The 230686-nt window shown below is 63.3% G+C and carries 193 protein-coding genes (2 of these 193 running past the window's edge); 89 read left to right on the forward strand and 104 right to left on the reverse strand.

Annotated elements, in window-relative coordinates; translation table 11 throughout:
• The 4 genes in view from BLT65_RS04975 to BLT65_RS04990 are tightly spaced (each overlapping or abutting the next) and all read right to left on the reverse strand, a layout consistent with a single transcriptional unit that may run on beyond the window.
• Positions 1–223: the start of an FAD binding domain-containing protein gene (locus BLT65_RS04975; protein WP_091775449.1), read on the reverse strand. 599 nt of this gene lie to the left of the window's left edge; 223 of the gene's 822 nt are visible here — the first part of the coding sequence; it begins with the start codon at positions 221–223; the stop codon falls past the left edge of the window.
• Entirely contained in the window at positions 220–3282 is a 3063-nt protein-coding gene (locus tag BLT65_RS04980; protein ID WP_091775453.1) for a xanthine dehydrogenase family protein molybdopterin-binding subunit, read from the reverse strand. Before BLT65_RS04980 ends, BLT65_RS04975 begins: the two co-directional genes overlap by 4 nt.
• Positions 3279–3911: a UbiX family flavin prenyltransferase gene (locus tag BLT65_RS04985; protein ID WP_091775455.1), complete on the reverse strand. Its 633-nt coding sequence runs from the start codon at positions 3909–3911 to the stop codon at positions 3279–3281. The genes BLT65_RS04980 and BLT65_RS04985 overlap by 4 nt, the downstream gene beginning before the upstream one ends.
• The gene (locus BLT65_RS04990) at positions 3904–5409 is read right to left on the reverse strand and encodes a UbiD family decarboxylase (protein WP_208545729.1); all 1506 of its coding nucleotides are present in this window, start codon (positions 5407–5409) and stop codon (positions 3904–3906) included. The genes BLT65_RS04985 and BLT65_RS04990 overlap by 8 nt, the downstream gene beginning before the upstream one ends.
• A 312-nt stretch (positions 5410–5721) precedes the next feature.
• On the opposite strand from BLT65_RS04990, the gene BLT65_RS04995 reads away from it, so the two are divergent.
• The 6 genes from BLT65_RS04995 (at position 5722) to BLT65_RS05020 (ending at position 11374) form a co-directional block, all read left to right on the forward strand.
• Positions 5722–6663 (forward strand): LysR family transcriptional regulator, encoded by a 942-nt coding sequence (locus tag BLT65_RS04995; protein WP_042304900.1) that lies wholly within the window; start codon positions 5722–5724, stop codon positions 6661–6663.
• Positions 6664–6751: 88 nt separating this feature from the next.
• Positions 6752–7654, forward strand: a complete 903-nt coding sequence (locus BLT65_RS05000) for a LysR family transcriptional regulator (RefSeq protein WP_091775461.1) — start codon at positions 6752–6754, stop codon at positions 7652–7654.
• Between the two features lie 154 nt (positions 7655–7808).
• Positions 7809–9134 (forward strand): MFS transporter, encoded by a 1326-nt coding sequence (locus tag BLT65_RS05005; RefSeq protein WP_091775465.1) that lies wholly within the window; start codon positions 7809–7811, stop codon positions 9132–9134.
• A gap of 46 nt (positions 9135–9180) precedes the next feature.
• Positions 9181–10221: an amidohydrolase family protein gene (locus BLT65_RS05010; RefSeq protein WP_091775469.1), complete on the forward strand. Its 1041-nt coding sequence runs from the start codon at positions 9181–9183 to the stop codon at positions 10219–10221.
• Positions 10218–10886, forward strand: coding sequence for an RraA family protein (locus BLT65_RS05015; protein WP_091775472.1), 669 nt, complete (start codon positions 10218–10220; stop codon positions 10884–10886). The genes BLT65_RS05010 and BLT65_RS05015 overlap by 4 nt, the downstream gene beginning before the upstream one ends.
• 95 nt (positions 10887–10981) lie before the next feature.
• The gene (locus BLT65_RS05020; RefSeq protein ID WP_042304895.1) at positions 10982–11374 is read left to right on the forward strand and encodes a hypothetical protein; all 393 of its coding nucleotides are present in this window, start codon (positions 10982–10984) and stop codon (positions 11372–11374) included.
• Positions 11375–12242: 868 nt separating this feature from the next.
• Here the strand turns inward: BLT65_RS05020 and BLT65_RS05025 are convergent.
• The 5 genes from BLT65_RS05025 to BLT65_RS47595 all read right to left on the reverse strand — a co-directional run bounded on the left by BLT65_RS05025 (position 12243) and on the right by BLT65_RS47595 (position 15169).
• Positions 12243–12596 carry a hypothetical protein gene (locus BLT65_RS05025; RefSeq protein ID WP_091775476.1) on the reverse strand — a complete coding sequence of 118 codons (354 nt, stop codon included), beginning with the start codon at positions 12594–12596 and terminating at the stop codon, positions 12243–12245.
• A 310-nt stretch (positions 12597–12906) separates the two neighbouring features.
• Positions 12907–13212 (reverse strand): hypothetical protein, encoded by a 306-nt coding sequence (locus BLT65_RS05030; RefSeq protein ID WP_103254621.1) that lies wholly within the window; start codon positions 13210–13212, stop codon positions 12907–12909.
• A 448-nt stretch (positions 13213–13660) separates the two neighbouring features.
• Positions 13661–13984 carry a hypothetical protein gene (locus BLT65_RS05035; RefSeq protein ID WP_042306116.1) on the reverse strand — a complete coding sequence of 108 codons (324 nt, stop codon included), beginning with the start codon at positions 13982–13984 and terminating at the stop codon, positions 13661–13663.
• 454 nt (positions 13985–14438) lie between these two features.
• Entirely contained in the window at positions 14439–14804 is a 366-nt protein-coding gene (locus tag BLT65_RS05040; protein ID WP_091775480.1) for a hypothetical protein, read from the reverse strand.
• Positions 14804–15169: a hypothetical protein gene (locus tag BLT65_RS47595; RefSeq protein WP_091775484.1), complete on the reverse strand. Its 366-nt coding sequence runs from the start codon at positions 15167–15169 to the stop codon at positions 14804–14806. The genes BLT65_RS05040 and BLT65_RS47595 overlap by 1 nt, the downstream gene beginning before the upstream one ends.
• A 1022-nt stretch (positions 15170–16191) precedes the next feature.
• Between BLT65_RS47595 and BLT65_RS46340 the strand changes: the two genes are divergently transcribed.
• Positions 16192–17526, forward strand: a complete 1335-nt coding sequence (locus BLT65_RS46340) for a hypothetical protein (RefSeq protein ID WP_208545730.1) — start codon at positions 16192–16194, stop codon at positions 17524–17526.
• Between the two features lie 321 nt (positions 17527–17847).
• Here the strand turns inward: BLT65_RS46340 and BLT65_RS05060 are convergent, their stop codons facing one another.
• The 19 genes from BLT65_RS05060 to tssA form a co-directional block, all read right to left on the reverse strand.
• Complete coding sequence (locus BLT65_RS05060; protein ID WP_091775490.1) at positions 17848–18402, reverse strand: DNA/RNA non-specific endonuclease; 555 nt, start codon at positions 18400–18402, stop codon at positions 17848–17850.
• Positions 18403–18418: 16 nt separating this feature from the next.
• Positions 18419–19336, reverse strand: a complete 918-nt coding sequence (locus tag BLT65_RS05065) for a hypothetical protein (protein WP_091775495.1) — start codon at positions 19334–19336, stop codon at positions 18419–18421.
• A gap of 24 nt (positions 19337–19360) precedes the next feature.
• Positions 19361–19951 (reverse strand): OmpA family protein, encoded by a 591-nt coding sequence (locus BLT65_RS05070; protein ID WP_042306121.1) that lies wholly within the window; start codon positions 19949–19951, stop codon positions 19361–19363.
• Positions 19952–20008: 57 nt separating this feature from the next.
• Positions 20009–20734, reverse strand: a complete 726-nt coding sequence (gene tagF, locus BLT65_RS05075; protein WP_091775498.1) for a type VI secretion system-associated protein TagF — start codon at positions 20732–20734, stop codon at positions 20009–20011.
• Positions 20731–24258 carry a type VI secretion system membrane subunit TssM gene (tssM, locus tag BLT65_RS05080; protein WP_091775501.1) on the reverse strand — a complete coding sequence of 1176 codons (3528 nt, stop codon included), beginning with the start codon at positions 24256–24258 and terminating at the stop codon, positions 20731–20733. Before tssM ends, tagF begins: the two co-directional genes overlap by 4 nt.
• A 43-nt stretch (positions 24259–24301) precedes the next feature.
• Positions 24302–25591, reverse strand: coding sequence for a DotU family type VI secretion system protein (locus BLT65_RS05085; protein ID WP_042306124.1), 1290 nt, complete (start codon positions 25589–25591; stop codon positions 24302–24304).
• Positions 25592–25614: 23 nt separating this feature from the next.
• On the reverse strand, positions 25615–26949 hold the full coding sequence (gene tssK / locus BLT65_RS05090; protein WP_091775504.1) for a type VI secretion system baseplate subunit TssK: 1335 nt from the start codon (positions 26947–26949) through the stop codon (positions 25615–25617).
• 54 nt (positions 26950–27003) lie between these two features.
• Complete coding sequence (gene tagH / locus BLT65_RS05095) at positions 27004–28782, reverse strand: type VI secretion system-associated FHA domain protein TagH (RefSeq protein WP_091775507.1); 1779 nt, start codon at positions 28780–28782, stop codon at positions 27004–27006.
• A 33-nt stretch (positions 28783–28815) separates the two neighbouring features.
• Complete coding sequence (locus BLT65_RS05100) at positions 28816–30807, reverse strand: type VI secretion system Vgr family protein (protein WP_091775510.1); 1992 nt, start codon at positions 30805–30807, stop codon at positions 28816–28818.
• A gap of 1 nt (position 30808) precedes the next feature.
• Complete coding sequence (locus tag BLT65_RS05105; RefSeq protein ID WP_042306128.1) at positions 30809–31198, reverse strand: DUF4280 domain-containing protein; 390 nt, start codon at positions 31196–31198, stop codon at positions 30809–30811.
• A 43-nt stretch (positions 31199–31241) separates the two neighbouring features.
• A complete protein-coding gene (gene tssH, locus BLT65_RS05110; RefSeq protein ID WP_091775513.1) occupies positions 31242–33941 on the reverse strand; it encodes a type VI secretion system ATPase TssH in 2700 nt (899 codons plus the stop codon).
• A 4-nt stretch (positions 33942–33945) separates the two neighbouring features.
• Positions 33946–35025 carry a type VI secretion system baseplate subunit TssG gene (gene tssG / locus BLT65_RS05115; protein ID WP_091775516.1) on the reverse strand — a complete coding sequence of 360 codons (1080 nt, stop codon included), beginning with the start codon at positions 35023–35025 and terminating at the stop codon, positions 33946–33948.
• Complete coding sequence (gene tssF / locus BLT65_RS05120) at positions 35010–36887, reverse strand: type VI secretion system baseplate subunit TssF (RefSeq protein WP_091775520.1); 1878 nt, start codon at positions 36885–36887, stop codon at positions 35010–35012. The genes tssG and tssF overlap by 16 nt, the downstream gene beginning before the upstream one ends.
• A gap of 4 nt (positions 36888–36891) precedes the next feature.
• Entirely contained in the window at positions 36892–37404 is a 513-nt protein-coding gene (tssE, locus tag BLT65_RS05125; RefSeq protein ID WP_007580069.1) for a type VI secretion system baseplate subunit TssE, read from the reverse strand.
• On the reverse strand, positions 37397–38236 hold the full coding sequence (locus BLT65_RS05130) for a type VI secretion system accessory protein TagJ (RefSeq protein WP_007580067.1): 840 nt from the start codon (positions 38234–38236) through the stop codon (positions 37397–37399). Before BLT65_RS05130 ends, tssE begins: the two co-directional genes overlap by 8 nt.
• 118 nt (positions 38237–38354) lie before the next feature.
• A complete protein-coding gene (locus BLT65_RS05135) occupies positions 38355–38849 on the reverse strand; it encodes an Hcp family type VI secretion system effector (RefSeq protein ID WP_007740151.1) in 495 nt (164 codons plus the stop codon).
• A gap of 45 nt (positions 38850–38894) precedes the next feature.
• On the reverse strand, positions 38895–40391 hold the full coding sequence (gene tssC, locus BLT65_RS05140; protein ID WP_007580064.1) for a type VI secretion system contractile sheath large subunit: 1497 nt from the start codon (positions 40389–40391) through the stop codon (positions 38895–38897).
• 25 nt (positions 40392–40416) lie between these two features.
• On the reverse strand, positions 40417–40917 hold the full coding sequence (gene tssB, locus BLT65_RS05145; RefSeq protein WP_007740143.1) for a type VI secretion system contractile sheath small subunit: 501 nt from the start codon (positions 40915–40917) through the stop codon (positions 40417–40419).
• 76 nt (positions 40918–40993) lie between these two features.
• Entirely contained in the window at positions 40994–42028 is a 1035-nt protein-coding gene (tssA, locus tag BLT65_RS05150; protein WP_042306134.1) for a type VI secretion system protein TssA, read from the reverse strand.
• A gap of 766 nt (positions 42029–42794) precedes the next feature.
• Here tssA and BLT65_RS05155 point away from each other — a divergent pair.
• Complete coding sequence (locus BLT65_RS05155) at positions 42795–43526, forward strand: hypothetical protein (protein ID WP_091775523.1); 732 nt, start codon at positions 42795–42797, stop codon at positions 43524–43526.
• Positions 43502–44296 carry a PP2C family protein-serine/threonine phosphatase gene (locus tag BLT65_RS05160; RefSeq protein WP_091775526.1) on the forward strand — a complete coding sequence of 265 codons (795 nt, stop codon included), beginning with the start codon at positions 43502–43504 and terminating at the stop codon, positions 44294–44296. Before BLT65_RS05155 ends, BLT65_RS05160 begins: the two co-directional genes overlap by 25 nt.
• Before the next feature lie 33 nt (positions 44297–44329).
• Here the strand turns inward: BLT65_RS05160 and BLT65_RS05165 are convergent, their stop codons facing one another.
• From BLT65_RS05165 to BLT65_RS05175, 3 genes are all read right to left on the reverse strand, one after another.
• On the reverse strand, positions 44330–48556 hold the full coding sequence (locus BLT65_RS05165; RefSeq protein WP_091775530.1) for a beta strand repeat-containing protein: 4227 nt from the start codon (positions 48554–48556) through the stop codon (positions 44330–44332).
• 122 nt (positions 48557–48678) lie between these two features.
• Entirely contained in the window at positions 48679–50373 is a 1695-nt protein-coding gene (locus BLT65_RS05170; RefSeq protein ID WP_091775533.1) for a ShlB/FhaC/HecB family hemolysin secretion/activation protein, read from the reverse strand.
• An 8-nt stretch (positions 50374–50381) separates the two neighbouring features.
• Positions 50382–52523 (reverse strand): CHAT domain-containing protein, encoded by a 2142-nt coding sequence (locus BLT65_RS05175; RefSeq protein ID WP_091776118.1) that lies wholly within the window; start codon positions 52521–52523, stop codon positions 50382–50384.
• Between the two features lie 320 nt (positions 52524–52843).
• Between BLT65_RS05175 and BLT65_RS05180 the strand changes: the two genes are divergently transcribed.
• Positions 52844–54919, forward strand: coding sequence for a serine/threonine-protein kinase (locus BLT65_RS05180; protein WP_091775536.1), 2076 nt, complete (start codon positions 52844–52846; stop codon positions 54917–54919).
• Positions 54920–54960: 41 nt separating this feature from the next.
• Complete coding sequence (gene mltA / locus BLT65_RS05185) at positions 54961–56760, forward strand: murein transglycosylase A (protein ID WP_244186424.1); 1800 nt, start codon at positions 54961–54963, stop codon at positions 56758–56760.
• Positions 56761–57436: 676 nt separating this feature from the next.
• On the opposite strand, the gene BLT65_RS05195 is transcribed toward mltA, so the two are convergent.
• From BLT65_RS05195 to BLT65_RS05215, 5 genes are all read right to left on the reverse strand, one after another.
• Complete coding sequence (locus tag BLT65_RS05195) at positions 57437–58828, reverse strand: ATP-binding protein (protein WP_091775539.1); 1392 nt, start codon at positions 58826–58828, stop codon at positions 57437–57439.
• On the reverse strand, positions 58825–60486 hold the full coding sequence (locus tag BLT65_RS05200) for an FAD-dependent oxidoreductase (protein ID WP_091775542.1): 1662 nt from the start codon (positions 60484–60486) through the stop codon (positions 58825–58827). The genes BLT65_RS05195 and BLT65_RS05200 overlap by 4 nt, the downstream gene beginning before the upstream one ends.
• Positions 60487–60650: 164 nt before the next feature.
• The gene (locus tag BLT65_RS05205) at positions 60651–62054 is read right to left on the reverse strand and encodes an ATP-binding protein (protein ID WP_091775545.1); all 1404 of its coding nucleotides are present in this window, start codon (positions 62052–62054) and stop codon (positions 60651–60653) included.
• Between the two features lie 233 nt (positions 62055–62287).
• Positions 62288–62659, reverse strand: a complete 372-nt coding sequence (locus tag BLT65_RS05210; RefSeq protein WP_081920839.1) for a hypothetical protein — start codon at positions 62657–62659, stop codon at positions 62288–62290.
• Between the two features lie 368 nt (positions 62660–63027).
• Positions 63028–63672, reverse strand: a complete 645-nt coding sequence (locus BLT65_RS05215) for a glutathione S-transferase family protein (RefSeq protein WP_091775548.1) — start codon at positions 63670–63672, stop codon at positions 63028–63030.
• 133 nt (positions 63673–63805) lie between these two features.
• Between BLT65_RS05215 and BLT65_RS05220 the strand changes: the two genes are divergently transcribed.
• Entirely contained in the window at positions 63806–64384 is a 579-nt protein-coding gene (locus BLT65_RS05220; RefSeq protein ID WP_091775551.1) for a TetR/AcrR family transcriptional regulator, read from the forward strand.
• 273 nt (positions 64385–64657) lie between these two features.
• Here the strand turns inward: BLT65_RS05220 and BLT65_RS05225 are convergent, their stop codons facing one another.
• The 11 genes from BLT65_RS05225 to BLT65_RS05275 all read right to left on the reverse strand — a co-directional run bounded on the left by BLT65_RS05225 (position 64658) and on the right by BLT65_RS05275 (position 76480).
• Positions 64658–66724: a family 2A encapsulin nanocompartment cargo protein cysteine desulfurase gene (locus BLT65_RS05225; protein WP_091775554.1), complete on the reverse strand. Its 2067-nt coding sequence runs from the start codon at positions 66722–66724 to the stop codon at positions 64658–64660.
• Positions 66699–67631 carry a family 2A encapsulin nanocompartment shell protein gene (locus BLT65_RS05230; protein ID WP_007580014.1) on the reverse strand — a complete coding sequence of 311 codons (933 nt, stop codon included), beginning with the start codon at positions 67629–67631 and terminating at the stop codon, positions 66699–66701. The genes BLT65_RS05225 and BLT65_RS05230 overlap by 26 nt, the downstream gene beginning before the upstream one ends.
• Before the next feature lie 179 nt (positions 67632–67810).
• Positions 67811–68080, reverse strand: coding sequence for a helix-turn-helix domain-containing protein (locus BLT65_RS05235; protein WP_091775557.1), 270 nt, complete (start codon positions 68078–68080; stop codon positions 67811–67813).
• Positions 68077–69024, reverse strand: a complete 948-nt coding sequence (gene epsC / locus BLT65_RS05240) for a serine O-acetyltransferase EpsC (protein ID WP_091775560.1) — start codon at positions 69022–69024, stop codon at positions 68077–68079. The genes BLT65_RS05235 and epsC overlap by 4 nt, the downstream gene beginning before the upstream one ends.
• A gap of 98 nt (positions 69025–69122) precedes the next feature.
• Positions 69123–69590, reverse strand: a complete 468-nt coding sequence (locus BLT65_RS05245; RefSeq protein ID WP_091775563.1) for a rhodanese-like domain-containing protein — start codon at positions 69588–69590, stop codon at positions 69123–69125.
• 163 nt (positions 69591–69753) lie between these two features.
• Entirely contained in the window at positions 69754–70878 is a 1125-nt protein-coding gene (gene ssuD / locus BLT65_RS05250; RefSeq protein WP_091775567.1) for an FMNH2-dependent alkanesulfonate monooxygenase, read from the reverse strand.
• Between the two features lie 308 nt (positions 70879–71186).
• Positions 71187–72470 (reverse strand): acyl-CoA dehydrogenase family protein, encoded by a 1284-nt coding sequence (locus tag BLT65_RS05255; protein ID WP_091775571.1) that lies wholly within the window; start codon positions 72468–72470, stop codon positions 71187–71189.
• A 319-nt stretch (positions 72471–72789) separates the two neighbouring features.
• Entirely contained in the window at positions 72790–73608 is an 819-nt protein-coding gene (locus tag BLT65_RS05260; RefSeq protein WP_091775575.1) for an ABC transporter permease, read from the reverse strand.
• Between the two features lie 24 nt (positions 73609–73632).
• Positions 73633–74433, reverse strand: a complete 801-nt coding sequence (locus BLT65_RS05265) for an ABC transporter ATP-binding protein (RefSeq protein WP_091775578.1) — start codon at positions 74431–74433, stop codon at positions 73633–73635.
• 31 nt (positions 74434–74464) lie between these two features.
• Positions 74465–75493 carry an ABC transporter substrate-binding protein gene (locus tag BLT65_RS05270; RefSeq protein ID WP_091775581.1) on the reverse strand — a complete coding sequence of 343 codons (1029 nt, stop codon included), beginning with the start codon at positions 75491–75493 and terminating at the stop codon, positions 74465–74467.
• A gap of 54 nt (positions 75494–75547) precedes the next feature.
• Complete coding sequence (locus BLT65_RS05275) at positions 75548–76480, reverse strand: TauD/TfdA dioxygenase family protein (RefSeq protein WP_091775584.1); 933 nt, start codon at positions 76478–76480, stop codon at positions 75548–75550.
• A gap of 313 nt (positions 76481–76793) precedes the next feature.
• Here BLT65_RS05275 and BLT65_RS05280 point away from each other — a divergent pair, with 313 nt between their 5' ends.
• Together BLT65_RS05280 and BLT65_RS05285 are read left to right on the forward strand one after the other, a co-directional pair.
• Positions 76794–77588: an N-acyl amino acid synthase FeeM domain-containing protein gene (locus BLT65_RS05280; protein ID WP_091775587.1), complete on the forward strand. Its 795-nt coding sequence runs from the start codon at positions 76794–76796 to the stop codon at positions 77586–77588.
• Between the two features lie 137 nt (positions 77589–77725).
• Positions 77726–80671, forward strand: coding sequence for a putative bifunctional diguanylate cyclase/phosphodiesterase (locus BLT65_RS05285; RefSeq protein ID WP_091776124.1), 2946 nt, complete (start codon positions 77726–77728; stop codon positions 80669–80671).
• 48 nt (positions 80672–80719) lie between these two features.
• Here the strand turns inward: BLT65_RS05285 and BLT65_RS05290 are convergent, their stop codons facing one another.
• Positions 80720–81667 (reverse strand): ketopantoate reductase family protein, encoded by a 948-nt coding sequence (locus BLT65_RS05290; RefSeq protein WP_091775590.1) that lies wholly within the window; start codon positions 81665–81667, stop codon positions 80720–80722.
• A gap of 322 nt (positions 81668–81989) precedes the next feature.
• Between BLT65_RS05290 and BLT65_RS05295 the strand changes: the two genes are divergently transcribed.
• From BLT65_RS05295 to BLT65_RS05305, 3 genes are all read left to right on the forward strand, one after another.
• Positions 81990–82622 carry a nitroreductase family protein gene (locus tag BLT65_RS05295; RefSeq protein WP_091775593.1) on the forward strand — a complete coding sequence of 211 codons (633 nt, stop codon included), beginning with the start codon at positions 81990–81992 and terminating at the stop codon, positions 82620–82622.
• A 31-nt stretch (positions 82623–82653) separates the two neighbouring features.
• Entirely contained in the window at positions 82654–83133 is a 480-nt protein-coding gene (locus tag BLT65_RS05300) for a hypothetical protein (protein ID WP_091776127.1), read from the forward strand.
• Between the two features lie 175 nt (positions 83134–83308).
• On the forward strand, positions 83309–83998 hold the full coding sequence (locus BLT65_RS05305) for a MotA/TolQ/ExbB proton channel family protein (protein ID WP_091775596.1): 690 nt from the start codon (positions 83309–83311) through the stop codon (positions 83996–83998).
• Between the two features lie 210 nt (positions 83999–84208).
• Here BLT65_RS05305 and BLT65_RS05310 read toward each other — a convergent pair whose 3' ends face one another.
• The 3 genes from BLT65_RS05310 to BLT65_RS05320 form a co-directional block, all read right to left on the reverse strand.
• Positions 84209–85579, reverse strand: a complete 1371-nt coding sequence (locus tag BLT65_RS05310; protein WP_091775599.1) for a GntT/GntP/DsdX family permease — start codon at positions 85577–85579, stop codon at positions 84209–84211.
• 82 nt (positions 85580–85661) lie between these two features.
• On the reverse strand, positions 85662–86777 hold the full coding sequence (locus tag BLT65_RS05315) for a porin (protein WP_091775603.1): 1116 nt from the start codon (positions 86775–86777) through the stop codon (positions 85662–85664).
• Between the two features lie 170 nt (positions 86778–86947).
• Positions 86948–88147 (reverse strand): aminotransferase class V-fold PLP-dependent enzyme, encoded by a 1200-nt coding sequence (locus BLT65_RS05320; protein WP_091775610.1) that lies wholly within the window; start codon positions 88145–88147, stop codon positions 86948–86950.
• A 119-nt stretch (positions 88148–88266) separates the two neighbouring features.
• Here BLT65_RS05320 and BLT65_RS05325 point away from each other — a divergent pair, with 119 nt between their 5' ends.
• From BLT65_RS05325 to BLT65_RS05345, 4 genes are all read left to right on the forward strand, one after another.
• Positions 88267–89100, forward strand: coding sequence for an IclR family transcriptional regulator (locus BLT65_RS05325; protein ID WP_042306174.1), 834 nt, complete (start codon positions 88267–88269; stop codon positions 89098–89100).
• A gap of 81 nt (positions 89101–89181) precedes the next feature.
• Positions 89182–89643, forward strand: a complete 462-nt coding sequence (locus BLT65_RS05330; RefSeq protein WP_042306175.1) for a RidA family protein — start codon at positions 89182–89184, stop codon at positions 89641–89643.
• A gap of 493 nt (positions 89644–90136) precedes the next feature.
• Positions 90137–91429: an autotransporter strand-loop-strand O-heptosyltransferase gene (locus BLT65_RS05340; RefSeq protein WP_091775616.1), complete on the forward strand. Its 1293-nt coding sequence runs from the start codon at positions 90137–90139 to the stop codon at positions 91427–91429.
• Between the two features lie 191 nt (positions 91430–91620).
• Positions 91621–96825 (forward strand): AIDA repeat-containing protein, encoded by a 5205-nt coding sequence (locus tag BLT65_RS05345; protein ID WP_167306449.1) that lies wholly within the window; start codon positions 91621–91623, stop codon positions 96823–96825.
• Between the two features lie 101 nt (positions 96826–96926).
• Here the strand turns inward: BLT65_RS05345 and BLT65_RS05350 are convergent, their stop codons facing one another.
• Genes BLT65_RS05350 through BLT65_RS05365 form a run of 4 tightly spaced genes read right to left on the reverse strand, consistent with a single transcriptional unit; the run spans position 96927 to position 99655 of the window.
• Positions 96927–97760 (reverse strand): helix-turn-helix domain-containing protein, encoded by an 834-nt coding sequence (locus BLT65_RS05350; protein WP_091775623.1) that lies wholly within the window; start codon positions 97758–97760, stop codon positions 96927–96929.
• A complete protein-coding gene (locus BLT65_RS05355) occupies positions 97757–98479 on the reverse strand; it encodes an NAD(P)H-dependent oxidoreductase (protein WP_091775626.1) in 723 nt (240 codons plus the stop codon). Before BLT65_RS05355 ends, BLT65_RS05350 begins: the two co-directional genes overlap by 4 nt.
• Complete coding sequence (locus BLT65_RS05360; protein WP_091775629.1) at positions 98472–99206, reverse strand: enoyl-CoA hydratase-related protein; 735 nt, start codon at positions 99204–99206, stop codon at positions 98472–98474. The genes BLT65_RS05355 and BLT65_RS05360 overlap by 8 nt, the downstream gene beginning before the upstream one ends.
• Complete coding sequence (locus BLT65_RS05365; RefSeq protein ID WP_091775632.1) at positions 99203–99655, reverse strand: DUF2000 domain-containing protein; 453 nt, start codon at positions 99653–99655, stop codon at positions 99203–99205. Before BLT65_RS05365 ends, BLT65_RS05360 begins: the two co-directional genes overlap by 4 nt.
• A 248-nt stretch (positions 99656–99903) precedes the next feature.
• Between BLT65_RS05365 and BLT65_RS05370 the strand changes: the two genes are divergently transcribed.
• Positions 99904–101571 (forward strand): GMC family oxidoreductase, encoded by a 1668-nt coding sequence (locus BLT65_RS05370; protein ID WP_091775635.1) that lies wholly within the window; start codon positions 99904–99906, stop codon positions 101569–101571.
• Between the two features lie 83 nt (positions 101572–101654).
• Positions 101655–103571 (forward strand): alkyl/aryl-sulfatase, encoded by a 1917-nt coding sequence (locus BLT65_RS05375; protein ID WP_091775639.1) that lies wholly within the window; start codon positions 101655–101657, stop codon positions 103569–103571.
• 82 nt (positions 103572–103653) lie between these two features.
• On the opposite strand, the gene BLT65_RS05380 is transcribed toward BLT65_RS05375, so the two are convergent.
• The 3 genes from BLT65_RS05380 to BLT65_RS05390 all read right to left on the reverse strand — a co-directional run bounded on the left by BLT65_RS05380 (position 103654) and on the right by BLT65_RS05390 (position 106263).
• The gene (locus BLT65_RS05380; RefSeq protein WP_208545737.1) at positions 103654–104061 is read right to left on the reverse strand and encodes a VOC family protein; all 408 of its coding nucleotides are present in this window, start codon (positions 104059–104061) and stop codon (positions 103654–103656) included.
• A gap of 204 nt (positions 104062–104265) precedes the next feature.
• A complete protein-coding gene (locus BLT65_RS05385) occupies positions 104266–104877 on the reverse strand; it encodes a TetR/AcrR family transcriptional regulator (protein WP_091775644.1) in 612 nt (203 codons plus the stop codon).
• 357 nt (positions 104878–105234) lie between these two features.
• Positions 105235–106263 (reverse strand): LysR family transcriptional regulator, encoded by a 1029-nt coding sequence (locus BLT65_RS05390; protein WP_091775647.1) that lies wholly within the window; start codon positions 106261–106263, stop codon positions 105235–105237.
• A 398-nt stretch (positions 106264–106661) separates the two neighbouring features.
• Between BLT65_RS05390 and BLT65_RS05395 the strand changes: the two genes are divergently transcribed.
• Positions 106662–107159 (forward strand): Ohr family peroxiredoxin, encoded by a 498-nt coding sequence (locus BLT65_RS05395; RefSeq protein ID WP_042306187.1) that lies wholly within the window; start codon positions 106662–106664, stop codon positions 107157–107159.
• A gap of 178 nt (positions 107160–107337) precedes the next feature.
• Here the strand turns inward: BLT65_RS05395 and BLT65_RS05400 are convergent, their stop codons facing one another.
• The 3 genes from BLT65_RS05400 to BLT65_RS05410 form a co-directional block, all read right to left on the reverse strand.
• Positions 107338–108171 (reverse strand): shikimate dehydrogenase family protein, encoded by an 834-nt coding sequence (locus BLT65_RS05400; RefSeq protein WP_042306188.1) that lies wholly within the window; start codon positions 108169–108171, stop codon positions 107338–107340.
• A 53-nt stretch (positions 108172–108224) separates the two neighbouring features.
• On the reverse strand, positions 108225–109607 hold the full coding sequence (locus BLT65_RS05405) for an MFS transporter (RefSeq protein WP_091775650.1): 1383 nt from the start codon (positions 109605–109607) through the stop codon (positions 108225–108227).
• A gap of 245 nt (positions 109608–109852) precedes the next feature.
• Entirely contained in the window at positions 109853–110629 is a 777-nt protein-coding gene (locus BLT65_RS05410; protein ID WP_244186426.1) for an LOG family protein, read from the reverse strand.
• An 11-nt stretch (positions 110630–110640) separates the two neighbouring features.
• Between BLT65_RS05410 and pdxR the strand changes: the two genes are divergently transcribed.
• From pdxR to ppnP, 4 genes are all read left to right on the forward strand, one after another.
• Positions 110641–112062 (forward strand): MocR-like pyridoxine biosynthesis transcription factor PdxR, encoded by a 1422-nt coding sequence (gene pdxR, locus BLT65_RS05415; protein WP_091775656.1) that lies wholly within the window; start codon positions 110641–110643, stop codon positions 112060–112062.
• A 123-nt stretch (positions 112063–112185) separates the two neighbouring features.
• Positions 112186–112629, forward strand: coding sequence for a carboxymuconolactone decarboxylase family protein (locus tag BLT65_RS05420; RefSeq protein ID WP_091775659.1), 444 nt, complete (start codon positions 112186–112188; stop codon positions 112627–112629).
• A 68-nt stretch (positions 112630–112697) separates the two neighbouring features.
• A complete protein-coding gene (gene sugE, locus BLT65_RS05425; protein WP_091776131.1) occupies positions 112698–113018 on the forward strand; it encodes a quaternary ammonium compound efflux SMR transporter SugE in 321 nt (106 codons plus the stop codon).
• A 126-nt stretch (positions 113019–113144) separates the two neighbouring features.
• A complete protein-coding gene (gene ppnP / locus BLT65_RS05430; protein ID WP_007730846.1) occupies positions 113145–113465 on the forward strand; it encodes a pyrimidine/purine nucleoside phosphorylase in 321 nt (106 codons plus the stop codon).
• 57 nt (positions 113466–113522) lie between these two features.
• Here ppnP and BLT65_RS05435 read toward each other — a convergent pair whose 3' ends face one another.
• Complete coding sequence (locus BLT65_RS05435; protein ID WP_091776135.1) at positions 113523–114485, reverse strand: LysR substrate-binding domain-containing protein; 963 nt, start codon at positions 114483–114485, stop codon at positions 113523–113525.
• A 134-nt stretch (positions 114486–114619) separates the two neighbouring features.
• Between BLT65_RS05435 and BLT65_RS05440 the strand changes: the two genes are divergently transcribed.
• The 9 genes from BLT65_RS05440 (at position 114620) to BLT65_RS05480 (ending at position 122961) form a co-directional block, all read left to right on the forward strand.
• Positions 114620–115684, forward strand: a complete 1065-nt coding sequence (locus tag BLT65_RS05440) for an ABC transporter substrate-binding protein (protein WP_042306257.1) — start codon at positions 114620–114622, stop codon at positions 115682–115684.
• A gap of 54 nt (positions 115685–115738) precedes the next feature.
• Entirely contained in the window at positions 115739–116809 is a 1071-nt protein-coding gene (locus BLT65_RS05445; protein ID WP_091775662.1) for an ABC transporter ATP-binding protein, read from the forward strand.
• Positions 116796–117668, forward strand: a complete 873-nt coding sequence (locus tag BLT65_RS05450; RefSeq protein ID WP_091775665.1) for an ABC transporter permease — start codon at positions 116796–116798, stop codon at positions 117666–117668. The genes BLT65_RS05445 and BLT65_RS05450 overlap by 14 nt, the downstream gene beginning before the upstream one ends.
• 4 nt (positions 117669–117672) lie before the next feature.
• Entirely contained in the window at positions 117673–118470 is a 798-nt protein-coding gene (locus BLT65_RS05455; RefSeq protein WP_091775668.1) for an ABC transporter permease, read from the forward strand.
• Positions 118467–119603 carry an NAD(P)/FAD-dependent oxidoreductase gene (locus tag BLT65_RS05460; RefSeq protein WP_091775671.1) on the forward strand — a complete coding sequence of 379 codons (1137 nt, stop codon included), beginning with the start codon at positions 118467–118469 and terminating at the stop codon, positions 119601–119603. The genes BLT65_RS05455 and BLT65_RS05460 overlap by 4 nt, the downstream gene beginning before the upstream one ends.
• A gap of 7 nt (positions 119604–119610) precedes the next feature.
• A complete protein-coding gene (locus tag BLT65_RS05465; RefSeq protein WP_091775674.1) occupies positions 119611–119952 on the forward strand; it encodes a (2Fe-2S)-binding protein in 342 nt (113 codons plus the stop codon).
• A complete protein-coding gene (locus tag BLT65_RS05470; RefSeq protein ID WP_091775677.1) occupies positions 119942–121363 on the forward strand; it encodes an FAD/NAD(P)-dependent oxidoreductase in 1422 nt (473 codons plus the stop codon). The genes BLT65_RS05465 and BLT65_RS05470 overlap by 11 nt, the downstream gene beginning before the upstream one ends.
• Before the next feature lie 7 nt (positions 121364–121370).
• Positions 121371–122537 (forward strand): NAD(P)/FAD-dependent oxidoreductase, encoded by a 1167-nt coding sequence (locus tag BLT65_RS05475; protein WP_091775679.1) that lies wholly within the window; start codon positions 121371–121373, stop codon positions 122535–122537.
• Between the two features lie 70 nt (positions 122538–122607).
• Complete coding sequence (locus tag BLT65_RS05480; protein WP_091775682.1) at positions 122608–122961, forward strand: RidA family protein; 354 nt, start codon at positions 122608–122610, stop codon at positions 122959–122961.
• A 30-nt stretch (positions 122962–122991) separates the two neighbouring features.
• On the opposite strand, the gene BLT65_RS05485 is transcribed toward BLT65_RS05480, so the two are convergent.
• From BLT65_RS05485 to BLT65_RS05495, 3 genes are all read right to left on the reverse strand, one after another.
• A complete protein-coding gene (locus BLT65_RS05485) occupies positions 122992–124509 on the reverse strand; it encodes a diguanylate cyclase domain-containing protein (protein ID WP_208545731.1) in 1518 nt (505 codons plus the stop codon).
• A 447-nt stretch (positions 124510–124956) separates the two neighbouring features.
• Entirely contained in the window at positions 124957–125217 is a 261-nt protein-coding gene (locus BLT65_RS05490) for a hypothetical protein (RefSeq protein WP_042306199.1), read from the reverse strand.
• A gap of 264 nt (positions 125218–125481) precedes the next feature.
• Positions 125482–125646, reverse strand: a complete 165-nt coding sequence (locus BLT65_RS05495; RefSeq protein WP_007585164.1) for an FmdB family zinc ribbon protein — start codon at positions 125644–125646, stop codon at positions 125482–125484.
• 265 nt (positions 125647–125911) lie between these two features.
• Between BLT65_RS05495 and BLT65_RS05500 the strand changes: the two genes are divergently transcribed.
• Positions 125912–127834 carry an SMP-30/gluconolactonase/LRE family protein gene (locus tag BLT65_RS05500; protein WP_208545732.1) on the forward strand — a complete coding sequence of 641 codons (1923 nt, stop codon included), beginning with the start codon at positions 125912–125914 and terminating at the stop codon, positions 127832–127834.
• Positions 127835–127865: 31 nt separating this feature from the next.
• Here BLT65_RS05500 and BLT65_RS05505 read toward each other — a convergent pair whose 3' ends face one another.
• The 4 genes from BLT65_RS05505 to BLT65_RS05520 all read right to left on the reverse strand — a co-directional run bounded on the left by BLT65_RS05505 (position 127866) and on the right by BLT65_RS05520 (position 131197).
• Positions 127866–129014: an acyltransferase family protein gene (locus BLT65_RS05505; protein ID WP_091775689.1), complete on the reverse strand. Its 1149-nt coding sequence runs from the start codon at positions 129012–129014 to the stop codon at positions 127866–127868.
• A gap of 127 nt (positions 129015–129141) precedes the next feature.
• Positions 129142–129756, reverse strand: coding sequence for a hypothetical protein (locus tag BLT65_RS05510; protein WP_091775692.1), 615 nt, complete (start codon positions 129754–129756; stop codon positions 129142–129144).
• Between the two features lie 52 nt (positions 129757–129808).
• Complete coding sequence (locus BLT65_RS05515; RefSeq protein WP_091775695.1) at positions 129809–130600, reverse strand: molybdopterin-dependent oxidoreductase; 792 nt, start codon at positions 130598–130600, stop codon at positions 129809–129811.
• A gap of 3 nt (positions 130601–130603) precedes the next feature.
• Positions 130604–131197: a cytochrome b/b6 domain-containing protein gene (locus BLT65_RS05520; protein WP_091775698.1), complete on the reverse strand. Its 594-nt coding sequence runs from the start codon at positions 131195–131197 to the stop codon at positions 130604–130606.
• A gap of 426 nt (positions 131198–131623) precedes the next feature.
• Here BLT65_RS05520 and BLT65_RS05525 point away from each other — a divergent pair, with 426 nt between their 5' ends.
• Positions 131624–133750: a TonB-dependent receptor gene (locus BLT65_RS05525; RefSeq protein ID WP_091775700.1), complete on the forward strand. Its 2127-nt coding sequence runs from the start codon at positions 131624–131626 to the stop codon at positions 133748–133750.
• Positions 133751–133772: 22 nt separating this feature from the next.
• Here BLT65_RS05525 and BLT65_RS05530 read toward each other — a convergent pair whose 3' ends face one another.
• Positions 133773–134426: a DsbA family oxidoreductase gene (locus BLT65_RS05530; RefSeq protein ID WP_091775703.1), complete on the reverse strand. Its 654-nt coding sequence runs from the start codon at positions 134424–134426 to the stop codon at positions 133773–133775.
• A 174-nt stretch (positions 134427–134600) separates the two neighbouring features.
• Between BLT65_RS05530 and fusA the strand changes: the two genes are divergently transcribed.
• The gene (fusA, locus tag BLT65_RS05535; protein ID WP_042306206.1) at positions 134601–136646 is read left to right on the forward strand and encodes an elongation factor G; all 2046 of its coding nucleotides are present in this window, start codon (positions 134601–134603) and stop codon (positions 136644–136646) included.
• 14 nt (positions 136647–136660) lie between these two features.
• Here the strand turns inward: fusA and BLT65_RS05540 are convergent, their stop codons facing one another.
• The 6 genes from BLT65_RS05540 to BLT65_RS05565 form a co-directional block, all read right to left on the reverse strand.
• Positions 136661–137302, reverse strand: a complete 642-nt coding sequence (locus BLT65_RS05540) for a DUF2894 domain-containing protein (protein ID WP_091775706.1) — start codon at positions 137300–137302, stop codon at positions 136661–136663.
• The gene (locus BLT65_RS05545; protein WP_042306208.1) at positions 137295–137942 is read right to left on the reverse strand and encodes an OmpA family protein; all 648 of its coding nucleotides are present in this window, start codon (positions 137940–137942) and stop codon (positions 137295–137297) included. The genes BLT65_RS05540 and BLT65_RS05545 overlap by 8 nt, the downstream gene beginning before the upstream one ends.
• Entirely contained in the window at positions 137939–140377 is a 2439-nt protein-coding gene (locus tag BLT65_RS05550; RefSeq protein WP_091775709.1) for a DUF802 domain-containing protein, read from the reverse strand. Before BLT65_RS05550 ends, BLT65_RS05545 begins: the two co-directional genes overlap by 4 nt.
• Positions 140378–140387: 10 nt before the next feature.
• Positions 140388–141155: a DUF3348 domain-containing protein gene (locus tag BLT65_RS05555; protein ID WP_091775712.1), complete on the reverse strand. Its 768-nt coding sequence runs from the start codon at positions 141153–141155 to the stop codon at positions 140388–140390.
• Between the two features lie 201 nt (positions 141156–141356).
• Complete coding sequence (locus BLT65_RS05560) at positions 141357–142373, reverse strand: alcohol dehydrogenase (RefSeq protein ID WP_091775715.1); 1017 nt, start codon at positions 142371–142373, stop codon at positions 141357–141359.
• Between the two features lie 158 nt (positions 142374–142531).
• Entirely contained in the window at positions 142532–143650 is a 1119-nt protein-coding gene (locus tag BLT65_RS05565) for a nucleoside hydrolase (protein WP_425273102.1), read from the reverse strand.
• 285 nt (positions 143651–143935) lie between these two features.
• Here BLT65_RS05565 and BLT65_RS05570 point away from each other — a divergent pair, with 285 nt between their 5' ends.
• Genes BLT65_RS05570 through BLT65_RS05585 form a run of 4 tightly spaced genes read left to right on the forward strand, consistent with a single transcriptional unit; the run spans position 143936 to position 148957 of the window.
• Positions 143936–146356 (forward strand): penicillin acylase family protein, encoded by a 2421-nt coding sequence (locus BLT65_RS05570; RefSeq protein ID WP_091775720.1) that lies wholly within the window; start codon positions 143936–143938, stop codon positions 146354–146356.
• Complete coding sequence (locus tag BLT65_RS05575) at positions 146353–147351, forward strand: diacylglycerol/lipid kinase family protein (protein WP_091775724.1); 999 nt, start codon at positions 146353–146355, stop codon at positions 147349–147351. Before BLT65_RS05570 ends, BLT65_RS05575 begins: the two co-directional genes overlap by 4 nt.
• Positions 147348–148205 (forward strand): metallophosphoesterase family protein, encoded by an 858-nt coding sequence (locus BLT65_RS05580; RefSeq protein WP_091775728.1) that lies wholly within the window; start codon positions 147348–147350, stop codon positions 148203–148205. The genes BLT65_RS05575 and BLT65_RS05580 overlap by 4 nt, the downstream gene beginning before the upstream one ends.
• Positions 148202–148957 carry a phosphatase PAP2 family protein gene (locus BLT65_RS05585; RefSeq protein ID WP_091775732.1) on the forward strand — a complete coding sequence of 252 codons (756 nt, stop codon included), beginning with the start codon at positions 148202–148204 and terminating at the stop codon, positions 148955–148957. The genes BLT65_RS05580 and BLT65_RS05585 overlap by 4 nt, the downstream gene beginning before the upstream one ends.
• Here BLT65_RS05585 and BLT65_RS05590 read toward each other — a convergent pair.
• The 3 genes from BLT65_RS05590 to BLT65_RS05600 form a co-directional block, all read right to left on the reverse strand.
• Positions 148947–149918, reverse strand: coding sequence for a DMT family transporter (locus BLT65_RS05590; protein ID WP_091775735.1), 972 nt, complete (start codon positions 149916–149918; stop codon positions 148947–148949). The genes BLT65_RS05585 and BLT65_RS05590 overlap by 11 nt on opposite strands.
• A gap of 231 nt (positions 149919–150149) precedes the next feature.
• Positions 150150–150659 (reverse strand): DUF1269 domain-containing protein, encoded by a 510-nt coding sequence (locus BLT65_RS05595; protein ID WP_091775738.1) that lies wholly within the window; start codon positions 150657–150659, stop codon positions 150150–150152.
• Positions 150660–150785: 126 nt separating this feature from the next.
• Positions 150786–151037, reverse strand: a complete 252-nt coding sequence (locus tag BLT65_RS05600) for a hypothetical protein (protein WP_091775741.1) — start codon at positions 151035–151037, stop codon at positions 150786–150788.
• A 216-nt stretch (positions 151038–151253) separates the two neighbouring features.
• On the opposite strand from BLT65_RS05600, the gene BLT65_RS05605 reads away from it, so the two are divergent.
• From BLT65_RS05605 to BLT65_RS05630, 6 genes are all read left to right on the forward strand, one after another.
• The gene (locus BLT65_RS05605; protein WP_091775745.1) at positions 151254–151739 is read left to right on the forward strand and encodes an adenosine-specific kinase; all 486 of its coding nucleotides are present in this window, start codon (positions 151254–151256) and stop codon (positions 151737–151739) included.
• 5 nt (positions 151740–151744) lie between these two features.
• Positions 151745–152662 (forward strand): ATP adenylyltransferase family protein, encoded by a 918-nt coding sequence (locus BLT65_RS05610; protein ID WP_091775748.1) that lies wholly within the window; start codon positions 151745–151747, stop codon positions 152660–152662.
• Positions 152663–152786: 124 nt separating this feature from the next.
• Positions 152787–153629, forward strand: a complete 843-nt coding sequence (locus BLT65_RS05615) for an HTD2 family dehydratase (RefSeq protein ID WP_091775751.1) — start codon at positions 152787–152789, stop codon at positions 153627–153629.
• A gap of 32 nt (positions 153630–153661) precedes the next feature.
• Positions 153662–154825: an acyl-CoA dehydrogenase family protein gene (locus BLT65_RS05620; RefSeq protein WP_091775754.1), complete on the forward strand. Its 1164-nt coding sequence runs from the start codon at positions 153662–153664 to the stop codon at positions 154823–154825.
• Positions 154826–154839: 14 nt separating this feature from the next.
• Complete coding sequence (locus BLT65_RS05625) at positions 154840–156018, forward strand: CaiB/BaiF CoA transferase family protein (RefSeq protein WP_091775757.1); 1179 nt, start codon at positions 154840–154842, stop codon at positions 156016–156018.
• Positions 156019–156113: 95 nt separating this feature from the next.
• Positions 156114–157508: an MFS transporter gene (locus BLT65_RS05630; RefSeq protein WP_091775760.1), complete on the forward strand. Its 1395-nt coding sequence runs from the start codon at positions 156114–156116 to the stop codon at positions 157506–157508.
• Positions 157509–157521: 13 nt separating this feature from the next.
• Here BLT65_RS05630 and BLT65_RS05635 read toward each other — a convergent pair whose 3' ends face one another.
• The 4 genes from BLT65_RS05635 to BLT65_RS05650 form a co-directional block, all read right to left on the reverse strand.
• Entirely contained in the window at positions 157522–158469 is a 948-nt protein-coding gene (locus BLT65_RS05635; RefSeq protein WP_091775763.1) for a LysR substrate-binding domain-containing protein, read from the reverse strand.
• Between the two features lie 123 nt (positions 158470–158592).
• Positions 158593–159414 carry an HpcH/HpaI aldolase/citrate lyase family protein gene (locus BLT65_RS05640; protein WP_091775766.1) on the reverse strand — a complete coding sequence of 274 codons (822 nt, stop codon included), beginning with the start codon at positions 159412–159414 and terminating at the stop codon, positions 158593–158595.
• 24 nt (positions 159415–159438) lie between these two features.
• Positions 159439–160398, reverse strand: a complete 960-nt coding sequence (locus tag BLT65_RS05645) for an electron transfer flavoprotein subunit alpha/FixB family protein (protein WP_091775769.1) — start codon at positions 160396–160398, stop codon at positions 159439–159441.
• Between the two features lie 15 nt (positions 160399–160413).
• Positions 160414–161163 carry an electron transfer flavoprotein subunit beta/FixA family protein gene (locus BLT65_RS05650; RefSeq protein WP_091775772.1) on the reverse strand — a complete coding sequence of 250 codons (750 nt, stop codon included), beginning with the start codon at positions 161161–161163 and terminating at the stop codon, positions 160414–160416.
• 271 nt (positions 161164–161434) lie between these two features.
• Between BLT65_RS05650 and BLT65_RS05655 the strand changes: the two genes are divergently transcribed.
• The gene (locus BLT65_RS05655) at positions 161435–162028 is read left to right on the forward strand and encodes an MlaC/ttg2D family ABC transporter substrate-binding protein (protein WP_397326868.1); all 594 of its coding nucleotides are present in this window, start codon (positions 161435–161437) and stop codon (positions 162026–162028) included.
• Between the two features lie 109 nt (positions 162029–162137).
• Here BLT65_RS05655 and BLT65_RS05660 read toward each other — a convergent pair whose 3' ends face one another.
• The gene (locus BLT65_RS05660) at positions 162138–162821 is read right to left on the reverse strand and encodes a haloacid dehalogenase type II (protein WP_091775774.1); all 684 of its coding nucleotides are present in this window, start codon (positions 162819–162821) and stop codon (positions 162138–162140) included.
• 42 nt (positions 162822–162863) lie between these two features.
• Entirely contained in the window at positions 162864–163496 is a 633-nt protein-coding gene (locus BLT65_RS05665) for a CGNR zinc finger domain-containing protein (RefSeq protein WP_091775777.1), read from the reverse strand.
• 194 nt (positions 163497–163690) lie between these two features.
• On the opposite strand from BLT65_RS05665, the gene BLT65_RS05670 reads away from it, so the two are divergent.
• The 3 genes from BLT65_RS05670 (at position 163691) to BLT65_RS05680 (ending at position 166398) form a co-directional block, all read left to right on the forward strand.
• Complete coding sequence (locus BLT65_RS05670) at positions 163691–164545, forward strand: alpha/beta fold hydrolase (protein ID WP_091775780.1); 855 nt, start codon at positions 163691–163693, stop codon at positions 164543–164545.
• A 77-nt stretch (positions 164546–164622) separates the two neighbouring features.
• Entirely contained in the window at positions 164623–165594 is a 972-nt protein-coding gene (locus tag BLT65_RS05675) for a zinc-binding alcohol dehydrogenase family protein (protein WP_091775782.1), read from the forward strand.
• Positions 165595–165627: 33 nt separating this feature from the next.
• Positions 165628–166398: an SDR family oxidoreductase gene (locus BLT65_RS05680; RefSeq protein WP_007744344.1), complete on the forward strand. Its 771-nt coding sequence runs from the start codon at positions 165628–165630 to the stop codon at positions 166396–166398.
• Positions 166399–166440: 42 nt separating this feature from the next.
• Here the strand turns inward: BLT65_RS05680 and BLT65_RS05685 are convergent, their stop codons facing one another.
• The gene (locus BLT65_RS05685) at positions 166441–167232 is read right to left on the reverse strand and encodes a DUF2182 domain-containing protein (protein ID WP_208545733.1); all 792 of its coding nucleotides are present in this window, start codon (positions 167230–167232) and stop codon (positions 166441–166443) included.
• A gap of 29 nt (positions 167233–167261) precedes the next feature.
• Positions 167262–168026 (reverse strand): DUF899 domain-containing protein, encoded by a 765-nt coding sequence (locus BLT65_RS05690; RefSeq protein ID WP_091775784.1) that lies wholly within the window; start codon positions 168024–168026, stop codon positions 167262–167264.
• Positions 168027–168134: 108 nt separating this feature from the next.
• Here BLT65_RS05690 and BLT65_RS05695 point away from each other — a divergent pair, with 108 nt between their 5' ends.
• From BLT65_RS05695 to BLT65_RS05705, 3 genes are all read left to right on the forward strand, one after another.
• On the forward strand, positions 168135–169355 hold the full coding sequence (locus BLT65_RS05695) for an ATP-binding protein (protein WP_091776149.1): 1221 nt from the start codon (positions 168135–168137) through the stop codon (positions 169353–169355).
• A gap of 38 nt (positions 169356–169393) precedes the next feature.
• Positions 169394–170062: a Vgb family protein gene (locus BLT65_RS05700; RefSeq protein WP_042306234.1), complete on the forward strand. Its 669-nt coding sequence runs from the start codon at positions 169394–169396 to the stop codon at positions 170060–170062.
• Between the two features lie 82 nt (positions 170063–170144).
• The gene (locus tag BLT65_RS05705) at positions 170145–170486 is read left to right on the forward strand and encodes a zinc ribbon domain-containing protein YjdM (RefSeq protein WP_091775787.1); all 342 of its coding nucleotides are present in this window, start codon (positions 170145–170147) and stop codon (positions 170484–170486) included.
• A 31-nt stretch (positions 170487–170517) separates the two neighbouring features.
• Here the strand turns inward: BLT65_RS05705 and BLT65_RS05710 are convergent, their stop codons facing one another.
• A complete protein-coding gene (locus BLT65_RS05710; protein ID WP_007576985.1) occupies positions 170518–171159 on the reverse strand; it encodes a response regulator in 642 nt (213 codons plus the stop codon).
• Positions 171156–172571, reverse strand: a complete 1416-nt coding sequence (locus BLT65_RS05715) for a cache domain-containing protein (protein WP_091775790.1) — start codon at positions 172569–172571, stop codon at positions 171156–171158. The genes BLT65_RS05710 and BLT65_RS05715 overlap by 4 nt, the downstream gene beginning before the upstream one ends.
• Before the next feature lie 205 nt (positions 172572–172776).
• Between BLT65_RS05715 and BLT65_RS05720 the strand changes: the two genes are divergently transcribed.
• Both BLT65_RS05720 and BLT65_RS05725 read left to right on the forward strand, forming a co-directional pair.
• The gene (locus BLT65_RS05720; protein ID WP_091775793.1) at positions 172777–174855 is read left to right on the forward strand and encodes a carbon starvation CstA family protein; all 2079 of its coding nucleotides are present in this window, start codon (positions 172777–172779) and stop codon (positions 174853–174855) included.
• Positions 174856–174867: 12 nt separating this feature from the next.
• Complete coding sequence (locus BLT65_RS05725; protein WP_091775796.1) at positions 174868–175074, forward strand: YbdD/YjiX family protein; 207 nt, start codon at positions 174868–174870, stop codon at positions 175072–175074.
• A 1090-nt stretch (positions 175075–176164) separates the two neighbouring features.
• Here the strand turns inward: BLT65_RS05725 and BLT65_RS05730 are convergent.
• The 5 genes from BLT65_RS05730 to BLT65_RS05750 all read right to left on the reverse strand — a co-directional run bounded on the left by BLT65_RS05730 (position 176165) and on the right by BLT65_RS05750 (position 181461).
• Positions 176165–177151: a LysR family transcriptional regulator gene (locus BLT65_RS05730; protein ID WP_042306239.1), complete on the reverse strand. Its 987-nt coding sequence runs from the start codon at positions 177149–177151 to the stop codon at positions 176165–176167.
• Positions 177152–177217: 66 nt separating this feature from the next.
• On the reverse strand, positions 177218–178024 hold the full coding sequence (locus tag BLT65_RS05735) for a hypothetical protein (RefSeq protein ID WP_091775799.1): 807 nt from the start codon (positions 178022–178024) through the stop codon (positions 177218–177220).
• Positions 178021–178935: a substrate-binding domain-containing protein gene (locus tag BLT65_RS05740; protein ID WP_042306241.1), complete on the reverse strand. Its 915-nt coding sequence runs from the start codon at positions 178933–178935 to the stop codon at positions 178021–178023. The genes BLT65_RS05735 and BLT65_RS05740 overlap by 4 nt, the downstream gene beginning before the upstream one ends.
• 90 nt (positions 178936–179025) lie before the next feature.
• Positions 179026–179463: a c-type cytochrome gene (locus tag BLT65_RS05745; protein ID WP_091775802.1), complete on the reverse strand. Its 438-nt coding sequence runs from the start codon at positions 179461–179463 to the stop codon at positions 179026–179028.
• A 180-nt stretch (positions 179464–179643) separates the two neighbouring features.
• Positions 179644–181461 carry a methanol/ethanol family PQQ-dependent dehydrogenase gene (locus BLT65_RS05750; protein ID WP_091775804.1) on the reverse strand — a complete coding sequence of 606 codons (1818 nt, stop codon included), beginning with the start codon at positions 181459–181461 and terminating at the stop codon, positions 179644–179646.
• A 382-nt stretch (positions 181462–181843) separates the two neighbouring features.
• Between BLT65_RS05750 and BLT65_RS05755 the strand changes: the two genes are divergently transcribed.
• From BLT65_RS05755 to BLT65_RS05795, 9 genes are all read left to right on the forward strand, one after another.
• Positions 181844–182230: a 4a-hydroxytetrahydrobiopterin dehydratase gene (locus BLT65_RS05755; protein ID WP_035995251.1), complete on the forward strand. Its 387-nt coding sequence runs from the start codon at positions 181844–181846 to the stop codon at positions 182228–182230.
• A gap of 166 nt (positions 182231–182396) precedes the next feature.
• The gene (locus BLT65_RS05760) at positions 182397–183446 is read left to right on the forward strand and encodes a beta-ribofuranosylaminobenzene 5'-phosphate synthase family protein (RefSeq protein WP_091775806.1); all 1050 of its coding nucleotides are present in this window, start codon (positions 182397–182399) and stop codon (positions 183444–183446) included.
• Between the two features lie 93 nt (positions 183447–183539).
• Positions 183540–184466 carry an NAD(P)-dependent methylenetetrahydromethanopterin dehydrogenase gene (locus BLT65_RS05765; protein ID WP_007742191.1) on the forward strand — a complete coding sequence of 309 codons (927 nt, stop codon included), beginning with the start codon at positions 183540–183542 and terminating at the stop codon, positions 184464–184466.
• Between the two features lie 34 nt (positions 184467–184500).
• Entirely contained in the window at positions 184501–185706 is a 1206-nt protein-coding gene (locus BLT65_RS05770) for an ATP-grasp domain-containing protein (protein WP_091775809.1), read from the forward strand.
• On the forward strand, positions 185681–186787 hold the full coding sequence (gene mch, locus BLT65_RS05775) for a methenyltetrahydromethanopterin cyclohydrolase (RefSeq protein ID WP_091775811.1): 1107 nt from the start codon (positions 185681–185683) through the stop codon (positions 186785–186787). Before BLT65_RS05770 ends, mch begins: the two co-directional genes overlap by 26 nt.
• On the forward strand, positions 186784–187788 hold the full coding sequence (locus BLT65_RS05780; protein WP_091775815.1) for an ATP-grasp domain-containing protein: 1005 nt from the start codon (positions 186784–186786) through the stop codon (positions 187786–187788). The genes mch and BLT65_RS05780 overlap by 4 nt, the downstream gene beginning before the upstream one ends.
• A complete protein-coding gene (locus BLT65_RS05785) occupies positions 187778–188659 on the forward strand; it encodes a triphosphoribosyl-dephospho-CoA synthase (protein ID WP_091775818.1) in 882 nt (293 codons plus the stop codon). The genes BLT65_RS05780 and BLT65_RS05785 overlap by 11 nt, the downstream gene beginning before the upstream one ends.
• 124 nt (positions 188660–188783) lie before the next feature.
• Positions 188784–189293 carry a formaldehyde-activating enzyme gene (gene fae, locus BLT65_RS05790; protein WP_042306269.1) on the forward strand — a complete coding sequence of 170 codons (510 nt, stop codon included), beginning with the start codon at positions 188784–188786 and terminating at the stop codon, positions 189291–189293.
• A 124-nt stretch (positions 189294–189417) separates the two neighbouring features.
• Entirely contained in the window at positions 189418–189831 is a 414-nt protein-coding gene (locus tag BLT65_RS05795; RefSeq protein ID WP_042306274.1) for a hypothetical protein, read from the forward strand.
• A gap of 72 nt (positions 189832–189903) precedes the next feature.
• Here BLT65_RS05795 and BLT65_RS05800 read toward each other — a convergent pair whose 3' ends face one another.
• Positions 189904–190374 carry a dihydroneopterin aldolase gene (locus tag BLT65_RS05800; RefSeq protein WP_091775821.1) on the reverse strand — a complete coding sequence of 157 codons (471 nt, stop codon included), beginning with the start codon at positions 190372–190374 and terminating at the stop codon, positions 189904–189906.
• A 307-nt stretch (positions 190375–190681) separates the two neighbouring features.
• Between BLT65_RS05800 and BLT65_RS05805 the strand changes: the two genes are divergently transcribed.
• Genes BLT65_RS05805 through BLT65_RS05815 form a run of 3 tightly spaced genes read left to right on the forward strand, consistent with a single transcriptional unit; the run spans position 190682 to position 194795 of the window.
• Positions 190682–192799, forward strand: a complete 2118-nt coding sequence (locus tag BLT65_RS05805; protein ID WP_091775825.1) for a sigma-54-dependent Fis family transcriptional regulator — start codon at positions 190682–190684, stop codon at positions 192797–192799.
• Between the two features lie 29 nt (positions 192800–192828).
• The gene (locus tag BLT65_RS05810; protein ID WP_042306272.1) at positions 192829–193428 is read left to right on the forward strand and encodes a flavoprotein; all 600 of its coding nucleotides are present in this window, start codon (positions 192829–192831) and stop codon (positions 193426–193428) included.
• On the forward strand, positions 193407–194795 hold the full coding sequence (locus BLT65_RS05815) for a DUF6513 domain-containing protein (RefSeq protein WP_091775829.1): 1389 nt from the start codon (positions 193407–193409) through the stop codon (positions 194793–194795). The genes BLT65_RS05810 and BLT65_RS05815 overlap by 22 nt, the downstream gene beginning before the upstream one ends.
• 895 nt (positions 194796–195690) lie before the next feature.
• Here the strand turns inward: BLT65_RS05815 and BLT65_RS05820 are convergent.
• The 5 genes from BLT65_RS05820 to BLT65_RS05840 are packed head-to-tail and all read right to left on the reverse strand — an operon-like array spanning position 195691 to position 200672.
• Positions 195691–196563: a phosphoribulokinase gene (locus BLT65_RS05820; RefSeq protein WP_007576939.1), complete on the reverse strand. Its 873-nt coding sequence runs from the start codon at positions 196561–196563 to the stop codon at positions 195691–195693.
• Positions 196564–196591: 28 nt separating this feature from the next.
• A complete protein-coding gene (locus BLT65_RS05825) occupies positions 196592–197701 on the reverse strand; it encodes a class 1 fructose-bisphosphatase (RefSeq protein ID WP_091775832.1) in 1110 nt (369 codons plus the stop codon).
• A gap of 9 nt (positions 197702–197710) precedes the next feature.
• A complete protein-coding gene (gene cbbX / locus BLT65_RS05830; RefSeq protein ID WP_091775835.1) occupies positions 197711–198682 on the reverse strand; it encodes a CbbX protein in 972 nt (323 codons plus the stop codon).
• A 50-nt stretch (positions 198683–198732) separates the two neighbouring features.
• Entirely contained in the window at positions 198733–199134 is a 402-nt protein-coding gene (locus tag BLT65_RS05835) for a ribulose bisphosphate carboxylase small subunit (RefSeq protein ID WP_042317272.1), read from the reverse strand.
• A gap of 44 nt (positions 199135–199178) precedes the next feature.
• Positions 199179–200672: a form I ribulose bisphosphate carboxylase large subunit gene (locus tag BLT65_RS05840; protein ID WP_091775838.1), complete on the reverse strand. Its 1494-nt coding sequence runs from the start codon at positions 200670–200672 to the stop codon at positions 199179–199181.
• A gap of 405 nt (positions 200673–201077) precedes the next feature.
• On the opposite strand from BLT65_RS05840, the gene pqqA reads away from it, so the two are divergent.
• From pqqA to BLT65_RS05855, 3 genes are all read left to right on the forward strand, one after another.
• Positions 201078–201152, forward strand: a complete 75-nt coding sequence (pqqA, locus tag BLT65_RS05845; RefSeq protein ID WP_007576927.1) for a pyrroloquinoline quinone precursor peptide PqqA — start codon at positions 201078–201080, stop codon at positions 201150–201152.
• Between the two features lie 934 nt (positions 201153–202086).
• Positions 202087–202689 (forward strand): DUF447 domain-containing protein, encoded by a 603-nt coding sequence (locus tag BLT65_RS05850; protein WP_091776153.1) that lies wholly within the window; start codon positions 202087–202089, stop codon positions 202687–202689.
• 11 nt (positions 202690–202700) lie between these two features.
• Positions 202701–203408: a (5-formylfuran-3-yl)methyl phosphate synthase gene (locus BLT65_RS05855; protein WP_091775841.1), complete on the forward strand. Its 708-nt coding sequence runs from the start codon at positions 202701–202703 to the stop codon at positions 203406–203408.
• Positions 203409–203427: 19 nt separating this feature from the next.
• Here BLT65_RS05855 and BLT65_RS05860 read toward each other — a convergent pair whose 3' ends face one another.
• The 3 genes from BLT65_RS05860 to BLT65_RS05870 all read right to left on the reverse strand — a co-directional run bounded on the left by BLT65_RS05860 (position 203428) and on the right by BLT65_RS05870 (position 206344).
• Positions 203428–204018 carry an amino acid kinase family protein gene (locus BLT65_RS05860; protein WP_091775845.1) on the reverse strand — a complete coding sequence of 197 codons (591 nt, stop codon included), beginning with the start codon at positions 204016–204018 and terminating at the stop codon, positions 203428–203430.
• Between the two features lie 164 nt (positions 204019–204182).
• On the reverse strand, positions 204183–205289 hold the full coding sequence (locus tag BLT65_RS05865; protein WP_091775848.1) for a hydantoinase/oxoprolinase family protein: 1107 nt from the start codon (positions 205287–205289) through the stop codon (positions 204183–204185).
• Positions 205286–206344, reverse strand: coding sequence for an ATP-grasp domain-containing protein (locus tag BLT65_RS05870; protein ID WP_091775851.1), 1059 nt, complete (start codon positions 206342–206344; stop codon positions 205286–205288). Before BLT65_RS05870 ends, BLT65_RS05865 begins: the two co-directional genes overlap by 4 nt.
• Positions 206345–206360: 16 nt before the next feature.
• Here BLT65_RS05870 and BLT65_RS05875 point away from each other — a divergent pair, with 16 nt between their 5' ends.
• From BLT65_RS05875 to BLT65_RS05925, 11 genes are all read left to right on the forward strand, one after another.
• Positions 206361–207137 (forward strand): HisA/HisF-related TIM barrel protein, encoded by a 777-nt coding sequence (locus BLT65_RS05875; protein WP_091775854.1) that lies wholly within the window; start codon positions 206361–206363, stop codon positions 207135–207137.
• 292 nt (positions 207138–207429) lie between these two features.
• The gene (locus BLT65_RS05880; protein WP_143036484.1) at positions 207430–208818 is read left to right on the forward strand and encodes a molybdopterin-binding domain-containing protein; all 1389 of its coding nucleotides are present in this window, start codon (positions 207430–207432) and stop codon (positions 208816–208818) included.
• Complete coding sequence (locus tag BLT65_RS05885; RefSeq protein WP_091775858.1) at positions 208815–210515, forward strand: formylmethanofuran dehydrogenase subunit A; 1701 nt, start codon at positions 208815–208817, stop codon at positions 210513–210515. The genes BLT65_RS05880 and BLT65_RS05885 overlap by 4 nt, the downstream gene beginning before the upstream one ends.
• A gap of 13 nt (positions 210516–210528) precedes the next feature.
• Positions 210529–211485: a formylmethanofuran--tetrahydromethanopterin N-formyltransferase gene (gene fhcD / locus BLT65_RS05890; RefSeq protein ID WP_091775862.1), complete on the forward strand. Its 957-nt coding sequence runs from the start codon at positions 210529–210531 to the stop codon at positions 211483–211485.
• Positions 211482–212351 carry a formylmethanofuran dehydrogenase subunit C gene (locus BLT65_RS05895; protein ID WP_091775865.1) on the forward strand — a complete coding sequence of 290 codons (870 nt, stop codon included), beginning with the start codon at positions 211482–211484 and terminating at the stop codon, positions 212349–212351. Before fhcD ends, BLT65_RS05895 begins: the two co-directional genes overlap by 4 nt.
• A gap of 14 nt (positions 212352–212365) precedes the next feature.
• A complete protein-coding gene (locus BLT65_RS05900) occupies positions 212366–212932 on the forward strand; it encodes a cytochrome b (RefSeq protein ID WP_091776159.1) in 567 nt (188 codons plus the stop codon).
• 70 nt (positions 212933–213002) lie between these two features.
• A complete protein-coding gene (gene pqqB, locus BLT65_RS05905) occupies positions 213003–213923 on the forward strand; it encodes a pyrroloquinoline quinone biosynthesis protein PqqB (RefSeq protein WP_091775868.1) in 921 nt (306 codons plus the stop codon).
• 51 nt (positions 213924–213974) lie between these two features.
• Positions 213975–214682 carry a pyrroloquinoline-quinone synthase PqqC gene (pqqC, locus tag BLT65_RS05910; protein WP_091776162.1) on the forward strand — a complete coding sequence of 236 codons (708 nt, stop codon included), beginning with the start codon at positions 213975–213977 and terminating at the stop codon, positions 214680–214682.
• On the forward strand, positions 214679–214963 hold the full coding sequence (gene pqqD / locus BLT65_RS05915; RefSeq protein ID WP_007576895.1) for a pyrroloquinoline quinone biosynthesis peptide chaperone PqqD: 285 nt from the start codon (positions 214679–214681) through the stop codon (positions 214961–214963). Before pqqC ends, pqqD begins: the two co-directional genes overlap by 4 nt.
• Positions 214964–214967: 4 nt before the next feature.
• Complete coding sequence (gene pqqE / locus BLT65_RS05920) at positions 214968–216185, forward strand: pyrroloquinoline quinone biosynthesis protein PqqE (RefSeq protein WP_091775871.1); 1218 nt, start codon at positions 214968–214970, stop codon at positions 216183–216185.
• Complete coding sequence (locus tag BLT65_RS05925; protein WP_042311796.1) at positions 216182–216898, forward strand: response regulator transcription factor; 717 nt, start codon at positions 216182–216184, stop codon at positions 216896–216898. Before pqqE ends, BLT65_RS05925 begins: the two co-directional genes overlap by 4 nt.
• Here the strand turns inward: BLT65_RS05925 and BLT65_RS05930 are convergent.
• Complete coding sequence (locus BLT65_RS05930; RefSeq protein WP_091775874.1) at positions 216838–217785, reverse strand: histidine kinase; 948 nt, start codon at positions 217783–217785, stop codon at positions 216838–216840. The genes BLT65_RS05925 and BLT65_RS05930 overlap by 61 nt on opposite strands.
• 412 nt (positions 217786–218197) lie before the next feature.
• On the opposite strand from BLT65_RS05930, the gene BLT65_RS05935 reads away from it, so the two are divergent.
• From BLT65_RS05935 to BLT65_RS05950, 4 genes are all read left to right on the forward strand, one after another.
• On the forward strand, positions 218198–220540 hold the full coding sequence (locus tag BLT65_RS05935) for a TonB-dependent receptor (RefSeq protein ID WP_091775877.1): 2343 nt from the start codon (positions 218198–218200) through the stop codon (positions 220538–220540).
• A 230-nt stretch (positions 220541–220770) separates the two neighbouring features.
• Entirely contained in the window at positions 220771–229995 is a 9225-nt protein-coding gene (locus tag BLT65_RS05940) for a hemagglutinin repeat-containing protein (protein ID WP_244186427.1), read from the forward strand.
• Entirely contained in the window at positions 229992–230243 is a 252-nt protein-coding gene (locus BLT65_RS05945) for a hypothetical protein (protein WP_091775880.1), read from the forward strand. The genes BLT65_RS05940 and BLT65_RS05945 overlap by 4 nt, the downstream gene beginning before the upstream one ends.
• Before the next feature lie 61 nt (positions 230244–230304).
• Positions 230305–230686 carry the 5' end (the start) of a ShlB/FhaC/HecB family hemolysin secretion/activation protein gene (locus tag BLT65_RS05950; RefSeq protein WP_091775883.1) on the forward strand. The gene runs 1400 nt beyond the window's last position, so the window shows 382 of its 1782 coding nt (coding positions 1–382); its start codon is at positions 230305–230307; the stop codon falls past the right edge of the window.

The raw sequence follows: 230686 nt of genomic DNA on the forward strand, positions 1-230686 counted from the left end.
TCACGACCAGGCGCCGCGCATCGCGATCCACGCGCACGGCGTTCAGTTCGTCGGTGCGCGAGATGTCGACGAGCACGCGCGGTTGCGCGAGCCGCATGTTCAGCACGGCCATCAGCGATTGGCCGCCCGCCAGCACGCGCGCGTCTTCGCCGCTTTGGGCGAGCACGTCGAGCGCTTCGTGCGTTGTCATGGCGCGTACGTAGTCGAATGCGGCGGGCTTCATGCGTGCCTCCTGAAGCGTGCGAAGAGACGCCGGAACAACCGCGCGAGTGGCGAGCCGTCCGTCGCGAGCGGTTGGCCTGCAGCCTGCCGTCCGAGTGCTTCAAACAGTTGTCGCAGCACGACCTTCGCCGCGCCTTCGAGCATGCGCCCGCCGACGGCGGCGACCTTGCCCGACACCTGGGCTTCGTAGTCGTACGTGAGGCGCGTGCCGTTGGCCGTCGGCGTGAGTTCGACCAGGCCATTGCCGCGCGCGCTGCCAAGCGGCGACATGCCCGCGCCTGCAAGCCGCAGCCGATGCGGTGCATCGATCTCCGACAAGCCGATACGCGCCTCGAAACGGGCCTTGATCATGCCGACGCCGATCGTCACATCCGCGCGATACTGGTTCGGCCCCATCGCTTCGAGCGCGTGGCAGCCGGGAATGACCTTCGCAAGCGCGGCGGGGTCGAGCAGCACCGCAAAGATCGCCTCGGGTGTGGCGGGCAGATCGACGCTGCCTTGCGCCGTGAGCGCGCGTCCGCCGCCAGGCGTTGCGGGCTTCGACGTGGGCGCTTCGCGATACTCAGGCCGCGAAGGCTCCGGATCGTCGATACCGATCAGCGCCATCACCTTAGATGGCGTGAGCGGCAAGCGGATATCGTCGATGCCGAGCGCGTCCGCCACGGCGTTGGCGATGCACACGGGCGTGCTCATGTTGTTGCCTTCGCCCAATCCTTTCGCGCCGAGCGGCGTGAACGGCGAGGGCGTTTCCAGATGCACGATCAGCGGGTCGGGTACCTCGCAGGTGGTCGGCATCAGATAATCGGCGAGCGTGCCCGACTGGAAGCTGCCGTCCGCGCCATAGCGGAACTCTTCGAGCAATGCCGCGCCGAGACCCTGCGCGAACGCGCCGCGAATCTGGCCATCGGCGAGCGCGGGGTTCAACAGCGTGCCTGCGTCGTGTGCCGTGACATACCTGTCAACGCGTACGTGGCCTGTCGCGCGGTCGAGTTCGATGCCGCACATGTCGAATGCGAAGCCGTAGGCCGCCGACGTATTGATGCGGTCGTTCTCGTCCGGTGCGTCCATATGAGGCGGCGACCAGAACACGGTCTCGCGCAAACCCGGCTCTTCGCCTTCGGGCAGGAGCGCGGGCGCCCAGTGCGGTGCATTGCTCGCGGCGCGGCCGAACGGCAGTGCGCGCTCTTCAGCATCCTTCGGATAGATGCGGGCGCCTTCGAAGCGCACGTCGTCGGGCACGCAGCCGAACTGTTTCGCGAGGATGCGCGCGAGCTTGTCGCGCGCGCGCATCGCGGCGAGATGCACCGTGCCTGCTACCGCACCCGCAAAGCGGCTGGAATAGTTGCCCGATGCGACGGACCACGCGTCCTTGTGCGTATCGAACTCGACGTTGACGACGATGTCCTTCGGATCGAGACCAAGCACGTCGGCCACGACCTGCGCGCAGACGGTCATATGCCCTTGGCCCGCGGGCGTCGACGCGATCGTCACGTTCACGCCGCCCAGCAGATCGACGCTCACGGTCGCGCTCGCGATCGCGCCGTTTTTGGGTCCGGCTTTTTTGCGCGCTTCGGCGGGCATCACGGTCGTGATGTAGCCCATATTCGACACGGAAGGCTCGACGATGGCCGCGAAGCCGATGCCATAGAGCCGGCCTTGCTTGCGCGCGGCATCGCGGCGCGCGACCAGTTCGACGTGGCCGCCATCCGACAGCGCGCGCCGCAGCGCTTCCTGATAATTGCCTGAATCGAGCAGCGCGCCCGCTGCCGCACGATACGGAAACGCATCCGCAGGCACAAAGTTGCGGCGATAGACGTCGAGCACATCGAGCTTCAACTCGACGGCAATACGCTGGATCAGCCGTTCGAGCGCGAAATACACCTGCGGCCCGCCGAACCCGCGCACGAGACCCGTCGGCGTCTTGTTAGTCAGCACGACGCGGTTGCGCACGAGCAGATTCGGAATCGCGTAGGCGCCCGTCAGGCAGCCGTGCATCCGGTAGAAGGTGGCGGGCTCGGGCGCGCGCACGTAGCCGCCGCAATCCTCGAGCTGATCGTAGGAGAGGGCGATGATGCGTCCATCGCTTTCGACGCCGGCTTCGATGGTCGATAGCCGCGCCGTCGCAGAAGTGGCCGCACTCAGATGTTCGAGTCGGTCCTCAACCCATTTCACGGGTGCGCCCGCCTTGCGCGACGCGAGGCACATCAGCACGACATACGGAAACACCGCCTGCTTCACGCCGAAGCTGCCGCCCGAGTCGCGCGGGGCCTTGTGACGCAAGCGGTTCGCGGGCACGTTCAACGCCATCGCCATCACGGCATGCAGCGAGAACGGACCCATGAAATTCGACGTGACGTCGTAGCCTTCGTCGCCCGACAGATACTCGGCGATCACGACGCCGCATTCGATCGGCGCGCACGAGTTGCGCGGATAGTGCGTAACGAGCTTCACACGATGCGGAGCCTGCTCGAATGCAGCCTCCGGCTCGCCGTAGCGGAAGTGCCGGTCGCTGATCACGTTGGTGCCGACCCGCTCGTGCAGAACGGGCGCGTCGTCGCGCATCGATTGCTCGATCGAGGTGACGGGATCGAGCGGCGTGTATTCGACCTTGATGAGGTCGAGTGCGTCTTCGGCGAGCGCGCGCGATTCTGCCAGCACGACGGCCACCGGCTCGCCGACGTAGCGCACGCGATCCATCGCGAGCGCCCATTGCTCCATCGGCGACTTCACGCCGACCACGAACGGACGCGACCATGGGCGCAGATCGTCGCGCGTCAGCACGGCGCGCACGCCGGGCAACTTCTCTGCACCGCTTGCATCGATCGAAACGAGTTGGGCGTGCGCGTGCGGCGAGCGCAGCACGGCGGCGTGCAGCGTGCCCGGCTTCACACCGATGTCGTCGCCATAGCGGCCGCGCCCCGTCAGGATCGCCGGGTCTTCGAGCCGCTGCATCGGGCGGCCGACATGTTTCACTGCGCGTGCCGGCGCGGCCTCGTGTGCGGGCGCGTCGCGCTCCGCAACGATAGGGGCTTCGGCAACGTTCATGTCGCGCTGGTTCATCGGTCGGCTCCATCGTCGTCGCGGCGGCTCGCGAATTCATCGGCGAGACCGCTCCAGCGCTTCGCGATCTCGCGATGCTCGATGACGAACAGGTCGAGAATGCGGCCGACCGTGTGATCGACCACGTCTTCGATTGTCTTCGGATGCGCGTAGAAAGCGGGCACGGGCGGCATCACGATGGCGCCCATTTCGGTTGCCAGCGTCATGTTGCGCAAGTGCGCGAGGTTGAGCGGCGTTTCGCGCGCCACCAGCACGAGGCGCCGGCGCTCCTTGAGCATCACGTCGGCAGCGCGCGTCAGCAGGTTGTCCGCGAAGCCGTTCGCAACGCCCGCGAGCGTTTTCATCGAGCAGGGCGCAATCACCATGCCTTCCGTGACGAACGAGCCGCTCGCGATGGTTGCGCCGATGTCGCGCACGTTGTGGGCGACATCCGCGAGTCCGTCGAGATCGCTGCGCGTGAGGCCCATTTCCTGCGCTGCCGTGATGGCGCCCGACGTCGACACGATCAGATGCGTTTCGTGCGTGCCGATCCGGCGCAGCGCGGCAAGCAGGCGCACGCCGATCATCGCGCCGCTTGCGCCCGATATGCCGACGACGATGCGTGGTTTGCGGGTTGGGCGCTCAGTCATGACGGCGGGCCAGATAAGCGTCGAATGCGGTGTTATCCGTGGCGACGAGGGTCTCCAGATCGACCGTGTCTTCGCCCGGAATCCGCACGCGCGTGAACACATGGGCGGGATAGACAACGGGCCGTGTCGCGTCGAGCCCCATCTTCGCGCTGACGCCTTGCAGATGCGGCGGTGCATCGTCGGGCTGGCCGACGGTCGTCGACGGATCGAGGGGCGAGCCTTGCGCGCCTTCGATCACGACGAGATCGCGATCGGCCTGAAAGCGCGTCGCGATGGCCCATTCGATTTCGGCGGGATCATGCACGTCCACGTCCGTATCGACGACGACTACCTGCTTGATGTCGTAGTGCGCGCCGAACGCGCAGAGAATCACGTTCTTCGCTTCGCCTTCGCGCTTCTTGTCGAACTGGATCCACAGGTGATAGCGGCACACGCCGCCCACCGACAGATGCACGTCCTTCACGCCCGGATGGCTGCGTTGCAGATGCGCGAGCAGCGTCGCTTCACGCGGAATGCCACCGAGCAGCAGGTGCTCCATTTCAGCGGGCACGATCGTATGAAAAATCGGGTCGCGCCGATGCGTTACAGCCGTGACCTCGATGACTTCACGTGCTTCTTTCGCGCTGTAGTACTTCGGGAACTCGCCGAACGGGCCTTCGGGCTCGCGCACGTTCGGCAGAATGAGTCCTTCGATCACAATCTCCGCGAACGCGGGGACGTACACGCTGTTCGTGACGCATTGCGCGACGGGCAGCGGCGCGCCTTGCAATGCGCCGGCGATTTCCAGCTCATCGTGATCGATGGGCGTGATGGCTTGCGAGGCGAGCATCGTCAGTGGATCGACGCCGATGGCGATGGCGACGTCGAGCGCGTCGCCGTTTGCTTCGGCTGCTTTCTGGAAGGCATAAAGATGGCGCGGCAATAGCAGGATCGCCATGCGGTCGCGGCCATGCACCTGAATACGGTTGATCGAGACGTTTTGCACGCCGGTGCGCGGATTGCGCGCAATCACGAGGCCAGCCGTGATGTAGGGGCCGTTATCGTGCTCGCTGTGTGTCGGGATCGGCAACAGCGCGTGCAGGTCGATTGCATCGGTATGAACGATCTGCTGGCAGGCCGCCTCGCCGCGCGCGACCCGTTGCGATGCGATGGGCGCGTCGGCGGCATCGCGAAAGCGCGCGAGCAAGGCGTGTTCCTCGACGCCCATCGCTTCCGCGATCCAGGAGCGCTTCGACATGAAGCCGCTCACCACCGGCACGTCAAGTCCGCCAGGGTGCGTGAAGAATGCGGCCTGCGTGCCGTCGAGCCGTTTGGCGACAGCGGCCAGTTCGTGTTCGAGCGCGACGGGCCGGTCGATCGTCGCGAGACGTCCGGTGCGGGCGAGATGCGTGAGCCAGCCGCGCAGCGTGAACGCGCCCGAAGGCTCGGCCCACGTGACGGCTTGCGAAAACGACGTGGCGGAAAAGGCGCCTTGGGTCGCGGCGTCGCGAGTGTTCATCTGCGTCTCCATCATTGCCGCCTCTTCGATGCTTTCGATGCGAATCGGATCGAGAGGACATGGAGCCAAGCGTAACGACAAGGCGGTATAAGTTCTAATACTGATTTTTGATGCTTTGGATCATCGTTGCTGATATCCGTGTTAGCCCCGATGACGTTCGCCTTACAGCGCGATATCAATACACACGCCCGTGCCGCCTTGTGCGCCGGGGATTTGCCACGGCATGCCCAGCGGGGCTTTCGGCTGTGGCCTGATGAAACGGATGGCCGCCATTAGTCGTCGTGATAACCCGCTTCCGGGATCGTCCCAGTTATGGACCTCAAGCAAATCCAGTATTTCATCGCGTTGTTCGAAGACGGCTCGGTCACGCGCGCGGCCAAGCGGCTGAACATCGTGCAGCCCGCGCTCAGCATGCAGATCGCGAAGCTGGAGGAGGAGTTGCACCAGCAGCTTTTCGATCGGGGCGCGCACGGCATGGCGCCGACCGCCGCGGGGCGGCTGATGTACCGGCTCTTTCTGCCCATCATGCGTGACCTCGCGCACGCGCGGCAGCAACTCGTGCAGCGCGACGAAGTGGTGACGGGGCATGTCGGAATCGGGCTCATTGCGTCGGTGACGGAGAGCGTGCTGGCGGATTCGCTGTCGCGTTTTCATGCGCGCTATCCGCATGTCGAAGTGACGGTAGCGGACGGCTACAGCGCAACTTTCATCGATTGGGTGGCGGGCGGTCAGCTCGACGCCGCGCTGATCAACAAGCCGCGTGCGCGTCTGTCGCTCGATTCGCAGCCGCTGCTCGACGAAGAGATGGTGCTCGCGACCAGTGTCGCGCATGGGCCGGAGCTGCCGCATTCGATCGAATTCGCGCAATTGCCCGAACTGGAACTCGTGTTGCCAACCAAACGCAACGGTCTGCGTGGTGTGCTCGATACGGCGGCGCAACATGAAGATGTGATGCTCGCGCCGCGCTTCGAAATCGATGTGCTGTCAACCATCGTCGCGCTCGTCGAGAAGACGCGCTTTGCGACGATTCTGCCGCGTATCGTCGTTGGACGCGCGGTGCGGGAGGGGACGCTGCGCGCGTATCCGATACTCGCGCCACGCATCGTGCGGCACATCGTGCGCGTGAGCCATCCGCGCCGGCCGCTCAGCGCGGCGGCGGAAGCGCTGATTTCGATCATCGCGGACGAATTGCGGCAAGTGTCGAGCGCGATGGATGTGGGCGTGCCCGTGGAGCAGAAGGAAGCGGCTGGCTGAGCACGAACGTGGGACGGTGTGGATCGTCGCGACCTGCGAAGCATGTCATCATGTCGACGCCCAACGATCCAACGCAACGACTCGACCGATGAACCTCAGAGCGCTTCAATGTTTCGTGACGCTCGCTGAAGAGTTGAACTTCAGCCGCGCCGCAGAGCGTCTGCATATTGCGCAACCCGCGCTCAGCCAGCAGATCCGCGCATTGGAAGAGCGGCTCGGCACGCAACTGATCGACCGCACGCGCAGGCCGCTGCGTCTCACGGAAGCAGGGCAGTACCTGTGTACCGAGGCGAAACAGATACTCGGCTCGCTCGAACAGGCCACGCTCGGCGCGACTGAAATCGGCATGGGCCGGCGCGGCTGGCTGAGTGTCGGCTTTACCCGCTCGGCGATGTACAGCATTCTGCCGCCTGCGCTGAAGGCTTTTCACCGCGAGTTTCCGCAGGTCGAGCTGAAGCTCTACGAAATGCTCACCGACGAGCAGAGCGACGCCCTGCGTGACATGCGCATCCACGTCGGCATCGGACGACAGCCGCTTCCCATGTCGGGCTACACGTCGCGCGTGCTGTTGCGCGAGCAGCTCGTCGTTGTGATGGCGCTCGATCATCCGCTTGCAAAGCGAAAGAAAGTGAAAGTCGCCGAACTGGCCGACACGCCGTTGATCCTCTATCCGAAGCATCAGAATGCGCAGTACAAGCGGTCGGTGCTGTCGCTGTATCGCGATGCGGGCGTGACGCCGTTCATCGCGCACCAGGCTTACGAAATACAGACTGCGATTGCGCTCGTCGCGGCGGGGCTGGGCGTGACGGTGGTCGGGGAATCGGTTGCCCGGCATGGACGTACCGACGTCGTGTACCGCCACCTGGAAGGCCCGGGTTCCGCACAGCGTTCGACCCTCGCCGCCACCTATCGCGACGACGACACGTCGCCGCATCTGCTCGCATTCTTACGCTGCCTTCCGCCCCCGCTCGTCGACAGCGGCACACTATAAGACGATCGTTATACAAGAATAAGCATCTCGTCTTGGACTTCCTGGCTGCGCATTCCTACCATCGAACAGATAGCTGACGTTGTGGTTTGAACCACATCGCTCAGTCCACTGGAATGAAGCGACCGCAGTGTCGCGCGCTCAGGAAGGAGACGGCATGACCCGCATCGACGAAGCAGCAACCATGCGAAAAGTGTACGGGCGCTTGATGCCCTTGCTCTTCGCAATGATGTTCTTCAACTATCTCGACCGCATCAACATCGGCTTCGCAGCCCTCGATATGAACAACGACATGGGCTTCAGTCCTGCCGTGTTCGGCTTCGCGGGGAGTATTTTCTTCGTCGGATACATGCTGCTAGAAGTGCCGAGCAATCTGCTGTTGCATCGTGTCGGCGCACGTCGGTGGATTGCGCGCATTCTGCTCACGTGGGGCGCGGTCGCAGCCGCCACGGCATTCGTGTTCAACGACACCAGCTTCTACGTGCTGCGCTTTCTGCTCGGCGTGATGGAAGCGGGTTTTCTTCCCGGCGTCGCCGTTTATCTGACCAAGTGGTTTCCCGAACGCTACCGGGCGCGCGCCGTTGGCGGGTACATCATTGCGGGCTCGTTTTCGGCGGTGCTCGGCGGCCCGATCTCGACGTCGCTGATGACCTACGCGAATGGCGTGCTCGGACTGCATGGCTGGCAATGGATGTTCATCCTCGAAGGCGTCCCGGCGATGCTGCTCGGCCTCCTGACGCTGCGCATCATGACCGAGCGTCCCGCCGACGCTGCATGGCTCAGCGACGACGAGAAGCGCTGGCTCGAATCGACGCTCGCTGCGGAACGCGAAGCGCTCGGTGGCCATACGCATGTTTCGTTTCTGCGCGTGGCAGGCGATATCCGCGTGTGGAGCCTTGCATGTCTGTTCGGCTGTGCGCTCGTGGGGATTTACGGGCTCTTTCTGTGGCTGCCGCAGATCGTCAAGAGCCTCGGCCATCTGAGCAATATCGAAGTCGGCTTTCTTTCTGCAGCGCCGCCGCTGCTCGGCGTGCTCGGCACGTTCCTGATCAGCCGCAGTTCCGACCGTTCCGGCGACCGCAAGAAGCACCTCGCATTCGTGTATGGCGCGAGCGCGATTGCCATCGCGGGCAGTGCCTATGCGCCGAATCCCGTGATCGCTTATGCGCTGCTGTGCGTAACGGGACTCTTTATTTACGCGGGCAATCCGCTGTTCTGGAGCCTCGCGTCGTCGTTCAGGACAGGCGCGGCGGGCGCCGCCACGATTGCGCTGATCAACACGATCGCGCAGTTCGGCGGACTGGTGGGGCCGTGGAGCATTGGATTGGTGCGCCGCGCGACGGGCAACTTCTCGCTGGCGTTGCTGACCATCGCGGCGTTCCTCGTGATCGCGACGATCATCGCGTTGGTCATGCGGGTCACGCCGCCGGAGGAGGGCGCGTCTTCGGCGCTCGCGAATGGCGATGCCGCCACCGGCAGCTAATAGCGTTTATCGCAAGTTCATTGGAAAGACTCAAAGGGTTCGCTACATGATCATCGATTGCCACGGTCATTACACGACGTCGCCACGATCGCACGAGGCGTGGCGCGCGAAGCAGATTGCCGCGCTGAAAGACGGCACGCCCGTGCCGCCGCGTCCCGTCATCACGGATGACGAGATCCGCGAAAGCATCGAAACGGGACAGCGCCGCATTCAACGCGAGCGCGGCACCGACCTCACGATCTTCTCGCCCCGCGCTGCGGGCATGGGACATCATCTCGCAGGCGCAGAGGCGAATGCCGTCTGGTCGAACGAGTGCAATGACCTCGTGCATCGTGTTTGCTCGCTGTTTCCAAGGCATTTTGTCGGGGTGTGCCAGTTGCCGCAGGCACCCGGTGTGTCGCCCGACAATAGCATTGCAGAACTGCGCAGGTGTGTGCAGGAGCTTGGCTTTATCGGCTGCAATCTGAATCCGGATCCCTCTGGCGGGCACTGGTCTGGGCCGCCGCTTACCGATCGCTTCTGGTATCCGTTATACGAAGCGATGGTTGAACTCGATGTGCCCGCGATGATTCACGTCTCGTCATCGTGCAATCCGAATTTTCATGCGACGGGCGCGCATTACATCAACGGCGATACGTCTGTGTTCATGCAGTTGCTCACCGCCGATCTGTTCGCGGACTTTCCAACGTTGCGCTTCATCATTCCTCATGGCGGCGGCGCTGTGCCGTATCACTGGGGACGTTATCGCGGGCTCGCGCAGGACATGAAGCGGCCGTTGCTGCGCGACTATCTGCTGAAAAACGTGTTCTTCGATACGTGCGTCTATCACCAGCCCGGCGCCGAGCTGCTCGCGAAAGTGATTCCCGTCGAGAACATTCTTTTCGCGTCGGAAACCATCGGCGCAGTGCAGGGCATCGATCCCGAGACCGGTCACTACTATGACGACACGCGGCGCTATATCGATGCAATCGAATGGTTGAGCGACGTGGACCGGCAGCGCATCTACGAAGACAACGCGCGGGCGGTGTATGCACGCCTCACCGCGCAACTCGAAAAACAACTGGCAACGGAAGGGGCGACGATATGAATCCGATCGGCTGGCGCGAATATGAATCGGCTCCACAAGCGAGCCCTGCAACGCTAGGTGCGTTGCGCGAACTCGCGGTGTCGCTGCTCAGCGACAACATGGCGCGCGCGAGTGGAATAGTGGGCTTGCAGGCGTATCACAAGCCGCATGCGATGGCGGGCACGGCTGTCACGGTGCGCACGCGCGGCGGCGACAATCTCGCGATCCATCGAGCGTTCGATTTTTGCAGGCCCGGCGACGTGCTCGTGATCGACGGTGGCGGCGAGCTGACCCAGGCGCTGATGGGCGACATCATGGCGAGCTATGCGGAAAGCCTCGGCGTGCAGGGGCTGGTGATCGACGGCGCGATACGCGATGTCGGCGCGCTGCGTCAACGCGAGTTTCCTGTGTATGCGCGGGGCGTTACGCATCGCGGGCCTTACAAGAACGGGCCCGGGGAAATCAACGTGCCCGTGACGGTTGGGCGGATGGTGGTGAATCCGGGCGACATCATTGTTGGCGATGAAGATGGGCTGCTAGCAATTGCGCCTTCGGATGTGGAAAGCGTGATTGAAGGGGCGCGCAAGCAGGGTGCGAAGGAAGCGGCTGCGTTGCAATCGATTGCCGAAGGGCGGTTCGACCGGTCATGGGTGATGCCGCATCGCGATCGGATGATGAACGGGTGAGGTTTTGCGAGCGGCGCGGCGTGGTTACGCGAGTTGAGGTATAAGGGACGCTCGCGCCGTCGGCATCGAATCAACCCGGAAACAGGCAATACTTCATGACACCCTATGTGGACGCAGCGGCTCTCGTTGCACTTGCTCAGCGCGCTGAAGAGAATGGTTCAGCGCCTTGCTCGTGTACGAAGACGCCGCTCGATGGATGGCAATCGCAACCGCTTTCGCTCGATGAAACCCGGCTTGTCGAGGTGGCTACGCTCATGCGCGAGGATGATCCCGAGCCGACGTTTGCTGAGTATCGGCCGGATAACGTTCAGTACTGGTCGCCGGATGCGCCGATCGCGCCGCGGTACTTTCCGTATAACCGGTGTGGTGTGTGGGAGTGTTCGGACTGCGGGCGGTTGTACTTGCGTTATACGGAAGGTGGCGGGTATTTCGTGGATCGGCGCATTCGGGCGCTGAAGGCGGGGTTGGTTGAGGATGTGGGGGTTTGAGGTGGGTTTGGTTTTGTGGAGGCTTGGCTGGTGGTGGGTGCCAGTCAAGGTCGGGGTTCAACAGATGGTTGATTGGCGAGTTTCTTAATTTGACATAACATAAATTATCGACGTTCTGTTTGTAGGTCCCAAATAGAAATGTCGGGTTTCGGCTAAATAGAGATGTCGTGTTTGGGTAGTTTGAGCGCCGGACAGTCCTGTGGGAGCGCCAGCGATGAATGCGCGACACAGTCTTGACGAAAATAGCGGTGCGTGATGGAAGTTGGACGGGTTTCCAGCTCCTTATTAAAGCTGCAACAGTACGGACTAAAATGAAGTAGCTGTAGCTTTACAGCTATCCACCTGTTATACAGATCAATCTTTCTTCCAAAATTTCTTTCGCAAAGGAAATTTGTCCGGCCAAATCCAATTCGCCAAAACAACGAAAAAAGAGCCAACGCCCGACAGGAGAAAGGCTCCTCCAAGAAGAATTTCTATACTTTTAAGCGTTAGCTCATGCAGACTGGGCGATGGCAACGATGACATGTAGCGCACTAGCCAAAGTTTCATCGTGCCAAGCAGCACTCCTGCCAGTCCGAGGAGTAACGTCAAGTAAAACCAGGTCAAAAATCGTGTGGCTGCTGCCTTCAGCCGATTCGCGCTGGTATCCGTGCCTGCCTCGTAACAAAGGTTCGGTAGCACTGACGACCAGGCCCAATTCGTCTTAGGCGGTATGAGCTCTGTGAAGGACTTGCCCCACAAGGAATAACGTCATGTGTCCCTGTTGCCCGCCTCGTCGTACTCATAAAGTGCGAACGTGTGCAGTACACTAAGCAACGGCATCGGACGCTATGAAAAATGAGGCAAGCTTAGAGATAAGTTGAGGTCTTTAGCGGAATTTGATACATGTGAAGCCGGTTTGCTTGGGGTGAAGTTCCATGACCTTGACGGGCTTCACAGGTTCCCCCTCAGGACTGACCTCCGCAACGCCGACGACACATTGCCGGTCCTGCACATGCATCATCGACTGAAAGAATTGCATGCTTGGGTCGATGGGCTTGTGCCCCTCCCACACCACCAGACGGTATCGCCCACCCTTCTGCGGGGTAAAAGATGCAGGCAACATGCATACGTTCTCCTCGTAAGAGATCGTGAGCGGTTTGTCCGGAACGATCTTTACAGGCGCTGCACCCGGACTACCATCGATGTAGGTCTTGCCGGCGTAGCAGCCTTTTTCGTTCACTGTCAGGAGGTAGACGGCCTTGCCTTGAATCTGGAGTTCTGCGGAAGGTTCCGAGTCCTTGGGAAAGGGATAGGGATGACCAACTGTGGTACACCTGCGAGCATGACGAGCATGCACGCGGTAATTAGTCTTGTTTTCGTCATAAAGCTATCTATGCGTTGAGGAATCCAAAAAATAATGATTGCGCGTTCTCTTTTGTAATTGTCTATCCTGTCGCTGATGCGTAGAAATCCGCAAACTTCTTTACGTTCGCCTTCCAGCCTCCCTCGATTTGATGTAGCTGGCGGTCGTACAGGTCCGCTTGCAACATTTAAGTTCGCGTACGCTTCAGTGCATCCTGATACCACGGCTGCGAACTCCAATCTTCCAAGGTAGCAATGAAATCGGAATAAGGTGTCGAATAGAGACTATCTGGCTCATAGAAAGGACTATCTTTGCCAAGCGCTAACCCGTACTCAAAGTGTTGCGGCGGAACCACTTTTCCTTTGGCTATATCATCAAAAAGCGGCGTCAACCACTTCAGTAGAAGGGCCGCATCTGCATCCTTCCTCTCGTGCATCTCTAGTAGCGAGCGAAAGATCGATGCCATTTCCTGGAGGTTACTTATCTTATCCATAGCCATCGATTCGGTTTGAGCATAAATGGGCTTACTAGCGTTGGCGACGTCCGTTTACTCCTATTTGGCACGATCGTTTGCTATGCAAATGGAGACGTCACCACATTCCCTTGACTGGTGCCAGCAATATCAGACCCAAATACATTGGGCACACTCCCCGACTTTGGCGTTATGGAATAAAAATCCACTCCATTATTTAGTATGTTCTCTGCTTGCGCAGCCGGCAATCCCAACGCCTGCCCCGCTTGCTCTTGAGTCGTGATTGCGACTGCTTGCGCCTGATGTGGACTCATCCAATACCCGCTATTGGGGTGAATGCTATCCCCCCTCGGAACTACTGCAGCGGCCGTAAGTCTTGCCTCCTTGGTCGCATTTCCATTCGCGAGTGCTTGGATCTTCTGCTTCTCAGCGGAGTGCAACTGCAGGTTGAACACATCTTGTTCATCTTCTACCGAATGCTGTGACGACGTCGATACGCTTCAAAGTCCGCCTCGTCCTTCAGGTTAAGGAGGTTGATCAAGATAGACATGCCAGATACCAGCTTCGGGAAATTGATCCACAAGTCCCACGGCCCCTCTGGGGAAAAATAGTGCCAATAGCCGACAAGTGCATCACTCGGCGCAGTGATTTCCCCTGTCTTTATTGCGGCGATGATGGGCATGAGATGATGCTCATATAGGTGGCGTACGTCTTCGTTGCGGCCGCTAGCTTCGTCAAAAAGAGGCTCGACATCTTCTGCACGTTCAATCAACGCTTTGGCAAATTCACTCATAGTAACTTTACCGAATGATCCCGCCGAGGATCGACTTGGGCGGTGTGAAACTCCCTAGATCAGGCACGACGTACTGCACGAGCCCCCGCTGCCGCTATATTGACCTTGATTTGCCGGTGCGATCGTGCTCTGGTAGACACTTACAATTTTCCCAGGCTGCGGTTGAATTGAGAAGGCTTGGAATCCTTTGAACCCGCCATTTGCAAAGCTAGCGGCGGGCAAACCCAGCGCGTCGGCCGCGCTCGTAGCACTCGCATTCTGTCCAATAAGCGAATCATACTGGGCGCGAGACATATAGAACGAACTGACTCCCGCATTATCACCGACAGGAACCAGGCGCACCAACTCATCACGCGTATGATCGCGTTTCCTCTCGGCTTGTCGTTTCGCAGTATTCGCCGCTGTAGACGCTCGCGAACCTCAACGCCTCAGTCGTGGCCCGCTCGTCGAGCGACTATTCGCTCCACCTCCTCCATTCGACCAGGTACTCTCTCGATGCATTACCGAGTTGCTGTTCAATCTCTTTCAATCGAACAGCATCCGAAGAAGCTCGCAAGTAAAGCGCTTCAAGGAGGCCCGTCGCCACGGGCGTTTTGAGATCGATATCACTAGCAATCATGGCAGATTCGATGATGTTGAAAATATAGATCCGTTCATCGGCTGGGAATTTCTCGAAGTGATCTGCGGTTTTCTTTCCGATGTTCGCTAGCAAGATGGTGATGGGAATATCGTCTCCCCAATCAGCAATCGCGTCCTCTTTTGCCGCTTTGAGAATCTCGGTCTTGGTTAGCTTGATAATAAAGTTCTGTAAATTTTCCATCACTTTCCCCTAAGTGCATTCTGGAGGTCTCTCAGCACATTTTGCGCAGCAGAGCGGTCGCTGAACGAGGCGTTAGGGTTGCCGTCATCGATCTCTGGGCGCGCGGCGGCCTGAAGCTCGACCTTGGGTGCCTGCAGCGTGCGCTCGCGCTCGATCGCCTGCTGCTGGGCGCGACGACGCTGTTCCTGCTCGCCCAGCGTGTCGGCTACCTGTGCATGCGCGACGTGTACAGAGGATGCGGCGAGGAGCGCGCCACAAAGAAGGGTGAGCGGGTGTCGTCCGTGCCAGGAGGAAACGCCCGTGTTGCTTCGGACGTGCGCATGCCTGCCGGGCCGGGTGATCCGGCCAGGGTAATTGATCTTCATGGCGGCGAAACTACTGTGGTGCTAGCGCTTGCGCTGCGGGCAATATCTTCGCAGCAAGCTGGTCGTATCCATCGCGCGCGAAAATGCCGCTTGGTGTCGCGTCAGGTGCAGCGTGGCGTCGCGACCAACGGACACCGTGTTGGCACGCAGTCATCGTGACATCTGCGTTACCCCGATTCTGTTTGCCGGTTGCCGTTCTCTCGACAGCGACCAGCGTTCCCCGGATCCGGCTGGATACCAGCCGGTAAGCTCTCGTGTTCATTTTTATGCGCTACTGGAGTTCTATAGGCGCGCGTAATGTACCAGAAACATTTAGTAACAACTGTCAAACCGTGCAAGCCGAGGCGACGATACAACATTTCATGCAAGATGCATGGTGAGGGAGCGAGATCAGCGAGGAGCCGCGAGAGCGCTGACGATCGACCGCCCGTAGATGCCAACGTCGTTGCGATCGGCGCCCGCGTGGTCGACATTGATGTGGCATGTGTGTATGCGAAGAGCCGCTGACAGCGGGCGACCTGATACCGATACCGACATGAGCGGTGCCCTACTTGCAATGCTCCTGCGTAACGCAGCCACGCTTCGTACTTAAATATTCCTGAATCGAGCCACCGGCTTGTTCAGCGCGGCCGTAGGCGAGAGACGGCGGGCAGCGACATTGCGATAAGTTTTCTAGAATGAGCCAGTGGGCTACGAAAACGTTGCTATCCACGCGGCCGACAAATCGGACCATCGGACGAGCGGTCGGACGCGGAGTTGGCATGCTTTTTAGTCAGACCTCAAGGTTGGCGCGAGACGATGCGGACGATCGTAATGGCCGCCGCGAGTTTGCTTGCGGTCGCAAAGCTCAAGCGATCCCGTCAAGTACCAACCGTTTACAAAGGTCTGCATGATGACCTTTGAAAATCGGCGTGCCTGGGCGCATGCGGCTTGGCCGGTCGGGTTCTAGCTGGCAAGCGTAAGCAGTTCCTCGTTGAACAGGAACTGCGCATGAAATGCCCCGGGTGCCTGCGACGGAGTACATGGCCCGCCCTGCCACGGCTGGCAAGGAAGTCGAGATGTCTCACGAGCTCTACATCCAGGTACTTAGCGCGATGTTCCTGTTCTGGAATGGGGCGCGCATCCTGACGTACCTTCCGACCATCGGCAAACTCCTCGCAAGGGAAGCAGACGTGCGCAGCCACAGTCTGCTCAGTTGGGGTAGCTGGGCTATCAGCAATGGCACGTTCGCACTCATGCTCCTCGAAATGAGCCGGGGAATTCCAAACGGGATGTTCTGGATGAATCTGGCCAATACGCTGATGTGCGTGATCGTTTCGGTCATCATTCTTTTCAGGCGGTTCTCTCGAAAGATCACGCGAAATGAGTCGGCGGCTGGCGCCGTGTCCATGCAGCCGGGATTGCTGCATCGGCGTGCAGGTATCCTTGCTGTCGGCGTCCATCTTGCTGTTGATCCAGTGCCCGTCGCACCGACTACGTGGTTCGGACGCCCCGAGCTTTGGGTTGCGTGGAGGAGCGCATTGGCCTTCGGGGTCGCGGGTGCCATCACGCTCGATGTCTGGCCGAACCATCATGATCAGAGCGCCTACGACGTATCCAGGGCCAGCACCGAGGCGCACGGGACAATCGAACCGGTATCGCCGACACAACAAGTGTCCTCGTCGGGTCCGGTCACGCCATCAACCGCACCTGCTGCTCGCGCAATCGCCCATACCGCACTCGCCACTCCTACGCCTTCCACTTCGCCCGAGCGCCGCGCGGCACCTTCCCGGGCTTCTGCTGCACGGCGGCCAGTTGCAGGGCGGCCTGGCAAAGCGGGCAGCGACGTGCACCAAAATCGCGGTAATTGGGCGTCGCACTTTATGGCGAGCGTGCGGCAGGCGCTCGGGATTCCCCGATCCGCACCGCCAAAGCGACAGATGTCTTCACCCGGTCGTAGCGCACCGCCATCGTCGGCTTCTTCTCGTGGGACTGCCGTTTCCCGCGCTGAAATCGCCCGCCACGTGCCTTCCCCGCCGTTCAATCACGGCGCTGCACCGTCCCGGGATTTCGCTGCATCGCAGTTTGCTACGGGGCGGCCTGGTCGTGCGGGCGATTTCGCGACGCAGGATCGTCCCCGTCCGGCGCGCCCCGTTCCCGTGTATGAAGCGCCGCCAACCGTCGTGTTTGAAGCGGCTCCCGTAGTCGAATACGCGGGACAGCCAGGCGTGTATCAGGAGCCTCCCGTCATGTACGCGCAAGCGCCCGATGCCAGCGGTCGCGGATATGAGGGCGAGTACAGGGATCGTCGGCAATGGCACGACAATGGCTTGCACAAGGGCTGGAAACATCATCAGCACGAGGAGGACGGCGATTGATGCCTGTCGCTCCTTCCAACCTTCGTTCGGCTTCCTGAACGTCACCTGGATAGTATAAGGAGCCGGATAGCTTCATCTGGGCAATACACCCGCACCCATCCCGCTGAAGTCGGACGCTCAGCGTCGAGACATACCTTCATGGTGTCGAACGAGTTGACTAAGGTGTGAACCGCGAATCACGCGGCAAGTCGGTGCTCACAGCATTGTCGTTCCTTGTCGTCAAGAATCGCGTACAAGGCAGCAACATCCCGTCAGGCCGCCGACCGGCTGGGCCTGATCGTACGCCAGGTCGAACGTCTGGTGAGCCGGTATCGGGAAGCCCTAGTTCTCGAAACTATTGAGCTCGAACGTGCAGACGGTTTCGCCCGGGCACAACAGGCCCTGTTCGACGGCAACCGGTACCTGGCTTACACCACGGCCATACCGCCAATACGTGAAATACAGCGCTCCCGCATGGCTGACCGCCTTGCGTTCGAGCGCCCTGAACGGCCCCGAGTTGATCTTGCCTAGCTGCGGAACGAGATTGATGTCCGTACGCCCGCCCAACGTGTGGGCGATCGCGTGCCCGCGGTGATAACGCCCGCTGTTGCCAAGCGGATGCCCTTTCATCCGCGTGGCGATCACCGCTCGCGACTCGTGGTTCTTACCGCGGCTTAGCCCCCAAGCCGCCACGAGACGCTCGGCCGCGACGTCGAACAGATACGAAAAGCCGGCGTCCGAGGTCTCGAGCAACTCGCAAGCGGGCACCCCGCGCGCGTAGTCGTGAGCCCATAGCGCGACCAGCAACGGCCCTACCTTGTCGCGAAAGCACTGCGGCGCACTTTCACGCGACAGTCGCGGCAGGATGCCATTCAACGGTTCCCGATAGTCGATCATCAATCGCCTCGTCGTGTCATCGGCTGGCCGTGGTCACCGCCTTCTGCAGCTTGTTGCGTATCTTCGCGATATCGACTCCGGCTGGCCCTGGCACGTCCGCAAACGGCATATAACGCGCCGGCGTATGCAGCAAATACGCCTGCATCTCATCGATGACGATCCTGTCGCTCGGGTCATAGCCCATGGCCTCGAGCTGGCGTGTCAGCTCTGCACGTTCCGCGTAGCTGAGTTCGTGCCACCAGAATGAGCGGCATGCGTGCGCGTACGCATCGTTCGAGAAATATTGCCAGTGACCCAGTTCATGACTGAGGATCGCCGCCCGCACGGGCGCATCGATCATCTCGCCGCCGGGCGCCGGACCCAGTCCCGGAATCGTGATCAGAAAATCATGCGTGCTGCGTGCCTGCCAGTTGCCATCGCGCGTGACGATCAGCCCCATCTGGACGACCACGCGTTGCAGCGTGCGTTCGCCCGGCGTCAATTCCAGACGCTGCTGATGCGCCAGGTCGAAGAAGTGCGCGAGTTCGACCGCGCTGAAATTGTTGCCCGCCGTCAGTCCCGCCGGATCCGTGCCGAAGCGCCGCGCGTGCGTCGCGATCGCCGCCATCGTCACGATACGATCGTGCGGCATGTCGCGGCGCTCGAATAACGCGACCACCCGCGAAAACATCGCGCCCTGCTCGGCCAGGCTCGGCGCGTGCATCACATACAGTCCCGGACGGTCGGCAATCGCAAAGAGCGCGAGCCTGGCATCGCCCGGCAACGACGCATCGAGTTGTGTGAGCGGTATGCGCCGGATGTCGACGTGCTCGCTCTGCATTTCCAGCCGCGCGCTGCCCGCCTGCGCGCATGCGTTGTCCGCGGACCACCCCGCCGACAACGAGAGCGCGCAGGCCGTCGTCAACCGGATGCCGCGTCTGCAGGAAAGTTTCATCGCCGCCACTAAGGCCGCTCGCGTCTAGTTCGTCACAGTCACGATCGTCACGCGACGGTTTTCCGGCGCGGTCGGATTGCGTTTGTTCAGCGGCTCTGACGATCCCTTGCCGACTGACGTCAAACGCTCGGCCGCGATACCGTCCTTCTGCGTCAAATATTCGACGACGGCGGCAGCGCGGTCTTGCGAGAGCTTCATGTTTGCATCGGCCGAGCCGCGCGGGTCCGCGTGTCCCTCGACACGGAAGCGATACGCCGCGAGCCGGTCCGATTGCAGCGCGTGGGCCACCTTGTCCAGCGCGGCTTGCGCGGTGTCGGTGAGCGTCGACGAGTTGGTCGTGAAGGTGATCAGCATCTGCAGCGATGCTGCCTTCGCCGTGGCCGCCGGCTTCGCCGTCGCACCGGGCTTGTTCGACAGCACGAAGCCGCGCGTGACGATGTTGTCGTTATCCTCCGGCGTCAGCGCTTTGGTCACCGAATTTTCATCGATGTCCTGCTCCTTGACCACCGGGTCTTCCGCATGGGCGACACTCGCGCACGCGACCACACACAGCGCGACGACCCGCGCCCCGCGCGCCGCGCGTCCCGTCAGAAACGAAACGATTGAGCCAGACATACCCCGACCTCCCATCGATGCCTACACTGTCTACCGCTTTGGACCTTCGAGCGGTTCTCACAACCGTAATTCGACAACCGACCGCCAGCCGCTGCGCGCCTTATCGAGCAGCCCGACAAAACGCTCGCCATCCGGCAAGCCCGTCCCTGCCAGCAACGACGCGGGCACCGCGCTCGACCCTTCCGTCCACCACGCGCCCGATCCCGCCGCGACGTACACCGCGAGCAAAGCGGCGAAGCGATCGGGGGCGCCGGCAGCCTGTTCCGTTTCGTTCGATTCGTGTCCCTCCTCTTCCACCGCATACAGCCGCCACGCAGGCGCAGGCGTTTGCGCTGGCGCCGCCGTCAAAGGCCCCCACGCATCGAGCTGCGTATCGAAACGCTCCAGCACGAAGTCTGCGTCGAGCGTCGATAGCGCGCGTCGCATGGCCTCGTCGTACCAGGCCTGCGCGCCACTCAGCCAGTTCGCGGTATCGTCGCGCGCGAGCGGCGCGGCGAGCGTGAACGGAAAGTGGCGCCCTACCCGGTCGACACCCGGCATCAGCACACCCGCCCACGCCGACTCACCGCACACGTCCGCGCCGAGCGCAAAACACCAGATCGGCGCATTCAGGTAAACGGGCAACCACTGTGCGTCGAACCATCGCTTGGCGAACAACATGCCCTGCTGCAAACACGCATCCCACGGCGTGATGAATTCGGGCGGCAAGCGCCGCGTCACGAAGTCCCCATGCGTGCGCACCTTGCCGAAAAAACCCGGCCCCTCTGCGACGAATCCGCTCATAACCGGTCAGGACAACGGAACTGCTCGAACACCCCGCGACGGAACGGATTCGTCACGCTGCTCGCGTCAAGCTGAAGCACGAGCGGGTGTCCGTCCGATTCGAAGGTCATCTTGAAGCGGTCCGCTTGCGCGGTCGGCTGCAAGCGCGCGTTGTCCATCAGATGCAGCAGCGCCCACGGCCCATCCGCCCGCGCGGAGTCCCCCGATGGGTCGAAATCCACATGCGCCTGTCCGGTGCCTTTGCCGCTTGGCCACTGGAACACCATCGATTGATCCACATGGGCGGCAACCAGTTGCTGCCCGTCGATATCGATCGTGGCGTGGTCGATGGCAGGATCGATGTCGAGCACCTTTAGCGTGAAGCGAACCGACACGTCGCGCCCGCCCGCGCGGAAAAATGCGTCCCTGATCTGCGCGGCCCGCTGGAATTGCGTGAGCACGTCCGCCGGAATGCCGAGCGAATCGGCACCCGTGCGCCAGCGCCATTGCGGCCCCGACATGTCGACCAGGGTGGCCAGGTTCTTCTGGAAAAAGTCGTCGATCAGCCCGCCTGGCCCGAGTATCCGACTGAAGTCGTCGGGGGCTGCATCCCGGTTGGAGCCGCGTACCAGCGGGTAGCGGCCATCGAGCGCCTGCCGGCAAAGCTGCGCGACGTTGGCCTGCCACAACGCATTCAAACGCGCACGTTCGCCGCCGACCATCAGCATCGAGCCACCGCTCGCGATGTCGTTTGCGATGCCCGCAAGCGGAGCGGGCGCGCCCTGCGCGACGAGTTTCAGCTTGTTCAGCGCGTCGCCCGGCGGCGCGGGCAGTCCTTGCTTGCGCGCCGCGTCGGACGCTTCGAGATACGACGCCGCATCCTTGAGCGCCGCGAGTTGCGTATCGAGCGGCACAGGGCCCGCTGCACCCGGCTTGCCCGCGAGGTCGTGCAGCGCCTGAAAGTGCGCATCGACGGGATTGACCAGCGCGGGCGGCGGCGCCGCATCATCTGGCTGGTTGCCGAGCGCGTTTTCGAGCCGTTTCTTCACCGCATCGAGCTTGTTGCCCAACGCGCCGACGCCCTGTTCGACCAGCGAGCCACCCGTCTTCACCGTGCCGAGCGTGGTCTCCTGAGAGGCAGCGAGCATGAACGCCTTCAACGGCGAATCGGGCGCGGCGAGTACGTTCGCCACGCGCGCGCCCTTCTCCACGCCATCGAACGGCACCACGGCGACATCCGCCAGCAGCGCGTCCCACTGCTTGATGTACTCGTCGTAGTACAACTGCGTCATCGCCGACTTCAGATCGTCGATACCGTTCGGCGTCAGCACGGATTCCTCACGACCGAGCACCCAGTTGTCTCTCGCGACATCGATCACCGCCTCGTCGCGCAACTGGCCGAACTTCTGATACCCCGCCCGCGTGTAGGCACCGGAGACGCCGCGCGTCAACGGCGCACCACTTTTTCTGACAAGCACCAGCGACGCGTTGCGACCAGCCGCGGCTGCGACGCTGAATGGCGGCAGCTTCGCCTGTTCGAGATCGCGCGCGACGCGATTGAACATGCGTTGCGCGAGCGGCATCTTCGCAAGCGTCGTGCGCGCCTGCGCGATCAGATCCTTGTCGAGCGGCAGCGACGCGTCGAACTGCGCGGGCTGGAACAGCGCCGCGAGATGACCGTCGATGTCGTTGCGCTGATCGTCGCTCGCATTGCTCAACGGCCCGCGCCGCCAGTCGATGTCAGCCCACAGCCGCACGGAATCGGCGTCGAAGTGGGCCGAATCGCCGAGCATCAGATACGCGCGCAGCACCTCGTACTGAAAGTCGGGATTGTTCGCGTCGCCACGCCGCAGTTCGTCTTCCATCCTGTGTACGACGAGCGGCAGCAAAGTCTGCTTCAGCAGACGCCGGTAGCTCGCCTGCGCTTCGAGGCCCAGCTTGTCGCCCTGGTACAGCCCGAGCCGCGAGAGCCACGGTACGCTCTTGTTGCGATCCGCGTAGCCGCCAGGCAGGTCGCGCGCGGCATTGAGCAACGGCAGCAGCAAGAGCGGATCGTCGCCCGCGCGGGTGTTCTGCGCGAGCTTCTGCAACTCGGTCACATGCTGCTCGACATTGGCGATATAAGCGCGGTTGCGCTGATAGCTGACGAAGAACAGCACCAGCGCGAGCACCACCGCAATGCCGATCAGACCGAGCGCGATGCGCTGCAGCCACGTGCGCCGACGCTCCAGTTTCGGGTTGGTCCCCGCCAGCCCGGCTTCCTGGAAAATCACGTCACGCATCAGCCGCGTGATGAAGTACGCCCGTCCGCTTGCCGGGTCCGGCAGCACGACCTGACGCTGCAAACCGAGCGCCGACGCGACCGCGCTCATCACGCGGTCGATCGGCCGGCCTTCCTGGGTGCCGCTCGTGAAGTAGACGCCGCGCAGCAGCGCCGCCTCATCGAAGCGCGACGTGCTGAACGTTTCCTGCAGGAAGCCCGTCAGCATGTTTTCGAGGCCGGCGAACTGCTGCGGAAAACCGTACACGAGCGCACGCCGGCGCGTGTCGGTCTCCTGCTGCATACGGTGCAATACACGGGCCTGCAACTGCTTCTCGAGCGCGGCGAACTCGCCGGGGAACGTCGCCAGCGCTTCGTCCGGGCCGCCCTGCGCGACGTAAGGGAACGTCACGCCCCACACCTGTTCACGCTCGTCACGGCCGAGGTCATCGAAGAATTCCGCGAACCCGGCCAGCAGGTCGCACTTCGTCACGACAACGTAGACGGGAAAGCGCATCCCAAGACGGGTGTACAACTCCTTGAGCCGTTCGCGCACCGCGCCTGCCTGCACCGCGCGCTGCGTGTCGGACAGTTGCAGCAGATCCTGCACCGACAGCGCGACGATCACACCGTTCAGCGGCCGCCGTGGCCGGTACTTGCGCAACAGTTGTAAAAAGCCGCCCCATGCGGCCTGATCCGCTTCGGCGAAGCTGTCCTGTGTCGTGAAGCGACCGGCCGTGTCAAGCAGCACGGCATCGTCGGTGAACCACCAGTCGCAATTGCGCGTGCCGCCAACACCGCCCACTGCCTGCTTGCCAAGCCGCTCGGCGAGCGGAAACTTGAGGCCCGAATGCAGCAGTGCCGTCGTCTTGCCGGTGCCGGGCGCGCCGACGAACATGTACCACGGCAACTGGTAGACGTACTGACTACCGAAGCGCCCCTTGACGCGTGCCTTGCGCAGGATCGTCATCGCCTCGTCGAAGCGCTGCTTCAGCGCGGCGACATCGGCTTCCGATTCTTTCCTGCCGGGCTGCGGCGCCTCTTCGGCGACCACCCGCGTGAACTTCACGTTCGCGAGCCGCACGATCAGCCAGCGCACGCCCCAGTAAAGCACCCACAACGCGAACAGCACCGCGATCACGATCCAGCGGCTCGCGGCCGATTCGAGCGGTGCCTTGCCCGCAAACGCCAGCAACGGCCCTTCGATCCAGACGATCAGCGCAAGCGCCAGCACGCCGAGAAACGACAGCACGATCGGCCGCATGAACCAGCCAAGCAGTTTCATGAGCAACCACCTTCAAGGTGCGGCGCACGGAGGGCGAGCGGACTCACGATGCCGCTCCCGGTGCGAGTATGGTGATGTCGACGCGGCGGTTCTTCGCGCGGTTTGCAGGCGAGTCGTTCGGCGCGATCGGCTCGGTGTCGCCGCGGCCTTCCGCTACGAAACGCCCCGGCGTGCCGGTGCGTGCGGCGAGCATGTCCTTGACGACATCGGCGCGTGCCTGCGACAAATGCCAGTTCGACGGAAAACGCGCCGACAGCAGCCGCTGGTTGTCCGTATGTCCGGCGACGACGACGTTGCCGGGCACGTCCTTGAGCGCATCGCCGATGCGCTGTATCAACGGCATATATGCCGATTCGAGCTCCGCGCTGCCCGACGCGAACAGCCCATCGCCTTTGATCTCGACGACGGTCCGATCCGGCAGTTCGGAGACACGCACGAGCCCCTGCGCGATTTCCGGCGCGAGGAACTGCGACAGCTTCGGCGCGAGCGCGGGCGGCGGCGGCGCGGCTTTCGCCGCGAGCGGCTGCGGCGCGACGCGCACGCCATGCAAGGCCGCGAACACGCGATCGGACTCGTCGTTCAGGCGCAGGCTCAGCACCAGATGCACGGCGACGAGCACCACGCAGGCGATCGCGGCGGCGACCCACAGCGGCACCAGTTGCAACAGCGGCTTGCGCTCGGCCTTGACGGGCAGCCAATGCACCGACAGATCGCGTTCGGCGGCGCCCCGTTGCGAGCGGATCATCGTTTCGAGCCGCTCGCGGATCGTGTCCAACTGCGTGCGGCCACCGTCGATCAGCCGGTAGCGGCCCTCGAAGCCCAGCCCGAGAATCACGTAGATCAGCTCGAGCACATCGACATTCCCGGTGGGGTTCTGCGCGAGCCGCTGCAGGATCAGGAAAAAGCGCTCGCCGCCCGACGCCTCGTTATGAAACGTCACGAGCAGGCTGCGGCTCGCCCACATCCCTGCGCCCCACGGCGTGCTCGAGATCGCCTCGTCGAGGAACGTACACAGGCAGTAGCGCGATGCGCCGAGTTTCTCGTCGTCGATGCCGCTCGCACGCCCTTGGGTTTCGAAGGTGCGCATCATCTGGATCAGTTGGGTGCGCAACTCTTCGACATTCGGATGGGTCGGCAACTGACGCAGCGGAACCGCCAGCTCGAGCAGCGGATTGGCCGCGCGCAGCAACGGATTGAGGCCGCCCGTCAGCGGCGAGATCGGCGCCGCGGTCGCCGCGGCGGCGACAAAAGCGGCACGCGCGCCGCCGGGCGTCGGGATCAGAATCGTCGCGCCAGGATCCTCGAGTGGGCCACGTGGTTCGTCAGGAGTCACAATGAGTGTCCTCGATCAATGCGTCAGCGGCGAATGGCCCAAAACTCCATCGCCAGCCCCGGAAAGTCGCCCGCGACGTGCAACGCCATGCCGGCGGAGGTCGCGAACTGCTTCCACAATTCGTTGCCGCGATCGAGCTCGAAGTACGTGAACCCCGCATGAAACGGCAACTGGCGTGGCGCGACAGGCAGCGCGCGCAGCCCGATGCCGGGCAACTGCAGGTTCACGAGATCGCGAATGCGCTCGACCGGCCCAATCTTCACCTGCGGCGCGAAGCCCGTCAGGATGTGCTCGGCCGGCATCTGCGCACGGACGGCCAGCACGAAGGTCGCCGAAGCGAACAGATTCTTGTCCGGCACGAGGGCCACACGCAGGCCGAACTTGCGCTCTTCGAGCGGAATCGGCACCGCATGCGGGTCCATCACCATGCTGAGCGACGCGCGCAGATCGTCGATCACCGGCGCGAAGGTTTCCCGCAGCCGGTCGTGCCGGTACACCGGGTACGCGGGCGGGCGCTTGGTCGGCTGGCTGAACGTTGCGAGCTCTCCCGCGAGCTGCACCGCGATCTGGTACAGCGCTTCCGGATGCAGGCCCGTCATCGTCGACAGGTGGGCGGCGAGCGGTTCGTGGCGGTTGATCAGTTGCAGCAGCAGGAAGTCCGACACTTCCGCGACGCCCGTCACACCCGGCTGCGCGAGACGCGCGGCGAGCGCCTCGCCGCGCTGGTGCAGCAGGCCGACAAGGTCGTCGACGAACGCAGCGAGACGCCGCCCGACCCGGTAGTCGAGACACGGCGGACTGTAGTCGTTCTCGAGCACGACGCGGTTGTCGGGCAGCCGCTCGACGACGCGCGCGCAGCCGAGCACCGCATACGCATTCGCGACGTCCGGTTCGAGTGCGAGCCGCACGCGCAGCTTGCCGATCTGCATCAGCGCCGGCGCGGCATTTGGATCGTTGCTGTCGCCGATTTCGAGTTCGGCCACGCCATGCCGCGCGAAGTTTTCCTCGCTGGCTTCGTTGCCCGTCTCGGCAATGCCCGGACGGCGCACCGGCAGCGCCAGCGCGACCAGCGTGTTACGCGTGCCCTCCGGGATATCGAGCGGTTCGGGCAGATCGTCGTCGGCGGGCAGATTGAATGGCGTGCCGTCGGGCATCACACCGGCGCACGACAGGAGCGCGACCTTGCCGAGCTTGAGCAGTTGCTCGTCGATCTCGAGCACGGTCAGCCCCCAGCTGTACGGACGCAGACCGGCAGCCCGCGTTTCCAGCTGGGTCTGCAGATAACGGTCGTGCTGCTGCAGATGCTGCGGCTGCAGGAACATCCCCTCCGACCAGATGACTTTGCTGTTCCAGGACATTTTTTCTCGTGTCTTTCTCGTGGCCTTCTCGTGATGAGAAGGGGTCAGTGGTGGCTAGTGGGGGTCCTTCTTGCCGCTTTTGCGCGCGGCGTGCAGCGCGTCGATCTGCGCTTCGTATGCATCGTTGAACGCCTTGCCGAACAGTCTCTGAAAATCGTCTTCTGCTTCGCGCGCGACGTCTGCCTGCCTGTCGACGAACAGGTCCCACAGTTTCGCCTTGCGGTTCGACAACACCTTGTCGATCACCCCGCCCGCTTTCAACTGGGCTTCGATGCTGGCGGGATCGAAACGGCCGAGCACTTCGGCCAACCCCGCGCGCATGCCGACGATCACGGCCAGTTCGTGCGACTCGATGTCGTCGAACGCGCGCTCCAGCGCTTCGGCGGGCGGCAGGTAACCCGCGCCACGGCCCGTGAGCATCTGCGCGAGCGCGCTGTCGACATCGGGAAAAAACTTCAGCGGATTGTTGTCGCGCGCAACGATCAGCGTGACGTCGAGGCGCGCTTCTCGCCGGGTCATCGAACGGGCGCGCAGCACGGCCATCGTGCCGCGCAGCGCCTCGCGCAGCATCATGCCGACCAGTCGCGCGAGTTCGGCGGGCGGCAGGTTCGGCGCGCGCGAAGGGTCGAGGCCGAGCCCTTCGAGCAGCGCCGCGAATGTGTCGCCATTCGCAATCGGGCCACGCGGCGGCGCCGGCTCAGGCTGGACGGCGGGCGCGGTTGCCTTGGGGGCTGGCGCGGCCATCGCAGCGGGGGCCGGCTCGGGTTCGCGTTGCGTGGGCGATGCTTGCTGCACCGCTGGCTGCGCAGGAGCAGGAGCAGGAGCAGGCGCGGGTGCAGGTGCAGGCGCGACGCGAGCAAACCGTGCAGCATCAGGCAACGAAGAAGCAGGCGCGATCTCGGTGAGATCTTCCGGAATGAGCGGGGCTGCCGATGGCGCGAGCAGATCATCGAACGGCGTTGCAGCGCCGCCGCCGGAACCATCGAGCAGGCTTTGGGGCAAGCCAGTGGGCCCGTTTTGCGACGCGGGAACCGGCGGCGCGGGTGCCTGCGCTGGCGCAACGTTCGACGCAAACGCGGACGGATTGGACGGCGCAGACGGCGACGGAGCAAACAGCGGCGACGTGTGCGCGCCGCCGGACTGCGCCGGCTTCTCCCATTGCGCGAGCACGTCCGCGAGCGGATCGTAATCAGCGGGAATTCCGGAGGGCGACGGTGTCGCCGCATTGGGCACGATGGGCAGCGCAGGGGCAGGCGCCGGCGCACGCGGCGCCGCGACGGGCGCCGAGAACGCCTGAAACTCCGGCGCGACATGATCGCTTTCAGAGCCCGCGTAGCGCGGCCCCGACGCAATCCCCGCGCGTTCGCCGAACGCGGGCTGTCCGAGAGGATCCAGCGAGCCAAGACCGAACGGGTCGCCTTGCGCATCGGCGGGCAACGGTCCGCCGAGCACCTTCACCGCTGCCAGCGGATCGGCCAGGCCTGTCACGCTGCGCGCTCCCGCCACGCGTTCCGCAATCGTCACTTCGAGCAGATAGGTGCCGATCATCAGACGGTCGCCGTTCGCGAGCCGTGCCTCGCGCGTGCCGCCCAGCGCGCGCTGGTTCAGCACGCTCGGGTTGCTGCCGAGATCGCACAACAGATACTCGCCGCCGCGGAATTCGATCCGCGCATGCACGCGTGAAATCGCGCGCTGCTGGTCGGGCAACACCAGCGTGCAATCGGTCGCGCGGCCAATCGTCCCGCCCGTCGGGCCGAACTCGACCGCGATCGGCTCGGCGACCGGCTCGTCATTGAAGCGCGCGACGCGCAACGAAAGAATCGGATCGTTCACTTGTCTCCCCGGCCCCAATGGCCAAGCATCGCGTCATGATTTGAGCTTCTTTGTGCCATCGTCGGCGTCCTTCGGCGCAGTCGGCGCGGTCGGCGACGAGCCGCTGCCGGAGCCGGCCGAACCGCCGGAATTCAACAGGATCGGCGTGCCCGATACCGCGACGCTCGCGGGCCCGACCACCACGAACGCGCCGCCTGCCTTCAGCGTAATACTTACGCCCGCTTCGATCACGACATTCATGCCGGCTTTGATATGCACATTCATGCCCGCATCGAGCGCGTAGTCCATGCCGACTTTTTCCTGCAGCTTCTGGCTGACGTTCAACGAATCGTTGCCGTCCACTTTTGCGTTCCGGTCGCCCGTCACGGCGTCGTGCCGCGCGCCCGTCACCGCGATGAATTCGTTGCCCGTGACCTTCAGATGCCGGTCGTTGCCGACATTCGCCAGCGTATCGTTCTTGATCCACGTTTCGTGGTCTTTCTCCGCATGAAAGAACAGTTGCTCGCTGCCCTTCGTGTCGTCGAAGCGCATTTCGTTGAACCCGCCGCCACCTTTCGTCGAATTGCTTTTCAGCGTCGAGAGCGCGGAGTTCGCCGGCAGGTCGTAGGGCGGCATCGTGTTCGCGTTGTACACGCAGCCGGTGACGAGCGGCCGGTCCGGATCGCCTTCGATGAAATCGACCAGCACCTCCTGGCCGATGCGCGGAATGAAGAACGTGCCCCAGCGCTTGCCCGCCCAACTGTGTGACACGCGCACCCAGCAGCGCTTCATCCGTTCGCTGGCATCGGACGGCGGCGCGAACTGCTCCCAGTGAAACTGCACCTTGATGCGGCCATACTTGTCAGTCAGGATCTCGTCGCCGTCGGGGCCGACCACCATCGCGGTCTGCGGGCCCGCGACGACGGGGCGCGGCGTGATGCGTTCGGCGCGGAACTGATTCTCCTTGCGCAGCGCGGTGAAGCTGCAATCGAAGAATGGCAGCGCCGCGTGATCGGTGTACGTCGAGACGTAGGTGTCCGTGTTGATTTCGTACTCGGCGCTGACCACCAGGTAGTCGTGATTCTGCGCATCGCACGCATGTTCCTGCAGCTTGAAGAGCCCACCTGGCCACACACCGCGGGCGCTGGTGCGCCCGCTGATGCTGTCGTTGCGCGCCTGGCGTATTTCCACGCCGACTTTCGCATAACGGTCGCCGTCGCTCGACTCGATGTGGCCGCTCAGATGCTCCTGCATCGTGTATACGGGCGGATCGTAGACTTTCGGCCTCGTTGCGCGCGACAGCAGGCCCTGCTGGTTGCTCGACGACGGTTTCTCGAAGTCGTACTCGTTGACTTCGTACTTGCCCGTCTGCAGTTCCGCGCCCGACGACCATTGATAGACGCACTCCTTCTCCTGCACGGGTTCGTACCATCCGTCGTACGAAATCGTCGCGTAATGATCGATCGACGCATGGACGTCGGCGGAATCGGTCATCACGAGCGTGTGCTTGCCGCCTTTGTGCTCGAAGTAGTAGTAGATGCCCTCGTGCTCCATCAGCCGGCTGACGAACGCGAAATCGGTCTCGCGATACTGCGCGCAATGCTCCAGCGACGGATAGGTCGCCGAGCATTTATTGCTCATGTCGACGTCATAGTCCTGCAACACCTTCGCGATGATGTCGGGCACCGTCATCTCGTGAAAGAAGCGGCAGTGCGATGCCCGCGTGAGCAGCCACAGCCGGGGCCGCACCATCGCTTCGTAGCGGGCCATCCGGTTGCGGGTCTTGTCGCCGGGGGCGAGGAGGCGAAATGACGTGACGATGCCGTTGATCTGCCGCTCGCCTTCGGATGGCAAGTCGATCGCCACCGAAATGTCCTGGCCGAGCAGGTCGCCCGGCTTCAGGTCGTTGCTCATGCTGAGCAGGTCCAGATGAAACTCGCTCAACCGGCCCAGCTCCTCATGGCCGGTCAGGCGCAGAAACAGCAGGTCGCTGCCGGCAGGCGCGCAACTGACGGTGACGTGTCGGTCGGTGGCTTGGCTGGTCATGTCACGGGATCATTGTCTTGACGGTGGCCGGATTGACGATCGTGACCACGCCGCCCCAGTTGCACATGCACTTCGATACGTTGTCGAGCGACGGCTGGTTGCCGAGCAGCACGGTCGGCGCGCCCGTCACCCATGGCGACATCGTTGCGGGCACGCACGGCATCGGTGTCAGCACGCCGAGCGCCGCGGCCGTCGCCGCGGCCACCGTCGGGTTGGCGGGTGAACTGCACACGCCGAACGGCATGATATTGACGAGCGGCACGTGGTCCATGATGTTGGCCGCGGGCGGCCCCTCGCCCATCACGCGATTCACCGGCAGGACGACGAGCGTCGACGGCGCTGCGCCGAACGAGCACTGCAGCGTCGCGCCCATGCTGACTTGTTGCGGCATACGAATACTCCGTCAAACGAAACGGGCCGATCCGGCCGCCTGCTCAATCGAACGTATAGACGAACTCGCCGTCGCGCGCGCCGATCTGCACCTTCGACACTGTCGCACCGTTCATCATCCGCTTGAGGAACTCGTTGCTGATATGCGGCAGCAGCGTGTTCGTCAGGATCGCGTCGATCATCCGGCCGCCGCTTTCCAGTTCCGTGCAGCGGCTCGCGATCAGCTTCACGACGTCGTCGTCATACGAAAACGGAATCTTGTGCGTCGCGCGCACGCGCTTTTCGATTCGCCCGAGTTGCAAACGGATGATCGCGCCAAGCATCTCATCGGACAATGGGTAGTAGGGAATCACGACCACCCGCCCAAGCAGCGCGGGCGGGAACACCTTCAGCAGCGGCTCGCGCAGCGCTTTCGCGATGCCCTCCGGCTCGGGCATCAGTTCGGGGTCCTTGCACAGGTTCGTGATCAGGTCGGTGCCGGCGTTGGTCGTGAGCAGGATCAGCGTGTTCTTGAAGTCGATCACGCGCCCTTCGCCGTCCTCCATCCAGCCCTTGTCGAACACCTGGAAGAATATCTCGTGTACATCAGGATGCGCCTTTTCCACTTCGTCGAGCAGCACGACGCTATAGGGCCGGCGCCGCACCGCCTCGGTCAGCACGCCGCCTTCGCCATAGCCGACGTAGCCCGGCGGCGCGCCCTTGAGCGACGACACCGTATGCGCTTCCTGATACTCGCTCATGTTGATCGTGATGACGTTCTGCTCGCCGCCGTACAGCACTTCGGCGAGCGCCAGCGCGGTTTCCGTCTTGCCGACACCGGACGTGCCGGCGAGCATGAACACACCGATCGGCTTGTTCGGATTGTCGAGGCCCGCGCGCGAAGTCTGGATGCGCCGCGCAATCATCTCGGTCGCGTGGCCCTGGCCGATGATCCGCTTGTTCAGGTTCTCGGCGAGCTTCAGCACGTTCTCGATCTCGTTGCGGACCATCCGGCCCACGGGAATCCCCGTCCAGTCCTGCACCACCGAGGCGACCGCCTGCTGGTCGACGGTTGGCAGGATCAGCGGATCGTCGCCCTGGTGTTCCGCGAGCTTCGCCTGCAACTCCCGCAGTTCGGTAAGGCGCGCTTCGCGTGCGGCGTCATCGGCGGGCGCGGTGGGGGCTGCTTCGGCTGCGCCTTCGACCTTGCCGGTTTCGTTGCGCAATTGCGCGCGCAGATCGAGGATGCGCGTCACCAGTTCCTTTTCCGCCTCCCAGCGCGCTTCGAGTTCGGTCAGACGCGCGCGTTCAGCCGTCACGCGCTCGGTCGCCACGGCAAGCCGTTCGCCCGTCTCGATGCCGACCGCTGTCTCACGTCCGATGATTTCCAGCTCCGTTTCGAGCGCGGCGATACGCTTTCTCGAGTCGTCGACGGAAGGCGGTGTCGCATGCTGGCTCACGGCGACACGCGCGCAAGCGGTGTCGAGCAGGCTCACCGCCTTGTCCGGCAACTGGCGCGCGGGGATGTAGCGGTGCGACAGGCGCACTGCCGCTTCGAGCGCCTCGTCCAGCACCTGCACCTTGTGATGCTTTTCCATCGTCGACGTGATGCCGCGCATCATCAGGATGGCCTTCGTCTCGTCCGGCTCCGGCACCTGCACGACCTGGAAACGGCGCGTGAGCGCCGGGTCTTTTTCGATGTGCTTCTTGTACTCGGCCCACGTTGTCGCCGCGACGGTGCGCAGCGTGCCGCGCGCGAGTGCCGGCTTCAGCAGGTTCGCCGCATCACCGGTGCCCGCCGCGCCGCCCGCGCCGACCAGCGTGTGCGCTTCGTCGATGAACAGGATGATCGGCTTTTCGGAAGCCTGCACTTCCTCGATCACCTGGCGCAGCCGGTTCTCGAACTCGCCCTTCATGCTCGCGCCCGCTTGCAACAGGCCGACGTCGAGCGTGCGCAACTGCACGTCGTGCAGCGTAGGCGGCACGTCGCCCGCGACGATGCGCTGCGCGAAGCCCTCGACCACGGCCGTCTTGCCGACGCCCGCTTCGCCCGTGAGGATCGGGTTGTTCTGACGGCGCCTCATCAGAATGTCGACCACCTGGCGAATCTCTTCGTCGCGACCGACGATCGGATCGAGCTTGCCGTTGCGCGCCTGCTCGGTCAGATCGGTGGTGAAGCGCCTGAGCGCTTCCTGCTTGCCCATTGCGGCGGGCGGCACTGCGCCGCCGGTGTCGCCGGCCTGGGCGGCACCCGCGGCCTGAGAACCGTCGCTCGCGGTCATCCCCGCTTCGGGCGAGCCGCCGAGCAGGCTGTCGAACTCTTCGACGAGGGGATCGAGCTTGACCCGCTCGAACTGGCGCGAGATGCCGTACAGCCCGTTACGCAGCGACGGCGTCTTCAGCAACCCGACCACCAGGTGACCGGTGCGCACCTGATACTCACCGAACAGCAGCGAGCCGAACACCCAGCCGCGCTCGACGGCTTCCTCGACCTGCGACGAAATATCCACCACCGACCCTGCCCCGCGCGGCAGCCGGTCCAGTGCGTCCGTCAGATCGCGCGCGAGCGCCGATGGCTCGATGCCGAAGTGCTTGACGATGCGATGCAGATCCGAGTCCTGCAACTGCAGAACCTGGTGGAACCAATGCACGAGCTCGATATACGGATTGCCGCGCAACTTGCAGAACACGTTTGCGCTTTCGATTGCGCGATAGGCCAGCTTGTTCAGCTTGCCGAACAACGCTGCACGTTTGATTTCGGCCATTTTGCTAGTCCTTCGGTGAGTGTTGGGATGCCGGCTCGCTCGCCCCTGCGTCGCTACGCGTGGGCTCGGCGGGCCGTCCGGACAACGAAGCGGGATGCAACCGCAACTGACGCTGGTCCTGCGCGGCGGGGCCGCTCAGCAGCCAGCTCGTGTAACCAAGCCGGGCGCGGCGACCCAGCGCGAGGCGTGGCACGTCCTCCTGCCTGAGCCACAGGTTGACGTCCCAATCGAGGCCGTCGCGCACGTAGTTGCGCACCCAGTCAGTGAGACGCCGCAGGCTGTCGCCGCCTGGCAGGAAGCGTTCGTAGTCGTTGAGCGTCAACGGCCCGATGACGATGCGGAACTTGTGCTGGCAATCCCACACGCGCGCGCCGAGCAACGTCGAGATGCCGAGCGACGCCGAGCCGTCCCGCGCGCCCAGGCGCGATAGCGTGTCGCGCGGCAGTTCCATCCAGTGGCCGACCCATTGCTCGATGCGTACGGGCAGGTTGAAGAAGCGCGCAAGGATCAGTTGCAAGCCCTCGGCGGGGCGAGTCGGACCGGACAGCAAGCCGGCGAAATGCAATTTCGCGAAGTCGGGCACCGCGTCGCGCTCGCGCAGCGCCGCTTCACCCAGGCCAAACGTGCTGCCCACATAAACGGAAAAGCGGTCGCGCTCCGGCCGGTCGAGACTCACGGTCGGCTGCGCATTGGCCCAGGCGCGATAGAACAGCGACACCATCCGGTGATGGAAGATATCGAGAAAGCGCGCAAAGGTGGGATCGTTCGCATTGCGCGCGCGGTCGCGCACGTACTCGGTCAGGTGTACGGGCATCGGGCCGTGCGGCCCCATGAGACCAAAAAAATTCACCGCCAGCCGCGCCGCGTGTCCGTCGTGAGACGGCCTCAATTCACCGAGCGTGGTCGGATGAAAGATCAGCTCGGGCTCCTGCGAAAAGCGCACCGCGTCGTCGCGCGGGCGCAGCGATTCGCCGATGCGCGGCTTGTCCCGGTAGGCGTTCTCGATGAGCCTCAGGGCCTGGAAGAAATCGAAGCGGTAGGCGTGCGCTTCGAGCTCGCGCAGCAGGGTCAGAGCGTCCGGCATTGTCCGACCCTCGCTGGCCATCGCATGATCTCGCCGCGCGACAGCGTTCTGACCACCGTCTCGGCGAATGAATTGATCGACACGTATTGCGCAAAGTAGTGCGATAGCACCGCGCCGAGCAAAAATGCGCCGGCGCCTTCGAAAGCCGCGTCGTCGAGCGTCAGCGTGATCGCGAGGCCGCGTCCGAACACGATCGGCCCGGCACAGGGCAGACGCCGCGTGACGGGATGCGATTCGATCGAATGCAAGCCTTCGATCATCCGCTGCGCCGCGGGATCGTCGACGGGGCAATAGAGGCTCAGCAGATCGCGCATGGCGCGGGCGCCCTCTTTCGCGTCGCTATCGACGAGCGATGCATAGTTCAGCGACAGGTGACTCAAGAGCCGCCACGCGACCGCGCCATGCGCAAACGACGGCAGCGGCCGGCTCGGGCCGCTCACGCAGCGCACGCTTTCGATGGGCGCCTCGACGTCGAGTGTGAAGTCACTCGCGCCAACGCCGATCGACAACGTAAGCGGCAGGTCGCGATTCGTGCAAAGCACCTGCAAACCAAGCTGGCGCAAGTCGCCGCGAAACGGCGCGTTAGCCGCGTCCACGAGCGCGATGAAGGTCTCGCTGCCGAGATAGCTGGTGCGTGGTCCGCGCTCGGCCTGACGCGACGAGCGCACGCGCTTGTCGCGCCGCACCTGGTAGTACGCGCCTGCGCCATAGCCAGCGCCGAGATCGCGCGCGTGATAGAACGGCTCGAACTTCTGCTCGGCGGCCGCGCCTGCGCCATAGCCCGTGACCTCCTCGATCCGGTAGATCTCGAAGTCCATCGGTCGGGTGCGGTCGGCCACCACGTGGTATTCGAACTGCTCGGCCGACAGCGCGATGCGATCGGTGCGGCGCGGAAACAGGTTGATCGCGGGCGTGCAGTAGAGCGCGAAATTCGATGCGTCGACCGCCTGCTCCAGCATCGGGTCACCGCGCTTCAACAGCACGATCACTTCGACTTCGTTGTCGCCGCAGCGGCGCAGCGCCTGCTGCAAGCCGTCGATCGAAACGAACATGAAACGCGCTGCGAACGCGAAATACTCCTGCAGCAGCCGGTAACCCTGAAACGATTGCTTGCTGATCGGCAGCAGCGCTTCATCTTCCGCGAAGCCCATCGGCGCGACAGCCGTAGCGGGTAATTGCATGTGCCAGGTCGCGGGCCGCGACACTGGCATCACGACCACACCCATCGCCGATCCGACGAGGCGCTCGTAGAGGCGGGTCGGCATCGAGTCGGTGCCGCGCAGGTATAGCGCCAGTTTGTCGAGCTTCAGCTGGTTGATCTTCAGACCACCCGTCGCGCGCAGGCGCAGCCGCAGGCCCGCTTTGACGCCTGCCGGCAACGCGATATCGGCGCCGCCCAGCGATCCCGAATGCGTGAAGAACTTCGCGTCGGCGATTTCGAGCGGCCACAGCGTCAGGTCGTGCGCGCTGCGATATTCGCAACGCGTCGAGCCGTTCTTGTCGAGCAGGCTGCGCAACGCGCTGCCGTGTGCAATCTTGACCCCTTCCGCGAGGCCCGAGTTGCTCAGATCGGGCCGGATCTGCACGACGGTCATCGACGGCGTCGGCGCCAGATAGTGCGGATAGACAAGCTCAGTGAGATGCTGGGTGAAACGTGGAAACTCCGCATCGATCTTCAGTTGCACGCGCGCGGCGAGAAAGCTGAAACCTTCGAGCAATCGCTCGACATACGGGTCCGCGCATTCGAGGCTTTCGAGCCCGAGCCGCCCGGCGATCTTCGGATATTCTTTGGCGAACTCGCCGCCCATTTCCCGCAGGTGCTGGAGTTCCGCGCTGTAGTATTTGATCAGTTCCGGGTTCATGTGTTCAGCGCGCGCCGCTTTGGTCGATCACTCTGATTTCTCCGGCCTCCAGATCCAGTTCAGTCCTGAAATAGAGTCGCTCCGGGTATGGCTGTGCCCACAGGTCTCCCTCGATCAGAAACGACACGGTGTTGTGCTGGGCCGTGGTCTCTTCGACCTGGATCGCCGTCACGCGCACCGTCTCGCGCAAGATGCGCGGCTCGAACGCCCAGATCGCATCGCGCACGTGTTTTTCCAGCTTCGCCGGATCGACACCCGAGGCGGTTTTGCCGGCGATATCGGGAAAGCCGTAGTTCAACACCGACGTGCTCACATACGGATAGCCCGACACATCCTGCACCGACGAAAGGCCGTTCGCGTTGAGCAGCCACGCGAGATCGCGCTGCACGCTCTGACGCAGTGCGCGTATCGACAGTACCCGGCGTTCGCGCGCCTCCTGCTTGACCTCGGGCTCGTGGTCGGTCAGCCGGTCGAGCAGCGACGGTTGCAGCCGGTCACGCGAGCTCAGCTCAGCCATGATCCGGCGCGGCGCCAGCGCCGCCCTCGCTGCCTGACGGAGCCTCGACCGCGAGTTCGATCGTGCGGATGTCGAGCAACGCGTAGTCGTTCGCGTCGGTTGTCAGCATGCGTTGCCCAACCGGGCGCGCGTCTGCCGCATCGCTGCCAATCCATTCGGTCAGGTGCGCGAGCCACAGCGCATGTTTCTTTTCGGCCAGTGTGCCGGCGTAGCGCGTCGGAATCAGTCCGACCGCCTGGCCATCGTTGGCCCAGGTGAACACCGCCGGCGTCCAGACCCGGTCGCGCAGGTCGACGGGCGCTTCGATCTCGATGCGCTTGATGCGGAAAAACGGCACCCAGTAGTAACGGCCGTTGAGCACCGTTTCGAGCGTCGGCCCGAGCCGTGTGTCGGCATCGGCGATCCACTCGAACGGTTCGCCGTTCACGCTCCCCGAGGTGGCGGGCGCATCGCCGAGCGCCTGCTCGCGTGCGGCCACGGCCGCTGCGTGGTCGCCTGCGGCATCGAGCCGCAATGCTTCGACCAGCAGCGCAAGCCAGCTGGTCGGCTCGCCGAAAATCAATGGCGCACGCGCACCGTTGAAGACTGCTTCGCGCAGCGCTTCACATTGCAGCGCCTCGCGATACATTTGAACCATGGGCAATGCCGCGGCGTCGAGGTCGCCGGCCACATTGAGTTGTGTCAACGCGCGGTCCCATGCGCCGAGCACTGCGAGCAGCTGGAACAGGAACACGCGGTGGGCCGCCTTCGACGGATCGTTGCGAACCTGCATTTGCAACAGGCGCAGGCATTCGTCCAGATTGCCCTCGCGCAAGCTTTCTTCTGCCGTCATGTCAGTCGCTCCGTCAGGCCGGGTCAAGGCTGCCGAACCACACTGCGATGCCATCGCCTGTGCCATGACATCGCAGTGCCGCCGCGCCACACGCCCCGGGCACGGCGGTACGCTGCCGCTAGCCGTTAGTTGGATCGTTCTTCACGATGTTCCACTTCATCTCGACGACCCCGCCTTCCTTCGCGCCCTTCGCGTTTTGCGGCTGATATTCGACATGGAACTGTTCGAAGTTCAGCGTCACGTTCTCGGTGAAGCGGTCCTCACCACCCGAGCCGCCCGTCGAATACGAGCTGATCAGGCACGCGGTCAGCGTGACCTTGTAGTACTCGAGCGGATTGTCGCCCCCCGCCTTGCGCACGGTGAGAATGACCGAGTCTATGTGCGAGCCCTTTGCGCAGGCCAGCATGATCGTCGGTGTCGACTTGTCGACGTACTTGGTGAACGATATGTCCTGCACGTTCACCTTGCCGGCACCGCCGCCCGTTCCCAGGTGCATCGTGCCGCTCTGGCTCAGCCCCCAACTCCACGCGAGCACATCGATCTCATCCTTATGAGACTTGTCCTGAGACTCACCTTTGATGTCGCCCAGCTTAATGAACATATCGACGGCCATGTTCTTCTCCAATCAAATCGGTTCACCACTGATAATGGAATTCCGTCATGCCGCCTTGGCGGACGGAAGCTTCGAGACCAGCCGCAACGACACGGTCAGGCCTTCCAACTGATAATGCGGACGCAGGAAAAACTTCGAAGTGTAGTAACCCGGGTTGCCTTCGACTTCTTCGATCACGACTTCAGCGGCGGCAAGCGGCCGGCGCGCTTTTGACTCTTCGGTGGAATGGGCTGGATCGCCGTCGACATATTGCAGAATCCAGTTCTGCAGCCAGCGCTGCATGTCGTCTTTTTCCTTGAAGCTGCCGATCTTGTCGCGCACGATGCACTTCAGGTAATGCGCGAAGCGGCTGCATGCAAACAGATACGGCAGTCGCGCAGCCAGATTCGCGTTCGCGGTCGCGTCGGCATCTTCGTACTCGGCCGGCTTGTGCAATGACTGCGCACCGATAAACGCCGCAAAATCCGAGTTCTTCTTGTGTACGAGCGGCATGAAGCCGTTCTTCGCCAACTCCGCTTCGCGCCGGTCGCTGATCGCGATTTCAGTCGGGCACTTCATGTCGACGCCGCCGTCGTCGGTCGGGAACGAATGCACGGGCAAACCTTCCACTGCCCCGCCCGACTCGATGCCGCGAATCCGCGAGCACCAGCCGTACATCTTGAACGAGCGGTTGATGTTGGTCGCCATCGCATAGGCTGCGTTGGCCCACGTGTACTTGCCGCTGTCCGCGCCCGCGGTATCTTCCTCGAAGTCGAATTCTTCGACCGGGTTGGTCTTCGCGCCGTACGGCGCACGCGCGAGAAAGCGCGGCATCGCAAGGCCGATATAGCGTGAGTCTTCCGATTCGCGCAGCGAGCGCCACGCCGCATGCTCGGGTGTCTGGAAGATCTTCGTCAGGTCGCGCGGGTTCGCCAGCTCCTGCCACGAATCCATCAACATCACCGACGGGTCCGCGGCCGCGATGAACGGCGCATGGGCGGCAGCGGATATCTTCGCCATCTGCGTCAACAGGTCGACATCCGGGCCGCTATTGTCGAAGTAGTAGTCGGCGACCAGCGATCCATAGGGCTCGCCGCCGAACTGGCCATATTCTTCTTCATAGAGCTTCTTGAAGAACGGGCTCTGGTCCCAGGCGGTGCCTTTGTATTTCTTGAGCGTCTTGTGCAGTTCGCCCTTCGAAATGTTCATCACGCGAATCTTTAGCGTTTCGTCCGTCTCGGTGTTGTTCACCAGGTAATGTAGACCGCGCCACGCGCTCTCTACTTTCTGGAACTCCTCTGAGTGGATGATCAGGTTGATCTGCTCACTGAGTTTCTTGTCGATCTGGGCGATCAGGCTCTCGATGGTCACCAGCACGTCGTTGGAAATCACGGCGGTATCGCGCAGTGCCTGTTCCGCTAGCGTGCGCACTGCCGTCTCGACGGCTTCCTTTGCCTTATCGCTTTTCGGCTTGAATTCCTTTTGCAGCAGATTCGCGAAGTCGCTCATCTCGAGCGTGCCCTCGGTCTGCTGGGCTTGTCCTTCGGGGGTGGGTTCGGCCATGGTCAGACTCCACTGTTAGTCGCGCTTATTCCTGTGGCTTCGGCGCGGATGCGAGCGATTGCAGCAAAGCCGGGTCGTTCAGCACCTTCGCAATCAATTCCTCGGCGCCCGTCTTGCCGTCCATGTAAGTCAAGAGGTTCTGCAACTGGCCGCGTGCCTCCAGCAGCTTCGACAGCGCGTCGACCTTGCGTGCGACTGCGGCAGGCGAGAAGTCGTCCATGCTCTCGAAGGTCATGTCGACGGCCATATTGCCTTCACCCGTCAACATGTTCGGCACCTGGACTGCGACGCGCGGCTTCATCGACTTCAAGCGCTCATCGAAGTTGTCGACGTCGATTTCCAGAAACTTGCGGTCCGCAACTGGCGCGAGCGGGTCCGCCGGCTGTCCGGAGAGATCGGCCATCACGCCCATCACGAAGGGCAGATTCACCTTCTTCTCCGAGCCGTAAACCTCGACGTCATACTCGATCTGCACGCGCGGCGCGCGATTGCGTGCAATGAATTTCTGACTGCTTTCCTTGGCCACGACAGTTCCCCTGGTTGACGCCGCACCGTCGAGAGGCGGAGCAGCGTATCAGTTACGATGAGCAACTCCCCGACGACTATTCTTCGATACCGCCAACCTGCCGGGCCTGACCGAGACCTTCCGGCGCGAGGTCCTGCAATATTTCAATGAAGCTCTTGTCCACCAGACGGCGCGCCCGGGTCAGCAACAACGGCACCGGACTCGACGGCTCGTGCTGTTCGTAATACGCGCAGATCTTGTCCAGCAGGCGGATGACGTCCTGCCGGCTGTTGACTTCTCCACTTGGCGCCGCACGCGTTGCCCCGCCCGGGGCGGCGGGTGCATCATCCCCGCCCTCGCCGGCTGGCGCTTCGCCTGCTGTCTGCTCATTGGCGTCGCTGACCCGCTCGCCAAGGAAGCCCGCCGCCTGTTGCAACAGACGCGACAGTGGAGACAGGTCGATCGCCTGGGCTGCGCCGACGCGCTCCGTCAACAGCGTTTCAATCCGGGTGTTGCTTTGGCGCGCTGAGAGCAACGCGGCGTGCGTAGTCGCCGCTTCGTCTCGCACGTCGGCGATGGCCGCGTCGATCGAGGCGAGCGATGGCGGTTCGACGCCATCGGGTACGGGCGTTTCTCCCGTCGCATATTCGATATCGCGCAGCCTGACGATGCCGTGCGTGCGCGACGCGGCAAGCGCTGTATCGCGCACGTCGAGCAACATCCCCGACTGTTCGACAAGTACGGCGAGCGCATTGATACGCGCCGTTGGATCGTTGTCGTCGTCAGGGTCGAGTTGCGGGTAGACGTGATCCCAATGCCGCTCGAGCAGGCCTTCGATCAACGCCATTCCTTCGGCGAGCCCGGTGAAGCCCTGGCGGTTCAGGAGCGCGCGCGCAAGATGCGCAGCGACACGCAAGTCGCGGCTTTTGTTGAACAGTTCGAGCGCAAGGGCCTGGGCTGCTTTCCAGTCAGGCGGTGTGGCGGCGACTACGGTGTCGCCATACTGGACTTCTGGTTTGCCATGCACGACCTGTTCGAGTTCGAGAAACGTCGGGTCGTATTCGACATCGTCCCCGCAGGGACTGTCAGGCGATATTTCGGCGAGCAGTACCCCGGCATCGAGCGTGGCCATTGTTGTGTCGGCTTCAGTCTGAAACGAATAGTTTTAGCGTGCCCACGCCTCGCGACGCGTCACGCCACGTTAACTTCCGAATCCGGTCTTCCTCAAACCGATTTACAACAAATCAAATTTGGAATCCCGATAAAAATATGCGATGCCGCAGTGTTCCTCTACGAACATTTCACAACAGACCGATATGAGCATAGCACGCAATATTTAAAAGAAAAGGAGCGCCGCCGTGGTCACAAACTTGAAAGGAACGACCCGCAAATCCGATTGAAATAACAGTTTCTAAACACCTGAAAAAAACGCAAGATATACGTAGTCTGCGGTCTTTTGCTCATCGATCGGAATGCATCATCGTCTATACATTGATAACAAATTACTCACCAATCAACGTGATTGCCATCACCAAACGTTTCAGCTTTATGAAATTGAAAAAGTCGCGCCAGGGAATGCGGCAAGGTAAACCCTCATATAGGTTTTGTTGTCTGATGTGCAATACCTAGAGCATTGCCTTGCGCAGTTTCGCAGTGAATAACTGTCTCTTTGAGTCACGCTCGACAACAGTGAGCTGACAGTCGTATCCGCATTCCGGTTTCCCCTGCTCTAATCGAACAGACGCACATCGGGTACTCAAATCTGCACAGCGTGACGCTGTGCTCATCATGCGGGGTGACATGTGACACACATTGAAAGCGCACGGTCGGCCGATAGCGTCTGCGACAGTGCGTTGTCGGACCTGTGGCAGAGGCGCACCTGCCTGAATCAGGACGAGATGGCATCGATCTATACGGTCGTGCGCCGCGCATTGCAGGGATATCACCCATTCGAGTTGCAGGCGTTGGGCGAAGACAAGGAAGAACTCATTTCCCAGTTCATCTACTTCAAGGTCTTCCGGCTCGAAGCCGCGCATGCGCACCCGGAAGCTTTCCCGCTGCATAGCGCGCCATCGAACGGTCATGCGGTGTGCGCGTACTTCCGCCGCTATCTGATCGACTGCCTGCGCAACGCCGGCCATCAACGCAACGTCTCGTTCGACGATGACGACGTGCTAGCCGAGGTCGAGCAGCAAGCCGCCGTGCAAAGCGATCCTGTCGGCTCGGTGCTGGCCCAGTACGGTCTGGAAGAGCGAACCGTGCGGGAGTCCGCAGCGCGTTTCATCGCGGGGATCGACGAGTTCGACCAGTTGCTGCTGGCGGGCAGTCTTGGCTGGCTGTCGAACGAAAAAGGCGGGCTGTCGCGGATCGCCGCACGCTATCGGATTGCGTCCTATCACTATCGCGCCCGCAAGCTCGGCGTGACCTTGAGAAAAGGCTCCCTGCCGGCCGATTTCGCGGCGACCAGCATCGGCGAGTGGATCCAGCACACGCTTGGCATCGACATCGCCGCGGAGAATCGCGTCGCGATCCTGTTCGTTCTGGGCATTCTCTCCGAACAGTCGCGTGCCCCGGCAGTTGAACCCGATCCGAGCAGAGGCTTCCTGTGCAACTTGCCACAGCAAGCCTGAGCGACCCAGGCGGCCGAAAGCGCAACGAGGACGCGCTGGGCGACTGGTCGAGCGAGCGTCTCTACTATTGCGTGCTCGCCGACGGTGCGGGGGGACACGGCGGCGGCGATACGGCATCGGCGATCGTCGTCAATAGCGTGCTCGCGGATCTGCGCTACCTGACGGTCGCCGAGTTGCCGCCGACGGGCCAACGCCTCGTCAAAGCGATCGGCCACGCGAACGCGAACATCCTGGAAGAACAGGCACGTGGCGACGCCGCGCTGAAAGACATGCGCTCGACCGTCGTGCTGCTTGCGATCGACTGCGAACTACGCACGGCGGCGTGGGCCCACTGCGGCGATTCGCGGCTGTATTGTTTTCGTGGCGGGCACATCAGCGTGCAAACGCGCGACCATAGCCTCGTTCAGGAGATGGTCGACGCGCGCCTGATCACGCCTGAGCAGGCGCGCCATCATCCGCGCCGCAACGTATTGATCGCCGCGCTGGGCACAGCTGGCGATCTGGATATCGTCGGCTTCGACGGCACGTTCGGCCTGCTCGATCGCGATGCTTTCCTGCTTTGCAGCGATGGGCTGTGGGAGTACGTCGACGAGACTTACATGGGCGAGACGCTTGGCGAAGCCGCGACCCCCGACGCATGGCTGGGCGCGCTGGCTGCGCGCGTGCGCAAGATCGCGCCCGCCAGCCACGATAACTTCAGCGCACTTGCCGTGTGGATCGACGATCCGGACGACACTCAGTCTACGGTGCTGCAGGTGGCGCCTTCATGAATGCGCCGCCTGCCTGAATCGCGCACGATAACGCTAGAAGTCTCCGCATCCATGTTGACCGTTCAGCAACATGCAGCTGTTCAGGTTGGGTTGCGATCGCACGCGCTTCCATTCGACAGCGAGGATGTCCTGAGTGTCTCCCGGCGGCGCGGTGGTGAAGAGCGGCTGATTCGAACCGATACAGATGTTGGTGCCCTGCAGGTTGTTCTCGTAGACGAAGGTTTGTTCCTGGTTGCTGAAGAACTGCTGCAAGCCGGCTTGCGAAACAGGATCGATCAACTGTGTCACCGTCAGCGTGCCCGGTACCTCGATCACGATATAGCCGACGTTCGACCCGAGGTTTGAAAGGATCGGATACTTCCCAGGCGGTGAATTCTGGTTGGCGGGCGAGTTTAGCGTGCCCGTCAGCGCGCCGGCGGCGGTGTCGCCATTGAGCAGACCGCTGGCGGTGAACGTGAACACCGGATTGGGTGCGCCGGCAATGCGCGTCTTGCCATCGGCGGTTACCGTCACGGTTGGTCTTGCGATATAGACGTAATGATTGCCCGTGGTCGGCACCGTACCGCCCCAACTGCAACCAGCACCGAATACGCAGCCATAGAAATTGGGCTGCGCGGTATTGGGCTGAACGTTGCCGCGCGTCTCGCCCACCCATGTGCTCGCCCAGATCCGCCAGCCGTTGTCGGCAACGATCGTGCCGGAACCCGCCGCGTTGAACAGACCGCTTTCCATGACCAGATCGATCGTGCCGCCCGCGCTCAGGCTGGTGCTCGGACCGCCCAGCCCGATATTGCCCGTCGTGGCCTGAGCGATTAGGTTGCCCGTCAACGTTGAGTTGGTGCCATCAAGCGTAATCAACTGGCCGGTGTCGGAATTGAATGTCTGGCTGACCACCGGACCAATGACGAAGCCGTGCGAGTTCGTAAAGTTCACGTTACCCGCGTTAACCATCGCCAGCAGGCCGACGTCGTTTTGCGGATCGGTCAGCGTGAAGGTGCCGGGCCCCGAAAGCAGCAGGCTCGCCGCCTGGATGCCGCCCGGGTCGGTGACGGGACCGCCGGAAACGAGCGTGAGCGTTTGGCCGGGCGTCGAAAGGCCAAATGGAAGCGTAATGCCCTGGCTGCCCGATCCCGGATTGGACAGCGTCAGATTGTTCAAGAGGCCCGGGCGTGTCAGCACGCAGACCGAGCTGTCCGATGCGCACACGCCGTTCACTGTGATGAGCCCCGTTTGCGTGGTCGAACCCAGCACGATGTTCGGGATCGAAGAGAACGTCGAGAACGTCGCCGCGTCGATGCTCAGACCGCCTGTGCCGAACAGCGTAATCGGTGTCGCGTTCTGCGCGACGATCGCGAACGTGTTCGGATCGACTGTCGCGGGCATGATCGACAACGTGCCGCCGGGCGACGACAACGTCGAGTTACTGATGAACAGACTGCTGGTGGTGCCGTCATTCGACGCGCGCAACACGATGGAGCCAGGGTGCGCCGTCGAGACGGTGGGGTCGGCCAGCAGCGCGGCGCCGACGAGCGCCGTGCCGCCTCCCGAGAATGGCGGCACGCCGATCGCGAGGCCAGGGTCGGCCGTGTTGGTCGAGCCGGCTATCTGGATCGAGCCCGTTTGCCCCGTTGCCTTGATGTCGCCATTGGCGATCAGCACGCCGACATCGCCCGGCAGGTTCGGGCTGCTGACACCCGACGGTCCGCTCACGGTGCCGCGAATATCAATGAGACCGCCGTTGTTCGAAACGATCTGCGTTCCGTCAGTGATCTGCACGCCATTGGTCAACGGACCCGTGCCGTTGCCGTAGATGCTCATGGTGCCGCTGCCCGTAGTGACGGACGAGACCGCACCCGTGCATTCGCAAATGCTGTTTTCGAAAATGACGCCAAGCACCGACGCGTTGGAGGGGACCCCGACACTTTGCCCGATCAACTGGATATTGCCGCTCGTCGACTGGACCGACGTACTGTGCAGGTCGAGCGCGAAGCTGTTGCTGAGCGCCGACGATACCGTGCCCGTGATGCCGATATTGCCGCTGGTCGTGCTCACGTTCGCGTTGAATAGCTGAACGCCGTCGACAAATGTCACGGTGTCGCCGGTGACACTGCCGGACAGGTTGATCGAACCTGTCGTGTTCGACACGGACGTGTCGGACACGAAAAGCCCCAGCGCCCCATTCGCCGGTGCGTTGCCCGTAATCCCAATCGCACCGCCCGAGCTGCTGACGGCAGGACCGGCCACGGTGCCGCCGGCAGGTGTGAAGCCGCCCGAGATCCGGACGCCATTGCCGAAGTCGCCGGGCGCGTTCCCGTTGATGCTGATACTGCCCGTCGTGGTAGTGACCGAGCTGTTCGATAGACTAACGCCTTCACTGCCTCCGCCGCCGGTGGCGTTGCCCGTTACCGTCGTCGCACCGGCACCGCTGGTGAGCAGACTGCCGAAGATATTGACGCCCGTGTCTTCCGCCTGCGTCGTCGTACCGATGAGCGTGAGCGCGCCGCCGCCGGTATCGACCGTCGAGTTGTTGATGATGACGGGGCTTGACCCGGCCGCGTTGACTGTGAGGCTACCGCCATTGGTCGTCACCGTCGTGTTGCTGATCGTGACGGATCTGAAGGTATTCGTTCCGCCCACGTTCCCATTGAGCGCGATATTGAGCGGCCCCAAGGTCGACATGATGGCTTGGCCGTTGTCGACGATCGAACCGAGCGCGTTCAGCGTCAGGGTTGGGATGGTGGTCGGACTTGCCGGTGTCGCCGCAATGATCGGCGCCTGAATGTTGATGTCGCCCAATGAAAAGTTGGTGGGTGTCGAGCCGACCGTCGTGATCGTCACGGAAACGCCCTGATTCAGCTGGTCGGTGATCAGGGAATTGACCACCTCGCTGTCCGTGCCCGCAGGCGTGAAAATGGCCGGTGATCCATTGCTCGGCGGCGTCTCGGTCGCCGGTGTTCCCGATGCCGCCGCCACGATGGCGATATTGTCGGGATCGATCTTCCACGTCCCGCCTTTCCCCTTGGGTGCGGAAGCGTCGATGGTCGCGCGGGTGATGTCGAGATAGTGACCCGATGTTTCGATCAAGCCGCCGTTGCCGCCCTGCGCCCCGCCCCTCGCAGAAAGCGTGCCGTAGATCCGGCTCGCCGTATCGCTGAACGCGACCACATTTCCGCCAGTTCCATTGGTCAGCGCATCGGCATGAATGCTTGCCGTTGGCGACATCCACAGGGCGTTGGCGTTGCGAATGGTCGGGTCCTGCCCGGCCGCACCGCCGCCAAAGCGCACCGTGCCGCCGCCCGCCGCACCACTCGCATCGACGCGCGCGCCGTCCACGAGCGCAAGGTTGTAGCCTGTCACGTCGATCCGGCCACCTGTCAGGCCCGCGCCACCCGTCGCATCGAGCGTGCCGCCGACCGACGCGACACCGCTCGTGCCACCATCGAGCACGATGTGCCCGTTGCGCTCGGCGACGCTTTGCGCACGGATGATTCCCTGCTGGTTGATCACGGTGCCCGCCAGCGCATCGGCCGTCTGCGCGCTCATCACTACCATCCCGCCATCGGCGGCGAGCGTGCCCGTGTTGCCGATCAGCGCATTGGCCGCCCCCTGGTTTATTTTCAGCGTGGTCAGCCCGTCGCCCGCAAAGTCCAGCGTGATGTCGTTGCCCGCACCGATTGCGACCGTACCGAGTCGCGCGCTCACGGTACCCGAATTGCTCACGCTTCCGCCGAGCAGCGCAATCGTGCCGCCCGTCCCGGCCGTCAGCGTCCCGGCGTTGCTGACGGGCGCGACGGATGTGCCGACGAAGCGATAGTTGCCAGCGAGAAAATCGGCGTTCGAAATATTCAGCGTCGACGCGACCAACGAGCCGACATTCACCGATGAACCAGGAGCGAAGATCACGCCAGCGGGGTTGACGAGAAACACCTTGCCGTTGGCCTGCAGCCGCCCTGCAATCACGCTGGGATCGTTGCCCATCACGCGGTTGAGCAGCGCCGCCCCGGCCGACGGCTGGGCAATCGTCACGCCTTCGTTCGCGCCGATCGAGAAGGTGTTCCAGTTGACGATCGCCTTGGGCGTTTTCTGCGTGATATTCATCTGCCCGGCAGCGGGCGCATTGACGCTCACCGTGCCCGACACCACCTGCGCCCCCGTCGGATTCGCAAGCAGCGACGACATGTATGACCCGGCAAGCAGCGTCGCCGCCGCACAGGCGATCGTGCCGGCAACCCGCAACGGCACAATGCATGGTTTGTTCATGGCAAACCTCCGCGCCGGACAGAGCCCGGCTCAACCACCACTCCGCCATCCCGCGTGCGCCACCCTTGCCGCTTGCGCAACGTCTGCGAACTGAAGCGGGAAGTCGGGCGTCTTCAGAACAACTAGAACGTCTTGGTCAACTGCACATAAAAACGCGGCACCTTGTCGTCGCCGCTGGTGTCCGAACCCGTCGTGCGCCAGGCGACCGTGCCTTGCAGCGCGATGCCACCCGGCGCCACCCAGTACGCGCCAAAGCCGACGCCGCTGCGCGTGATCATGTTCGGCCCCTGGTCCGGTCGCGTGTTCGCGTTGTACCAGCCGGTGCCGAAGTCGAAGAAGCCGAACACCGTCGCCTTCGCATTGATCGCGTACCGTCCTTCGACCGTTGCAACGAAGCCCTCGTCGACGAGCCCCTCGGACGGCGAGTAGGCGCGCACCGCATGCGGCCCGCCCAGCAGGAAGCGCGACGAGTTGTCGAGCGTCGTGCCGGCCCACTGGCCGGATATGCCCGCGAACATGCTGAAACGTTCCGTCACCGAATTCAGGCGGTTCGCGAAGAACGTCGCGCGCACTTCCGTGCCATGCGTGTTGCGCCCAAACGCGGACGCATCGAGTTCCTCGGCCGCCGCGTTCCTGAAATGCAGGCTGCCGATCAGGAACTCCACGTCCGCGCTGTTGAAGCCGCCGCCCAGCAACGCGTCACGGCTTTCATAGCTGAGACCGACGCTGCCCTCGATCAGCGAGCGCGGATTGTGCAGGTCCACCACGCCGATGTTGTCGATGAGGTCGCGATACTCGAGGTTCGCGCGAGCCAGCAGGTTCTGGTTGCGGGTACGCAGCAGTGGATGGGTCACCGTCAGATCGGCGACGGTCGCCTCACCCTGCGCGTCGAGTGACGCGAAGTCCTTGCCGAGCGCATAGTTGAGCCGCGACAGCGCGACACCCACGCGCGTGCCATACGCATTCACGGGCGCCTCGTAGCCGATGCGGCCATACACGGTATCGAGCCGCTCGCTGGCGAGAATCCGCAAGTCGAGGTTGTCGCCGATCATGAACGGCGAGTTAAGCCGCGCCAGCGCGCCCAGACGCCAGGTGCCGCTCGACGGCGCGCCGTAGTTGTCGAGGTCGACGGCAAAGGTCCAGCGTTTGGCGGGCGCGACGCTAATGGTCAGATCGACCGTGCCCGGCTCGTCGCCCGTTTCGATTGCCGAGGTCACGACGATACCCGGCAGGTCCGACAGCAGCAGCATCGTGCGTTCGAGATCGTGCTGCTGCAGCGGCTGGCCGGTCGGAATCTGCGCGACGCGCGCGCGCACCAGGTCTTCGCGGATCGGCGTGCCCGCCGCGATATCGAGCCGCACATGGCCGACACGTCCTTCGAGCACGGAGAATTCGACCGTGCCCGCGCTCACGTCCTGCTGCGGAATCACCACCTGGGCGAGCAGATAGCCTCGCGCGCGATAAACCTGCGTCACCTTGGCGGCAATCGCTTCGAGATCCGCAAAGCCGATCTGCTTGCCGATCTGGTCGCGCACAGGCGCAAGCAGTTCGTCGGACGGAATGGTGTCGTTGCCCTTGAACGTAATGCCTTTGAGCACGAACGTCGGACCGGGTGCCGTGACAGGCGGCGCGCCCGCCTGCGGCACGGCGGGTAGCGCTTGCGCACCACCCGGCGGCGCCGGGCGCGTGTCGCGCGGCGCGGTCTGCTGAAGGATGCTGCCGGCGTTCGGCCGCGTCTGGCCGCCAGGCAGCGTCTGGCCCCACGCGATCGTCCCGCTGCACGCCATCGCTGCGGCAATCAGTCGGAGTTTGTTCATTGTTCTTCTTAGCGCGCAATGCTCAGGCGCCAGCCTCCCATCAGGTCGAATGGTGCCCAGAAGAACGGATGTGCAAAGCGTGAGTTCTGCATCACCGCGAGTTGCGCGGTCCGCATCGCGTCGATGGCTTCGTGGCCGTCGGCGAGCTGCGCGTAAAACGTGCGCATGGTCAGTGCGCTTGATTCGTCGGCCACCGGCCACATCGACACGATCAGGCTCGTCGCGCCCGCATAGAAGAAGGCGCGCGTGAAGCCGAGAATCTCGTCGCCGCGCGCGATCCGTCCAAGCCCCGTCTCGCACGCCGACAACGTGACGAGCGACACGTTGTTCAGTTTCAGGTTGTAGATGTCTTTCGCGAGCAGCGAGTCGGGGCCGTCAGCCGGCTGCGTCGCGGGCGCGAGCAGGATGCGCGAATGCAACGGATCGATCGTGTCGGCCTCCGCGTGGGTGGCGACATGGAGCACCCGGCCCGTAGGCGCATTCTCGCGGAAGCTCACGCGCGTCGCGCTGGATTGCAGAAACACTTCCTGGCGCGCAAACAGCGGCGCGATGCCGCGAACCTCCGCCTCGGCGCCGGGCAGCGCATACGCGGGCGCGATGGTCGGATTGCCGAATGCGACGAGATTGCTCGCCACCTTCAGCTCGCGCGAGGCGAGTTGCACCGCGACGCTCGCCGAAGGCTCCAGCGCGATTGCATGGCGCTGGATCAGGAAGCCGTCCGGGCCGTGCAACGCCTGGAACGGCAGATAGTGCAGCGCGCCGTGCGGGACGATGATCAGCCGGTCGTCGGCGCGCAGTCCGAGTGGCGCGATCAGCAGCGCGTAGAGCTTGTCGCCATAGGTGATCGCGGTTGGCCGGCGGCGCACGATGGCATTGCGGAAATCGGTGACGGCGGCATCCATGTCGGCGCGCGCGATGGGCAGCGTATAACCCTTCAGCCCTTCGTTGCGGATCACCCATACGATGATCGACTTCTCGAGGTTGTGAAATTCGACGAGCGTCTCGTTTGGCTTCAATCCGTTACGCACCGTGTCGAGACCCGGCACGTCGCCGTTCAGTTGCCGGTCGTTCACGCCGGCGTCGACGCGGTTGCGCACGACATCGAGCAGCGCACGCGCGCGGCTGCGCTCGGACAGGTTCCACGCCGAGGCATAGTCGCCCACTTCGACCGTCAGCGTGATCGCCATTTCGAACACGGACTGCGTATCGCCGAAGAGGCCCGTCTTGAACTCTTCGCTGCGAAAGCGCGCGCGGATTTTCTCCGAATCGTCCACGGCCTGCAGATAGGATTCACGCGCCCTCGCCCTCTGGCCAAGCGCAAGGTCGGCGCGGCCGATGCCTTCGTGTGCCCACAGGCGGTCGTAGTTCGCGTCGCTGCCGCCGCTTTCCGACAGCAGCGTGGTGAACGCGAGCAGCGCGTCCTGGGGCTTGCCTTCGGCAAGCAGCAGGTTGCCCTCGATGCGCCGGTACTCCGGCGCGAGGTCCGCGCTCGGCGCGGGACTGGCGGCGTTGAAGGTCTTGCGCGCGCCGGCCGTGTCGCCCGCGGCGATCTGCGCGTTCGTGATCGACAGCAGCACCAGCGGACGGTAGCGCGGTGATGCCGTTTCGAGCGCGCGGTTGTAGGCGTCGATGGCGTCTTGCGGATGGCCGCGGCGCAGCGCGATGTCGCCCAGCACCTTGTTGGCGGGCGCAAACACCTGTTCGGGCGCTTTCGGGGTCGAGGCGAGCGCTTCCTGTGCGTATTTCTCGGCGTCGTCGAGATCGCCGGCGTAGCTGTACGCGATCGCGAGGTCGCGTTTCGACAGCGCGACCAGATCGGCGTTGTCGGTACGCTGCGCTATCACCAGTGCGCGGGCGGCCGCCTCGACGCTGTCGCGGAAGTCACCGCGCTCGGCCGCCGATACGGCCATGCTGCAATAGTCGTAGGCGGGCAGCGTGACGCGATCACGCGAGAGCAGCAGACGCCCTTCGGAGGTCAACGACTGCAGCGTTTCGGCATCGCGTTCGCGCTCGGTCGCCTGTCGAAAGCCTTGGGATTCGGGCGCGAGGCCCGGCGCGGCGCCGCTGGCAGGCGCGGCTGGCGCGGCCGCGAAGGCGTTGCCCCATCCGCCCGAGGTTGCACAGAAGACGAGCGCAGCGATGCCCAGCATGCGCGACTTGACACGCAAGCGCGTGGTGCCCCTTTGCACTGCACGCCTCGCGGTACGCGCTACGCAGGACATCGGGATTCTTATGAGTTCGTTCACATCGTCTTCCTGCTGGAAGGTCCATGGACGCGACCGGAGAGCCGTTGTGACTGCGAGGGTGTGCGGGCCAGAGCGAGCGCCGCCAGAAATGCCTGCAACTCTTTCTAAGGAAACGATTGTGTACGCGTATTTTGAAAACCGCCCGGGAGGCGGCAGGCCGTCGCTTCAAAAACGGCCGCGTGATTCGTCTTGTTGATACACGCACGTGCGCGTGGGGATGGCGCATGCTCGTTCGCAGCGCCGCGCGACTGGACTTTCCTGTGAATCCCGTCCCGATGACCAGCCCCGATGACAAGACGGTAATCGTGCCACACCCACCCGAGCCCGAGCCCGACAGCCAGCCGGTGGGCGTCGATCCAGCGGGCCCGGATAGCGCGACCATCATGCCGCCGTCGGCATTCGCGGGCGCAGAGTCGCATCACGCACTGTCTGTCGGCATGCGGGTCGCGGAGTTCGAAATCAAGGGGTTGATCGGTGAAGGCGGCTTCGGCATCGTCTATCTCGCTCACGACACCCAATTGGGCCGCAACGTCGCGCTCAAGGAATACATGCCATCGTCACTGGCTTCGCGCGGCAGCAACGCCGAAGTCACGGTGCGCTCCGAGCGCCACAAGGAAACCTTTCTCGCGGGCCTGAAAAGCTTCGTCAACGAAGCGCGCCTGCTCGCGCAGTTCGATCATCATTCACTCGTCAAGGTCTACCGGTTCTGGGAAGCGAACAGCACCGCCTATATGGTGATGCCGTATTACGAAGGCGTCACGCTGCGTGACGCGCTGCGAGCGAAGAACGCGCCTCCCGACGAAGCCTGGCTGCGCACGCTGCTGACGTCGCTCGTCAGCGCGCTCGACGTGATGCACCGCGCGCAGTGCTACCACCGCGACATTGCGCCGGACAATATCCTGCTGCTAAAGGACAGCGGGCGTCCACTGCTGCTCGACTTCGGCGCCGCGCGGCGCGTGATCGGCGATATGACACAGGCGCTGACCGTGATCCTGAAGCCAGGCTATGCCCCCGTCGAACAGTATGCGGAAGTCCCGTCGCTGAAACAGGGGCCATGGACCGACATCTATGCGCTCGCTGCCGTCGTCTACTTCGCGATCGTCGGCAAGACGCCGCCGCCGTCGGTAGGCCGGATGATGAGTGACAGTTACGTGCCGCTCGAGACGCAAGCGTCAGGCCGCTATTCGCTCACCTTCCTGCGCGCTATCGATCACGCGCTCGCAGTGCGGCCCGAAGAGCGGCCGCAGAGCGTGCAGGCGTTCGCGGCGGAGTTGGGCCTTGCATTGAGCGCTCAGGACGGAACCCATGACGAGCCCGCCTCGTTGTCTTCGCCGCGTACGGCAGCGCCTGCCGCGAGCAGTGCCGTGGCGGCCCGCGAGGCGAGCGGCGCACCGCGTCCGGGCACGGCGAGCCGTGACACCCAGGGAGCTTCCGGCTCCGGTGCCACGGCGGCCGGCGCGTCGCGCACGACAAGCCGGCGCTCCACGGCAATAGCGGTCGGCGCGGTCGTCGTCGTCGGGCTGGCGGGGCTTGGAGGCTGGTTCGCGATGCGGCCCTCGACGATCGCCACGTCGCCCTCCGCCACCATGACTGCAGGCAGCAACCATCCAACGGCGTCGGGAGCGGAGCACGCGCAGACCGTGCCCCCGCCCGCGGCGTCCACGCCACAGATGGCAAGCACCGGCACGCAAGCGCCGCCTGCAAGCGCCCCCGTCAGCACTGCCGCCGATACGACCACGAACACGATAGCGAGCGCCGCGCCCGCGCTACCGGCTTACACGCCCGGCGGCGAACTCGACCGGATCGTCTCCCTTGCCGACCCGTCGATCAGCGTCAAGGCCAACACGCGCAGCACTACCGCGCGCATCAGCAAGGATCATCTGCAATTCAGGGTCGGCAGCAATCGCGCGGGCTATGTGTATGTCTTCATGGTCGATCCCGCCGGGCAATATCTGATGCTGTTTCCGAACGAGCTCGACAAGAACAATGCGATCGCCGCCGGCCAGACGCTGTCGTTGCCGCGCGCAAGCTGGCCGATGATGGCGGGCGCGCCGGCTGGCCCGAACCACTTTCTCGTGCTGGTCTCATCCGCGCCGCGCGACTTTGCAGACGGCGGGCTGCAGCGCGAATCAGTGTTCGCGGATTTTCCCGCGGAAGCGCAGCGCGCCGCCGCGATACGCCGCACAGTCAGCTATTCGCCGTTCGCCGGCAAGCCGCGCTGCACAGCGAGCGCAACCCAGTGTCCTGACACGTTCGGCGCGGCAACTTTCACGATCGACGTCGTCGGGTCATCGACGTAGCGGACAAGGTAGACGTCCACGCATGGGGCGCAGGAGGCAGCATGCACAACGTACGTTGGATGCTCTGTGTGGTTGCGGCGCTCGCGGGTTGTGCTGGCAACCAGCCCGCGTCGACGACGACCTTCGGGCCGGCGGGCGCGCCGTCGCCCCAACCTGCGGCGCAAGTGTCGTCACAGATGCCGTCGCCCGCACCTGCAACACCGCTTCCGTCCACTCAGGCGCAAGCGGCATCCGTCACGCCCGCAACGGTGGCGCCTGCGACATCCGCCGCCGACACCACGCCGGTTGCAAACACGACCGGCAGCATCGCCTTCTCCACCCGTCACGCGTACTACGCATCGGCCCGCTTCGCTGACCTGCCCGGCTGGAACACCGACGACCTCAGCAGCTCATGGGACGCTTTCAAACGCAGTTGTGGGGTACTCGGCTCGCGTGCCGGCTGGTCAGAGCCGTGCGCGGCGTCACGCTCGGTCGATGCGCGCAACGTCGGTGCGATCCGCCAGTTCTTCGAGACGTATTTCAACGCATACCAGATCCGCAATACCGACAAGAGCGGCGACGGCACGCTGACTGGCTACTACGAGCCGCTGCTGAATGGCAGCCGGCAGTACGGCGGCGCCTTCCTCTACCCGGTCTACGGCACCCCCGACGATATGCTGTACCTCGATGCCCGTCGCCTGCCCGACAGCGCGCGCGGCACGGCGAGCACTGCGCGCATCGATGGCCGCATGGTCATCCCCGTCACCGGCATCACGCCGGGGAGCACCAAGGGCGTCTACGTGCTCGATCTGCGCGACAGCGTTCCAGACATCCGGGACAAGAAGATCCGTCTGCGGCTCGATCGCGACCGCATCGTGCCGTACTACACGCGTGCCGAGATCGAGCGCGGCGCGCTCAAGGCGCCGATTCTCGCTTACGTCGACGACCCCGTGATGCTGTACTCGATGCAGGTGCAAGGAGCAGGCAAGGTGCGCATGAGTGACGGCACGGTGCGCCGCTTCGCTTACGCGGAGCAGAACGGCCGCCCGTTCCAGCCGCCCGTCGCGCGCAAGAACAGCGGCAGCGGGCAGCGCATCACCGTGCGTGGCATCGACGTCGAGATCGACGTCGAGGACGAGTCGCCGACGGGCGGCGCCGGCCAGGCAGGTTCACCGACACCTGGCGATGCGACGGGCGGCGTGCCTGCCACCCGCACGCAAGACGATGACGAACCGGTGTCGCCGCTGCTGCGCGGTTTCAAGCTGGCGGCAGCGACACCACAAGAATCGGCGCCAGCCGTGCGTCCCGCTGCCAGCGACAACATGGCAGGCGCAACGTCGAAAGGCTCCGTTGCTTCGAAGACGGGCGACGTCGCCGCGGGAGCCACGGCCAACAACGCCCCCGTCAAGCGTGTGTTCGCCATCTCGGACCCGAGCTACGTGTTCTTCCGTCTCATTCCCGATTCGCCGAATGGGCCTGTCGGCGCACTGGGCGTCGCGTTGTCGGCGGGCCGCTCCATCGCCGTCGATCCGCGCACGACGCCGCTCGGCGCGCCGGTGTTCGTCTCGACGCGCGACGATCCGCAAGCACCCGGCGCAATCGACCGCCTGATGATGGCGCAAGACTCAGGCGGCGCCATTCAGGGCGCAGTGAGAGCGGACTATTTTTACGGCTTTGGCCAAAGCGCGCAGGCGCAGGCGAGCCGAACCAAGGAACGCATCCGCATGTGGGTGCTGTTGCCGAAAGGGCTGCCCATCGCCGCGCGGGACGCGACGCTGAAAACGCGAGGCGGCGGCGCGCCGACGTCGAGTGCCGATTGCCTGGTCAGCGATCCCGAATTGTGCGTCGACGATACGCCTTGAGGGCGCTTGACTCCAATGATCCGGGGCGCGACATGACAGGCCGAATGGAATGCCGCCCTGTCTGATCGATAAGGCATCCTTCCTATGACGAAGGCCGTCCGGACTGCAGGTTAAACAAGCCGCTCGGCAACGGACTTGTGCTTTCGCTGCGCGTCCTCGCTGATGATTTTTGTCTTCTGTCCGTAGAACGTCCGCAGCGCTTCTCCACCGGCCTGGCGAAACCGGTTCTCTGTGAATTTGCAACCGTCGTACGGCGGCGGCCCGACTGTCATCGCCTCTTCGTAATACTCCTCGATGAGTGGTTCGGGCCGAAACACGCATCGCGACCCATCACTTGCACTTCACGCTGGCCGAAACTTGCTGCATGACAGCGTCTTGTGGGCCACAAAAAGAAAACGCCCGCGTATTAACACAGGCGTTTCCGTGGCCCCGCTACCGCGCCCCATTGAACGACTTGATCGTTCGCTATGCTTCAGGGGCCGGCTTCCGCGCGGCTCACTATCAGTATAGGACGCGCTGAGGAATATCCAAGTCGACGAAACCGGCGTTTGGACGGTCCAGAACGCCGATGTGTTTCGCGCCCGAAAGCCTCACATAATTAAAGCAATGGCTATTTAGCGCGACCGTACTATTTGGCTGCGCCCGTCCCGACACTTGCAATTAGCGCGCCTTGCCTTCAATGACGCGCCGCCAGCGGCAAACACACCTTGAACTTCGTCTCGCCGGGGCGCGACGCGACGCTGATCGTGCCGTTATGCCGCTGCACAACGGTCCGGTACGCGATGTGAAGCCCCAGACCATTGCCCTTGCCCAAAGGCTTGGTGGTAAAGAAAGGCTCAAAAAGCCGCGCGACGATATCGTCCGGAATGCCGGACCCCGTGTCCATGATTTCGATGACCGCAAAACTGCCTTCCTTGAGCGAGCGTATCGTGAGTTCGCCGTTGCCATTCATCGCGTCGACGGCATTGTCGATCAGATTCGTCCACACCTGATTCAGCTCGCTGCCATAGACGGGAACGAGCGGCAGCATGCGATCGTAGTCGCGCTTCACGGTCACGCCTTGCTTGAGCTTATGTTGCATGATCGTCAGCGTATCCTCGATGCCGCTATGTATATCGACCTCCTGCAATGGCGCCTGGTCCATATATGAATAGTCCTTCATCGCCTTCACGATCTCGGAGATACGGCCCGCGCCGATCCAGGCCTGGTTTCCCAAAGACCGCAGCTCCAGCGTCGCGGCCAGCCAACGGACGCCCGCGCCGAATTGCTCTGGTGTCACCCGCGCGGCGACGGGTTCGAGTTCGTCCGGTGAGAACCCGGCCACCGCGAGTTGCGGCGCGATCAGCCACGGTTTCGAAAGTCCGCGTGCAGCGAGCCAATCGGCGAGCAGGCTTTCGGCTTCGCTTTGCCGCAATGCAGCTTGAGGCGTCGTATCGGCGGCAGGCACGGCACGGCTTGCCCAGCCGTCCAGCATGTCGACGACGTCGGCGGGCATCGCGCTCACAACCAGCACTCGCGTTGCCACGCGCATGTTGTCGAGCGATTCGCGCAGGCAATCGGCAGCGCGCGCCACGGCGGCGGCGGGATTGTTCAGTTCATGTGCAAGGCCGGCCGACAGGCGCCCCAGCGCGGCGAGCTTCTCGCCATTGAGGATGAACGCGTCATAAGCGGTGATGCGCGCGTAGATCGACCGGAAGATGTGCCGGCTGAAGGACTCGCATTCATTCAACAGCGTGTGGACCACCGACTCGGGAAGCGCGACCAGAAAACAATCTGTCGCGGCCGTGAAGGTCAATGGCAGCGGCATGCCCGCGAGCAGCGAGGTCTCTGCAATCGATGTCGGCGCGGGCCGCCGGTCATCGAACACTTGCCGCCCGCCCACCATTTTTTCCGTCACGATTTCGCCGTCGAGCAGCACGAACTGATGCGTGACGCGCTGCCCCTCTCGCATCAGGATCTCGCCCGTCTTCAGATGGTATTCGTCCAGATTAGCGCGCAGCCATGTGCGTCGCTCCTCGGGCAGTCCAGAGAAGAGGGGCATCTCGAACAGCACGGACAGATCGCTCATGGATTCGCCAGATACTGGTGGATGAAATGCACGGCAATCGATCCTTCGCCGACGGCGGCCGCCACGCGCTTGACGGAATCGGCGCGCACGTCGCCCGCCGCGAAGATGCCCGGGACACTCGTTTCGAGCAGATACGGATCGCGTCCAACCTGCCATCCCGAAGGCTTCCTGCCGCCCTTGACCAGCGTGCGGCCCGTCAGCAGAAAACCATGCTCGTCCCGCTCTACGACCCCGCGTAGCCATTCCGTGCAAGGCGCAGCGCCGATGAAAACGAACAGGCCGCTCGCTTCAACCGTTTCGACGCGCCCAGTCTGCAAGTCACGCAACACGATGGCGTCGAGATGTCCGTCGCCGCTCACGCTTTCGACCTCGGTATAGGGCCGCACGCGAATGTTCCCGGTTTCGTGTATCTGCTGGACCAGATAGTGCGACATGCCCGCGCTCAGCGACGGTCCCCGGCACAGCAACGTGACCGATCGCGCGTACCTGGACAGGAACATCGCGCCCTGTCCCGCCGAGTTCGCGGCGCCCACGATATACAGATCCTGATTGGCGCAAGCGACGGCCTCGACGAGCGCCGCGCCGTAATAGACGCCCGCGCCCGTCAACGCTTGCACGCCGCGCGCTTCCAGTTTGCGATACGACACGCCGCTCGCGACCATCAGCGCAAGACAGCTGACCTCGGAGCCATCGGAGAGCCTGACGAACTTGTACGGCGCTTCGATTCGCAAGCCCACCGCGTGTTGCGTCAGTATCATTTCGGCGCCGAAGCGCCTTGCCTGCATCAGCGCGCGCCGCGATAGCTCCGCGCCGCTCACGCCCGCTGGAAAACCAAGGTAGTTGTCGATGTGCGAACTGGTGCCTGCCTGACCGCCGGGCGCATCACATTCGATGATCGCCACCTGCAGTCCTTCCGACGCGCCATACACTGCGGCAGCGAGCCCCGCCGGGCCGCCGCCGACGATCACGAGGTCAAAGAACGGTGTGGTCGAGCGCGTGCGCAGTCCTACTTGCTCGGCGATCTGCGCGGTCGTCGGACGGCTCATCACGGTGCCGTCCTCGAATATCAGCACGGGCAACTGACGCATGCCCGGAAGCAGCGCGTTGATCAATGGATCGGCCTCGTCGTGCCGCTCCACATCGAGCCATCGGAATGGAATGTGATTGCGCGCCATGAAGTCGCGCAGCAAATGCCCTTGCGGCGACCAGCGGTGATCGAGCAGGCGGAGGCCTTGCGACGCGGGACGAAACGATGCGTGCCAGTCCGCGAGCAGGTCATCGAGCGCCGGATAGAAGTTCTGTTCCGGCGGATGCCACGGCTTGAGCAGGTACTGATCGAGATGCACTGTATTGATCGCACGGATGGCGGCATCGGTATCCGCGTACGCGGTCAACAGCACGCGCTTGGCTTCCGGAAACAGTTCGATCGCCTGTTCGAGGAACTCGATTCCGCTCATCTGCGGCATGCGCTGATCGGCGATGAAAAGCGCAATGAAGCGGTTCTGCAGACGCAATTGCTGCGCCGCTTCCAGCGCGGCCGACCCCGACTCCATCCGTACGATCTGATAATGCTCGCCGTACGCAACCTGAAGATCGCGCGCGACCGCACCGGCCACGATCGGGTCGTCATCGACAGCGAGGATTACGGGTTTTTCCATGACAGCGTCAGCGGCTCACGCCAGTTCAAACGCCGGCTCCGCGCTGTTGGTGCATCTGCGTCAGCGATGAATCGCGGCGTCTGTTGCAAGCATTGTAGGCGCTGCTGCGCCAAGGTCGGGATTGCTATATCGATCGTGAAATGGGGCCGGTTTGATATGCGTGGCTATGCGGCGGGCGGCACGCCGAAGCCCAACGGCAGTGTCACGCGGAAAGTCGTGCAGCCCGGACCCGACTGCGCCTGTATCGTGCCGCCGTGCCGGTTGACCACGATGCGGTACGCAATATGCAGACCGAGCCCCAGCCCATGGTCGTGCGCCCCGGCGACGTGCTTTGAAGTGAAGAAAGGCTCGAAGAGATGGGTCAAGGCCTCCGGCGGAATGCCCGGCCCATTGTCGGCGATCTCGACGACGGCGCAGTCGGCATCGCGCCGCGTTCGGATCGTGATGGTGCCCTGCCCGCTCATCGCCTCGATCGCGTTCTCGATGATCCGCGTCCAGACCTGGTTCAATTCGCTCCCATACACCTGAAGACGCGGCAAGCTGTGGTCATAGTCGCGTATCACGTCGATGCCGCGCTTCATCTCGTGCATCATCACGGTCAGCGTGTCGTCGATGCCGTCGTGAATGTCGATCTCCTGCTGCGGGCCCTGATCCATGAACGAATACGACTTCATCGCGGCCACGATATCGGAGATGCGCAGTGCGCCTTGCATCGCTTCGTCCATCATCGAGCGAAGGTCCAGCACACGTGCAATCCAGCCGATGGAGCAATCGAACTGCCGCGTGTCCAGGCTGCCGGCCAACGGGCCGAGGTCCTCCACGGTGACGCCGTGGGCAACGAGGACGGGTGCCGCGAGCCAAGGCTTCGTGACGCCATGCTTGGCCAGCCAGTTGCCGAGCCGCTCTTCTGCATCGCTTCGCTGCAACGAATTCAGCGTGCCGTCAGGCGCCTTGCCGTTTGCCAGAGCGCCGAGTCGAGCAATGATGTCGCGCGGCACGGCGTTGCAGCCGAGCGCCAACGCCGCATCTTCGAGCGCCGCAAACTCGCGGCGCATGTGATCGAGCGCACGCGTCAAAGCGGCAGCGGGATTGTTCAGCTCGTGCGCGAGCCCTGCCGCGAGCTTGCCCAGGGCGGCGAGTTTCGCGCGATTGAGATCCGCTGTTTCCAGCGCAGTCAGCCAGTCCGTCATCACGCGCGCGACGACACGCCCAAACGGACCGCACGACATGAACAGTTCGCGGAAAGCCGCCTCAGGCAGCCGCGCAAGACGGCTCTCGCGCATGGCCGTCAGCGTGGCCGGGAAAGGTATCGAAGCGATCACGCACGGCGTGCCGAACACATCCGGAGCGGGAAAGCGCTCGCCGTAGTCGCGTCCGTCGTCGCGTCTCGTCGTCGTGAGTTCGCCTTCGAGCAGGATCAGCAGGCTCGTGGTCATTTCGCCTTCGCGCAGCAGCACCTCGCCGGCACTGACGGAGAATTCGGTCAGGTTGTCACGCAGCCATTGCAGCCGGTCCTCCGTGAGGTCGGCGAACACGGGTACCTTGCTCAACGTGTGGAGTTCGATCATGGCTCGCTCTCGCTGCTCAGACAGAAGTCCCGCGCTACAAACAGGCAGCAGCCCGGCGACAGCGCATGTCGCCGGGTTCGAACCCGTTGATTCAGTTTAGGTGATCGGCAGGTCGACGGGGAGCGCTAGAGCAGGACAGGGGAAGCCGTACTCAACAGGTGAACGCTGGTATCGGTTCGCTGCGACGACGCGAAAAGAAGCAGTCAACGGAGACGTTAAAAGGCACTGCGTGATTATTGCGATGATGGCGGCGGCTGAAACCAGTCGGCTCGGAAATGGCACCCGGACACGGCGGTGCCGACACCAGACGAAAGTCGATCGCGGTCCGGCATATCGATGCGCCGCACGGCCACCGAATCCGCCCGTTGCTGACGCTCGAAGTCGGCCATCAGTTTCTCGATTTCGCGCACGAGATGGACCCTTCCCCGCTCGGCGCGATCCGCGTCATCCCGCAGCCGTGCGATTTCCAGATCGAGCTGTTTCCGGTCCAGGGCCGCACGGCGACTGAATAACCATGCAATAACAAAGCGCACAGCAGCGGCCAGAACAAGCGGCAACGGCCACATATCCTTCACCCATTCGGTCAAAGCACTGAATGTGCTCATGGCCGTTCTCCCTCTTTGACCATGCTGTGTTTCCTTTCCACTTCTAGCTTTGCAGAAATGCGAGAACGCGCGGAAGCGGCGCCGACTCAAAGCGTCGCGCCGGCATGTTGCCCGTGTCATTGCGAAACGCTGGAACGAATTCTTCGGCATCTCGACGCAGCGCACATGAGGCGCGAGTCCCGATGTTCGCCAAGGGCATGCACTCAACGCGAAAAAAACCGGGAAACCCCGGGACTTGCGTTGCGCCCAGCAGTGTCAACGTTTCCGGCGCAACGGCGAACTATCACCATTCGATGCCGCGCTTTCGCCCAGCGGCTCTGCTGCAAATCGGAGGACCGGTAGCTTAAGTACCGGCTTCCAACCAGTTTCTACGCCGGATTCACAACCGACGCACGCCCATCGACCTTTTCTTTCCATGCGCGAAGCGCGTTGCAATCGGCCGGCACGTCGATTTTGGCGAAGTGCGCAAACAGCAGCCCAGCCCAGACGGTAATGTCGGCCATCGAAAACGCATCGCCCGCGACATAAGGCTGGGCTTCAAGCACGCTATCGAAATAGCGCATGCCCGCGACGGCCTTTTCGCCCTGGAGCTTCCCCCACTCGGCGCGAGCCGCCCACTGGGGATGCTTGTATTCGCGCAGCGCATCGCCCAATCCCGCCGTCGCATGATGAAAATAAATGCCTACAGGATCGATGAGTTCCGACTCGGCGCGCTTTTGCATCATGTGAATCACACCTTTGTCGCGCGCGGTCTTGCCCGTGAGGATCGGGTCGCCGTCCAGATTGTCGAGATACTCGGTAATCGCCGTACATTCAGCGATGCGGGTTCCATCGTCGAGTTCGAGCACGGGCACGGTGCCTGTCGGATTGATCTTCAAAAACGCGGCTTGCTTGTGTTCCGCCGCAGGCAAGTCGACCTTGACGAACTCGACTTGCGAAGCGAGCCGCTTCTCGGCCAGCACGATGCGAATCCGCAATGGGTTCGGGAAACCGGGGATGTCATAGATTTTCATATCTGGTCCTTGATCGAAGTTGACTTACCAACCGCTAAGTAAGTTAGATCGAATCGTAGGGATGGTTGAGCTGTTGTGTCAAGACTTACTTATCACTAAGTAAGCTTACGAACCAGTTGGTAAGTGATCTGCTATGATTGCGCGCATGAATACTCCCGACACGAAAAGCCGCATCCTCGCGGTGGCGCGCTACATGGTGCAGGCCCACGGATACAACGCGCTCAGCATTCGCGAGGTCGCGAACGAAGTCGGCATCAAGGGCCCCGCCGTTCACCATCACTATCCGACCAAGGGCGACCTGGGCGCGGCGCTCGCGCGGCAGTACAGCGACGACGCCGTCGTATTTCTGGAGGGATTGCTCGAGCAGCACAGGAGCGAGCGCGCGACCTTCGACCACTACATCAAGGTGTTTCGAGCAGCCCTTGAAAACGACAACCGCATGTGCTTGAGCGGCATCATGGCTGCCGAGCATCACGATCTTCCCGCGGAGGTCAAGGTCGAGGTACAACGATTCATGGATATCAACGTCGAATGGCTGACTCGCCTGCTTTCGCTCGATGCCGAGCGAAAGGACAAGAAAGCAAACAAGGCTCGTGCGATGGCGATCTTCGCGGCAATCGAAGGGGCGCAACTCATTGCGCGCGGCCGGTCGGACCTTCGGGTTTTCGATGAGACGATGCGCGCGTATCGAACGCACGGACTGATTCCCTGAGGCTCGGGGAATGCCGGCAGGCCACTCACGAACGCGTCGTTGTCCGGGGACATGCAGCGTTGGTCTGGGGTGTAGCTTCTCGCAGTACAGATCGGATCTGGGAGAGGCGATTCATGGTCTATTGCCCGATCACATCATCGCTCGAAGCGGAACTGGCGTCGGCGGACGATCGTGTCGAGACGCGCGTAGGGGACGCATCGGCTGCGTCACTGCGCGACGCATAACGTTGCGGGGCATGGCGCCATCCGGCGCCATGCCCCGCAATAACGAACATCAGGCCCGTCGCGTCGAAAGACGGCGAACCACCGAGATCATCGCGTCGACCTCATCGCATGTGTTGTAGAACGCAAGCGATGGACGCACAGTGGCCTCAAGCCCGAAACGGCGCAAGATAGGCTGTGCGCAGTGATGCCCGGCACGCACGGCGATCCCCTCCTGGCTGAGCGCCTGCCCGACCTCTTCCGTCGTATAGCCCTTCAGCACGAACGACAGCACGCTGGCCTTGTCGTGCGCAGTTCCGATGAGCCGCACACCCGGCACCGGCGCAAGCACGCTCGTCGCGTACGCGAGCAGATCGTGTTCATGACGCGCGATATTCTCGATGCCGATACGCGTCACGTATTCGAGCGCGGCCGCAAGGCCCACCGCATCCGCGATATTGCCCGTGCCCGCCTCGAAGCGCGACGGCGGCGGCTGGAACACCGTTCGTTCGAACGTCACATCCGCGATCATGTTGCCGCCGCCCTGCCACGGCGGCATGTCCTCGAGCAGCGCCCGCTTGCCGTAGACGACACCGATCCCTGTCGGTCCAAATATCTTGTGACCCGAGAACACGAAAAAATCCGCATCGAGCGCCTGCACGTCGACACGCATGTGCGACACCGACTGCGCGCCGTCGACCAGCGCCTTCGCGCCAACCCGATGCGCCATGTCGACGATCTCCGCGACGGGCACCACGGTGCCGAGCGCATTCGACACCTGAGTGACCGATACGATTTTCGTGCGGTCGTTGAGCAGCTTGCGGTATTCGTCGAGCAGCACCTGGCCCGAATCGTCGACGGGAATCACGCGCAGTTTCGCGCCCTTTTGCGACGCAAGCTGCTGCCAGGGCACGATATTCGCGTGATGCTCCAGATGCGACACGACGATCTCGTCGCCCGCGCCAACGTTCTGCTCGCCCCACGACTTCGCGATCAGGTTGATCGCCTCCGTCGTGCCGCGCACGAACACGATCTCCTCCGGCGACGAAGCACCGATGAAGCGCTGCACGGTTTCACGCGCATGCTCGTAGGCATCCGTGGCACGGCCCGCAAGCGTGTGCGCGGCGCGATGAATGTTCGAGTTCTCGTGCTGGTAGAAGTACGAAAGCCGGTCGATCACCGACTGCGGCTTTTGCGTCGTTGCCGCGTTGTCGAACCAGATCAGCTGCTTGCCGTTGACACGCTCCTGCAGGATCGGAAAGTCGCGGCGAATCGCGTTGACGTCGAACGGCGGGTGGCCGGCCGGCACAGCGGCTCCGCTCGCGTGCCGATCGGTGCGAGCATGCGCGCCTTCGGCAAAGTACGGCGCACCGCCGCGCGGCACGCCATAGGGATCGGCGGCAGGCGCGAAGCGATGAATCGACAGCAGCTCGCGCAGGTCCTGCTCGCCCGGCAAGCCGAACGACGCGGGCGCGGCCGTGCCATTTCCCGGCATGATGAAGTCTTCGCCGGAACGCGACCAGCCGCGTCCTGGCGTATCCATGAAATAGAACGGCGACGCGGGCGCTGCATCCGTCGACGCATGTGAAGACGATGCCGCCGAGCGTGTCGCGCTCCCCGCCGAAACCGGTCCACCGCCCTGCACGGGCGGCACGCCGAGCGCCGCTCCACCCGCACGCGGTTCGAGCGCTGGCGCAATCGTCACGACGTTATCGGGAAGTCCATTCTGCGCGGCGGCATGCGGCGCGAGCGCGGGTGCGCGATTGCCGAGCGACAGGATATGCGTCGGCGCACCCGGCAGCAGGTTGGCGCCCGGCACCTTGCCTTGCGGCAGTGAAAGCCCCGGCACGCCCGTCCCGGTGCCGCCCGGCCCGGCAAGTGGCGAGCCGGGCGGAGCGGGATTGCTGACCGACGACAGGATCGGTGCGGCAGCGGGCAACGCCGAAGGCACACCGCCGACCGCGCCGTTGCCTGCCGAAGTGTCCGGCGTGGTGGCGCCACCCGGCAATGCGCTGAAGAACTCTGTCGCGAGCCGAGCAAGCTGTGCCGGATCGGGCAGTCCTGCCGGCAACACAGGCACCTGCCTATCGGGCAACGGGCTTGCGCCCAGCGGACTACCGGTAGGTGTCTGCATAGTCATGGTATTTGCCGATCTCTACGTCGTCGAGCACTGCGAGCGCGTCGGGGGAATGCACCGCGAGCGAGCAATAAAGCGAGATCAGATACGACGCGATCGCCTGGTTGTTGATGCCCATGAAGCGCACCGACAGCCCCGGCCCCTGCTCTCCCGCGACGCCAGGCTGATAGAGACCGACCACGCCCTGCCGCTTGTCGCCGACACGCAAAAGCAGCACCTTCGTCTTGCCGTCGGCGACGGGCACCTTGTCCGACGGAATCAGCGGAATGCCGCGCCACGTGATGAACTGCGAGCCGAACAGGCTGACTGTCGGGGGCGGCACGCCACGGCGGGTGCATTCACGCCCAAACGCAGCGATCGCCAACGGATGCGTGAGGAAAAAGGCGGGCTCTTTCCACACCTTCGTCAGCAGTTCGTCGAAATCGTCCGGCGTCGGCGCACCTGTCAGCGGAAACACGCGCTGCTCTTCATCGACGTTCGCCAGCAGGCCGTAGTCGGGATTGTTGATGAGCTGACTTTCCTGGATCTCCTTGATCGTTTCGATCGTCAGACGCAACTGTTCCTTGATCTGATCGTGCGGGCTGCTATAGAGATCGGAGATTCGCGTGTGGACATCGAGTACCGTGCTGACGGCATTCAGGAAATACTCACGCGGCTGTTCTTCGTACGGCACGTATGTCGTTGGGAGCGTGCTTTCGTCTTCCCGCGCCGTACACAGCGCCTGAACCGCTTCCGGGTCTTTGACGCGGTTGAGCCGGTAGATGCCCGCCTCGACAGGGACCCACTGAAGCAAATGGGTCAGCCAGCGCGGCGTGATGATCGAAAGCTGAGGGACGGTTTTGGTGGCATTGGCTAGTTGCCGTGCTGCGTTATCGCCGAGCGCGGTCTGGCCGCTCGCTAACGTCGACATACGATGGCTCCAGGTCGTTAGAAGAAAAACGGGAATGCTTATGACGGCACGGAATTATCGGGAGCCCGAAAAAGCGGCTCAACATGCTATAGCCATCATTGCGCTGCATCGCGGCGGCTTCGAACGTCCGCGCGCGTCGCGCCACTGCGTTTAGTTCGCCCGGCGCGGGTGTCGATCAATCAGATGGGAAGCGGAGGCGGCGTCGCGCCGCGTTCGTGCTGCGGCGGCTCGCCTCGCGGTGACGCGCACAAAAGTGTTGCGATGGGTACGTTGAAAGCGCGTGCGAGTTTGTCTGCCGTGACGATCGATGCAATTGCACTGCCGCGCTCGATCTCGCCGACGTACGAACGGTTCAGCCCCGCGTACTCGGCTAGCTGCTCCTGCGACCACGCTTGCGCTTCACGCAGGGCGCGCACGGTCGCCCCAAAGTCGTGAACGAGCCCGGTCATCCGAGTGCTCCCGCCGATACCCCGTTGACGACAGACGCAGGCCGTGCGGTCTCGCTGCGCAGCATCGCCTGCGTGACATGCGAGCCTGCCGCGACGTCGTGCGTGATCCAGACGTTGCCGCCGATCGTCGCACCGCGCCCGATCGTCACCCTGCCGAGAATCGTCGCGCCTGCATAGATGACGACGTCGTCCTCGACGATGGGATGACGCGCGAGCCCCTTCTCGAGATGACCGTTCTCGTTGAGCGGAAAACGCTTCGCGCCAAGCGTCACCGCCTGATAGACCCGCACGCGCTCGCCGATGACGGACGTCTCGCCGATCACGACGCCCGTGCCGTGATCGATGAAAAAGCCGGACCCGATCCGCGCGCCCGGATGAATGTCGATACCCGTTTGCGCGTGCGCCAGCTCGGCAACGATCCGCGCGAGCAGCGGCAAGCCGAGGCCATACAGTTCGTGCGCGAGACGGTGATGAATCATCGCGAGGATGCCGGGATAGCACAGCAGCACTTCGTCTACGCTGCCTGCTGCCGGATCGCCGTGATAGGCCGCGATCACGTCGCTGTCGAGCAGCGAGCGGATCTCGGGCAAGCGTTCCGCGAATGCACGGATAGCGGCGAGCGCGCGTGTCTCGATGGCTTCGCCGTCTGTCCTCTCGCGTCGCGCGGCGTAATGCAATTCGAGGCGCGCCTGAGCGAGCAGACCGTGCAATGCTGCATCCAGCGCGTGAGCGACGTAGAAGTTTTCGCTTTCCTGACGCAGATCGGGTGGCCCGAGGCGCATTGGAAAGAGCGCGCCTTTCAATGCGTCGATCGCTGCCGCGAGCGCGTCGCGCGAAGGCAGATCGCGCCCGCCGGGCTCCAGCGCGCGCCGCTGCCCGTCGCGCCATTGTTGCCGGACGGCCTGAAGCGATCCGGCGATGCTGTCGATATCGAATGCGCCCACTGCGATGCTCCTTATGCTTCGAAAACCGACAAGCTGCGAGTCACGCTGGGCGTCACGCGCAGCGCTCACGCATTTCCCAAAGAGCCGGACAGACCGCGCTAGTCCTGCACCCAGGGCAGGCCGACAAAGCGCCAGCCGTTCAGTGTGCCGCGATGCTGCCCGTCGTTGAGGTCCCCTTCGAACCCTTCCAGTACGTTGAATACCTGCGTGAAGCCCGCCTTTGCCGCCGCTTCGGCAGCCAGTGCCGAGCGATTGCCGCTACGGCACAGCAGCAGCACCACGGCATCCTTGCCCGTCTTCGACTCGAGCTCCCTTACGAAACGCGGATTGCGCGTCAGGCTCGTACCCGTTGCCCACGGTACGTGTACCGCGCCCGGCACGTAACCGACGAACTTGCGCTCCTCGGCAGTACGAACGTCGACCAGCACGGCGTCGCCGCTGGAAAAAAGCGCCCACGCATCCTGTGGAGAAACGCCGCCCGGATACACCAGCCCTGCCGATGCCGCCTTCTCGCGTGCCGTCTCGAGCACTGCGTTGGTCGGTCGTTCTTCGAGTACTGCTGCCATGTCGCCTCCTTGCTGATGGAAAGTGCCGCAACAGCGCGGCAAACCGTCTATAGCCATCAAGGAAGATGATGTTGCAACTGGTACTCGAAACAGAACCAATCAAATTTCATTTCTAAAGACGGGGGCGTGGATTGGCATCGTCCGCATTCTGCTGATGTATGGGTTAAACCTTGCTCGCCCGCACGTCGAAGGCGCCGCCCGTGAGCACCTGATCGCGCAACGTCACCGGCTTTTTGCCAGGCAATAGCGGAAACACCAGTTCCGCAAAACGGATCGATTCTTCGAGATGCGGATAGCCCGACAGCACGAAGCTATCGGCGCCCGCATCGACATATTCCTGCAGCCGCGCGGCCACGGTCTGTGCGTCGCCCACCAGCGCAGTGCCTGCGCCGCCGCGCACGAGGCCGACGCCCGCCCAGAGGTTCGGGCTGATCTCCAGCTGGTCGCGGCGTCCGCCGTGCAACTCGGCCATGCGGCGCTGACCCACCGAGTCCATCCGTGCATAGTTTTCCTGGGCGCGGCGGATGTCCTCGTCATCGAGCTTGCTGATCAGGCGGTCCGCTTCGGCCCACGCTTCTTCATTCGTTTCGCGCACGATCACATGCAGCCGCACGCCCAGACGCAGCTTGCGGCCATGCGCGGCCGCGCGCCGCTGCACGTCGGCGAATTTTTCGGCCACCGCGGCGGGCGGCTCGCCCCAGGTCAGATATGCATCGACGTGTTTTGCCGCGAGTTCGTGCGCAGCCGGCGAAGAACCGCCGAAATACAGCGGCGGATGCGGTTGCTGCACAGGCGGATGAAAATTGCGCGCCCCTTCGACGTGAACGTATTTGCCCTTGAAGTCCACCGTGTCGCCGGCAAGCAGATCGCGCCAGACGCCGAGAAACTCGTCGGCGGCCGCGTAGCGTTCGTCGTGGGTGTAGAAGATGCCATCGGCGGCGAGTTCGGTCGCATCGCCGCCCGGAACGACGTTGAGCAGCAGACGCCCATGCAAGGCCTGGTCGAGCGTCGCCGCCTGGCGTGCAGCCGCCGTTGGGCCGCTGATCGACGTACGCAGCGCGACCAGCAGCTTGATGCGCTGTGTGACGGGGATCAGGCTGGCAGCCGTGACCCACGGGTCCTGGCAACTGCTGCCCGTGGGAATCAACAGACCGTCATAGCCCAGATCTTCCGCCGTGACGGCAATCTGGCGCATGTATTCGTTGGTCGGCGGCCTGCCGAAATCGGATTTGCCGAGATAACGGGTATCGCCCGAGGTCGGCAGAAACCAGAAGATGTCGAGACTCATGAATGCTCCTTCGGCAGGCACGCGTAACCGCTAGATCGTGCGTATGGTCACACCCCGCGCGATGCAGGCAGAGACGGCCGCGCCGGTCACGTAGCGCGCATCGCCAGGGTAATCGCATATTGGATCAGTACCGGCGAGCCAGGCCTACTATCGAATCTGGAATTGCTTATGAGGAGACGTGCTTTTGAGGACGGCGCGGCGAAGAATCGGGCACGCTCGCTCATAGCTGCTCGATCACTTCCGACAGCGCGACCCGATAGCGCTCAATGTTATTTGCACCGCCGTGAGCGACTCTCTACGATCTCGCGTTATCCATTGACGGCAACCGCACTGTCCGTCGCAACACGTTCCAGTTCGCTGGGCGAATGCGCGAGACTAAAGCGCTCGTTGGACGCCGCGCCGTTCAGATGAAAGTTGCCCACGGCCGCTTCGCGCTGGATCGCGGGATTATGCGACGCGAGCACACGCGCATTGCGCCAGTGACGATCGAGCCGTCGCGTCTCACTCGTCGCTGAGGCTCCACCCACTTCGAATACGAGCGTGGCCGCCTCCAGCACCTGTTCGATCACGATCTGCTGCGCCTGGTAGGCTTCGATATCGAGCGCGATATAAGTATCCGTATTCGCGCGGCCCGCGAGTCTCGCCTGATATGCATTTTCGAGCGAGCGCGCCACCGATGCCGTAATGCTCTCAGCCGAATACGCGAGACTGGCCAGCCGCCCCACTACACGATGCACGAGCGGGTTGTCGCGCGGGCTCGAACGACCGGGCACGCCGAACGTGCGCGTGTGCGACTGCGCGAACGCGACGCCGTCGCGCAGCACCGCGCGCGCGATGCCCGTCAGCGTCGCGAGATGGACTGTCTGATAGAAAGCCGTCAGGGAGGTATTGCGACGCGGCTCCGACGCCTTGTAGCGCACCAGTAGCTGATCGTCGCTCACATAGACCGAGTCGAAGCGCGTCGTGCCGCTCGCGGTCAATCGCTGGCCGAAGCCGTCCCAATCGTCGATGCGCGCGACACCGGGCGCATCGGCGCGCACCACCACGCGCACGTCGTCGGCGCCGTCGTGCGCGGCGACGTCGATCCAGTCCGCGTAGAGCGTGCCCGTGCTGTAGTACTTCTCGCCGTTCAACCACCAGCCGTTGCCGCTCTTGTCGGCCGCCAGCGTGACGCTATTGTGCGTGCTCGCGGTGCGCTCGGATATCGCGGCACCGACGGTCTCACCCGCCGCGATCTTCGGGAGCCAGCGCTCGCGCAGCGCTTCGTCGTCGCTTTCGAGCCGGCTTTCGATAAAGCCCGAATTCAGCCGCAAGATCTGCGGCAGATTCGAATCGGCCTCGCCGAGGCGCGTCAAAAGACGAAAGAACTGCGGCAAGGTCGCGCCGCTACCGCCATAGCGCTTTGGCACTCGCAATGCGGTGAACCCTGCTTCCTTCAGCCAGCGCACTGCATCGTAGGCGAGTTCCCGATTCTGCTCGCGTTCGATGCTGCCAGTTGCAATCCGCTCGAATATGGGCGCGAAGCGCGCGTCAAGCTCCGCGTCGTCGGCACCGCTGACGGCATCATGCTGGGCGGTGGGAATGGTACTCATCGACAGTCTCCGGACAGGTTCACAGCATTCCAGATTAAGCGTCGCGCTCGCGCCGTTGCAACCAACAAAAGCCGATAACGATATCTGCCGATTCGTGTACCGCGCGCTTACGCACGCTACGTGTATTGCAAACCTTTCGCGGCCCGTTAAGTTTGTGCAAATCGATTATTGGAGCGCACATACAGCGCTTTTTATACTCGGCTCTCAGTCAGCACTCTTCGTGTGAGAGTGCCAATGAGAACACCCGATCCTGAGGAGAATGGATACGCGCGGCGTTTGTATATGTAAAAGTGCGCAAGCCTTTCTGTTACGCGCGGCGTCAGTCGTCGCCCCGCCATGCCGTCAGACGCCGCTCGGCAGCAACCACAGCTTGATTAAACGCGAGTCCCAACACCGCGAGCGTGACGATGCCCGCATACATCTTCGGGATTTCGAACGTGAATTGCGAGTAGTTCACGAGATAGCCAAGCCCCGCCTTCGCGCCCACCATTTCTGCCGCAATCAGCACCAGAATCGAATAGGCACCCGCCACGCGGATACCCGTGAACACGGCGGGTACAGACGCAGGCAGCACGACTTTCAGAAACAGTTGAACGGGCTTGAGCCCCATCGATCGTGCGGAGCGGATCAGCAGCGGATCGACATTGCGTACGCCTGTGACGGTATTGAGCAGCACGGGCCAGATGCACGAGTAAATGACCATCGAGACCTTCGACGTCTCGCCCATCCCAAGCACGAGCACGAACACGGGCAGCAGTGCGAGCGGCGCGGTGTTGCGAAAGAGTTCCAGCAATGGGTTAAGCACATCAGCAAGCGTGCGATACCACCCGATAAACAACCCCAGTGGCACGCCGACGGCAACTGCAATCGCGAACCCCGTTGCCGCCCGCGCCGCGCTGGCAAGCAGATGCACACCCAGTTCGCCCGAAACGATCATATCGAACAACGCGCGCAAGACCGTCGAGAACGGCGGCAAGAACGTCGCGTCGACCCATCCTGCGCGCGGCAACACTTCCCAAAGCGCAATGAACGCGACGATGGCGATACTGCCACGCAACGCGCGAGGCGCCGCCGCCGAAGCGTACTCGCCGATTGCATGCCACGTGCCGCGCTTGGACTCGACAGACAAAGTACTCATGGTTTCCCCATGTCAAGGCTGTTATCAGGCCGCGTGGGCCACCTGAAGATGCGACCCGCTGCGACGTTGCCGGATCAACTGCCAGATCTCGTGACGCAGACGCACGAACTCTGGCGTCGCGCGCACGTCTTCGGAAAGGTTTTCGCGCGGCACATGCACCGGCAGCGTATGCGTGATGCGTCCCGGCGCCGCCGCCATCACGAGTACGCGCTGACCGAGATAGATGGCTTCGTCGATCGAGTGGGTGATGAACACCACCGTCGTACCCGTGCGTTTCCAGATACGCAGCAACTCGTCCTGCAGCGTCTCGCGCGTTTGCGCATCGAGCGCGGCAAACGGCTCGTCCATCAGCAGCACGTCCGGCTCGTACGACAGTGCGCGGGCAATCGAAACGCGCTGCTTCATGCCGCCCGACAACTGATGCGGATAGTGGTCGGCGAAAGCACTCAAGCCAACGAGGTCCAGAAAACGCTGCGCAATCGCCCGGCGCTCGCGCTTGCCGACGCCCTTCGCTTCCAGTCCGAACTCGACATTGCCGAGTGCCGTCTTCCACGGAAAGAGCGCGTACTGCTGGAACACGATGCCGCGATCGAGTCCGGGCCCGTCGATTTCCCGACCGCCGACGAGTATCTGTCCGCGATCGGGCAGCGTCAGGCCGCCGATCAGATCGAGCAAGGTCGTCTTGCCGCATCCGCTCGGCCCGACCAGCGCGACGAACTCGCCCGGCGCGACATCGAAGGACACGTCTTCCAGCACCACGAAATGGCCACGCCGGTTCAGATGAAAACCCTTGCCGACGTTGCGCACGCTGATTGACGCACTCATCCTGATTGCCTCGCGTTGACTGGCCGATAGCTCATTTGCTCGCCACCGACTGGTTGAACGGATTGAACTGGTTCGAATAGACGGCATCCGGCTTCACCTGCCCCGCTTTCAGAACGCCATTGTTGACGTACCAGTCGATGTACGTCGTGAAGTCCTCCGCCGCGATCAGACCGCCCTTGCCGCCCACGCCCGCCGACTTCCAGTAGTTGACGATCGAGGTGTCCTCGTTGCGATGCCGTGCCTCGACGATCTTCTTGAGTCTCGCGACGACCTCGGCACGCGGCGACGTGCGTGCCCACTCGATCGCCCGAGCCGTGCCGTCGACGAACTTGCGCACGGTATTCGGGTTCTGCGCGATGAACTTGTCCGTGAACAGGTAGCTCGCGTAGCCGAACGAGCCGAGCAATTGATAGTCCGTGGTGAGCAGTCTTGCGCCGCCCTCGGCGAGCAGCTTGTCCTTGATGATGTCTTCGAGGAACACGGCATCGAGTTGTTTCTGTTTGAGCAACTGCGCAAGATTCACAGGCGGCGCGGCGACGAACACGACCTTTTCGATCTCCTCTTTCGACAAGCCCGACTTCTGCAGGTAGGCCGTCACCAGATACTGCGCGTACGCGCCCGGCGTATTGACGCCAATCTTGCGTCCGATCAGATCACGCGCCCCTTTGACAGGACTGTCCTGCAACACGAAAAGGCCACCATTGGTCTCCTTGTCGGTGCCGACGTAAGAGATCACCGCTTTCACTGGCGCGTGCGCGGCAACGAGCTTGACGATGGAGCCATTGAACGCCCCGCCGAAATCGACATCGCCCGTGACGGCCGCCTGAATGTCCTGCGGGCCGCTGATCGTGTTGCCGACCCAGTTGAGCTTGAGCGGCGCCAGATAGCCGAGATCCTCGGCAAGCTCCGGATACAGCACCTTGCTGGCCCAGCCCTGATACCGCAACTCGAGCTTCTCCGGCGTCTGCGCACGCGCAGGGGTGGACGCTGCGGCTGCGATCAGGCTCGCGCCGAGGAGCGCCGCGACGCGGCGTCCTATGTGAAAGACACGACGCTTCATTGAGTAGGTTCCGTAGTGAACAGTACGAAAAGATCGGTACGCGACAGATCGCGCTCAAAACACGCCATCGTGTTCCAGCGTGATGCGGTGAATGCGCCGCTTTGCCGATCCGTAGTCGCGCGCCGCGTAGTGCTGCACCTGCCGGTTGTCCCAGATCGCGACATCGCCCGCACGCCATTCGAAACGCGCCTGCACTTCTGGTGTCTTGATCAGGTCGTACAGGTAATTGAGCAGGCTCTGGCTGGCTGTCTTCGAAACGCCCAGCAAATGGCTCGTATGTCCTTCGTTGACGAACACGAGCTTGCGGCCGTTCTCGGGATGCGTCTTGATGACGGGCACTTCGATGGGCGGATATTTCTGCGCGGCGTCGCGCACGCGCGCCAGCCCTGCTTCGACGCTGTCTTCCTGCGTGCCCTCGGGAATGTCATAGCCGCTCAGCAGTTCCGACAACGCGCTCTTTTTCGGCGATGCGATGAACGTGTTCACGGCCGTCAGTTTTTCGAAGTAGCGTGCCAGATCGGCGTCCAGCAAGTCGTAGACGGCCGCCGACGAGGACCAGATCGTGTCGCCGCCGCCCCCTTCGGGAATTTCCTGCGCATGGAGCACGGTGGCCTTGGGCGGCTGATGTTGCCACGATACGTCGACATGCCAGTTGTCCGTGCCGCCCGAACGCGTCTTGTCGCTATGAGCGATGACTTCGATTTCCGGAAACCCCGCCACGGCAGGCAAATAGATGTTCTTGCGGATCGGATTGCCGAAGATGCGCGCGAGCGCAACGTGCTGTTCGGGCGTGAGCGTCTGTTCACGAAAAAAGATCACACCGTGATCGACAAGCGCTTGACGCAGTGTCTGACGGTTATCGTCGGAGAGCGGCTTCGACAAATCGACGTTCTCGATGACGGCGCCCACCAACGGCTTGTAGCGGCGCACCCGCAATTCCTGATGGGCATCGACGTGTGATTGCGGCTGATCCAGCACTGTGCTCATGACGTTCTCCGTTGACGAAAGTTGAAAGTGACCGTCATCAGAGCATCGTGGGATGGCGCAGTACAACCAACCAATTCGCACACCTTGTTCATCGACGCCGTGCGTAGCTTCGATGAAACGCTCATTTTCTATGTTGTGCGCGACTGCCTATATTCAAAGGTTTTGCCGGCAGTTACTCGAACTCCGCTCTCCGAATTGAACGGGCTTTGCATATCACCGTATCTGCGTTCATGAGACTCTAGTTTGTCGCGTTCGGCACGGTTCTGCCGTTTTGAACGCGGCACTTTTTTCTCACTCACTTACGGGGTTGGATATGGACCGCATCGATTCAGTCGTTTTGAAGCAAAATATGGGTTATACGTTGCTCGAAGAGGGCTTTAATTCGGGCACGGTAAAGAAAACGGAAAGGCTGCCGTTTACGATAAAGGTGGTAAGTAACCGCATGGAACTCGACAAGGCGGTCGAGATGCGCCGCGCCGCGTACCGGCGGCACTTGCCGGAATTCGCCGAGACCATGGGCGTCGAAGCGCTGGACGGCGCGCCTGGCACGGTCGTGCTGCTCGCGCAATCGCGGCTGGACGGTGGCCCGCTCGGCACCATGCGGGTCCAGACGAACGCCTTCGATTCGCTCGCCGTCGAACAGTCGGTCCAGCTGCCGGACTGGTTGGGCCAGGCGCGCCTCGCCGAGGCGACGCGGCTCGGCGTGGCGCGCGGCGCGATCGGGCGGATGGTGAAGGTGGCGCTGTGCAAGGCGTATTACATGTTTTGCGCGCAGAACGGGGTCGACTGGATGTTAATTACCGCGCGTTCGCCGCTCGATCGGGAATACGAGGCGATGCTGTTCGAAGATGTATACGGGCAGAATGAATTCCTGCCGATGTCGCACGTCGGCGGTTTGCCGCATCGGGTGATGGCGAAACCGGTTGCACTGGTCCGTCAGCGCTGGGCGAAGGTCAACCATCCGTTCTACGGGTTCTTCTTCGAAACGGATCACATCGACATCGACGTCAGCGTCGCATCACTGCAGGGCGAAGCCGGCCACGGCATCGAGCGCGGCAGGTTGCCGGACAGCGCCTCGGATTATCTGAGGTCGTTGAGCGAAGCGTAAGGCAGTTGAGGTAAGGTGTCCGCCCGAAGCAATTCGGGCGGACAAAAGATGGGGGCGTCGGCGCAGTCGTGCTTTCGCCGCCAGCCGTCGCAGATTGCAATGAAAACGGGAATGAAGTCACTGGGGAAATGCAGCAGATGACAAGCGTTAAGTGGGCGTTTCGGGACCGACTGACCGGCTGGGCTTTCCTGCGCTTCTCCGTCTATGTAGCGCCATTTGTGATTGCGCTTGGCACCGTTGCAGTCCTGCTCTGGGGGCCCCGCCAGTTCGACACCACGGGGACGGTTCCACTCAGCTTTTCGGTGATTGCGGATCCGTCGGCGACGCTGTCGCCCGCCGCCGCCATCGAACACCTGCGCAATGGCAATGGCGCGCACACCGCCCGCTTCAGTACCCATCTCGCGGAAACGCCGTTCTGGTTCATGCTCACCGCGCCTGCCATGGAGAGCGGGGACGCCACGTTCGTCGATCTTCCTTCCCGGCACGCGCAAACGATTTCCTGCTGGCGGACGGGCCCCGTCCTCACGCTGCTCGGCGCGGGCGACCGCCACGGCACGAGCGGCGCGATGCGCGACAACAAGGCCGGCTTTGCGCTGAAGCTCGACGGGCACACGCCCGATGCACAGATCCTGTGCCGGGGCACGTTCTCGGGACCCGCCTATATCAGCGCCTCGGCATCGAGCCTCGACAAGCTCGAGGAGACAACACTCGATTTCTACCAGAGCGCAGCGCTGATCACGGGCGGCCTGCTGACGCTCGCCATCTTCGTGTTCGTGACGGCAATCATCAATCGCGAATGGACGTACGTCATTTTTGCCGCATGGCTGGTCGGCAACCTGCGGTTGAGCGCCAATGCAATGGGCTTCGACACCGAATGGCTGGGTCGGATCATCCCGCCTGACCATATCGAGTTTTTGCGGGAATTCACGTTCGCGGCCTACTACGTGCTGACCACGACACTGTTCGTGGAGCTGTTTCGCCGCGAGCTGAAAGCAATCGGTCTGCGCTGGAGCCTGCAGGCCGTGCGGTATGGCGGCTGCGTGCTGATGGCCGCCGCGTTCTTGCTGAGTTACGCGCACTTCATTCCCGTGCTGTGGGCAACCGCCAGTTTCTGCATCCTGGTGCTGACCTACTTCCTCGTGCAGCTGTTCATCAAGGCGCGCTCGCGCACCGTCCTCTGGTATGTCGCGTCAATGGCCATCGTGCTGGTCGCGACGCTGTCGGAAGTGCTCGCCGCAGCGTTCGGCGTGAAGGCGCTGGCGGGCACGCATAGCCCCGTCGTGACGGCGCTGTCGTCGAGCATGCTGTGTGCGTTCGCGATTGCGGAACGGATGCGCGAAGAACGCGAGCGCCGCCGGCAGATGCAGGTCGAGCTGCGCAACACCTATGACGTCACGCCGATCGGCCTCTTCACGCTGAACGGCGAAAGCTGCTTCGTCCGCGCCAATCCGGCGCTGCACTCGATGCTCGGCCTGAACGATGAACAGGACGGCACGCGCCGCTGGGCCGATTATTTCGCCCCGGGCGCCGAGCGCGCGCTGGGCGAACTGCTGGAGCGCGACGACTCGGCGTCGATCGAAATCGACGGCTCAACCGGCACGAAGACAGAGTCGCGGCGCTACTCGCTGCGGGCGATCCGTGCAAACGGCTTTATCGAAGGCTCGCTCGAGGACGTGACGGACCGCTCGAAAGCGGTCGAGCGGCTGCATTTCCTGGCCGAGCATGATCCCCTCACCGGTCTGCTGAACCGTCGTGGCATCGAGCATGCAATCGACCGGCAATGCAGCGAAAGCACCCCGTGGGCACTTGCGTATCTCGATCTCGACCGCTTCAAGGTGTTCAACGACCTGTTCGGCCACGGAACCGGCGACGAAATACTGCGGCATGTCGCGGCGCGCCTCGTCGAGCGTCTCGGCGCCCATATTCCGATCGGGCGTATCGGCGGCGACGAGTTCGTATGCGTGCTCGCGAACATGCCGATCGACGACGCCATCGTGCGCTGTCGCGAACTCGTCACGGCGTTGAACGCCGCGCCGTTCCATGTCGACACGCGAGCGTTCCAGGTCAGGGGATCGATCGGCGTCGTCGAGTGCTCGCAAGGCGAACGCGCGCTGGACGCCCTCGCCTATGCCGACCGCGCGTGCCGCGCCGCGAAACGCGGCGGCAATGCGCGGCTCGTGGCATTGCGCAAGGGCGCGCCGGCGTTCGAGGAGCGCGCCGCCGAGATCACTCTGATCGAGGCGCTGGGACAGAGCCGCCTGCCCGACGGGCTGTTCCTTGTGATGCAACCGATCATGTCGATGCACACACCGACAGAGTCGCTCGACTTCGAGATACTGCTGCGCATGCGTACGCCGGACGGCGCGGTGGCGACAGCCGCGAAACTGATCGCCGCTGCCGAGGACTCCGGCACGATCGTGGAGATCGACCGCTGGGTGCTCACCACGACACTCGTCTGGCTCAGCGAAAACCGCGCGTCGCTGTCCACCACTCGTTTCGTGTGCGTGAACCTGAGCGGGGGTTCGCTCAACGACGAACACTTCCTCGACGAGCTGTTCGCGCTGTTCTCGCGTCACGCGGACATCGTCCATTACCTGTGCATCGAAATTACCGAAAGCGTCGCGCTGCACGATCTCGAACATACGGAGCGCTTCATCGCGCGCGTACACGACATGGGCGCAAAGATCGCCATCGACGATTTCGGCGCGGGTCAGACATCGTTGCGTTACCTGAAGAAGCTGTCGGCCGATGCATTGAAGATCGACGGCGAGTTCGTGCGCACCATGTGCAACCATCCCGCCGATATCGCGATCGTCGAGGCGATCATCAATCTCGCGCGCAATCTGGGCATGCGCAGCATCGCAGAGTGGGTCGAAGACTTCCAGACCTTGCGCGCGCTGGAGGAACTGGGCGTCGACTATGTGCAGGGCTTCGGAATCGCGAAACCGCAAGAGGCCGGGGATATTCTCGCGGCCTCTTCAGCTGCGAGCTTCGTGACTAATGCCGAGCTTGCGCGGTATCTGAAAGAGACGGTGCATCGCGGCGCTGACGATCAGCGAATGGAGCGTGAAAACGCGGTATGAGGCGAGTGTCGCTTCACGGCATCGGTTGGCTGCCGGGAACTGTCGGCATCAAATCAGCACTCCATCCGCCGAAGCCGCTTTCGTCGAACGTTGATCAGCCCGTTGATTGTCGAGCACCCGAACCATCATCATCAAAAGATGATTGACGGGTGTGGCGATGCCGAGCGCTACGCCGCGGCCCACAATATGTCCATTCAGATGGTCGATTTCGCTGGGCCGGTGCGTCGCCACGTCATGGGCCGTCGATGAATATTGCCCCGCTGGAATCGTGGCCATGATCCTTGCTACCGTCTCGTCGACGTCCCTGGAGATGTTCACACCGTCCGCGCTCGCCACCGCGATGCATTCCGCCACGATATCGCGCATTGCCCTGTTCACGGCCGTCCCGCCCCGCTGACACAGGTCGCCGAAAGGCAATTGAACGAGTGCCGAAATCGCGTTGTACGCGCAGTTCAACACCAGCTTTTCCCAAAGCGCACCGCGCACATTCGCGGATACCGAAGTCGATATCCCTGCGTCATTCAGGATTCGAGCCAGACGCTCGCTGGACGTGCCTGGCTCGATGATCAGTTCGCCTCTTCCGTGGTGCCGGACGTGGCCGGGTCCGCCCATCTCGCTTCCGACGTAGACGACGGCAGCCAATACTTCGCGCTCGACAAGGGCGCGTACTCTTTCAGCGTTATCGACGCCGTTTTGCAGTGTGACGATAACGGCAGACTCCGAGAGGTACTGCTTCATCGCAAGCACTGCGGCTTCCGTATCGGGCGACTTCACGCAAAGCAGGATTGCATCTGCGCTTACCACGCCCGAAGCGTCCGTGCATGCCGTTATCTCTATGAACTCATCGAACGAGAGCGACTCGAGCCGCAGTCCGTCTCGCCTGATGGATGCAACATGATTCTGCCTGCCGATCAACGTCACTTCATGCCCGGCTCTCGCAAGCATGCCGCCGTAGAAACAGCCCACTGCGCCAGCGCCCATCACTGCAACTTTCATTTAGCCCTCTAACTTTCGAAACCGTCGGTCAACGCGCGCCTGATGTGCAGAACCATCAAAGGACGCTATCTGTCGATAACACCTTGCCGCGTCGGCTATTCCCTGCGCCGACGTGCATCGGTGGCTTCGACGTAGCAGCGGATGTCCCGACGCTCAATGCCATTAGAAGGGCCGAACTTGTCTTCCATATTTCGTCGAGGTGTCGAAATGTATCTGCGCTTTCTCGCCCCAACACATTTTCTAAATGCGAATCGTTTGCATTTAGAACGAAACCGTAGCATCATGGTGTCTATCGAAGACACTGCACCAACGAGCCCGCCACATGACTTCAACGCTGATAGCAGACCGCACCGATCACTCTGCGCAAACCGCGATCGACCTGCTGCTGTCGCGCCGGTCGCACTGGCCGCTATCGGCACCCGCGCCCACCCAACAGCAACTGCAACACATCTTCGATGCCGCGATGCGCGCGCCGGATCATGGCCGTCTGCGTCCGTGGCGCTTCATCACCATTCGAGATGAAGCGCGCCACGCATTCGGCAACGTCCTGGTCGATCTCGCCGCCGCACGCGCACCGGACGAGCCTCGAGACGCTCATGAGCATCGTCGGCAGCGCGCGATGGCGGCGCCGCTGATCATCGCGCTAGTCGCTGCCGTCGACCGGTCTTCGTCGGTGCCGGAACTGGAGCAACTGCTGTGCGTCGGAGCCGCCGCGATGAACATGCTCAATGCCATTCATCTGTACGGCTACGGCGGCTTCTGGGCGACGGGAATCGATACCTATGAGCCGGCCATGCATCGCGCGCTGGGACTCGACGCGTCCGAACGTCTGCTTGGCTTTCTGTTCGTCGGGACGCCGCAGAAGGAGAAGGAAGGACAACTGACGCGCCGGCCTTCCAGCGATGCCTATGTCCGCGAATGGCAACCCATTCAGTGTGACGCTGCCCGCGCCTGATCCGCGCAGCCATGATTCTGTCGAGGATACGATGAACTATCCGGCCTTTGCCTTGCGTGAAGCTTCGCTCAGCGAAGACGCCCTCTCGCACTATCCCGATGCGAGCGAGCAACTGGTATTGAACGCCGTTCGCACGTGGTTCCGGCCGCTCTGCGACGCCGTGCGCCAGGGGCAGCACTGGCGCGACGTGCTCGGCGACGCGGGGCTGGCGCTCGCGGGCATCGACTGCTTCGACATGATGATGCACGCGCTGCTGCACGCTTCTCATCGGCCGCTGGACACGCGTTGCCGCTGCGCATCGGACATCGCCAGCGACGAGGCGTCGCTGCTGCAGACGCTGGCTTATCTGCAATCAACGGATTCGTCCGCTGCGACCGATCTATTGAATCAATGGCTTCCGTCCGCGTCCGTCGGACACACGCTCAAAGTCATGCGCTGGTTCGCGCTAAATCTGTTGAATGCGGGCATCGTGGTCCGCTCGCGAGCGAGGCGCGTCGCTTATATGCATTGATGCGCGCAGCGCGTCTTTCCCTGCAGGCTGGCTGAATAACGCTGGCCTTTCCTTCATTGCGCCTCCCCCTGCCTATCGACGACCGCAGCCATCGAACCTCACAGCGCCTGCGCTGAATACTCGCGTCTTTCGCGCTACGATGTAGCCCGCAACAGCGCAATCACGGAGAACAGGCATGCAGCACTACGGCTTGGAAAACGTCTGGCAGCAAGGCGATTTCGTGACCCGCGCCATTCTCATCGCGTTGTTGCTGATGTCGTTGCTCTCGTGGGCCGTTATCGTGATCAAGCTCTGGAACGTGATGCGGCTCAGACGCATCGCACGCGCGACGGAGCGCGCGTTCTGGCACGCGGGCAACCTGGAAGCGGGCTTGCACCAGCTTGGCAACGACGGTTCGCCGTACTCAGGCAATGTGCTGCTCGCGCTGGCACTGTCGGGCAAGGAAGCCGTCGAGCATCACCAGGTCACACAGTCGAACCTGCAACATTCGATGGACATCTCCGACTGGGTCACGCGCTGCCTGAAAGACACGATGGACGACATCATCACGCATCTGCAGGCGGGTCTGACGATACTCGCGTCGATCGGCAGCACGGCGCCCTTCGTCGGGCTGTTCGGCACGGTCTGGGGCATCTACCACGCGCTGATCGTCATTGGACATACGGGACAGGCGAGTATCGATCACGTCGCGGGCCCCGTGGGCGAGTCGCTGATCATGACGGCGTTCGGGCTGTTCGTCGCGATTCCCGCCGTGCTCGGCTACAACGCGCTGACGCGTGCCAACCATGGGCTTGCCACCCAGCTCAACCGCTTCGCGCATGGGATTCACGCGTACTTCGTGACGGGCGCGCGGCCTGCTGCTTGAAGAGGCGCGGAAACCTATTTGCAAGCCTTCCTATCCTGGCATAGCGCGCTGGGCCGCTTGGGCGTGCGCGACAGCGCAAAGGTCAGCCAAACGGAAGAGAAAGCGCGAAGCAGATTGATGAGATCAACGTTCGATACGTTGAACGTCGATCTGAGGCTGACAAGCAGGCGCTCGCCAGCCCTTGGGGGCTTATTTGTCACCCGGCGAAACTCACACCACAGCCGCGACGCCCAACGTCAATAGCAACGCCGTGACGGAGATGATCGTTTCGCAAACCGTCCACGTCTTGAAGGTCTGCGGCACGCTCATGCCGAAGTACTCCTTCACGAGCCAGAAACCGCCGTCGTTGACGTGCGACAGGATCAGCGAGCCCGCGCCCGTTGCCAGCACCAGCAACTCGGGGCGCACGCCCGTCGCCGTCGATGCAGCCGCTGCCGCGATCGGCGCGATGATGCCCGCTGCCGTCGCCATTGCGACCGTCGCCGAACCCGTTGCGACGCGAATCAGCGCTGCCACCAGCCACGCAAGGATCAACAGCGGCACATGCGCGCCCGTCGCGACATCGACGATCGCCTTCGACGCGCCGCTGTCGATCAGGATGCGCCCGAAGCCCGCACCCGCGCCCACTACCAGCGTGATGCTCGCGGTCGGCGCAAGACACTCGTTGGTGAACTTCAGGATCTGCTCGCGCCCGAAGCCACGCGTCGTGCCGAACGTATAGAAGCTCAGCAGCACGGCAAGCAGCAGTGCCATGTCGGGATGGCCGATCAGATGCAGCACGGCGTTGACCGTGGTCTTCGCGGGCACGATCAGATCGGCCCAGCTGCCGACCAGCATCAGCAACACCGGCAACAGCACCGTCAACAGCGTGATGCCGAAGCCCGGCAACGCCTGATCGGCGCGCTTCGCATCCTGCTCGATGAACTGCTGCGCCATCGGATTCACGCCTTCCAGCACGACGAAGCGCGCAATCAGCTTCGAAAACAGCGGACCAGCAAGGGCCGCCGTCGGGATGCCGACGATCAGCGCGTAGAAAATCGTGTGGCCGATATCCGCGCCATACGCGGTGACGGCCAGCAGCGCGGCCGGGTGCGGCGGAATCAGGCCGTGTACGACGGACAGACCCGCGACCATCGGAATGCCGACGCGAATCATCGACGTGCCCGTGCGCTGCGCGACGTTGAACGCAATCGGGATCAGCAGCACAAAGCCCACTTCGAAGAACACGGGCAGGCCGACCAGGAACGCGATGCACATCATCGCCCAATGCACGTTCTTCGGTCCGAACAGATCGATCAGCGTGCGGGCGATGCGCTCGGCGCCGCCCGACTCGGCCATCATCTTGCCGAGCATCGTGCCGAGGCCGACGACGATCGCGATGTGGCCAAGCGTGCCGCCGACGCCCGTTTCGAACGACTTGAGAATCGACGTCATCGGCATGCCGACGGCCAGCGCGAGCGCGACCGACACCACCATCAGCGTGATGAACGGATTCAGTTTGAAGCGCGCGATCAGCACGACGAGTGCGACGATCGCGATCAATGCGTAGACAAGTAGCAGACTGCCGGTGACGGTCGCCATATTTGCTCCTGATATAGGTGATCGGCAACAGGACACGGCGCGCTGCGATGGCGCGCTTTCGTGCCTGTTGCCATGCCGGGCCTTAGAACTTGTGGCGGATGCCTGCCACGGTCACGAACTGGCCTTGATTGCTCGACGGATTCGAAATGCCTTCAACCCACGCATTCGCGCCCGACGCGCGCTGATAGATGCCGTTCAGGTACAGGTCGGTCGTCTTCGACAGGAAGTACTCGCCGCCCAGTGCGACCTGGTTGTAGTGCGCGTTTTTCGCCGACGCCGCCGTGCTGTTCTGCAGCGTGTAGATGTAGCCGAGCGTGACGAGCGTTGCAGGCGTCGCCTGGTACTTCAGCATCGCTTCGTAGTTCTGGAAGTGCAGGCTGCCGCCTGCGATGATGTCGAAGTGCGAGTTCGTGTACAGCAGCGCGAGCGTGGCCGGCCCGATCGTGTACGCACCGCCCGCGCCCCACACCTGGTTGCGCTTCACGTTGCTGATGATCGACGTGCTCGTGCTGTAGTAGTTGTCCGAGGGCACCGCCCCTGTCGTGTTCGTCGCCGGCATGTTGGCGAGCGAGTACGCGGCGTCGAGGCGCAGCGGGCCGTTCACATAGTCGGCACCGACGCTCCATGCGCGGTTGTTCGCGAAGTCGCCCGCCGTGTTCGAGAACGCGTACATGGCATTCGCGGTGAAGCCGGCGATGGTCGGCGTCGTGTACTTCACGGCGTTGCTCGTGCGGTACGTGTTGTTCAGGTCGTCGTTGTCATAGATCGCGTTGCCATACTGGCTCAACGCACCGACACCGTTGGCCTGCAGGTTCGACAGATAGTCCTGCACGCTGTTGTACTGGCGGCCGAGCGTAATCGTGCCCGCCTTGCTGTTTTGCAGCGCAACCCATGCGCTGCGGCCGAACAGACGGCCGCCCTGGCCCAACGCGCCCGTCTCCAGGCTGAAGCCGTTTTCAAGGCGGAACAGCACCTTGTTGCCGCCGCCCAGATCTTCGCTGCCGAGCAGACCCCAGCGCGAGCCCTGCACGTTGCCCTGCGTCGCCTGGATGTTGTGCTCGCCCTTCTGGTTGTTCGTGTACGTAAAGCCCGCATCGACGATGCCATACAACGTGACGCTGCTTTGCGCGTGGGCGGCTTGCATGCCGAGTCCGGCAACAGCGACAGCAATGGCTGAGCGGGCAATCTTCTTATACATCGTGGTTTCCTCTGGTTGAAGTAAAAGTCACTGGATTGATGGCTGCTCCAATGACTTCAGGTATCCTAAACAGACGTGACGAAGCAGCACCTTGAAGAAGGTGCATCGGCCAATATGACCGTTGAAACTGGCGGCGAATCAGTTCAGTGCGGCCGGTTTATTTGTCTCGTTCAATCCGGCCATGCGCGACGCGCCGCAACCCGGCGCGCGTCACGCTTGTGAAACGGCGTAATAAGCGGTTCGGGCGACGCCAGCGCCCGTTCAAGCTCGGCCACGATCCGCGCGAGCACGACCTGCTCTTCGCCCGCGTGCAGGTTGCATGGATCGAGGTAAAAGAAATGCAGTTCGGCTTCGTGGTCGCGCACGATCACGGGCGCGTCGTCGCCTTGCGGACGCGCCAGCGCATCGGCGAGATCCCATGCGGTGATACGCGCCTGATTCGGCTCGATATGAAGCTTCAGGCGGTCGAGCGGATTGCCAGTTGGATCGGCCTCGATTGCCGCCCATACGCCCGTCTGACGGTTCAACGTTTCGCGCCACAGCGTCAGATAGCTGCGCTCCGTTGCGCGCACGGCAGCGTGATCGCGGGTGCGCCATTGCTCAAGCGCCGCGATGGCGCCGACAATGCCTTCCTTGCCGACCTTCATCCCGCGCCCAATGCCGCCGTTCTGGAAATACGCGGCCCGCACCAGCGCCTTCGTCCCCGCGACGATGCCCGCCGTCAAGCCGCCCAGAAACTTGTGCGCTGAATACAGCGCGAGGTCGGCACCTGCTGCGATGAAGCGCGTGAGGTCATACTCGGACGCGGCATCGACGATCACGGGCACGCCCTTCGCATGCGCGACTTCGATGAATGCTTCGAGTGGGATCATGCCGTATTGCACGGTGTGATGCGAGACGACATACAATGCGGCCGCAGTACGTTCGCCGATTGCCGATGCCAGTTGATAGTCATGCGCTTCCGTCGCCGCGCCGACGGGCACGACGCGCGCGCCCGCTAGCCGGATAGCCTGGTCGACGGGTGCGCCATAATTGACGAGGTGGCCTGTCTGCACGACGACTTCGTTGCGCAGTCCAGTCGTGTCCGGCAAACGTTCGATCAGGCCGAGGTCGTCGCCCGTCATGGCGGCGGCGATGCTCAACGTGATGGCCGCCGAGCACGACGCCGTCACGTAGCCGCTTTCGCTGCCGCACGCCTGCGCGATCGCGGCCGAGGCCTTGCGCTGCAGATCGTCGATCTCGACGAACTGCGGCAGGATCTCCGCGACGCTGTCGATCACGGCTGCGCCGACGCTGGACGCGCCCAGGCCCGTCATCGTGCCCGATACGTTGATGACGGGGCGTAAGCCTAATCGAGAGCGGATGTCCATTCCAGCGCCTCCGAAAGCATCATTCCTTAATTAAGGAATATATGTTGTAATTGTGGACGAGTCTAACATACAATGTCCTGGCGTCAACTGGACAAAAACATCCCCTATCCGAGGACTACATGGCACGACCGCCCCGCTCCACCGCGGCTGCTCAGACGCCGGCCCGCGTCGACGCGAGCCCCGCTGCCGAAGCTGCCGCGCCTCGCACGCGCACCAGCGCGCTTGATCGCGCGGTGCAGATTCTCGACGCGCTGCAGGACGCCGGCAAACCGGCCACCGCATATGAAATCGCGCATCGCGTGAACGCGCCGCTGTCGACGGTCTACTCGATCATCAACGACATGGTCGAGAAGAACCTGTTGTCGCGCTCGGCCGACGGCGGGATCTGGCTCGGTTCGCGGCTCTATGGTTACGGACTCGCCTATGCGAGCTCACTTGACTACCTCGCGGTGGCCAATGAGGAAATGCAGCGACTGTCGGCGGAAGTCGAGGAGACGGTGCAGGTTTGCGGTCTGGAAGAAGGCATGATGGTCGTGCTGCAGATGGCCGAGGGTCCAGGCCATTTCCGCGTGACCTCGCGCGTCGGCAGCCGCGTGCCGGTGAACTGGACGGCGTCCGGGCGACTGCTCGCTGGACATTTGGCTGCCGCCGAATGCACCGCGTTCTTCACGCAGTATGCGCAGCCCTCGCCCACCGGCCGCGCCGAAACGCGCCCCGATGTGCTCGCGCGCAACGCACGGCAAGCGCTCGACGAGAGGCTGTCGATCCAGATCGGCGAATCGGATGCCTCCGTGGCCTGTCTCGCGGCGCCCGTGATGAACCGTTCGGGCGCATGTGTCTTCACCATTTCGATCGTGATGCCCGAGGCGAAAGCGGAGCAAGGCACCGAACGTTACGCGCAGGCCGTGCAGAGCGTCGCGGCTCGCATCGAAACCCGCCTTGGCTGGCGCTGACCTCGACGCTGTTGCCGACAGCAGAGCGCCGCGCGACGCATTGAACTTCCCTCAAGAACCCTTTCGCTTTTCGAATTGCCGATGAACTGTTATGAGCGGCTGCGCGCGCGCGGCCTGACGCTTCCCACTGTGCCGACGCCCATCGGCAACTTCATGCACTGCACGCGCGAGGGCGGCCTGCTTTTCCTGTCCGGCCAGGGACCGCTCGATGAAACCGGCAAGCTGATGACCGGTAAAGTCGGTGCAACGGTCACGGCCGATGAAGCCTATCGGCACGCGCAGCTCGTCGGCCTGAACCTGCTCGCCGTGTTGCATGCGGAACTGGGCGATCTGCAGCGCGTGCGGCGTGTGATCAAGCTGCTGGGCATGGTCAACGCAACGTCTGAATTTGCCGAGCATCCACGCGTGATAAACGGTTGCTCGGACCTGTTCGTCGAGGTATTCGGCGACGCCGGCCGTCATTCGCGCTCGGCTGTCGGCGTGGGCTCGCTGCCGAACAACATCACGGTCGAAATCGAAGCCATCGTCGCAGTACATGACTGACAATGAAAAGCGGCCGGTCTCTTTCGACCGGCCGCCTTCGATGCCTTCGTCTCAGGCAAGATCACCACTTGCCCGGAAGCATCACGCGATATCGAAGCGGTCCAGGTTCATCACCTTGTTCGAGGCCGCAACGAATCTGCACGAACGGGAATCGCCGAGCTTAAGAGGGAAGCCCTTGCGCAGATTCCTCAAAACACGCCTCGGCTTCCAGATTGCACGAAAAGAGAATTCATAAGCGCTCATTGCACCGATTGCACAATGACATAGCGCAATTAAAGTTTTCGAACGCACCTGCCGATATCACCGCGATCAATAAAAAGATCGTGAAGCCAGAACGCTTCACGACCAGCAGCGGCGGCCGCAAAGGTCTTTTCCATTATTTGGGCAATCGTGTGCGACTCGCCTTTTTCGCTTCACGACATTTGGATAAAAGCGCAAGCGCGCAGTCGACCGGATAGCTGGGTTCCCGTGTTGTTTAACTTTCATTTCGAATATGTCGACAGCAGTGACGCAGTCATGCACGGTGACAGAGAGCGCCGATAGCGCGCCAAGCAACTCGAAGAACAACGACACGGCCGCCCCTCAAGCAACGCCTTCGAGCGGCCAACCCGTTCAAAGACCAACGGCCGTGCCGACCCAGCAAGGGCCCGGCGGCATCCGCTTCGATTTCAACGATGGCTGCCGCGTCACGCTCCCGGCAGGCAACGGCGAATGGCGCGTGCTGCTGCGCGACACCGCAACCGCGAATCCCCTGTTCGAAACGCAACTCGCGGCAGGCGCGGTCGCCAGCAGCAAGAAGTACTACGTGCCGTTCGAAATCGAAGTCTGGTCGCAAGGCAAGGAAGTGTTCCGGCATCGACTCGACTTGACCGATCGCAACGTGCTCGTGCATCTCCCCGTCGGTACGCTTGGCGACACGCTGGGCTGGTTTCCGTATGTCGCGAAGTTCGAGCGGCAGCATCGCTGCCGGTTGACGTGCGTGATGGGCGAAGCGCTGATCGCGCTGTTCAAGGACGCGTATCCGTCGATCACCTTCGTCACGCCCGACGCCGTCAATCCCGACGACTACTACGCGACCTACAACATCGGCCTCTTCTTCACCGACGAAGCGAATGTGCATCAACCCTGCGATTTCAGGCTGGTTGGCCTGCATCGTACGGCCGCTTATATTCTCGGCGTCGATCCACAAGAGGAGCGCCCGAGCATCACGTTGCCCGACGAGAGCCGCCCGATTCCCGAGAAGTACGTCTGCATCGCGACCCAAAGCACCACGCAGTGCAAGTACTGGAACAACCCCACCGGCTGGCGCGAGATCGTGCAATTTCTCAAGCAGCGTGGCTACCGCGTGATCTGCATCGATCAAAAAGCGACGCACGGTAACGGCGTCGTATGGAATCACCTGCCCCACGGCTGCGAAGATTTCACCGGCGAGCAACCGCTTGCCGAACGCGCGCGCTGGCTCAGGCATGCGGAGTTCTTCGTGGGCTTGAGCAGCGGCCTGTCATGGCTTGCATGGACGATGAACACGCCTGTCGTGATGATCAGCGGCTTCACGCATCCCACCAACGAATTCGACACGCCGTACCGCGTCATCAACTATCACACGTGCAACAGCTGCTGGAACGATGTGCGCGTGCAGTTCGATCATCAGGATTTCATGTGGTGTCCGCGTCATGCGGGCACATCGCGGCAATTCGAATGCACGCGGCTCATTACGGCCGAACAGGTCAAGAACACGATCAGCCGGATTCCGGCGTTCAACGCACAGGCAGTGGCAGCTGCCTGAATTTCGTCAACTCGATGCGTGACATTCCCGCAGCGAAAAGCTGAGGGCGAAGCATCAGAAGTATCAGAAGCACCCAATACAGAAATAAAAAGCAGCACGCAGTACCCGTAGCACGACAAACAACAAAAGAAGTGCAGTAGTGAATACAGGGAAATTCGGGGAACACAATGACAAGAATGACGTGGCGTCGCATGCACGCTGTGCACGTCGTGCGCGCTTTCGGCCGGCGCTACCGCCGATGTTCGCGCCTGCTCGGCATGCTGCTCGCGGCGCTGACGATCCAGCCGTGGCTCGCACAAGGCGCACTCGCCCAGACGACGGTCGCCGCGGGCGACACCGAAACAGGCGCGACGATCGGCGGCACGGAAAACGTGCTCGGCAAGACGGTCAACGATAGCGTGACGCTGGGTGGCTTGCAGAACGTGCTGTCCGGTGGTGTCACCAGCAACACGAGCGTCGGCCTTGGCGGCACGCAGGCCGTGTTGTCGGGTGGCGTGGCGCAGAGCACGAGTGTCGCTACGGGCGGACTCATGCACGTGTCGTCGGGCGGCGTGGCGCGTGGCGCGACCATCAGCGGCGGCAGCGACGTCGTCGATGCGGGCGGTACGACGAGCGGCACGACGTTGCTGGGCGGTGCGTCTGAAGTCGTTTCATCCGGTGGCCTGGCAAGTGGCACGATCGTGAGCGGTTCGTCCGTGCAGATCGTCGCGGGCGGCGGTATTGCGAGCGGCACGACGGTACGCAGCCTGGGCACAGTGAGCGTGTCGTCGGGTGGCGTCGCGCGCGGAACGACGGTCAGCGCCGGCGGGCAGATCATCGTCTCCGCAGGCGGCAGCGCGACGCGCACGACGGTCTCGTCGGGTGGTGTCGACTCGGTCATGGGCACGGACCTGTCGGCCACCATCAGCAGCGGCGCGTCGCAGACCGTGTTTTCGGGCGGCACGGCGAGCGCGACGACCGTGGTGGGCGGCCAGAGCATCGTTAGCAGCGGCGGGTCGGCGGTCGGCACTATCCTCAGCGGCGGCACGCTGACCGTTTCGGCGGGCGGCAACGCGACACGCACGACGATCAACGCGGGCGGCATCGAAAACGTCGCGGGTATCGACACGTCAGCGACGGTCGGCGCGGGCGGCCGGTTGATCGTGTCGTCCGGTGGCGTTGCGAGTGCGACGTCGGTCAACAACGGCGGCCAGGCGAGTGTCGGCAGCGGCGGATCGATAGTGAGTGCCGTCGTGAGCGGCGGCGCACTGACGGTCTCCAGCGGCGGCACGGCTGTATCGACGACGCTCTCAGCAGGCGGCACCGAGAACGTTCAAGGCACCGACAGCGGGGCAAGCATTCGCGGCGGCGGCACGCAGAACGTGCTGAGCGGCGGTGTCGCGACCAGCGCGACTGTCAGCAATGGCGGACGGCAGACAGTATCGGCGGCCGGCACGGCGAGCAACACGACCGTACTCAGCGGCGGCACGATCGCCGTGTCCGGCGGCGCAAGCGCGACGGGAATCGTACAATCGAGCGGCGCGGCACTTATCACCGACACCTCGGCGACCGTCGGCGGCATCAACGGCGACGGCAACACCTTCTCGATTTCGAGCGGCGCCGCGAACAACATCCTGCTCGAAAACGGCGGCACGCTGACAGTGCTGGCCGGCAATTCGGCAACCAACACGCACATCGTCAATCAGGGCTCTGCTGTGGTCGTCGCGGGCGCTTCGGCCACGGCCACCACGGTTGGAAACGGCGGCACGTTGACCGTGTCGTCCGGCGGCACCGCGACGAACGTCACGCAGCAGTCGGGCGCGGCGCTCATCACGAATACGTCGGCGACCGTCACGGGCACCAACACTGCGAACGGCACGACCAACGCGTTCTCGATTTCCAACGGTGTCGCGCAAGGCGTGTTTCTCGAAGGCGGCGGCTCGCTGAGCGTACTCAGCGGCACGACGGCGAGCGGCACGCAAATCGGTAATCGCGGCAGCGCAACCGTGCAAGGCGGCGGCGAGGCGGACAACACGACCGTCAGCAACGGCGGCCAATTGCTCGTGTCGTCGGGCGGCGTCGCGGATGGCGCGACGGTCAACAACGGCGGCCGGCTGATCGTGTCGGGCGGCGGCACGGCCGTCAACGTCACGCAGAGCGCAGGCGCGGCGCTCATCACCGATACGTCGGCGACCGTGAGCGGCAGCAACGCCAGCGGCGCGTTCAGCATCGTCAGCGGCCAGGCGCAAAACGTGATCGTCGAGAACGGCGGGCAACTGTCGGTGCTGGCGGGCGACACGGCGACCCAGACCACGGCCGGCAGCGGCGGACTCGTGATCGTGTCGGCGGGCGGCACGACGATCGACACGTCCGTCAACAGCGGCGGCGCACAAACCGTGCTGACGAACGGCACGGCATCGGCGACCACGGTGTCGAGTGGCGGCAGGCTCACTGTGTCGTCGGGCGGAACAGCCGTCGGCGTCACGCAACTGGCAGGCGCCGCGCTCGTCACCAATACGTCCGCGACTGTGTCCGGCACCAATGCGAATGGCGTATTCACGATAGTCTCCGGCACCGCGCAGAACGTGATCGTCGAAAACGGCGGCGCGCTGACGGTGCTCGCGGGCAATACCGCGATCAACACGTCGGTTGGCAGCGGCGGTGTCGACACGGTGTTGGCGGGCGGCACGGCGAGCGGTTCTTTCGTGACGTCGGGCGGCTCCGAAGTCGTGTCGGCGGGCGGCACCACGGTCGGCACGACGGTGACGTCCAACGGTTCGCAGACGGTGTTCGGCACCGCGTCGGGCACGACGGCGATGGCGGGCGGCAACGTGATCGTCAGCGCGGGCGGCACGACGAACGGCACGGTCGTCAGTAGCGGCGGACGGGAAGTCGTGTCGTCGGGCGGGACGACGCAAGGCACGCAGGTCGTATCCGGCGGCACGCAGGACGTCGCGGGCGGCACGACGAGCAACACGCAAGTGAGCAGCGGCGGGCAGCAGGTCGTCTCGTCGGGTGGCATCACGCGCGGGACAGTGGTGAGCAGTGGCGGCACGCAGGCGGTTCTGGCGGGCGGCGCCGTAAGTGGTACGCAGCTCAGCGGTGGCACGCAATTCGTCTCGTCGGGCGGTGTTGCGACGGGGACCTCCGTCGGCAGTGGCGGGTCTAGCATCGTAACGTCGGGCGGCACGGCGAGCGGCACGGTCGTGTCGAGCGGTGGCTCGTCGGTCGTGAACTCAGGTGGAACCGCGAGCGGTACCGTCGTGAGCAGCGGCGGCAGCGAGGTCGTGTCGGGCGGGATGACGGTCGGTACATCCGTCGGCAGCGGCGGTCAGCAAACGGTGACAGGCGGAGGCAAGACAAGCGGCACGACGGTGGCCTCGGGCGGCACGCAGACGGTCAGTTCGGGCGGCATCACGTCCGGCACGACAGTCGCTTCGGGCGGCACGCAAACGGTCGGTTCCGGAGGCGTCACGTCCGGGACGTCGGTCGCTTCGGGCGGCACGCAGACGGTCAGTTCGGGCGGCGTGACGAACGGCACGTCGGTCGCGTCGGGCGGCATGCAGACGGTTGGCTCAGGGGGCGTGACGTCAAGCACGATGGTGGCTTCGGGCGGCACGCAGGACGTGCTGTCGGGCGGCACCGCGAACGGCTCGATCGTCGCGAGCGGCGGCACGCAGACGGTATCGAGCGGCGCGAGCGTGAGCGGCACGCAGGTGCTGAGCGGCGGCACGCAACATCTGTTCGGATCACTGACGAATCCCGTCGTGTCGGCAGGCGGCACGCTGACGATCGGCCAGGGCACGGCGGCGGGCGAACTCGTCGGCAACACCGTCAACGACGGTCTGCTCGTATTCAACCGGCCGGATGCAATCACCTACATAGGCAATGTCACGGGCGCAGGCCGCATCGAGCAGCAAGGCACGGGCACCGTCGTGCTGAACGGCAACAGCCATCTGTTCACGGGCGCAACCGAGGTGATGACGGGCACGCTCGCCGTCGGCGATATCGACAATCCTGGCGCGCAACTGGGCGGCGACGTCATCGTCGATGCGCCGGGCACCCTGCGCGGCCATGGTTCGATCGCGGGCAGCGTGACGAACAACGGCGTCGTGATGCCGGGCGGCTCGATCGGCACGCTGACAGTCGGCGGCAACTACACGCAGGCAAGTAGCGCGACGCTCGCGATCGAAGTGAGCCCGACCTCGGGTTCGCAGTTGCGGGTAGGCGGCGCGGCGACGCTCAACGGCGGGCTGCGGATCGTCTACGACCCGGGCACCTATCAGGCCACCCGATACGCGATCGTGACCGCAAATGCGGGCGTGAACGGCCGCTTCACGAATGTCTCGAGCACGCTCGCCAGCGGCGCGAACCTCGGCTCGTTGCAGCAATCCGTCGAATATGCCGCGAACGAAGTCGATCTGGTGCTGAGCGGACTCGGGCAGCAGCCGCCCGCCGGCAGCGCGCCGACGGGCGTGACGATTGTCGCGCCCACCGACACGAGCATCTACACCGCGCTCGGCACGACGCTCACGCTGTCCGCGCAGGCGACCAACGCCGCGCTGCTCGAACGCGTGGCGCTGTCGGGCTACGAGATGATCGGCAAGTCGGTGTGGGTACACGCGACGGGTTCGCAGACGAAGATACACGGCACGGGCGGCGCGCCGGGCTTCGAAGCGCGCAACTATGGCTTCATCGCCGGACTCGATCATCGTGTCGGCGCGTCGACGGTCGGTGTCGCGGGCAGCTACAACCACAACGACATCAGCGAGGATGGTACGGGCGACTCCGGCACGACGGATTCGCTGCGCGCGGCGCTATACGGAGCGAGAACGTTCGGCCCCGTCGATGTCTCCGCAACGGTTGGCGGGGGCATCGATTTTCTGTCGCAGAAGCGGCCTTTCGGCACAGTGGGCACGGCCGAAGGGGATCACGTGGGGCAGGAGGGATCGGCGGCTGCACAGGCGGCGTTGCCGCTCGCGCTTGGCGGCGTCAAGGTGACGCCGCGCATCGGCATGCGCTTCTCGTATCTCCACGCCAACGGCTTCAACGAAAGCGGCGCGAATGGCCAGGATCTGATGGTCGGCACCGACAACGTGCGCAGCCTGCAACCCTACGCGCAGATTTCGTTCGACAAGGACTTCGGCAATCAGCTACGGCCGATGAACCTCGAACTGCGAGTCGGGTATGCGTGCGAGTTGCTCGGCACTGGCCGCACCGTGACGGTCGGCGCGCAGGACGGCACGCTGTTCGCCGCGTCCGGCACCACGCTGCCGCGCGATCAGTTGACGGCGGGCGTCAGCCTCGGCATGCAGCCGACGAAAGCGTTGAGCGTGTCGATCGACTACGACGCGCTGATCGCGACGGGGCATGCGTCCGCGCAGGCGGCGCATCTGCAGGTGGGTTATCGGTTCTGAGCGCGTGAAGCTGCGCGGCGGCTCGCGGGTGGGTTCGGGCGGCATGCTTCGGCATGCCGCCGCCGATGCTGCCCTGCCCGATCGCATGCCCGCTTCGTCGATCATGAAAACGCGGCCTGATACACCTTCGGTGTCACGCCCGTTTGCTGCTTGAACACGCGCGTAAAGTGCGACTGATCGGCAAAGCCGGTTCGCGCGCCGACTTCCGCGATGGGTCTGCCGGATCGCAGCATCGGCATGGCGTGACGCACGCGTTCCTGCTGCTGGAACGCATGCGGGCTCAGCCCGACTTCGCGCTCGAATGCACGCAGCAGTACGAACGGCGTCACGTTGAACTCGCAGGCGAGCGTCGATAGCGTGACCCGCGCGTGCAGGTCCTCGCATAGACGGCTCTTGACCGCGCGAACCAGCGCAGGCTCTCTGCGCACCACGGGGAGATCGGCCGCACGTGCCACGTGCCGCGCATGCAGGCCGACGACAGCACACGCGAGCGCCTCGCTGCGCTTGAATGGATCGTCGTCCACTTCGGAACACCAGTTCACGCCATAGAGGTATCGCGACACCTCAGGGTCGACGATGAACGGACTCGTCACCTCGAACCGTTCGCGTCGTGGAATGCCAAGCCGCTCGCAATACGCAGCAAGCGCCGCAGGCTGCACGTGCTCGACGCGCATCTTCCAGTGGCCATCGCCGGCGGCTACGCCTGCATGCACGACGTCCGCATCGATGACGATCACGTCGCCGCGACGGCACAGGCGCCGCTCCTGCCGGACCTCGACCGCGAGCGTTCCGCCCGTGATCACGGCAAGGCAATGGGTGTCATGCGTGTGCGGCGGATACCGGTGGCCGACGAACTGGCCCTTGAGCATGACTGCATCCATGACATCGGGCGCGCGCCAGAGCTTGACGGAAGGCGTCGGCAGTGTGGCTTTCATCGTGATGCGGCCTGTGGAAGCGGACGAAAAATATCATCATAGTCCTCCAGTCGCGGCATCGTCATCGACGGCTGCTCGTCGAGCCGCTCGACGAATTCACCCCAACGCGTGAGCGTATCCGCCCGCTCGGCTGACGAGCAGTACGGGACATGCCACGCGAAGAACGGTTCGAGCACTTCGTAGCCGACATAGCCGAGCGTGCCCTGCAACAGATGACGCAGCATGCCGCGCGCGAGTTCGCCATGAATGCCTTGCTCGCCGAACATGTGCTCGCGTCCGCCGAGCGTGGCGCCGATCACGGCCCGCTTGCCTACCATGCCGCCTCGACCGTAGATGCGCTTGCCGCCATACAGCGCGCCCGACAGGAAGCAGCGGTCGATCCAGCCCTTGACGAGCGCCGGTACCGAGAACCAGTAGAGCGGGAACACCAGCATCAGCGTGTCGCTGGCCATTAGCGCATCGACTTCGCGCTGGATATCGGGCGCAACGGCATCGTGTTCGCGCGCATGGCGCTGCTCTAACGCGTAGACGAGATAGTCCTGATTAGCGCGTTCGGTGAAATCGCTCGCGCGGACGACGGGATCGAAGTCGAGCGCGTATAGATCGGAAAAGCTCACGTGGTCGCCGCGCGCCGTCAGCAGGCGTCGCGCGTCATGCGCCATTGCCGTGCAGAAGGAGCGCGGCTCCGGGTGAGCATGGACGATATGAACGCTACGCATGAGGGATCGACCTCCATGAAACAGCCGGTATATACGCGTTGAGATACGCAAGCTCGCTCTCGATTGCCTGCGCGGCCGACAGCGTGGCGCCCTCGCGCAACAGGCGCCGTGTGGCCTGAAGCGCGCTCGGCGGCTTGGAAGCGAGGCGCGATGCGTACTCGACGGCCGCTTCTCGCACCTCGGCGTCACGCACCACGCGTGACACGAAGCCACATTGCAAGGCTTCCGCCGCGCTGATCGGGCGACCGCTCATCAACCAGTCGCGTGCAACCAGATCGCCGACCCGGCGAGACAGCAAGGCCGTCGCGCCCGCTTCGGGGACGATGCCGAGGTCGGCGAACGGAAAGCGGAACATCGCGCTTTCGCCGGCGACCACCCAGTCGGCATGCAGCAGCATCGTCGCGCCGAAGCCCACCGCCGCGCCGTTCACCGCGGCGACCAGCGGCTTGGGTTGCTCTGCAAAGGCGTTGATGCAGCGCGTGACTGCACCGTCGGCGGTCTGCGGCCAGAGCGAGCCGAATGCGGCCGTGTCGTGACCCGCGCAGAAGCAATCGCTGGTTCCGTGCAGCAGCACGCAATGGACGCGCACGTCGCCCTGTGCAAGCCGCAGCGCGTTCGCGAGCGCATCGAACATCGTGCCGTTAAGCGCGTTGCGCTTGTCCGGGCGGTTGATGCCGATGGACCAGACCTGCCCGTCCAGTTCCGATGTGAGGTTGGCGATCATCATGCGAACAGCGCGAAGCCGCCGACCAGTTTGCCGATCCTGTTCCTCGGTCCGACGAGGCCGATTGCGAGGTACTGCAACGAAGGTCCGGACAGCGCGTTGACGGCGTCGAGAAAGGCGTCGTAGTCGGTGGTGGCCTGCCCTTGCACGGGAAAGTCGACCACGTCGCAGTGCGCCAGCGATTTCTGCCGAAGCTCGCTCAATTGCTGCGCCGTGGCCTTGAGCACGGGAATGCCGATCGGGATGAGACCGGGATGCGCGGTGCCGTCGCTCTCCCGCAATGGCGCGCCGACGAGATGACTGTGGCGCTGCCCCAGCGTGAACGCAACGACGGCTGCCGCGTTCGACGCCTTGCCCGGCGCCAACGCTGCGTCCACGACGATAACGCAGCGCTCCGGCTTCCGTGCGGCTTCCGTTTCAGCCGACAACGGTGCTTCTGCTTGCAAAGACAATTCCCTTCTCCTGGTGAACCAACCTTGGAGAGATGCTAGGGAAAGTTTTGTCGAAAGTATTGGACGATTTTGCAGGGCCTCGCCTGATCGCGGGCAAGCCGATCCGACGATCACGCCTCTCCATCTCCACCCCTCCCCGTTTCGGGTAGTCCCGCCTTTACCACACTGCCTCTATCGTCGTACCGCATACCGCCTGGAGACAGCGACGGCGCGCCCACGCCTGCCGCACAACAATAAGGAACCCATCGATGACCCGGTCCGCCTCCCCGCCGCTTTCCGGCGAATACGACTATCTCGTGATCGGTGCCGGCTCCGCCGGTTGCGCCGTCGCGGGACGTCTGTCCGACGATCCGACCGTCAGCGTCGCCGTGCTCGAAAACGGCGGCCCCGACGACCACTACCTGATCTGGACACCCGTCGGTCTCGCCAAAACCGTCGTCAAGCCAGGCCCGTATAACTACGGCTACTACACCGAGCCTCAGCCGGAACTCGATGGCCGCCGCAGCTACCAGCCCCGTGGACGCGTGCTCGGCGGCTCGTCGTCGCTCAACGGCATGGTGTATATCCGGGGCCATCGCAAGGATTACGACGACTGGGCGGCGCAAGGCTGCACGGGATGGAGCTACGACGACGTCCTGCCGTATTTCAGACGCAGCGAAAACAACACACGCTTTGCCGGCACGGCCAACCCGTGGCATGGCACGGACGGGCCCCTGTACGTCAACGACCTTCGTTCGCCCAACCCGTTCTGCGAGTACTTCCTGCAAGCCGCACAGCAGGCGGGCCACACGCTGAACGATGACTTCAACGGCGCCGAACAGGAAGGCTTCGGCTACTACCAGGTGACCCAGCACAACGGCGAACGCTGGAACGCCGCGCGTGCGTACCTGCATCGCGGCAAGACCGTCGATGGGCGCTACAACGGCGGCCGCCATAACCTGCATGTGCTGACGGGAACGCAGGCGCTACGGCTCGTGTTCGAAGGCCGGCGCGCGGTGGGCGTGGTGGTCTCGCGCGACGGCGTCGAACAGACCTTGCGCGCCCGACGCGAGGTGATCGTAAGCGGCGGCGTGTTCAATTCGCCGCAACTGCTGCTCGCCTCAGGGATCGGGCCGGCGAAGCATCTGCAGGAAATGGGCATCGAGGTGCGTCACGACCTGCCCGGCGTCGGCGAGAACCTGCAGGACCATCTCGACATTGTCATCAATACGCAACTCGACAGCACCGATCTGTTCGGCGCCACGCTGCGCGGCGGCTTGCGGCTGTTGAAGGAGATCCGCCGCTACCGGCGCCAGCGTGCCGGCATGCTGACATCGAACTTCGTCGAAGCCGGCGCGTTCGTGAAGAGCCGTCCTGAACTTGATCGCCCCGACCTCAATCTCGTGTTCACGGTCGCGCTGATCGGCAATCGCAACATGGGCAGCCGGCGCAAGCTCGGGCACGGCTACTCGGGGCATATCTGCGTGCTGCGCCCCGAGAGCCGCGGTGTCGTTCGTCTCCGGTCGCCTGACATGCGCGAAGCGCCGCTGATCGATACGCGTCTGATGAGCGCGCCGCGCGACATGGAAACGCTGATCGCCGGGATTCGCATCATGCGCGACGTGATGAACCAGCCGGCCATGAAAGACCTCGGTGGACGCGAGATGAAAAGCGAAAGCTTCACGAGCGAGGAAAGCCTGCGCGCCTTCGTGCGCGGCCACGCCGATTGTTTGTACCACCCGGTCGGCACCTGCCGGATGGGGGCGGCCAATGACCCGCTCGCGGTCGTCGATAACGAACTGCGCGTGATAGGTGTCGAGCGATTGCGCGTCGTCGATTGCTCGATCATGCCTACGCTGATCGGCGGCAATACGAATGCGCCCGCGATGATGATCGGTGAAAAGGCGGCGGACATGATTCGCGCCGCTGCGCGCTGATTCGAGAAACCAACAACCGGGTATTTAGCGTCCACGAGTCCTGAGTGAGACCGCGGGCGCAACCTGTCTAACAGGAGCATTTGATGCCACACCAGACGCCTTATCAATCATTGCCTGCGTCCGCTGTCACTGTGTCCGCGCAAGAGCGTGCGCTGCGCGAACTGCCGCCGGACGATCCCCTTGAAGAGGCCGACGCGCGACGTGGTTTCATCGGCACGATTCCCGATGCGGAGATTCGCGGCGCGTACGATCAACTGGTCTGGAGCCTCGCAGACTATCGCTTTCTCGAAGAAGAACGCGCGCCCGCGACGGCTCATCCCGCGTTATGGCGTCACGCGCGGCTGAACATGTTGCATGGGCTGTTCAGGGTGACGGAACGCATCTACCAGGTGAGAGGCTTCGACGTCTCGAACATCACGTTTATCGAGGGCGACAGCGGGCTGATCGTGATCGATCCGCTGACCTGCAAGGAGACAGCCTCAGCCGCGCTCGATCTGTATTTTGCGCATCGGCCGAAGCGCCCCGTTGTCGCGGTGATCTACAGTCACAGTCACGCCGATCATTTCGGAGGTGTGCGTGGTGTCGTCAGCGAGCAGGATGTGACGGCAGGCAAGACGGCGATCATCGCGCCAGCGGGATTCATGGAAGAGGCGGTGTCGGAGAACGTGATGGCGGGCACGGCCATGGCGCGCCGCGCGCAGTTCCAGTTCGGCCACACGCTCGCGCGCAACGCCTGTTGCCAGATCGACGCGGGCATGGGCAAAACCATCCCACGCGGGACCATCACGCTGATCGCGCCGACGCAACTGATCAAAGAGACGTCGGAGACGCACGTGATCGACGGCGTCGAGATCGTGTTCCAGCTGACGCCTGAAAGCGAAGCGCCCGCCGAGATGCACTTCTACTTTCCGCAAGAACGCGCGCTCAATCTCGCCGAGAACGGCACGCGCTCGCTGCACAATCTGTGTCCGCTGCGCGGCGCGCAGGTTCGCAACGCGCAACTGTGGTCGCGCTACCTCGGCGAATCGCTCGACCGCTATGGACACGACGCGCAAGTCGTGTTCGCGCAGCACAACTGGCCGACGTGGGGCAACGAGCGGATCGTCGACTACCTGGAGGCGCAACGGGATCTCTACAAGTTTCTGCACGATCAGACCGTACGGCTCATGAACCGCGGACTGAATGCCGTCGAAATCGCCGAGCAGATCCGGCTGCCCGATGCGTTGCTCAACACGTGGCATACGCGCGGCTACTACGGCACCGTATCGCACAACGTGAAGGCGATTTACCAGCACTATCTGAGCTGGTACGACGGCAATCCGAGTCACCTGCACGCGCTGCCGCCGGAAGCGTCGGCACCCCGCTACGTCGAGTACATGGGCGGCGCGGATGCGATTCTCGAACGTGCCCACGTGGACTTCGAAAAGGGCGAGTACCGGTGGGTCGCACAGGTGATGAATCATCTCGTGTTTGCTCAACCGCGCTTGCGCGAGGCGCGCGAACTCGGCGCGGCTGCGCTGGAGCAGATGGGCTATCAGGCGGAATCGGCCACGTGGCGTAACGCGTTCCTGCTCGGCGCGCGTGAGTTGCGCGAGGGGCGCGGCGAGGCATCGACGCAATTCGGCAACCGCAGCCGTGACATGGTGTGTGCGATAACGGAAGAAATGTTCTTCGACTACCTTGCGGTAAGGGTCGATGGGTTGAAGGCGCAGCATCTGAAGATGCAGATCGACTGGCGATTCACAGATATTCGCAGGCAGTTCACGCTGAATCTGCAACACGGTGCGTTGACGTGGTCATCGTCCGCGCGTGGGGAAGGCGCCGATCTGCACGTTTCGATGTCGAGGCACACGCTTAACCGCATTCTCTGTGGCGAGACGGGCTTCAAGGATGCCGTCGCGGCGCGTGAGATTCAGCTGGAAGGCGATGTTGCGCTGTTCCGCGCGCTGCTCGAAACGCTCGATCAGTTCGACGGCGATTTCAATGTCGTCGAGCCGTAGTCCGCCTAGTCCGACACCACGAACGCCTTGCCCTGCTCCAATCATAAAGAGTATTCAGATCCTCTTTATGATCAGGGCATTCTCAGTTGTCGAATGTGCCGCGATATTCGGGCGCCGCGTCGCGGCGTGTGTTCAATTCGAACATCACGCCGCCCGGCGCGCGACAAAAGAAGCGCGAGCCGCGCCCATTATTGAAAATGCCCGTTTCCATCTGCACGCCGTCCGCCTTGAAACGCTCATACAACGTGTGAACGTCATCGACGCCCGGCAGTTCGAAGCCGACATGAAAATTCTTCGGCCACGCCGGGACATCATCGCTGGTGTGATCGATCACGACGTCGTAGCCGGGACGCTTCAGGATGTACGACTTCTCCCACGTTCCCGCGATCGTGAAGCCCAGGTACTGTTCAAAGAACTGCGCGGTCGCGGCGGTATCGGCGGAAGGAAAGCTCAGATGGTTGAGCTTCATGCTTTGGGTAAGGTCATTCATCATCGGTCTCTCATACATGGGCGGTGGCCCTATGCCACGTCCGCCCGAGGACCTCAGAATAAAAGCAGAGGCTCACATTCAACAACTCGCATTGCGTACACGCGTCGATGCACGCGAAACCCGCCTGTGCAAAGGCGTTTCAGCCAATAACCGACCACAGTCGGCAATCCGTTTGCTCACATTCGCGCATGTTTCGCCGTGCATTCAAGGCGAGCCCGTCTTCGACAGATAACCGAACACAGCGGCCCGCACGCGATATTCGAGGTTCCCGATATCGGTCTCGCCCCGCTCGCCAGCCGCATCGACGATGCCCCGGACAATGGCGAACAGGTCGCCTGCCGCGACTTCGGGATGGGTGTGCCGGGGGATCGCGCGTTTGATGACCTCGGTGGCCATCTGTTCGAGTTCCGACGTGGCCAGTTCATCGCGCAATGCAGGCCGGCCCTCTTCGATATCGAGAAGTCGCGCCAGGCGCGGACGCTGCAATTGCTGGCGCACGGCCGCGCCGATCAGATACTCCAGTCCGGCCTTGCCGCTGCGCTTCGTGAGGGCGACGGCGATGTCCTCATGAAAACGCGTCATCTCACGCCGGATCAGCGCGACCGTCAGTGCGTCCTTGCCCGGAAAGTACTGATATAGCGAGCCGATGCTGACGCCGGCCCGCGCGGCCACCGCATTCGTGTTGAAACCGTCGAAGCCTTCCGCTTCGAGAATCTGCGCGGCGGCCTCGATGATCGATGCGACTGTCTCTTCCGAGCGCGGCTGGCTCGGTGTCTTTCGGGGCCGCAAGCGCTTTTGCGGTGACCGGTCGTTCATTCCTTGTTTTCCTTGTGGAGTCTCGTGCCCGTCAACGCAGTGCAACGAAACCTATTTTACGGGCCACGGGATTACGGAATGAAGATGCGAGCCACCCGCCAGGCAAACAGAAATCAGATAGCGCCGCTAAACGAGACGGCAATGGCAAGTGCGATATTGATTGCGACCAGCACGATCCAGCCGGTCAACGCCCATAGAGGTTCGACGCGAAGCATGATGCCCTCCATCCAGATATCGACGGCGCGTCGATATGACTGAATGGTAGGTGGCGCGCTTCTGCACCGGTAGATACACGCGTGAACACTCACCGTTGCCGCGTGAGCACCAATGCGCACCCCGTAAGCGACGATCAGCGCATCATGCCTGCCGCTCGCTTTCCAGCGTGTCGATATAAAAATCGTCGAGGCAAAGCAGATTCAGCGCCCGGATATGCTCGGTCATGAAATCGACGAACACGCGGATGCGCGAAGGCAGATGCTGTCGGCAGAGGTAGCAGATGTAGTGTCCCCGATCGTCTGGCACGTGCCGCCTCAAGGCCATCACGAGTTCATTGCGCGCGATGTGATCGGCGACCTGATAGCCCGGCAATTGCGCGATGCCGCGCCCTTCGAGCACCGCGCGCAATACCAGGTCTGCATCGTTGAACGTCAGTCTGGCCGTCGGCAGGAACTTGCGCATATGGCCGTCGACCTTGAATTCCCATTCGTAGACGCGCCCGCCCGAGAACCTGAGATTGACGCATTCATGCTGCGCCAGTTCTTCGAGCGTCATGGGCAAACCATGTTGTTCGGCGTAGAGCCGTGACGCGCACAGCACCATTTGCATCGGAACCAGCTGCTTCGCAATGATGCTGGAGTCTTCGATGCAGCCGTCGCGAAACGCGACGTCGATCTGCTCGGCGGCGAAGTCCGCTGGCTTGTCATCGAGAATGAGATCGACGGCGATATCGGGGTAAGCCTCGCAAAACTGCGCAAGCAGCGGCGCCACGACCTTGCGCCCGAAGCCCACATTCGAGCTGATGCGAAGCACGCCGCGCGGCGGACCAAGGCGCAGATCGAGCATGTCGTTCATGGCGTCGACGATATGCGTCACGCCCTGATTACAGTTCTCGAAGAAGCGCTCGCCCTCGCGGGTCAGATGCGTGGACCTCGTCGTGCGGAGAAATAGCCGGGTACTGAGTTGCGATTCAAGCTTCTGAACATTGCGGCTGACGGCCGAGCGCCCTATTCCCAGACGCTCGCCCGCTTTCGCGAAGCTGCCTTCCGTCGCGACCGCCATGAAGGCGATGATTCCCGCGTAGCTTGTCGAAAAACAGGTGGACAGGGCGTCGGCCGGGTTGGGCAAGCCAACGCGAAAAGCATGCAGCGATGCATCCGAGTGATCCATCGACGGTTCCCACAGTTTGGCGTTCGTGGAAGAAATCTGGCCAGCCGCTGAATAAAGGGAGGCGCTTCGCGAACCCGGCCGCGCTGCGCCCGGCGGGGCCGCCTTTCGGCGCGGCCGGCTTTCGGCGGGGCGGCCTTTCGGCTAGCTTTCTCAGTTTAGGACACATCGAACAGATGTGGAACCGCTTCCCATGCCTGTACATTTCGACTGAACAAAAAACGCGCCGCGGATTGACGCCATTCGGGAAACACCGTGAGTCCGTGAACGACTCTACCGCGCCATTTTTCCGTCACTTAACATAGGGCCGGGTGTACTGTCGCTTGGTCTGAAAAGGGAGAAGGCTTGGGGCAAGGGCCATCGATCACATCGAGGCTCACGGTCTGGCCTGAGAACAAATCATGAAAAAGAAACTGGAAGCGCCCCCGCTTTCCCTGCTCGACCGATATCGCGGCCGGGAGTTCGAGGCGCTTTACACGACATCGGTCACCGTATCGGGCGGCGAGACGGGACATGGCCGCGCATCCGGCGTGGCTCGCTCGGCCGACGGCAACCTCGATGTACAACTGCGCTTGCCCACCGAACTCGGCGGTCCCGGCGACGGAACCAATCCCGAGCAACTGTTCGCCGCGGGCTTTGCCGGCTGCTTTCATGGCGCGCTCAATCTGCTCGGCAAGCGGGCCAAGATGGAACTCAACGACATTGCCGTCGACGTGCAGGTCGCCTTTGGCCGCGATCCGATGGATGGCGGCTATGCGCTCGTGATCGATGTGCGGGTACGGATACCGGGCGTCGGCCGGGCGGTGGCGGAAGAACTGGTGCGCAACGCGGAGCGTTTGTGCCCGTACGCGAAGATGGCGAGACAGGGGACGGTCAATATCGTGGCCGTCGTCGATTGAGCGCGGACCGTCGGACTATTCCGCGCTCATCGGAACGACCATCGGCCACGCGCCGTAGCGAGATTACGGATCGACGAAGGCGGCAGCCGTCTGCCCCATGCAGAAGGCCGCGCACATCGACCGGGCGACGCAGCAATCTCAGGGAGCCGCGATACGAAGGGGACATCGAAACAGCGACTTAGTAGGCGATGGTCGCCGCGCTGCGCAACTCGTCGGGCGTAGCAGTCCCGAAGCCGAAGAACTCCAGATAGGCGGGAATCATCTCGAACAGCATGTCGGTACCGACCTGCACTTCACAGCCCTTCTCACGCGCGGCGCGCAGGAACGGCGTGTACTCCGACTTCATCACGACTTCGCCGACAAAGCACGTAGGCGCAATGCGCGCGACATCGAAGGGCAGCGGATCGCCCTCCTTCATGCCGAGCGGCGTCGCGTTCACGACGACCTCGTAGCCGTCGGGATCTTTCGAGCCGGTGCGAACCGTCAAGTCCGGGTAGTGCTCGCGCAGACGCTGCGCGAGCCCCTCGGCGGATTCGTTCCGTGCGTCGTACAACGCGAGTTCGGCGACACCCGCCGCCGCCAGCGACGCCGCGATCGCCGAGCCGACACCGCCCGAGCCCGAGATCAGCACGCGTGCGCCCTTCAGTTGCCGCCCCTTGCCCAGCACACCGCGCACGAAGCCGGCGCCGTCGAACTGATCGCCGAGCAGCGTGCCGTCGGGACGCTTGAGCACCGCGTTGCAGGCACCCGCGATACGCACGGCAGGCGTGACTTCATCGACCAGTCCGACCGTCGTCACCTTGTGCGGCATCGTGATGAGCGCGCCGCGCAGATTGGTGAAGCGGAAGATCGACTTGAAGCTCTGCTCGTAATCTTCCGCCTTGACGCCCATCGGCACAACGACCGCGTCGATACCTTTTTGCTCGAACCATGGGTTGTAAATCATCGGCGACTTGAAGCTCTCGGTCGGAAAACCGATGTGCGCGACGAGGGTGGTCTTTCCGGAAATCATGGTCAAGTTGCTCTCTCAGGCGTCTAGTTCCGCTCAGCGGGCTTCAGCGTGCTTCAGTGGGCGAATGCCGCAGCCCGCGCAGCGTCATACTCGATTTTGTCGACGGGGTGAGCGTCAGGCTGGCCGAGTTCGTCCATATGAACACGGTACGTCTCGCGGGCGCTGAACGCGGCCAGTGCGGCGATGATGGTGATCGCGAAAGCAAGGGCGCCGACCGTCAGCCAGATATTGTTGGATCCCGGAGGCGCCACGGCCGTGAACAGCGCGGGCAGCATCGCGGTGATCGCGGTGCCGATATTCTGCGCAATCGCCATCGCCGAGACGCGGGTGGCCGTCGGGAACAGTTCGGGGTAGAAGCTCGGGAAGACGGCGTTGTAGCCCTGATAGACCACGCCCCACATCAGGATCGAGATCACGAAGGCGAGCGGCACGCTGTGAATGCTGATGGCGTAGAGATACGCGAACGCCAGCAAGCCCGACAGCAGCGAACCGACGATGATGGGCGGCTTGCGGCCGATCTTGTCCGACAGGTTGCCGACGTACGGAATCACCACCACAGCGACGATGTTGCCGACGACGGGGATCCACAGGTACATGTCCTTCGCGAAGCCGATGCCGTAGGCCGGCTGCACCGCATACGCCGCGCCGAAGATGGTCGCCACGACGGGAATCACGTTCATCAGCGCCATGCAGATCACGCGCAGCATGTTCGGCGTGCTGTACTTGAACGCATCGACGATCGGCGAGCGGGCACGTGCGGCACCGCCCTCTTCCTTGAACGCAGGCGTCTCGTCGACCTTGCGGCGAATGATCCAGCCCGCGATGATGACCACGAAGCTCAGCAGGAACGGAATGCGCCAGCCCCAGACATTGAACTGCTCGGCGGGCATGTAGTGCGCGAGCGGCAGGAACACGGCGGCAGCCAGAATCTGCCCGGCCTGTACGCCTTGCAGCGTGAAGCTGGAGTAGAAGCCGCGACGGCCAAACGGCGCGTGCTCCAGAATCATCGAGCTTGCGCCGGAGATTTCGCCCGCCACCGCGAAGCCCTGCACCAGACGCAGGATCACGAGGAACAGGGGCGCCAGCAACCCGACTTGATCATACGTGGGCAGCAGGCCAACGCCGATCGTCGAAAAGCCCATCAGGAACATGCAGGCCAGCAGTACCTGCTTGCGGCCGTGCGTGTCGCCGAGGTGGCCGAGCACGAAGGCACCGATCGGCCGCGCCACGTAGCCCACGCCGTACGTCGCCAGCGAAGCGACGATCGCGGTTGTGGCATTGCCCTTGGGAAAGAATATCTGCGGAAAGATCAGCGCCGATGCGGTCGCATAGATGAAGAAATCGTAGTATTCAAGCGCCGATCCGATCCAGCCGCTGGCGGCGGCCTTCTTCGATTGATGCTTACCCTGGGGCTCGTGAGCCGGGACTGCGGTCATGGTTGTCTCCTAGCTTTGTAGGCTGACGACTATCTGAATGTCGACAGGATGGAGCGCAGCGTAGCGCCCCGAGGCCATACAGCACAAGGGATTATCGCCCCTTTTTGTTCGATCATCGCGCAAGACTGCGCGATGATCGAACGCTCTGAGGGTTTCTCCGGGTTCTGGAGGGGTGTCGAACGGTGCCTTTACTAGCTAGCTAGAGTGTGCGCCTCACCGGGAAAGTCGCGGGAGAAAAGTCGAGCCTATAGCCACTTGGGCACATCCGTGTGTGTATAGCTGCGGAGCTGGTCGACGAGGCTTGCCGCTTCCGCCTCCACGCATATCGAATGACGGTGCGCTGCCGGCAAGAATTTCGTGTCCACCATGTGATCGATGAACTGCAGAAACGCGCCGAAGAAGCCCGCGGAGTTCAACAGGCCCACGGGTTTGTCGATCTCCGAAAGCTGGTTCATCGACCATACCTGCATCAGTTCTTCGACCGTCCCGATTCCGCCTGGCAAGGCAATAAAGGCATCCGCGAGTTCGATCATGCGGGCTTTGCGAAGCTGCAGGCTCGGCGCGATCTCGCACATTGTCAGCCCGGGATGCGACTGTCCGCGCAGGTGCAGGGTTTCCGTGGTCACACCATGCACTTTGCCGCCCGCAGCGAGTGCAGCATCCGCGACGACAGCCATCAGACCGTTCGTCGTGCCGCCATAGATGACCGTCATCCCGGCCTCCGCCAGAATCCGGCCGAGCACTCGCGCGGCGTCGGCGTAAGTCTCCGAGGCGCCGTGGTTCGAGCCACAAAATACGGCGACTGACCTGATTGAACGCAACGCCATGTCGAGTGATTTCCTTGTTGTGAAGGTGTATGCAAATGGGGCAATCAGTCTATGAACCGGATGGCCTGGCTGGCAGAGCCATGAATCGACAATTGCACCAGACCATGACAGCGCAGAATCGGGCACGTCTGCATTTGCCTTGTACAGGCTATCGGGATCATCATGGCATGCCTTACATTGGTGATTTGCGCACATCTGGCTGATCCATGAACGCCTCGAAATCCAGCCCGCTTTCGCCGCTCGATCCCGCATCCGTTTCGCCCTTCTACCGGCAGATTTACGATCGGTTTTGCGCCGCTATCGCCGGTGGCATGCTGAAGCCGGGTGACCGGATACCCTCGGCACGCGCGCTGGCGAACGAATTGGGTTTGTCGAGAGGCACCGTCGACACAGCCTATTCACTGCTGACGGCCGAGGGCTATATCGAGGCGCGCGGCCAGGCAGGCACGATCGTGACGCCTGGCCTCAAGCCGCGAACGCTCGTCGCGGCCACGCAGCCCAAACCGGCTGAAAGTTCTGACGAGCCCAGTTTCCGGCCCGATTCGATCTTGCCCTTCCAGATGGGCTTGCCCGCTCTCGATGCCTTCCCGCGAAAGATCTGGGCGCGCCTAGGCGCGCGATGCGTACGCGCCATGCAAGCTTCCGACATGGTTCATCCGTCCGTATTCGGCTTACCCGAATTGCGGACCGCGATTGCCGCCTACCTTCAGATGTCGCGCGGGATCGACTGCTCGCCCTCGCAGGTTTTCGTGACCTCGGGATACCGTCACAGCCTCGGGTTGATCGCTCATACGTTGCTGAAGCCGGGGGACCGTGTATGGCATGAAGACCCTGGCTTTCCGCCTACACGGGAAGTATTGGCGCGCCTGAATATCGCCGCTGTGTCCGTACCCGTCGATAGTGAAGGCATGGTCGTTTCCGACGCACTGCGACTCGCGCCCAGGGCGCGTGCAGCCGTCGTGACGCCCGCGCATCAGAGTCCGCTTTGCGTGTCCTTGTCGTTGCCGCGGCGCCTCGCGCTGCTGGACTGGGCCACACGCAACAACGCTTGGGTAATCGAGGACGACTATGACGGCGAGTACCGTTACGTCAGTCGCCCTTTACCTGCGTTGAAGAGTCTGGATCACGACGGCAGAGTCCTTTACGCGGGCACGTTCAGCAAGGTTCTGCTGCCCTCCCTTCGCCTTGCGTATCTTGTCGTGCCGGAAGCGCTGGTCGAACAGTTCGAACAATCCATTCACGCTTTCGCAGGCGGCAGCCCCGAACTGACCCAGACGATCGTCGCGGCCTTCATCGCAGAAGGACATTTCGCGCGGCACATACAACGCATGAGAAAGCTCTATGCCGAGCGTCGCGAAGCGGCCGTAGAGGGTCTGGAAAGCGTGCTAGGGCGACACCTGCGAATCGACTCGCAGCCAGGCGGCATGCATCTGATCTTGCGCCTGCAAGGCCGGCGCTCCGACCGCCGGCTGGTGTCGCGCATGCGCGCAGACGGTCTGTACGGAGAAGCCTTGACGGACTGGACGACGAATCGCGATGGCGCTTCCGCCGTGCTCGTCAGCTTCACGAATATCGACTCGCGGCGTACTGCCGAGAATCTCGCCAGTCGCATCCTGACGCTGATATGACGACGGCCCCCGTCATCTTCGCGGAAATCTTGGCCTGGTACTCAAACCCATTTATGGACCTTCATCACCAGGCCAAGATCGCTCACGATAGAGTCTTTCAACAAGCACACACAAGGACTCGTCATGAACAATCGCATCGACTACGCAAAGGCATCGCCTGAAGGCTACAAGGCGTTCGGCGGCGTGTACGTCACGCTGCAGAATTCCGGCCTGTCGAAAGAACTGGTCGATCTCGTTTATCTGCGCGTTTCGCAGATCAACGGATGCGCGTTCTGCATCGACATGCACACCCGCGATCTCGTCAAGCGCGGCGTCACGGTCAACAAGCTCGCACTCGTGTCCGTCTGGCGCGAAGCAGGCGCAGTGTTCAGCGACCGCGAGCGGATCGCACTGGCGTGGGCGGAAGCCGTGACACGCGTGGCCGAAACCCGCGTCCCCGACACCGACTATGAAGCCGCAGCCGCCGAATTCAGCGACAAGGAACTCGCGGACCTCACCTATGCGATCGGCTTGATGAACGTATTCAACCGGTTGGGCGTCGCATTCCGCACGCCGCCGCAACACTGATCAACCCACACTGACCCAACCTCGCCCGGCCGCAAAGCCTGGCGAGTCAACCAATGAATCTTTCATCCATGTCATGGGCTTTACTGAGTGTCGCAGGCCTGCTTGAAATCGCATTCGCTTTCGGCATGAAGTGGTCGGAAGGATTTACGCGATTGATGCCTGCGCTGTTCACCGTCGCCACCGGCTTGTCGAGTGTCTTTCTTCTTTCACTGTCGCTGCGTACGCTGCCCGTGGGAACGGGTTATGCCGTCTGGACAGGTATCGGCGCGGCGGGTACGGCGCTGCTGGGCATCGTGGTACTGGGCGACTCCGCGGCGCCTATGAGGATACTTTGCATCGCCCTCATTCTGGCCGGCGTCATCGGACTCAAGCTGGTCGCCAGCAATTGAGAGTCACCGCTGTCTGCGCGGGGATTCGCAGCCCCGCCGCAGGCAAGCTGTATCATGGCGGCCTCGCGTCGCCACGTTCATGCGGCGCTCCTGCCTTGATTCACAACGACCCAGAGGAACACCGCCATGACGGCCGCAACGCAATTCGATCAGGTTTCCGTTGTCAAACGCGCCAACGTCTACTTCGACGGCAAGTGCGTGTCGCACACCGTTCTCTTCGCCGACGGCACGCGCAAGACGCTGGGCGTGATCCTGCCCGGCACGCTCAACTTCGGCACCGACGCACCCGAGTTGATGGAAGTGCAGGCGGGCACATGCCGCATTCGTCTGGAAGGCAGCGACGAGTGGAAAACCTACAGCGCAGGCGAGACGTTCTCGGTGCCCGGCAAGAGCCGCTTCGACATCGACGTAGTCGAAACGCTCGACTACGTCTGCAGCTATCTGTAACGACTCGCGCGCGTTGCCGCGACGACGCAGATGCGTTCGCGGCAACATCCCCTTGCGTCATTGCCTCGCCCGCCTGGCGCTTTGCTTGCGCGCGCGTTTCGGCGTCGAGTCAGGGACGATCAGCGCCAGCTTCTCCATCACTTCCTCATGCTCCGTACGGAGCACTTCGACGAACGCCGCAGCCAGCCGCTCGCGCGGTTGATTCGGCGGAAACAGCAGATACATCGGGAACATCACCGCCGGCGAAAACGGCCGGATGGCGATATCCGGTCCGGCAAAATCCAGCGCCACGCCCGGATGCGCCAGCGTCACGCCCATTCCGCAGCGCACCAGCTCACAGCAGATCGCCGTGTATTGCGCCTCGATCGCGAGCTTGCGTTCGACGCCCGCGCGCACGAACACCTCGTCCATCTGCGCGCGCGTGCCGTCGCCATGACACAGCGAAATAAACGACTCGCCTTGCAGATCGGCAGGCTTGATGACGGCCTTCGAAGCCAGCCGGTGCGCAGCAGGCATCACGCAGACCGCGGCGACTGTCGACAGCATTTCGACATCGCAATTCGACGCCTCGCTGATGTACACGGCCACGCCCAGATCGCAGAACTGCGATGCCGTCCAGTGATTCACCGTGCCTGACGTGTTCACGTGCAGCGACACGGTCACGCCCGGGTGCAAGTCCTGAAAGCGCTTGATCGCATGCGGCACGAGCGTCAGCCCCGCTGACGGCATCGCCGCGATGCGCAGACGTCCGCTGCCCAGGTTGCGAATCTGCGCAGCGGCATTGGTGAGCCCCTGCAGGCCGACATACGCGCGCTCCACTTCACGAAAGAACGCCGTGCCCTCACTGGTCGGAATCAGCCGCACGCCGCTGCGTTGAAACAGCAGCAAGCCCGTTTCGCGTTCGAGCTGCGAGATCAGTCGGCTCACGTTCGGCTGCGACGTGAAGAGCGCTTTCGCCGCCGCCGTCATCGACCCGGCCACCATCACCGCACGAAACGCCTCGATATGCTTCAGGTTCATCGTCTTCAACCCATATCAACCATGTATGGATAGCTATTTTATTCGTATTGGACGATATGACCATTGCGGACCAGACTGTGATCCATTGACACGCCGCCAGAGCGTCCTTCCCACACTGAATGGAGATCGTCGTCATGCAAGAAACGCTGCGCCGCCGTTGCCGTTTTACGATCCGTGTCCTCTCCTCCGCCCTTTCCGCCGCCTGCCTGACCGCGCCGTTGCTCGCACACTCCGAGGCGACGCTGTATGTCGCTAACGTCGGCGGCTCCAATGAGCAGCTCTATCGTCAGAAGATCATCCCGCCGTTCGAGAAGGCGCATGACGTGAAGATCGTCTACGTCGCGGGCAATTCGAGCGACACGCTCGCGAAGCTCCAGGCGCAGAAAGGGCATCAGCAGATCAACGTCGCGGTGATGGACGACGGCCCGATGTATCAGGCCATGCAGCTTGGCCTGTGCGCCAAGGTCGACGAGGCGCCCGTGATGAAGGACCTCTATCCGCTCGCGCGGCTCGGCCCGACGGCCGTCGGCGTCGGCATGGTGGCGACGGGCATCGGCTACAACGAACAGGCGTTCAAGAAGCTCGGCCTGCCCGCGCCGGATTCGTGGCAGGTGCTGACCGACAAGCGCCTGAAGGGCAAGCTCGGCGTGCCGCCCATCACCAACACGTATGGCCTGCACACGCTCGTGATGCTCGCGCGGATGAACGGCGGCGGCGAGAAGAACATCGACCCGGGCTTCACCGCGATGACGAAGCAGGTCGCACCCGACGTGCTGTCATGGGCGCCGACGCCCGGCGAGATGGATGGTCTGATGCAGGCGGGCGACGTCATCATCGCGCCGTACGGCAGCGGCCGCGCGGTCGCGCTGCAGAACACGGGCTTCCCGCTCAAGTTCGTGTATCCGAAGGAAGGCGGTGTCGCGTTGCAGGTCGCGGCGTGCCCCGTGGCCGAGAACGCGCAGCCCAAGCTCTCGCAGGACTTCATCCAGTACCTGCTGAGCCCCGAAGTGCAGGCGATGCAGGCGCAAGGCATCGGCCTCGGCCCCGTCAACAAGACCGTCAAGCTGACGCCCGACGTGGCCGCGCGCGTGCCCTACGGCCCGGACCAGGTCAGCAAGCTGACCGCGATGGACTGGGCCACGATCAACCAGCACCGCACCGAATGGACGGAGCGCTGGAACCGCTCGGTCGAGCGATAAGCACCGCAGCCGCATCACAGCCGCAACGCCCGCCTCCGCACAGGACCGCCGCTTATGACCTTCCTCACCCTGCAAGGCCTCTCGAAGCGCTACGGCGACTTCACTGCCGTCGAGCATATCGATCTGTCCGTCGAACGCGGCGAGTTTCTGTCGCTGCTCGGTCCGTCCGGTTGCGGCAAGACGACCACGCTGCAGATGATCGCCGGCTTCGTCACGCCGAGCGCGGGCCGCATCACGCTGGGCGGCCGCGACATCACGCATGAGCGCCCCGAAAAGCGCGGTATGGGCGTGGTGTTCCAGAGCTACGCGCTGTTTCCACACATGACGGTGGCGGGCAACGTCGGTTTCGGCCTGGAGATGCGCAATATGAAGCGCGATGAGCTCGCGGTACGCGTCGCCGAAGCGCTCGATCTTGTGCGTCTGAAGGGACTCGACGCGCGTTACCCGAAGGAATTGTCGGGTGGCCAGCGCCAGCGCGTCGCCATCGCCCGTGCTCTGGCGATGCGTCCCGAGTTGCTGTTGCTCGACGAACCGATGTCGAATCTCGACGCGAAGCTGCGCGAGGAAATGCACATCGAACTGCGCGCGATCCAGAAGCGCCTCGGCATCACGACGATCCTCGTCACGCACGATCAGGTCGAAGCGATGACGATGAGCGATCGCATCGCCGTGCTGCACAAAGGGCGCATCGCGCAACTGAGCACGCCGTTCGATGCCTACGAGCGCCCCGCTACGCCGTTCGCGTCGACGTTTCTCGGCCGTACCAACACGCTGCCGGGCGAAGTGCGGGGCCGCAATCCACGCTGCGCGGTCGTGGACGTTGCGGGCACGACGCTGCATGTGCCGCATGAAGGCCGCGACGTGGAAGGCGCGGTAGACGTATACATCCGTCCCGAGAAAGTGCGCCTTGCGAATGGCGATGCCCGGATGCACGGACGCATCGCGAATCGCGTGTTCATCGGCAATCAATGGCTGCTCGAAGTCGACACCGAACTCGGCATGCTGCGTGTCGCGCAGCCGAATTTCGGCGCGCCGCCGCCCGAGGAAGGCCACGAAGTCGGCCTCGCCTTCACCGACGACGATCTGCGCGTGCTGACCCGGGAGAGCGCCCATGGCAACGCTTGACGATTCGCGCGCGGGCGCCGCGCCGTGGCTGCTGTCCGCGCCCGCGCTGCTGCTGTTCGGCGCACTGCTGCTCGTGCCGCTCGTGCTGACGCTGCTGCTGTCGTTTCGCGTCTTCAGCGACGTGGCGGGCGTGCAGACCGCGTACACGCTCAAGAACTACGCCGAGGTCGTGAGCGATCCGTACTACGCGGAAATCTTCCTGCGCACGGCGGGCCTCGCGCTCGCGGTGACGCTGCTGAGCGTGCTGCTCGGCGTGCCGGAAACCATCGTGCTCGCTCGCATGAAGCGGCCGTGGCAGTCGCTGTGCCTGCTGATTGTGCTCGGACCGTTGCTGATCTCCGTCGTCGTGCGCACGCTCGGCTGGCAGATTCTGCTCGGCAACAACGGTGTGCTCAACAACGCATTACAGACCTTGCACATCACGTCCGAGCCGATCCGCCTCGTGTTCACGATGACGGGCATGATCATCGCGCTCACGCATGTGCTGGTGCCGTTCATGGTGATGTCCGTGTGGGCGACGCTGCAAAAACTCGATCCGCAGGTCGAATGGGCGGGGCTGTCGCTCGGCGGCTCGCCGCTGCGCGTGTTTCGCCGCGTGGTGCTGCCGCAGATCATGCCGGGCGTTCTATCCGGCTCGATCATCGTGTTCGCGCTGTCGGCTTCGGCCTTCGCGACGCCTGCGCTGATCGGCGGGCGCCGTCTGAAGGTCGTCGCGACGGCTGCCTACGACGAATTCCTCGGCACGCTCAACTGGCCGCTCGGCGCGAGTATCGCGGTGCTGCTGCTGATCGCGAACGTCGCGATCGTGATGGGTTGCAGCCGTCTCGCCGAACGCCGTTTCAAGCACATTTTCGAGTGACGCCATGAAACAGAACGGATTCTGGGGCCTGCTGTTCAACGCGCTGTTCCTCACTTTCATCCTCGCGCCGCTGGTTGTCGTGATGCTGGTCGCGTTCACCGACAAGGGCTTTATCTCGATGCCATTCGACGGCGCGTCGCTGCGCTGGTTTCGCGCGATCCTGGAGAACGGCGACATCGTGTCGGCGTTCTGGCTCTCGGTGCGGCTCGCGTTCGCGGCGGCGACCATCGGCGTCGCGCTCGCAGTGCCCGCCGCGCTCGCGATTGCCCGTTACCGCTTCACGGGCCGCGCCGCGCTGATGAGCTTCTTCCTCTCGCCGATGATGATTCCCGCCGTCGTGCTCGGCATCGCGTTCCTGCGCTTCCTGTCGATGCTGCATCTGAGCGGCTCGTTCTGGGCGCTCGTCGCGACGCACGTGATCGTCGTGCTGCCATATGCGCTGCGGCTCGCGCTGTCGTCGGCTGTCGGGCTCGACCGCGACGCCGAGCGCGCCGCGCTGTCGTGCGGCGCGAGCCGCTTCACCGCGTTTCGCCGCGTCGTGCTGCCGATGATCCGCACGGGCGTCGCGGGCGGCTGGGTGCTGTCGTTCATCCAGAGCTTCGACGAACTGACGATGACCATTTTCGTCGCGACGCCCGGCGCGACCACGCTGCCCGTCGCCATGTACAACCAGATCGCCCAGACCATCGATCCCCTCGTCGCCTCTGTCTCGGCGGTGTTGATCGTCGGCACGGTTCTGCTGATGGTGCTGCTCGACCGCATGGTCGGACTGGACCGCATCCTGATCGGAGAAGCACGATGACCCGCAACTCATCCGCCAATCCCGACGTGCTCGTGCTGGGCGGCGGGCTGGTCGGTTCCGCCGTCGCCTGGGGCCTGGCGCGCGAAGGCGCGCAAGTGACGGTGCTCGATCAGGACGACGGCGCATTTCGCGCGTCGCGCGGCAATTTTGGACTGGTCTGGATTCAGGGCAAGGGCTATGGCCTGTCGCCTTACGCGCGCTGGTCGCGCAGTTCGGCCACGCGCTGGCCCGCGCTTGCCGCTGCGCTGCTCGACGAAACGGGTATCGACGTGGCGCTGCGCCAGCCTGGCGGCTTTCACTTCTGCTTCTCCGACGACGACCTCGCCGACCGCGCAAAGCGGCTCGGAACGCTGCAGCGCGAGTTGGGCGACTATCCATATCAGTTGCTCGATGCGCGCGAGGTGCGCGAACGCCTGCCGCAGATCGGACCGGACGTGATCGGCGCGAGCTATACGCCGATGGATGGCCACGTCAATCCGCTCAAGCTGCTGCGCGCGCTGCACACGGGCATGCAGCGGCGCGGCGTGACGCTGGTCAGCAACGAGGAAGCGCTGCGCATCACGCCCAACAGCGGCGGCTTTGCCGTGCAGGGCAAGCACGGCACGTATCGCGCGGCGCGCGTGGTGCTCGCGGCGGGTCTCGGCAATCGCGCGCTCGCGCCGCATGTCGGGCTGCACGCGCCCGTCGCGCCGAACCGCGGGCAGGTGCTGATCAGCGAGCGCGTCGCGCCGTTCCTGCACTACCCGACGCTCAACGTCCGGCAAACGGACGAAGGCACCGTGCAATTCGGCGATTCGATGGAAGAAGTCGGCCTCAACGATTTCACCACCACGCACGTGCTGTCCGACATCGCGCGGCGCGGCGTGCGCGCGTTCCCGTTGTTGAAGAACGTGCGGCTGGTTCGCACCTGGGCGGCGCTGCGGGTCTACAGTCCGGACGGCTTTCCGATCTATGACCAGTCCGCGTTGCATCCGGGCGCCTTCGTCGTCACCTGTCACAGCGGCGTGACGCTCGCCGCCGCGCACGCGCTGCGCATCGCGCCGTGGATCACCGGCGGCGCGATGCCCGACGAGCTTCCCGCGTTTTCGGGCATGCGCTTCACCGAATCCCCCGCTCTCATTCCCGCTCACTGATTCCGACATGACTTCCACACCGCTATTCAAGGCCCTGCCCGGCGCCGATGCGCCCGTCGATATCTGGTTCAACGATCAACCGCTGCGCGTGCCGGGCGGCCGGTCGGTGGCCGCGGCGCTGCTTGCTTCCGGCATTGCGCGGTTTCGCGCGACGCCCGTGTCCGGCGCGCCGCGCGCACCGTATTGCATGATGGGCGCGTGCTTCGAGTGTCTGGTCGAGATCGACGGCGTGCCGAGCCGGCAAAGCTGCACGGTGACCGTGCGCGACGGCATGCGCATCCGGTCGCAGGAAGGCGCGCGCGATCTGCCGCCCGTCGCTGTTTCGCTGGAGGATGCTCATGGTCGCTGAACACGCTACAGGGTTTGTGTCCGAAGCCGTCGACGTGGTCGTGGTCGGCGCCGGTCCCGCCGGGATGAGCGCGGCGACGCGCGCGGCCCGCGCCGGTCTTTCCGTCGTGCTGCTGGACGAGCAGGATGCTGTCGGCGGGCAGATCTATCGCGCGATTGGCCGTGCCGACGCGCGCCGCAAGGAGATACTCGGCCCCGACTACGCTGCGGGCGCGGCCATTGCCGACGCGTTCGCGCGCTCCGGCGCGCGGCATGTCGCGCATGCGTCGGTGTGGCAGGTCACGCGCGAGCGTTCCGTGCATTACCTGAAGGACGGCAAGGTCGGCAGCTTCGACGCGCAGCGCGTGATTCTCGCGACGGGCGCGCTGGAACGTCCGTTCCCGATTCCCGGCTGGACGCTGCCCGGCGTGCTGACGGCGGGCGCCGCGCAGATCCTGCTGAAAAGCGCGGGCGAAGTGCCCGCCGAGCCGCCCGTTCTCGCTGGCTGCGGCCCGCTGCTCTATCTGCTCGGCTGGCAATACGTGAGAGCGGGCGTGCCGATCCGTGCGCTCGTCGATACCACGCGTCACGAGGACCGCTGGCGCGCGAAGAAGCATCTGCTCTCCGCGCTGCGCGCGTGGCCGTTTCTCGGCAAGGGGCTGCAACTGATTCGCACGCTGCGCGACGCGGGTGTCCCGATCTTCGAGGCCGCCGACGATCTGCGCGTCGAATCGAAGCACGACGCAGACGGCGTCGAGCGCGCCGCCGCGCTCAGCTTCACGACACAGGGCCGCGCGCACAAGGTCGAAGCCAGCGTGATCCTGCTGCATCAAGGCGTCGTGCCGAACACGCAATTCACGCTCTCGCTGCGCGCGCAACACCACTGGGACAAGGCGCAGCTATGCTTCGCGCCGACCACGGACGCATGGGGCGAACTCGACGTGCCGGGCATCTTTATCGCGGGCGATGGCGGGGGTATCGGCGGCGCGCTTGCTGCTGCCGAACAGGGCGCGTTGAGCGCGCTCCAGGCCGTGTGCCAGCTTGGCGCGATCGACGCGGCCACACGCGACAGCGAAGCCGTGCCGCATCGCCGAACGCTGGCGAACGTGATGCGCATCCGTCCGTTTCTGGACAGCCTGTACCGCCCGCGCGACGCGAACCGTATTCCGCACGACGACGTGATCGTCTGCCGCTGCGAAGAAGTCACGGCAGGCGACATACGCGGCTTCGTCGAACTCGGCTGCGTCGGGCCGAACCAGGCGAAGTCGTTTGGACGCTGCGGGATGGGGCCGTGTCAGGGCCGTATGTGCGGGCTCACCGTCACCGAAATCATCGCCGACGCGCGCAAGGTGCCGCCGGGCGAAGTCGGCTACTACCGCATCCGTCCGCCCATCAAGCCGCTCACACTTGGAGAACTCGCCGGTGAAGAATGACGCCGCCATGTCCCCTTCCGCCGCCACGCGTGAAGCCGACGTGCTAGTGATCGGCGGCGGCCTGCACGGATCGAGCAGCGCGTTCCATCTGGCCGCGCGCGGCGCGAAAGTGATCGTGCTCGAAGCCGATTACGTCGCGCGGCACTCGTCGGGCGTCAACGCGGGCGGCGTGCGCACGCTCGGACGGCCTGTGCCGGAGATTCCGCTGGCGTTGATGTCGCGCGAAATCTGGCACACGTTGCGCGACACCATCGGCGACGACGGCGGCTTCGTGCCTTCCGGCCAGTTGAAGATCGCGGAGACGGAGGCCGAACTCGACGAATGCCGTGAACGCGTCGCGCTGCTCGAAGCGCATGGTTTCACGCACGAGAAGCTGATCGACCGCGCGACCGTGCTCGAACTCGAACCCGCGCTCGCGCCGCATGTGACGGGCGGCATCTGGGTCGAGCGCGACGGCTACGCGTTGCCGTTCAAGACGACGACAGCCTTCCGGCTTGCCGCCCAGCGACAAGGCGCGCACTTCTTCGAAGGCACACCGGTTACCCGCATCGAGCAGCGCGGCACGCGCTGGGTTGCGCAGACGCCGCACGGCACCTACAGCGCGGAAAAGCTCGTCATCACGGCGGGCGCGTGGGCGGGCCAACTGGCCGAGCAGGTCGGCGAACGCGTACACGTTCATCCCGAAGGTCTGATGCTGATGGTCACACATCGCGTCGCGCCGTTCTGCCGCGCGACGCTCGGCGCAACGGGGCGCCCGCTGTCGTTCAAGCAGTTCGACAACGGCACGGTCGTGATCGGCGGCAAGCTGATCGGTATTGCCGACCTCGATGGACGGCACGGCGAGGTCGACTTCGCGCGCCTCGTGCGCAGCGCGAATACCGTCGTCGATCTGTTTCCGCATTTGCGGCATCTTGGTGTGAATCGCGCGTGGGCGGGCGTCGAAGCCTTTACCGACGACGCATTGCCCGTGATCTCGGCGAGCCGCCGCGCGTCGAATCTCGTCTACTCGTTCGGTTACTGCGGCAGCGGTTTTCAGCTCGGGCCGGCATGCGGGCGGCTCGTCTCCGAGCTCGTGCTCGACGGCAAGGCTTCATTGCCGCTCGATGCATTCGCGATCGACCGCTTCGCGCGGCAGGCCGTCTCCGAACGGACGGCGAGCGCCGTCGCTCATTGAGATTCCATTGATTCATGCGCGCCCTGTCCGGCGCGCTATTTAACACTTCAACCAGGGAGTAAACCAGCGTATGTCCGATATCGTGAGAATCGAAACGAATCAGCGCATGAGCCGTGTCGTCAAGGCGGCGGGGCTTGTGTTCATCGGCGGCCAGACGTCGAACGATCACGCGGCTGATGTGAAGGTGCAAACGGCGAGCGTGCTGGCGAAGATCGACGGCTTTCTGGAGAAGGCGGGCATCGACAAGACGCGTCTGGTGTCGGCACAGGTGTGGCTCGCGAATATCGAGCGCGATTTCGCGGGGATGAACAGCGTGTGGGACGCGTGGGTCGCGCCCGGCTGCGCGCCGACCCGCGCAACCGTCGAGGCGAAGCTTGCCGCGCCGGAACTGCTGGTCGAGATCGCCGTCGTCGCGCTGGCGTAGCGGCGGCGCTTCGAAGCGGGCGCCGTGCGCCTAGCCGTTCGCCACGCGATACGTGCCCCGGCCGGCCTGCTTCGCGGTGTACAACGCCTGATCCGCGCGCCGGATCAGGCCATCGACGGAATCGTCGTTCGCCGCCAGCGCAATGCCGACGCTGGTGCCGATGCTGACCGCCTCGCCCGTCGACAGGTAGTACGGCAGCGCGATGTCGCGGATCACGCGTTGAGCCAGCGCGACGACGGACGGTAGCGTGGTGTGGTCGGCGATGATCGCGAACTCGTCGCCTCCCAGGCGCGCGACCAGCTCACCCGGACGCAGCGCGCGCGACAGCCGCGAGGCAACCGTCTCCAGCACCTCGTCGCCCGCGCAATGGCCGAGCCGGTCGTTGACCTGCTTGAAGCCGTCCAGGTCCAGATACATCATCGCGATCGCATCGCCCTTCATCCGCGCGCGGTCGAGCAGGATCTGCTCCAGCCGGTCGCGCAGCTCGCGGCGGTTCGGCAGGCCCGTCAGCGCGTCGTGCCGCGCGAGGTGCAGAATCTTCGCCTCCGTCTGACGCCGCTCGGTCACGTCCTCGATGATGATGATGGCGCTGCCGTCCGGCACCGGGTTGCGGGTCAATTCCAGCTGGCGGCCGTCCTGGAGTTCGAGGCCCATCGGGCTGCGCTCGTCGCCGAGCCAGGCGCTGAACCGTTCGACGAGCCGCTTGCGCAGCGTCCCGCCGAACTGCGCGATGCCGACATGGCCGATGAACTCGGGCAGCGGCACGTTGAGCTTGAGCATTTCGACGGTCGCGCCGAACAGCTCCGCCGTGCGGCGGTTGGCGATCACGACCTTGCCCGCCCCGTCGACGGTGCAGAGGCCATGCGGCATGTAGGCCAACGCGGCATCGAAGCGCGCGGCCAGTTCGGCGTGCCGCTGTTCAGCCGTCATCAGCGCGACGAGGCCGTTATAGTGGCGCCGCACGACCGACACCATCGCCGCGTTGTACGCGATGAGCGGCGGCACGAGAATCCATGCGCCGCTTTGCGGCGCTATCAGCGCGCCAATGCCGATCGGCACCGTGCCGAGAAAGATCTGCGCGATTGCAAGCCGCGGCAGCGCCGCGTTGCGCGACGCGATGCCGCCAAGGATGCCTGCAGCAACCATGATCGCGAGCGTGGCCAGTTCCTTGTCGGACGACAGAAAGCACGCCGCCGTGCCGAGGCCGAGCAGCAGGCAGGCAATCAGGCTGACGGGCGCGTAGCGGGCGGCCCACGGGCCGGGATGCACCTCACCGACACGGCTGCGCGCCACATAGAGGCGCACGATCCCGAGGCGTGCGGCCAGCAGGGCGATATCGGCGATCAGCCAGAGCGCCGTCCATGTCTGATGCAGCCGGAAGCACGCAACGACGGCCACGAAAATGCTGGAGAGGCCCGACAGGAACAACGGCCATGCGTTGTCGAACAGCGCGGACAGCAGCGCTGCGCGCACCGACGGACTGACAACGGCCTTCTCTGGCGTGGGCGTCGCCAGTAGCGAATCAAACATGGAAGTTTTCTCGGACATGGCTCGGCCGTGATCGGGACGCTGCATTCCGGCCCATCGCGGGGCAAGCTTTGCTCTCTGAATTAACGGCCTGAAAATGCGGGTCTTGAGTCAGGTAAACGCGACGCAAGCGGCAGGTGACGCATGATGCCGTAATTTTGGCCGCTCGTGCTGGCCGCGTGTATATGTTACTCACGCAAAATTCCGCTGAGCGTGCATCTGTCATGCAGCGCTGGAAAGTGACATTGCGGTGAATGTCGAGCATGCGGTGAAAGAAAGGCTGCGGCGCATCGCAGTCGAAGCGTTGCGACGATGAGCGAAGACCTGATCGAGTCGATCGGCTCGCAGAAGCGCTAACGGCAATTCGCTGCCGATAGCGCCTGAAGGAAAGATAAGGCGATTGCCACCTCAAGCCACGCCGATGGTGTGAACATCAGCACGGCCGCTGACAGGCATCGATGTGAGCCGTCAACGATGAACGTGCCCATCGCGGGCAGGCAAGGCAAATCCTTTTGCCTGTTCGCGATCCTGCAGGTTCACGGCGGCAATCACCGTATTACGTGGAATCAGGATTTTCAGGCCATCGACTTCCGCTTCGCACATGCCTTCGCTTGCGTCGAAGGTGTCACACGTCAACTGGCTCCAGTCGTCCTCTTTCGGATGCTCGCTGAATACGTCGTGGGAAACGTTGCGCCAGTAAGCGCCGTGCAGAATGACAAGCCATGCCATCACGACCTCGATCAGAAAAATCCACTAGTGAACGTCGCAGGTTCACGCGGTGGGTGCGCCCGACGGATTGCGCAACGACCAGATGCCAGGCGTGTTTCTAAGCATCCAGTTACCACAGACGGTGCAACGGTATTCGTCACACACCTTGGCGTCAGAACCCATCGCGCTCAAATCGCCATGCGGCGGCGCTGACGACGGCTTTCCGTCCAAAGCCTTGCATGCGTCGCATGGTTTCATCTGTGCGCCTTGCGTTATGCCACGCGCTCAGCTCTTGCGCGACGTCTTCGCGACGAAAGGCGTCGGTGCGTGCTGCACCTTGTCGCTTCCGCATTTGGGACATTTCAGCTGCGCCGTCGCATGTTCTGCGACGTGCTCCGCGTGCTCGAACTTTTCCCCACAACTCTCGCAACGATACTGGTAGGTCGGCATGCTGATTCTCCGATGCGGACGAATTGGATGCGGATGCGAAAACGCATACGGCAGTAACCCATTCTAGTGCGGCATGCATCGATTGAAGGGTTTTTCGTATCGCGTATGGGTGCTGGCCATGCGCTCAGCATGGAACGCTATTTTTTCTGCACTCACGTTCGGATATCGATACCCGTTTGAATAAATGGGCACTTAAAATTTCGTGCATCGCCAATGCACGATTTACTCACTTATCCGATCGACTGACGTCAGGAGAACCTATCGCATGCACAACAGACGAATACGACTACCCGCCCTGTTCTTCGGCGCATTCATTGCGATGGTCGCATCGGTCTGTCATGCGCAACACACGACCGACTGGCTCGCGAATACTTATGGCATGCTCGCCTCGCACGTCGGCAATGCCGCGCGTTCGATGTGGGTCGCGCCAGAAGGCGTCGTCTATACAGCTTCGATGTGGGACGAGAATGAAGGCGGCGTCGCGATTTACCAGAACGGACGAAGCGTTGGATCGATTGGTATCCATAGCGAGTTTCAAGGCGGCGCCATTACGGGCAATGCGACGTCGATTTTCGCGGCGATGCAGGCGGGCACGCAATACGGCAGCGGCGGCGTCGGGCGCTACAACCGCGCGACGGGCACACGCGATCTCGTCATCAACGTCAGCACATGGAACGCGGTGACCCGCGCCGATGCGATCACGGGACTCGCGACGGCCGGCTCGCTCCTCTATGCGAGCGATTTCTTCGGCAATCGCGTGCGCGTCTTCACGACAGATGGCGCTTGGCAGCAGGACTTCAGCGTCGCTGGACCGGGTGCGCTCGCGCTGGATAGCGCGGGCAATGTCTGGGTGGCGCGCAAGAGCGCGGGCGCCATCGTCGAATACGGTCCCACGGGCACCTTGCTGAACACAATCCAGATGCCCGCGACTTCGCGCCCTTCCGCTTTGTACTTTGATGCATCAACGGGCCTGCTGATGGTCGGCGACGAAGGCCCAGACATGAACATCAAGCTCTACAGCACGACAGGCGCGTCGCAACTGGCCGGCACCTTCGGTGTTCAGGGCGGCTATCTCGACACCACGACGGGCATCAAAGGTCAGGTCGGCGACAAGCGCTTCACGCGTATCGAAGGCATCGGCAAGGACTCGGCCGGCAATCTGTATGTACTCAACAACCCGTGGGGCGGCGGCTGGGATCTCGGCCGCAATGGCGGCACCGACATTCACGCATATAACAGCGCAGGCACCCTGCTGTGGAAGCTGCAGTCGCTCAACTTCGAAGCCGTCGCGGCGCCTGATCCCGTGACGGATGGCGCGTTGTTCTATAGCGGCACGAACATCTATTCGGGCACGGCGGGCGGCACCTTCATCGCGAATACCGTCGATCCTTTCTCGTATCCCAACGATCCGCGCCTCAACGTCAACGACACGCAACGCGACGAGCACTTCGGCCAGCTCGTCAGCGTCGGAGGCAACCGGATTCTCGTTGCGTCAGGACAGAACCCGGCGATCTTCTACTTCTACCATTTCGAACCGTCGAAGGGATATATCGCGGTGCCGGATGCTTCGCTGCCGGGCGCCGTGTTCAATACGACGCGCCCGGTGACAGGCGGCTTTAGCATCGACAGCAAAGGCGACGTGTGGGCCGGGCTCGATCGCACGAATCACATCTATCACTATCCGCTGACGGGCTTCGATGGATACGGCAAGCCGGCATGGGGGCCGGGCATCGCTTTTCCGATTCCCATGAGCATTCGCCCGTTGACACGCCTCATCTATCTCGCCGAGAGCGACACGATGATTCTTGCGCAAGGTATCGCGGGCAGTTGGGACTGGACCGCGATGAACACGCGGATCGAGGTGTATCACGGCTGGAGCGCGGGCAACATGACGCGGCCCGACCCGGTGATCAATCTCACCAGCGCAAATGCGAAGTCGATGACGGCGGCGGGCAACTATCTGTTCATCGGATACGTACACACGGTGCCGAACATCGACGCATTCAATCTCACCACGGGCCGCCTCGACACAACGTTGACCAATTCGAATCCGGGCAACGTGGACGTCGGCAACGATGTCGACTCGATGTATGGCCTGCGAGCCTACCTCAGATCGACGGGCGAGTATGTGGTCACGAAAGACAACTACAACGGATCGAGCATCATCGTTTATCGCTGGACGCCGTGACGTCTTTGCGCAAGGGCGGCGCCGTTGCGGTTCAGGCCGCGGGCGCGCCCGGCACGTCCGGTGTGTACTTGCGCAGCCGCTGCGAAATGACGTGCGAAGGCTTTTCGATGATCCGGTAGAACGCGTAGCTGATCGCGAAGGCCAGCGCCACTTCGACGAACCATGCGTAGCGCGAGGTTTCGTCGAATGTCGTCATTTCGAGTAGCGCGAGCGCCGTCTTGTGGCAAAGATAAAGGCTGTACGACCACGCGCCGCATGCAGCCAGCACCGTCCACGAACGGGATTGAGACGGCGTCGCGGTTTCCGTCGCGATCCAGATCGCCGCGAGGATTTGAAATACTGGCAGCGTGATGTCCGGTGTGATCAGCGGCAGCATGGCCGGCTTGAGATTCGATTCCGACAGCAGAATCATCACGGCTGCGCCTGCGGCAACGACCACCGTCCTCAGCACAACGAGATGGTTGGCAAGCAGACGCGTACACGCATCCAGACCATGCCTCATTGCTCTCGTTAGCGGCGAATACGCGCCACGAATCTGAAACTGCGCTGCGTTGCGCTGTGTCTCCGCGATCAGGCAGCCTGAAATCCATCCGGCTGCGTACAGCAACGCCGTGCCCGGAACGCGATAGGTTTCATAGACGCAACCGTGACAAACGGGATGCCCGAACAGCCGCACGCATGCAACCATCGCAACCGCCATCAGCGCACAGCCGACGATCATTTCGCCAATATAGTGAAAGCGCGGCCGCAAAAGCGGATAAACCGCGTAATACACCATCTCGCAGTAAAGCGACCACAACACCGATTCCAGATAGTTCTGCCCAGTCGGCAATGGCTGAACGACGCATAGCAGAACGACCAGTGGCAACCCAATACGGATGAATCTCGACGCGTAATAGTTGACTGGTTTGAGCGCGACGTCCTTGTGATATGCAGCGTGAATGCAATAGCCGGAAATCACAAAGAACACGATGACAGCGGCGGGCCCGGCGAACAAGGCGGTCGATCCAGACCACAACGCCCCGCCCAGAAACGAGAGCCGATGCGGCAGGAGTTCCTTGAAAAGGGGCGGCTTGAAGTGGTACATCAGTACCCAGAACGCCGCAAGAAAGCGAATGCCGTCGATCTTTAAGGATTTTCCGGAATTGGCCGACGCCGGCAGCTTCAAGGTACTCGCCATTTTTTTCGCCCCTTTTATTACGGCTGCGTCGATCTTATCGTCGCAGCCGATAACAAAAATGGAAAATAATTGGCGAAATTAAATAGCGCCGCTCGAGACTTGAATGCTCGAGAGGCGCTTGCAGCAATTACATCGGCGGCGCGACGCCATCCTTCTCGACCACGACACGCTGTGCAACATAGCTGCCTTGCGAAGCCGGCGTCGCGACGACGAACACCTTCTTGCCCGGCGTCAGATCGCCATGCGTGGCGGGCGTGAACGTCACGACGGGTACGTTAGGCGGTACGGTCACGACGTTGCTGCCGCCCTTGTACGACAGCTTCAGGTCACGCCCACTCGTGCTTTGAACCACAGTGTCGACATTCGCGTTGGTCATCGAACTGTTCGGCCCGAGATCCCAGTCGTAGTGCCCTTCGCCTGTGCCGCGCGCGGACTCAGGGAATACCACGACCTCCGTTGCCGTTAGCTTGCCGTCCGTGCCCGTGGTCGCAGCCGTGCCGATGAACGTGCCCGGCTTGATATCGGACAGTTGAATCGCCTTGACGGCCGAAACTGCAATGGCCGGGTTCACTTCGATCGACACCGTGTCGCCGCTGCGGCGATGGACCTTGAGCGTGTCACCGTCGAGCGACACGATTTCGCCGCGGATACGCGAGGGCTTGGTCGCGGGCGCCTGGGCGAACGCAGCCGTGGCAAGCGTGGCTGTCAGAAGTGTGGCGCCGAGTTTGATGCGGAAAGACATGGAAGCTCCCAACGGGTTGGTTTAGGTGTAGCGAGAGAACAACGTCATTGCGTCACGAACCGCCGAACCAGTTGTAGCCCTGGTTCTCCCAGTAGCCGCCCGGGTACTGGTTCGTGATTTCGATGGCGACAATATGCTTCGGGTTCTTGTAGCCGAGTTTGGTCGGCATGCGCAGTTTCATCGGAAAGCCGTACTTCGGCGGCAACACGTCGTTGTCGTAAGTGAGCGTGAGCAGCGTCTGCGCGTGCAGCGCAGTCGGCATGTCGATGCTGGTCCAATAGTTGTCCGCGCAACGTAGCGACACATACTTGGCGCTAGTATCCGCGCCTGCGCGGCGCAGGAAATCGGAGAAGCGCACGCCGCCCCAATGCCCGATCGCGCTCCAGCCTTCGATACAGATATGCCGCGTGATCTGGCTTTCCTGCGGCAGCGCGCGCAATTCGTCGAGCGTCCAAACGCGCTTGCCGCGCGCGAGTCCACCTACCTGCAAGCGGTACGTCGCGGCGTCGACTTCGGGCACGTCGTCGATGTCATAGAACGCGTTGAACGGGAACGGCCGCGTGATCATCGACTCGGGATAGGTCGGCGCGAGTTTGTTCGGGTCGAACAGCAGGGCCTGCACGTCGTCGTTGAAAAACGAAATGCGGCGCAGCGCCGTGTTCACTGCCTTGTCGTTGGTCAGATCGCACCCGGACAGCAGCGCGATGCCACCGAGCGTCAGCAGACGCTGCCCGAACAGACGTCGCGCGGGTGATTTGAGTTCGCGCTGTGCATCGCGGATGATCGACTCGCCGTGTGTCGCGAGAAAAGAACCGGGCTGCGGGGTGCGCTTGCGGATCGTCATGATTCAGCGCCCCCGGATCATCAGCAGCAGCGAGCGCGGCACGAGCGCGACCATCACCACATGCACGACGAAGAATGCGACCAGCACGCTCATGCAGACGAAGTGAACGATGCGTGCATTGTCGTAGCCGCCCATCAGCGTGCGCAGCAGCGGAAACTGTACGGATTTCCACACCGCGAGCCCCGACAGCACGATCAGCACGATATCGGCGATCACCACAAGATAGGCGAGCTTCTGGATCGCGTTGTACTGCGCGAGGTCGTCGTGCTTCAGACGTCCGCGCACTGCTGCGACCAGATCGTTAGCAAGCTGTGTCGGCTTGAGCGGCAACAGCTTGCGCTGAAAGCGGCCCGACGCAAGATTGCCCGCCAGATACACGATGAAGTTGGCGACCAGCAGCCACATCACCGCGAAGTGCCATTGCAGCGCGCCGCCCAGCCAGCCGCCTAGCGTAATCGAACGAGAAAACTGGATGACGGGAAAGATCGGCGACGCATCGTAAATCTGCCAGCCGCTCATGACCATCAGCACGACGGCCAAAGCATTGATCCAGTGCGTAATCCGCACCCACCCCGGTTGAACCGTGTTGTGACTCAAGACCACTCCAGGTTTGATGTTGTTGTTTCCGGCGCCACGCGATCCGCAACGGGCAATGCGCGTGCGCGCGCGTCAGGTACCGCGACATATGGGCTAACGCGGTCAATTGCTGGTTATTCCGTCGTGTCGTCAGATTTTTTTCTTGCAATCGGCTTGCAATGACAATGCGGACGGCGCGTTTCTAGACGGCATATGGCGCTTGCGTCGCATGAATGTTATGTTATAACATCGCCGACATTGTCTTTCGTCATGACGAGAGGACGGAGAGTCATAACTACAACCGTTTCAACGGCGCAATCAGTCATCGCGTAAGCAATTCGAAAACAAGTCTGCCGCATGCCACATTCATAGGATTCCTATGGATCGGACGCGCTCGCGCCATCAAAACGAATCGAACAAGATCTCAACGACAGCAAATAAAACAAAATGCGCAAACACACTCACGTGATGTACGCCACGCTACTTCTGTTTAGTGCCGCTTCACGGGCATCGGCGGCTACGGATGCTTCCGCGTCGACAGAGAACATCCCCGACCCAACCGAGATGACCGACGTGAAGGTGAGCGCCAAACGTCTCGACGACGTTCGCAACGGCTTGCTGCCCGAAACGGGCAGCAGCGTCTACCGTTTCACACAGGACGATATCGACGCCCTGCCCGCCGGACAGAACACGCCGCTTAATCAGGTGCTATTGCAAGCACCAGGCGTGGCCGCGGACTCATACGGTCAATTGCACGTGCGCGGCGATCACGCGAACCTGCAATACCGGATCAACGGCATCATCATTCCGGAGCCGATCAGCGGCTTTGGCCAGTCGCTCGACACGCGCATCATCGATCAGGTCAATCTGCTCACGGGCGCGTTGCCCGCACAATACGGCTACCGGACAGCGGGCATCATCGATATCCGCACCAAATCGGGCGACACGGGCAACGGCGGTTCAATCGATGTCTTCGGCGGCAGCCATCAGACCATCAAGACGAGCGCCGACGTATATGGCAGCAAGGGGCCGTTCAGCTATTATCTGAGCGGCTCGCTGGGCATGAACAATCTGGGCATCGAAAACCCGACCGCGAGCGCCAACGCGATTCACGATCACACGCGGCAAGGCGACGCGTTCGGCTATCTGTCGTACATCATCAATCCGCTGACACGCGTGAGCCTGCTATTCGGCACGACCAGCAACCAGTTCGAAATTCCGAATACGCCCGGCCTGCCGACCAACTTTACGCTCAACGGCAACAACACATTCGATTCATCGCAGCTCAACGAAACCCAATCCGAGTTGAACAACTTCGCGGCCATTGCGTTGCAAGGCACGAACGGCGGCGCATTCGACTATCAGGTCGCGTTTTTCACGCGCTACACGCGCACGCAGTTCAACCCGGACCCGATCGGCGATCTGATGTTCAACGGCGTCGCGGCGCAAGACTTTCACAGCAACTCGGCCAATGGCGCGCAAGTCGATACCACCTGGCGCCTGAACGACAAACACACGGTGCGCGCGGGCCTGTTCTTCCAGCAGGAGCACGCAGTCTTCGACAACAGCGTGAACGTCTTTGCCGTCGATGGAAACGGCAACCAGCTTTCCGATCAACCGTTCAACATTCAGGACAACAGCAGCAAAACGGGTTATCTGTACAGCCTGTACGCGCAGGACGAATGGAAGCTCACCGACCGCCTCACGCTGAACTACGGCCTGCGCTACGACCGGATGGACGAATACACGAGCGCGAGCCAGTTGAGCCCGCGCATCGGCATGGTCTATACACTCACACCGACGACCACCGTACATGCCGGCTACGCGCGCTATTTCACGCCGCCCGCATTCGAGCTGGTATCCGGATCGACGATCTCGAAGTTCAACGGCACGACGAACCAGAGTCCGTCCAGCCAGAACGATCCCGTGCAACCCGAACGCAGCCATTACTTCGATATCGGCGTGACGCAAAAAGTCGGCTCGGCGCTCACGCTCGGGCTCGATGCGTACTACAAGAAGTCGACCAATCTGCTCGACGAAGGGCAATTCGGCTCAGCCCTGATCTTCACGCCGTTCAACTATCAATACGGCAAAACGTACGGCGTCGAATTCACCGCGAACTTCAGGCATGACAATGTCTCCGCTTATCTGAACCTCGCGTACAGCCGGGCGCAGGGCAAGCAGATCAGTTCTGCGCAGTTCAATTTCGATCCCGACGAACTGGCCTTCATCAACAGCCACTGGGTGTTTCTCGATCACGATCAGCGCGTGACGGCTTCGTTCGGCGGCACGTATGATTTCGGCAGAACCACCTTCACGTTCGACGGATTAGTCGGCAGCGGACTGCGCAGCGGCTTTGCCAACACGGACCGTCTGCCCGTCTATGCGCAGGTCAACCTCGGGGTGATCCAGCATTTCAACCAGCCGCTGATCGGCAAGTTCGACGCGCGTTTGCTCGTCGTCAACGCATTCAACCGCGTCTACGAACTGCGCGACGGATCGGGCATCGGCGTCGGCGCACCGCAATACGCGCCGCATTTCGCGGTGTATGCGGGCGCGACCAAATACTTCTGATGCTTGAGGCGGGAGAGTGCGCTTACGCGCCCGCGTTCTCTTCAGCAAGAATCTGCTCAATCACCTGCTCGAACGCTTCGACGGGTTGCCCGCCCGTCACCAGATACTTCTGGTTGAAAACGATCGACGGCACCGACTGAATGCCCATAGCCTGGAACTGCTGCTCTTCTGCGCGAACTTCGTCGGCATACTCGTTGCCGCTAAGCACGTCGCGTGCTTTCGCGGCATCGAGACCGACGGATTGCGCGGCTTCGACCAGCACGTCGTGATTGCTCGGGTCTTTGCCGTCGCCGTGATAAGCCTGCAACAGCGCGAGCTTCAAAGGCAGCTGCTTGCCTTCGATACCCGCCCAATACAGCAGCCGATGCGCATCGAACGTGTTGTACACATAGTTGCGCGGCCCGAACGCAAAGCCGACGCTCGCGCCGCGCTCGCGGATCATCGCCTGCGTCTCTTCGATCTGCGCCGGCGTGCGGCCATACTTCTTGCCGAGATAACCGACGATCGCCTCGCCTTCCGGCCCCATCTGCGGATTCAGCTCGAACGGATGCATGACGATCTCGGCATTCACCGTATCGCCGAGACGCGACAGCGCAAGTTGTAGCGACGAAAGCCCGATCGCGCACCACGGGCAGGCGATATCGGAAACAAAATCGATTCTGAGTTGTTGCGTCATGTGTTGCGGATCCAATGAATGTCTAGAAGATCGGAGCACCTTATCAGAAACAGGCGCGACCGTTTTCTACCGCGCCGCAACATACCCGAATTCGCAAATTCGCGCGTGTCTTGTGGCAGGCGGCGCCATTTTCACCAATAATGGCCCAATAACTGTCGCAGAATGAGGACGGCCATGGATTACCCACCCGAAGCCATCCGTACCATCGCGCTGGTCGGCCACGCCGGTTGCGGCAAGACCTCGTTGATCGAGGCGCTACTGAAAGAAGGCGGCGCGATCCATGCGGCAGGCAGCGTCGACCGAGGCTCGACCGTCTGCGACTTCGATCCGCTGGAGCGCAAATACCACCACTCGCTCTCTTCCGCGATCGCCCACCTGCATTACCAGAACACCCGCATCTACCTCGCCGACACGCCCGGCTACCCCGACTTCTCCGGCCTTTCGATCAGCGCGCTGCCCGCCGTCGAAACCGCCGCGATCGTCATCAACGCGCGCACCGGCATCGAAATGACCACGCGCCGCATGATGGCGTGGGCCGAGGCGCGCAAGCTGTGCCGGATCATCGTCGTGAACGGCATCGATGGCGACAAGGTCAATCTGCCCGGTCTGCTCGAAGAGATTCAGGAGACTTTCGGCAAGGACTGTCTGCCCATCAACCTGCCCGCGCAAGGTGCAAGCGCCGTAGTCGACTGCTTCTTCAATCCGTCCGGCGAATCCGATCTGCTGACGGTCGAATCCGCGCACAACGCGCTCGTCGACCAGGTGATCGAGCTTGATGCAAAGCTGATGGAGCTGTATCTCGAACAGGGCGAAGCGGTCCAGCCGGAACAGCTGCACGAACCGTTCGAGCGCGCGCTGCGCGAAGGGCATCTGGTGCCCGTGTGCTTCACGTCGTCGGCGACGGGCGCGGGCATCCGCGAACTGCTCGATGTGTTCGTGAAGCTCTTGCCCAATCCCCTCGAAGGCAATCCGCCCCTCTTCTATCGCGATGTCGATGGACGGCGCGAGACGGTGCAGGCCGAACCCGATCCGAACAAGCATGTGCTCGCGCATGTGTTCAAGATCGTGATCGACCCTTACATCGGCAAGATGGCCGTGTTCCGCATCCATCAGGGCACGGTGCGGCGCGACAGCCAGCTCTATATCGGTGACGCGCGCCAGCCATTTCGCGTCGCGCATCTGATGCTGCTGCAGGGCAAGGACCACGAGGAAGTCGCGCAGGCGGGACCAGGCGATATCTGCGCGACGGCGAAGATCGACGAGATTTCATTCGACGCCGTGCTGCACGACGCGCCCGAAGACGGCAACATCCACCTTGCGCCGCTCGCGTTCCCGACGCCGATCTACGGCCTCGCCATCGAGCCAGAGCGGCGCGGCAACGAGCAGCGTCTATGGGAAATCCTGCAAAAGCTCGCTGCCGAAGACCCTTGCCTGAAAATCGAACATCCCGTCGGCACCAACGAGACCGTCGTGCGCGGACTGGGCGAACTGCATCTGCGGCACATGCTGGAGCGGCTCGCCGATCAATACAAACTCGGCGTCATCACGCGCCCGCCGAAGATCGCGTACCGCGAGACCATCGGCGGCAAGGCCGAAGGGCATCATCGCCACAAGAAGCAGACGGGCGGCGCGGGACAGTTCGGCGAAGTGATGCTGCGCGTCGAGCCGTTGCCGCGCGGCGCGGGCTACGAATTCGTCGATGCCGTGAAGGGTGGCGCCATTCCGGGCCAGTTCATGCCAGCCGTCGAGAAAGGCATCTTGCAGGTGATCGAAAACGGCCCGCTTGCGGGCTTTCCGATGCAGGACGTGCGTATCACCGTGTTCGACGGCAAGAGCCATCCTGTCGATTCAAAAGAAGTCGCATTCGTCACGGCGGGCCGCAAAGCGTTCATCGACGCAATCCTCAAGGCACAGCCGATCCTGCTCGAACCGATCGTGAACATCGAGGTGATGACGCCCGACACGACGATGGGCGACATCATCGGCGATCTGTCGTCGCGTCGCGCGCAGGTACAGGGCACGCGCAATCTGGCGGGCCGTGCTGTGGTCGTGGCGGGAAAAGTGCCGCTATCGGAACTGGCCGACTATCAGTCGCGCCTGAACGCGATTGCGGGCGGGCACGGCAATTACAGCATCGAACTGAGTCATTACGATCCTGTTCCGCCGAACCAGCAGGACAAGCTTGCGTCGCAGTACAAGAAGCAGGCCGATACGGCCTGAAGCGACAAAAGCGCCTAGCGCGACTTGCCGCGCGCGCCCTTCTTCGCACTCGCGGCGCGCGGCGCGTCCTTGACGGGCAACGCGCCGCCCGTGATCTGCTCCATCCACGACAGCGCATCGACGTACGCCAGGAACTGCTGCAGATACCCCGGCGACAACTCGCGCATTAGCGACAGCGAGCGATGCACGAGGCTGCTCGAATTGAGCGGCCCGGCATTGCCCGGCACCTGTTCGAACGATACGCGCACCTGTTTCTCGGCACTGACTTTGGACCACGTTTCGCGGAAGTAATCGAGCGCCTTCAATTCGGAGCGAACGGCGGCACTGAGGGCGACGCGCTCGTCGCCTGCCTGCGGGTGGCTCGCGATGTAATCGACCAGTTCCGCGAGCGGTCCGCGCGTTGCCTTGCACGGCAGAACGGCGCTCTCAGGCGCTTGTGCCGTCGACGCACGGCTGGCGATATCGCCAGCATAGGCTTCGAGCAAGGTCGACAGACGCGCATCGAGAATGCGGCGCGCTTCGCCATCGTGAGCGGCTGCCCGTCGCGCCAGCGCGTCGATGAAATGAAAGCGCAGTGGATCGAGCCGGTCGTCGCCCTGCTCGCGCCAGGCGTCGAGCGTGGTCTGCGCGTCGCTGGCGCTTACGTTGTTACTCACGGTTTCCGCCGCCCGATGACGCGGGCCTCGGCACCGCCGCAATTTCCACGCGACGGTTCTTCGCCCGACCTTCGCTATCCGCGTTCGAGCTAACCGGCTGCTCCGAGCCGAACGCCGCCGCGAACACCGACGACGCGGGAACGCCCGCATCGATGAACGAGCGCGTCACCGTCAGCGCGCGCTGCGCCGACAGTTCCCAGTTGTCCGCGAAGCGCCGGTTGCTTGACCGCACCTGCTGATCGTCGGCAAAGCCGCTGACCATCAGGATTTCATCGTGCGAGCGGAGGTACGCGGACAACGGCCCGGCCAGGCTCTTCAGCAGATCGCGCCCCTGCGGCTGCAACTGGTCGGAGTTCAGCGCGAACAACACGTTGCCGCTGATGCCGATGCGCCCGTTGACCAGCGTCACGCGCCCGGCCGCGAGCGGCCCGGCCAGCGCCTGCTCCAGCGTCTTGCGGCGCTGCGCTTCCATCTGCCGCTGCTTGACGGCGTCGTCGAGCCGCGCCGACAGTTCCAGCTGCACGCCGATCACGCCGACCAGAATCAGCACGAACGCGCCCAGCAGCACCGACATCAGATCGCTGAACGCGGCCCAGATGGGCGTCGTCGGCTCGACGCCGCCGTCGATATCGTCGTTCATGCCGCGTCGGCTCCAGCAGATGCGCGCTGACCCGCCAGCTGTTGCAGGTCTTCGACGATCTGCTTCTGCGACAGCATGCTGAGGTCGATCACTTCCCGCGCCTGCGCGACGTAGTACGCAAGCTGTTCGTCGCTACGCAGCAGCGACTTGTCGAGTGCCGCTTCGATACGGTGCAGATGCGCCATCAGCTTGTCGTTCGATTCGCCGAACAGCCGCACGCCCATGCCGAACGCTTCGCCGAGGCTCGCGACTTCGACGGCGCTGCCCGCCACCTGCGCGGCGACGTCGCCGAGCTTGCGGGTTTCGGTTTCGACCTTGTCGTTGAACTGCGTGCCGACGCGCTCAAGCAATCCCGCCGACGTCGCGACGAGCGCATCGACGGCCGTGCGCTGTTCGGTCGACGCGTGATTCACGGCGTCGAGCAGCGTTTCGAGCGTGGCGAGCAGACGGCTGCGCTCTTCGAGCATCGCGGTGTCGCGGACCATGCTGTCGGAGAGCTTCTGACGCAGCTCGGCGACGACTTCCGCCGCCGCGCGCGGCGCTTCCGACGCGGCCTCGACGAGCCGCGAAATTTCCGCGATCGTGCCGCTCGCGTGAGCCTGCGTCTGCGCCGAGATATCGCGCGCGGTCTGCGCGAGCGTGTCGCAGATTTCCTGCTGGCGGCTCGCGGTGCGCGCGCCCGTTTCGTCCCACTTCTGGCTCAACGTGGCCGCGACCGCTTCGAGCGACGCGCTCCATGCGTCCAGACGCTGCTGGTCGCGCGACGCCAGTTCGGTTTGCAAACCAGCGTGCGACTGATCGACGGCGCGCAACAGCGCGGCCGAGTGTTGCTCGAAGGCGGATGCCGCCGTCGTAAGCGCTTCGCGGTTGTGTTCCGCGAGCTTTTCGCCGGTGCGCTCCTGCTGGGTCAGCGCCTGCGTCCAGGCTTGAGACACCTTTCCCGCCGTCGCATCGAGGCGCGTCGACACACCGTCCAGCAGGGCCGTCGAGCGCTGCTCGAAAGTCTGCGTGTAGCCTTCCAGCGATGCGCGCAAATCCTGAGCCAGCGACTCGCTCGCGCTCCGGTGTCCTTCGAGCGCCTCGCTCCACAGATTCGCCACGTTCGCCGTGGTCGACTCGAAGCCGCTCGACAGGCCGTCCAGTTGACGCTGCACCGCCTGCTCGACCGTACCGCGCAGTGCGGCCATTTCGAGCGCGTGAGCGGCCATGGTGGCTTCCATCGCCGGCTGCAAGGCCGCGCCCGCCGCGCGCGCGCTTTCCGCCGCACTCGACACCTGGCCCGCCGTCGTGTCGAGGCGTGCCGAGACGCCGTCCAGCAGCGTGGTCGAGCGTTGCTCGAAAGTCTGGCTGAAGCCTTCCAGCGACACGCGCAGATCCTGTGCGAGCGACTCGCTTGCGCTCCGGTGTCCCGCAAGCGCTTCGTTCCATAGCTTCGCAACGTTCGCAGTGGATGCGTCGAAGCCCGTCGTCAAACCGTCCAGCTGACGTTGCACCGCATGCTCGACGGTCTCGCGCAGCGACGCCATCTCGCGCGCATGGCCGGTCATCGTGGCTTCCATCGCCGGCTGCAACGCCGCGCTCGCCGCGCGGGCGCTTTCCGCCGCGCTGTCCTTCAACGACTGCGCAACCGTCGACACCAGCCGCGCGTACGCCGCTTCCGTGCGTCCATGAAAGGCGTGCTGGTTCGAGATCAGCCGCTCGTTGAGCGAGAGGCTCTGCTGCTCGATGGCCGCCATCATCGTCTGAAGGCGGTCGACCAGCACGGGCATCGTGTCCGCCTGGCGCTGCAGCAGTTTGAAGGTCTCGTCACGCTTCTGGCTCTGCGAGAAGGCGCGCAACGTGGTCGCGATCTTCGTGTCGAGCAACTGCGCGGCGAGAGCGCGCTCGCGGCGGCACAACGCCGACAGCAAGCCGAGCATCGCCGAGGTCGCCACGCCCGCAATCGAGGTGCCGAACGCAAAGCCCAAGCCCTTGACGGGCGCGGCCAGCGACGCGCGGATCGCCTGCAGATCGGTCGCGCTTTCGAGCGCTGCGCCCGTGCCCCGCAGCGTCGCCACCATGCCGAGCAGCGTGCCCAGCATGCCGAGCAGCACCAGCAGGCCGACGAGGTACGGCGTGAGCGCCGGGCCCGGCAACGCTACGCGCTCGCCTTCGATGCGCAGGCGCACCGGGTTGCGCAAACCGGGATGCAGACGTTCGAGCCAGACGCCGAGCCGGGACGGCGCCTCGGACAGTTCCGCGAGCGCGCGCGTGAGCGTCGCGGTGGCCTCCTGATAGCGCTGCAGTTCCAGCGCGCCCACCACATAGCAGCCGGCGACCAGCAGCGTGACAGCGAGCGCCAGCGGATTCGACACGATATAGTCGGCGCCGACCCAACCGGCTACAACCAGACCTACGAGAAAAACAACGACAAAATCAATGCGATATCTGGACATGTTGTCCCAGTTAGCTGATGCGAAGGGCAGCCAGCAACCCTTCGACCGGTTGAAAACGAATATCGAGTTCGGCAAGCAACACGCTCTGCATGTCCTTGCGGAACACGTCTAGCCACGCGCCGGGCCGGGCCGCAGCGACTTGACGCTCGGCTGAAGTGGCCGTAGTAGCCACAGCGTCCAGAGCGTCCCGCTCGTCCTGCGCGGCCTGGCGCAGGCGCTCGAAATGACCGCTGAGCAGACCCGGCACCGCGCCGAACAGGCTGCGCTCGCGCGCGCCGAGCGACCGCTCCATGATCGCGTCGACCACCGCGAGCCGCGTCATCTCGGACGTCTGTGCCGCCACCATGCTGCGCAGCCGGCCGCGCAGACTGCCGATGCGCGTTTCCATCGACTGCTGCAACGCCAGATAGCACTGGCGAAAGTCCGCGTAATTGGCTTCCGCTTCCGGCTGCTGCGCATTCTGCGCGTGTACCTGCGCGGCGCTGCGCCGCCGGCGCGGCGCGAGCATGCTGTCACCGGCAATCGCGTCCGCCAGCGACGCGCGCACGCGCGCGCACTCGTGCTCGACGCTGCCCGCGCCCCGCGCGCCGGACGCAACGGCGGGCGGCGCACTGTTGAGCGCCGTCGACAACGCAATCGCGTCTGTCCAGCCGAGCCATTGGCTCAACTGGTCCGACAGCGACTGACTGGAGGCGGGAACGTCGGCGGCAGTCAGGCGCGCGAGCAGACGGACGAGCGTCGGACCGCTGACCGCCGTACGCTGAGGGGCTTGAACCATACCACCCGAAACCATGAAAAGGCAGCATTTTACGCGCTGCCGGAGGTGAGATTGGCAGACGGGATGTCGAAGGAGCGTTGCGGGCCTCCCGCAGATGCCGCAAACCCCGGCAAACATTGGCAGAGACGGATTTGCAGCCGCCGTCGCGCATTCGCGACGGCGGCTTTTTGCTCGCATGCTTCGCCCGATCAGGCGAAATGGCTAGTTCATCGTCAGCACGACACGAAAGCGCGCGGCGCCGCTCATCATGCGGTCGTACGCTTCGGCGGCACGTTCGATCGGATAGGTTTCGATCATCGGCTTGACGTCGGCGAGCGCGCTGAACGCGAGCGTGTCCTCGGAATCGGCCGACGAACCCGACGGCCAGCCCTGCACCGCATTGCGCCCCATGATGAACTGCACGGGCGGCACTTCGATCGGCTTGTCCGCGACGCCGAGGATGATCAGCTTGCCGTTGAGCGCCAGGCCGCCGAGCGTGGCCGTCATCGCGTCGGCGTTGGTCACCGTCGCGAGAATGACCGACGCTCCGCCCAGCGCCTTGAGCGCATCGGCGGGATTCTGCGAGCGGCTGTCGATGTAGTGATGCGCGCCGAGTTGCTTCGCAAGCGGCGCCTTGTCCTCGCCACGCGCGATCGCGACCGTGTTGAAGCCCATGCGCCGCGCGAACTGCACGCCAAGATGCCCCAGCCCGCCGATACCGAGAATCGCGACCACCTCGCCCGCGCGCGCGCCGCTGTTGCGCAACGCGTTGAACGTGGTGATGCCCGCGCAAAGCAGCGGCGCGGCGTCCACGTCGTTGAGTTCTGCGGGCATGCGCGCCAGCGCCTCGACGGGCGCAACGAGGTAATCGGCATAGCCGCCGTCGTAGCTGATGCCCGGCACCTGGCCCTTTTCACACACGACGAAATAACCGCGCCGGCAATTCGCACAATGGCCGCAATGTCCGCCGTGCCAACCCACGCCCACGCGCTCGCCCGCTTTCCATCCTTCAACGCCCGCACCCACCGTATCGATCACGCCTGCGACTTCATGCCCTGGCACGCGCGGATACTGCAGGCCCGGCCACTGGCCTTCCTTGGTCAGCGAATCGCTGTGGCAGATGCCGCACGCCTGCACCTTGATCAACACCTGACCCGCGCCGGGCGCCGGCACGTCACGCTCCACGAGTTCCAGCGCGCCGCCCGGCCCGCTCACCTGTACCGCTCTCATCTTTCGCATCGAATTTGCTCCAGTCGAAGAACAGTCATGCCAGCGCGGCTTGCGCCGTTCCGCATCGCGACGCAGCCGGCTGGTCCGAAATGGATACTAGGTGCTCAATGATGCGTGCGCAATTGAACGGACACACGCGGGTACGGACACGTGATACCACATATCTGTCACGGCAATTTCACGGGCACTGGCCGCGTCAGCAGATCGACATAGAAATCGAAAAAGCGTGCGTTATCGAAACGCTTGACGATCGTCATCTTCTGCAGCCCTGCCGGCGGCGAGCTTGCGTACCCCGTCGCCTTGCCGTCGTTCGCGCCGAAGCTCGTATCGACGTCGACCCAGCGTTCTTCCGTCTGCGTCGCGAAGCTCGGGTCCATCAGCCACGCAATCGTGAGCGTGTCCCAAACGTCGGTCGTGTAGTTCGGGTTGGTTTCGAAGCCGTTCTTGCCGTCGAAACCATAGCCGTTCAATTGCTTGAACAGTTGCGTGATGATGGTCTGCCTGTTCGGATCGTGCGCGATGCGGTCATAGACGGTTTTATCCATCTTCACGGTGTCGGTCACGTCGAGGGGAAACACGGTCTGCTTGATGGGCAGACGCAGCACTTCGCGCGCCGCTTCGGGATCGAACCACCAGTTGAATTCGGCCGTCGCCGTGGTGTTGCCCGGCACGTCGATCGCGCCGCCCATGTAGATGATCTGCTTGATCATCGGCACGATTTCGGGATGCTGTCTTGCCGCGAGCGCGATGTTCGTCAGCGGACCAATCGCGAGTATCGTCACCTGGTTCGGGTTTGCCTTCACGCTATCGACGATGAAGTCCACCGCGCTTTTGCTCTGCACTTTCGTATGCGTTGCGAAGCCGTCAGGCGGTGCGACGAGTTGAGCATCGGAAGTCGGCTCCGGTGTACTCCATGCGCCCAGATAGCCGTCGCCGCTGGGGAACCGCGCGAGTTCCTGCCGGATTTCCGAATTGGGATGCGCCAGCGCGTAATTCGCGCCCGCATACACGCCGATGCGGTCTCCAACGCCGAGCCGTTCCATCGACTTCAACGCGTCGGCGACGCCTTGCCTCAGCCACTGGTTGCCCGACACCACCGTGATGCCAAGCACCTCGATCTTGCCTTGCGCCTGCAATTGCGCGGCCATCACGCCAAGCTGGCCGTCGTCGCTCAGCGTGTTGTAGTCGCTATCGACGATCACCTTCGGCGCGGCACGCGCAACGCCATTTCCGCCGCAGCCCGACAGCATGACCGCGCATGACATCGTGACGAAAAGTCGCTTCAATGGCGTCTCCTTGTTCTCGTTTGTGTTCGTGCTGCGCGATCGAGGCCGCGTCGGCAGCAGGCTCATCATAGTGGCAAAGCCGACGCGAGCAAAACCGCGAGCACGCCAAAAACCGCTTGGGCCGTGCGTTTCACGCCGAAGCTCATGCGTGTTGCATGCACGCACTGAACGTTGTACCCGCAAGCAACATGGGAGGCGTCACGTTCTGCTCAACGAACGCCAGATCGTCGGGTACAGTCAACATCTTCACGGAGACATTGCGTTGCAACCATAAGGAGGAAACAAGTGCAGGCAAGACACACTCTCGCGGTCATATTTGCATGCGCGGCGCTCGGCGCGCTGTCCGTTCAACCGGCGCGCGCGGACAGCGCGCCCGACGAAACGATCACAGTGGAAGGCCTGTCACGCCCCACCGACATCCTCATCGACAAATGGGGCGTGCCTCATATCTTTGCGCAGAACGAACACGACGCGTTTTTCGTGCAGGGCTTCAACGCCGCGCGCGACCGGATGTTCCAGATCGACTTGTGGCGGCGACGCGGTCTCGGCGAACTCGCCGAAGTGTTCGGCCCTGCCTACGTGGAACAGGACAAGGCGACGCGGCTCTTTCTGTATCGCGGCGACATGGCGGTGGAGTGGCAACGCTACGGTCCCGACGCGAAGCCCGTCGCGACACGTTTCGCGGCGGGCGTGAATGCGTATATCGACTGGCTCGCCGCGCATCCGGACCGCTTGCCGTACGAGTTTCGCAAAGTCGGCTACTGGCCCGCGAAGTGGTCCGCCGACGACGTGGTACGCATCCGCAGTCACGGCCTCACGCGCAATCTGGAGAGCGAAGTGGCGCGCGCGAAGGTCACGTGCAAAAGCACACTCGATGCGGATTCGATCCGCTTCGGATTGCAACCGCAGTGGCAGCCGCACATGCCCGAAGGACTCGATCCCTGCCTGCCCGACGACGTCCTCAAGGTCTTCAACCTCGCCACGCAAAACGTACGCGTGACGCGTGACTCGTTGAAGAGCGCCGACGCATCGACAACCGTCATCGCCGCCGCCGACAATCCCGAGGAAGTCACAGAAGGCAGCAACAACTGGGTGATCGCGCCGGACAAATCGGCGACGGGCCGCGCGATCATGGCGAACGATCCGCACCGCGCCTATGCCGCGCCGAGCCTGCGCTACATCCAGCAGATCAGCGCGCCGACGCTCGACCTGATCGGCGGCGGCGAGCCGTCGGCTCCGGGTGTATCGATTGGACACAACGGTGCGATCGCGTTCGGTCTCACGATCTTCAACATCGATCAGGAAGACCTGTACGTCTATGAACTGAATCCCGCGAACCCTCACGAATACCGATACAAGGGGCGCTGGGAGCCGATGCGCATCGTGCGCGAACAGATCGCCGTGCGCGGCGGCCAGCCCGTTACCGCGGACCTCGCGTTCACGCGTCATGGTCCCGTGATCTACACGGAAGAAGCGAAGCATCGCGCGTTTGCCGTACGCACCGCATGGCTCGCGCCGGGCATGTCGCCATACTTCGATTCCGTGCGCTACATGCGTGCGAAGAACTACGCGCAGTTCAAAAACGATCTGTCGACATGGGGCGCGCCAACCGTCAACCAGGTCTATGCGGACACGCATGGCGACATCGGCTGGGTGCCGAGTGGTCTCGCGCCCAAGCGTCCGAACTGGGACGGCCTGCTGCCCGTGCCCGGCGACGGACGCTATGAATGGGCCGGCTTCTGGCCGCGCGACGACATGCCTTCCGCGTTCAATCCGAAGCAAGGCTACTTCACCACGTCCAACGAAATGAATTTGCCCGACGACTACCCCGCTGCGCAGCGCAAGCTCGGCTTCGAATGGACCAACGGCTCGCGCCATCAACGCATCGACGAAGTGCTGAAGGCGTCGCCGAAAGTGTCGATCGAAGATAGCGAGCGTCTGCAGAACGACAACGTGTCGATTCCCGCGCGGCGGCTCGTCGCATTGCTCGCCCCGCTGTCATCCGACGATGCCGACACGCGCGCCGCGCTCGCGCTGCTCAAGGGCTGGGACGCGCAGATGGGCGCGAATTCGGCGCAAGCCGCGCTGGAAGAAGTGTGGCTGTCGCGCCATCTCGGCCGCGCGTTCAAGGAAGCGGTGTTGCCCAAGGCCGCCGCCGATGCGTTCGGCGCACCCGACACAGCCGTGATGCTCGATACGCTCGAACATCCCGACGCGCGCTTCGGCGACAACGCGCAAGGCAAGCGCGACACTGTGCTGCTGACGAGCCTGAGCGACGCGTATCGCGAGATGGTCCGCCTTCAAGGCGCCGACGCGAGCGCATGGCAATGGGGCAAGCTGCAGACCAACCTCAACGCGCATCCCTTCGCCGATCTCGTCGACGCCGACATGCGCGCGAAGCTGAACGTCGGACCGACGGGCAAAGGCGGCAGCGCCTACACGCCCAACCAGTCGACGTATCGCGCGAGCGACTTCCGCGAGACCAACGGCCCGTCGTTTCGCGTGATCGTCGATGTCGGCAACTGGGACAACTCCCGTGCCGTGAATCTGCCCGGCGAATCGGGCGATCCCGACAATCCGCACTATCGCGACCTCGCGCAGATGTGGCTGGACGGCGAGTATTTCCCGCTGCTCTACACGCGCACCGCCGTGGAGCAGGCGACCGAAAAGCGCATTCATCTCGTGCCCGGCACATCGACGCGATGACCTCCGACGCCCGTCCATACGCCATCCCTGCGCACGGCGAAGCCCGGCAGATGGACGCGCGCGCGCCGTTCGTGATCGTGATGAATGCCGGCTCCGGGCGCAAGCAGGGCGAGACCACGGCTGCGTTGATCGCGAACGCGTTCGGCAAAGCGAACCGCGAATACGAACTGATGCTCGTCGACGATCCGTCGCAACTCGGCGCGACGGCGCAACGCGCGGTCGAACTCGCGCAGGCGCGCGGCGGCGCGGTGGTCGGCGCGGGCGGCGACGGCACGCTGTGCGCGGTCGCGCAGGCGGTGATCGGCAGCGGCTGCGCATTCGGCGTGCTGCCGTGCGGAACGTTCAACTATTTCAGCCGCGACCACGGCATTCCCGCCGATCCCGCGCAAGCCGTCGATCTGCTGCTGACGGCGCGCGCGCATCCCGTGCAGGTCGGCTTCGTCAACGACCGTATGTTCCTCGTCAACGCGAGCCTCGGGCTGTATCCGAAGATGCTCGAGCATCGCGAAATCTACAAGCGGCAATTCGGGCGCAGCCGGCTGGTCGCGCTGTGGTCGGCGATTGCGATGCTGTTGCGGCGGCATCGGCATCTGCGTCTGCATGTCGATCACGAAGGCACGATGCAGGAGATCCGCACGTCGACGCTGTTCGTCGCCAACAACCGGCTGCAACTCGAACAGGTCGGCGCGGCGGAAGCGCCGTTGCTGGCGCAAGGCTTGCTGGTTGCATTGGCGCCGCGCGCGATCGGCCGCGTTGCGCAGATCGTGCTGTCGCTGCACGGCGCGCTGAGCCGGATGAGCGACGCGGACAACGTGATCGGCTTCGCGTTTCGCCGCTTCACGGTCACGCATCCGTCGAAGCGGCGCAGGCGTGTCAAAATCGCAATGGATGGCGAAGTCACGCGCATGCAGATGCCGCTCGAATTCCGTGTCGGCGACACGCCCCTTTATCTGCTGAAACCCGAGGCCGATGTCGCCGCCCTGAACCGCTCATGACGCTGTTGCTCCAGATCTCCGATCCGCATTTCGGCACCGAACGGCCCGACGTCGTCGAGGCCTTGCTGCAACTCGCCGCTCGCGAGCAGCCGGATCTCGCCGTGCTGTCCGGCGATATCACGCAGCGCGCGCGGCGCAGCCAGTTCGCGGCGGCGCGGGCGTTCCTCGACCGGCTGGGCGCAACACCGACGCTCGTCATTCCCGGCAATCACGACATTCCCCTCCTCAACCTGTTTACGCGCGTGCTGCATCCGTATGCGAATCACCGGCGCGTGTTCGGCGCCGATCTCGAACCGGTGTTCGAGTCGCGCGAACTGCTGGTGATCGGGCTGAACACGACTCGCCGCGCGCGGCATACGAATGGCGAAGTCTCCACGGAACAGATCGAGCGTGCCGCACGGCGACTCGAACGCGCGACACCGCTGCAACTGCGCGTAGTGGTCACGCATCATCCCGTGGCATCCGTCGCGGCAGAAGACGCGCGCGATCTGCTGCACGGCCGCGAAGCCGCGATCCGACGATGGGCGCAAGCGGGTGCCGATCTGATCGTCGGCGGACATATCCATTTGCCGTATGTGCTGCCGCTCGCGAGCCGCATGGACATCGCGCGTCCCGTGTGGGCCGTGCAGGCGGGCACGGCGGTATCGACACGCATTCGCGCGCAGATGTCGAATTCGGTCAATCTGATTCGCTACGACGCGGACGATCCGAATGGGCGCAAGGCCGTCGTCGCCCGCTATGATTACGACGAAAACGACCACGCATTCGTGCCTGTGCTGGAACATGCACTCGATCTCGCCAGCACGGATGCAGCGCGTTCGCCCGTTTCGGCGCGCGCGGCCGGCTCGTCATGATGGAGCTTGCGAGCGTCGCGGGCCGGCATGCGCTCGAACTGATGGCGGCGACGCTGCTGGTCGCGGAGTGCATCGCGTATGGCGCGTTTCGTGTGGGCCGCGCCCGCATGCTGACATTTAATGTGGGGATACGCGTTGGCGTGGTTGTCATCGTCACTGCGGCCGCGTGCTTCGCGGCGCTCACGCATGCGCTGTTGACCGATCCCGCGTTGACCCGCTTCGACCTCGCGTTCGCGCTAGATCTCGGCGTTACCGTGCCGCGCGAAGTCAAACACGCCTTCGCTATTGCGACGCATCTCGGCGATCCCAAGGTGCTGGCGGTCTGCTGCACAGCGGGCACCATTGCGCTGCTGTCGACGCGGCACCTTCTGCTCGCCTGCACGCTCGCCGCGGCTTCGGGCGGCAACGGCCTGTTGAACATGACGCTCAAGCAGTTGATCCGCCGCGCGCGGCCTGACTACGACACCGCGTTCGCGTCCGTGCATAGCTGGAGTTTCCCGAGCGGCCACACATCCGGCTCGCTCGCGACTTATGGCGCGATCGCGTATGTGCTCATACGCACGCTGCCCGCGCGCTGGCATCTGCCCGTGGTCCTCGGCGCGGTGGCTGTCGTCGGGATGATTGCGTGGAGCCGGCTGATCATTGGCGTGCATTTCGCCAGCGATGTGCTTGCGGGCGCGATGACGTCAACAGCATGGCTCACGGCCTGCGTGCTGGTGGCGGAGTGGCTGCGGCGACGCGTTATCGGTTGAGACGTCTGTCAACGGCGGGCTTCGCGTTCACACCATCGCGACTTTGCCGTGCGAAGAGGAACTTCAGCCACTCGCGCCCGTTGACGACCAGCATGCCCACGAGCACGAGCGCCGAGCCCGCGAGAAAGGTCGGATCGAGCCGTTCATGCAGCAGCAGCGCGCCGAGCGCAACGCCGAACATCGGCGCCATGAACGACAGCACGCCGAGCCGCGACGCAAGATAGATTCTCAGCAGATAGAACCACGCAACGTAGCTAAAGAAACAGACGACGAAGGCCTGAAACCCGAGGCTCGCCCACACCAGCGTGTTGCCATGAAACGTGGACTGGCCGGACAGAAGGGCAAACGGCAGCAACACGACAAAGGCCCACACCAGTTGATAGAACAACGTCTGCGTGGCGGGCGCTTCGCTCAGACGCGACGCGCGCACGGCGACGGTAGTCAGGCCCCACACTGCGCCCGCGCAAATGCCCAGCAGGTCGCCCAGCATCCAGTTCGGCGCCGACGGCCCTGCTCCGCCTCCCGCGCCCGGCCCGACAAACGTAATCACGATCCCGACGAAGGCGATCGCAATGCCCGTCCACTGCATGCGCGTCAAGCGTTCGGAGGGCAGCACGATCTGCAGACCGACTGCCGCGAACATCGGCGCGGTGTAGAGGAACACGGCCATGTGAGACGCCGTGGTCAGGCGCAGGCCTTCGGCAACGAACAGAAACTCGGCGGCAAACAGCACGCCTACCAGCGAGCCCGGCCCGAGCGCAACACCCTTGAGCCATGTGTCGCGCACGATCAACCGGCCGAACACCCAGACCAGCACGGCGGCAACCCCGGAGCGCAGCGATACCTGAAGCAGTGGCGCGACGTCGGCAGCGATCGCTTTCATTGCCGCCTGTTGGAGTCCCCATATCAGGCACAGCATCACCATGCTTGAAACGGCGAGGCCGTCCAGAGTCTTTCTCATTGATATTTGTCAGCAGGTCTTGCGCGAAAGCGCCTTGGGCGTGGTTCGCGTGAATCGGGACAGCGCGACGGGTCCGGCTCGATGATGTCGCGTGTAAGGCGGCTGGATGCCGTCACGACGAATCTTGTGGAGCCAGTTATCTGATCATTCCCCGCGCGCAAGGCATTCGATTGTCAACCATTTGCAGTGTGTTGTCGAATCGCTGCCGGCGCGCGAAAGACCTGCCAGGTGCTACGGAAAGATCGGCGAAGCGGGCTCCGCGCCTTCTAGATCGGCTCGTGGCACATGCTGCGCGATCAATTGCTCGATCTCATGTTCACGCGATGCGGGCACGTCGGCCATGATCAGCAACTGGCCGTCGCGTATCGCATCGCGAAAACGTTCGAGCTGCGTATTCGGCTCGTTGACGCCGATCATCGTGGCCGTCCACGCGCCGAAACCGGCGCCCGCCACTGTCAGCATGACGACCGCACCGCCCGCGATGGCCAGTTCGGCGGGCGGATAAACAAGCGCCACGAGGCCAAGCAGCGCGCCCGTCACGCCGCCGAGCGCCACGCCGCGTTCCAGCGAATGCACGACGTCGCTGCTTTGCAGCAAAGAGGCTTGTGGCAATTCTTCGAGGGTGACGCTGTGATTCGCGAGCACGTGGATGTGCCGCCAGGTGATTCGCGCGCGCAGCAGGTCGTCAACGATCGCTTTCGCGGTCAACGTGTCGGGGGCAATGAAATAAAGGCGTCTCATATCGGCTCTCCGTCAATTGGCGGCATCCACAACGGGATGCAACGGGGCGATGCCTCTAATCGTACGCCTGAATGGGCCGTTCAGCGGGCCGCAAACACGCTATTCAAGCATGCTGCAATGCGGCATCTAGCCATGTCCCGTCACGAACTTCTTCGTTGCGTGATAACCGTGCTTTGTCGCGTCGGCAACGGCATGGCCTGCCGCTTTCGCGCCGTGTCCGACCGCATGCACTCCGTCGCGAACGGCGTGCCCGGTCTCCCGGCCTGCCGTCTTCGCGTCGGTCTTGAACTGGTGAGCGCCGCTTGCGAGGCTCGCATGCGCCAGCGGGCTGACCACGGCAAGCATGGCCACGATAATTGCAATTCTGGGCGTTTTCATGTCCCTGATTTTCCCACATCGGCTGGCGCGTACCTGAGCCCGCCCGGTAAGCATCGTATGGAATTTGTATCGCGATGTTTCCTCGTCCGTTTTCGATCAATCAAACAATCGCCTTACATCGCCCCCGCTTTCACTCGCGCGCGCTTACGTCTAGGCTAGAACAAGCTCGACACGCATCTCTCACCAACGTTCTGCCGCAACGGAGCGAGGCCCGCCATGCAATTGTCCGCCGTCACCGTCGTCAAGCCCGAAACGACCAACTTCATTCTCGGGCAATCCCACTTCATCAAGACCGTCGAGGACATCCACGAAACGCTCGTCGGCGCGGTGCCCGGCATCAAGTTCGGCCTCGCGTTCTGCGAAGCGTCCGGCAAGCGGCTCGTGCGGCGCTCCGGCACCGACGATGCGCTCGTCGAGATGGCCAGCCAGAACGCGCTGAACGTCGCGGCGGGCCACAGCTTCTTCGTGTTCCTCGGCGACGGCTTTTTCCCCGTCAACGTGCTGAATGCGTTGAAGGGCGTGCCCGAGGTGTGCCGCATCTTCTGCGCAACGGCCAACCCCGTCGAGGTACTGGTGGCGGAAACGGATCAGGGACGGGGCATCGTCGGCGTGATCGACGGGTTCTCGCCGCTCGGCGTCGAAGGCGCGGAGGACGTGCAATGGCGCAAGGACCTGCTGCGCACGATCGGCTATAAACTTTGACCCGAATGGACCATCGACGCCTTGCGCCCGGTACGCTGTGGGCCGCCATCGAGCGGCAGACCGAACACGCGCTGCGCTGCGGCGCGCTGCAACCTATCGATACCGTTCAGGCCGTCATCGAAAGCGGCGTTGTCCGCTTCGTCGTGCGGCAGGTGTCGAGCCTCACGCGCAAGGAGCAGCAGCGCCGGCAAGCGCGCAAGCTGCAGACGGAGAAAGGTCCTGTCGCGAATCCGTTTCTTCCTTACGAGCCGGACCTGTTCGTCGCCGATATCTCCGACACGCATCTGGCCTTGCTCAACAAGTTCAACGTCATCGACCATCATCTGCTGATCGTTACACGCGATTTTCAGCGGCAGGAAGCGCTGCTCGATCTCGCGGACTTCGAAGCGCTGATGGCCTGCATGGCGGAATTCGATGGCATCGGCTTTTACAATGGCGGCCCCGAGGCGGGTGCCAGTCAGCCGCACAAGCATCTGCAGATCGTGCCGCTGCCGCTCGGCGATTCGGGGCCTGCAGTGCCTGTCGAGCCGCTGCTAGCGGAAGCCGTCGCCAATGGGCCAGCGATGCGCGTGCCGGGCCTGCCGTTTCGTCACGCATTCGCGCGTATCGCGCTGGATCATGCGACGCCCGCCGATGCCGCGAAGACAGCACTCTTCTGTTACCGCGCGTTGCTCGACGCGGCCGGCGTCGGCGCCACGGAGACCGACGGCGTTCCATGCCAATCGTCGCCCTACAACCTGCTCGTCACGCGCCAATGGATGCTGCTCGTTCCCAGATCGGCGGAACACGTGGAGGGCGTGTCGGTGAACGCGCTGGGATTCGCCGGATCACTCTTCGTGCGCGACGCGGCACACCTGGCGCTGATCGAGCGGCTCGGCCCGATGACGGTGCTGCAACGTGCCGCCCTGCCCTGGCCGCAATAGGATCGCCCTATGACTGGCACATGAAACTGGTATTTCCGCCGTATTCGGGCTTCGCCTAATCTCTGCGTATCGGGAACAAACCCGAGAACAAACGCGCTGGCAACTGCCGGCGACGGAGACAGGCATGACCGAGCAGTCCGCCGCATCCGATGCGCAAACCGTAATCGCCGCCGATATCGTCGTGCCCACCTCGGCTGTCGCGCTGGGCGCCACGCTCGACTACGACGCGCCGCCGCTTCCCGGCGACGCCCTTCCGCTTCTCTGGCACTGGATCTTCTTCCGCCCGACCATCGCGCAGGCGCAGATCGGCGAAGACGGCCATCCGCGTAAAGGCGGCTTTCTTCCCGACCTCGGCTTGCCGCGCCGCATGTGGGCAGGCGGCCGCCTGCGCTTTCATGCGCCCGTGACGGTCGGCAGCGCGATCACGCGCGAATCGTCGATCCTGAACGTCAGCGAGAAGCAAGGCCGCACCGGCAAGCTCGGCTTCGTCACCGTACACCACCGCATCTATTGCGAAGGCACGTTCGCCATCGACGAAGAACAGGACATCGTCTACCGCGAACCGGCCGCGCCTGGCGCGCCCGCTCCCGCACCGACCGCCGCGCCCGATGCCGCGCAATGGCACCGGCAGATCGTCCCCGATGAAGTGCTGATGTTCCGCTACTCGGCGCTGACCTTCAACGGGCACCGTATCCACTACGACAAGCCTTACGCGACGCAGGTGGAAGGCTATCCGAATCTCGTCGTGCATGGACCGTTGATCGCCACGCTGCTGATGGATCTGCTGCGCAGGCAGAGCCCCGACGCGAAGGTGCTCGAATTCTCTTACAAGGCGATGCGTCCGAGCTTCATGGGCAACGTCCTTCATCTGTGCGGCCAGCCGTCGGCAGACGGCAAAACGGTCGAACTGTGGTCGAAGGACCACGAAGGCTGGCTGACCATGACGGCGCGCGCGACGCTCGCCTGATCCCGCAATCCGCAACTGCATAAGAATTGACCATGATCCATACCGTCACCGATCCGTTTCAGGACATCCGCGAAGCCGTTCGCGACCTCTGCCAGCAATTCCCGGCCGAGTACTTTCGCAAGGTCGATGAAGAGCGCGGCTATCCCGAAGCCTTCGTCGACGCGCTCACCAAAGCAGGCTGGCTCGCCGCGCTGATCCCGCAAGAATATGGCGGCTCGGGCCTGGGGCTGACGGAAGCGTCCGTCATCATGGAAGAGATCAACCGCTCGGGCGGCAACTCGGGCGCGTGCCACGGGCAGATGTACAACATGGGCACGCTGCTGCGCCACGGCTCGGCGGAACAGAAACGGCTGTATTTGCCGAAGATCGCGAGCGGCGAACTGCGCCTGCAATCGATGGGCGTCACCGAGCCGACCACGGGCACCGACACGACGAAGATCAAGACGACGGCCGTGCGCAAGGGCGACCGCTACGTCGTCAACGGGCAGAAGGTGTGGATCTCGCGCGTCCAGCATTCCGACCTGATGATCCTGCTCGCCCGCACCACGCCGCTTGCCGACGTGACGAAGAAAAGCGAAGGCATGTCGATTTTCCTCGTCGATCTGCGCGATGCGATTGGCCACGGCATGACGGTTCGTCCGATTCCGAACATGGTCAATCACGAGACCAATGAACTGTTCTTCGACAACCTTGAAATCCCCGCTGAAAACCTGATCGGCGAAGAAGGCATGGGCTTCAAGTACATCCTCGATGGACTGAACGCCGAGCGCACGCTGATCGCGGCCGAATGCATCGGCGATGGCTATTGGTTCATCGACAAGGTCTCGCAGTACGTGAAAGACCGCGTCGTGTTCGGCCGTCCGATTGGCCAGAACCAGGGTGTGCAGTTTCCGATTGCGCGCTCGTACATCAACATCGAAGCGGCGAACCTGATGCGCTTTGAGGCCGCGCGCCGCTTCGACGCACACGAGCCGTGCGGCGCGCAGGCCAACATGGCAAAGCTGCTCGCCGCCGATGCTTCCTGGGAAGCGGCCAACGCCTGCCTGCAGTTTCATGGCGGCTTCGGCTTCGCCGCTGAATACGACATCGAGCGCAAGTTCCGCGAGACGCGTCTCTATCAGGTCGCGCCCATCTCGACGAACCTGATCCTGTCGTACGTCGCCGAGCACATCCTCGGTCTGCCGCGTTCCTTCTGAGAGCGAGTCCGATCATGCGTCCGCTCCAAGGCATCAAGGTCGTCACGTTCGAACACGCGATCGCCGCGCCCTTCTGCACCCGTCAGCTCGCCGATCTCGGCGCGCGTGTCATCAAGATCGAGCGCCCCGGCGCGGGCGACTTCGCGCGCGGCTACGACGAGCGCGTGTCGGGCCTCGCGTCGCATTTCGTGTGGACCAACCGCTCGAAAGAAAGCATCACGCTCGATGTCAAACAACCGCAAGCGCTCGACATCGTACACAAGCTGCTCGCCGATGCCGACGTGTTCGTGCAGAACCTTGCGCCCGGCGCGACGCAGCGCCTCGGCTTCGACTACGCGACGCTGAGCGTGACGTATCCGAAGCTGATTGTCTGCGATATCTCGGGTTATGGACTGGATGGTCCCTTTCGCGACAAGAAAGCCTATGACCTGCTGATCCAGAGCGAATCGGGATTTCTGAGCATCACGGGTTCAGAAGGCGAGCCCGCGAAAGCAGGCTGCTCGATCGCGGATATCGCGGCGGGCATGTACGGCTACACCAACATCCTCGCCGCGCTGCTGGAGCGCGCGCAGACGGGGCGCGGCAAGCATATCGACGTGTCGATGCTCGAAAGCATGGTTGAGTGGATGAGCTACCCGCTCTACTACTCGATCGATGGACAGACGCCGCCGCGCCAGGCGGGCGCGTCTCACGCAACGATCTTTCCGTATGGTCCGTTCGTCGCCGGCGACGGCAAGACGGTGATGCTCGGCCTGCAAAACGAGCGCGAATGGAAGAACTTTTGCGAGTCGGTGATCGAGCGTCCCGAGCTGCTCACGGACGAGCGATTCTCGTCGAACAGCGGCCGCGCGAAGCATCGCGAGGAACTTACGCGCGTCATCGTCGACGCGTTTTCGGCGTGGACGGCGGCGCAGGTGATCGAGCGTCTGGAGAAGGCCAGCATCGCGAACGCGCGGATGAACGACATGCACGATGTCTGGAACCATGAACAGTTGCAGGCCCGGCAACGCTGGACGCATGTGCAGACGGCTGCGGGCGCGATCCCCGCGCTCTATCCGCCCGGCATGACCGCCGAAGACGAGCCTCGCATGGACGCCGTTCCCGCGCTCAGCGCGCATACGGACGCGATCTTGCGTGAACTGGGTTTCAGTGCAGCGGAGGTGGACGCGCTGCGCGCATCCCATGCCGTCTAGCTGTTTTACGAATCGGGCAATCACTTCAAAACAATCGCGCCCCGCCTTGCCCTCTCCCTGCATGTGGCGAGGCAACCCAACCAGGAGACACAACCATGTCCGTCAACGCCGCCGGTCGGCTCGACCGTCTGCCCATTTGCAGTTTCCACTGGAAGATACTCGGCCTGATCGCCGGTGGCGCGTTTCTCGACGCGTTCGATATCTATCTCGCCAACGGCTCGGTCGCAGCCATGGTGAAGGAAGGTTTCACCGATCTCCAGCATGGCGCGATGTTCGTCTCGGCGACCTTCGTCGGCATGATGATCGGCGCGTATGCGGCGGGCCACATCGGTGACCGGCTCGGACGACGTTACTCGTATCAATTGAATCTCGGCATCTTCGGGGTGGCCTCGATTGCCGCGTGCTTCGCGCCGAACATCGAATGGCTGATCGTGCTGCGCTTCATCATGGGCGTGGGGCTCGGCGCCGAACTGGTGGTCGCGGCGGGCACGCTCGCCGAGTTCGTGCCGCCTGCGACGCGCGGCAAGTGGGTATCCCTGCTCGCGATCATCATCAACAGCGGGCTGTTCGCGGCACTCGCGGCGGGCTACTGGATCATCCCGAACCTCGGCTGGCGCTATATGTTCGCGATCGCGGGCGTCGGCGCGCTGATCGTCTGGTTCCTGCGTCACCGGATGCCCGAATCGCCGCGCTGGCTCGAATCGACGGGCCAGCTCGACGAAGCGGAAGCGACGCTCGCCGCAATTGAGCGTGAAGTCGAAGCGCGCGTGGGTACGTTGCCGCCCGTGCAACGCGTAATCAACCTGAACGTCGGCGCGGTGCCGCTGAGCGCGCTGTTCGCGCCGGGCATGCGCGGGCGCACCTGCGTCGCGGCGCTCACCGCGATTGCCGTCAACATCGGGCTATACGGTTTCATCGCGTGGCTGCCGACCTTCTTCGTCAGCGAAGGCCTGTCGATCGTCAAGTCGCTCGGCTTCGTGATGCTGATGTCGATCGGCTCGCCCGTCGGCGGCCTGGTCGGTTATCTGATCGCGGACCGGATCGGCCGCGCGAAAGGCATCGTGCTCGCCGCGCTGGTCAGCATCGTGTTGGGGTGGATCTACGTGACGTTGCGCGAGCCTGCGCACATCATCATCGTCGGCTTCTGTCTCGTCACGACGATCTATACGATCACCACGCTTGGGCTGTTCGGCTACATTCCCGAACTGTTCCCGACGGAAGTGCGCCTGCGCGGCACGGGCGTCGCGGGAACATGCGGACGCGCCGCGTCGATCGCGACGCCGTATCTGGCGCTGCTGCTGTATCAGCGTGTCGGCGTGTCCGGTGTCATTGCGATGGTGAGCGTGATCTTTGCCGTGCTGTGCGTCGCGATCTGCATTCTTCGCGTCGAGACGAGCCGGCATGCGCTCGAAGATGTCGCGCCGGGAACCAGCGACGCCACCTCTGCCGCCCAGGACCGCGACGCGGCGCACGCGGCGGAACACGCTTGAGCGCAGATCGAAATCAACCGGGCGTGGCTTGCTTGCGCAGCGTCACGCCCTGCCATGTTTCGCATTCGACCTGCTCCGCAATCAACTCGATGAGCGTTTGCCGCACGGCCACCGTCGCCGAATGCATCGGCACGCCGTTCGGCCAGCAGATGCTGGCAGGACGGCGAATGACGGGATCGACGATCTTGCGCATCTTCGGCATGCGGGTTTGATCGAGTTGCGCGAGCGCCGACGACGGCAGAATCGTGCAGGCCCGGCCCGAATGGGCGATCAGAAGCATCGACGGCAACGAATCGATATCAGCGATGATGTTCAGCTCGACCTTCTCGCTCGAAAAGGTCCGCTCGATCAGAAGGCGCAAGCCATTCGACACACCAGGCGCAACCAGCTTGACGCCCGCGAGCTTCGCGAGCGGACAGGTAGTTGAACGCGGCGAGACCGCGCCGCCTGGTTCGCCGAGCAGATAGAGCGTCTCGTCGAGCACGGGCAACGCGGATATTCCAGGCGTATCGGACTCGCGAAACAGGATCGCGAGGTCCAGTCTGCCGTTCGCGAGCAACTCGTTGAGATAGCCGCTCATGCTCTCGAAGAACTGCAGACGGATGCCCGGATAGCGGTCCTGAATCCGCTCGAAGAGCGGCACGGCGAGCACCGATGCCATAGTCGTCGGCAAGCCGACTGCCACCGTTCCCGACTCGCTGCCCGCGCCCTTCGTCACTTCCTGTTTGAGCTGTTCCATCTGCCGAAGCACGAGCCGCGCATGACGATAGAGCGCATCGCCTTCAGCCGTCGGTGTGACGCCATGATTGCTGCGCAATAGCAGCGACACGCCGAGTTCTTCTTCGAGACGCGCCATCTGCTGACTCAGTGAAGGCTGCGCGACAAAGAGCTTTTCCGCCGCTTTGCCAAGACTGCCGTAATCGACGATGCTGACAAAGTAACGGAGCTGGCGAACGTCCATGAGCGGTTGAAGGTGTGAGCAGTTGTGTGATGAGCGCCGTTCGGTTTGTCGTTACGTGCTAGGGCGCTTGGGCTGGGAGCCCATTTTATACTGCCGCTTGCTCGATGGACGTGCGATGCAGTTCTACACGCCACGGCTTGCGTCGAGAATGCCTTGCGCGCGAAGGATAACGGGCCGGTCGACCATCTTCCCGTCCACCGCCACGGCTGCGCCGTTCGCGCGCTCGAACGCGTCGAGCACTTTCTTCGCCCACGCTATTTCCGCCTCGCCAGGCGCGAAGCACTCGTTGATCGTGGAAACCTGTTTGGGATGAATGCAGAGCTTGCCCGCGAATCCCCAGCGCTTTGCTTTTGTCGTTTCGGCTTCGAGTAGTTGCGTATCGTCGATGGCGGGCGTCACGCCGTCGATGGGCGGCCGTATCTCCGCGACGCGCGAAATCATCACGAGCTTCGCGCGAAACGTATCGAGTTCCTCGCCATCGGATGCCATGCCCATGTCGGCGCAAAAGTCGAGTGTGCCGAACATCAGTTGATGCACGAAAGGCGCGTTCGCGACTTCGAGCACGTTCCACATGCCCTTCGCGCTTTCGATCAATGGGAAGACGGGCATCGTGCTTCGGGTCCGCGAAACGAGCGTGGTGACATCGGCTGCACGCTCCGCTTTCGGCAAGACGATGCCCGCGACGCCGCGCAGCTTGCCCAGCGCGGCGTCCTGCTCGAACCACGGCGTGCCGACGGCGTTCACGCGGATCAACACGGGGCGCTCCGGCGAGAGCCACGCGGCTACGGCCTGTCTGGCGCGGTCCTTGTCGTCGGGTGCGACGGCATCTTCGAGATCGACGATGACGGCGTCCGCGCCGCTGCTTAGCGCCTTCTCGAAGCGCTCCGGACGCGTGCCCGGAACGAACAGAAACGAGCGATGCTGGCGATCAACAGGCTGTGACATCTCGACTCCTGACAAGTATGTTCGTCACAGCGCGCCCGTTAGTTCTGGCACAACGTTGAACAGATCGCCGACGAGGCCATAATCCGCGACGCTGAAAATCGGCGCTTCTTCGTCCTTGTTGATCGCGACGATGACCTTCGAGTCCTTCATGCCCGCCAAGTGCTGGATCGCGCCCGAGATGCCGACCGCGATGTACAACTGCGGCGCGACGATCTTGCCGGTTTGACCGACCTGATAGTCGTTCGGCACATAGCCAGCATCGACGGCTGCGCGCGATGCGCCCAACGCGGCTTGTAGTTTGTCTGCCAACGGCTCCAACACTTGCGTGTAGTTCTCGCCACTGCCAAGACCACGACCGCCCGACACGATGACGTTCGCCGACGTCAGTTCCGGACGATCGAGCTTTGTCACTTCACGGCTCACGAAATGCGAGATGCCTGCGTCAGGCGCTGCATCGATCTTCTCGATGGATGCATCGCCGCCTTCTGCTGCAACGGCGTCGAACCCCGTTGCGCGCACCGTAATGACCTTGATCGAATCGTGCGATTGAACCGTGGCGATGGCGTTGCCAGCGTAGATCGGGCGCTCGAATGTATCGGCGCTCACCACAGCCGTAATCTCGCTGATCTGCGCGACGTCGAGCTTTGCAGCGATGCGCGGCGCGATGTTCTTGCCGTAAGCCGTCGCCGGTGCGAGGATGTGCGAGTAATTTTTCGCGATGTTCAGCACCGTCGCCTCGACGTTTTCCGCGAGGCCTGCTGCCAGTTGCGGCGCATCGGCGAGCAACACCTTCGACACGCCCGCCACCTTCGCAGCCGCATCAGCCGCGCCTTGCGCGTTGTGCCCCGCCACCAGCAAATGAATGTCGCCACCAATCTTCTGTGCAGCAGCAACTGTATTGAGCGTCGCTGCCTTCAGCGCCGCGTTGCCCCCCAAGGGGGCTTCCTTCGGGGCGTCGTGTTCAGCAATTACCAGAATCGTCATGTTCTTTCCTGTACTTCAGAGAACTTTGGCTTCGGTCTTGAGCTTCTCGACCAGTGCAGACACATCAGCCACCTTCACACCAGCCGAGCGCTTTGGCGGCTCGCTGACTTTCAGCGTCTTCAGACGCGGCGTGACATCGACGCCTAGATCTTCGGGCTTCACGATTTCGAGCGGCTTCTTCTTCGCCTTCATGATGTTCGGCAGAGTCACGTAGCGCGGCTCGTTCAGGCGCAGATCGGTCGTGATCACAGCCGGAAGCGTAAGCGACAACGTTTCCGCGCCGCCATCCACTTCGCGCGACACCGTCGCCTTGCCATCCGACACCACAACTTTCGATGCAAACGTCGCCTGCGGCAGCCCCGCCAGAGCAGCGAGCATTTGCCCAGTCTGATTGGAGTCGTCGTCGATCGCCTGCTTGCCGAGAATCACCAGTTGCGGCTGTTCCTTGTCAACCAGCGCCTTGAGTAACTTCGCGACAGCCAGCGGTTGAAGTTCCTCATTCGACTCGATCAACACAGCGCGATCCGCGCCGATCGCCAGTGCCGTGCGCAGCGTTTCCTGACACTGCGCGACACCGCAAGACACAGCGATAACCTCGCTGACAACACCCGCCTCCTTCAACCGCACCGCCTCTTCAACAGCGATTTCATCGAACGGATTCATCGACATCTTCACATTCGAAATATCGACTCCCGTGTTGTCCGACTTCACGCGGACCTTCACGTTGTAGTCAACCACTCGTTTAACAGGGACCAGCACTTTCACGGGCGTCTCCACTTATAGAAGAATCACGAGCCTGAGCTTCGTTAGCAGCCTCTATTTGAAAGCCTGCCCTGCCTCAACGCAAATACCAGATTGCTCTGCCCGTCATAGGTTTCAACGATGACGGACACCCTCGCTGCCGATTTTTTGCAACGCCCCTACAATAGCTGTGGCCACGGCGAAACCCCTCGCCGGTGTTGTTAGACAACGCATTTACATCATGAACATTGCCCACATCAGATCGCGATTTTTTGTTGCCGTCCTGTTCTTCACGATGTTTGCCTTCGGCAACACGGTATCGGCGCAGACCGTCGATAGCTCCGATCCGCAGATACTGATCAAGTCAGTGACGCAGCAGGTGCTCGACGAAGTCCACACGCAGGCGATCGACCCATCGGATATCCCGCGCATCATGAACATCGTGAACCGGGACATCCTGCCTTATATCGACTTCGAACATACGACGCAGCTTGCCTTGGCCCGCTACTGGCGCACGGCCACGCCCGCGCAGCAGCAACAGCTCGTGCAACAGTTCAAGATGCTGCTGATCCATCTGTATTCGGGCGCGCTCGCGCAGCTCAAGCCGGATCAGAAGATCGACTATCCGCCGATGCGCGTCGCGCCGACGGACACCGACGCCGTCGTGCGCACGATCGCCTCTACCAATGCGCAGCCCGTCGAGATCGATTACCGTTTGCGCAAGACGCCGCAAGGCTGGCGCGTGTACGACCTCAATGTGATGGGCGCGTGGCTCGTGCAGACGTACCGGCAGCAGTTCGGTGAAACGATCCAGCAGAGCGGCATTGATGGACTGCTGCGGTTTTTGACGGACCGCAATCAGCAGCTTGCGTCGGGCAAGCCGCAGTAAGCGGCGTTATCTGAAGTGGCGAATCGAAGGTCTGCGTAGCGCGCGCGCATCGTGACGCTGGAAACACAGCACGACGCGCGCGTGGCTGACAGACGCCAATCGCGCGCTTTCAGCCAGCGGCCGAAGCGAACAACGTCACCAGACGATCCAGACCGTTCACTTCCCAGTCCGGCCGCTGTCCCATTTCCTCGAACGTCTTGCCGCCACGGTTGATCCAGCAGGTTGGAAAACCGAAGTAGCGCGCGCCCGTCGCATCCCACGCATTCGACGACACGAACAGAATTTCCCTTCGGCCGACGCCAAACGTCTGTTCCGCGAGTTCGTAAGCGCGATTGTCCGGCTTGTAGACGCGCACGGGATCGACGCTCAGCAGATGGTCGAAGCTGTTCCGAAGCCCTGCATTAGTCACGACGGCGTCGATCGAATGCGGCGAGCCGTTCGACAGGATCGCGAGCTTCAGTCCGCGATCCCGCAACGCGCGCAGCGCATCGGGCACTTCCGGATAAGCCTGCAAACGCAGATACGCATCCGACAGCGAACGGCACGCACGTTCGTCAAGCTCCAGCCCAAGATGCCGGATCGTGAAGCGCAACGCTTCTTCCGTCACGTGCTCGAACAGGATATAGCGGTTCATCAGGCTGCGCAGCCAGGTGTATTCGAGTTGCTTCTGCCGCCATACGTTGCTGATTTCCTGGCCGCGTCCAGGGAACTGCTCGTCGCACTGGACGGCAACCGAATGCACGTCGAACAGCGTGCCGTACAGGTCGAATGCAATGGCCTTGATGTGATTCATACCGCGTTCTCCTCCAGAAAAATATGAAGCACTGCACGTGCTTTACTCCCGACTCTTCTCCTTGAGCCGCGCCCGATGCGCGGCCACCTTCGCCCGATTGCCGCAGACGGCCATGCTGCACCATCTGCGCGCATGGCCTCGCGTGTGATCGGCGAACAGCAGCGTGCATGCCGGGCCTTCGCACGCTTTCACCTGCGTGAAATCCTCTTCGCAGACGAGTTTCGCCAGCGCATCGGCGATCGGCATCAACAACGACTCCGCCGACTCCCAGCGCCGCACCGTGCGAAACGAAAACGCGGTCGGCGCGTCCGAACCGTTCGCGACGATCTCGCCATGCTGCTCGTCGCGCTCGAGTAACGCGTTCACGGGTTTGAGTTCGCGCAGATCGGTCGCCGCGAGCGCATGCCCTTTCCTCTTTTTCACGTAGCCCCGAAACCACTCGCGCAGTTCGCGCGCGTTCGCCGCGATCTCGTCGAGTTCGGCGGGCGTCGCGCGTGAGCGGATCGACGCGAGCGCTTCGGGCGGCACCATGCCGGCCTGTTCGAGCCAACGCAGCAGCCCTTCGCCGTCGCTGATCCAGTCGACGGGGACATCGACGGGCGTCGCGATCGAATTCAGGAAATCGAGCCCCGGCGCGTCGGCCAAAAACATGGCCGGTATCTGGCGGTAGTCCATTGCTATGACAAATGTAAGGTGACGATGACTCCATCGTAACCACTAAAAAAGCACTTGACAAGTTACATCGTCAATTCGTAACCTATAAAACATGCTCTGAACGGTTACACAGAATTGCGCGATTCTGAAGCAAGGCGCGGCACAAGTCGCGTTGATTGAGTCGAGTGAAATTTATCTTTACGGAGAGAAACGCCATGTCCACGATTGCCCATCGCCGCGCCGACGTTGACGGTTTCAACGTGTTCTATCGGGAAGCGGGCCGCGCCGGCGCGCCGAAGCTGCTACTGCTGCACGGCTTTCCGAGTTCCAGCCATATGTTCCGCGACCTGATTCCGCTGCTCGCGGACCGGTTTCATATCGTCGCGCCGGATTTGCCGGGCTTCGGCCAGTCGGACATGCCGGAGCGCGGCCAATTCGCCTACACGTTCGATAACCTCGCCAATGTGATCGACCGGTTCACGGAAGTGGTCGGCTTCGACCGCTACGCCGTCTACGTTTTCGATTACGGCGCGCCGACGGGCTTTCGGCTCGCGCTGAAGCACCCCGAGCGCATCACGGGGATCATTTCGCAGAACGGCAACGCATATGTGGAAGGACTGAGCGAAGGCTGGAATCCGATTCAGGCGTACTGGAGGGAGCCGACGCAAGCGAACCGCGACGCGCTGCGGGCCATGCTGACCCGTGACACGACGATCTGGCAATACACGCACGGCGTGAGCGACGCGACGCAGGTTTCGCCCGACGGCTATTCGCTCGACAACTACTACATGAACCGTCCGGGCGCGCACGAAATCCAGCTCGACCTGTTCGGCGACTATCAAAGCAACGTCGCGCTGTACCCGGCGTTCCAGCAGTACTTCCGCACGCACCAGCCGCCGTTCCTCGCGGTGTGGGGCAAGAACGATCCGTTCTTCCTGCCGCCCGGCGCCGAAGCGTTCAAGCGCGATCTGCCGAACGCGGACGTGCGTTTCTTCGATACGGGCCACTTCGCGCTCGAAACACATGCGACTGACATCGCCGCCGCCATCACCGGCTTTCTGACTCGCTGAAACCTATGGGCGAACCGCTGGTTCGCCCGATTACACACTGCGTCGACCGACGCGCCATCCCCCTTAGGAGAATCCTCATGCGTGCAATCGTGCTCGAAAAGTTCGGCGGTATCGACAGCCTCGTCTATACGGAACTGCCGGAACCTGAACCGCTGGAAGGTCACGTCGTCATCGAAATCAAGGCGTTCGGCATCAACCACGCCGAAATGCATATGCGGCGCGGCGAATGGGCCGAAGCGGCGAAGGTGAGCGGTATCGAATGCGTGGGCATCGTGAAGTCGTGTCCCGGCGGCGAGTTTCCCGTCGGCGCGAAAGTCGCCGCGCTGATGGGTGGGCTCGGGCGCACGATCAACGGCAGCTACGCGCAATACACGCGGGCACCCGTTTCCAACGTTGCGCTGATCGAATCGGATCTGCCCTGGGCCGAACTCGCGGCAATCCCCGAAACCTACGCGACGGCGTGGACATGCCTGTTCCGCAACCTCGAACTCAAGGCAGGGCAAACCGTTGTGATTCGCGGCGCGACTTCTTCGTTTGGACAGGCCGCCGTGAATCTCGCGGTGAATGCGGGCGCGAAGGTGATCGCGACGACTCGCAGTGCGGCGCGCTTCGACATGCTCAAAGCACTCGGTGCAGAACGCGTCGAACTGGAAGGCCCCGATCTGTCGAAGCGCATCGCAGAAGCGAAGCAGATCGACGCCGTGCTCGATCTGGTCGGCAACAGCGTGATTCTCGATTCGCTCGCGATGCTGCGCCGTGGCGGCCGCGCGTGTCTCGCCGGGTGGTTGGGCGGCCTCGCGCCGATCGCGGATTTCAATCCGTTGCTGCAAATGGCGAGCGGCGTGTACCTGACGTTCTTCGGCAGCTTCGTGTTCGGCACGCCGGGCTTTCCGCTGTCCGATGTGCCGCTGCAAGCCATCGCCGCCGATGTTGCTGCTGGCCGCCTCAAGGCCAAGCCGTCGCGCGTGTTCTCGTTCGATCAGATCCATGAAGCGCACCGCGTGATGGAAGCGAATGAAGCGGGCGGCAAGATGGTCGTCGTCCACTAAACCCTGTTGACCCATCCAACCAGGAGAACAGACATGTCAAGCAAAGTAGCGATCGTCACGGGCGCGAGCCAGGGGATCGGCCGTTCGACGGCAATCAGACTGGCGAAGGACTTCGGCGCGCTGGTGCTGGTCGCGCGCAATCGCGAGAACCTGGACGAAACGGCGCAGGCTGTGATCGATGCGGGCGCGAAGGCGCTCGCGATCGACATCGACCTGTCGCTGCCGAATGCCGCGCAGGAAGTCGTCGATCAGGCGCTCGCGTCGTTTGGCCGGATCGACGCGTTGCTCAACATTGCAGGCGCGGTGCCGCAAATCGACGTGTTCGATATGACAGACGAACAGTGGGAGCACGGCCTTGCATTGAAGCTGCACGGCGCGCGGCGTCTGACGATTGCAGCGTGGCCCGCGTTGAAGGCAGCGTCTGGGTCGGTCGTGCTGATGTCGGGTAACTCCGCGCTTTTTCCGAAGGCGCCGTATGCGGCCGTCGGCACGATCAACGCGGCGATCGTCGCGTTGGCGAAGGCGTTCTCGGATCGCGGCATCGAAGACGGCGTGCAGGTCAACAGCGTGTTGCCCGGCCCGGTGATGACGGGGCGTCGCCAGTCGTATCTGGAGCATTGGGCGCCGTTGCACAACATGACTGTCGAAGAAGCGACGGCGAAGTTTCCCAAGGAAGCAGGGATTGCGCGGTACGGCGAGCCCGAGGAAATTGCCGAACTGATGGCGTTCATCGTGTCGCCGGGCGCGCACTGGATGACGGGATCGTCGCTGCGCATGGATGGCGGAGAAGTAAAATCGATTTGAGGTCGCGGCCGGCAAGCGGTGGGTTCGCTTGCCGGCCGTTCGTCAAGATGCTTGCAAGAGCATCCATAAGCCTCTAATGACAATGACAACGCCAATCGCTTGCGCAATGCGATCGGGAAACGGTGCGAGACGTTCAGCCGTGATCGCCAGCGTCACGAATGCCATTGCGCGCAGATCCATCATGCCGTTGACGAGAAGCACCGACGTCAATCCCGCGCAGCACAAGATGCAATGCACGCCGAGGCGTGTGCCTTGTGTCCACGCTTCGCTTGCGCTGCGCGTCGCTGTCAGCATGCGGCTGCACGCCAGATAACGCGACTTCCATGCGCTGAACTGCACTATGCCCGCGAGCAGCACGACACAGCCCGCCGCGACGGGCATCGCGCGAGCCAGCGACGGCACTCGCAACGCGAGCGTCATCAATGCGACGCCCAGCACGAACACGATCACGCCGAGAACAGCCCACACGAAGAAGTAGCCCGCGCCCGCGAGCGCAGTCATCCAGCGCGCACGCATCACGCCCGTTCTGCCGATGGCTTCGTGATAACGCCACAGCACGGGTGCGAGCGACGGCAGCATCATCGCGACCATCATCACAATCCACATGCCGATGAACGTTGCCGCGACGCGTGGCCACTTCTGTCCGCACATCGGCGCCCATGTCATCGACAGCGACCAGCCGCCCGGCATCGGCAGTTCGCTCATCGACGACATCGACATGCACCCGATAACCGTCAGCGCAGCCGAAGCCACGAAGATCAGCGCCGCAACTCCGAAGAACGCGCGCCGCGACGCACGCGGATTCGCCACGGCCTCCAAGGTGTCCGTGCGCATGAAAACGCCAGCGAAATCCACGATCCACCTCAGCGCCGTGCGTACTCGTCGTGACGCCGCCACCAGATGCCCTGCTCGTTACGCCCTTTCGGCGCGCGGTCGAGCCACTGATACATGCCCCACAGTCCATCCACACCGCGCGCGTAGGTCGAATACGCGTGATACACGACGCCGTCCTCGTACACGAAGGTGCTGATGCCCGGCCGGTCGCGCGAATATGTAGGCACGTCGGTGCCGCAACTGGCCGCGAACCGCACGACGGGTTCCGGCGCGGGCGTCATATCCATTGCATGCCCCGCCCGCTCGAAGTTGTACTCGATGTCGCCCGTGCGCTGCTGCGCTTCCGTGAAAGACACGCTGAAATCGAAGTTGAAATCGCTACCGTCCGCCGATGCCCACGGAAACTTCCATCCCATCCGCTCCTTGTAAGCCTGCAACTTCACGAGCGGCGCGCGCGACACGGCCATCAGCGTCACATCGTGATTCGCGAGATGCACGTCGACGCCGTCGAAGCCATCCGCGATCGCCGAGCACGACGGGCAGCCCGCCGTGTAGTCGGGACCGAACATGAAGTGATAGACGATCAGTTGCGAGCGTCCCCTGAAAAGATCCGGCAAGGTCGCGCTGCCTTCGTCCGTTTCGAAACGGTACGGCTTGTCGATCTTCACCCACGGCAGCGCCTCACGCTGCCTCGCAAGTTCGTCGCTGCGCCGCGTCAATGCCTTCTCCGCTTCCAGCAATTCGAGGCGTGCTTTCAGCCATGCGTCGCGTGTGGCGACCGTATGCTTGCTCATCGTTCGTCCCTCCGTTGAATGTCCAATGCGTGCTGTCGATGAAACGTGTCGTGCTAGATTAGTGCGGGACATCCAATGGACGGGAGTGACAAGTGTGGCGTGATTCAGATGGACGCAACCCTCGCAGCCGCCGCGCGCTCGCTCGCCGCGGGTAATCCCCTCGGCGCGCTGAACCGCGTCGCGTTGCGCGACGACGCGCCTGCGCTCGCGCTGCGCGGCATCGCGATGGCGCAACTCGGCGACCTCGCGCGCGCGAAGGCGCTGATTCGCAGCGCGGCGCGCGCGTTCGGTCCGAGGGAAGCCGTTGCCCGCGCGCGATGCATCGTCGCCGAAGCGGAGATTGCGCTTGCGTCGCGCGATCTCGGCTGGCCCGCGAAATCGCTCGAAGCCGCACGCCAGACGCTCGAAGCGCATGACGACCGTCTGAACGCCGCGCACGCGCGCAATCTTCAGGTGCGCCGTCTGCTGCTGATCGGGCATCTGGACGAGGCCGAACGTCTGCTCGACGGTCTCGATGCCGCGCCCTTTCCGCCTGCATCGAGCGCCGCGCACGAGCTGATCGTCGCGGGCATCGCGATGCGGCGTCTGCGCACGAAGACCGCGCGCGCAGCGCTGGTGAGAGCCGGGCGCGCCGCGCGCCATGCAGGTATTCCCGGTCTCGCGGCGGAAGTGGAAAGCGCAGCGCGCCTGCTGGTTACGCCCGCCGCGCGTCTGATCGCAGGCGGCGACGAACGGCTTCTGCTGCTCGAAGAGGTCGAAGCATTGATGGCATCGAAAGCGCTCGTCATCGACGCTTGCCGTTACGCCGTGCGCGACGGAGACCACGTCGTGCCGCTCGCCACGCGCCCCGTGCTGTTCACGCTGGCCCGAATGCTCGCCGAAGCCTGGCCCAACGACGTGCCACGCGACACACTGATCGAGCGCGCATTCCGGATGAAGCACGCGGACGAAACGCATCGCGCGCGCCTGCGTGTCGAGATCGGACGGCTGCGCACGATGCTCGGCGCGCTCGCCGATATCGATGCAACGAAACGCGGCTTCGCGCTGACACCGCGCCGCGCATCCGAAGTCGTCGTGCTGGCGCGGCCCGTCGAGGAAGAACACGCGTCGTTGCTGGCCTTGCTGGCGGACGGCGAATCGTGGTCCAGTTCTGCGCTCGCGCTTGCGCTCGGCGCGAGTCAACGAACCGTGCAGCGCGCGCTCGATACACTCGCGTCGGCGGCCAAGGTGCAGTCGTTCGGTCAGGGCCGCGCGCGCCGCTGGATGATGCCACCCATGCCGGGTTTCGCGACAGTCTTGTTACTCCCCGCCGCGCTGCCAATCGATTAGCATGTAAGGCTCGACACTTCACCGACGAGGACGCAAGCATGAAACGCTCACCTGCTGAAATCGTACGTGAATATGGACCTTTTCCAGGCATCGACAACGTGCATGGCGTCAGCTATGACGGCCAGCACGTGTGGTTCGCCTCGGGCGAAGCGGTGAACGCGCTCGATCCATCGAGCGGAAAAACGGTGCGTTCTATCGAGGTTCCCGCAACGGCGGGCACGGCGTTCGACGGACAACACCTGTACCAGATCGCCGGCGACCAGATTCGCAAGGTCGATCCGCAGACGGGCGGCGTGCTTGCGACGATTCCCGCGCCTGCGGGCAGCAATTCGGGGCTCGCGTGGGCGGAAGGCGCGCTGTGGGTCGGGCAATATCAGGAACGCAAGATCCATCAACTCGATCCACAGACGGGCGCGATACTTCGCACGATCGAATCGAACCGTTTTGTGACGGGCGTGACGTGGGTGGATGGCGAGTTGTGGCACGGTACGTGGGAAGGCGACCAGAGCGATTTGCGGCACGTCGATCCGCGCACGGGCGAAGTGCTGGAGATGCTCGATATGCCGGAAGGCGTTCGTGTGTCGGGCGTCGAATCGGATGGTGCTGAACAGTTCTTCTGCGGCGGTGGCAACAGCGGAACACTGCGTGCTGTGCGCAGGCCGAAACGCAGCGATGCGCAAGCGCCCGTTGACGCGACGAGCGATTGACACAGTTTCCAGGAAAGCCGGACGTCACATGGCGCTATACTTCCGCGCTTTTACTGCTGACGCCAGGCATCAAGGAATACTTATGAGCACGCTACCCCGTTGTCCGAGTTGCAATTCCGAGTTCACGTACGAAGACGGTGGCGTCTATATCTGCCCGGAATGTGCGCATGAATGGTCGGCGCAGTCAGTGATGCCGACCGAAACAGCCGAAAAGGTCTATCGCGATTCAGCCGGAAACGTCTTGCAGGACGGCGATACCGTCACCGTCATCAAGGACCTGAAACTGAAAGGCTCGGCAGGCGTGGTCAAGATGGGCACCAAGGTAAAGAATATCCGGCTGGTGGACAGTGATCACGATATCGATTGCAAGATCGATGGCTTCGGCGCGATGAGTCTGAAGTCGGAATTCGTCAGGAAGGTGTGAGCGGCGGGCGGACAGCCCTCTGCTGCCCGCCTCACCCCGTGCGCCGATGCTCCACCGCAAACTTGATCAGCTCGGCCTGCCCTTCGATCTCGAGCTTGCGCTTCAGATTCAACCGATGCGTTTCGACGGTGCGCACTGAAAGACCATTGCGTTGCGCGATCTGCTTGCTTGACAGCCCTTCGGCGAGTTGATCGAGAATATCGCGCTCGCGCGGCGTCAGCCGTTCGATGGGATCGCGCATCGCCGACGCGTGAATCAGCCGCGCGCTGAGCCCTTCGCTGAAATAAGTCTTGCCGTCGAGCACAGCGCCGATCGCACGGATGATCTCCGCGCCCGGCGAATCCTTCAGCACGTAACCGCTCGCGCCCGCGCGCACCGCCTGGGTCACGTATTCGACGTTGTCGTGCATCGACAGCATCAGCACGCGGATGCCCGGAAAGCGCTCATGAAACAGCGCCGCGAGCGCAATGCCGTTCATCCCTCGCATGCCCACGTCCATCAGCACGAGATCCGGCTCGTGCGCGGCCGCGAGCGCCAGCGCTTCGTCGGCGTTACCCGCTTCGCCGACCACGGCGAAACCCGGCACGGTATCGAGCCGCGCGCGCAAGCCATCGCGCACGAGGGGATGATCGTCGACGAGGATAAGGCGCGCCGCGCCCGCGGGACTGTTCATGAAGGGTCTGCCTGCATTTCGATATGAAGCGCTTCCCGCGCGAAAAGCGGCGCAGTCGCCGTGACGAGCGTATGGCCCGGCCGCGACACGAACTGCAACTCGCCGTTCAGCGCCTCCAGCCGCTCGCGCATGTTGCGCAAGCCAACGCCCGCGCTTGGGTCCGCCTGCACCCGTTCGACGTCGAAGCCGCGGCCGTCGTCGCTGATCGACAGTGTGACGCGGCGCGCAGACACTTCCAGCGAGACGGCGGCCTGCGTCGCCTGCGCGTGTCGAAAGATGTTCGTCAACGCTTCCTGCGCGACGCGGAACAGCGCGGTCTTGACGGTGTCGGGTAGTTGCGCGGCATGATCGTGAACGATCTGCGTGAAGCCGATCGCGAGATGGCTTTGCGTGCTCAGTTCGCGCGTCAGTTGTTCGAGCGCTGCTGCCAGCCCGAGGTCGTCGAGCATCGAAGGACGCAGCGCATGCGAGATGCGCCGTACTTCGCGCAGTGCATCGCCGAGTCGCCCGATGCCGGTGGATAGCGCCGCTTCCGCCGGCTGCACGCGCGGCTCGCTCAGTTCGAAGCGCGCGAGCGCCGACTCCAGCAGCAGCTTGACGGAAACCAGCATCTGACTGATGCCGTCATGCAGTTCGCGCGACAGCCGCGCCCGTTCGTTTTCCTGCGATTCGACCACCTGCTGTGCGAGGCGCTTGAGCTTTGCGTCGGCACTGCGGTATTCGCTGACGTTCAGCACCAGCGCACAGACGGCGATCACGCACAGCCCCGCGAGCGCGATGGCGCCGATCCATAGCATGGTGTGCTCGATGTCGGAGGATGCGCGCTGGTCGATGCGCGCGAGTGTGGTGTCGACGTCGTCGAGATAGATACCCGTGCCGAGCATCCAGCCCCAGCGCGGCAGCGGCACGACATAGCCAAGCTTCGGTGCGAGCTTGCCCGTCGATGGACGATGCCACACATAGCGCACATAGCCGCCGCCCTCGGCGGCCGCCTTGATGAGTTGCTGGATGGTCAGCGAGCCCGCGGGATCGCGCAAGGTCCACAGATCGCGCCCGACGAGATCCGGCTCGCGCGGATGCATCAGCGAGCGGCCATGCATGTCGTAGACGAAGAAGTAGCCGTCCTGGCCGAAGTCCATTTTTTCGAGCATCGCGAGCGCGCGGTTGCGCAGGATCGCGTCGTCGCGTGCGTTGACACCCGCTTCGTCGTAGAGCGGCTTGATCGCGCTAGTCGCGAGATCGACGTAGTGGCGCAGTTCGATTTCCTTGCTCGCCATGTAGGCCGATTGCGTTGTGTCGTGCTGCGCGCTCGCGAGCGCGGTGGCCTGATGGCGCACGCCGAGCGCAATGCCCGCGATCGCGGCCAGAAACGGCACGAGGGCGAGTAGAAAGATCTTTGCCTTGAGTTTCATCTGCGGAAAACCGGTCGGACTGCCTACGTAATTCTACGTAGCGCGCTTACGTAGTTGTGCGCTTGTGGCGCACACGACGAACACGAATACTACACGCCCATGAGCATGGCACATCTTCGACCATGCGCGGCGCTCCCTCTGGTGCGTCGCAGAGGTCTCGCCAGCAGGCGCTGACGGGCATGCAAACAAAATTATGGAGACTCCCATGAACAGGGCATCCAGTTTACTGATCTGGACAGCGGTCGCGCTTCTAGGCGCATTCGCGTTCGGCACCATCGCGCTCGCGCACGGCGAGAAGGTCAGCGCCCTCTGGGTCGTGATCGCCGCCGTCTGCGTCTATCTGATCGCCTATCGCTTCTATAGCCGCTTCATCGCGAATCACGTCCTGCAACTCGACGGCCAGCGCATGACGCCCGCCGTGCGGCACAACGACGGTCTCGACTACGTGCCGACCAACAAGTACGTGCTGTTCGGCCATCACTTCGCGGCGATCGCGGGTGCAGGCCCATTGGTCGGCCCGGTGCTCGCCGCGCAGATGGGCTACGTGCCCGGCATGCTATGGATTCTCGCGGGCGTCGTGTTTGCCGGCGCCGTGCAGGACTTCATCGTGCTGTTCATCTCGACGCGCCGCGACGGCCGCTCGCTCGGCGATCTCGTCAAGATGGAGCTTGGCACGGTGCCCGGCGTGATCGCGCTGTTCGGCGCGTTCCTCATCATGGTGATTATCCTTGCCGTGCTCGCGCTGATCGTCGTGAAGGCGCTGACCAATTCGCCGTGGGGCACGTTCACGGTCGCCGCGACCATCCCTATCGCGCTGTTCATGGGCGTCTACACGCGCTTCATCCGGCCGGGCCGCATCGGCGAAGTGTCGGTGATCGGCTTCGTGCTGCTGATGGCATCGATCGTGTTCGGTCAGAGCGTGCATGACAATGCCGCGCTCGCCGCGTGGTTCACGTTCAGCGGCACGCAGCTCACGTGGATTCTGATTGGCTACGGCTTTGTCGCATCGGTGCTGCCTGTGTGGCTGCTGCTTGCGCCGCGCGACTATCTGTCGACGTTCCTGAAGATCGGCACGATTCTCGGACTCGCGATCGGCATTCTCGTCGTTGCGCCGGAACTGAAGATGCCTGCGCTGACGAAGTTCGTCGACGGCACGGGGCCTGTGTGGTCGGGCAATCTCTTCCCGTTCCTGTTCATCACGATCGCTTGCGGCGCGGTATCGGGTTTCCACGCGCTGATCTCGTCGGGCACGACGCCGAAGCTGCTCGACAATGAGAAGAACGCGCGCTTCATCGGTTATGGCGCGATGCTGATGGAATCGTTCGTCGCGATCATGGCGCTGGTGGCGGCTGCCGTGATCGAGCCGGGCATTTACTTCGCGATGAACGCGCCCGCTGCCGTGCTCGGCACGACGCCGGATGCGGTTGCGCAGACCGTATCGCAATGGGGCTTCATGCTGACGCCGGACATGCTGACGCAAACCGCGAAGGCTGTCGGCGAAACGACGATCGTCGCGCGTGCAGGCGGTGCGCCGACATTGGCCGTGGGCATGGCGCAGATTCTCCATCAGGTGATTGGTGGCCAGGCGATGATGGCGTTCTGGTATCACTTCGCGATTCTGTTCGAAGCGCTCTTCATCCTGACGGCCGTCGATGCGGGCACGCGTGCGGGACGCTTCATGCTGCAGGATCTGCTGGGCACGTTCCACCCTGCTCTCAAGCGCACGGAATCGCTGCCGGCGAACCTGATCGCTACTGCGCTGTGCGTTGCCGCGTGGGGTTACTTCCTGTATCAGGGCGTGATCGATCCGCTTGGCGGCATCAATACGCTGTGGCCGCTGTTCGGTATCTCGAACCAGATGCTGGCGGGGATTGCGCTGGTGCTCGGCACGGTGGTGCTGTTCAAGATGAAGCGTGAGCGCTTTGCGTGGGTCACGCTCGTGCCAACCGTCTGGTTGCTGATCTGTACGATGACGGCGGGTTGGCAGAAGATTTTCGACGCGAATCCGAAGGTTGGGTTTCTGGCGCATGCTGCGAAGCTCGGTGCATCTGCCGATGCAGGCAAGATCGTCGCGCCCGCCAAGTCGATCGAGCAGATGCATCGGATCATGTTCAATGATTACGTTGATGCTGCGCTGGCTGGGTTGTTCATTTTTGTGGTCGTTAGTGTGGTGTTTTATGGCGTGCTTGCGGTGGTTCGTGCGCGACGCGCTGATCGGCCGACTGTGCGGGAGACGCCGTTTGAGATTCTGCCTTCCGGGCAGCGTGCAAGCGGTACGCAATAAACGGAGCGCGCCATGTTCTCAGGACTTCGGGATGATGTTCTCAACGCTGGGCGATATCTCGGGCAGGCCATGAGGTTGATGGTCGGTGTGCCCGACTATGAGACTTATGTCGCGCATATGGGTGCTACGCATCCGGATCGTGATGTTATGTCTTATGAGGAGTTTTTTCGGGAGCGGCAGGCGGCTAGGTATGCCGGTGGCGCTGGGAAGTGTTGTTAGAAGGGTTGGTTTTTCGTCTGCGACGCTGTTGGGATGCGGGCTGTTGCGATGGCTTCTGTGCAGCGGCTTCGCAGCGCGGGCGGTTTGGTTGTTCTGGGCTTTGCGCTGGCATCCGCATTATGTCTTCGTGGCGCGGCTGGTTTGGTTTGCTTGTGGTTGCGCTGGCATCCGCGCTATGCCTTCGTGCTTCATGCGTCGCCCCTGTGCGGGCATTCGCTTGGCGCCTTCGCGGCGCGGGCGTTGCTGTTGTGTGCTTGCCTCTGCGCTGGCATCCGCGATTTGCCTTCGTGCTTCACGCGTCGCCCCTGTGCGGGGCGGCACCTACTTTTCTTTGCCGCCGCAAAGAAAAGTAGGCAAAAGAAAGCGGCTAACACCGCCAGGCTCTGTTTGCCTGAGGGCCCCCAACCGGTCTTACGCTTCACACGGCAATCACGTGACCCATGTTCGTTGCCAACGCGTTTGCCTGAGGGCCCCCACAGGGTCTTACGCTTCACACGGCAACTACGTGACCCATGTCCGTTGCCAACGCTCTTGCGCTGCGCCTCACCCGCTTCATATGTCCGCGTTGCAGCACGCCTTGCCAGACAGTCCACGGCCGCCCAGGTGGCAAACTGTGTGTAGGCCCCTTGTGCTCCACACGCATCACTTCGGACCGATAGCGCATGCGTTCCACCCTATAAGAGCGCTACCCTGTACGACGCGACAACCTACACACAGTTTGCCACCTGGGCGGCGCAAACCATTCGCTGCCGCTAGCCTGAGTACGGGTATTTGACGCGGGTGAGGCATTCATTCGAAGCGTTGGCAACGAGCACCAACCAGGGCACTGCCGTGTGAAGCGTGGGGACGTTGAGGGCCCGTGGACAAGAACACGGGCTGGCGGTGTTAGCCGCTTTCTTTTGCCTACTTTTCTTTGCGGCGGCAAAGAAAAGTAGGTGCCGCCCCGCACAGGGGCGACGCTTGAAGCACGCTAACAAATCGCGGATGCCAGCGCAAAGGCAAAAACACAAAAACCGCCCGCGCCGCGAAGGCGCAAAAGCAAAAAGCAAAAACGCAAAAACCCCACCCAGCGTCGCAGACAAAAAACCCCTCAAACCACTGCCTTCGCACTCCGCCCGCGCCGCGCCGTCCCCGACGACAACCCCCTGACCAGTTCCACATACTCCTGCTCAAGAAACGGCTCCGCATGCTCAAGCAAAAACCGCCTGAACATGACACAAGTCGGCGACAACTGCTTAGAAGCGAGATGCACGATCTGCCACGTGCGCTCGACGGGCGTCCCGTTGACATCGAGCAACGCAATCTCCCCCATTCGCAATTCGAGCCCAAGCGTATGCAACGAAATAAGGCTCACCCCCATCCCGGCCATCACAGCCTGCTTGATAGTCTCATTGCTCCCAAGCGTCACACACCGAGAAGGTGTGAAAAGATGCTGCCGAAACGTATGCTCGGCCACAGCCCGCGTCCCCGATCCAGGCTCACGCAACAGAAACGTATCCCCCGCCAGTTCCTGTAAATCAAACCGCCGCGCATCGCGCAAAGGATGCGTAACGGGCGCAATGATCACATGCGGATGATAAGCAAGCGGCTCAGCCGTCGTGCCCAACTCAGGCGGCGGCCTACCCATAATCGCAAGGTCCGTCGCATTGTCCTGCAAGAGCCGCAACAACGTCTCGCGATTGCCAACAGAAAAATGCACATCCACCTTCGGATACTGCTTCGAATACTGCGCGAGCAGCTTCGGCGCGAAGTAAGTCGCCGAACTCACGATGCTGACCGTGATCGACCCGCTATCGGCCTGCGCAAGCGAAATCATCGTGTCTTCAGCATCCTTGATCTCGCCGAGAATGCGGCTCGCGTGATGCGACAGACGCTCGCCCGCTTCCGTCAGACTGAGGCGCCGAGCAATCCGCTCGAACAGCGGCATGCCGATCGCCTCCTCCAGCTGGCGTATCTGCATTGACACGGCCGGCTGCGTCAAATGCAATTCTTCCGCCGCGCGCGCGAAACTCGGCAACCGGCTAGCGATCACGAAGATCTGCAGTTGCCTGAGCGTCAGCGAGCGGATCAGGTTCATGTGGCGATTTCCATGTGCGTGACAACGGGCGGCAGGCGCCTGCCGCCACGCAACGACATCGAAAACTCAGCGGCTCGCGCGCGGTCCGGCAGGTGGCGCCGCAGGTGACGTCGGCGTGCCGTGCGCAGGCGGCGACAGCTTGCGCAGCGAACCCTCATAGCTCAACGACTCCGTCTTCAACGGATGCGCGAAATCGTCGTTGTCGCCAGGCACGTCGGTACGCAGCAACGACACGCCGCCAGGCACGCCGTCGGCGAGCACGAACGTGTAGCGCTTGCTCGTGAACTTCGGAAAGCGCTGCGCGTTCGGATCGTGCAGATACGGCTGGATCACGATCTTGCGCGCCTTCACGGGCTTGCCCTCAACCTGTATGGTCGCGTCCGTGATAGCTGGCGACGCCGCGAGCGCAAGCCGCAAGCGCTGCTGGAAATAGCGCCGCTGGCCGCCCGTCGCCTGCTCCATCCCGGCGATATCGCGCTCGAGAAAATACAGGATCACAGGGTTGCACGGCAGATTGTCCGGCAACGGCACCTTGCCGCTCGCATCGCTGACGGTGGCGTCGCTATTCGCGTTGCCCGCGCTCGCGACGAGTACACGAACCCTGTCCGTCTGCTTCTCAGGCGGCGCGGAAACGACGAGCGAATAGTCGAGCTCCGTCTGCGACGCGACGCCCTGCAAATGCGGCGTGAGAAACAGCAGCTTTTCAGCGGGTGCAATGGGCGCCGTCGCGCCACTGGCTCCACTAGCCGCATCGGCTGCGCGCGCCGTGTGCGGCGAGGTCATCGACAACACGAGCGCCGCCACCGCGGCCGCGCCACGCATCGCAAACGCACGCGCGCCTACGCGTGCGTTCGCGGCCATTGCGCCCGTCATTTCGGCGCATCCGATGCAACCGGCGCGCTCGCCAGCGGCAAGAGCGGCACTTCATAGCTGACGAGAATCTTGTCGATCGTGTCCTGATGCGTGGCGATCCACTGGTCGACCTTGTCGTGCCATGCCTTCTCGCCGTAGCGCACGCCCATCGAGATTTCATAATCGAAACGGATGCCCGGCTGCGGCGGGAACGGCACGAGTTTCACGCGATCGCTTGCCTGCTTCGCGAAGTAGCCCGCAATCGGTCCCCAGACGAACACGACGTCGACATTGCCCTGCGCCAGATCGTGCTGGATCATCTCGCCCGGAAACGCATTCGGGTCGCCGCTTTGCGCGCGATACGACACGGCCTGGTCGATCAGGTTGTTATTCAGCAGCCAGTCGACAGCGGGTGTCTGGGAGAAAATGCCGAGCTTCAACTTCTTCAGTTGATCGGGCGGCAACTTCAACAGATCGGTAGGCGTATTGATGTTCGCGAACTCGGGGCGCTTGATGAACACCATCGCGTAGGTGGAATGCAGCCACGGCCGTGTCGTCGACGTCATGTCGTAACCATGCGGCACGCCGATGATCAAATCGCATTTGAACTGATCGCTGTTGTCCACCTTGTCACGCAACGTGTGGCGCACGAAGCCCATGCGCTGCGGGAAGTACGTGTATTCGAGCTTGTAGCCGAAATCTTTGGCCATCGCGGCCGCGATCTTGTTCTCGAAGCCCTCGCCCTTGTCGTTCGACAGTGGCATGTTGTTCGGATCGGCACACACGCGCAGAACGTTGTCCGCGCCGTCATTGTTTGGCAGATTTGGCGCGGGTGCGCCTTGCGCGTAGGCGGATGGCGCTCCGACGCAGGCCCAGCACAGCGCCAGCATCGCACAGACAACATGGACGGCGGAACTTCTGCGATCGGTCATCGAGGTCTCCCGGGTTGGCGTCATGCGACGGGCGGCGTGATGCGATGCATTGCATCGCGGCACGTCACGGGCAATCGCACGACTTTATCGTCACTTCGCATCGATCGCCTGCAGATCGCCCGGCTTGATCGTACCGTCGGAGCGGCCTTTCAGGTAGGCGAAGAGGTTCTCCCAGTTCTTCTGCATCATCTGGCTCGAACTGAAATCGGGCATGCCCTTGTCGACACGTCCGCCGAACACCGTGCGATGAAACTCGTTCTTGTCGAGCGTCTTGAATGCATCGATCAGCGAAGGACCGACGAGGCCTTCCTGCTTCGCGCCGTGGCAGCGTTCGCAGGCGAGCGCGCGCCAGGTTTTCCATCCCATCAGCGTATCACTGTCGACCTTGTTGCCGTCGACCACTTTGTAAGCGACCTTCTGAACCGGGGGTGCATCCGCAGATTGTCCCCAGCTATTGGTCATGACAACAGGTAAAGCGCTCAACGCCAGTAACGCACCTGCAAGCGACAGCACAACACGGCCTTTCATGCGTTCGTCTCCCTATCATTTCGATTGAAGCTGCTTTTCGGGCATAACCGGGCAGCCGCGCGGCACATCGCTTCTGCAACGCGCCGCGGGCGCCACTTCTGTTCGGAGCCGAAGACCGCATACGGGCGTCTTCGGCTACGTCACTGCTGCTGCGAAACTCCTGCAACGCTTCAGGCCGGATCAGCCGTTCCCGCCGGGAATGGCGAAGATGAACAGCGTGCCGCCGAGCGCGGTGTACTTCGCCAGCTCGCGGTAGCCGCCCACGGCGCCCAGGCCTTCCGTCGACTTCTGCAGGCCGGCTGCCATGCCGATGCCCGCCCAGCCGCCGATACCTGAATACACGCCGACGAACTGCTTGCCCTGATACTCATACGTGAACACGTTGCCGATGATCCCCGACGGCGTCTTGAACTTCCACAGTTCCTTGCCGTCCTTGATCCGCACTGCCTTGATGTAGCCTTCCAGCGTGCCGTAGAAGGCGATGCCGCCTGCCGTCGCCAGCGCACCCGACCACACCGAGAAACGTTCCGGCTTGGACCATACGATCTTGCCCTTCGCCGCATCCCACGCGATGAAGTTACCCATCGCGCCCTTCTCGTTCGGACCGGGATACATCGACAGCGTTGCGCCCACATATGGCTGGCCGGACACGTAGTCGACATCGAACGGCTCGTAGTCCATGCAGACGTGGTTGGTCGGCACGAGGAACAGGTTCGACGATGGATCGAACGCGGCCGGTTGCTGGTCCTTCGAACCCAGCGCCGCCGGGCAGATGCCCTTTACGTTGTGATCGGGACCGGCTTTCTGCGTCGAGTACGATGCGTTGCGAATCGGCAGGCCGCTCTTCAGATCGACGCTATCCGCCCAGTTCACGGCCGGGTCGTACTTCTGCGCGACCAGCAGTTCGCCCGTCTCGCGGTTCAGCGTATAGCCGAAGCCGTTGCGGTCGAAGTGGACGATGGCGGGCGTCTTCTTGCCGTTGATCGAAATGTCGGAGAGGATCATTTCGTTGACGCCGTCATAGTCCCATTCGTCGTGCGGCGTCATCTGATAGACCCACTTCGCCTTGCCCGTATTCAGGTCGCGCGCGAAGATCGACATCGACCACTTGTTGTCGCCGGGACGCTGCGTCGGGTTCCACGTGCCCGGATTGCCCGTGCCGTAGTAGACAAGGTTCAGCTTTGGATCCCACGCATACCACCCCCACGTGGTGCCGCCGCCGAGCTTCCACTGATCGCCCTTCCAGCTCTTGATCGACGAATCCGCGCCGACGGGCTGCATCTTGCCGTCGACCCAGGTCATCGTCTGCTGCGGATCGAGCAGCATCTCGTTGTCGGGCCCGGTGCTATAGGCCTTCCACGCTTCCTTGCCCGTCTTCATGTCGTACGCGATCAGACGGCCGCGCACGCCGAACTCGCCGCCGGAGATGCCCGTCAGCACCTTGTCGCCGAATACGTGCGGCGCGTTGGTGTTGGTTTCACCCGCTTTCGGGTCGCCGTTCTGCGCGCTCCAGACCACTTCGCCCGTCTTCGCGTTGAGCGCGACGAGCTTGGTGTCGGCCTGTTGCAGGAAGATCTTGCCGTCGCCGTATGCGAGCCCGCGGTTCACGGTATCGCAGCACATCACGGAGATTACTGAGGCGTCCTGCTTCGGCTCGTATTGCCAGATGAAGGTCTGATCCTTCAGGTTGATTGCGATGACCTTGTTGGGGAACGGCGAGTGGATATACATCGTGTCGCCGATCACGAGGGGCGAACCTTCGTGACCGCGCAGCACGCCCGTCGACATCGTCCAGGCGACCTGCAGTTTGCCGACATTAGTTTCGTTGATCTGCTTGAGCGGGCTGTACCGGTGATTGGAATAATCACCTGCCTGCGCCGCCCAGTTAGATGGGTTCTTGATTAGCGAGTCCAGCTGCGGATCGGCATAAGCCAGGAACGAGTTCAGCGCCGTCGCAACCAACACCGCCAGTCCGAGAACCAGGGTGCGTACGTTCATGTCTCCTCCAGATTGGGTGATACTGGTTGAAACCGTCCAGTTACCGATGACACGCTACCGGGTCGCTCCCAGCCGCGCCGCTGGATGCAGGTAACGTCTTTGCTGCGCCGGATCCATTGCCCAGCCCATGCGTATGACGGCGGATCGCATATTCCATGCCGGTCGCTACAACACGCACTGACATGCCGCTGCACGGCTTCGCGGCGTCAACATGTTCCGCTTCGCCGCCTGCTGCGGGACATTCTGTGTCAGATACGCAAACCAACGGGCCGCGCCCGAGGCCCCATACATAGGCAAGCGGCGGCAATCGGGCTTTGCAAAGCGCACAGGGGCGCTAAGCTCTTTATATGAGCAACCATCCCGACACCAGCGGAGGTCCGTCATGGCACAAAGCGAACAGGTGTATTCCGACGAGGAAATCCAGAAGAAGCTCGAAGGCCCATTGCAGCACTGGTATCTCGAAGACGGCTGGCTGCGGCGCAAGTACCGCACGGAAAGCTGGAAAGGCACGCTGATGGTGGTCAACACCGTCGGCCATCTTGCCGAAGCGGCGTGGCATCACCCGGATCTGACGGTGTCGTATGCATTCGTCGTCGTGAAGCTGAAGACGCATTCCGCCAAGGGCATCACCGACAAGGACTTCACGCTCGCGCGCAAGATCGAAGAGGTGATCGGCTGGCAGCCGGGCAAGGAAGGCGGCCCGCTCGAAGGCACGCCCGCCGACGATCAGCGCTTCCGCTATATCAAGTACGACGCGCCGAAGAGCTGACACCGTTCGCGCGAACACGCGCGGCGGTCGTGCGAATGCGCGCCGTGTCGCGCGTGGTACGGCTCTTGCCTGACTCCGGAACCGCGCCGCTGCGGCTGTTCCGCGCTGCTTTGCGCCATTAAACGCTTCGCCCCACGGCCATACGACTCGACAAGGAAGCTCTCGCATGCGGATGTCATCCGAACGCACGTCGACACTGCCTGCCATCTCGGCGATCACCGTTGAAGCGCCCGGCCGGCTGCACATGGGCTTTCTCGATCCCAACGGATCGCTTGGACGCGCGTTCGGCAGCGTAGGCGTCGTCATCGAAGGATGCGGCACGCGCGTCACCGCGCGGCCCGCCGACGACGCGCAGATCGAAGGCGCCACCACCGACACGCAACGCGAGCGCATCGAGCGCTATCTCGCGCTGCTGCACGACGCCTATGGCGGCCCGCCCGTTTCCGTCGAAGTGGAACAGGCGGCGCGCGCGCATTGCGGCATCGGCTCGGGCACGCAGCTCGCGCTCGCGGTCGGCACCGCGTACGCGCGGCTGGTCGGCATCACGGCGACGACGGCGGAACTCGCGCAACGGCTTGGACGCGGCGCGCGCTCCGGCATCGGCGTGCTCGGTTTCGATCATGGCGGGTTGCTCGTCGATGGCGGACCCGGCCGCATGACAGCGGGCGTGCCAACGCGCGCCGCCTTGCCGCCGCTGCTTGCGCGCCAGCCGTTTCCCGACGACTGGCGCATCGTGCTGATCGACGACACCACGCGCGAAGGCCTGCACGGCGACGACGAAAAGCGCGGCCTCGCCGCGCTGCCGCCCTTCCCGCAGACACTCGCCGCGCACGTCTGCCATCAACTGCTGATGCGCGTGCTGCCGGGCATGGCGCAAGGCGACTTCGACGCGTTCGCCGCCGGCGTCAGCGAGGTTCAGCAATCGATCGGCGAATACTTCGCGCCAGTGCAAGGCGGCGTCTATTCGAGCCCCGCCGTCGCGGCGGCCTTGCAGGCCGTCGCGGCGAACCAGACAGCGGGCGTCGGGCAAAGCTCGTGGGGCCCGACGGGCTTCGCGTTCGTACAAAGCTCCCGCCACGCCGACGACGCGCTCGCGGCAGCCCGCGCGGCGACGCGCGAATTCCCCGGCATCGTGTGCTCGGTGACGCGCGGCCGCAATTGCGGCGCGCGCTTCTATGCCGTCCAGCAACCGCGCTTCGGCATCGACGCGCAATGAGCCGGATGCCCGAAATCCGCCGACCGATCGAATGCCTGCGCGCCCATCCAGGGTCGCGCAAGCCCCGCTTTTGACTACGAAAGAGCCGACGCCATGTCACAAACCACAGAAAGGCCTTACATCCTGCACATGTTCACGCCGACGCCGCAGATGAGCCCGTTCGACGTCAACATGGCCGCCGACGCCGGTTATCAGATCGTCGTGCCGTATTGCGATGTCGACGTACGCAACGTCGTGCAACTGACCCAGGACGCGATCTTTTCGCGCGGCCCGAAAGGCGTGTCGCGCACGGGCATTTTTATAGGCGGACGCGACGTGATGCTCGCCGCCGATATGCTCGACCGCGCGCGCGAGGCAATGGTGCCGCCGTTCGAAGTCTCCGTGTTTGCCGACCCAAGCGGCGCGTACACGACGTCAGGGGCGCTCGTCGCGCTGGTCGAATGTCATCTGAAGGTGCAGCACGGCGAAGAGCTGAAGGACAAGCACGTGCTGATACTCGGCGGCACGGGCGCCGTGGGCCGCGTCACGGCCGCCATCGCGGCGACGCTCGGCGCGCATGTGACCATCGCGAGCCATTCCGACGCAGCGCGCGCCGAGCGCGCGAGCCATGACGTCGACGAACGATTCGGCATCAAGACCTCGGGCGTCGGCACGGGCACGCCGCAGACGCTGCACGCCGCGCTCACGCATGCGGACATCGTGTTCGCGACGGCGGCCGCGGGCGTCCAGGTGATGAGCGCCGCCGATCTCGCGCAGGCGCCGCGCCTGCTGATCGCCGCCGACGTCAACGCCGTGCCGCCCGAGGGCATCGCGGGTGTCAACGTAATGGACGACGGCAAGCCGCTCGGCGGCGCCGTGCGGCCCGATGCAATCGGCATCGGCGCACTCGCAATCGGCAACGTGAAGTATCAGGTCGAGCATCGCCTGTTCACGCGGATGCGTACGGCGGGCAAGCCTGCGTATTTCGGCTTCACGGAAGCGTTCGACGAAGCGCGCGCGGTCGTCGCCGAGCGCAGCTAGCGCACGAACGCACGAACGAAAGCGAGGCGACGCGATGCCTTTCAGCGCATCCCGTTCCACATCGGTGCCGTTCGTCGCAGTGGCGGGCCTGTCGGCGCGCATGCTCGCGCAATCCGCCGCGCATGCCGGTTATCAGGTGGCCGCGCTCGACCTGTTCGGCGACCGCGACACGCGCCGTTACGCAAAGCTGTGGCTCGATACGGGCGGCAGCGGTTTATCGATCGATCGGGACAAGCTGCAGGCTGCGCTCGAACGCGTCGTGCGACTGCCCAAGCTGATCGGTTACGTGGTGGGCAGCGGGATCGAGCCGCACATCGGCTGGCTGCAACAGACGGCGAAACTGCCGCGCCTGATCGGCAACGACGCCGACGCGACGGCGGCCGTGCGCGATCCGAGGCGCTTTTTCTCGTTGCTCGATGAACTGCGCATCGCGCATCCCGAGGTTGCTTTCTTGCCGCCCGAGCGGCCCGAAGGCTGGCTGCACAAAGCCGCCGATGGCTGCGGCGGCACGCATATCCGCTCAGCGGAGAACGCGGATACGCGCGACGGCTACTTTCAGCGCGTACACCAAGGACTGCCGATGTCGGCGCTCTTTCTCGCGGCGCAGCATGAAGCTTTCGTGATCGGCTACGCGGAGCAGCTTTGCGTGACGAGCGGTACGCTGCCATATCTGCACGCGGGTTCGCTCGGCCCCGTCGATCTACCTGCGGGCATCGCGCGGCAGATCGATTCCGCCGTGCGCTCGATAACCGCGCGCGCGAATCTGAGCGGACTCAACAGTCTGGATTTTCTGCTCGACGGCGATTCGATCCGCGTGCTCGAAGTCAACGCGCGCCCGTCGTCGACGATGGCGCTGTACGAGCGCGCGTGGCACGACGCGTGGCCGCGTGGTTTGCTCGCCGCGCATATCGACGCGTGCCTGCATGGCCGTCTGCCGCCCGAGCGCGCGGGCGCGCCACAATGCCGCGTCGCACAACAGGTCGTGTTCGCGCCCGCTGCCTTCACGGTGACGCGCCGCTTCAGCGATGCCCTCTTCGTCGATCCCGTCTGTCACGACATTCCGAACCCGGGCACGCGCATCGAAGCCGGCCAGCCCGTCTGCACGGTGCTCGTGACGGGCCAGGTGTCTGATGGCCGCACCGCCCTGCAACGCGACCTGCAACACCAGACGCAACGACTTTTACAACGCATCGAAACCAGCAGCGAACCTTGCCATGAACTCGTCGACTCACACGGCTGACCATAACGGCAACGCGCCGCCGCCCATCGCCCGCGACGCGCCCAGCGTCAACGCGCTCGCCGCGCCGCTCGTCGCGCAACTGCTCGCGGATGCCGCGCGGCTGCGTGTCGCATCGACGCGCCACGCGTTCGGACCGACGATCGTCGACGCGGGCATCGCCGCGCCCGGCTGCGTCGAGGCAGGCGTGATGATCGCGCGCATCTGCATGGGTGGCCTCGGCCGCATCGAGACGCGCATCAGCGCCGAGCAGGAGCCGCTCTGGCCCGCGATGATCGAGGTGCATACGGCGTCGCCCGTGCTCGCCTGCCTCGGCAGCCAGTACGCGGGCTGGAGCCTTTCCGCGAGCAAGGAACAGAACAACGGCAAGAAGTTCTTTTCGCTCGGCTCGGGACCGGCGCGCGCGCTGGCCGGCAAGGAGACGCTGTTCGACGAGCTAGGCTACCGCGACGCGCACGACGCTGGCGTGCTGGTGATGGAAGTCGGCCAGCCGCCGCCGCAAGCGGTGCTTGAAAAGATCGTCGGCGACTGCGGCCTCGCGCCCGACAAGCTGACCGTGATCGTCACGCCGACGCAGTCTGTCGCCGGGACGGTGCAGATCGTCGCGCGCGTGGTCGAGGTCGCGCTGCACAAGACGCATGTGCTCGGCGTGCCGCTCGGCGAAATCGTCGAAGCGAGCGGCACGGCGCCGCTCCCGCCGCCCGCGCCCGATGGCCTCGCCGCGATGGGCCGCACCAACGACGCGATTCTCTACGGCGGTCGCGTGCATCTGACGGTGACGCGCGACGCCGTTGCGCGGCGGCTGGCGGCCGAGTTGCCGTCGTCAAATTCGCGCGACTACGGGCGGCCGTTCGCCGAAATTTTCGCGTCGTTCAATCACGATTTTTATCAGATCGACCCGTCGCTGTTTGCGCCCGCCGAGGTGTGGGTCAGCAGCCTCGAAAGCGGCGCGACCTATCGCGGCGGACGGCTCGACGGCGCGCTGCTGCATGCACTCTGGCAAGGGGAGGCGTTTACTGGAAGTGATGAACCGGCGGCGGCTGAGCCAGGCACGCCGGGCATTACCAGTCCGGGGGCGCCATGAGCGACGTATCGGCGGCAAGCGGCCTGCGCGTCGCGATCATGACGGACGAAACCGGCTGGCACACAGGACGGCTGAAGAAAGCGTTCCGCGCGCGCGGCGTCGATGCGCGCTGCGTCGATCTCGCCGCCTGCCGTATCGACACGTCTTGGTCGCCGTATGGCCTCGCCATTCCCGGCTTCGCGCGCGACCTGCCCGACGCCGTGTTCGTGCGCGGCATCGCGGGCGGCACGTTCGAGCAGGTCACGCTGCGCCTCGGCATCCTGCACGCGCTGCGCGAGTGCGGCGTGCCCGTCTACAACGACGCGCGTGCCATCGAGCGCAGCGTCGACAAATCGATGACGAGCTTCCTGCTGCATCGCGCGGGCGTGCCGACGCCACCCGCGTGGGCGACGGAATCGGCGGCCTTCGCGCAGCGCGTGCTGATGCGCGAGACGGCGGCCGCGCGCCGGGTCGTGATCAAGCCGCTGTTCGGCTCGCAGGGCAAGGGCTTGCGGCGGCTCGGCGCAAACGCGTCGAACGGCGCGTTGACGCCGCTGCCGCCGCTGCGCAGCTATCGCGAGGTCGCGTATCTGCAGCGCTTCGTCGGCAGTGCGCGCGCGCGGCCTGGCGCGTACGACTGGCGCGTGCTCGTGATCGGCTCGCGCGCGGTTGCTGCGATGCGGCGAACGGGCGGGCGCGGGTGGATTCACAACGTCGCGCGTGGCGCGCGCTGCGAGCCGGCCGAACTGGACCCGACGCTCGCGAGCCTCGCCGAGCGCGCGACGGCCGCGCTCGGGCTCGATTACGCGGGCGTCGACCTGATCCCCGACCTGTCGATGCCGGGCGAAACAGGCGCGCCGCTCGTGCTCGAAGTGAACGGTGTCGCGGCGTGGCGTGGGCTGCAATCGGTGACGACCGTCGATATCGCTGCGGCGCTGGTCGACGATCTGCTCGACCGCAAGCTCGCGGCGAGCCGTGCATCGACGCTGTTGCAACCCGCCGTGCCGCTCCATGGGCGCTAGCGATCTCCTCTCTCGCGCGCCGGACGCGTTCCTGCGCGCATGCCGGCTCGATGTCGAAACGGCGAAGCCGGGCAATGTCAGCGTCGCGAGCGCGGGACACGGGATGCAGGCCGCGCAGTTCATCGACAGCGCGGAGGCCGCCGCACCCGCGCTGTTCACGCGCGGCGCGCGCGTCGGCACGCGCATTCTCGATGCCGTGACGCGCACGCAGCAGGTCGCCGGATGCAATACGAATCTCGGCATCGTGTTGCTGGTCGCGCCGCTTGCCGCCGCGCTAGAACCCTTGGACGACACCGCGCCGCTCGACGCCGCGCGCTGGCAAGCATCCGTCGACAACGTGCTGTCGCGCCTCGACGTTGACGACGCGCGCGCCGCCTATCGCGCGATCGCGCTCGCCAATCCCGGTGGGCTGGGCGACGCGCCCGAGCAATCGGTGCATGCGCCGCCCACTGTCGATCTGCGCGGGGCCATGTCGCTGGCCGCCGAACGCGACAGCATCGCGCGTCAATACGCGAACGGCTTCGCGGACATCTTCGGCGTGGGCCTCGATGCGATCGCGCAATCGCACTGCAGCACGCCGACCGCTATCACGCTTGATGTCTTTCTCACCTTCCTCGGCGCGTGGCCCGATTCGCACATACTGCGCAAGCATGGCGTGGCGGTGGCGCAAAGTGTCACGCGCGAGGCGCGCGAACGCCACGCGCAATGGCTCGGCGCGGACACTCCCGCGCACGCCGCGCAGCTCGATGCATGGGACGCCGAACTGAAGGCGCAAGGCGTCAACCCTGGCACGAGCGCCGATCTGAGCGTCGCGACGCTGTTTGTCGCCACCTTGCTCGACCCTCTGCGCTTCGCAAGCGAGCGTGCCTGAGATCAATTGGCATGGTTCCTGTTACACGGAAACGCGGTGCGTCCCCCTCAAACAACGCGCGGTTGGTCGCCACGCGTCGCGAGTTCGTCACACGTCGACAGACCCAATTCACTGGAGGAACAGCATGGCCAAGATCAACCGCGTAATGGTAGGCGAGTCGCTTATCGGCGAGGGCAACGAAGTCGCCCACATCGATCTGATCATCGGGCCGCGAGGCTCAGCAGCCGAATCGGCTTTCTGCCACGCTCTCACCAACAACAAGGACGGCTTCACGTCGCTGCTCGCCGTCGTCGCGCCGAATCTGCTGACCAAGCCCAACACCGTGCTGTTCAACAAGGTGACCATCAAGGGCGCAAAGCAGGCCGTGCAGATGTTCGGCCCGGCGCAGCACGCGGTGGCGCTTGCCGTTGCGGATTGCGTCGAAGACGGCACGATTCCGAAGGACGAAGCCGACGACCTGTTCATCTGCGTCGGCGTCTTCATCCACTGGGAAGCCGACGACGACAAGAAGATCCAGGAGTTCAACTACAAGGCAACACGCGAGGCACTCCAGCGCGCGGTAGCGGGCGAACCAAGCGCCGCTGAAGTCGTATCGAAGAAGGCAACGGCTGCCCACCCGTTTGCGCCGAACTAGGCGCGGCGTATGCATGACACGCAGTGTCGCGCGCGCAACGCGCGGCGGGCCGCAAAGGTCCGCCGCGCGTTGCGCCGCGCGTGTTTAACCGATGGATGCAGAACCCTACGTCAAAGGCTTCCACATGACCTCACGTTGTCGCGCGCGCCTCGCTGTCGCGGCGTTCGCGTGCGTTGCAGTGCTTCCGCTTGCCGCACTGGCGGCCGATCCCGCCGGCGACAAGGCCCCCGCCAGCGGCTACGACTACCCGACACAAGGCCGTGTCGAATACGTGCTCGGCTGCATGGACGACAATGGCCACGATTTCGCCAATGTCTACAAGTGCTCGTGCGTAATCGACAGGATTGCGGCCGCCCTACCGTATGACGATTACGTCGAGCAGATGACATTCGCGAAGTACGCGACACTCGGCGGCGAAGGCGGCAATGAATTCCGCGTCGACCGGGCGCGCGCGCAAACAAAGAAGTATCGTGCGTTGCAGCAAGAGTCGTATCAGGCGTGCGGGCTCGCGAAAGCCACGCCGTCCGCGGCGAAGTAAAGCCTGCCAACCAGGCCTGCCGCGCTGACGTACACATGTCAGCCCGACGGGCCCGCGGGATACACGCGCGTCTCAGGCAAAGCGCTCGCGCTGCCGCTCGATGATCACGCCGACAGCGGCGACGTCGTCGAACTTTGCGGGTTTGCACAACTTGACGCGCACCCACTGAGCGCCGAATCTGTCGATCAACAGGCGGGCAACCTGCTCGGCCAGCGCTTCGAGCAGCTGCACCTTATGTGTCGCGAGCAGCGTGTGCAGCTCGGCGCGCACGGCAGCGTAATTGATCGTGTCGTCGATCCGGTCCGTCTCGCAGGCGCGCAGCGACGGCACGCCGATTGCAAGATCGAGTTGCACGGGCTGGGGCTCGTGCAGTTCGCCGGCGTCGATGCCGATCACCGTCTGCGCGACGAAGCCCTCGATGTACACGATATCGAGCGCGGCGGCATGCTGCGCCTGCTCCACCGGCTCCCGCGTGGGGCGCGCGCTCGACGGCAGCACGACAGTAAAATGGATGGGACTGCTTCCTGGGTTGAAACGGTCCATGTAGGGGCTCCACATTGGGGCGCGCGAGCAGCGCATCGGTTTTTGCGGCAATCTGACGATGCGAAGCAAAAAGCAGGCGCACTCGCCTACACTCGTACGACTATTTATTGATGTATCGCGACACGAGTTGTACAGTGTTTGCTGAGTGCTCTGGAACGGATTCAAACGACATATCAGCTGTTCTGCCACGCGCGCGACAGATGCGCGGCACATCGGGAAGCACACGGGGAAACACTTACATACAGCGCAGGCCGGGCCCATCGGCAACTGGATGGACACCGAGCCGAACGCATCGGAGACGCCCCTAATGTCATCGCTCGTTGACATCGATTCGCATGTCCGGGATGTACTGAACATCGTCAACAACCAGCCCGCATCGTGTTCGATGAGCCATTCCGTCGCGCAATCGTGGACGCGCTGTCTGGTCGAGTTCGGCCTGGACCCCGGACGTTTCGTGCTGCCACCCGTGCTGACGCAGCACGAACTGAACGTGCGGCGCGAGGCGGCGGGCGATCTGATCGCCTGCTCGAAGCTGGAAATGACCACGCTCTATCAGCAACTCGCCGACCCCGAACTTGCGGTGATACTCGTCGATGCAAACGGTGTAATCGTTCATCAGGTTTCGTCGGTGCCGTTCGGCGAGGCCGTCGCCGCCGATGGCCTGCGTCCCGGCGCCGTGTGGAGCGAGCAGGAAGCGGGTACGAACGGCATGGGCACGTGCCTGACGGAGCGCGAATGTCTCGCGATCTATCAGCATGAGCATTTCTATCCGCGCTACATGTCCCTCACCTGCTCGGCCGCGCCGATCTTCGACGAACGCGGCGCGATAGTCGGCGTGCTCGACGTGACGAGCCGCTCGCGGATGCTGCAGCAGCATTCGCTCGTGCTCGTCGGCATGTCGCGGCAGATGATCGAGAACCGGCTGATCGACTCGCGCTACCGGCGCGCCAACACGGTCCACTTCCATAGCCGCCCCGAATTCGTCGGCACGCTGCATGCCGGCAAGCTCGCTGTCGACGACGACGGCATCGTGCTCGCCGCCAATCGCAGCGCGTTGTTCCAGCTTGATCTGCGCTCGCCCGACCAGTTGTGCGGCAAGCGCATCGAAGAAGCGTTCAGCGCGACGCTCGAAGACATGATCGCGCGCAGCATTCGCGGCTCGTTCCATCCGATCACCGTGTACAGCGCACACGCCAGCAACCGCTTCTTCGTGATCGCGCAGACGCCGCGCGACGCGACGTCGTTCGGCAACGCGAATCAGGTGGCGACGAGCGCGCGCGGACAGTGGAGCGACGTGTCGATCAACCGCAATGCCACTGCGCGCGTCAAAAGCCCACGCGAAACGCGCGAGGCAAAGCCGGCAGCGGCCGGGCTCGACAAGCTCTCGCATCTGGAATTCGGCGATCCGCGTATGGCCGCGCAGAGCCAGCTGGCCGCGCGCGTGATCCAGCGGAAAATCCCGATCATCCTCAGAGGCCAGACGGGCACGGGCAAGGAAGTGTTCGCGAACGCGCTGCATAGCATCAGTCCGAACGCGGCGGGCGCGTTCGTCGCGGTGAACTGCGCGTCGCTGCCCGAGACGCTGATCGAAAGCGAGCTGTTCGGCTATCGCGCCGGTGCGTTCACGGGCGCGCAGCGCGAAGGACGGCGCGGCAAGATCGTGCAGGCGAACAACGGCACGCTGTTCCTCGATGAAATCGGCGACATGCCGATGGCCTTGCAGGCGCGGCTGCTGCGCGTGATCGAAGAACGCGAGGTCACGCCGCTTGGCGCTGAAACCACGATCAAGGTCGATTTCCAGCTGATCAGCGCGAGCCACCGCAACCTGCTCGATCTCGTGCAGCGCGGCCTGTTCCGCGAAGACCTGTACTACCGGCTCAACGGCATCGAGATCAACCTGCCGCCGCTATGCGAGCGCGCCGATCTGCTGCCGCTCGTGCAGCACATCCTCGAAAGCGAAGCCGAAGATCCGCCTGAACTCAGCGCCGAAGCGCGGCAAGCGCTCGCGAACTACGCGTGGCCCGGCAACATCCGCCAGTTGCGGCACGTGCTGCAAATGGCGATCGCGCTGTGCGACGGACCGGAAATACGCTGCGCGCATCTGCCGGCGGAAATCGTCGATGAGACGCGTAGCACGGGCGGCTCGCCCGCACGCGCTTCGGCGGCGGGACCGCTGGCGCAGCAGGCAAACGCAGCGGCGGCGGCGTTCGACGACGAGGCCGATCTGTCGGCACTCAACGCGATCCAGGTCAAGGAGCGCGAAACGGTGCTCGCGATGCTCGACGAGCATCGCTGGAACGTGAGCAACGTCGCGAAGACGCTCGGCATCAGCCGCAACACCTTGTACCGGAAGATGCACAGACTGCACATCCGGCTGTCGCACGACGCCGCACAGGCATCCGTCGACGACGCGTGTGGCAAGTGACTCACACATGATTCGTAGATGACCTACGCATGAGCGCACCGACGCCCGCCCGCCGCCCTGGCGTTTTTCGCCCCGACGCGCGCTTCGCGTGGTGCATCACGGGCTCGGGACACATGCTGGAAGAATCGATCGACATCGCGCTTGCGCTGCCGGGCGCCGATCTGTTTCTGTCCGCCGCTGGCGAAGAAGTGTTGCCGCTTTACGGCTGGCCCGTGCCGAAGCTGCGCGAGCATTTTCGCGTGTTGCGCGACAACAGCGCGAGCAGCGTGCCCGTCGGCATGCTGTACGAGGGCCTTTATCACACTGTCGTGATTGCGCCTGCGACCAGCAACACGGTTGCCAAATGCGCGTTCGGCATCTCCGACACGCTGCCGACCAATCTCTATGCGCAGGCGGGCAAGCAATGTGTGCCCGGCATCGTTTTCGCGTGCGACACCGAGCCGAGCGTCATCACGCAGAGCCCGCACGAATGGGTCGAAGTGCGTCCGCGCGCGATCGAGCTGGAGAATGTCGAACGGCTGGCACGCATCGAATACACGACCGTCGCGCGCTCGCTCGACGAATTGCGCGCGGCATTGAGCGAACGGCTATCGAACCTCGGGCTCGCATGGAACACATCGTCTTCCTGACTGGCAGGCTCGCCGAGAAAAGCGTCGTGCAGGTGCTGGAGGGCATGGCGAACGCGCCGTTCACGTGGGAAGTGCGCGAGATCGGCTTGCAGGTTGCCGCGCTGATGACGGCCGATATGATCCGGCGGCGGGTGACGTTGCCGCTGCGCGCGGATCGGATGATTGTGCCGGGGCGCTGTCGGGGTGATCTTGCTGCGTTGAGCGAGCATTTCGGCTTGCCTGTTGAACGCGGTCCTGAGGAGGCGAAGGACTTGCCACTGCATTTCGGGCAGGCCGCGCGGAAGTTCGATCTGTCGCGTTACTCGACGGAGATTTTTGCGGAGATCGTCGATGCGCCGAGACTCGATCTCGAGGGGATCGCGGCGCGGGCTAAGCATTATGCGGAGCAAGGTGCGGATGTGATTGACGTCGGCTGTCTGCCTGATACGCCGTTTCCGCATCTCGAGGATGCTGTGCGGATGCTCAAGGCTGGCGGGTATCGTGTGAGCGTTGATTCGATGGTGACGGATGAACTTCTGCGCGGCGGGCGCGCGGGAGCCGATTATCTGATGAGTCTCAACGTGGACACGTTGTGGGTCGCTGATGAAGTACCGTCGACGCCGGTTGTCGTTGCGCGCGAGCCGCATGATATGGCTTCTTTGCATCAGGCGATTGATGCGCTCGTTGCGCGTGGTAGGTCGTTTTTGGCTGATCCTATTCTTGATCCGATTCCGTTTGGCTTTGCTGCTTCCATTGCGCGGTATGTCGCGTTGCGGGAGCGGTATCCCGATGTTGCCATCATGCTTGGTGTTGGGAATCTTACTGAGCTGACTGAAGCTGATACTAGTGGCATTAATGCAGTGCTGCTTGGTATTGCTGCTGAGTTGCGTGTCTCTGCCGTGTTGACCACTTCCGTTAGCCTGCATGCGCGGCGTGCTGTGCGTGAGGCTGATGTCGCTCGGCGTGTCATGCATGCGGCTTTTGAGGCGCAGGTGCTGCCTAAAGGGATTAATTCTGACCTGTCTGCGTTGCATGCCAAGCGGCCTTTTCCCTATGACGCTGATGAGATCGCTGCGTTTGCTGCACAGGTGCGGGATCCGAATTTTCGTGTTCAGGTCACTACGGATGGGATTCATGTTTATAACCGTGATCTGCATGTGGTTGAAGTTGATCCCTTTGCGTTGTATCCGTATCTGAAGCTCGAGAATGATGGCGGGCATGCTTTCTATATGGGCGTGCAGACTGCACGGGCTGAGATTGCCTGGCATTTGGGCAAACGATTTGATCAGGATCAGGTTCTGGATTGGGGATGTCAGGTTGAGCGTAGCGCTGAAGACCTGGAGGTCTGGTGTGCCCCTGGCACGACGAAGGGGAAACGTTCGAAATAACGGTTTGGTTTTGGTTTTGGTTTTGGTTTTTCAGACTTTGCGCTGGCATCCGCGCTATGCCTTCGTGCTTCACGCGTCGCCCCTGTGCGGGCATTCGCTTGGCGCCTTCGCGGCGCGGGCGTTGCTGTTGTGTGCTTGCCTCTGCGATGGCATCCGCGATATGCCTTCGTGCTTCAAGCGTCGCCCCTGTGCGGGGCGGCACCTACTTTTCTTTGCCGCCGCAAAGAAAAGTAGGCAAAAGAAAGCGGCTAACACCGCCAAGTCTTGTGCCTGCCTGAGGGCCCCCAAAGGGTCTTACACTTCACACGGCAGCATTTCTGTTCGCGTTCGTTGCCAGTGCTCTTGCGGTGCGCCTCACCCGCTTCACGCGCCCGCGTTGCGGCACGCTGTGCCAGATATTCCACGGCCGCCCAGGTGGCAAACTGTGTGTAGGTCGTAGTGCCTCGCGCGCCTCACTTCGGACCCGATCGCGAACGCTCCACCCTGTAAGAGCGCCAGGCTAAACGACGCGACAACCTACACACAGTTTGCCACCTGGGCGGCACATACCATTCGCTGCCGCTGGCCCGAGTACGGGTATTCGAAGCGGGTGAGGCGCTCATTCAAAGCGTTAGCATCGAGCACCAATCAGGGCACTGCCGTGTGAAGCGTAAGACCCTTTGGGGGCCCTCAGGCAAGCACTAGAACTGGCGGTGTTAGCCGCTTTCTTTTGCCTACTTTTCTTTGCGGCGGCAAAGAAAAGTAGGTGCCGCCCCGCACAGGGGCGACGCGTGAAGCAAGCTAACAAAACGCGGATGCCAGCGCAAACACAAGTAAACCGAAACCAACACCCGCGCCGCGAAGCGCTAAGCGCGGATGCCAGCGCAGAGGCAAAAAAACCAAACCCAAAGCCCGGTCACGCACGTGACTTCCTATCCCTCAACTGCAAAATCATAGGCGTAAAAATCAACTGCATGGCAAGCCCCATCTTGCCGCCAGGCACAACAATAACATTAGGCCGCGACATAAAAGAGTCATGCAGCATCGTAAGCAGATAAGGAAAGTCGATACCTTTAGGCTTAGAGAACCGAATAACGACAAAACTCTCATCAGGCTGAGGAATCTCCCGAGCAGTAAAAGGATTAGAAGTATCAACAGTGGGAACACGTTGAAAATTGACATGCGTACGCGAAAATTGCGGACAGATGTAATTCACATAATCCGGCATCCGCCGCAAAATCGTATCAACGACAGCCTCATGTGAATAACCGCGCAGCGTCTGGTCACGATGCAGCTTTTGGATCCACTCCAGATTTATGATCGGCACAACACCGACGAGCAGATCCGCATGCTGTGCGATGTCGACCTTGCTGGTCACGGCCGCACCATGAAGCCCTTCGTAAAACATCATGTCCGTGCCCGGCGAAATATCCTCCCATGGCGTAAAAGTCCCCGGGTCCTGCTTGTACACCACGGCGTCCGCCTCATCATGCACGTAGCGCCGGAACTTCCCCCCGCCCGAGTTCCCGTAGCTCGCGAACAGCTGCTCCAACTCTTCGAGCAGATTCGCATCGGGCCCGAAGTGGCTGAAGTTGCGCACGCCGTCCCGCTCGCTCTGCCGCAGCGCCTCGCGCATGCCGAGCCGGTCGTACCGATGGAACGCATCGCCTTCGACAATCTGCGCATTGATCTTCTCCCTGCGAAAAATGTGCGTGAAGCTCCTCATGACGGTGGTCGTGCCCGCGCCGCTCGACCCCGTTACGGCAACGATCGGATGTCTGACTGACATGCGCAGTCTCCTTGTTACAGGTCAAGAGTCAGACCGAGGTTTCCGGAAGGAACAACGAGCGCTCACGAAAAAGCGGCGACGTGAAAGGCATGTCGATACCAAGATCGTGCTCGCGGTGATACCGGCCAATCCGCGTCACTTCGTTCGATGAGCCAAGTATCAGCGGCATGCGCTCATGGAACGTGCGCGGCGCGCCGTCGAGCACGCGCTCGCGGCCCGTCGTCGCCATGCCGCCCGCCTGCTCGACCAGAAAACCAAGCGGGCTCGCATCGTAGACGGCGGACAGCCGGCCGCGCATCGCCGAGCGCGTCCGGTAGTCGCGCGGCATCAGGAACAGGCCGCCGCGCATCAGGATGCGATGCACTTCGGGCACCAGCGCGTCGCTCCAGCGCAGGCTGAAATCGCGCTCGCGGCAGCCCGCGCGGCCTTCGCGGCACTCGTGTACGTAGCGGCGCACGGGCGGCTCCCAGAAGCGCTCGTTGGATGCGTCGACGGCAATCTCGCCCGTCTCTTCCGGAATGCGGATCGATGGATGCGTGAGCATGAACTCGTCCGTCTGGCCGTCGAGTGTGAAGCCGTGCGTGCCCTCGCCGAGCGTGATGACGAGCATCGTCGCCGGGCCGTAGATCGTGTAGCCCGCTGCCGCCTGTTCGCGGCCAGGTTGAAGGAGCGGCGCGCCGTAGGCCTCGCCATAGGATTCGCAGTCGAGTTCGCCGTAGGCTTCGGCTCGCGCGTCACCGCCATTCACATCGCTGCCTTGCGACTGCACGCGCATCACCGAAAAGATCGAACCCGCCGTGCCGTTGATGTCCGCATTCCACGGGCAGTTCAGCGGATCGAATGCAAGCTGGTACTCGGGCGTCGCCGCATTGTCCACATGATCGGCACGCCCGTTGCGCACTGCCGCCTCGGCCAGCTTGCGGCGTCGCGTGGAATACGCGAGCACCGCGCCGCCCGCCACCGAATCCGCCTGTGCGCTGTCGCCCAGTGTGCCGCGCGCAAGCGCCGCGCCGATGGTCTTCACCGATGCCGCGACGTCATGCAGCACGACCTGCAACGCGGTAGGCGGCCGCGTCGACATCAGGTGATCCGCGTCGCCGGCCAGGAACCTCGTGAGCGTAATGTTTGCGTGACGCATGATGCTCTCCTACGAAGTGGGGAATTCTGGCGCGGCGCCGGGTTCCGTCCCGGCGCCGCCTGATTCGGAGAACACGCTGCTCGCGCGGATATCGGCGGCGCTCAGCAGCGTCAGCGCGGCGGGGTCGGCGCTCGCGCCGCCGCCCAGCGCGTGTGCGAACAGCCGATTGGCCTGGCGCAGGCGCGCGCGGTCGAGCGCGTTGCGCACCGAGCGCGCGTTCGCGAAGTTCGGCTGACGCACGCGCCGCGCGAGGTAGTCCTCGAAAGCGCGGCGCGCGTCGGCGTCGAACCGGTAGTGCATCGTGTCGAGCATGCGCTCGGCGATCAGCAGCAGTTCGTCGGGTGCATAGTCGGGAAACGACAGATGATGCGCAATCCGCGAGCGAAAGCCCGGATTGCTGCGAAAGAAGGTGTCCATCCGCGCGGCGTAGCCGGCCAGAATCACGACGAGATCGTTGCGCTGGTTCTCCATCGTCTGGAGCAGGATTTCGATCGACTCCTGGCCGTAATCGCGCTCGTTTTCCGGGCGATACAGGTAATACGCTTCGTCGATGAACAGCACGCCGCCCATCGCGCGCTTGAGTACTTCGCGTGTTTTCGGCGCGGTGTGGCCGATGTACTGGCCGACGAGATCGTCGCGCGTCACCGAAACCAGATGATTGCGCCGGATATAGCCGAGCCGGAACAGCACGTCCGCCATGCGCAGCGCGACGGTCGTCTTGCCCGTGCCGGGATTGCCGCTGAAGCACATGTGCAGCGTCGGCGCGCCACTCTCGATGCCGAGCGCCTCACGCGCGCGGCCCACCAGCAGTTGCGCGGCGATTTCGCGGATGCGCGTCTTCACAGGTGCGAGGCCAACCAGATCGCGGTCGAGTTCGTCGAGCACATCGGCGATGCCCGACTCGCGAAAGAGCGCGAGCAGATCGACGCGCGGCGCTTGCGTTTCGTTTTGCGCCAGTGGCTCCGTTACGACGGCGTTCATGACGATGTCTCCCTGTTCGTGTTCTGGTTCGCTAGACCGCCGTGCCGCCGCTAGCGTGGCGCGGCGCGCACCGTAGTGAGCGAATAGCGCTGCACACGCGAGCGGTCTTCCTGACGTCCCAGCACGAAGGTCGGTTCGACATCCGGCCGGTTCACGATGAACGATAGCCGCATCGTCTCGAAGCCACGCACCGAATCGAACGCATTCACCTTGATGTAGTGCTGCGGATACGCTTCGCGGCACCGCGTCACTTCCATCATCACGCCCGCTGCATCGCGCAGATCGAACATCGGAAGGCCCCACATTTCCCAGTACGTGTTGCGCGGATGCGGATCGTCGGTGAATTCGACCGAGCACGACCAGCCCTGGCTCAGCGCGTACTGGATCTGCATGCGGATTTCGTCGTCGGTCAGGTCGGGCAGGAAAGAAAACGTTCCCTGGGTGATACGCATGGCTGGCTCCTTGTTCGGATTCGACGGGTACGGCGCTCGATGGCTCAGGCCACGCTCGGCGTGACGGCGAAATCGGGTGTATCGGTCGGCGTGTAGTTGAACGTGATGTCGCCCCATGTATCGAGCGCCTGCTTGAGCGGCGTGCAGTGACGCGCGGCCGCTTCGAGCAGATCGGGGCCTTCGTTGGCGATGTCACGGCCTTCGTTGCGCGCCTTGACCATCGTTTCGAGCGCGACGCGGTTCGCCGTCGCGCCCGCCTGAATCCCGGACGGATGGCCGATCGTGCCGCCGCCGAACTGTAGGATCGCGTCGTCGCCGAACAGATCGAGCAACTGATGCATCTGGCCCGCGTGAATGCCACCCGACGCGACGGGCATCACCTTGCGCAAGCCCGCCCACGGCTGATCGAAATAGAGACCGCGCGTGAGATCGACGGGGTTGTGCGATTCGCGCAGCACGTTGTAGTAACCCTGCACCGACAGCGGATCGCCATCGAGCTTGCCGACGGCCGTGCCCGCATGCGCATGATCGACGCCCGCCATGCGCAGCCACTTCGCGATCACGCGAAACGAAATGCCGTGATTGCGCTGCCGCGTGTACGTGCCATGCCCGGCGCGATGCAGATGCAGGATCATGTCGTTCTTGCGCGCCCAGCGTCCCATCGACGTAATGGCCGTCCAGCCGATCACCAGATCGATCATGACGATGCACGAGCCGAGTTCCTTTGCGAATTCGGCGCGCTCGTACATGTCCTCCATCGTGCCTGCCGTCACGTTCAGGTAATGGCCCTTCAGTTCACCCGTCTCGGCTTGCGCGCGGGCCACCGCTTCCATCGCGAACAGATAGCGGTCGCGCCAGTGCATGAAGGGCTGCGAGTTGATGTTTTCGTCGTCCTTCAGAAAGTCGAGGCCACCCTTGAGGCCTTCGTACACGACGCGTCCGTAGTTCTTACCCGACAGCCCGAGCTTCGGCTTGACGGTTGCGCCGAGCAGCGGACGTCCGTATTTGTCGAGCCGTTCGCGTTCGACGACGATGCCTGTCGGTGGGCCCTGAAAGGTCTTCAGATACGCGACGGGAATGCGCATGTCTTCGAGCCGCAGCGCTTTCAGGGGCTTGAAGCCGAACACGTTGCCGATGATCGAGGCCGTCAGGTTCGCGACCGATCCTTCCTCGAACAGATCGAGGTCATAGGCGATGAACGCGAAGTACTGCGGCTCGCTCTCGCTGGCGTTGGGCACGGGGTCGACGCGAAACGCTTTTGCGCGGTACATGTCGCACGCGGTCAAGCGGTCGGTCCAGACGACGGTCCAGGTGGCCGTCGACGATTCACCCGCCACGGCGGCGGCGGCTTCTTCCGGCTCGACGCCGGGCTGTGGCGTGATGCGGAACAACGCGATGATGTCGGTGTCTTTTGGCGTGTAGTCGGGCTGCCAGTAGCCCATCTCGCGATATTTGAGGACACCCGCCGAATAGCGCGAGCGTTGTTGGGTGCTTTCGCTGCCTGCGGGCTTCACGGCTTCCTTGCTGAAATCGTTCATCGCGCTGCCTCGATATGGATCGCGGCGCGCCTCTGATGCTGCGCACGCCTGGGGGTGGGAGCTGGCGTGCATCGAAAGTCGCCGGCCTTGGAGGTCAATGTAGGCTTCGGGCCGGATGAAGTGAATTCACGATTTTTTTCAGCAGGCTTAAGTGATCCGTTAACACGCGTGCATGGAGCGTGAAATGCGTCCACAATGGGTTATCGGCTCGTGGAACACTTTGCTGCGGTTCCGCTACAGTAAGGCGCGTAAACGGCGCGCCCTTCCCCGTAGGGCTGTAACTGGTACGACAGTTGCGTCAGCAACATGGGCCGAGGCGATTTGGTGTGCTGCGTGTACGCACGCGGGCGTCTTTCGCAATGGGACCGCCGTTTTGTTTTCTTCAATCGCTAAAGGAGGACGAACATGCAGTGGACTACCCCTGGATATACCGACATGCGTTTCGGGTTTGAAATTACGATGTATATCGCCACAAGGTGAAGTGGCCCGTGCGGGGCTGGTTTCGGTGAGGTTTTTGCCGGGCCGGCCCCGTTTGTTTTTTGTGCGATGCCGCAAGCGGGTTTGGTTTTTTGGTTCGGTTTTTTGCTTTCGCGGCGTAGGTGTTGCTGGTCGGTGTGTTTGGCTTTTCGCTGGCATCCGCGCTATGCCTTCGTGCTTCACGCGTTGCCCCTGTGCGGGGCGGCACCTACTTTTCTTTGCCGCCGCAAAGAAAAGTAGGCAAAAGAAAGCGGCTAACACCGCCAACATTTCTTCTTGCCTGAGGGCCCCCAACCGGTCTTACGCTTCAGACGGCAACATTTCTGTTCGCGTTCGTTGCCAACGTTTCGAATCGATGCCTCACCCACTTCAGATACCCGCACAAGAGCTGGCGGCAGCGAATGGTTTGTGCCGCCCAGGTGGCAAACTGTGTGTAGGTTGTCGTACCGTACAGGTTAGTGCTCTTACCAGAAACACCAGTCTTGCTTCCCCGTCCGGAGTGATGCGCCTATGGCGCGAAAGCCTACACACAGTTTGCCACCTGGGCGGCGGAGGAATGTCTGGCACGGCCTGCTGCGACGCGGGTGCGTGAAGCGGGTGAGGCGTTAATTCGGAGCGTTGGCAACAAACATGGGTCACGTGATTGCCGTGTGAAGTGTGGGACCGGTTGGGGTCCCTCAGGCAGGAACTAGAATTGGCGGTGTTAGCCGCTTTCTTTTGCCTACTTTTCTTTGCGGCGGCAAAGAAAAGTAGGTGCCGCCCCGCACAGGGGCGACGCTTGAAGCACGCTAACAAATCGCGGATGCCAGCGCAAACGCCCAAAAAACCAAACCGGATGCCATCGCAAAGCCAAAAGAACCAGCAAGGAACGCGAACACCACGGCAAGAACAAACAAACCACGAAACCGCTTGCCGCCAAAGGCAAAAAACCCAAATGATGATCCACGAAACCATCATCACAACATGCACGAGCGACGGTGTCGCCCACACCGCCCCGATGGGCATCCGTCACGACGAAAACGGCCTGACGATCCTGGCCCCTTTCAGGCCATCGAAAACCCTGGACAACGTGTTAGCCACCCGCGCAGCGGTAATCAACTTCACGACCGACGTCCGCATCTTCGCCGGCTGCGTAACCGGCACCCAACGCGACTGGCCGACAAGCCCTGCGACCCAAGTCCCCAGCCTCAGGCTGAAAGAATCACTAGCCCACACCGAGCTAACCCTCGACCACTTCACAGAAGACGACCCCCAGCGTCCCGTCCTGCACATGCGCTGCGTGCATACGGAAACCCACGCCCCGTTCACAGGCTTCAACCGCGCCCAGGCGGCGGTAATAGAAGGCGCAATCCTCGTGAGCCGGCTTTTCATGCTGCCCGCCGACAAGATCGACCGCGAAATGGCCTACCTTCAAATCGCCATCGACAAAACCGCCGGCCCCGACGAACTCATCGCATGGCAATGGATCACAGCAGCAGTAGAACGCTTCCGCACAACCGGCGACGCAGCCGACAAAAAAACCGCACCGCACTCGTCCTGACGGAGAGTTAGATGACCGCATTGCTCGCAAGCGTCCGCTCGGCGGAAGAAGCGTTCGACGCAGCCGGCGCCGGCGCCGACCTCATCGATCTGAAGGAACCCCTCGAAGGCGCGCTCGGCGGCGTGTCGATCGACAACATCTGGCGCATCGCGCGCACGCTGCGCTCGCGCTACCCGGTGAAACCCATCAGCGCGACGATCGGCGACCTGCCGCCCGATGCGCTCGACGCCATCGCAGCACGCGTCGATGAAGTCGGCGAGACAGGCGTGGATTTCGTCAAAGTGGGCGTCGTTCCGGGACCGCATGCGCGCGAGTGCCTCACACGCATCGCTGGCTTGCACGCCAATGTGTTGCCCGTGCTGTTGTGCGACGACGGTGTCGATGCAGAACTCGTCGAACATGCCGTCTCGCTCGGCTTCGCAGGCGTCGTGTTCGATACGGCAGGCAAGTCGGGCCGCACGCTGCTCGATTGCATCGACCGCGCAACGCTCGCCCGCTACATCGCGACGATTCGTGCGTCGGGCGCAATGGCGTGCATCGCCGGATCGCTCGGCTGGACGCAACTCGACGCGATTCGCTCGCTCGCACCCGATGTCGCCGGCTTTCGCACCGCGCTATGCGAGAACGGCCGCACCTCGCGCCTCGATCCGCGCCGCGTCGCGCAATGGGCCGACGCGTTGCATCACGCTGCCGCCGTCGCGTCGACGGCCGCAGCGTAAAAAGCGCGCCATCGCGCGCTCACACGGCCGATGCATTCAACAGCCGCTCGCGCACCAGCGCGACATCCGTCTTGCTGAACAGCTCGACTTCGTAATTCGCCTCTTTCACGTAGTGGACGAAGCTCGCGTCAATCACGCCATTCGACGCGAGCGTCCCAAGCGGTACGTTCGCGCCGACCGGGCACGACTTCACGACCATCAGACGCTCGGCGTTCAGCGACGTCGACAGCCACGCGGCAAGGCTGTCGGAGGTCGTGTCCCAGTTGGTCATCGCGTTGGGCGTGACGCGCATCAGGCTCACAGGCATCCACACGGCAACCTTGCCCTTGCGCAGCGCGCGCCGGATCAGTTCCTCGTTGGTCGCAAGCACCAGGTCGGGCAGCACGGCCTGCATCATCAGCGCGTACTGCGTCATCGCGAGCAGGCACATGTTGTGGGCGGCGAGATCGTCGAATTGCCATTCCTGCTGATACACGCGCACGCTGTCCGCAAAATCCCCACCGCCCGGCACGATCACCACGCGCCCGCCGCCAACCTCCCACAACTGCGTGAGCCAGTCCCGCAGCGACGGGTCGTGACTCAGGCTGCCCCCGATCTTCACCACCCACATGTCCGTTACCTCGCTCTCGTTCGACCTCACGGCGGCATACCCGACGGCCCGCCCGGTCCGCGTCCGCCCTGCGCTCGCCGCCCCATCGCGAGTCTGCGCTGCCCGCACCGCGCACGCATCGATGGTGCTGCGCCTCGCGCGTCACAGGCCCGTTGCCGGCCGCTTCATGCGGCGCGCCGTTCCCGCCTCCTCGCCGTCATCAACCATGCGACGGCCACGCTCGGCGCGCACGTCGCGATCCATTCGGCGGCATCCGCTGGCGCGTTGCCCGCTATCTGCGCAAACGTGCCGAAATCCACGTAATCGCGCGCGTGGGCCTTCGCCAGCGCCGCCGCCAGAAAGCGCCCGCAACCCGCGCCCACGACGGGCGCACGCGCCAGCGTCGGATGCGCCGCGCACACCTGCTCGAAGCTCGCGCCGATCGCACGCAATTGCGCATCGCGCCATGTGTGCGCGAACTCGCGCCATTCGTCTTCCGTGGCGTCGCCCGCATCGCGGCCGATCGTTCTCGCGAGCCGCGCGCAGCTTGCCGCGATCGTCTTCGGTCCGTTGTCGGCGCTCGCATGCTGGTCGTGCGGCGGCCATAGCTCGCCCGTCAGCCGGTAAATGTCGGCGCTCGTTGCGAACCACTCGTTCATCACGCCCGCCGTCTCGCCGCGAAACGCGATCCGATGCGCGATGCCGCACAACGGCGTGCGCACCACGCCGTGATACGCGAGTTCGCCCGTCACGAGCCGCGTTGCGTCGCTGACGCCGCGTGCCGCGATACGCGCGTCGGCAACGGGCACGATGTCCGTCGTCGTGCTGCCGATATCGATCAGCACGCAATCGCGCATACGGGTCGCGACATGCTGCGCCGTCGCGAGCCAGTTCGCCGACGCGACGGCCCGCCATTGCGCGATGCTCTGCGCGGCATCCAGCCAGCCGGAAGCGCCTGCGAAAAACGCCGTATCGGCACCGAGCCGCGTGGCCAGCGCATCGACGAGCGCGCGCACGCCATGCTCGCGGTCGGCGAACAGATCGACCATTTCGCCCGTCATCGTGACCGCGTGGCGCGCCTGTGCATGACCAAGCTCGGGCCAGCGCTCAGCCGCCGAATCGATCGCGCGATGCAGATGGTCGAGCCCTTGCCACAGCGGACACGCCCATTGCGCGATATCGGTGACGACACCGTCCGCGTCGACGCGCGACACCTTCACGTGCGCGCCGCCGACGTCCCAGCCGAAAACGGCAGGCCCGGCAATTGATGACGTGGACACGGACGCGCTCATGATCCCGCTCCGAAAGCGGACAGCTTCGCTCCCGTCGCGCCGCCGGACTCCGAATCACGCGCGCGCGGCGCGACCTGCAGACCGTGCGCCGCAAGCACGTCGGCAGCGAGATTGCGTCCGAGCCGCGCGGACAATCCGGCATACGCGACGGTCGCGCGCGGATTCACCTCGATCACGACCGGGCCGCGCGCCGGATGCCACACGACATCGATACCGGCAAACCCGCGCAAGCCGGGCAGCGACGCCGCGACCTGCTGCGCGAGCGCGTCGAGCGTGCGGCCTTGCGCGCTGTCGCGATCAATGCGGTCGATATCCACGCCGTCGAAGCCGACCACCTGTCCCGCATGGCCCGCCACGGGCGCCGCCACGTCGATCCGCTGCCGGTTGATGCTGACGAACGTCGCGCCCGCTTGATCGCAGATCAGCGACAGGCTCAGCGCGTCGCCGTCCACCCACGCCTGCAACACCGTTTCACGGTCTGCCGCGCGCCGCGCCGCATATTCGGCGCGTACCGCGTCGGCGTCGTCGAACACGAACGTATCGAGTCCGCCCGCGCCGTCGTCGGGCTTGACGACCCAGCGTTGCTGCGTGCGCGGATCGACCTGCGCCGGTTCGAGCGCAGGCGTCACCGCAATACCGCACGACGCGAGCCGTGCCGCCGTCGCGCGCTTGCTCGACGCGAGCGCGATCGCTTCCTTCGTGCAGCCGATCCAGCGCGCGGGACCGACGGCGTCGGCGAGATCGAGCATCAGGCCATCACATTCGGGCGCGACGATCCACGCGTAGTCGTGCTCGCGCGCGGCACGCGAGACGAACTCCAGCATCGATTCGCCCGGCTTCGCGCGGCAATGCGCAACGCCTTCATCGACATGCTCGAAGCGCGAACTCGCAAAGCTGACCTGCACACCGTCGAGCTGCAGCAGATCGCCGACAATCGCATCGCGCATCACGCGCCCTTCCACGACCAGCGCGCTCAGATCCGCGAGACTGCTGCTGCCCGCGAGTTGCGCGTCGATGCCGCCGCCAGTGAGATACTCATAAACCCAGAGCTTCATCAAGGAACGTCTCCGCATGCAGGTGATCCCGGTTCTCGATCTGCTCGACGGCCACGCGGTGCGCGCGATACGCGGCGCCCGCGCGAACTATCGGCCCATCCAGTCATCGCTGTGCGCAACGAGCGAACCGCTTGCCGTCGCCCGCGCGCTCGTTGCCGCGACAGCCGCGCCTGCGCTATACGTCGCGGATCTCGGCGCGATCATGTCGCGCGAAGCCCATCCGTCGACGCTGGCCGCGCTCGCCGCGAGCCTCACGCATTCGCATGCGCATTTCGAGCCACACGGCGGCCCGTTCGAAATCTGGCTCGACGCGGGCTTCGCCGACTTCCCGTCGATGCTTGCCCATCTGTCGCGCATCGCCGCTGCAACCGGCTCCGCACACGCGCGCATCGTGCCCGTGTTCGGCTCCGAATCGCTGCACTCGCTCGACGCGCTGCGCAAAGCCGAAGCGGCCGGCTATGCGCCCATCCTGTCGCTCGATCATCGCGGCCGTCAGCTGATCGCGGCCCCCGAACTCGCGCAGGCACTACGCTCTCCTGCGTCGTGGCCGTCGCGCGTGATCGTGATGACGCTCGATCAGGTCGGCGCCGACGCCGGCCCTGACCTCGATACGTTCAACCTGATCCAGGCGCAGGCGGGCCAGCGTTCGATCATCGGCGCCGGCGGCATCCGCCATCGCGACGATCTCGATGCAGCGGCACGCAGCGGCGCGCATGCATGGCTCATCGCATCGGCGCTTCACGACGGCAGGCTTCGCACCACGGACACGACGCGCTCAGACGCTGCGACCTGATCCGCGAAACAATATCCATGCCACGCGATCCGCGCTGCAGCAACGGCGCGGCTCGCATGCACAGTGGGCCGCGCACTGTCCTCAAGTGACACACTGTTGCAGCGCGAAGCACATACTGTTCTGCGCGTGGCCTGTCGCGCGGCGAGACGTATCGGGCCGCTCATGAGGTGTTCACGTTCGACGCAGCGAGTCGTTTGCCGCGCGCTCACATCGAAATGCCGCCGACCGTGCTGGCGCAAGGCTGCCACGCGGCAACAGCGAAATCGGCACGGACCTTGCTGGTCGGGGTCTTATGCACGAGTCCACGTCCCCCGTCACGCATGTCAACGCGACATCGGCCGCCGATGGGCCATTGCCATCCGTTTCGACAACCCACGACTGGACCTGCCCGTTCTGCCCGCTGCTGTGCGACGACATCGAAGCCCATCTCTCCGGTGCTCAGACGCTCGCCGCGCCCGACACGCAATGCGCGCGGCTCGCCGATGCATTGACCCGCCATGACGCGAGCGACAACGTCTGCTCGCCTGGCATCGACGGCTCCCCCGTCTCGCTCGATATCGCACTCGATGCCGCCGCCGCCGTGCTCGCGCAGGCGCGCCGGCCGCTCTTCGGCGGTTGCGGAACGGATATCGCTGGCGCACGCGCGCTCTATGCGCTCGCTGCCGGCTGTGGCGCGATTCTCGATTCGCTGCATGGCGACGCGCTGAGCGCCTCGACGCTCGCGCTGCAGGATCGCGGCGCGTTCTTCACGACCTTGTCCGAAGTGCGCTCGCGCGCCGATCTGCTGGTGGTTTTCTCATGCGAACCTGCTGCCCGGCATCCGCGCTTTTACGAGCGCATTGCGAGCGGCACGTCGATGCAGCGCGAAATCCGCTTCGTCTGTTGCGACACTGATCCCGCCGCCAGTCAGGCCAGCGACGCGCGCACCGCTTCGATACTCGCCGACGCTTCGCCGCACGACGTGCTCGCGCTCTGGTCGGCGATTGCCGAAGGCCGCAAACCCGAATCACTCAATGACGCCAAGGGCATCGCGACGGCGCTCGCTTCGTTGATGGCGCGCATCGCCGAAGCGCATTACACGGCGTTCGTGATCGAGCCGGCTGCGCTGCCTCACCCGCACGCAGCGCTGCTGATCGAAGCGCTGCACCGGATCGTCAAGTCGATCAACCGCACGAGCCGCGCGGGCGTGCTGACGCTCGGCGGCGCGGACGGCGTGCTAAGCGTCAACCAGACGATCACGTGGCTGTCGGGCTTTCCTTTGCGCACGCGCGTGTCGAAGCCCGACCGGCCACCGGGCACGCCGCCGCTCGACCACGATCCGTATCGCTATCGCACCGACCGTCTGCTCGCTGCGGGCGAAGCGGATGCGTTGCTGTGGACGGCGAGCTTCGACCCGCATCCGCCGCCGTCGACGCTCGACGCGAACACGCCTTTGATCGTGCTCGGCACGCCTGCGCTCGGGTCCGCGCTCGCGCAGCAAACGCGCAGCGCGAAGACGATCTTCATTCCCATCGCGACGCCCGCCATCGACAGCGATGGCCACCTGTTTCGCGTCGATACGTCCGTCGTCGTGCCACTGCATGCGGCGCGGCATGTTGCGCTGCCAACGGTTGCATCCATCGCGACGCATCTAGCCGACGCGCTCGCGACGCGCGCCGCGCAGACACGGAGCCCGGCATGAGCATCGCGCGACTCAGAGGCGGCCGCGTCTACGATCCCGCGAACGGCGTCGACGGCGAGCAGCGCGACGTCTATATCCGCGATGGCCGCATCGTCGATGCGCCCCCGGGCGGCGCCGTCGATCGCGACTATGACGCGCAAGGCATGATCGTGATGGCGGGCGGCATCGACCTGCATTCGCACATCGGCGGCGGCAAGACGAACCTGTCGCGGCTGCTGTTGCCCGAAGATCATCGCGACGACGCGCCGCGCGATGCATCGTACGAAGCCGTGCAGGACGAACGGGGCCGCTATCTGCGCATGCCGTCGTGCGGCATCTGCACGCCGGGCACGCTCGCCACCGGCTACCGTTACGCGGAAATGGGCTACACGGCGGCCTTCGAGCCGGCGATGATCGCGTCGAACGCGCGTCACGCGCATCTGGAAATGGGCGACACGCCGATCATCGATCATGGCGCCTACGTAATGCTCGGCAACGACGAACTGCTGTTGCAGATGCTCGCCGCGAAAGACGACTTCGAGCGCGTGCGCGACTACGTCGGCTGGACGATGCACGCGAGCCGCGCGCTCGGCGTGAAGGTGGTCAATCCTGGTGGCATCTCGGCGTTCAAGTTCAACCAGCGTTCGCTCGATGTCGACGAAGCGCACGCGCATTACGGCATCACGCCGCGCGACGTGTTGCGCACGCTCACGCGCGCGTTGACCGAGTTGCGCGTGCCGCATCCGTTGCATGTGCATGCGAGCAACCTCGGCGTGCCTGGCAATATCGACTCGACGATCGCCACAATGGACGCCGCCGACGGCCTGCCCATTCATCTCACGCACATCCAGTTTCATAGTTATGGCACGGAAGGCCCGCGCAAGTTTTCGTCGGGTGCGCGTGCGATTGCCGATGCCGTCAACGCTCGGCCGAATGTGTCGATCGACGTTGGGCAGATCATCTTCGGGCAAACCGTAACCGCTTCTGGCGACACGATGATGCAGTTCAAGAACGCGCCGCTCGCGCGGCCGCACAAGTGGATCGTCGGCGATATCGAATGCGATGCGGGATGCGGCATCGTGCCGTTCCGCTATCGCGAGCAAAGCTATGTGAATGCGCTGCAATGGATCATCGGCCTCGAAATCTTCCTGCTGGTGGACGACCCGTGGCGCGTGTCGATGACGACCGATCATCCGAACGGTGGCCCGTTCACGAGCTATCCGCATCTGATTCGCCTGCTGATGGACAAGCCGTTCCGCGACGCGCAGATCGACCGGCTGCATCCGGAAGCGAAGGTCGCGAGCGCGCTGCCGGAACTCAAGCGCGAGTTCTCGCTATACGACATCGCGATCATCACGCGCGCCGGCCCCGCGCGCCTGCTCGGACTTAAGGATCGCGGCCATCTGGCGCCGGGCGCCGCTGCCGACATCGCCGTGTATCGCGACGACGCGGACCGCGAGCGGATGTTCACCTCGCCCGCTTATGTGTTCAAGGACGGCGAACTGGTCGCGCGCGACGGCAACCTCGTGTCGACGCCGACGGGCGGCATCCACTTCGTCTCGCCCGACTACGACAGGAGCATCGAAAAGACCTTGCGCCAGTACAGCGAAGCGAACCTGGCCACGAACTTCGCGCACGCCGCGATCAGCGACGACGAAATTTGCGCATGCTGCCGCGGCGGACGCCTGTTGCCCGTCGCGTGCCTCGCGCGAGCATGAAGGCGGACGCGCGATGCAGATCAACGACACCCTGATCGACGACACCTTCGCGGAAGCCTTCCCGATGAAGGCGACGCGCCTCGTCATCACCGCGCACACGCCGCGCTGGGCGCGCGCGGCAGCCGATTCGCTGACGGGTTTCGCGACGTCGGTGATCGACTGCGGCTGCGAGGCGGGCATCGAGCACGAGATCGCCCCAGACGCGACGCCCGATGGACGTCCCGGCATTTCGGTGCTGATTTTTGCGGTGTCGTCGAAGGAACTGGTGAAGCAGATCGCGCGGCGCGTCGGGCAATGCGTGCTGACCTGCCCGACCACGGCCGTCTACAACGGCATCGATCCCGCGACGACGCGCGCGCCGTTGTCCGATGTCGCGCCGCTTGGCGGGTCGCTGCGTTTCTTTGGCGACGGCTGGCAGATATCGAAAATGCTCGGCGGTGTGCGCTATTGGCGCGTGCCCGTGATGGACGGCGAATTCGTCTGCGAAGAATCGGTGCAGACGGTCAAGGCCGTCGGTGGCGGCAACCTGCTGCTGCTTGCGCGCGATCTGGACAGCGCGCTCGCAGGCGCGGAAGCCGCCGTCGCCGCGATGCATCGGCTTGCGAACGTGATTACGCCGTTTCCGGGCGGTGTCGTGCGCTCGGGATCGAAGATCGGCTCGAAATACAAAGGCGCCGTCGCGTCGACCAACGACGCGTTCTGCCCGACGCTCACCGGTTTGTCGCAGCGCAGCGAACTCGACGCGCAAACCGGCTGCGTGCTGGAGATCGTGATCGACGGACTGACGGATGCGGACGTCGGCGCAGCAATGACGGCGGGCATCGAGGCGGCCTCTGCTGCGGGCAAGGGTGTGGTGCGTATTTCCGCTGGGAACTATGGCGGCAAGCTCGGGCCCTACCATTTCAAGCTGCGCGAACTGGCCGCGGGCATTGTGCAGCGCCCAAAAAACACCACGGACGGCGCGACATGAGCACGATCACGTTGCGCGTGAAAGCCGCACCGGGTTTTCGTGTGGATGGCTCGCCACTGTTGCCGTCCGCGTTGTCCGCGCTATCGGGCGCGGAGATTGCGCATCGGATGCTGCCCGCGGGTAACGAAGCTTGCGTAATCGGCGATCTGTTCGACGTAGCCGTCGATACGAGTGGCGACGATGCGCGTCTTGTGATCGAAGGCGACGCAAGCTGGCTGGACCGGCTTGGTGCGCAACTCGACGCAGGCCGCCTACAAATCAGCGGCAGCGCCGGCGATTACGCAGGCTTGCGCATGACGGGCGGCACGCTCGACATAGCCGGCGACGCTGGCCATTTCGCAGGCTGCGAAATGCGCGGTGGAACGCTCGTCGTAGCGGGCAATTGCGGCGACTTCGCAGCAGGCGCACTGCCCGGCGGCATGGAAGGCATGACAGGCGGCACGCTAATCGTAGCGGGCAATGCAGGCGCACGCCTTGGCGACCGGATGCGGCGCGGCACGTTACTGATAGGCGGCGATGCGGGCGATTACGCGGCCTCGCGGATCGTCGCCGGGACGATCGGCATTGCGGGCCGCGTCGGCGCACACTATGGTTACGGCATGCGGCGCGGCACGCTGTTGATGTTGCAACGGCCTGAGCGCATCCCGCCCACGTTCACGACGGGTGGCCGCGGCTTCGACGTGTTCTGGTCGCTGTTCACGCGAGCGTTCAAGGCCGAATGCGATGCGGCGTCTGCCGCAAGCACCGCCATGGCGCAGCGCCTCAAGCCGTTTGCAGCACTCGACGCCCGCACGCCGCCGCAGCGCTACGCGGGCGATCTTGCAGTCGATGGACGCGGCGAACTGCTGATCGTCGCCGGCGAATGATCGAGGGAACCGACATGAACGCGACACGCTCGACCGATATCGCGCGCAGCGGCAGAGAGAGGCCCGAGCGCTTCCCGATGGCGCTGATCGTGCTGCATTGGCTGATCGCGGTCTGCATCATCGCGATGCTCGGCATCGGCCTCTATATGGTCGGACTGCCGCGCGGCCTGCCGTTCAAGGCCGTGCTGATCAACTTTCACAAGTCGCTTGGCTTGACGATTTTCCTGCTGGTGCTGATGCGCATCGGAGTTGTCATGGTATCCGGCAGGCCGCCGTTGCCGCCGATGCGAGCGTGGCAACGCGCCGCCGCGAGCGCTACGCAGGTTCTTTTATACGCTGCAATGATCGTGATGCCGGTGACGGGCTATCTGGGCTCGTCGTTCAACACCTACGGCACGCGTTTCTGGGGACTGCTGCTGCCGAAGTGGGGCTGGGATGACAAAGGGTTGCGCCATTTCTGGTTCACCATTCATGAGATCACCGCATGGATCTTCATTGCGTTGATTGCGTTGCATGTGGCGGGCGCGCTGAAGCATCAGTTGATCGACCGCGACGGACTGTTGCGCAGGATATTGCCGTGATGCGCGGCGCTCATCAATCAAGGCCTGTTTCAATGGCGTTTTTGCGAGTTCTTTCGGGAGCAAGGGGACAATGAAGGTCAAGGTGCTCGGTTCGTCGGCGGGCGGCGGCTTTCCGCAATGGAACTGCAACTGCCGCAATTGCGATGGTGTACGCAAGGGCACGATCACGGCGCGGCGGCGCACGCAGTCGTCGATTGCGGTGAGCGTGGATGGCATTGCGTGGCTGCTCGTGAACGCATCGCCCGATATCCTCGCGCAGATCGCTGCGAACCCTGAAATGCAGCCCGCGCGCCACGCGCGCGACACAGGTATCGCAGCCGTGTTGCTGATGGACGCGCAGATCGATCACGTAACCGGCCTGCTGATGCTGCGCGAAAACAGCGCGCCGCTGCCGCTGCATGCAACGGAGGCCGTCTGGCAAGACCTGTCGACGGGTTTTCCCGTCGTATCGATTCTGTCGCACTACTGCGGCGTCGAACGCCACACCATTGCACTCGATGCGGGTCCGTTCGAGATCGCCGCCTTGCCGGGCGTGCGCATCGAGGCGTTGCCGCTGTCGAGCAAGGCGCCGCCCTACTCGCCGCATCGCGCGGCGCCGCAGCGGGGCGACAACATCGGCCTGCTGATCACGGCGCCCGGTTCGGGCAAGCGCGTGTTCTATGCGCCCGGCCTCGGCGTGCTCGAGCCGCACATCCGCGATGCGATGCGCAGCGCCGATCTGCTGCTCGTCGACGGCACGCTGTGGACCAGCGACGAGATGATCGAACTCGGCCTGTCGAAAAAGACAGCCGCCGACATGGGCCATCTCGCGCAAACGGGTCCGGGCGGCATGATTGAAGTGCTGGATTCGCTCGATAGGCCGAATGCGCGAAAGGTGCTAATACATATCAACAACACGAACCCGATCCTGATCGACGACGGCCCCGAGCGACGCACGCTGGCGCAGCACGGCATCGAAGTCGCGCACGACGGGATGCTGTTCGAGCTATGAGCCGCGCACATGCAAACGCAAAAGCAGACCACTGATACGGAGACGCGATCGATGAGTTTCAAAGGCGACATCGGCCCGGCATGGACCCGAGAAGAATTCGAAGCGCAGTTGCGCGCGAAGGGAAAGGCGTATCACATCCATCACCCGTTCAACGTGAAGATGAACAGCGGCGGATGCTCGCGCGAGCAGATTCGCGGCTGGGTCGCGAATCGCTTCTATTACCAGATCAACATTCCGCTGAAAGATGCCGCCGTCCTGTCGAACTGTCCTGATCGCGAAACGCGCCGCCGCTGGGTGCTGCGCATTCTCGATCACGACGGCTATGGCGAGGATGAAGGCGGTATCGAAACGTGGGCGCGACTGGGCGATGCCGTTGGGTTGTCACGCGATGCATTGTGGTCGCTGGAACATGTGGTGCCCGGCGTGCGCTTTGCCGTCGACGCCTATGTGAACTTCGCGCGCCGCGCGCCGTGGCAGGAAGCCGTGTGCTCGTCGCTCACGGAGATCTTCGCGCCGCAGATCCACAAAGACCGGCTTTCGACGTGGCCCGAGCATTACCCGTGGATCAAGCCCGAAGGCCTGGCGTATTTCCGTTCGCGCATCTCGCTCGCGCAACGCGATGTCGAGCATGGCCTTGCCGTCACGCTCGATCATTTCCGCACGCGCGAGCAGCAGGAACGCGCGCTCGACATTCTGCAATTCAAGCTCGACATTCTCTGGACGATGCTTGACGCGATCGAAAAGGCGTTCCCGGCATGAACACTCACGACAACGCGCAAGACACGGAAAAACGCGGCCCGAAACTGAACAGCCTGTTTCGCCTGCAATGGGAACCGGCACAGGACGCGCATGTGCTGCTGTATCCCGAAGGCATGGTGAAGCTGAATCAGAGCGCTGCGCAAATCCTGTTGCGTTGCGACGGCACGCGCGACATCCCGACGCTCGTCGCGGAGCTGGAAGCGGCGTTCAATGCGACGGGACTGACGCCGGAAGTCGAAGCCTTCGTCGACCACGCGCGCTCGCGTGGCTGGCTGGAGTAACAGCATGACCGACCTCTCGACACCCGCACAGGAGCACGCGCAACAAGCCGCGCGCAACGGCGTGGGTCCGCCGTTATGGCTGCTGGCGGAACTGACCTATCGTTGCCCGCTGCATTGCGCGTTCTGCTACAACCCCGTCGACTACACGAGCCATCGCGACGAGCTGAGCACCGCGCAATGGATCGACGTCTTGCGACAGGGGCGCAAACTCGGCGCCGCGCAACTGGGTTTCTCCGGCGGCGAGCCGCTGATGCGCGACGATCTCGAAGAACTCGTCGCCGAAGCACACAGCCTCGGCTTCTATACGAACCTCATCACGTCGGGTGTCGGGCTGACGGATGCGCGGCTCGACACGCTGAAGGCCAATGGGCTCGATCACATTCAACTGTCGTTTCAGGACTCGACCCAGGAACTCAACGACTTCCTCAGCAGCACGCGCACCTTCGACCTGAAGAACCGCGTCGCGCGCTCGATCAAGGCGCATGGCTTTCCGATGGTGCTCAACTGCGTGCTGCATCGCTACAACCTGCCGCATGTCGACAAGATCATCGACATGGCGCTGGCGATGGGCGCCGAATATCTTGAGCTTGCGAACACGCAGTACTACGGCTGGGCGCACGCGAACCGCGCGCAACTGATGCCGACTGCCGAACAGCTGCAAGAAGCGGAAGCCGTCGTCGAACGTTACCGGAAGGAGATCGGCAACCGCTGCAAGATTTTCTTCGTCGTGCCCGATTACTTCGAAACACGGCCCAAGCGCTGCATGAACGGCTGGGGCTCGGTGTTTCTCGGCGTCGCGCCCGATGGCGCCGCGCTGCCCTGCCATTCGGCGCGCTCGCTGCCTGGCCTCACGTTTCCGAACGTGAAGGACACGCCGCTCGAGCACATCTGGTACGACAGCGACGCGTTCAACCGCTTTCGCGGCTTCGAATGGATGAAGGAGCCTTGCCGAAGCTGCGACGAGAAAACCAACGACCTCGGCGGCTGCCGGTGCCAGGCGTATCTGTTGACGCTCGACGCCGCCAACGCCGATCCCGTCTGCGACAAGTCTCCGCATCACGAGCAGGTCGTGCGCGTGGTGCGCGATGCGGCCCAACGTCCGGCGACGCTTGCGCCGAACGAACAGCCCGTCACGTTCCGCAACGACGCGAACTCGAAACGCCTCAGCGCCGACGCGCGCGAGATGACAGCGATGCCTCATACCGAGAGAACGCGATCATGACGACGCCCGCTATTTCCGTGCTTCTCGTCGACGATCATGCCGTCGTGCGCGAAGGCTACCGAAGGCTGCTCGAACTAAGCCCCGATGTGCGCGTCGCCGGCGAAGCTGCCGATGCGACGCAGGCTTATCAGCGCTTCTGCGCGTTGCAGCCGGATGTCGTCGTGATGGATCTCGCATTGCCTGGCGCGAGCGGGATCGAAGCGATGCGGCGCATGCTCGCGAGAGAGCCGGAAGCGCGCGTGCTGATTTTCAGCGTGCATGAAGAGACGCTCTTCGTGCGTCGTGCATTCGATGCCGGCGCCTGCGGTTATGTGACGAAAGCGAGCGCGCCCGATGTACTCGTCGAAGCGGTGCGCGCGGTCGCGCGGCGCGTGCGTTATCTGAGCGCCGATGTCTCGCACGCGCTCGCGCTACGGACGATGTTCAGCGAAGGACCGCCCGGACGGCAGCTATCCGCGCGCGAGTTCGAAGTGCTGCGCCTGCTCGTGCAAGGCTTTACGCTGCCCGTGATCGCGGAAAGGCTCGGCCTGAGCCAGAAGACGATCGCCAATCATCAGTCCGCGATCCGGCAGAAGTTCGGCGCGAACAACGGCGTCCAACTCGTGCAGATCGCGCAGCGCCTCGGTTTGCAGTTCTCCGAGCTTGCCGCGCCTCACGAGCTTTTCGGTTCAGCGGGATCGATGGAAGCGCTCGGCTCTGGCAGCCCGAGCTGAGCCGGCACGCGCGCGCAAAGCAGAAAGCCGCGCGCCGGCTCGCTCGCAACATGAAACTCGCCGCCCAGCGCTTCAACGCGCTCACGCATGCCGATCAACCCTAACCCGATGCGCGGCTTCGACAGGTCGACGCCGGGGCCGTCGTCGGCGACCGTGACGACGATCTCTTCAACCCGCTCGCGGCTGGCAGGCGCTCTCACCAGATAAATTTCGACATTCGATTCGCGCGCGAACTTCGAAACGTTCGTCAGCGCTTCCTGCACGAACCGGTAGAGCGTGATGTTGAGCGCATCGGTGAAGCCGTCGAAGTCGCCGTCGATGGTCAGCTTGAACGACGCGTCGGGCAGCCGTTCGCGCCAGCCTTCCACACAATGTTCGAGCGCGCTCGGCAGGCCAAGTTCGTCGAGACCGATGGGCCGCAGCTTGCGGATCATCCCGCCAATCTGCCGATACACGAAGCCCGCGCTTTGCATCACGGCGAGCGACGCGCGATGCACCTCGTCGTTTTGCGTCGACAGGTCGCGAATCCGCGCGGCATCGAGTGCGATCGCGTTCAGGTATTGCCCCAGTTCGTCATGCAGTTCGCGCGCGAGATGACGGCGCTCGGCCTCCTGCGCTTCGATGCCCTGGCTCGCGAGCCGCCGGTTTTCGGCGAGCAGCCGCGCGGCTTCCTCTTCCGCCGCGCGGCGGCGCCGCAATTCCTTCTGCGAATCCCGATAGCGCCGCCACGAGAACCAGGCCAGCCCCGCCGCGAGCACGAACAGCGTGACGGGCAACTCGTCGAGCTGATAGCGCTCGGCGCGGCGGCTCCAGCGGTATGCGATCTCGGAGACATCGAAGGTCGAGCACAGCGCGCCGACGATCACCGTCAGCACGACGACGCACATGAAGTCGCGCCACGCGACCGAGCGCGACTCTGTGGCGCGGGCCGCGCTTTTACCCGCCGCGGGCCGCTGCGGCGCGCGCGAGGGGTCTGCCGCGCCCGATGCATCCGCGCGACTGTCTGCTGCTTGCCGCTGGTCCGGCGTGGGGTCTGCCGGTCTGGCTGAGGAGAGAGCTTCGGGCATGAGCGTATCGATGGGAGCGGTCACTCATTCTACTCACCGAATGGGTGCATTTCGTGTTGCTTTTTGCAGGTTTGGGAAGGCCTCCCGAAAGAATCGGGAAAGCTTCCCGGGCATGACGCGCCTTTGATATGCGACGCTTCAATCAACGGCGAAGCGACACAGAGACAGGCATGCGCCGCTCGCGAAAGCGCCGTCAAAACAAGGCTAAAACAAACTGCTGGAGACAACAACGATGAAACCCTCACGGCGCAAATCACGACGCGTCCGTCTGCACCCTCGCAAGCGCGCTTTCCAACTGATGTTCAGCAGCGCGCTGGCCAGTCTGTGCGCGGCAGCCTGGTCACAGGAGGCCGCGCCGCCGCCCGCCGATACACCGTCCGCCGACGTGCAGCAGACCGCGCAGAACACGACGCAGGAAGCCGAAATGCCGTCGATTCTCGTGATCGGGACCACGCCGCTGATCGGCATCGGCACCGCGATCGAACTGGTGCCCGCCAACGTGCAGACGATCCGCGGCCGGGAGATCGACCAGCAGCATCCGAACACGCTCACCGACTACTTCGCGACTAATCTGCAGAGCGTCGACATCAACGACGCACAGGGCAACCCGTCGCAGATGGACATCAGCTATCGCGGCTTCACGGCTTCGCCGCTGCTCGGCACGCCGCAAGGGCTGTCGGTGTTCATGGACGGCGTGCGCATCAACGAGCCGTTTGGCGACGTCGTCAACTGGGACCTGATACCGCAGGCCGCGATCGATACGATCCAGCTGATTCCTGGCTCCAATCCGACCTTCGGCCTCAACACGCTCGGCGGCGCGATCGCGATCACGACGAAGAACGGCAGTAATTCTCCGGGGGGCGAAGCGGAGATCAGCGGCGGATCGTTTGGGCGCAAGAGCGCGCAGATCCAGCAAGGCGGTGTGATAGGCAGCAACCTCGACTACTACTTCACCGCCAACGCCGCCAACGACGACGGCTGGGCCGATCACAACGGCAGCCGCTTGCGCCAGGCTTTCGGCAAGCTGCGCTATCACGATGCCGACACGACGCTGTCGATCTCCGGCGGCGGCGCGGACAACACACTCGACGGCTCGCAGACGATTCCGCGCTCGTTTCTCGACAACCGAAAACAGGCGTACACGTTTCCCGATCAGAACAACAACACGGTCGGCTATCTGACGATTGCGGGCGAGCACTATTTCACGCCCAATGTGCAGTTGAGCGGCACGCTCTACTATCGCCACTATCGCAACAAGAACGTCAGCAGCAACGTGAACGACGACTTCGATCCCGATGACCCCGACGATGCACCGCCCGCCACCAACGTGCAGTCAACAGTGTTCACCCAGAGCTATGGCGGCAGCCTGCAACTGGCGCTGTTGCAGAACCTGTTCGGCAAGCGCAATGAACTGACGCTCGGCGTCGCCGCCGATCTGGCGAACTCGCACTTCACGCAATCCTCGCAAGACGCGACGTTCACCGACACGCGCGCGACGATCGGCACCGGTCCGTTCGTATCGACGACGGATGCGAAGACGCGCAACGAAACCTACGGCGTCTATTTCACCGACACGTTCTCGTTCACCGAACAATGGGCGTTGACGTTCGCGGGCCGCTACAACTGGTCCCGCACGACGATCGGCGACGAGAGCGGCGTGCAGCCGCTACTGGATGGACGTCATGTGTTCTCGCGTTTCAATCCGGCTGTCGGCATCACTTACAATCCGACCGATACGCTCACCGCGTACTTCACGTACAACGAAGGCATGCGCTCGCCGACATCGATCGAACTGGCGTGCGCGGACCCGGATGCGCCCTGCTCGCTGCCGAACGACTTCATTGCGGACCCGTCGCTGAAGCCCGTCATTTCGAAGACATTCGAAATCGGCGCGCGCGGGCGCATCGGCAGCAATACGACGTGGAGCGCTGCGCTCTATCGAACGACGCTCGACGACGATATCCAGTTCATCAGCAGCAATGGCGCAGCGAGCTCGCTCGGGTTCTTTCAGAACGTCGGCAAGACGCGCCGGCAAGGCTTCGAAGTCGCGGGCCGCACGAAGTATGGTCCGGTCGGCGTGAGCGCGAGCTATAGCTATATCGACGCGACGTATCAGTCGACGTGGACCGAGAGCAGCGCGAGCAATTCGAGCGCGGACGCGAACGGCAACATCACCGTGAAGCCCGGCGACCATATTCCCGGCATTCCGCAGAACACGGTGAAGCTGCGCATCGACTACACGCCGTTCGCGGCGTGGAATATCGGCACGAACCTCACGTATCGCGGCAGCATCTACGCGCGCGGCGACGAGAACAATCAGGATGTGAATGGCACGGTTGCCGGCTATTTCCTGATCGATCTCGACACCACGTATAACGTGACGAAGCAGCTTCAGGTGTTTGCGACCGTCAAGAATCTGCTGAACAAGCACTATGCGAACTTTGCGATTCTCGGTGAGAACTTCTTCAACGGACCGAACCATACGTTCGATCCGGGCGGCGTCACCAATGAGCAGTTTCTTGGGATCGGCGCCCCGCGTGGGGTGTGGGTTGGGTTGAGGTATGCGTGGAAGTGAATGCGTTTCGCTGGATTGCTTACCGGTTTTTCTGCCCGCTGCCAGCGGGCTTTTTTTCGCCCGCAATCAGATAAGACTGATTTACCTGGTTCTGTTGTTTTCGTTCTCACCTTGACAGTTATCAACGGATTTTCGGCGGGATTCACGGTATTTTTACGACCCCAATAATAAGCAAAACGAATAAAGTGAATCAGAAGGCATATCGGCTCGTATTTAGCCGGTTCAGAGGAATGCTTGTCGCCGTCGAGGAAACCGCCACAGCCGCGGGCAAGGCAGGAGAAACACGCGCGACGGGCCGCGCATCGCGTGCGCTGGCGATATGTCTGTCGTTGGGCCAGCTTGCGCTGTCCGCGCTGCTTGCTCTCTCGCCGATCATGGCGTCCGCGCAGATCGTACCGGGCGGCACGCACGCGCCTGGCGTTGTCACGACGCAGAACGGTATTCCACAGGTCAACATCAACAAGCCCGCTGGTTCGGGCGTGTCGATGAACACCTACAACCAGTTCGACGTTCAGAAGAACGGCGCGATCCTGAACAACTCGCCCACGATCGTCAATACGCAGCAGGCGGGCTACATCAACGGCAATCCGAATTTCGGGCCAAACGATGCGGCGCGCGTGATCGTCAATCAGGTCAACAGCAGTTCGCCTTCGCAGTTGCGCGGGTATCTGGAAGTCGCGGGCAAGAGCGCGCAGGTTATCGTCGCGAATCCGAACGGGTTGCTTGTCGACGGCGGCGGTTTCATCAACACGTCGCGCGCGACACTCACCACAGGCACGCCCAACTTCGCGGCCGACGGATCGCTCGCGGGTCTTGACGTGTCGGGCGGGAACATCACCGTGCAGGGCGCGGGGTTCAACGGTTCGAATGTCAATCAGGTCGATCTGCTCGCGCGCGCCGTGCAGGCCAATGCCGCGATCTATGCAAAGAACTTGAACGTCGTGACGGGCGCGAATGCTGTCGATTACGGCACGCTTGCTGCAACGACAATCGCGGGCAGCGGCCCCGCGCCAGGTGTCTCCATCGACGTGAGCGGCCTTGGCGGCATGTATGCAAATCGCATTGTGCTCGTCGGTACGGAGAACGGTGTCGGCGTGTCGAACAAGGGCGTGCTGGCGGCGCAGGCAGGCGACCTGATCCTGACGACACAGGGCAAGCTGGTGCTGGCCGGTCAGACGAACGCAAGCGGCAATATCATGGTGAGCGCGCGCGATGGCATCGACAACAGCGGCACGACTTACGCGCAGCAAAGCGTCAGTACGAACACATCGGGCGCGCTCAACAATAGCGGCACACTCGCCGCGCAGCAGAACACTAGCATCAACGCGGGCAGTGTCGCATCGTCGGGCACGCTTGGCGCGGGCGTCAATGGCGACGGTACAATTGCCAACGCGGGCGACCTGTCGGTATCGGCTATCGGCACGATCACGGCGACGGGCCGCAATGCGGCGGGTGGCAACGCGAATGTAAGTGGCGCATCGCTAGATCTGGCGAACAGCAACACTTCTGCCAAAGGCGCGCTAACGTTCGCGGCAAACAGCGGCGACCTGAATCTCTCCGACGCGACCACGATTGCAGGCACGACGCTCAACGCGAGCGCAACCGGCACGCTCATGAACGATAGCGGCGCGATGTCGTCGGGCGGCGCGCAGACTATCACGGCGGGCGCACTGTCGAACCGCAGCGGGCAGATTGATTCTGACTCGACGCTGACTACAGCTGTCACGGGCGCTGTCTCGAACCAGGGCGGCACGATTCAGGCGGCAGGCGCTCAGACGCTGCACGCGGGTTCGGTTGACAACACGGGCGGTCACATTGCGTCGCTCAATTCGGACGGCCTGAGTCTCTCGGTGAGCGGTCTGCTGAACAACGGCGCGAGCGGCAGCATCGGCGGCAATGGGAACGTTGCGTTGCAGGCCGGACAGATCGCGAACGCAGGTTCGATTGCGGCCGTCCAGAACCTGATTGCGACGGCTGTGCAGACCCTGTTCAACAGCGGCACGCTCGCGGCGAACGGCAACGCGACGCTGTCAGCCGGTACGACGCTCGCGAACACGAACACCATTGCGGCAGGCAACGCGGCATCCATCACGGCGGCGACGTTCGACAACAGTCAGGGCACGACACAGGCCGATCAGTTCACGCTGCGCGCGGCGAACCTCGTCAACCACAACGGCAGCATCACGCAGACAGGCACGGCCTCGACGACCGTCGATGTAACCGGCACGCTCGACAATACGGGCGGCACGCTCCAGACCAATGCCGACAGTCTCACACTCGACCCCGTCGCGCTCACGAACGACAACGGGACGATTGTCAGCGCTGGGACGGGAACGCTGTCGGTTGCAACGGGCGCGCTGTCGAACAACGGCGGAACAATTGCGACGAACGGCGCGCTCGACGTGCGTGCGGGCGCGGTATCGAATCGCGGCGGCACGCTCGCGGCGCAGACAGGCGCGACGCTGCTGGTTGCATCGCTCGATAACAGTGCGGGCTACATCGGTGCGCGGACGGTGTCGGTCACGGACGCGGGCGCACTCAATAACGCGGGCGGCACGATCCAGGCGGACGATACGCTCGCGATGTCCGCGCAGTCGGTCGCCAACGGCGGCGGTTCAATCGCGAACGGTGGCACGGGCGCGACGAGCGTCACGGCGACGGGCACGGTCACGAACACGCAGAACGGCCTGATTGGCGGCAATGGTGGCGTATCGGTCGCGGGCGGCAGCGTCGATAACTCGGGCGGCATGGTCACGGCGGGCGGTGCGGTATCCGTCACGTCCGGCAGCACGCTCGGCAACCGTGCGGGCATGATCCAGGGCACGGGCAGCGCGACGGTGTCGGCGCAAGGCGCAATCGACAACACGGGCGCACAGATCCAGGCCGATGGCACAGACGCAACACTCGCCGTCACCGGCGCGACGCTCGACAATACGAACGGGCGCGTCGCAAACACGGGTTCCGGCGCGACGACGATCAGCGCCAGCGGCATCACGAACAGCAATACGGGCGGTGTCGCGGGCGCGGGCACGAACGGCGGCAACGGCGATGTCACGGTCAGTGCGCAGACGCTGTCGAACACGAATGGCGCGCAACTCGTCGCGGGCCATGACCTGACGCTGAACGTCGCGCAGCTTGGCGACAACACGAACGCGACACTCTCGGGTGCGAACAACGTCACGCTCAACGGCCCGAACGCAGCCGTCATCAACGCGGGCGGCTCGATCCACGGTAACGGCGCGGTCACGCTCAACACGTCGACGCTAGACAACACTAACGGACGCATCGGCAACGATACGGGCAGCGGCGGGGGTATCGGTATCACCACGGGCGCACTTGCGAACCAGAACGGCGCAATCGGCAGCGACCAGAACCTGAACGTCACGGCAGGCACGCTCACGGGCGACGGCCGGATTCTCGCGGGCAACGACGGTACGGTCACCGTTAACGGCGACTACACGCTGACGGGCGCAAACCGGATTCAGGCGAACAACAACCTCACCTTCACAACGGCGGGCAGCTTCACAAACCAGGGCACGCTTGGCGCAGTGAATGCACTGACGGTCAACGCGGCGAACGTCGATAACCAGGCGGGCGCGGATATCAACTCTGCGAACACGACGGTCAACGCCGCCAACGCGATCACGAACGCGGGCCGCATCGAAGGCGAGAGCGTCACGACACGCAGCGCGTCGCTCTCGAACATCGCGACGATCGTTGGTAACACGGTCACATTGAACGCAGGTTCCATTGCGAACACGGGCGCGGCGGCAGCCATTGCCGCAGCATTGGCCGTCAACCTGTACGGCTCCGATATCTCAATCACGGGCGGCGCGAACGTATTCAGCCTCGGCGACATCAACATCGTGGCCGACGCCACGCGCGACGGCAACGGGCTGCTCGCGAACCGCGCGAACTCGGTGACGAACGACCAGTCGACCATCGACGCCCAGGGCAACATCGAAATCGCGACGCAGACGCTGACCAACACGCGCCCCGCTCCTGCCGTCGACACGGTAACGACCGATGTCGAGACCGTCCACCAGACCAAACGCGACAAGTACATGGCCTGCACGCCGACCAATGGCGACAAGGGCTATTGCACGCAGGACATGTGGGACAACGGCTACAAGAACCCACTAAACGCCATGTTCAGCAATGCCGATGTCGTGTCGACCGCCAGCGGCCCGAATGCGGTAGACCGCGTGCTTGTCGTGAATGTCAACGGTCAGCAGCAGACCATCTACTACAACTCACTCACGACAAACGGTGACGGCACGGTCACGGTCGCCTATTGGGACGACTACGATCCGCACGTCAACTACGACCCCGCAACCGAGTACCCCGGCGATAACCAGGCGCACCACCACTACCAGCGCATTGAATCCGCGCGTGACACGACGACCACGACGCAGCAGGACCAGGTCGCAGGACCACAGGCGCAACAGGCGCAGATCATGGCGGGCGGCAACATGGTGCTCGCCAATGTCGGCACGCTGAACAACAGCTTTAGCGCCATCGGCGCGGGCGGCTCGATCCAGATCGGCAGCAGCCAGGCGGACGGCGGCGTGGAGAGCGGCAGCTATGGCGGGACGACCGTCAACAATACCGGACAGACGCTGTACCAGTACCAGAAGCAGGACATCGTCTCAACCTATGCGTGGAACGAGGACATTTCGCGCGACGTGGGTTCGGTGGTCCAGCCCACGGTTATCCTGACGCCGGTCGCCATCGGTGGCCTGGGCGGCACGATCATCGCGAACAACGCGGTGCAGATCAACGCAACCGACATCAATAATACGAACGTCACGGCGGCGAACTCGGCCACGGGCGCAACGGGCGGCACGCTCGGCGCGAACGGAACGGTGGCCGGCATCACGGGCGGCGGCGCACAGACCGTGAATCTCGCGACAGGACAGACGCAGACCATCAACGCGCCGCAATCGGTCACGGGGCCGACAGGTTCGCTGAATATCGCATTGCCCAAAAGCGGCCTCTACACGTTCAACACGGCACCTGGCGCGGCGTATCTGATCGCAACCGATGCGCGCCTGACCAGCTACACGAGCTTCATTTCGAGCGACTACATGCTCAGGCAACTCGGCTACGACCCGTCGACGGTCGAGAAGCGCCTCGGTGACGGGCTGTATGAGACGACGCTGATCCGCAACCAGATTACCCAACTGACGGGCCGCGTGTACCTGCAAGGCTATACGAACAACGAGGACGAGTATCGCGCGCTGATGGACAACGGCGTGAATGTCGCGAAGGAATTCAGCCTGGAACCCGGCATGACGCTGACGGCCGCGCAGATGGACGCGCTTACGAGCGATATCGTGTGGATGGTGAACCAGACCGTGACGTTGCCGGACGGCAGCACGCAGAACGTGCTCGCGCCTGTCGTCTATCTCGCTCACACGCACGCGAACGACCTGCAACCGACGGGCGCACTGATTTCCGCCGACGATGTCGAGATTCACGCGACGGGCAGCGCGACCAACTCGGGCGTCATCAAGGGCGGCACGCAGACTGTCATCAGCGCAACGAACATCGTCAATCGCGGTGGCTCGATTGGCAGCAGCACCGGCAACGGCACGACCGTGCTCTCGGCGTCCAACGATGTCGTGAACGCATCGGGCCGCATCACGGGCAACCGGGTTGCCGTGCTTGCGGGTCACGATATCCTCAATACGACGCTCGTCGATACGGTAGGCGTGAGTTCGACGGCGGGCAACAGCAAGGTGACCCAGACGCTGATCGGCGCGCAAGGCACGATTGCGTCGACGGGTGACATGGTGATCGTGGCGGGTAACGACCTGAACGTGCATGGTGCGAGCATCGCGGCGGGCGGCAATGCGCAGATTGCAGCGGGCCACGATATCAACGTCGACACGGTCGAGTCGCACACGTCGCAGTCGGTCACGAAGAACGCCGACAACTTCATGCACGCCGATACGACGCTGAACCAGACGGGCGGCATCAGTGCAGGCGGCAGTCTCGCGATGCAAAGCGGCAACGACATGACGTTCAGGGGCGCGTCTGTCAGTGCCGGCGGCGATATGGCGGTTGTGGCAGGCGGCAACCTGACGGCGACAACGGTGACGAACACGGCCAGCCGTGACGATGTCACGCGCGGCGACAAGACCCGTAGCGGTGAAGTTCGCAGCTACGACGAGCAGGCGGTGGGAACGTCGTTCAGCGCGGGCGGCGACGGCACACTCGCTGCGCTCAGTGCGGATGCGTCGAAAGGTAACGTGACGCTCTCGGGTTCGTCCCTCTCGGCGGGTACGGGCGCGGCGAACATTGCGGCCACGGGCAACGTCGATATCAACGAGGCACGCGAGGAACACGCCAGCTATTCGGCCGTCGAGTTCAAGCGCGGCAGTTTCGTGCATGGCTCGACGACGAACCAGATGCAGGACACGCAGGCCAACATCGGGGTCGGCAGTACGGTGTCGGCCGATACGGTGAACGTCAGCGCGGGTAAGGATCTGACCGTCAAAGGCTCGACTGTCGCGGGAACGAACGACGTGTCCCTGAATGCGGCCGGAAACGTCAACATCACCACGTCGCAGGATACGAAGAACGCGTCCAGCTACTACCAGAAGCACGAGTCGGGCCTCGGCACAGGCGGCGGTATTGGCATATCGGTCGGCAGCAAGACGCAGACGGATACGACCCATGACGCGACGATGAAGAACAACGGCAGCACGGTCGGTTCGCTCAACGGCAGCCTGAACATCGTCGCGGGCAACGATCTGCACGTCACGGGCAGCGACCTGGTTGCGGCGAAAAACGTAACGGGCACGGGCGCGAATGTGACGATTGATTCGGCGCTCGACACGATGCACCACGACGAGACGCACGAGGTCAAGCAAAGCGGCTTCACGCTCGCGATCAAGGCTCCTGTGATCGACGCCGTTTCGAACACGGTTGACCAGGCGCGCGCGGCAAGTCGCAGTCAGGACGACCGTGCGGCAGCGCTGCACGGTATGGCAGCGGCCAGCGGCGCAGTCGATTCGCTTGGCGCAGCAGGTGCGGCGTTGGGTCAACTCGCAAACGGTCAGACACCGTCCGCCAAGATCGAACTCAGTTACGGCAGCAGCCATAGCAAGAGCACGTACACGGAGGACAGTACGACGAACCGGGGTTCGAGTGTGACAGCTGGTGGCACGGCCGCATTCGTCGCGACAGGCAACGGTCAGGCCGGGAGCGGCAATGTCACGATTACGGGTTCGAACGTGAACGCGAACGATGTGATTCTTGCCGCGAAAAACCAGGTCAATCTTGTCAACACGACCGACACCGATTCGACGCGCAGCACGAACCAGTCGAGCAGCGCGAGCGTGGGCGTGTCGTATGGCACGCAGGGATTCGGCGTGGACGCGTCAGCTTCGAAGGCGCACGGCAACGCGAACAGCGACGCGACGATGCAGAACAATACCCATGTCACGGCGGCGAACACCGCGACCATCATTTCGGGCGGCGATACGAACATCATCGGCGCGAACGTGAACGGCGCTCAGGTGAATGCCGATGTCGGCGGCAACCTGAACATCGCGAGCGTCCAGGACACGATGGCGAGCAACGCGCATCAGGAAAGCATGGGCGGTGGATTCAGCATCAGTCAGGGCGGCGGCAGCGCGAGTTTCAGTTCGCAGCACGGTAACGCGAGCGGCAACTATGCGGGCGTGAATGAACAGGCAGGCATCCACGCGGGCGACGGCGGATTCAACGTCAACGTCAAGGGGAACACGGACCTGAAAGGCGCGATCATCGCGAGCGATGCGGACGCGTCGAAGAATAACCTGTCGACGGGTACGCTGACGTACTCCGACATACAGAACCAGTCCAGCTACAACGCGCATTCGAGCGGGTTCAGCGCAGGCGCAACGACGGGCGACGGCGGTTCGAACTACAGCACGCATGGCCCCACGTCCGGCAAGAATGCGGGCGGCGGTGCGCCGATGTTGAGCCAGAACGACAGCGGCAGCGATAGCGCCACCACGCGCAGCGGTATCAGCGCGGGCACGATCAACGTCACGGACAGCGCGCATCAGACGCAGGACGTGGCGAGCCTGAATCGCGACACGTCGAATACAAACGGCACGGTCGCGAAGCTGCCGGACGTGAACAACCTGCTGAACAACCAGGCCGACATGATGGCGGCGGCGAGCGCGGCGGGTGAAGCCGTTTCGCGGCGCGTCGGCGACTTCGCCGATTCGAAATATAAGGAAGCGAAGGATGCGGGCGATCAGGCAGGTATGGACGCGTGGAAGGAAGGCGGGACGGCGCGCGCGGAAATGCAGGCGGCAGGCGGAGCGCTCGTCGCGGGTCTCGCCGGCGGGAATGCGCTCGGCGGCGCCGCTGGTGCAGGCATTGCGTCGATTGCTGCGGGCAAGCTGAACGAACTGAGCGGCGCGATAGCCGGTTCAAACCCGACCGGCAACGCAGGCATGAACGAAGCACTCGGCAACATCGTGGCGAACGCGATTGCTACTGGCGCGGGCGCGGCGGTGGGCGGCGGTGCGGGCGCGTTCTCCGGTTATAACGTTGACCGTTACAACCGGCAGTTGCACGTCGACCAGTATGCGCTTGCGAAGAAAGACGCGAAGATTGTCGCACAGCAACTTGGCATCAGCGAACAGGAAGCGGAAGGCCGCATCGTTGCCGAGATGCTGCGCAACTCGGACAAGCAGACGGCCGACGCCTCGGGCGGCGTACACGACTACGATGTGCGCGCGATTATTGGCTGTCAGAACCTCAACTGCGATGGTTACAAGAACGATCCGCAGTACGCCAGCCACAACTACAACAGCCAGTACATTTCGAGCAATCAGCAAGCGTATGACGCTGGACAGGGTCAACTTGACAAGGGCGTCACGTACAACGACATGGTGAAGAACAATGTCAAGAACAATCCGGTAAGCACAGCTATCGCGGGCGCGGGCATGATCGCTTTGGGCGGTGTGGTGGCTGGCGGGATTCCATCGGCGGCGGGAATGCTTACGGGTGGAGGAATAGGCGCTGGTGTGAATACAGGCGCTCAATATGTTTTCAACAATGGACAGATCAGCGTGGTCGATACGGCAATGGCCGGGATAACCGGCGCTCTGACTTTCGGAACTGGGTTGCTTCCGGGTCTTTTGATAAACGCAGGCGGTGCGCTCGCTGGCTCCGCAATCAAAGGCGACAACCCGAACATGAGCATGGCTGGCGCTGCTGCTGGAACACTTACGGGTTACGGCATTGGTGGAAAGGTAGAGAGCACCATAGGCAACCGTGTGAATCCTTGGTACAGGGCAGAATGGGTTGATATTGGTAACGGCGTGTCGAAGTACGTTCCGCCGAGCGCAATCCCTTCGATTGCCGGAACTATGGCGGGTGCGATCTCATCAGAATCGACGAGCGCGGGTGTAAATGCCGTCCCCAACTTAACTCCGAAGAAAAAATGAACACACGTCGCTCCCGAAGCATCAGGGCTTTTGTCAGCTATGTGCTGACCTTCTTTATTACCTATTCACTTTGCGGAGTGGTCATCGAGCTCGTTTGGCTTCCATTTATTGCTTGGTTGCACGACTACGACGGCTACCTTTGGCCGTCCATGTCACGCATCTACGCGTGGTGCAAGCTTGTTCCGTTCGCGACCATCGTATCCGGCCTAGGAATTTGGCTCTACGACCGCAAGCGTATCGGCTGGTAATTGAGCATCACTGCTTCTTGAACGATGGGCTTGCCTCCAGGCCCGTCAAAATAATTCGCGTATGAAAATTCGAAAGAGGCTGGCGGCGCTGCCGCTCACAGCCCTGGTCACACTCGCGTCCGCACAACGCGCACCTTCGCCGGCAGACGAAGCGGCGGCAGCACGCGCGAACGCAGAACAGAACCAGCAGCTACAGCAGCAACACGACGCGCAGCAGCGCGAGCAGACCGTCAACGCGCCCGCCGTGCGCTCGACCGTGCCGAAGGCCGGGGTATATCCCGACCTTCGGCGCGAATCGCCGTGCTTTCGCATCGATACTTTCGCGCTCGACGTACCGGCCATGCTGCCCGATATCGCGCGCAAGCATGGGACGTCCAATCTCCCGCTTGACCCTTTCTGGTTCGCGCGCGAATGGCTCGACCACTACAAAGGCGAGTGCATCG

This window comes from Paraburkholderia steynii (genome assembly GCF_900100565.1).
Taxonomy (GTDB): Bacteria; Pseudomonadota; Gammaproteobacteria; order Burkholderiales; family Burkholderiaceae; genus Paraburkholderia; species Paraburkholderia terrae.

What these genes read in the sequence shown, in the direction of transcription:
- BLT65_RS04980 (WP_091775453.1), bottom strand. Translation starts at nt 3,282, where the DNA reads ATGAACCAGCGCGACATGAACGTTGCCGAAGCCCCTATCGTTGCGGAG.
- BLT65_RS04985 (WP_091775455.1), bottom strand. Translation starts at nt 3,911, where the DNA reads ATGACTGAGCGCCCAACCCGCAAACCACGCATCGTCGTCGGCATATCG.
- BLT65_RS04990 (WP_208545729.1), bottom strand. Translation starts at nt 5,409, where the DNA reads ATGAACACTCGCGACGCCGCGACCCAAGGCGCCTTTTCCGCCACGTCG.
- BLT65_RS04995 (WP_042304900.1), top strand. Translation starts at nt 5,722, where the DNA reads ATGGACCTCAAGCAAATCCAGTATTTCATCGCGTTGTTCGAAGACGGC.
- BLT65_RS05000 (WP_091775461.1), top strand. Translation starts at nt 6,752, where the DNA reads ATGAACCTCAGAGCGCTTCAATGTTTCGTGACGCTCGCTGAAGAGTTG.
- BLT65_RS05005 (WP_091775465.1), top strand. Translation starts at nt 7,809, where the DNA reads ATGACCCGCATCGACGAAGCAGCAACCATGCGAAAAGTGTACGGGCGC.
- BLT65_RS05010 (WP_091775469.1), top strand. Translation starts at nt 9,181, where the DNA reads ATGATCATCGATTGCCACGGTCATTACACGACGTCGCCACGATCGCAC.
- BLT65_RS05015 (WP_091775472.1), top strand. Translation starts at nt 10,218, where the DNA reads ATGAATCCGATCGGCTGGCGCGAATATGAATCGGCTCCACAAGCGAGC.
- BLT65_RS05020 (WP_042304895.1), top strand. Translation starts at nt 10,982, where the DNA reads ATGACACCCTATGTGGACGCAGCGGCTCTCGTTGCACTTGCTCAGCGC.
- BLT65_RS05030 (WP_103254621.1), bottom strand. Translation starts at nt 13,212, where the DNA reads ATGGATAAGATAAGTAACCTCCAGGAAATGGCATCGATCTTTCGCTCG.
- BLT65_RS05035 (WP_042306116.1), bottom strand. Translation starts at nt 13,984, where the DNA reads ATGAGTGAATTTGCCAAAGCGTTGATTGAACGTGCAGAAGATGTCGAG.
- BLT65_RS05040 (WP_091775480.1), bottom strand. Translation starts at nt 14,804, where the DNA reads ATGGAAAATTTACAGAACTTTATTATCAAGCTAACCAAGACCGAGATT.
- BLT65_RS47595 (WP_091775484.1), bottom strand. Translation starts at nt 15,169, where the DNA reads ATGAAGATCAATTACCCTGGCCGGATCACCCGGCCCGGCAGGCATGCG.
- BLT65_RS46340 (WP_208545730.1), top strand. Translation starts at nt 16,192, where the DNA reads ATGGCCCGCCCTGCCACGGCTGGCAAGGAAGTCGAGATGTCTCACGAG.
- BLT65_RS05060 (WP_091775490.1), bottom strand. Translation starts at nt 18,402, where the DNA reads ATGATCGACTATCGGGAACCGTTGAATGGCATCCTGCCGCGACTGTCG.
- BLT65_RS05065 (WP_091775495.1), bottom strand. Translation starts at nt 19,336, where the DNA reads ATGAAACTTTCCTGCAGACGCGGCATCCGGTTGACGACGGCCTGCGCG.
- BLT65_RS05070 (WP_042306121.1), bottom strand. Translation starts at nt 19,951, where the DNA reads ATGTCTGGCTCAATCGTTTCGTTTCTGACGGGACGCGCGGCGCGCGGG.
- tagF (WP_091775498.1), bottom strand. Translation starts at nt 20,734, where the DNA reads ATGAGCGGATTCGTCGCAGAGGGGCCGGGTTTTTTCGGCAAGGTGCGC.
- tssM (WP_091775501.1), bottom strand. Translation starts at nt 24,258, where the DNA reads ATGAAACTGCTTGGCTGGTTCATGCGGCCGATCGTGCTGTCGTTTCTC.
- tssK (WP_091775504.1), bottom strand. Translation starts at nt 26,949, where the DNA reads ATGTCCTGGAACAGCAAAGTCATCTGGTCGGAGGGGATGTTCCTGCAG.
- BLT65_RS05100 (WP_091775510.1), bottom strand. Translation starts at nt 30,807, where the DNA reads ATGACCAGCCAAGCCACCGACCGACACGTCACCGTCAGTTGCGCGCCT.
- BLT65_RS05105 (WP_042306128.1), bottom strand. Translation starts at nt 31,198, where the DNA reads ATGCCGCAACAAGTCAGCATGGGCGCGACGCTGCAGTGCTCGTTCGGC.
- tssH (WP_091775513.1), bottom strand. Translation starts at nt 33,941, where the DNA reads ATGGCCGAAATCAAACGTGCAGCGTTGTTCGGCAAGCTGAACAAGCTG.
- tssG (WP_091775516.1), bottom strand. Translation starts at nt 35,025, where the DNA reads ATGCCGGACGCTCTGACCCTGCTGCGCGAGCTCGAAGCGCACGCCTAC.
- tssF (WP_091775520.1), bottom strand. Translation starts at nt 36,887, where the DNA reads ATGAACCCGGAACTGATCAAATACTACAGCGCGGAACTCCAGCACCTG.
- tssE (WP_007580069.1), bottom strand. Translation starts at nt 37,404, where the DNA reads ATGGCTGAGCTGAGCTCGCGTGACCGGCTGCAACCGTCGCTGCTCGAC.
- BLT65_RS05130 (WP_007580067.1), bottom strand. Translation starts at nt 38,236, where the DNA reads ATGACGGCAGAAGAAAGCTTGCGCGAGGGCAATCTGGACGAATGCCTG.
- BLT65_RS05135 (WP_007740151.1), bottom strand. Translation starts at nt 38,849, where the DNA reads ATGGCCGTCGATATGTTCATTAAGCTGGGCGACATCAAAGGTGAGTCT.
- tssC (WP_007580064.1), bottom strand. Translation starts at nt 40,391, where the DNA reads ATGGCCGAACCCACCCCCGAAGGACAAGCCCAGCAGACCGAGGGCACG.
- tssA (WP_042306134.1), bottom strand. Translation starts at nt 42,028, where the DNA reads ATGGCCACGCTCGATGCCGGGGTACTGCTCGCCGAAATATCGCCTGAC.
- BLT65_RS05155 (WP_091775523.1), top strand. Translation starts at nt 42,795, where the DNA reads ATGGCATCGATCTATACGGTCGTGCGCCGCGCATTGCAGGGATATCAC.
- BLT65_RS05165 (WP_091775530.1), bottom strand. Translation starts at nt 48,556, where the DNA reads ATGAACAAACCATGCATTGTGCCGTTGCGGGTTGCCGGCACGATCGCC.
- BLT65_RS05170 (WP_091775533.1), bottom strand. Translation starts at nt 50,373, where the DNA reads ATGAACAAACTCCGACTGATTGCCGCAGCGATGGCGTGCAGCGGGACG.
- BLT65_RS05175 (WP_091776118.1), bottom strand. Translation starts at nt 52,523, where the DNA reads ATGCTGGGCATCGCTGCGCTCGTCTTCTGTGCAACCTCGGGCGGATGG.
- BLT65_RS05180 (WP_091775536.1), top strand. Translation starts at nt 52,844, where the DNA reads ATGCTCGTTCGCAGCGCCGCGCGACTGGACTTTCCTGTGAATCCCGTC.
- mltA (WP_244186424.1), top strand. Translation starts at nt 54,961, where the DNA reads ATGCACAACGTACGTTGGATGCTCTGTGTGGTTGCGGCGCTCGCGGGT.
- BLT65_RS05195 (WP_091775539.1), bottom strand. Translation starts at nt 58,828, where the DNA reads ATGAGCGATCTGTCCGTGCTGTTCGAGATGCCCCTCTTCTCTGGACTG.
- BLT65_RS05200 (WP_091775542.1), bottom strand. Translation starts at nt 60,486, where the DNA reads ATGGAAAAACCCGTAATCCTCGCTGTCGATGACGACCCGATCGTGGCC.
- BLT65_RS05205 (WP_091775545.1), bottom strand. Translation starts at nt 62,054, where the DNA reads ATGATCGAACTCCACACGTTGAGCAAGGTACCCGTGTTCGCCGACCTC.
- BLT65_RS05210 (WP_081920839.1), bottom strand. Translation starts at nt 62,659, where the DNA reads ATGAGCACATTCAGTGCTTTGACCGAATGGGTGAAGGATATGTGGCCG.
- BLT65_RS05215 (WP_091775548.1), bottom strand. Translation starts at nt 63,672, where the DNA reads ATGAAAATCTATGACATCCCCGGTTTCCCGAACCCATTGCGGATTCGC.
- BLT65_RS05220 (WP_091775551.1), top strand. Translation starts at nt 63,806, where the DNA reads ATGATTGCGCGCATGAATACTCCCGACACGAAAAGCCGCATCCTCGCG.
- BLT65_RS05225 (WP_091775554.1), bottom strand. Translation starts at nt 66,724, where the DNA reads ATGACTATGCAGACACCTACCGGTAGTCCGCTGGGCGCAAGCCCGTTG.
- BLT65_RS05230 (WP_007580014.1), bottom strand. Translation starts at nt 67,631, where the DNA reads ATGTCGACGTTAGCGAGCGGCCAGACCGCGCTCGGCGATAACGCAGCA.
- BLT65_RS05235 (WP_091775557.1), bottom strand. Translation starts at nt 68,080, where the DNA reads ATGACCGGGCTCGTTCACGACTTTGGGGCGACCGTGCGCGCCCTGCGT.
- BLT65_RS05245 (WP_091775563.1), bottom strand. Translation starts at nt 69,590, where the DNA reads ATGGCAGCAGTACTCGAAGAACGACCGACCAACGCAGTGCTCGAGACG.
- ssuD (WP_091775567.1), bottom strand. Translation starts at nt 70,878, where the DNA reads ATGAGTCTCGACATCTTCTGGTTTCTGCCGACCTCGGGCGATACCCGT.
- BLT65_RS05255 (WP_091775571.1), bottom strand. Translation starts at nt 72,470, where the DNA reads ATGAGTACCATTCCCACCGCCCAGCATGATGCCGTCAGCGGTGCCGAC.
- BLT65_RS05260 (WP_091775575.1), bottom strand. Translation starts at nt 73,608, where the DNA reads ATGAGTACTTTGTCTGTCGAGTCCAAGCGCGGCACGTGGCATGCAATC.
- BLT65_RS05265 (WP_091775578.1), bottom strand. Translation starts at nt 74,433, where the DNA reads ATGAGTGCGTCAATCAGCGTGCGCAACGTCGGCAAGGGTTTTCATCTG.
- BLT65_RS05270 (WP_091775581.1), bottom strand. Translation starts at nt 75,493, where the DNA reads ATGAAGCGTCGTGTCTTTCACATAGGACGCCGCGTCGCGGCGCTCCTC.
- BLT65_RS05275 (WP_091775584.1), bottom strand. Translation starts at nt 76,480, where the DNA reads ATGAGCACAGTGCTGGATCAGCCGCAATCACACGTCGATGCCCATCAG.
- BLT65_RS05280 (WP_091775587.1), top strand. Translation starts at nt 76,794, where the DNA reads ATGGACCGCATCGATTCAGTCGTTTTGAAGCAAAATATGGGTTATACG.
- BLT65_RS05285 (WP_091776124.1), top strand. Translation starts at nt 77,726, where the DNA reads ATGACAAGCGTTAAGTGGGCGTTTCGGGACCGACTGACCGGCTGGGCT.
- BLT65_RS05290 (WP_091775590.1), bottom strand. Translation starts at nt 81,667, where the DNA reads ATGAAAGTTGCAGTGATGGGCGCTGGCGCAGTGGGCTGTTTCTACGGC.
- BLT65_RS05295 (WP_091775593.1), top strand. Translation starts at nt 81,990, where the DNA reads ATGACTTCAACGCTGATAGCAGACCGCACCGATCACTCTGCGCAAACC.
- BLT65_RS05300 (WP_091776127.1), top strand. Translation starts at nt 82,654, where the DNA reads ATGAACTATCCGGCCTTTGCCTTGCGTGAAGCTTCGCTCAGCGAAGAC.
- BLT65_RS05305 (WP_091775596.1), top strand. Translation starts at nt 83,309, where the DNA reads ATGCAGCACTACGGCTTGGAAAACGTCTGGCAGCAAGGCGATTTCGTG.
- BLT65_RS05310 (WP_091775599.1), bottom strand. Translation starts at nt 85,579, where the DNA reads ATGGCGACCGTCACCGGCAGTCTGCTACTTGTCTACGCATTGATCGCG.
- BLT65_RS05315 (WP_091775603.1), bottom strand. Translation starts at nt 86,777, where the DNA reads ATGTATAAGAAGATTGCCCGCTCAGCCATTGCTGTCGCTGTTGCCGGA.
- BLT65_RS05320 (WP_091775610.1), bottom strand. Translation starts at nt 88,147, where the DNA reads ATGGACATCCGCTCTCGATTAGGCTTACGCCCCGTCATCAACGTATCG.
- BLT65_RS05325 (WP_042306174.1), top strand. Translation starts at nt 88,267, where the DNA reads ATGGCACGACCGCCCCGCTCCACCGCGGCTGCTCAGACGCCGGCCCGC.
- BLT65_RS05330 (WP_042306175.1), top strand. Translation starts at nt 89,182, where the DNA reads ATGAACTGTTATGAGCGGCTGCGCGCGCGCGGCCTGACGCTTCCCACT.
- BLT65_RS05340 (WP_091775616.1), top strand. Translation starts at nt 90,137, where the DNA reads ATGTCGACAGCAGTGACGCAGTCATGCACGGTGACAGAGAGCGCCGAT.
- BLT65_RS05345 (WP_167306449.1), top strand. Translation starts at nt 91,621, where the DNA reads ATGCACGCTGTGCACGTCGTGCGCGCTTTCGGCCGGCGCTACCGCCGA.
- BLT65_RS05350 (WP_091775623.1), bottom strand. Translation starts at nt 97,760, where the DNA reads ATGAAAGCCACACTGCCGACGCCTTCCGTCAAGCTCTGGCGCGCGCCC.
- BLT65_RS05355 (WP_091775626.1), bottom strand. Translation starts at nt 98,479, where the DNA reads ATGCGTAGCGTTCATATCGTCCATGCTCACCCGGAGCCGCGCTCCTTC.
- BLT65_RS05360 (WP_091775629.1), bottom strand. Translation starts at nt 99,206, where the DNA reads ATGATGATCGCCAACCTCACATCGGAACTGGACGGGCAGGTCTGGTCC.
- BLT65_RS05370 (WP_091775635.1), top strand. Translation starts at nt 99,904, where the DNA reads ATGACCCGGTCCGCCTCCCCGCCGCTTTCCGGCGAATACGACTATCTC.
- BLT65_RS05375 (WP_091775639.1), top strand. Translation starts at nt 101,655, where the DNA reads ATGCCACACCAGACGCCTTATCAATCATTGCCTGCGTCCGCTGTCACT.
- BLT65_RS05380 (WP_208545737.1), bottom strand. Translation starts at nt 104,061, where the DNA reads ATGAATGACCTTACCCAAAGCATGAAGCTCAACCATCTGAGCTTTCCT.
- BLT65_RS05385 (WP_091775644.1), bottom strand. Translation starts at nt 104,877, where the DNA reads ATGAACGACCGGTCACCGCAAAAGCGCTTGCGGCCCCGAAAGACACCG.
- BLT65_RS05390 (WP_091775647.1), bottom strand. Translation starts at nt 106,263, where the DNA reads ATGGATCACTCGGATGCATCGCTGCATGCTTTTCGCGTTGGCTTGCCC.
- BLT65_RS05395 (WP_042306187.1), top strand. Translation starts at nt 106,662, where the DNA reads ATGAAAAAGAAACTGGAAGCGCCCCCGCTTTCCCTGCTCGACCGATAT.
- BLT65_RS05400 (WP_042306188.1), bottom strand. Translation starts at nt 108,171, where the DNA reads ATGATTTCCGGAAAGACCACCCTCGTCGCGCACATCGGTTTTCCGACC.
- BLT65_RS05405 (WP_091775650.1), bottom strand. Translation starts at nt 109,607, where the DNA reads ATGACCGCAGTCCCGGCTCACGAGCCCCAGGGTAAGCATCAATCGAAG.
- BLT65_RS05410 (WP_244186426.1), bottom strand. Translation starts at nt 110,629, where the DNA reads ATGTGCGCAAATCACCAATGTAAGGCATGCCATGATGATCCCGATAGC.
- pdxR (WP_091775656.1), top strand. Translation starts at nt 110,641, where the DNA reads ATGAACGCCTCGAAATCCAGCCCGCTTTCGCCGCTCGATCCCGCATCC.
- BLT65_RS05420 (WP_091775659.1), top strand. Translation starts at nt 112,186, where the DNA reads ATGAACAATCGCATCGACTACGCAAAGGCATCGCCTGAAGGCTACAAG.
- sugE (WP_091776131.1), top strand. Translation starts at nt 112,698, where the DNA reads ATGTCATGGGCTTTACTGAGTGTCGCAGGCCTGCTTGAAATCGCATTC.
- ppnP (WP_007730846.1), top strand. Translation starts at nt 113,145, where the DNA reads ATGACGGCCGCAACGCAATTCGATCAGGTTTCCGTTGTCAAACGCGCC.
- BLT65_RS05435 (WP_091776135.1), bottom strand. Translation starts at nt 114,485, where the DNA reads ATGAACCTGAAGCATATCGAGGCGTTTCGTGCGGTGATGGTGGCCGGG.
- BLT65_RS05440 (WP_042306257.1), top strand. Translation starts at nt 114,620, where the DNA reads ATGCAAGAAACGCTGCGCCGCCGTTGCCGTTTTACGATCCGTGTCCTC.
- BLT65_RS05445 (WP_091775662.1), top strand. Translation starts at nt 115,739, where the DNA reads ATGACCTTCCTCACCCTGCAAGGCCTCTCGAAGCGCTACGGCGACTTC.
- BLT65_RS05450 (WP_091775665.1), top strand. Translation starts at nt 116,796, where the DNA reads ATGGCAACGCTTGACGATTCGCGCGCGGGCGCCGCGCCGTGGCTGCTG.
- BLT65_RS05455 (WP_091775668.1), top strand. Translation starts at nt 117,673, where the DNA reads ATGAAACAGAACGGATTCTGGGGCCTGCTGTTCAACGCGCTGTTCCTC.
- BLT65_RS05460 (WP_091775671.1), top strand. Translation starts at nt 118,467, where the DNA reads ATGACCCGCAACTCATCCGCCAATCCCGACGTGCTCGTGCTGGGCGGC.
- BLT65_RS05465 (WP_091775674.1), top strand. Translation starts at nt 119,611, where the DNA reads ATGACTTCCACACCGCTATTCAAGGCCCTGCCCGGCGCCGATGCGCCC.
- BLT65_RS05470 (WP_091775677.1), top strand. Translation starts at nt 119,942, where the DNA reads ATGGTCGCTGAACACGCTACAGGGTTTGTGTCCGAAGCCGTCGACGTG.
- BLT65_RS05475 (WP_091775679.1), top strand. Translation starts at nt 121,371, where the DNA reads ATGTCCCCTTCCGCCGCCACGCGTGAAGCCGACGTGCTAGTGATCGGC.
- BLT65_RS05480 (WP_091775682.1), top strand. Translation starts at nt 122,608, where the DNA reads ATGTCCGATATCGTGAGAATCGAAACGAATCAGCGCATGAGCCGTGTC.
- BLT65_RS05485 (WP_208545731.1), bottom strand. Translation starts at nt 124,509, where the DNA reads ATGTCCGAGAAAACTTCCATGTTTGATTCGCTACTGGCGACGCCCACG.
- BLT65_RS05490 (WP_042306199.1), bottom strand. Translation starts at nt 125,217, where the DNA reads ATGGCATGGCTTGTCATTCTGCACGGCGCTTACTGGCGCAACGTTTCC.
- BLT65_RS05495 (WP_007585164.1), bottom strand. Translation starts at nt 125,646, where the DNA reads ATGCCGACCTACCAGTATCGTTGCGAGAGTTGTGGGGAAAAGTTCGAG.
- BLT65_RS05500 (WP_208545732.1), top strand. Translation starts at nt 125,912, where the DNA reads ATGCACAACAGACGAATACGACTACCCGCCCTGTTCTTCGGCGCATTC.
- BLT65_RS05505 (WP_091775689.1), bottom strand. Translation starts at nt 129,014, where the DNA reads ATGGCGAGTACCTTGAAGCTGCCGGCGTCGGCCAATTCCGGAAAATCC.
- BLT65_RS05510 (WP_091775692.1), bottom strand. Translation starts at nt 129,756, where the DNA reads ATGTCTTTCCGCATCAAACTCGGCGCCACACTTCTGACAGCCACGCTT.
- BLT65_RS05515 (WP_091775695.1), bottom strand. Translation starts at nt 130,600, where the DNA reads ATGACGATCCGCAAGCGCACCCCGCAGCCCGGTTCTTTTCTCGCGACA.
- BLT65_RS05525 (WP_091775700.1), top strand. Translation starts at nt 131,624, where the DNA reads ATGCGCAAACACACTCACGTGATGTACGCCACGCTACTTCTGTTTAGT.
- BLT65_RS05530 (WP_091775703.1), bottom strand. Translation starts at nt 134,426, where the DNA reads ATGACGCAACAACTCAGAATCGATTTTGTTTCCGATATCGCCTGCCCG.
- fusA (WP_042306206.1), top strand. Translation starts at nt 134,601, where the DNA reads ATGGATTACCCACCCGAAGCCATCCGTACCATCGCGCTGGTCGGCCAC.
- BLT65_RS05545 (WP_042306208.1), bottom strand. Translation starts at nt 137,942, where the DNA reads ATGAACGACGATATCGACGGCGGCGTCGAGCCGACGACGCCCATCTGG.
- BLT65_RS05550 (WP_091775709.1), bottom strand. Translation starts at nt 140,377, where the DNA reads ATGTCCAGATATCGCATTGATTTTGTCGTTGTTTTTCTCGTAGGTCTG.
- BLT65_RS05555 (WP_091775712.1), bottom strand. Translation starts at nt 141,155, where the DNA reads ATGGTTCAAGCCCCTCAGCGTACGGCGGTCAGCGGTCCGACGCTCGTC.
- BLT65_RS05560 (WP_091775715.1), bottom strand. Translation starts at nt 142,373, where the DNA reads ATGCGAAAGATGAGAGCGGTACAGGTGAGCGGGCCGGGCGGCGCGCTG.
- BLT65_RS05575 (WP_091775724.1), top strand. Translation starts at nt 146,353, where the DNA reads ATGACCTCCGACGCCCGTCCATACGCCATCCCTGCGCACGGCGAAGCC.
- BLT65_RS05580 (WP_091775728.1), top strand. Translation starts at nt 147,348, where the DNA reads ATGACGCTGTTGCTCCAGATCTCCGATCCGCATTTCGGCACCGAACGG.
- BLT65_RS05585 (WP_091775732.1), top strand. Translation starts at nt 148,202, where the DNA reads ATGATGGAGCTTGCGAGCGTCGCGGGCCGGCATGCGCTCGAACTGATG.
- BLT65_RS05590 (WP_091775735.1), bottom strand. Translation starts at nt 149,918, where the DNA reads ATGAGAAAGACTCTGGACGGCCTCGCCGTTTCAAGCATGGTGATGCTG.
- BLT65_RS05595 (WP_091775738.1), bottom strand. Translation starts at nt 150,659, where the DNA reads ATGAGACGCCTTTATTTCATTGCCCCCGACACGTTGACCGCGAAAGCG.
- BLT65_RS05600 (WP_091775741.1), bottom strand. Translation starts at nt 151,037, where the DNA reads ATGAAAACGCCCAGAATTGCAATTATCGTGGCCATGCTTGCCGTGGTC.
- BLT65_RS05605 (WP_091775745.1), top strand. Translation starts at nt 151,254, where the DNA reads ATGCAATTGTCCGCCGTCACCGTCGTCAAGCCCGAAACGACCAACTTC.
- BLT65_RS05610 (WP_091775748.1), top strand. Translation starts at nt 151,745, where the DNA reads ATGGACCATCGACGCCTTGCGCCCGGTACGCTGTGGGCCGCCATCGAG.
- BLT65_RS05615 (WP_091775751.1), top strand. Translation starts at nt 152,787, where the DNA reads ATGACCGAGCAGTCCGCCGCATCCGATGCGCAAACCGTAATCGCCGCC.
- BLT65_RS05620 (WP_091775754.1), top strand. Translation starts at nt 153,662, where the DNA reads ATGATCCATACCGTCACCGATCCGTTTCAGGACATCCGCGAAGCCGTT.
- BLT65_RS05625 (WP_091775757.1), top strand. Translation starts at nt 154,840, where the DNA reads ATGCGTCCGCTCCAAGGCATCAAGGTCGTCACGTTCGAACACGCGATC.
- BLT65_RS05630 (WP_091775760.1), top strand. Translation starts at nt 156,114, where the DNA reads ATGTCCGTCAACGCCGCCGGTCGGCTCGACCGTCTGCCCATTTGCAGT.
- BLT65_RS05635 (WP_091775763.1), bottom strand. Translation starts at nt 158,469, where the DNA reads ATGGACGTTCGCCAGCTCCGTTACTTTGTCAGCATCGTCGATTACGGC.
- BLT65_RS05640 (WP_091775766.1), bottom strand. Translation starts at nt 159,414, where the DNA reads ATGTCACAGCCTGTTGATCGCCAGCATCGCTCGTTTCTGTTCGTTCCG.
- BLT65_RS05645 (WP_091775769.1), bottom strand. Translation starts at nt 160,398, where the DNA reads ATGACGATTCTGGTAATTGCTGAACACGACGCCCCGAAGGAAGCCCCC.
- BLT65_RS05655 (WP_397326868.1), top strand. Translation starts at nt 161,435, where the DNA reads ATGTTTGCCTTCGGCAACACGGTATCGGCGCAGACCGTCGATAGCTCC.
- BLT65_RS05660 (WP_091775774.1), bottom strand. Translation starts at nt 162,821, where the DNA reads ATGAATCACATCAAGGCCATTGCATTCGACCTGTACGGCACGCTGTTC.
- BLT65_RS05665 (WP_091775777.1), bottom strand. Translation starts at nt 163,496, where the DNA reads ATGGACTACCGCCAGATACCGGCCATGTTTTTGGCCGACGCGCCGGGG.
- BLT65_RS05670 (WP_091775780.1), top strand. Translation starts at nt 163,691, where the DNA reads ATGTCCACGATTGCCCATCGCCGCGCCGACGTTGACGGTTTCAACGTG.
- BLT65_RS05675 (WP_091775782.1), top strand. Translation starts at nt 164,623, where the DNA reads ATGCGTGCAATCGTGCTCGAAAAGTTCGGCGGTATCGACAGCCTCGTC.
- BLT65_RS05680 (WP_007744344.1), top strand. Translation starts at nt 165,628, where the DNA reads ATGTCAAGCAAAGTAGCGATCGTCACGGGCGCGAGCCAGGGGATCGGC.
- BLT65_RS05685 (WP_208545733.1), bottom strand. Translation starts at nt 167,232, where the DNA reads ATGCGCACGGACACCTTGGAGGCCGTGGCGAATCCGCGTGCGTCGCGG.
- BLT65_RS05690 (WP_091775784.1), bottom strand. Translation starts at nt 168,026, where the DNA reads ATGAGCAAGCATACGGTCGCCACACGCGACGCATGGCTGAAAGCACGC.
- BLT65_RS05695 (WP_091776149.1), top strand. Translation starts at nt 168,135, where the DNA reads ATGGACGCAACCCTCGCAGCCGCCGCGCGCTCGCTCGCCGCGGGTAAT.
- BLT65_RS05700 (WP_042306234.1), top strand. Translation starts at nt 169,394, where the DNA reads ATGAAACGCTCACCTGCTGAAATCGTACGTGAATATGGACCTTTTCCA.
- BLT65_RS05705 (WP_091775787.1), top strand. Translation starts at nt 170,145, where the DNA reads ATGAGCACGCTACCCCGTTGTCCGAGTTGCAATTCCGAGTTCACGTAC.
- BLT65_RS05710 (WP_007576985.1), bottom strand. Translation starts at nt 171,159, where the DNA reads ATGAACAGTCCCGCGGGCGCGGCGCGCCTTATCCTCGTCGACGATCAT.
- BLT65_RS05715 (WP_091775790.1), bottom strand. Translation starts at nt 172,571, where the DNA reads ATGAAACTCAAGGCAAAGATCTTTCTACTCGCCCTCGTGCCGTTTCTG.
- BLT65_RS05720 (WP_091775793.1), top strand. Translation starts at nt 172,777, where the DNA reads ATGAACAGGGCATCCAGTTTACTGATCTGGACAGCGGTCGCGCTTCTA.
- BLT65_RS05725 (WP_091775796.1), top strand. Translation starts at nt 174,868, where the DNA reads ATGTTCTCAGGACTTCGGGATGATGTTCTCAACGCTGGGCGATATCTC.
- BLT65_RS05730 (WP_042306239.1), bottom strand. Translation starts at nt 177,151, where the DNA reads ATGAACCTGATCCGCTCGCTGACGCTCAGGCAACTGCAGATCTTCGTG.
- BLT65_RS05735 (WP_091775799.1), bottom strand. Translation starts at nt 178,024, where the DNA reads ATGACGGGCGCAATGGCCGCGAACGCACGCGTAGGCGCGCGTGCGTTT.
- BLT65_RS05740 (WP_042306241.1), bottom strand. Translation starts at nt 178,935, where the DNA reads ATGACCGATCGCAGAAGTTCCGCCGTCCATGTTGTCTGTGCGATGCTG.
- BLT65_RS05745 (WP_091775802.1), bottom strand. Translation starts at nt 179,463, where the DNA reads ATGAAAGGCCGTGTTGTGCTGTCGCTTGCAGGTGCGTTACTGGCGTTG.
- BLT65_RS05750 (WP_091775804.1), bottom strand. Translation starts at nt 181,461, where the DNA reads ATGAACGTACGCACCCTGGTTCTCGGACTGGCGGTGTTGGTTGCGACG.
- BLT65_RS05755 (WP_035995251.1), top strand. Translation starts at nt 181,844, where the DNA reads ATGGCACAAAGCGAACAGGTGTATTCCGACGAGGAAATCCAGAAGAAG.
- BLT65_RS05760 (WP_091775806.1), top strand. Translation starts at nt 182,397, where the DNA reads ATGCGGATGTCATCCGAACGCACGTCGACACTGCCTGCCATCTCGGCG.
- BLT65_RS05765 (WP_007742191.1), top strand. Translation starts at nt 183,540, where the DNA reads ATGTCACAAACCACAGAAAGGCCTTACATCCTGCACATGTTCACGCCG.
- BLT65_RS05770 (WP_091775809.1), top strand. Translation starts at nt 184,501, where the DNA reads ATGCCTTTCAGCGCATCCCGTTCCACATCGGTGCCGTTCGTCGCAGTG.
- mch (WP_091775811.1), top strand. Translation starts at nt 185,681, where the DNA reads ATGAACTCGTCGACTCACACGGCTGACCATAACGGCAACGCGCCGCCG.
- BLT65_RS05780 (WP_091775815.1), top strand. Translation starts at nt 186,784, where the DNA reads ATGAGCGACGTATCGGCGGCAAGCGGCCTGCGCGTCGCGATCATGACG.
- BLT65_RS05785 (WP_091775818.1), top strand. Translation starts at nt 187,778, where the DNA reads ATGGGCGCTAGCGATCTCCTCTCTCGCGCGCCGGACGCGTTCCTGCGC.
- fae (WP_042306269.1), top strand. Translation starts at nt 188,784, where the DNA reads ATGGCCAAGATCAACCGCGTAATGGTAGGCGAGTCGCTTATCGGCGAG.
- BLT65_RS05795 (WP_042306274.1), top strand. Translation starts at nt 189,418, where the DNA reads ATGACCTCACGTTGTCGCGCGCGCCTCGCTGTCGCGGCGTTCGCGTGC.
- BLT65_RS05800 (WP_091775821.1), bottom strand. Translation starts at nt 190,374, where the DNA reads ATGGACCGTTTCAACCCAGGAAGCAGTCCCATCCATTTTACTGTCGTG.
- BLT65_RS05805 (WP_091775825.1), top strand. Translation starts at nt 190,682, where the DNA reads ATGTCATCGCTCGTTGACATCGATTCGCATGTCCGGGATGTACTGAAC.
- BLT65_RS05810 (WP_042306272.1), top strand. Translation starts at nt 192,829, where the DNA reads ATGAGCGCACCGACGCCCGCCCGCCGCCCTGGCGTTTTTCGCCCCGAC.
- BLT65_RS05815 (WP_091775829.1), top strand. Translation starts at nt 193,407, where the DNA reads ATGGAACACATCGTCTTCCTGACTGGCAGGCTCGCCGAGAAAAGCGTC.
- BLT65_RS05820 (WP_007576939.1), bottom strand. Translation starts at nt 196,563, where the DNA reads ATGTCAGTCAGACATCCGATCGTTGCCGTAACGGGGTCGAGCGGCGCG.
- BLT65_RS05825 (WP_091775832.1), bottom strand. Translation starts at nt 197,701, where the DNA reads ATGCGTCACGCAAACATTACGCTCACGAGGTTCCTGGCCGGCGACGCG.
- cbbX (WP_091775835.1), bottom strand. Translation starts at nt 198,682, where the DNA reads ATGAACGCCGTCGTAACGGAGCCACTGGCGCAAAACGAAACGCAAGCG.
- BLT65_RS05835 (WP_042317272.1), bottom strand. Translation starts at nt 199,134, where the DNA reads ATGCGTATCACCCAGGGAACGTTTTCTTTCCTGCCCGACCTGACCGAC.
- BLT65_RS05840 (WP_091775838.1), bottom strand. Translation starts at nt 200,672, where the DNA reads ATGAACGATTTCAGCAAGGAAGCCGTGAAGCCCGCAGGCAGCGAAAGC.
- BLT65_RS05850 (WP_091776153.1), top strand. Translation starts at nt 202,087, where the DNA reads ATGATCCACGAAACCATCATCACAACATGCACGAGCGACGGTGTCGCC.
- BLT65_RS05855 (WP_091775841.1), top strand. Translation starts at nt 202,701, where the DNA reads ATGACCGCATTGCTCGCAAGCGTCCGCTCGGCGGAAGAAGCGTTCGAC.
- BLT65_RS05860 (WP_091775845.1), bottom strand. Translation starts at nt 204,018, where the DNA reads ATGTGGGTGGTGAAGATCGGGGGCAGCCTGAGTCACGACCCGTCGCTG.
- BLT65_RS05865 (WP_091775848.1), bottom strand. Translation starts at nt 205,289, where the DNA reads ATGAGCGCGTCCGTGTCCACGTCATCAATTGCCGGGCCTGCCGTTTTC.
- BLT65_RS05870 (WP_091775851.1), bottom strand. Translation starts at nt 206,344, where the DNA reads ATGAAGCTCTGGGTTTATGAGTATCTCACTGGCGGCGGCATCGACGCG.
- BLT65_RS05875 (WP_091775854.1), top strand. Translation starts at nt 206,361, where the DNA reads ATGCAGGTGATCCCGGTTCTCGATCTGCTCGACGGCCACGCGGTGCGC.
- BLT65_RS05880 (WP_143036484.1), top strand. Translation starts at nt 207,430, where the DNA reads ATGCACGAGTCCACGTCCCCCGTCACGCATGTCAACGCGACATCGGCC.
- BLT65_RS05885 (WP_091775858.1), top strand. Translation starts at nt 208,815, where the DNA reads ATGAGCATCGCGCGACTCAGAGGCGGCCGCGTCTACGATCCCGCGAAC.
- fhcD (WP_091775862.1), top strand. Translation starts at nt 210,529, where the DNA reads ATGCAGATCAACGACACCCTGATCGACGACACCTTCGCGGAAGCCTTC.
- BLT65_RS05895 (WP_091775865.1), top strand. Translation starts at nt 211,482, where the DNA reads ATGAGCACGATCACGTTGCGCGTGAAAGCCGCACCGGGTTTTCGTGTG.
- BLT65_RS05900 (WP_091776159.1), top strand. Translation starts at nt 212,366, where the DNA reads ATGAACGCGACACGCTCGACCGATATCGCGCGCAGCGGCAGAGAGAGG.
- pqqB (WP_091775868.1), top strand. Translation starts at nt 213,003, where the DNA reads ATGAAGGTCAAGGTGCTCGGTTCGTCGGCGGGCGGCGGCTTTCCGCAA.
- pqqC (WP_091776162.1), top strand. Translation starts at nt 213,975, where the DNA reads ATGAGTTTCAAAGGCGACATCGGCCCGGCATGGACCCGAGAAGAATTC.
- pqqD (WP_007576895.1), top strand. Translation starts at nt 214,679, where the DNA reads ATGAACACTCACGACAACGCGCAAGACACGGAAAAACGCGGCCCGAAA.
- pqqE (WP_091775871.1), top strand. Translation starts at nt 214,968, where the DNA reads ATGACCGACCTCTCGACACCCGCACAGGAGCACGCGCAACAAGCCGCG.
- BLT65_RS05925 (WP_042311796.1), top strand. Translation starts at nt 216,182, where the DNA reads ATGACGACGCCCGCTATTTCCGTGCTTCTCGTCGACGATCATGCCGTC.
- BLT65_RS05930 (WP_091775874.1), bottom strand. Translation starts at nt 217,785, where the DNA reads ATGTGCGTCGTCGTGCTGACGGTGATCGTCGGCGCGCTGTGCTCGACC.
- BLT65_RS05935 (WP_091775877.1), top strand. Translation starts at nt 218,198, where the DNA reads ATGAAACCCTCACGGCGCAAATCACGACGCGTCCGTCTGCACCCTCGC.
- BLT65_RS05940 (WP_244186427.1), top strand. Translation starts at nt 220,771, where the DNA reads ATGCTTGTCGCCGTCGAGGAAACCGCCACAGCCGCGGGCAAGGCAGGA.
- BLT65_RS05945 (WP_091775880.1), top strand. Translation starts at nt 229,992, where the DNA reads ATGAACACACGTCGCTCCCGAAGCATCAGGGCTTTTGTCAGCTATGTG.